This window comes from Agrobacterium sp. T29 (genome assembly GCF_006970545.1).
GTDB lineage: Bacteria > Pseudomonadota > Alphaproteobacteria > Rhizobiales > Rhizobiaceae > Agrobacterium > Agrobacterium leguminum.
Window position 1 is genome coordinate 57,672 of record NZ_CP040642.1, and the last position, 230,686, is coordinate 288,357.

General features: G+C 56.2%; 209 protein-coding genes and 16 pseudogenes (2 of these 225 only partly in view). 94 read left to right on the plus strand and 131 right to left on the minus strand.

The annotated features are described in order from the left end of the window. Positions 1-907, minus strand: partial view of a DUF3313 domain-containing protein gene (locus FGF54_RS25335; RefSeq protein ID WP_142781679.1) — the 5' portion only. 77 nt of this gene lie to the left of the window's left edge; the window shows 907 of its 984 coding nt (coding positions 1-907); the start codon lies at positions 905-907; its stop codon lies beyond the left edge, outside the window. 515 nt (positions 908-1,422) lie between these two features. Here FGF54_RS25335 and FGF54_RS25340 point away from each other — a divergent pair. The 9 genes from FGF54_RS25340 to istB all read left to right on the plus strand — a co-directional run bounded on the left by FGF54_RS25340 (position 1,423) and on the right by istB (position 12,274). After that, the gene (locus FGF54_RS25340) at positions 1,423-1,875 is read left to right on the plus strand and encodes an RNA polymerase sigma factor (protein ID WP_142781680.1); all 453 of its coding nucleotides are present in this window, start codon (positions 1,423-1,425) and stop codon (positions 1,873-1,875) included. 34 nt (positions 1,876-1,909) lie between these two features. After that, positions 1,910-2,437, plus strand: a complete 528-nt coding sequence (locus FGF54_RS25345) for an RNA polymerase sigma factor (protein WP_142781681.1) — start codon at positions 1,910-1,912, stop codon at positions 2,435-2,437. A 105-nt stretch (positions 2,438-2,542) separates the two neighbouring features. After that, positions 2,543-3,475: a FecR family protein gene (locus FGF54_RS25350; RefSeq protein WP_168208259.1), complete on the plus strand. Its 933-nt coding sequence runs from the start codon at positions 2,543-2,545 to the stop codon at positions 3,473-3,475. A 115-nt stretch (positions 3,476-3,590) separates the two neighbouring features. Continuing rightward, a complete protein-coding gene (locus FGF54_RS25355; RefSeq protein ID WP_142781683.1) occupies positions 3,591-6,059 on the plus strand; it encodes a TonB-dependent receptor in 2,469 nt (822 codons plus the stop codon). A 29-nt stretch (positions 6,060-6,088) separates the two neighbouring features. Next, positions 6,089-6,973 carry an ABC transporter substrate-binding protein gene (locus tag FGF54_RS25360; RefSeq protein WP_168208260.1) on the plus strand — a complete coding sequence of 295 codons (885 nt, stop codon included), beginning with the start codon at positions 6,089-6,091 and terminating at the stop codon, positions 6,971-6,973. A 28-nt stretch (positions 6,974-7,001) separates the two neighbouring features. Beyond that, the gene (gene fhuB / locus FGF54_RS25365) at positions 7,002-8,963 is read left to right on the plus strand and encodes a Fe(3+)-hydroxamate ABC transporter permease FhuB (protein ID WP_142781685.1); all 1,962 of its coding nucleotides are present in this window, start codon (positions 7,002-7,004) and stop codon (positions 8,961-8,963) included. Between the two features lie 295 nt (positions 8,964-9,258). Next, entirely contained in the window at positions 9,259-9,576 is a 318-nt protein-coding gene (locus tag FGF54_RS25370) for a transposase (RefSeq protein ID WP_142781686.1), read from the plus strand. A gap of 420 nt (positions 9,577-9,996) precedes the next feature. Beyond that, positions 9,997-11,529: an IS21 family transposase gene (gene istA / locus FGF54_RS25380; RefSeq protein WP_142781688.1), complete on the plus strand. Its 1,533-nt coding sequence runs from the start codon at positions 9,997-9,999 to the stop codon at positions 11,527-11,529. Continuing rightward, positions 11,519-12,274 (plus strand): IS21-like element helper ATPase IstB, encoded by a 756-nt coding sequence (istB, locus tag FGF54_RS25385; RefSeq protein ID WP_142781689.1) that lies wholly within the window; start codon positions 11,519-11,521, stop codon positions 12,272-12,274. Before istA ends, istB begins: the two co-directional genes overlap by 11 nt. Before the next feature lie 295 nt (positions 12,275-12,569). Here the strand turns inward: istB and FGF54_RS25390 are convergent, their stop codons facing one another. The 7 genes and pseudogenes from FGF54_RS25390 to FGF54_RS25420 form a co-directional block, all read right to left on the minus strand. Further along, positions 12,570-12,767 carry a DUF2474 domain-containing protein gene (locus tag FGF54_RS25390; RefSeq protein WP_371734034.1) on the minus strand — a complete coding sequence of 66 codons (198 nt, stop codon included), beginning with the start codon at positions 12,765-12,767 and terminating at the stop codon, positions 12,570-12,572. Further along, positions 12,713-13,720, minus strand: coding sequence for a cytochrome d ubiquinol oxidase subunit II (gene cydB / locus FGF54_RS25395; RefSeq protein ID WP_142781691.1), 1,008 nt, complete (start codon positions 13,718-13,720; stop codon positions 12,713-12,715). The genes FGF54_RS25390 and cydB overlap by 55 nt, the downstream gene beginning before the upstream one ends. A gap of 12 nt (positions 13,721-13,732) precedes the next feature. Beyond that, the gene (locus tag FGF54_RS25400; protein WP_142781692.1) at positions 13,733-15,145 is read right to left on the minus strand and encodes a cytochrome ubiquinol oxidase subunit I; all 1,413 of its coding nucleotides are present in this window, start codon (positions 15,143-15,145) and stop codon (positions 13,733-13,735) included. After that, positions 15,133-16,128 (minus strand): carbon-nitrogen hydrolase family protein, encoded by a 996-nt coding sequence (locus FGF54_RS25405; RefSeq protein ID WP_142781693.1) that lies wholly within the window; start codon positions 16,126-16,128, stop codon positions 15,133-15,135. Before FGF54_RS25405 ends, FGF54_RS25400 begins: the two co-directional genes overlap by 13 nt. Before the next feature lie 20 nt (positions 16,129-16,148). Further along, entirely contained in the window at positions 16,149-17,525 is a 1,377-nt protein-coding gene (locus FGF54_RS25410) for a PLP-dependent aminotransferase family protein (RefSeq protein ID WP_142781694.1), read from the minus strand. Positions 17,526-17,664: 139 nt separating this feature from the next. After that, positions 17,665-17,982 (minus strand): annotated as a pseudogene (locus FGF54_RS25415) (amino acid transporter); the annotation flags it as partial. Positions 17,983-18,155: 173 nt separating this feature from the next. Beyond that, positions 18,156-18,419 (minus strand): hypothetical protein, encoded by a 264-nt coding sequence (locus tag FGF54_RS25420; protein ID WP_142781695.1) that lies wholly within the window; start codon positions 18,417-18,419, stop codon positions 18,156-18,158. A gap of 219 nt (positions 18,420-18,638) precedes the next feature. Between FGF54_RS25420 and FGF54_RS25425 the strand changes: the two are divergent. Together FGF54_RS25425 and FGF54_RS27635 are read left to right on the plus strand one after the other, a co-directional pair. Continuing rightward, positions 18,639-18,978, plus strand: a pseudogene (locus FGF54_RS25425) (DUF3470 domain-containing protein). Beyond that, positions 18,965-19,495: a hypothetical protein gene (locus FGF54_RS27635; protein WP_246667086.1), complete on the plus strand. Its 531-nt coding sequence runs from the start codon at positions 18,965-18,967 to the stop codon at positions 19,493-19,495. The pseudogene FGF54_RS25425 and the gene FGF54_RS27635 overlap by 14 nt, the downstream one beginning before the upstream one ends. Before the next feature lie 178 nt (positions 19,496-19,673). On the opposite strand, the pseudogene FGF54_RS27640 reads toward FGF54_RS27635, so the two are convergent. The 5 genes and pseudogenes from FGF54_RS27640 to FGF54_RS25440 all read right to left on the minus strand — a co-directional run. Beyond that, a pseudogene (locus tag FGF54_RS27640) lies at positions 19,674-19,982 on the minus strand (aminotransferase class I/II-fold pyridoxal phosphate-dependent enzyme); the annotation flags it as partial. Then, positions 19,979-20,242 (minus strand): annotated as a pseudogene (locus FGF54_RS27645) (aminotransferase class I/II-fold pyridoxal phosphate-dependent enzyme); the annotation flags it as partial. The pseudogenes FGF54_RS27640 and FGF54_RS27645, both read right to left, overlap by 4 nt. A 136-nt stretch (positions 20,243-20,378) precedes the next feature. After that, entirely contained in the window at positions 20,379-20,528 is a 150-nt protein-coding gene (locus tag FGF54_RS27650) for a hypothetical protein (RefSeq protein ID WP_246667069.1), read from the minus strand. Continuing rightward, positions 20,521-21,765: an aspartate aminotransferase family protein gene (locus tag FGF54_RS25435; protein WP_142781696.1), complete on the minus strand. Its 1,245-nt coding sequence runs from the start codon at positions 21,763-21,765 to the stop codon at positions 20,521-20,523. Before FGF54_RS25435 ends, FGF54_RS27650 begins: the two co-directional genes overlap by 8 nt. Continuing rightward, on the minus strand, positions 21,762-22,931 hold the full coding sequence (locus FGF54_RS25440; RefSeq protein WP_142781697.1) for a phosphoserine transaminase: 1,170 nt from the start codon (positions 22,929-22,931) through the stop codon (positions 21,762-21,764). The genes FGF54_RS25435 and FGF54_RS25440 overlap by 4 nt, the downstream gene beginning before the upstream one ends. Here FGF54_RS25440 and FGF54_RS27395 point away from each other — a divergent pair. The 14 genes from FGF54_RS27395 (at position 22,890) to hisC (ending at position 35,979) form a co-directional block, all read left to right on the plus strand. Beyond that, on the plus strand, positions 22,890-23,114 hold the full coding sequence (locus FGF54_RS27395) for a hypothetical protein (RefSeq protein WP_168208253.1): 225 nt from the start codon (positions 22,890-22,892) through the stop codon (positions 23,112-23,114). The genes FGF54_RS25440 and FGF54_RS27395 overlap by 42 nt on opposite strands. Positions 23,115-23,363: 249 nt before the next feature. After that, positions 23,364-23,939, plus strand: coding sequence for a carboxymuconolactone decarboxylase family protein (locus FGF54_RS25445; protein WP_142781698.1), 576 nt, complete (start codon positions 23,364-23,366; stop codon positions 23,937-23,939). Further along, on the plus strand, positions 23,936-25,009 hold the full coding sequence (locus tag FGF54_RS25450) for an acyl-CoA dehydrogenase family protein (protein WP_142781699.1): 1,074 nt from the start codon (positions 23,936-23,938) through the stop codon (positions 25,007-25,009). Before FGF54_RS25445 ends, FGF54_RS25450 begins: the two co-directional genes overlap by 4 nt. Next, the gene (locus tag FGF54_RS25455) at positions 25,006-25,785 is read left to right on the plus strand and encodes an ABC transporter ATP-binding protein (protein ID WP_142781700.1); all 780 of its coding nucleotides are present in this window, start codon (positions 25,006-25,008) and stop codon (positions 25,783-25,785) included. The genes FGF54_RS25450 and FGF54_RS25455 overlap by 4 nt, the downstream gene beginning before the upstream one ends. Positions 25,786-25,796: 11 nt before the next feature. Next, positions 25,797-26,984: an ABC transporter substrate-binding protein gene (locus tag FGF54_RS25460; protein ID WP_142781974.1), complete on the plus strand. Its 1,188-nt coding sequence runs from the start codon at positions 25,797-25,799 to the stop codon at positions 26,982-26,984. Beyond that, positions 26,981-27,802, plus strand: coding sequence for an ABC transporter permease (locus FGF54_RS25465; protein ID WP_371734036.1), 822 nt, complete (start codon positions 26,981-26,983; stop codon positions 27,800-27,802). The genes FGF54_RS25460 and FGF54_RS25465 overlap by 4 nt, the downstream gene beginning before the upstream one ends. A gap of 815 nt (positions 27,803-28,617) precedes the next feature. Beyond that, the gene (locus FGF54_RS25470) at positions 28,618-29,313 is read left to right on the plus strand and encodes a 2-dehydro-3-deoxy-6-phosphogalactonate aldolase (protein WP_142781701.1); all 696 of its coding nucleotides are present in this window, start codon (positions 28,618-28,620) and stop codon (positions 29,311-29,313) included. A gap of 169 nt (positions 29,314-29,482) precedes the next feature. Continuing rightward, on the plus strand, positions 29,483-29,794 hold the full coding sequence (locus FGF54_RS27830) for a hypothetical protein (RefSeq protein WP_371734037.1): 312 nt from the start codon (positions 29,483-29,485) through the stop codon (positions 29,792-29,794). Then, a complete protein-coding gene (locus FGF54_RS27835) occupies positions 29,739-30,083 on the plus strand; it encodes a DapH/DapD/GlmU-related protein (protein WP_371734038.1) in 345 nt (114 codons plus the stop codon). Before FGF54_RS27830 ends, FGF54_RS27835 begins: the two co-directional genes overlap by 56 nt. Before the next feature lie 28 nt (positions 30,084-30,111). Further along, the gene (locus FGF54_RS25480) at positions 30,112-30,531 is read left to right on the plus strand and encodes a dihydrodipicolinate synthase family protein (RefSeq protein WP_142781702.1); all 420 of its coding nucleotides are present in this window, start codon (positions 30,112-30,114) and stop codon (positions 30,529-30,531) included. A gap of 598 nt (positions 30,532-31,129) precedes the next feature. Continuing rightward, positions 31,130-32,353, plus strand: a complete 1,224-nt coding sequence (gene hemA / locus FGF54_RS25485; RefSeq protein ID WP_142781703.1) for a 5-aminolevulinate synthase — start codon at positions 31,130-31,132, stop codon at positions 32,351-32,353. Between the two features lie 14 nt (positions 32,354-32,367). Then, a complete protein-coding gene (locus FGF54_RS25490; RefSeq protein ID WP_142781704.1) occupies positions 32,368-34,380 on the plus strand; it encodes a DUF2849 domain-containing protein in 2,013 nt (670 codons plus the stop codon). Continuing rightward, positions 34,364-34,864, plus strand: a complete 501-nt coding sequence (locus tag FGF54_RS25495; RefSeq protein WP_246667070.1) for a DUF934 domain-containing protein — start codon at positions 34,364-34,366, stop codon at positions 34,862-34,864. The genes FGF54_RS25490 and FGF54_RS25495 overlap by 17 nt, the downstream gene beginning before the upstream one ends. Beyond that, positions 34,864-35,979: a histidinol-phosphate transaminase gene (gene hisC / locus FGF54_RS25500; protein ID WP_142781705.1), complete on the plus strand. Its 1,116-nt coding sequence runs from the start codon at positions 34,864-34,866 to the stop codon at positions 35,977-35,979. Before FGF54_RS25495 ends, hisC begins: the two co-directional genes overlap by 1 nt. 176 nt (positions 35,980-36,155) lie before the next feature. On the opposite strand, the gene FGF54_RS25505 is transcribed toward hisC, so the two are convergent. From FGF54_RS25505 to FGF54_RS25515, 3 genes are read right to left on the minus strand one after another with little or no spacing between them, the layout of a single operon-like run. After that, complete coding sequence (locus FGF54_RS25505; protein WP_168208261.1) at positions 36,156-36,719, minus strand: ABC transporter ATP-binding protein; 564 nt, start codon at positions 36,717-36,719, stop codon at positions 36,156-36,158. Further along, positions 36,716-36,889: an ATP-binding cassette domain-containing protein gene (locus tag FGF54_RS27755; protein ID WP_256366684.1), complete on the minus strand. Its 174-nt coding sequence runs from the start codon at positions 36,887-36,889 to the stop codon at positions 36,716-36,718. Before FGF54_RS27755 ends, FGF54_RS25505 begins: the two co-directional genes overlap by 4 nt. Before the next feature lie 53 nt (positions 36,890-36,942). Further along, on the minus strand, positions 36,943-37,764 hold the full coding sequence (locus FGF54_RS25515) for an iron ABC transporter permease (RefSeq protein WP_168208262.1): 822 nt from the start codon (positions 37,762-37,764) through the stop codon (positions 36,943-36,945). Positions 37,765-37,837: 73 nt separating this feature from the next. On the opposite strand from FGF54_RS25515, the pseudogene FGF54_RS27840 reads away from it, so the two are divergent. Beyond that, positions 37,838-38,086, plus strand: a pseudogene (locus tag FGF54_RS27840) (transposase); the annotation flags it as partial. Positions 38,087-38,170: 84 nt separating this feature from the next. On the opposite strand, the gene FGF54_RS25525 reads toward FGF54_RS27840, so the two are convergent. From FGF54_RS25525 to FGF54_RS25555, 7 genes are all read right to left on the minus strand, one after another. Then, positions 38,171-39,652 carry an NAD-dependent succinate-semialdehyde dehydrogenase gene (locus FGF54_RS25525; protein ID WP_142781708.1) on the minus strand — a complete coding sequence of 494 codons (1,482 nt, stop codon included), beginning with the start codon at positions 39,650-39,652 and terminating at the stop codon, positions 38,171-38,173. 117 nt (positions 39,653-39,769) lie between these two features. Beyond that, entirely contained in the window at positions 39,770-41,050 is a 1,281-nt protein-coding gene (locus FGF54_RS25530) for a 4-aminobutyrate--2-oxoglutarate transaminase (protein WP_142781709.1), read from the minus strand. Positions 41,051-41,189: 139 nt separating this feature from the next. After that, positions 41,190-42,161, minus strand: coding sequence for a biotin-dependent carboxyltransferase family protein (locus FGF54_RS25535; protein ID WP_142781710.1), 972 nt, complete (start codon positions 42,159-42,161; stop codon positions 41,190-41,192). Beyond that, positions 42,151-43,029 (minus strand): allophanate hydrolase subunit 1, encoded by an 879-nt coding sequence (locus tag FGF54_RS25540; protein ID WP_142781711.1) that lies wholly within the window; start codon positions 43,027-43,029, stop codon positions 42,151-42,153. Before FGF54_RS25540 ends, FGF54_RS25535 begins: the two co-directional genes overlap by 11 nt. After that, positions 43,029-44,414 carry an acetyl-CoA carboxylase biotin carboxylase subunit gene (locus tag FGF54_RS25545; RefSeq protein ID WP_142781712.1) on the minus strand — a complete coding sequence of 462 codons (1,386 nt, stop codon included), beginning with the start codon at positions 44,412-44,414 and terminating at the stop codon, positions 43,029-43,031. The genes FGF54_RS25540 and FGF54_RS25545 overlap by 1 nt, the downstream gene beginning before the upstream one ends. After that, positions 44,411-44,653: an acetyl-CoA carboxylase gene (locus tag FGF54_RS25550; protein WP_142781713.1), complete on the minus strand. Its 243-nt coding sequence runs from the start codon at positions 44,651-44,653 to the stop codon at positions 44,411-44,413. Before FGF54_RS25550 ends, FGF54_RS25545 begins: the two co-directional genes overlap by 4 nt. A 12-nt stretch (positions 44,654-44,665) precedes the next feature. Then, positions 44,666-45,445 carry a 5-oxoprolinase subunit PxpA gene (locus FGF54_RS25555; RefSeq protein ID WP_142781714.1) on the minus strand — a complete coding sequence of 260 codons (780 nt, stop codon included), beginning with the start codon at positions 45,443-45,445 and terminating at the stop codon, positions 44,666-44,668. A 315-nt stretch (positions 45,446-45,760) separates the two neighbouring features. Between FGF54_RS25555 and FGF54_RS25560 the strand changes: the two genes are divergently transcribed. Next, on the plus strand, positions 45,761-46,687 hold the full coding sequence (locus FGF54_RS25560; RefSeq protein ID WP_142781715.1) for a LysR family transcriptional regulator: 927 nt from the start codon (positions 45,761-45,763) through the stop codon (positions 46,685-46,687). Between the two features lie 16 nt (positions 46,688-46,703). Here the strand turns inward: FGF54_RS25560 and FGF54_RS25565 are convergent, their stop codons facing one another. From FGF54_RS25565 to FGF54_RS25625, 13 genes are all read right to left on the minus strand, one after another. Beyond that, a complete protein-coding gene (locus FGF54_RS25565) occupies positions 46,704-47,678 on the minus strand; it encodes a LysR family transcriptional regulator (protein ID WP_142781716.1) in 975 nt (324 codons plus the stop codon). Positions 47,679-47,792: 114 nt separating this feature from the next. Continuing rightward, a complete protein-coding gene (locus FGF54_RS25570) occupies positions 47,793-49,340 on the minus strand; it encodes an AMP-binding protein (RefSeq protein ID WP_168208263.1) in 1,548 nt (515 codons plus the stop codon). Between the two features lie 47 nt (positions 49,341-49,387). After that, positions 49,388-51,205 (minus strand): acetate--CoA ligase family protein, encoded by a 1,818-nt coding sequence (locus FGF54_RS25575; protein WP_142781718.1) that lies wholly within the window; start codon positions 51,203-51,205, stop codon positions 49,388-49,390. 28 nt (positions 51,206-51,233) lie between these two features. Further along, entirely contained in the window at positions 51,234-52,400 is a 1,167-nt protein-coding gene (locus tag FGF54_RS25580) for an acyl-CoA dehydrogenase family protein (protein ID WP_142781719.1), read from the minus strand. Further along, a complete protein-coding gene (locus FGF54_RS25585) occupies positions 52,397-53,587 on the minus strand; it encodes an FAD-dependent monooxygenase (protein WP_142781720.1) in 1,191 nt (396 codons plus the stop codon). Before FGF54_RS25585 ends, FGF54_RS25580 begins: the two co-directional genes overlap by 4 nt. 76 nt (positions 53,588-53,663) lie before the next feature. Beyond that, complete coding sequence (locus tag FGF54_RS25590) at positions 53,664-54,341, minus strand: aspartate/glutamate racemase family protein (RefSeq protein WP_142781721.1); 678 nt, start codon at positions 54,339-54,341, stop codon at positions 53,664-53,666. A 101-nt stretch (positions 54,342-54,442) separates the two neighbouring features. Further along, positions 54,443-55,435: a tripartite tricarboxylate transporter substrate binding protein gene (locus tag FGF54_RS25595; protein WP_142781722.1), complete on the minus strand. Its 993-nt coding sequence runs from the start codon at positions 55,433-55,435 to the stop codon at positions 54,443-54,445. Between the two features lie 35 nt (positions 55,436-55,470). Beyond that, the gene (locus tag FGF54_RS25600; RefSeq protein ID WP_142781723.1) at positions 55,471-56,463 is read right to left on the minus strand and encodes a tripartite tricarboxylate transporter substrate binding protein; all 993 of its coding nucleotides are present in this window, start codon (positions 56,461-56,463) and stop codon (positions 55,471-55,473) included. Position 56,464: 1 nt separating this feature from the next. Continuing rightward, positions 56,465-57,976 carry a tripartite tricarboxylate transporter permease gene (locus FGF54_RS25605; protein WP_142781724.1) on the minus strand — a complete coding sequence of 504 codons (1,512 nt, stop codon included), beginning with the start codon at positions 57,974-57,976 and terminating at the stop codon, positions 56,465-56,467. Positions 57,977-57,983: 7 nt separating this feature from the next. After that, a complete protein-coding gene (locus tag FGF54_RS25610; RefSeq protein ID WP_142781725.1) occupies positions 57,984-58,472 on the minus strand; it encodes a tripartite tricarboxylate transporter TctB family protein in 489 nt (162 codons plus the stop codon). 42 nt (positions 58,473-58,514) lie between these two features. Then, on the minus strand, positions 58,515-59,588 hold the full coding sequence (locus FGF54_RS25615; protein ID WP_142781726.1) for a nitronate monooxygenase family protein: 1,074 nt from the start codon (positions 59,586-59,588) through the stop codon (positions 58,515-58,517). Beyond that, positions 59,588-60,430, minus strand: coding sequence for an alpha/beta fold hydrolase (locus FGF54_RS25620; RefSeq protein WP_168208264.1), 843 nt, complete (start codon positions 60,428-60,430; stop codon positions 59,588-59,590). Before FGF54_RS25620 ends, FGF54_RS25615 begins: the two co-directional genes overlap by 1 nt. A 19-nt stretch (positions 60,431-60,449) precedes the next feature. Further along, positions 60,450-61,487 (minus strand): hypothetical protein, encoded by a 1,038-nt coding sequence (locus FGF54_RS25625; RefSeq protein ID WP_142781728.1) that lies wholly within the window; start codon positions 61,485-61,487, stop codon positions 60,450-60,452. 698 nt (positions 61,488-62,185) lie between these two features. Here FGF54_RS25625 and FGF54_RS27655 point away from each other — a divergent pair. After that, positions 62,186-62,664, plus strand: a pseudogene (locus FGF54_RS27655) (transposase); the annotation flags it as partial. Then, a pseudogene (locus FGF54_RS25630) lies at positions 62,655-63,054 on the plus strand (L,D-transpeptidase); the annotation flags it as partial. The pseudogenes FGF54_RS27655 and FGF54_RS25630, both read left to right, overlap by 10 nt. Before the next feature lie 314 nt (positions 63,055-63,368). On the opposite strand, the gene FGF54_RS25635 reads toward FGF54_RS25630, so the two are convergent. From FGF54_RS25635 to FGF54_RS27660, 8 genes are all read right to left on the minus strand, one after another. Beyond that, entirely contained in the window at positions 63,369-64,310 is a 942-nt protein-coding gene (locus FGF54_RS25635; protein WP_168208265.1) for a dihydrodipicolinate synthase family protein, read from the minus strand. A gap of 63 nt (positions 64,311-64,373) precedes the next feature. Beyond that, the gene (locus FGF54_RS25640) at positions 64,374-65,399 is read right to left on the minus strand and encodes an ABC transporter substrate-binding protein (RefSeq protein ID WP_142781730.1); all 1,026 of its coding nucleotides are present in this window, start codon (positions 65,397-65,399) and stop codon (positions 64,374-64,376) included. A 55-nt stretch (positions 65,400-65,454) separates the two neighbouring features. Then, positions 65,455-66,531, minus strand: a complete 1,077-nt coding sequence (locus tag FGF54_RS25645) for an ABC transporter ATP-binding protein (protein ID WP_246667071.1) — start codon at positions 66,529-66,531, stop codon at positions 65,455-65,457. Between the two features lie 28 nt (positions 66,532-66,559). After that, on the minus strand, positions 66,560-68,296 hold the full coding sequence (locus FGF54_RS25650; protein WP_168208266.1) for an iron ABC transporter permease: 1,737 nt from the start codon (positions 68,294-68,296) through the stop codon (positions 66,560-66,562). Positions 68,297-68,411: 115 nt separating this feature from the next. Next, a complete protein-coding gene (locus tag FGF54_RS25655; RefSeq protein ID WP_142781733.1) occupies positions 68,412-69,491 on the minus strand; it encodes a hypothetical protein in 1,080 nt (359 codons plus the stop codon). 127 nt (positions 69,492-69,618) lie between these two features. After that, complete coding sequence (locus FGF54_RS25660; RefSeq protein WP_142781734.1) at positions 69,619-70,017, minus strand: hypothetical protein; 399 nt, start codon at positions 70,015-70,017, stop codon at positions 69,619-69,621. Positions 70,018-70,153: 136 nt separating this feature from the next. Then, entirely contained in the window at positions 70,154-70,753 is a 600-nt protein-coding gene (locus tag FGF54_RS25665) for a cysteine hydrolase family protein (RefSeq protein ID WP_142781735.1), read from the minus strand. Positions 70,754-71,074: 321 nt separating this feature from the next. Then, positions 71,075-71,143 carry an FAD-linked oxidase C-terminal domain-containing protein gene (locus tag FGF54_RS27660; RefSeq protein ID WP_246667081.1) on the minus strand — a complete coding sequence of 23 codons (69 nt, stop codon included), beginning with the start codon at positions 71,141-71,143 and terminating at the stop codon, positions 71,075-71,077. Positions 71,144-71,237: 94 nt separating this feature from the next. Here FGF54_RS27660 and FGF54_RS25675 point away from each other — a divergent pair. From FGF54_RS25675 to FGF54_RS25685, 4 pseudogenes are all read left to right on the plus strand, one after another. Continuing rightward, a pseudogene (locus FGF54_RS25675) lies at positions 71,238-71,692 on the plus strand (IS3 family transposase); the annotation flags it as partial. Then, positions 71,687-71,962 (plus strand): annotated as a pseudogene (locus FGF54_RS27455) (integrase core domain-containing protein); the annotation flags it as partial. The pseudogenes FGF54_RS25675 and FGF54_RS27455, both read left to right, overlap by 6 nt. Before the next feature lie 211 nt (positions 71,963-72,173). Then, positions 72,174-72,952, plus strand: a pseudogene (locus FGF54_RS25680) (IS5 family transposase). A 68-nt stretch (positions 72,953-73,020) separates the two neighbouring features. Then, a pseudogene (locus FGF54_RS25685) lies at positions 73,021-74,137 on the plus strand (IS701 family transposase). Between the two features lie 204 nt (positions 74,138-74,341). Here FGF54_RS25685 and FGF54_RS25690 read toward each other — a convergent pair. The 8 genes from FGF54_RS25690 to FGF54_RS25725 all read right to left on the minus strand — a co-directional run bounded on the left by FGF54_RS25690 (position 74,342) and on the right by FGF54_RS25725 (position 80,861). Then, a complete protein-coding gene (locus FGF54_RS25690) occupies positions 74,342-75,163 on the minus strand; it encodes a Pnap_2097 family protein (RefSeq protein WP_246667072.1) in 822 nt (273 codons plus the stop codon). Continuing rightward, the gene (locus tag FGF54_RS25695; protein WP_142781736.1) at positions 75,160-76,416 is read right to left on the minus strand and encodes an MSMEG_0569 family flavin-dependent oxidoreductase; all 1,257 of its coding nucleotides are present in this window, start codon (positions 76,414-76,416) and stop codon (positions 75,160-75,162) included. The genes FGF54_RS25690 and FGF54_RS25695 overlap by 4 nt, the downstream gene beginning before the upstream one ends. Before the next feature lie 11 nt (positions 76,417-76,427). Next, the gene (locus FGF54_RS25700) at positions 76,428-76,706 is read right to left on the minus strand and encodes an MSMEG_0570 family nitrogen starvation response protein (RefSeq protein WP_142781737.1); all 279 of its coding nucleotides are present in this window, start codon (positions 76,704-76,706) and stop codon (positions 76,428-76,430) included. Next, positions 76,699-77,670 carry a sll0787 family AIR synthase-like protein gene (locus FGF54_RS25705; protein WP_142781738.1) on the minus strand — a complete coding sequence of 324 codons (972 nt, stop codon included), beginning with the start codon at positions 77,668-77,670 and terminating at the stop codon, positions 76,699-76,701. The genes FGF54_RS25700 and FGF54_RS25705 overlap by 8 nt, the downstream gene beginning before the upstream one ends. Further along, on the minus strand, positions 77,670-78,209 hold the full coding sequence (locus tag FGF54_RS25710; RefSeq protein ID WP_142781739.1) for an MSMEG_0567/Sll0786 family nitrogen starvation N-acetyltransferase: 540 nt from the start codon (positions 78,207-78,209) through the stop codon (positions 77,670-77,672). Before FGF54_RS25710 ends, FGF54_RS25705 begins: the two co-directional genes overlap by 1 nt. Further along, entirely contained in the window at positions 78,206-79,327 is a 1,122-nt protein-coding gene (locus FGF54_RS25715; protein ID WP_142781740.1) for an MSMEG_0568 family radical SAM protein, read from the minus strand. The genes FGF54_RS25710 and FGF54_RS25715 overlap by 4 nt, the downstream gene beginning before the upstream one ends. Then, positions 79,320-80,309 (minus strand): Nit6803 family nitrilase, encoded by a 990-nt coding sequence (locus tag FGF54_RS25720; RefSeq protein WP_142781741.1) that lies wholly within the window; start codon positions 80,307-80,309, stop codon positions 79,320-79,322. Before FGF54_RS25720 ends, FGF54_RS25715 begins: the two co-directional genes overlap by 8 nt. A 69-nt stretch (positions 80,310-80,378) precedes the next feature. Then, positions 80,379-80,861: an MSMEG_0572/Sll0783 family nitrogen starvation response protein gene (locus tag FGF54_RS25725; protein WP_142781742.1), complete on the minus strand. Its 483-nt coding sequence runs from the start codon at positions 80,859-80,861 to the stop codon at positions 80,379-80,381. A 266-nt stretch (positions 80,862-81,127) separates the two neighbouring features. On the opposite strand from FGF54_RS25725, the gene FGF54_RS25730 reads away from it, so the two are divergent. Continuing rightward, a complete protein-coding gene (locus FGF54_RS25730; protein ID WP_142781743.1) occupies positions 81,128-82,498 on the plus strand; it encodes a PLP-dependent aminotransferase family protein in 1,371 nt (456 codons plus the stop codon). Positions 82,499-82,617: 119 nt separating this feature from the next. After that, on the plus strand, positions 82,618-83,928 hold the full coding sequence (locus tag FGF54_RS25735; RefSeq protein ID WP_142781744.1) for a cation:dicarboxylate symporter family transporter: 1,311 nt from the start codon (positions 82,618-82,620) through the stop codon (positions 83,926-83,928). Between the two features lie 17 nt (positions 83,929-83,945). Here FGF54_RS25735 and FGF54_RS25740 read toward each other — a convergent pair whose 3' ends face one another. Then, a complete protein-coding gene (locus FGF54_RS25740) occupies positions 83,946-85,013 on the minus strand; it encodes a LysR substrate-binding domain-containing protein (protein ID WP_371734041.1) in 1,068 nt (355 codons plus the stop codon). Positions 85,014-85,045: 32 nt separating this feature from the next. Here FGF54_RS25740 and FGF54_RS25745 point away from each other — a divergent pair, with 32 nt between their 5' ends. Genes FGF54_RS25745 through FGF54_RS25755 form a run of 3 tightly spaced genes read left to right on the plus strand, consistent with a single transcriptional unit; the run spans position 85,046 to position 87,353 of the window. Then, entirely contained in the window at positions 85,046-85,594 is a 549-nt protein-coding gene (locus tag FGF54_RS25745; RefSeq protein ID WP_142781746.1) for a carboxymuconolactone decarboxylase family protein, read from the plus strand. A gap of 48 nt (positions 85,595-85,642) precedes the next feature. Then, complete coding sequence (locus FGF54_RS25750; RefSeq protein WP_142781747.1) at positions 85,643-86,443, plus strand: SDR family NAD(P)-dependent oxidoreductase; 801 nt, start codon at positions 85,643-85,645, stop codon at positions 86,441-86,443. 10 nt (positions 86,444-86,453) lie between these two features. Beyond that, positions 86,454-87,353 (plus strand): amidohydrolase, encoded by a 900-nt coding sequence (locus FGF54_RS25755; RefSeq protein WP_246667073.1) that lies wholly within the window; start codon positions 86,454-86,456, stop codon positions 87,351-87,353. Positions 87,354-87,376: 23 nt separating this feature from the next. Here the strand turns inward: FGF54_RS25755 and FGF54_RS25760 are convergent, their stop codons facing one another. After that, positions 87,377-88,138 (minus strand): IclR family transcriptional regulator, encoded by a 762-nt coding sequence (locus tag FGF54_RS25760; protein ID WP_142781749.1) that lies wholly within the window; start codon positions 88,136-88,138, stop codon positions 87,377-87,379. Between the two features lie 136 nt (positions 88,139-88,274). Here FGF54_RS25760 and FGF54_RS25765 point away from each other — a divergent pair, with 136 nt between their 5' ends. The 8 genes from FGF54_RS25765 (at position 88,275) to FGF54_RS25800 (ending at position 95,897) form a co-directional block, all read left to right on the plus strand. Then, complete coding sequence (locus FGF54_RS25765) at positions 88,275-88,982, plus strand: 3-oxoacid CoA-transferase subunit A (protein WP_142781750.1); 708 nt, start codon at positions 88,275-88,277, stop codon at positions 88,980-88,982. Further along, positions 88,979-89,674 (plus strand): CoA transferase subunit B, encoded by a 696-nt coding sequence (locus FGF54_RS25770; RefSeq protein ID WP_142781751.1) that lies wholly within the window; start codon positions 88,979-88,981, stop codon positions 89,672-89,674. Before FGF54_RS25765 ends, FGF54_RS25770 begins: the two co-directional genes overlap by 4 nt. Before the next feature lie 9 nt (positions 89,675-89,683). After that, the gene (gene pcaF / locus FGF54_RS25775) at positions 89,684-90,889 is read left to right on the plus strand and encodes a 3-oxoadipyl-CoA thiolase (protein ID WP_142781752.1); all 1,206 of its coding nucleotides are present in this window, start codon (positions 89,684-89,686) and stop codon (positions 90,887-90,889) included. Positions 90,890-91,514: 625 nt separating this feature from the next. After that, complete coding sequence (locus tag FGF54_RS25780; protein ID WP_142781753.1) at positions 91,515-92,330, plus strand: ABC transporter ATP-binding protein; 816 nt, start codon at positions 91,515-91,517, stop codon at positions 92,328-92,330. Position 92,331: 1 nt separating this feature from the next. Next, positions 92,332-93,105, plus strand: coding sequence for an ABC transporter permease (locus FGF54_RS25785; RefSeq protein WP_142781754.1), 774 nt, complete (start codon positions 92,332-92,334; stop codon positions 93,103-93,105). Next, on the plus strand, positions 93,009-93,869 hold the full coding sequence (locus FGF54_RS25790; protein WP_371734042.1) for an ABC transporter permease: 861 nt from the start codon (positions 93,009-93,011) through the stop codon (positions 93,867-93,869). Before FGF54_RS25785 ends, FGF54_RS25790 begins: the two co-directional genes overlap by 97 nt. 55 nt (positions 93,870-93,924) lie before the next feature. Next, positions 93,925-94,881, plus strand: a complete 957-nt coding sequence (locus FGF54_RS25795) for an ABC transporter substrate-binding protein (RefSeq protein WP_168208268.1) — start codon at positions 93,925-93,927, stop codon at positions 94,879-94,881. A 149-nt stretch (positions 94,882-95,030) separates the two neighbouring features. Then, entirely contained in the window at positions 95,031-95,897 is an 867-nt protein-coding gene (locus tag FGF54_RS25800; RefSeq protein ID WP_142781756.1) for an IclR family transcriptional regulator, read from the plus strand. A gap of 245 nt (positions 95,898-96,142) precedes the next feature. Here FGF54_RS25800 and FGF54_RS25805 read toward each other — a convergent pair whose 3' ends face one another. From FGF54_RS25805 to FGF54_RS25820, 4 genes are all read right to left on the minus strand, one after another. Continuing rightward, positions 96,143-97,651 carry a tripartite tricarboxylate transporter permease gene (locus tag FGF54_RS25805; protein WP_142781757.1) on the minus strand — a complete coding sequence of 503 codons (1,509 nt, stop codon included), beginning with the start codon at positions 97,649-97,651 and terminating at the stop codon, positions 96,143-96,145. An 11-nt stretch (positions 97,652-97,662) separates the two neighbouring features. Further along, entirely contained in the window at positions 97,663-98,130 is a 468-nt protein-coding gene (locus FGF54_RS25810) for a tripartite tricarboxylate transporter TctB family protein (protein WP_142781758.1), read from the minus strand. Positions 98,131-98,224: 94 nt separating this feature from the next. Beyond that, on the minus strand, positions 98,225-99,409 hold the full coding sequence (locus tag FGF54_RS25815) for a CaiB/BaiF CoA-transferase family protein (RefSeq protein ID WP_142781759.1): 1,185 nt from the start codon (positions 99,407-99,409) through the stop codon (positions 98,225-98,227). 216 nt (positions 99,410-99,625) lie between these two features. Then, positions 99,626-100,390, minus strand: coding sequence for an RraA family protein (locus FGF54_RS25820; protein WP_142781760.1), 765 nt, complete (start codon positions 100,388-100,390; stop codon positions 99,626-99,628). Between the two features lie 212 nt (positions 100,391-100,602). Between FGF54_RS25820 and FGF54_RS25825 the strand changes: the two genes are divergently transcribed. After that, the gene (locus tag FGF54_RS25825; RefSeq protein WP_142781761.1) at positions 100,603-101,538 is read left to right on the plus strand and encodes a tripartite tricarboxylate transporter substrate binding protein; all 936 of its coding nucleotides are present in this window, start codon (positions 100,603-100,605) and stop codon (positions 101,536-101,538) included. Between the two features lie 98 nt (positions 101,539-101,636). On the opposite strand, the gene FGF54_RS25830 is transcribed toward FGF54_RS25825, so the two are convergent. From FGF54_RS25830 to FGF54_RS25840, 3 genes are read right to left on the minus strand one after another with little or no spacing between them, the layout of a single operon-like run. Continuing rightward, positions 101,637-103,028 carry an amidase gene (locus tag FGF54_RS25830; RefSeq protein ID WP_142781762.1) on the minus strand — a complete coding sequence of 464 codons (1,392 nt, stop codon included), beginning with the start codon at positions 103,026-103,028 and terminating at the stop codon, positions 101,637-101,639. Further along, positions 103,028-103,243 (minus strand): hypothetical protein, encoded by a 216-nt coding sequence (locus FGF54_RS25835; RefSeq protein WP_142781763.1) that lies wholly within the window; start codon positions 103,241-103,243, stop codon positions 103,028-103,030. Before FGF54_RS25835 ends, FGF54_RS25830 begins: the two co-directional genes overlap by 1 nt. Beyond that, on the minus strand, positions 103,236-105,374 hold the full coding sequence (locus FGF54_RS25840; protein WP_142781764.1) for an acetate--CoA ligase family protein: 2,139 nt from the start codon (positions 105,372-105,374) through the stop codon (positions 103,236-103,238). Before FGF54_RS25840 ends, FGF54_RS25835 begins: the two co-directional genes overlap by 8 nt. Before the next feature lie 139 nt (positions 105,375-105,513). Here FGF54_RS25840 and FGF54_RS25845 point away from each other — a divergent pair, with 139 nt between their 5' ends. From FGF54_RS25845 to FGF54_RS25855, 3 genes are read left to right on the plus strand one after another with little or no spacing between them, the layout of a single operon-like run. Continuing rightward, positions 105,514-105,939: a PaaI family thioesterase gene (locus FGF54_RS25845; protein WP_142781765.1), complete on the plus strand. Its 426-nt coding sequence runs from the start codon at positions 105,514-105,516 to the stop codon at positions 105,937-105,939. Between the two features lies 1 nt (position 105,940). Continuing rightward, a complete protein-coding gene (locus FGF54_RS25850) occupies positions 105,941-106,375 on the plus strand; it encodes a nuclear transport factor 2 family protein (RefSeq protein WP_168208269.1) in 435 nt (144 codons plus the stop codon). Positions 106,376-106,381: 6 nt separating this feature from the next. Further along, the gene (locus tag FGF54_RS25855) at positions 106,382-107,419 is read left to right on the plus strand and encodes a LysR family transcriptional regulator (RefSeq protein ID WP_142781767.1); all 1,038 of its coding nucleotides are present in this window, start codon (positions 106,382-106,384) and stop codon (positions 107,417-107,419) included. Between the two features lie 175 nt (positions 107,420-107,594). Here FGF54_RS25855 and FGF54_RS25860 read toward each other — a convergent pair whose 3' ends face one another. Next, complete coding sequence (locus FGF54_RS25860) at positions 107,595-108,584, minus strand: NAD(P)-dependent oxidoreductase (protein WP_142781768.1); 990 nt, start codon at positions 108,582-108,584, stop codon at positions 107,595-107,597. 263 nt (positions 108,585-108,847) lie between these two features. Between FGF54_RS25860 and FGF54_RS25865 the strand changes: the two genes are divergently transcribed. The 8 genes from FGF54_RS25865 to FGF54_RS25900 all read left to right on the plus strand — a co-directional run bounded on the left by FGF54_RS25865 (position 108,848) and on the right by FGF54_RS25900 (position 114,741). Beyond that, complete coding sequence (locus tag FGF54_RS25865) at positions 108,848-109,789, plus strand: tripartite tricarboxylate transporter substrate binding protein (protein ID WP_142781769.1); 942 nt, start codon at positions 108,848-108,850, stop codon at positions 109,787-109,789. Between the two features lie 84 nt (positions 109,790-109,873). After that, positions 109,874-110,743, plus strand: a complete 870-nt coding sequence (locus FGF54_RS25870; RefSeq protein WP_142781770.1) for an SMP-30/gluconolactonase/LRE family protein — start codon at positions 109,874-109,876, stop codon at positions 110,741-110,743. Positions 110,744-110,788: 45 nt separating this feature from the next. Beyond that, entirely contained in the window at positions 110,789-111,112 is a 324-nt protein-coding gene (locus tag FGF54_RS25875) for an NIPSNAP family protein (RefSeq protein WP_142781771.1), read from the plus strand. 234 nt (positions 111,113-111,346) lie between these two features. Further along, positions 111,347-111,556 (plus strand): hypothetical protein, encoded by a 210-nt coding sequence (locus FGF54_RS25880; RefSeq protein WP_142781772.1) that lies wholly within the window; start codon positions 111,347-111,349, stop codon positions 111,554-111,556. Beyond that, positions 111,553-112,941 carry an amidase gene (locus tag FGF54_RS25885; protein ID WP_142781773.1) on the plus strand — a complete coding sequence of 463 codons (1,389 nt, stop codon included), beginning with the start codon at positions 111,553-111,555 and terminating at the stop codon, positions 112,939-112,941. The genes FGF54_RS25880 and FGF54_RS25885 overlap by 4 nt, the downstream gene beginning before the upstream one ends. 24 nt (positions 112,942-112,965) lie before the next feature. Next, on the plus strand, positions 112,966-113,625 hold the full coding sequence (gene nthB / locus FGF54_RS25890; RefSeq protein WP_142781774.1) for a nitrile hydratase subunit beta: 660 nt from the start codon (positions 112,966-112,968) through the stop codon (positions 113,623-113,625). Positions 113,626-113,663: 38 nt separating this feature from the next. Next, complete coding sequence (gene nthA / locus FGF54_RS25895; protein ID WP_142781775.1) at positions 113,664-114,317, plus strand: nitrile hydratase subunit alpha; 654 nt, start codon at positions 113,664-113,666, stop codon at positions 114,315-114,317. A 13-nt stretch (positions 114,318-114,330) separates the two neighbouring features. Next, positions 114,331-114,741: a nitrile hydratase accessory protein gene (locus FGF54_RS25900; RefSeq protein ID WP_168208270.1), complete on the plus strand. Its 411-nt coding sequence runs from the start codon at positions 114,331-114,333 to the stop codon at positions 114,739-114,741. A gap of 22 nt (positions 114,742-114,763) precedes the next feature. Here the strand turns inward: FGF54_RS25900 and FGF54_RS25905 are convergent, their stop codons facing one another. The 4 genes from FGF54_RS25905 to FGF54_RS25920 form a co-directional block, all read right to left on the minus strand. After that, positions 114,764-115,741, minus strand: a complete 978-nt coding sequence (locus FGF54_RS25905) for a LysR family transcriptional regulator (protein WP_142781777.1) — start codon at positions 115,739-115,741, stop codon at positions 114,764-114,766. A 186-nt stretch (positions 115,742-115,927) separates the two neighbouring features. Then, positions 115,928-117,115, minus strand: coding sequence for a Gfo/Idh/MocA family protein (locus FGF54_RS25910; protein ID WP_142781778.1), 1,188 nt, complete (start codon positions 117,113-117,115; stop codon positions 115,928-115,930). A 21-nt stretch (positions 117,116-117,136) separates the two neighbouring features. Next, entirely contained in the window at positions 117,137-118,189 is a 1,053-nt protein-coding gene (locus FGF54_RS25915; RefSeq protein WP_142781779.1) for a sugar phosphate isomerase/epimerase, read from the minus strand. Beyond that, positions 118,186-119,283 carry a LacI family DNA-binding transcriptional regulator gene (locus FGF54_RS25920; RefSeq protein WP_142781780.1) on the minus strand — a complete coding sequence of 366 codons (1,098 nt, stop codon included), beginning with the start codon at positions 119,281-119,283 and terminating at the stop codon, positions 118,186-118,188. The genes FGF54_RS25915 and FGF54_RS25920 overlap by 4 nt, the downstream gene beginning before the upstream one ends. 362 nt (positions 119,284-119,645) lie before the next feature. Here FGF54_RS25920 and FGF54_RS25925 point away from each other — a divergent pair, with 362 nt between their 5' ends. The 7 genes from FGF54_RS25925 to FGF54_RS25955 all read left to right on the plus strand — a co-directional run bounded on the left by FGF54_RS25925 (position 119,646) and on the right by FGF54_RS25955 (position 127,477). Continuing rightward, positions 119,646-120,881 (plus strand): ABC transporter substrate-binding protein, encoded by a 1,236-nt coding sequence (locus FGF54_RS25925; RefSeq protein WP_142781781.1) that lies wholly within the window; start codon positions 119,646-119,648, stop codon positions 120,879-120,881. A 146-nt stretch (positions 120,882-121,027) separates the two neighbouring features. After that, on the plus strand, positions 121,028-121,933 hold the full coding sequence (locus tag FGF54_RS25930) for a carbohydrate ABC transporter permease (RefSeq protein WP_142781782.1): 906 nt from the start codon (positions 121,028-121,030) through the stop codon (positions 121,931-121,933). Positions 121,934-121,976: 43 nt separating this feature from the next. Next, positions 121,977-122,867 carry a carbohydrate ABC transporter permease gene (locus FGF54_RS25935; protein WP_246667083.1) on the plus strand — a complete coding sequence of 297 codons (891 nt, stop codon included), beginning with the start codon at positions 121,977-121,979 and terminating at the stop codon, positions 122,865-122,867. A 3-nt stretch (positions 122,868-122,870) separates the two neighbouring features. Beyond that, the gene (locus tag FGF54_RS25940; protein ID WP_142781784.1) at positions 122,871-123,956 is read left to right on the plus strand and encodes an ABC transporter ATP-binding protein; all 1,086 of its coding nucleotides are present in this window, start codon (positions 122,871-122,873) and stop codon (positions 123,954-123,956) included. Positions 123,957-124,037: 81 nt separating this feature from the next. Continuing rightward, entirely contained in the window at positions 124,038-124,796 is a 759-nt protein-coding gene (locus FGF54_RS25945) for a sugar phosphate isomerase/epimerase (protein ID WP_142781785.1), read from the plus strand. Positions 124,797-124,816: 20 nt separating this feature from the next. Next, positions 124,817-125,950 carry a Gfo/Idh/MocA family protein gene (locus FGF54_RS25950; protein ID WP_142781786.1) on the plus strand — a complete coding sequence of 378 codons (1,134 nt, stop codon included), beginning with the start codon at positions 124,817-124,819 and terminating at the stop codon, positions 125,948-125,950. A gap of 168 nt (positions 125,951-126,118) precedes the next feature. Further along, positions 126,119-127,477 (plus strand): hypothetical protein, encoded by a 1,359-nt coding sequence (locus FGF54_RS25955; protein ID WP_142781787.1) that lies wholly within the window; start codon positions 126,119-126,121, stop codon positions 127,475-127,477. Here FGF54_RS25955 and FGF54_RS25960 read toward each other — a convergent pair. Together FGF54_RS25960 and FGF54_RS25965 are read right to left on the minus strand one after the other, a co-directional pair. Then, positions 127,460-128,257 (minus strand): enoyl-CoA hydratase/isomerase family protein, encoded by a 798-nt coding sequence (locus FGF54_RS25960; RefSeq protein WP_142781788.1) that lies wholly within the window; start codon positions 128,255-128,257, stop codon positions 127,460-127,462. The genes FGF54_RS25955 and FGF54_RS25960 overlap by 18 nt on opposite strands. A gap of 108 nt (positions 128,258-128,365) precedes the next feature. Next, positions 128,366-128,875: a MarR family winged helix-turn-helix transcriptional regulator gene (locus FGF54_RS25965; RefSeq protein ID WP_246667074.1), complete on the minus strand. Its 510-nt coding sequence runs from the start codon at positions 128,873-128,875 to the stop codon at positions 128,366-128,368. 230 nt (positions 128,876-129,105) lie between these two features. On the opposite strand from FGF54_RS25965, the gene FGF54_RS25970 reads away from it, so the two are divergent. Continuing rightward, positions 129,106-130,779 carry an AMP-binding protein gene (locus FGF54_RS25970; RefSeq protein WP_371734045.1) on the plus strand — a complete coding sequence of 558 codons (1,674 nt, stop codon included), beginning with the start codon at positions 129,106-129,108 and terminating at the stop codon, positions 130,777-130,779. 330 nt (positions 130,780-131,109) lie between these two features. Then, positions 131,110-132,015: a transcriptional regulator GcvA gene (gcvA, locus tag FGF54_RS25975; RefSeq protein WP_142781789.1), complete on the plus strand. Its 906-nt coding sequence runs from the start codon at positions 131,110-131,112 to the stop codon at positions 132,013-132,015. 179 nt (positions 132,016-132,194) lie between these two features. On the opposite strand, the gene FGF54_RS25980 is transcribed toward gcvA, so the two are convergent. From FGF54_RS25980 to FGF54_RS26025, 10 genes are all read right to left on the minus strand, one after another. After that, positions 132,195-134,264, minus strand: coding sequence for an acetate--CoA ligase family protein (locus FGF54_RS25980; protein WP_142781790.1), 2,070 nt, complete (start codon positions 134,262-134,264; stop codon positions 132,195-132,197). Between the two features lie 10 nt (positions 134,265-134,274). Next, the gene (locus FGF54_RS25985) at positions 134,275-135,075 is read right to left on the minus strand and encodes an enoyl-CoA hydratase/isomerase family protein (RefSeq protein ID WP_142781791.1); all 801 of its coding nucleotides are present in this window, start codon (positions 135,073-135,075) and stop codon (positions 134,275-134,277) included. 108 nt (positions 135,076-135,183) lie between these two features. Next, a complete protein-coding gene (locus FGF54_RS25990; protein ID WP_246667075.1) occupies positions 135,184-136,539 on the minus strand; it encodes an MmgE/PrpD family protein in 1,356 nt (451 codons plus the stop codon). 111 nt (positions 136,540-136,650) lie between these two features. Further along, complete coding sequence (locus FGF54_RS25995) at positions 136,651-138,621, minus strand: 3-hydroxyacyl-CoA dehydrogenase NAD-binding domain-containing protein (RefSeq protein ID WP_246667076.1); 1,971 nt, start codon at positions 138,619-138,621, stop codon at positions 136,651-136,653. Positions 138,622-138,740: 119 nt separating this feature from the next. After that, a complete protein-coding gene (locus tag FGF54_RS26000) occupies positions 138,741-139,763 on the minus strand; it encodes an ABC transporter substrate-binding protein (protein ID WP_142781793.1) in 1,023 nt (340 codons plus the stop codon). A 47-nt stretch (positions 139,764-139,810) separates the two neighbouring features. Then, positions 139,811-140,578 (minus strand): ABC transporter permease, encoded by a 768-nt coding sequence (locus FGF54_RS26005; protein ID WP_142781794.1) that lies wholly within the window; start codon positions 140,576-140,578, stop codon positions 139,811-139,813. A gap of 42 nt (positions 140,579-140,620) precedes the next feature. Beyond that, positions 140,621-141,454 (minus strand): ABC transporter ATP-binding protein, encoded by an 834-nt coding sequence (locus FGF54_RS26010; RefSeq protein ID WP_142781795.1) that lies wholly within the window; start codon positions 141,452-141,454, stop codon positions 140,621-140,623. A 362-nt stretch (positions 141,455-141,816) separates the two neighbouring features. Next, on the minus strand, positions 141,817-143,166 hold the full coding sequence (locus FGF54_RS26015; RefSeq protein WP_142781796.1) for an MmgE/PrpD family protein: 1,350 nt from the start codon (positions 143,164-143,166) through the stop codon (positions 141,817-141,819). Positions 143,167-143,248: 82 nt separating this feature from the next. Next, positions 143,249-144,031 (minus strand): SDR family NAD(P)-dependent oxidoreductase, encoded by a 783-nt coding sequence (locus FGF54_RS26020; RefSeq protein ID WP_246667077.1) that lies wholly within the window; start codon positions 144,029-144,031, stop codon positions 143,249-143,251. Between the two features lie 145 nt (positions 144,032-144,176). Then, entirely contained in the window at positions 144,177-145,100 is a 924-nt protein-coding gene (locus FGF54_RS26025; protein ID WP_142781798.1) for a LysR substrate-binding domain-containing protein, read from the minus strand. Between the two features lie 156 nt (positions 145,101-145,256). On the opposite strand from FGF54_RS26025, the gene FGF54_RS26030 reads away from it, so the two are divergent. Next, entirely contained in the window at positions 145,257-146,246 is a 990-nt protein-coding gene (locus tag FGF54_RS26030) for a D-2-hydroxyacid dehydrogenase family protein (RefSeq protein WP_142781799.1), read from the plus strand. Between the two features lie 56 nt (positions 146,247-146,302). On the opposite strand, the gene FGF54_RS26035 is transcribed toward FGF54_RS26030, so the two are convergent. From FGF54_RS26035 to FGF54_RS26045, 3 genes are all read right to left on the minus strand, one after another. Continuing rightward, on the minus strand, positions 146,303-147,256 hold the full coding sequence (locus FGF54_RS26035; protein ID WP_142781800.1) for a tripartite tricarboxylate transporter substrate binding protein: 954 nt from the start codon (positions 147,254-147,256) through the stop codon (positions 146,303-146,305). A gap of 61 nt (positions 147,257-147,317) precedes the next feature. Next, positions 147,318-148,850: a tripartite tricarboxylate transporter permease gene (locus tag FGF54_RS26040; protein ID WP_142781801.1), complete on the minus strand. Its 1,533-nt coding sequence runs from the start codon at positions 148,848-148,850 to the stop codon at positions 147,318-147,320. Continuing rightward, positions 148,850-149,296: a tripartite tricarboxylate transporter TctB family protein gene (locus tag FGF54_RS26045; protein WP_246667084.1), complete on the minus strand. Its 447-nt coding sequence runs from the start codon at positions 149,294-149,296 to the stop codon at positions 148,850-148,852. Before FGF54_RS26045 ends, FGF54_RS26040 begins: the two co-directional genes overlap by 1 nt. Positions 149,297-149,373: 77 nt before the next feature. Here FGF54_RS26045 and FGF54_RS26050 point away from each other — a divergent pair, with 77 nt between their 5' ends. Continuing rightward, entirely contained in the window at positions 149,374-149,868 is a 495-nt protein-coding gene (locus FGF54_RS26050) for a PaaI family thioesterase (protein WP_168208271.1), read from the plus strand. Positions 149,869-149,910: 42 nt separating this feature from the next. Here the strand turns inward: FGF54_RS26050 and FGF54_RS26055 are convergent, their stop codons facing one another. The 10 genes from FGF54_RS26055 to FGF54_RS27845 form a co-directional block, all read right to left on the minus strand. After that, positions 149,911-151,695, minus strand: a complete 1,785-nt coding sequence (locus tag FGF54_RS26055; protein ID WP_142781804.1) for an enoyl-CoA hydratase-related protein — start codon at positions 151,693-151,695, stop codon at positions 149,911-149,913. Positions 151,696-151,740: 45 nt separating this feature from the next. After that, positions 151,741-152,877, minus strand: a complete 1,137-nt coding sequence (locus FGF54_RS26060) for an acyl-CoA dehydrogenase family protein (protein WP_142781805.1) — start codon at positions 152,875-152,877, stop codon at positions 151,741-151,743. Positions 152,878-153,071: 194 nt separating this feature from the next. Continuing rightward, entirely contained in the window at positions 153,072-154,760 is a 1,689-nt protein-coding gene (locus tag FGF54_RS26065) for a glycoside hydrolase family 3 protein (RefSeq protein WP_142781984.1), read from the minus strand. 220 nt (positions 154,761-154,980) lie between these two features. Continuing rightward, complete coding sequence (locus FGF54_RS26070) at positions 154,981-155,736, minus strand: alpha/beta fold hydrolase (protein ID WP_246667078.1); 756 nt, start codon at positions 155,734-155,736, stop codon at positions 154,981-154,983. Between the two features lie 44 nt (positions 155,737-155,780). Next, positions 155,781-156,329, minus strand: a complete 549-nt coding sequence (locus FGF54_RS26075; RefSeq protein WP_142781806.1) for a carboxymuconolactone decarboxylase family protein — start codon at positions 156,327-156,329, stop codon at positions 155,781-155,783. 77 nt (positions 156,330-156,406) lie between these two features. After that, positions 156,407-157,483 (minus strand): ABC transporter ATP-binding protein, encoded by a 1,077-nt coding sequence (locus FGF54_RS26080; protein WP_142781807.1) that lies wholly within the window; start codon positions 157,481-157,483, stop codon positions 156,407-156,409. 3 nt (positions 157,484-157,486) lie between these two features. Then, positions 157,487-158,374, minus strand: coding sequence for a carbohydrate ABC transporter permease (locus FGF54_RS26085; RefSeq protein WP_142781986.1), 888 nt, complete (start codon positions 158,372-158,374; stop codon positions 157,487-157,489). A gap of 7 nt (positions 158,375-158,381) precedes the next feature. Next, a complete protein-coding gene (locus FGF54_RS26090) occupies positions 158,382-159,275 on the minus strand; it encodes a carbohydrate ABC transporter permease (protein WP_246667079.1) in 894 nt (297 codons plus the stop codon). A gap of 74 nt (positions 159,276-159,349) precedes the next feature. Next, a complete protein-coding gene (locus FGF54_RS26095) occupies positions 159,350-160,576 on the minus strand; it encodes an ABC transporter substrate-binding protein (RefSeq protein ID WP_142781808.1) in 1,227 nt (408 codons plus the stop codon). A gap of 474 nt (positions 160,577-161,050) precedes the next feature. Then, complete coding sequence (locus FGF54_RS27845; protein ID WP_371734049.1) at positions 161,051-161,482, minus strand: transposase; 432 nt, start codon at positions 161,480-161,482, stop codon at positions 161,051-161,053. Positions 161,483-161,694: 212 nt separating this feature from the next. On the opposite strand from FGF54_RS27845, the gene FGF54_RS27665 reads away from it, so the two are divergent. From FGF54_RS27665 to FGF54_RS26115, 4 genes and pseudogenes are all read left to right on the plus strand, one after another. Further along, on the plus strand, positions 161,695-161,793 hold the full coding sequence (locus FGF54_RS27665; protein ID WP_246667085.1) for a transposase: 99 nt from the start codon (positions 161,695-161,697) through the stop codon (positions 161,791-161,793). A gap of 174 nt (positions 161,794-161,967) precedes the next feature. Beyond that, positions 161,968-162,222 (plus strand): IS66 family insertion sequence element accessory protein TnpB, encoded by a 255-nt coding sequence (gene tnpB / locus FGF54_RS26110; RefSeq protein ID WP_371734047.1) that lies wholly within the window; start codon positions 161,968-161,970, stop codon positions 162,220-162,222. A 170-nt stretch (positions 162,223-162,392) separates the two neighbouring features. Next, positions 162,393-162,557, plus strand: a complete 165-nt coding sequence (locus FGF54_RS27400) for a hypothetical protein (RefSeq protein WP_168208273.1) — start codon at positions 162,393-162,395, stop codon at positions 162,555-162,557. Beyond that, a pseudogene (locus tag FGF54_RS26115) lies at positions 162,548-162,854 on the plus strand (transposase); the annotation flags it as partial. The gene FGF54_RS27400 and the pseudogene FGF54_RS26115, both read left to right, overlap by 10 nt. A 271-nt stretch (positions 162,855-163,125) precedes the next feature. Here the strand turns inward: FGF54_RS26115 and FGF54_RS26120 are convergent. From FGF54_RS26120 to FGF54_RS26160, 9 genes and pseudogenes are all read right to left on the minus strand, one after another. Next, positions 163,126-164,234 (minus strand): annotated as a pseudogene (locus FGF54_RS26120) (IS110 family transposase). A gap of 410 nt (positions 164,235-164,644) precedes the next feature. Then, positions 164,645-166,189, minus strand: coding sequence for an acetolactate synthase large subunit (locus tag FGF54_RS26125; RefSeq protein WP_142781988.1), 1,545 nt, complete (start codon positions 166,187-166,189; stop codon positions 164,645-164,647). A 366-nt stretch (positions 166,190-166,555) separates the two neighbouring features. Further along, positions 166,556-167,515: a PDR/VanB family oxidoreductase gene (locus FGF54_RS26130; RefSeq protein WP_142781811.1), complete on the minus strand. Its 960-nt coding sequence runs from the start codon at positions 167,513-167,515 to the stop codon at positions 166,556-166,558. Further along, positions 167,512-168,081, minus strand: coding sequence for a dimethylamine monooxygenase subunit DmmA family protein (locus FGF54_RS26135; protein ID WP_142781812.1), 570 nt, complete (start codon positions 168,079-168,081; stop codon positions 167,512-167,514). Before FGF54_RS26135 ends, FGF54_RS26130 begins: the two co-directional genes overlap by 4 nt. Further along, entirely contained in the window at positions 168,078-169,205 is a 1,128-nt protein-coding gene (locus FGF54_RS26140) for a DUF3445 domain-containing protein (RefSeq protein WP_142781813.1), read from the minus strand. The genes FGF54_RS26135 and FGF54_RS26140 overlap by 4 nt, the downstream gene beginning before the upstream one ends. A gap of 328 nt (positions 169,206-169,533) precedes the next feature. Continuing rightward, entirely contained in the window at positions 169,534-170,682 is a 1,149-nt protein-coding gene (locus FGF54_RS26145; protein ID WP_142781814.1) for a mandelate racemase/muconate lactonizing enzyme family protein, read from the minus strand. Continuing rightward, positions 170,679-171,005, minus strand: a complete 327-nt coding sequence (locus FGF54_RS26150) for a hypothetical protein (protein ID WP_142781815.1) — start codon at positions 171,003-171,005, stop codon at positions 170,679-170,681. Before FGF54_RS26150 ends, FGF54_RS26145 begins: the two co-directional genes overlap by 4 nt. Before the next feature lie 143 nt (positions 171,006-171,148). Beyond that, a complete protein-coding gene (locus FGF54_RS26155; RefSeq protein ID WP_142781816.1) occupies positions 171,149-171,967 on the minus strand; it encodes an SDR family oxidoreductase in 819 nt (272 codons plus the stop codon). A gap of 141 nt (positions 171,968-172,108) precedes the next feature. Next, positions 172,109-172,897: an HpcH/HpaI aldolase/citrate lyase family protein gene (locus FGF54_RS26160; RefSeq protein WP_246667040.1), complete on the minus strand. Its 789-nt coding sequence runs from the start codon at positions 172,895-172,897 to the stop codon at positions 172,109-172,111. A 197-nt stretch (positions 172,898-173,094) separates the two neighbouring features. On the opposite strand from FGF54_RS26160, the gene FGF54_RS26165 reads away from it, so the two are divergent. From FGF54_RS26165 to FGF54_RS26175, 3 genes are read left to right on the plus strand one after another with little or no spacing between them, the layout of a single operon-like run. Further along, positions 173,095-174,567: an NAD-dependent succinate-semialdehyde dehydrogenase gene (locus FGF54_RS26165; RefSeq protein WP_142781989.1), complete on the plus strand. Its 1,473-nt coding sequence runs from the start codon at positions 173,095-173,097 to the stop codon at positions 174,565-174,567. Between the two features lie 31 nt (positions 174,568-174,598). Then, entirely contained in the window at positions 174,599-175,813 is a 1,215-nt protein-coding gene (lhgO, locus tag FGF54_RS26170; RefSeq protein WP_142781818.1) for an L-2-hydroxyglutarate oxidase, read from the plus strand. Between the two features lie 25 nt (positions 175,814-175,838). Beyond that, entirely contained in the window at positions 175,839-176,918 is a 1,080-nt protein-coding gene (locus FGF54_RS26175; protein WP_168208274.1) for a DUF4432 family protein, read from the plus strand. 68 nt (positions 176,919-176,986) lie between these two features. Here the strand turns inward: FGF54_RS26175 and FGF54_RS27670 are convergent. From FGF54_RS27670 to FGF54_RS26295, 24 genes and pseudogenes are all read right to left on the minus strand, one after another. Further along, positions 176,987-177,246 (minus strand): annotated as a pseudogene (locus FGF54_RS27670) (IS701 family transposase); the annotation flags it as partial. A 39-nt stretch (positions 177,247-177,285) separates the two neighbouring features. Beyond that, a pseudogene (locus FGF54_RS27850) lies at positions 177,286-177,408 on the minus strand (IS701 family transposase); the annotation flags it as partial. 94 nt (positions 177,409-177,502) lie between these two features. Beyond that, complete coding sequence (locus FGF54_RS26185; protein WP_142781820.1) at positions 177,503-178,228, minus strand: GntR family transcriptional regulator; 726 nt, start codon at positions 178,226-178,228, stop codon at positions 177,503-177,505. Between the two features lie 308 nt (positions 178,229-178,536). Then, complete coding sequence (locus tag FGF54_RS26190; protein WP_142781821.1) at positions 178,537-179,451, minus strand: SMP-30/gluconolactonase/LRE family protein; 915 nt, start codon at positions 179,449-179,451, stop codon at positions 178,537-178,539. 12 nt (positions 179,452-179,463) lie between these two features. Continuing rightward, the gene (locus FGF54_RS26195; RefSeq protein WP_142781822.1) at positions 179,464-179,922 is read right to left on the minus strand and encodes a RidA family protein; all 459 of its coding nucleotides are present in this window, start codon (positions 179,920-179,922) and stop codon (positions 179,464-179,466) included. Further along, positions 179,919-180,935 carry a threonine/serine dehydratase gene (locus FGF54_RS26200; protein ID WP_168208275.1) on the minus strand — a complete coding sequence of 339 codons (1,017 nt, stop codon included), beginning with the start codon at positions 180,933-180,935 and terminating at the stop codon, positions 179,919-179,921. Before FGF54_RS26200 ends, FGF54_RS26195 begins: the two co-directional genes overlap by 4 nt. Before the next feature lie 47 nt (positions 180,936-180,982). Next, positions 180,983-182,038: an ABC transporter ATP-binding protein gene (locus tag FGF54_RS26205; protein ID WP_142781824.1), complete on the minus strand. Its 1,056-nt coding sequence runs from the start codon at positions 182,036-182,038 to the stop codon at positions 180,983-180,985. After that, the gene (locus FGF54_RS26210) at positions 182,035-183,036 is read right to left on the minus strand and encodes an ABC transporter ATP-binding protein (RefSeq protein WP_142781825.1); all 1,002 of its coding nucleotides are present in this window, start codon (positions 183,034-183,036) and stop codon (positions 182,035-182,037) included. Before FGF54_RS26210 ends, FGF54_RS26205 begins: the two co-directional genes overlap by 4 nt. 5 nt (positions 183,037-183,041) lie before the next feature. After that, entirely contained in the window at positions 183,042-183,890 is an 849-nt protein-coding gene (locus FGF54_RS26215) for an ABC transporter permease (protein WP_142781826.1), read from the minus strand. A gap of 6 nt (positions 183,891-183,896) precedes the next feature. Then, a complete protein-coding gene (locus FGF54_RS26220) occupies positions 183,897-184,910 on the minus strand; it encodes an ABC transporter permease (RefSeq protein ID WP_142781827.1) in 1,014 nt (337 codons plus the stop codon). 52 nt (positions 184,911-184,962) lie between these two features. After that, complete coding sequence (locus FGF54_RS26225) at positions 184,963-186,555, minus strand: ABC transporter substrate-binding protein (RefSeq protein ID WP_168208277.1); 1,593 nt, start codon at positions 186,553-186,555, stop codon at positions 184,963-184,965. A 456-nt stretch (positions 186,556-187,011) separates the two neighbouring features. Further along, positions 187,012-188,223 (minus strand): annotated as a pseudogene (locus FGF54_RS26230) (IS701 family transposase); the annotation flags it as partial. Positions 188,224-188,322: 99 nt separating this feature from the next. Beyond that, positions 188,323-188,637, minus strand: a complete 315-nt coding sequence (locus FGF54_RS27855) for a transposase (RefSeq protein WP_142781829.1) — start codon at positions 188,635-188,637, stop codon at positions 188,323-188,325. Between the two features lie 357 nt (positions 188,638-188,994). Beyond that, complete coding sequence (locus tag FGF54_RS26245) at positions 188,995-189,801, minus strand: shikimate dehydrogenase (RefSeq protein WP_142781830.1); 807 nt, start codon at positions 189,799-189,801, stop codon at positions 188,995-188,997. Positions 189,802-189,822: 21 nt separating this feature from the next. After that, complete coding sequence (locus FGF54_RS26250; protein WP_142781831.1) at positions 189,823-190,632, minus strand: shikimate dehydrogenase; 810 nt, start codon at positions 190,630-190,632, stop codon at positions 189,823-189,825. A 23-nt stretch (positions 190,633-190,655) separates the two neighbouring features. Continuing rightward, entirely contained in the window at positions 190,656-191,780 is a 1,125-nt protein-coding gene (locus FGF54_RS26255; protein WP_142781832.1) for a mandelate racemase/muconate lactonizing enzyme family protein, read from the minus strand. A gap of 23 nt (positions 191,781-191,803) precedes the next feature. Continuing rightward, positions 191,804-193,240: an NAD-dependent succinate-semialdehyde dehydrogenase gene (locus FGF54_RS26260; RefSeq protein WP_142781833.1), complete on the minus strand. Its 1,437-nt coding sequence runs from the start codon at positions 193,238-193,240 to the stop codon at positions 191,804-191,806. Next, complete coding sequence (locus FGF54_RS26265; RefSeq protein ID WP_142781834.1) at positions 193,237-195,216, minus strand: 3-hydroxyacyl-CoA dehydrogenase NAD-binding domain-containing protein; 1,980 nt, start codon at positions 195,214-195,216, stop codon at positions 193,237-193,239. Before FGF54_RS26265 ends, FGF54_RS26260 begins: the two co-directional genes overlap by 4 nt. Before the next feature lie 8 nt (positions 195,217-195,224). Further along, positions 195,225-196,430 (minus strand): 3-oxoadipyl-CoA thiolase, encoded by a 1,206-nt coding sequence (gene pcaF, locus FGF54_RS26270; RefSeq protein ID WP_142781835.1) that lies wholly within the window; start codon positions 196,428-196,430, stop codon positions 195,225-195,227. After that, entirely contained in the window at positions 196,427-197,686 is a 1,260-nt protein-coding gene (locus tag FGF54_RS26275; RefSeq protein ID WP_142781836.1) for a CaiB/BaiF CoA-transferase family protein, read from the minus strand. The genes pcaF (FGF54_RS26270) and FGF54_RS26275 overlap by 4 nt, the downstream gene beginning before the upstream one ends. After that, the gene (locus FGF54_RS26280; RefSeq protein WP_142781837.1) at positions 197,683-198,717 is read right to left on the minus strand and encodes an ABC transporter ATP-binding protein; all 1,035 of its coding nucleotides are present in this window, start codon (positions 198,715-198,717) and stop codon (positions 197,683-197,685) included. The genes FGF54_RS26275 and FGF54_RS26280 overlap by 4 nt, the downstream gene beginning before the upstream one ends. Then, entirely contained in the window at positions 198,714-199,712 is a 999-nt protein-coding gene (locus FGF54_RS26285) for an ABC transporter ATP-binding protein (protein WP_142781838.1), read from the minus strand. Before FGF54_RS26285 ends, FGF54_RS26280 begins: the two co-directional genes overlap by 4 nt. Continuing rightward, on the minus strand, positions 199,709-200,545 hold the full coding sequence (locus tag FGF54_RS26290; protein ID WP_142781839.1) for an ABC transporter permease: 837 nt from the start codon (positions 200,543-200,545) through the stop codon (positions 199,709-199,711). The genes FGF54_RS26285 and FGF54_RS26290 overlap by 4 nt, the downstream gene beginning before the upstream one ends. Positions 200,546-200,549: 4 nt before the next feature. Further along, positions 200,550-201,530: an ABC transporter permease gene (locus FGF54_RS26295; RefSeq protein ID WP_371734050.1), complete on the minus strand. Its 981-nt coding sequence runs from the start codon at positions 201,528-201,530 to the stop codon at positions 200,550-200,552. A 226-nt stretch (positions 201,531-201,756) separates the two neighbouring features. Here FGF54_RS26295 and FGF54_RS26300 point away from each other — a divergent pair, with 226 nt between their 5' ends. Then, on the plus strand, positions 201,757-202,614 hold the full coding sequence (locus FGF54_RS26300; protein ID WP_142781841.1) for an IclR family transcriptional regulator: 858 nt from the start codon (positions 201,757-201,759) through the stop codon (positions 202,612-202,614). 24 nt (positions 202,615-202,638) lie between these two features. Next, positions 202,639-203,946, plus strand: coding sequence for an acetoin dehydrogenase dihydrolipoyllysine-residue acetyltransferase subunit (locus FGF54_RS26305; protein WP_142781842.1), 1,308 nt, complete (start codon positions 202,639-202,641; stop codon positions 203,944-203,946). Positions 203,947-203,950: 4 nt separating this feature from the next. On the opposite strand, the gene FGF54_RS26310 is transcribed toward FGF54_RS26305, so the two are convergent. From FGF54_RS26310 to FGF54_RS26320, 3 genes are read right to left on the minus strand one after another with little or no spacing between them, the layout of a single operon-like run. Next, on the minus strand, positions 203,951-204,598 hold the full coding sequence (locus FGF54_RS26310; RefSeq protein ID WP_142781843.1) for a class II aldolase/adducin family protein: 648 nt from the start codon (positions 204,596-204,598) through the stop codon (positions 203,951-203,953). Positions 204,599-204,607: 9 nt separating this feature from the next. Further along, the gene (locus tag FGF54_RS26315; protein ID WP_246667042.1) at positions 204,608-205,822 is read right to left on the minus strand and encodes a four-carbon acid sugar kinase family protein; all 1,215 of its coding nucleotides are present in this window, start codon (positions 205,820-205,822) and stop codon (positions 204,608-204,610) included. Between the two features lie 56 nt (positions 205,823-205,878). Next, positions 205,879-207,018 (minus strand): acyl-CoA dehydrogenase family protein, encoded by a 1,140-nt coding sequence (locus FGF54_RS26320; RefSeq protein WP_142781845.1) that lies wholly within the window; start codon positions 207,016-207,018, stop codon positions 205,879-205,881. 538 nt (positions 207,019-207,556) lie between these two features. Here FGF54_RS26320 and FGF54_RS26325 point away from each other — a divergent pair. The 10 genes from FGF54_RS26325 to FGF54_RS26365 all read left to right on the plus strand — a co-directional run bounded on the left by FGF54_RS26325 (position 207,557) and on the right by FGF54_RS26365 (position 218,200). Then, on the plus strand, positions 207,557-209,731 hold the full coding sequence (locus FGF54_RS26325; protein ID WP_142781846.1) for a thiamine pyrophosphate-dependent enzyme: 2,175 nt from the start codon (positions 207,557-207,559) through the stop codon (positions 209,729-209,731). Positions 209,732-209,774: 43 nt separating this feature from the next. Further along, the gene (locus tag FGF54_RS26330; protein WP_142781847.1) at positions 209,775-211,373 is read left to right on the plus strand and encodes an ABC transporter substrate-binding protein; all 1,599 of its coding nucleotides are present in this window, start codon (positions 209,775-209,777) and stop codon (positions 211,371-211,373) included. Between the two features lie 53 nt (positions 211,374-211,426). Next, on the plus strand, positions 211,427-212,671 hold the full coding sequence (locus FGF54_RS26335; protein ID WP_142781990.1) for an aminotransferase class III-fold pyridoxal phosphate-dependent enzyme: 1,245 nt from the start codon (positions 211,427-211,429) through the stop codon (positions 212,669-212,671). A gap of 39 nt (positions 212,672-212,710) precedes the next feature. Continuing rightward, positions 212,711-213,706: an aminotransferase class IV gene (locus FGF54_RS26340; protein ID WP_246667043.1), complete on the plus strand. Its 996-nt coding sequence runs from the start codon at positions 212,711-212,713 to the stop codon at positions 213,704-213,706. Between the two features lie 20 nt (positions 213,707-213,726). Then, the gene (locus tag FGF54_RS26345; RefSeq protein ID WP_142781848.1) at positions 213,727-214,533 is read left to right on the plus strand and encodes a ThuA domain-containing protein; all 807 of its coding nucleotides are present in this window, start codon (positions 213,727-213,729) and stop codon (positions 214,531-214,533) included. 31 nt (positions 214,534-214,564) lie between these two features. Next, on the plus strand, positions 214,565-215,224 hold the full coding sequence (locus tag FGF54_RS26350) for a glutathione S-transferase family protein (RefSeq protein WP_142781849.1): 660 nt from the start codon (positions 214,565-214,567) through the stop codon (positions 215,222-215,224). A gap of 272 nt (positions 215,225-215,496) precedes the next feature. Further along, complete coding sequence (locus tag FGF54_RS27675; protein ID WP_246667044.1) at positions 215,497-215,697, plus strand: hypothetical protein; 201 nt, start codon at positions 215,497-215,499, stop codon at positions 215,695-215,697. A 50-nt stretch (positions 215,698-215,747) separates the two neighbouring features. After that, the gene (locus FGF54_RS26355; RefSeq protein ID WP_246667045.1) at positions 215,748-216,626 is read left to right on the plus strand and encodes a DUF3445 domain-containing protein; all 879 of its coding nucleotides are present in this window, start codon (positions 215,748-215,750) and stop codon (positions 216,624-216,626) included. Positions 216,627-216,695: 69 nt separating this feature from the next. After that, positions 216,696-217,238, plus strand: a complete 543-nt coding sequence (locus FGF54_RS26360; protein ID WP_142781850.1) for a dimethylamine monooxygenase subunit DmmA family protein — start codon at positions 216,696-216,698, stop codon at positions 217,236-217,238. A 2-nt stretch (positions 217,239-217,240) separates the two neighbouring features. Next, positions 217,241-218,200 (plus strand): PDR/VanB family oxidoreductase, encoded by a 960-nt coding sequence (locus FGF54_RS26365; protein ID WP_142781851.1) that lies wholly within the window; start codon positions 217,241-217,243, stop codon positions 218,198-218,200. Here FGF54_RS26365 and FGF54_RS26370 read toward each other — a convergent pair. Both FGF54_RS26370 and FGF54_RS26375 read right to left on the minus strand, forming a co-directional pair. Then, on the minus strand, positions 218,195-218,872 hold the full coding sequence (locus FGF54_RS26370; RefSeq protein WP_142781852.1) for a TetR/AcrR family transcriptional regulator: 678 nt from the start codon (positions 218,870-218,872) through the stop codon (positions 218,195-218,197). The genes FGF54_RS26365 and FGF54_RS26370 overlap by 6 nt on opposite strands. A 142-nt stretch (positions 218,873-219,014) precedes the next feature. Then, positions 219,015-219,677 carry a TetR/AcrR family transcriptional regulator gene (locus FGF54_RS26375; protein ID WP_168208278.1) on the minus strand — a complete coding sequence of 221 codons (663 nt, stop codon included), beginning with the start codon at positions 219,675-219,677 and terminating at the stop codon, positions 219,015-219,017. Between the two features lie 124 nt (positions 219,678-219,801). Between FGF54_RS26375 and FGF54_RS26380 the strand changes: the two genes are divergently transcribed. The 5 genes from FGF54_RS26380 to FGF54_RS26400 all read left to right on the plus strand — a co-directional run bounded on the left by FGF54_RS26380 (position 219,802) and on the right by FGF54_RS26400 (position 226,188). Then, positions 219,802-222,702: an amino acid permease gene (locus tag FGF54_RS26380; RefSeq protein ID WP_142781854.1), complete on the plus strand. Its 2,901-nt coding sequence runs from the start codon at positions 219,802-219,804 to the stop codon at positions 222,700-222,702. Between the two features lie 29 nt (positions 222,703-222,731). Then, positions 222,732-223,535 (plus strand): SDR family oxidoreductase, encoded by an 804-nt coding sequence (locus tag FGF54_RS26385; RefSeq protein WP_142781855.1) that lies wholly within the window; start codon positions 222,732-222,734, stop codon positions 223,533-223,535. A gap of 29 nt (positions 223,536-223,564) precedes the next feature. Then, positions 223,565-224,512 (plus strand): transporter, encoded by a 948-nt coding sequence (locus FGF54_RS26390; RefSeq protein WP_142781856.1) that lies wholly within the window; start codon positions 223,565-223,567, stop codon positions 224,510-224,512. Between the two features lie 71 nt (positions 224,513-224,583). Continuing rightward, complete coding sequence (locus FGF54_RS26395; protein WP_142781857.1) at positions 224,584-225,048, plus strand: PaaI family thioesterase; 465 nt, start codon at positions 224,584-224,586, stop codon at positions 225,046-225,048. A gap of 78 nt (positions 225,049-225,126) precedes the next feature. Further along, the gene (locus tag FGF54_RS26400) at positions 225,127-226,188 is read left to right on the plus strand and encodes an AraC family transcriptional regulator (protein WP_142781858.1); all 1,062 of its coding nucleotides are present in this window, start codon (positions 225,127-225,129) and stop codon (positions 226,186-226,188) included. Positions 226,189-226,240: 52 nt separating this feature from the next. Here the strand turns inward: FGF54_RS26400 and FGF54_RS26405 are convergent, their stop codons facing one another. Together FGF54_RS26405 and FGF54_RS26410 are read right to left on the minus strand one after the other, a co-directional pair. After that, positions 226,241-227,734 (minus strand): aldehyde dehydrogenase, encoded by a 1,494-nt coding sequence (locus FGF54_RS26405; protein ID WP_246667046.1) that lies wholly within the window; start codon positions 227,732-227,734, stop codon positions 226,241-226,243. 73 nt (positions 227,735-227,807) lie between these two features. Next, positions 227,808-229,838 (minus strand): pyrroloquinoline quinone-dependent dehydrogenase, encoded by a 2,031-nt coding sequence (locus tag FGF54_RS26410; protein ID WP_142781859.1) that lies wholly within the window; start codon positions 229,836-229,838, stop codon positions 227,808-227,810. 586 nt (positions 229,839-230,424) lie between these two features. On the opposite strand from FGF54_RS26410, the gene FGF54_RS26415 reads away from it, so the two are divergent. Next, positions 230,425-230,686: the start of an NAD(P)-dependent oxidoreductase gene (locus tag FGF54_RS26415; protein ID WP_142781860.1), read on the plus strand. The gene runs 722 nt beyond the window's last position; 262 of the gene's 984 nt are visible here — the first part of the coding sequence; the start codon lies at positions 230,425-230,427; its stop codon lies beyond the right edge, outside the window.

A 230,686-nucleotide genomic window follows, 5' to 3' on the forward strand; every position in this document is an offset into this window, starting at 1 on the left:
TTGCCCTGCCAAACCGCTCGCAGGAGGCATACTTTGGTTTTCCACCCAATTCTGACCGTACGCCATCACGCGTTGGCATTCTGAGAGAAAGGCCGTTGTCCGGTTTGCCGTCGATAAGTAGATTCGCGAAATCCCTGCCAAATTGCGTCGAAACGCCATACGCGTCTCCAACCTCGGAGACACGGGCGCTCGTAGTTATCACGTTTGCGCCTTTCGACCAGACAATCGCGGCCCTTTGCTGGCCCCCGGCATCCGTTGCTTCAGCCTCGACAGCCAGACCTCCCATCCCTATTGGCAATCTCGGCATTCCAACGGGCAGTACGACAGACGTTCCGAGCGTAATTGCCTTAGATAATCCAGCGACGGTCTCCTGTGTTTTTACAATGCTACTGATAGTCGCTTGTATAGTCAGGTCTGTGGGCTCGCCTGGATTTACAATCACAAACCTCCGGCTCAAGGTATTGCAGAGGCTGCGATCTATAAGATTTGAGACCAACGCTCCGTCATGCGCATCAGAGAGCGCCATTGAAGCAGCTGGAGATATTCGAGTGGGGAAAATCGCCACAGATACCGCTTGCTTCAAAAAATTCGTATCGGCAAAGGTGCGCGCTTTTGCCAGTTGGCCACGCACCGGCCCAAGTGTCTGATAGGATGTTAGCGATCCTGTATAGGTCAAAGGTACAGAGGTGCATCCCGCCTGCACCAGACCAATCAGACCGCAAGCGAAAACTACAACCCGCCAGCGTGAGATGACAAGTGATCTCTCGTTGATAGGTTTACGTCGCAACTTCTCATTTACACTTACATGCGGCTTCGCGCGGACCCAAAAGGAAGATGGTATTCGGCAAGAAAGAGGTGCGTTGTGAAAGTGCGTCCAGTGGATGGCAGCAGATTTTAGAATCAGCATCGTGGCAATCCGAGATTCAGTGAACGCGTTCAGATAAGCCTATATACCTTATCTGTCAATCATCCCGATGCTCACACAAGGGCAGCGTCTTCGAGTGGATTTCTTGGGTTGAACAACTGTAGTGCGAACATTTAGCTCATCGGTGTATAGACCGTGTCAGTCGAGCGCTTTCAGCGTTCAGGTTTTTCGCAAGCCTGTCTTAGCCGCGGCGTACATTGAGAAGTCTGCCGACGAAATCGGCAACATCATAGTGTAATCCGCGAGATCGCGTTCCAGACAAATGCGCTTGCACCGAACGCGAGATCAAAGCAGCTTGCGCTGGATTTCTGATGTTGAAACGCTTTGCTAAGATAGTCCGAGCCGATCATTTCAATTGGGTACCAGCAGAATTAAATATGATTATAAACTGAAGGTTTTATGTTGAACGATCGGGGTGTCTGAACTAAAGAGAAATTATAGTTTATTTTTCTATTGGTCAGCGCGTTATCGAGTGCGGTACTGACTGGATGCTTTTCATGCTGACGACACGCACAAAATGGCTGGCACAGCTTTTCGGATTATACCATCGTGATGCAGTCCGCTTTGCCACACGGATCCTAGGCGATCGAGATAATGGCGAGGAAGTCGTTCAGAATGCCTGGCTTAATCTGTGTGCGAGTCGATCCTCGAGCTCGATTTCGCACCCGAAAACCTATTTGTTCACGGCAACGAGAAACGCGGCAGTCGATTTTGCAGTGCAGCAGCAGAAAGAGCTGAACCGTCGTGTTGAGTGGGACGCACTGACAAAAGCCGACCTCGCAGACAATAGCGTTGCGATTTATGAACAGCGCCGTATGTTGGCCGTTCTTTCGATTTCGTTGAATGAATTGCCTACCTCGTGCCGTCAGGCCTTCATTCTGAACAAGTTTGAAGGGCTATCACATCCGGAAATAGCGAGACGACTTGGCATTTCGGTCAGCATGGTGTGATTGAAAAGAAGATGAAGCAGGCAGGCAGGCGCAAATGCCGGGGTATATAAGCAGTGAGGGAAGCGATCCTCCTCAGATTCTCGCGAAAGTTATAGAGCGCTGCTACGGCGAGCTGAAGAGCTATGCCCGCCTGAAGGTCGGCGATGATATGATCGCAGAGGAGCTCGTCCAGGAAGCCTGCTTGCGGCTGGTCACGACGGGCAAAGACGTTCCTTTCAACCCCCGAGCCTACCTTTATCGCATACTCTCGAACCTGGTTACGGATCATCACCGTCGCAGAGCGCGTTTCAATCGCAGTTTCGTACAGACGGATACATTCGATGCCGAAGACGAGCGGCCGGACATTGAGCGCGAACTCATCGCACGTCAACGGCTGGCTATTCTGGTGCAGGCAGTCTCAGAGCTTCCGCCCCGCTGCCGGAAATGTTTCGTTCTGCGTCGTTTCGACGGGCTTTCGCATACCGAGATTGCCGAGCGCATGAACATAACGCGCAGTGCCGTGGAGAAACATCTGGCGGCAGCAACGGTTCACTGCGCTCGGCGCCTGAAGGCCCATGAATAGTTTTGCGATCGTGCTGAGGTTTTTTTTGCTTCGAACGTCTTCAGTGGCGGGTGGTTGTAATGATCGACCCTTCCTTACCTCAGGGTATGGGGCAGGATGGTGCTCATGAAGAATGCAGGCGCTAACGATCCGCTTGAGGAAGCGGCAATGTGGTTTTTCCGACGGGACGGAGGTTCTTTGCCGTCCGCGGATGAGGCCCGATTTCGCATGTGGCTTGCCGCAGCGGAGGAAAACCGCGCGGCTTACGCCGAAATCTCCGGCACCTGGCAGGAACTTGCAAAAATCCCCGAACCTGCCTGTCCGCCAAAAAGTGTTTGGCGGCGCACCGCGATGCCCGTGGCGGCGGCTTTTGTGTGCCTCTGCATCCTTTCCGCCGGCAACTGGTACTTCGATCTCTCCACCCGGATCGGCGCCGATAGCTACACAGCGACTGGCGAATTGAAGTTGCTGGCGCTGCCGGATGGATCCACGGCCGAGATGAACAGCGACACGGCCATCACGCTGTCCTATTCCCCGAACGAGCGCCGTATCCGGCTCATAAAGGGGGAAGCCGTGTTTACGGTGAGCCCCGATGCGCAGCGGCCCTTCATCGTAGAGGCTCGTGGCGGCGAGGCCAAGGCGCTCGGAACGGTATATGGCGTGCGTGAAAACGCCGACGATGTAACGGTCACGGTCATCGAGAGCCATGTCGCGATTTCCGCAGCCTCGGGCAGCCCGTCCGTCCACCTTGGTGCAGACCAACGTGTTCACTACAGGGATGGCCAACTTGGCGTCATCGAAGCCGTCGATGCCGCATCCGAAACCGCCTGGAGACGGCGGAAGCTGATTTTCGTCGACAAGCCCCTCGGCGAGGTCGTCGATGAGCTGAATCGCTATCACAGCGGCGTCATCAGGATCGTCGACGGTTCGATACGGTCGCGGCGCATTAGCGGTGTCTTCGAGACAGGCGACATCGCCAAAGTCGTCGATGCACTGGAAAATTCCTTTGGATTTAGCGACACAAGGCTCGGCAACCTCGTCATTCTCATCCATCGGTAATTTTTCTGCCGATTTGTGGATTTTCTTACTCCGGTTTTTTCCACTGCGAGCGTCTTAACCCTCGAAAGCATTGTCATCCCAAAGCCGAGGTGACATTTGAAGACAGGGGGTCTTTATGAAGTCTCGATTGGCGGAGCCGCAGCCATCCACAAGAAATCTTTTCGCATTCCTGACCGCAACGGTCTCCGTCCTGGTTCTGGTTCCCACCGACGCGCGGGTGGCGTTTGCACAGGAGAGGACGGCAGCCGTCGGTTATTCAATTCCGGCGGGACCGCTGCCCCAGGCGCTGAACCGTTTCGCGGATGTTTCGGGTCTTCAGCTTGTCTACGACGCAGGGGCAACGCGAACCTTGCGCACGGCTGGTTTCAACGGAAAAGGCCCGGCATCTTCAGTTCTCGCGACGCTTCTGTCCGGCACTGGCCTTACCTGGCGCTTCACAAGCACGGATACCGTTACGATCACCAGTCCGGCAGCCCTTAGTGGATCGCTTCCCGCTGACGGCTCAACAGTCCTCGAAACCATAACCATCCAGGGTGAAGGCATAAACAACTGGAATGCGCCTCCGGAATATGCCGGCGGCCAGGTCGCGACAGGCGCGAAACTCGGCATCCTCGGCAATACCAGCATCATGGATACGCCGTTCAACGTCACCAGCTACACATCGAAAACGATCAAGGACCAGCAGGCCGTCACCGTCGCGGATGTTGTGGCGAACGATCCTTCCGTCCGGGTCTATACCAACGGTCTCGGTTCATCGGCCGGGGTTGGCGACTCTTTCGTCGTGCGTGGCTTCAGCGTCGGAAACTACAGCGTTTTGATCGACGGCTTCGGTGGGATCGCACCGGATCGTATCATTCCAGTCGAGACCATGGAAAGCGTGGAAATCCTGAAAGGTCCGAACGCACTTCTGAACGGGTACACCCAATACGGATCGCTCGGCGGCTCCATCAATGTCATCCCCAAACGCGCGACCGACGAGCCTGTTACGAGCGTCACCACGACGTATGCATCGGATAGTCAGTTCGGCACGCATCTCGATTACGGCCGTCGCTTCGGGAACGACAAGGAATGGGGCATCCGCGCAAATGGAATCTTTCGCGATGGCAACACTTCACTCGATGGCCAATCGGCCAGACTGGGTGTGGGAACGGTAGCACTCGACTATCGTGGTGACGATTTTCGCGCAAGCCTGGACGCCGGCCAAATCGATCAGAAAACCGATGTACCGACGGGATCAGCCGGCTTCGGCTTTGCCTCCGGCATCGCAATCCCGAAGGTCCCAGATCTCAGCAAGCAGATCTATCAGGACTGGGAATATGCCGGAACCAAAAGCGACTATGTTCTCGGCAAGTTCGAATACGATCTAAACCCGTCATGGACGATCTACGGCGGAGCAGGTTATCGGCGATATGATCAGGAGGCGCTCTCCTCCGATATCTATGTCACCGACACGGCAGGCAACGCCACGGCTACGGCCTATTACAGCCCGATACAGGAGGACGCTTTCTCGGCGCAGGCCGGAATACGGGGAGAGTTCGACACCGGTTCGATCAGCCACAAGGTCAATCTCAATACGTCTTACCTGTTCCAGACCATGAATCAGGAAAGCAATTACTACGGCTTCTATTCCTTTAGCACCAACATCTACAACGCCCCGACGATTTCACGCCCGTCGACTGCGGGTTTCAGCAGCAATCCTCCAAAATATTGGGACATCAACGCCCCCGCGATAACGCTGGCCGACACAATGTCGTTCTTCGATGACCGAGTCCTGTTCACTGCTGGCGCACGCTACCAGCAGATCAAGGTGGACGTGTTCGATCCCGATGGCAGCCTTTCCCAGGGCTACGACAAGAGCGCCCTGACCCCGGCGTTCGGTGTTGTCGTCAAACCGATCGAAAACCTCTCCCTTTATGCGAACTACATCGAAGGGCTGCAGCGCGGACCAGTTGCCTGGGCTGGCACATCGAATGCCGGGGAAATTTTCCCACCGATCATGACGGAGCAGATGGAAGCGGGCATCAAGTATGATTTCGGCACGTTCACGGCAACTGCCAGCGTCTTTCAGATCACCAAACCCGGTAGCATCCTAACCACTGACTCATCCGGTGCTTCGGTCTTCAGTGTCAACGGCGAGCAGCGCAATCGCGGCGTGGAGCTGAATGTTTTCGGCGAAGTCACCGCAAACCTGCGTGTTCTGGGCGGCGTCGCCTATACGCAAGGCACGCTTACCAAGACGGATGACGGGCTCTACAACGGCAACAGCGCCGTTGGTGTGCCGCGTTGGCAGGGCAATATCGGCATCGAATGGGACCCTCAAGCCATCGAAGGGCTGACACTGTCCGGGCGCATCATTGCCACCGGATCCCAGTATGTCGATCAGGCCAATACCCAGAAACTGCCCGGCTGGACCCGCTTCGACATCGGCGCGCAGTACAAGACCAGCACCTTCGGCAATCCGCTGACCCTGCGTGCCTCGGTCGAGAATGTCACCAACAAGAACTACTGGGCAGGCGTATCCGACGGATGGGTAACGATGGGCACGCCACGCACGTTCAAGATTTCCGCCACCGTGGACTTCTGATCGTGCGATCTCGCCCCGAAGCAATCGGGATGAAGCGTCGACAATTGTTGAGGGTCGCCATCACTGGCACCCTCTCCACGACGCCAGTGTTACGCAGTGCAAGGGCCAGCAAACCCTCTCCAAATCCACTTGTCGTTCTGGATTTCTCTCACGCACAATCGATTCTGGCGATCGGCGTCGAGAATTTCGGCATGGCAGAGCCCTGGCGATACATGCGCTCCGTTGAAGAACCCCGGCTGCAGAAGACCGTTTTCGACATCGGTACGCTTTCGGAACCAAATCTTGAACTTCTGGCCGAAATCAAGCCGCGGACCATCATCCATTCGCACGAATGGCCGACGAACACGGCACAGCTCGAACGCATCGCCCCTTTACGGGAAATATCGATCTATACGGGCGAGCCCGGGCCTCTTGGAAGGGCCCGGCAGGCGCTCGTTCAAATCGCACAGCTTGCCGGCAAGGAGCCGGACGCTTCGGAATATCTCGCCCGTTTCGATAGCCGGATGGAAACGTACCGCTCCCGCCTGACGCACATTGCCGGCACACGAGCCATGCTTCTCTGGGCAGCGACACCGCGTGACTTCTGGACGCTTGGCAGCGCCAGCCTTCTCCACGAGGTCATGGAATATCTGGGCTTCGACAACGCCATCCGCGAAACCGGCGACATCTGGGGATGGCTGCCGGTCTCCACGCGCGCTTTGGTAGATCTGGACAGCACGCTGGTTGTTCATTTCGGACCTGTTCCATCAATCCTCGCCGACAATCCCTTCTGGCAAAACCTCGATTTCGTTCGACAGGAAAGACTGGTCGTCCTGCCCCGCAGTTGGTTGTTCGGGGGGCTGCCCGAAGCTGAGCGGATCGCGCGGCTTCTTACCCGGACGATGGAGGGAGCAGATCATCACTCTTTCAACTAACATGAAAAACGAGCAATCCCTTTTCTTCATGCCAGCATTGCTGCTTCTGCTTCTGCTGATCGCTACCTTGCTCAGCCTCCGTCAGGTTTGGCAGGATGTGCCGCCAGTTCACTGGTGGCAAGCCATGGTGAACCCCGATTTCAGCGACCACGGCCAGATGCTGGTGCATTTCGTGACCTTGCCACGGATATCCGCCAGCCTGCTGGCTGGCGCGGCACTCGCCCTTTCCGGCGTGCTTTTCCAACAGGTGCTGCGCAATCCCCTGGCGGAGGCCTCCACCGTTGGAGTGTCAGGCGGTGCGGATCTTGCGCTGAAGGCGTCGATCCTTCTCGCGCCGTCATGGGCGCTGTCACCGACGCCTGTCGCCTGTCTCGGTGCCGCAATTGCCGTGCTGACGACCCTGGGGCTGGCTGCCCGCACCCTTGCCTCGCCGCTGACACTGATCCTCGCGGGTCTCATCGTCGGGCTGCTTTGCGGCGTCATGGGCTCCGTTCTCGCGCTCTTCTTCCACGAGGAATTGCGGAGCGTCTTTCTCTGGAACGCGGGTTCACTGGTCAATCTCGGCTGGGATGCTTCCGGTTCCATGGCTCCCGTGCTGATAGCGTGCTGGCTCTGCGCTCTCCTCCTTGTGCGGCCGCTTGGCCTGCTCGATCTCGACGATGGCAGCGTACGTAGCCTGGGTGTGCCGGTTGCCGTTGTGCGCCTTTCCGGACTGCTATTTGCCGTCATTCTATCCGCCGGCACCATCGCTACGGTCGGCACGATCGGATTTGTCGGCATTGCCGCTCCACTCATCGCCCGGATGTCAGGCATCCGCACCTTCGCGGGCCGTGTTCTCGTCGCTCCGCTATCCGGCGCCATTCTCCTCTGGCTGTCGGACCAGATCGCGCAGGTCAATCCCCTGTCGGGTGGAGAGCTGCCAGCTGGCGTCCTGACAGCCGTTCTGGGTGGACCGCTGCTGCTCTGGATGCTGTCGCGCTTCAGGGCATCTCATCTCGGTCACGACACCGTCCATACCGCGTTGGCGGCTCGCGCGCGCCGTTCGACCAGTACGACCATCGCCATCGCTCTCCTGTTGCTGGGTGTCTTCTCCTGGACCGCTCTATCCTTCGGACGAAGCCTCGACGGATGGCACTGGTACGGTCTGTTAGTAAACAACCCCGCCTTCGAATGGCGCTGGCCGCGCGTTGCAGCGGCGGCCTTGGCAGGTGCCATGCTGGCCGCGGCAGGCACGATCATCCAGAAAGTCACCGGCAACGCTATGGCCAGCCCGGAAATTCTAGGCATCAGTTCAGGGGCGGCCTGCGGCGTCGCCATTCTCTTCCTGTTCGATACAGGAGCCGGTCAAGTCGCGAAAATCGCCGCCGCCAGCGGTGGAGCGATCCTTGTGATGATGCTGATGTTCGCGATGATCAGAAGCCGGTCGGGGTCTCCGGAGCGCATGCTGTTAACGGGTGTCGCGCTGACGACTGTGCTTGGCGCGCTCCTGGCCGCCATCACCGCGCGCTTCGATCCGCGGATCACAGGCCTGCTCGTCTGGCTTGCAGGTTCGACCTATTCCGTGACGGCCTCGCAAATCGGTGCCATCGCCCTCATCGCGCTCACCGTTGCAGCAACCCTTCCCCTGACCATGCGGTGGCTGGCAATATTACCGTTGGGAGAGGAGACGGCCCGTGCAGTCGGCATCGACGTCGGTCGCAGCCGCAAGCTATTGCTCCTCGTCGCATCCTTGCTGACCGGTGCGGCCGTTCTGACGATCGGACCTTTGAGCTTTGTCGGACTGATCGCACCGCATCTTGCCCGTATCTCCGGTTTCCGGTCACCAGCCACACAGATTTCAATCTCTGCCGTATCCGGCGCAATCATCATGGTCGCAGCCGACTGGCTTGGCCGCAACGTCCTGTTTCCGAGCCAGATACCCGCCGGCATGCTCGCAGCCCTTGTAGGAGCGCCCTATTTCATATGGCTGATGTGGAGGCGAACGACTTGACGACAGGACCAGCTTTTCGTCTCGAAGACGTGACGTTCCGGGTTCCCAGACGCGACATTCTCTCCTCCTTTACCATAGAGCTTCCCTGGGATGGAAAGCAGAATGGCGCCCTTCTGTGGGCTGAAATCAGACAGCGGGACTTTGATGACAGCAGGACAACCCTTTATCGGTGGCTCGCCGCAAGGCGGCAGAAGCCCACGATTGGTTCAGCTGCGCCTCAACGTCGACCGCCGTCACGTCGCGTTTGCGCCTGGCTCCTGGGTGAAGAGCCGAGCCCACTTGATGAAAGCACCCGATGCTTCCTCTATCGTCTGTTCAAGAATGCACCGGGCTCCCGGTCGCAGGTGAATTGGCGCGATGGTCTGCTGCGCTCATCCGCGGCGATCACGAGAAGGCCCTCGACCAGTGGATCGACGATGCCGCCGGCACCGAACTGGATGCTCTGGCCAAAAGCATCAGACGCCATATTGATGCTGTGAGAGCAGCTATCACTCATCCCTGGTGCACCAGTCCGGTCGGAGGTCGCATCAACCGGCTCAAGACGCTGAAAAGACAAATGTACGGACGGGTCGGATATGAACTCTTGGGGAGCCGTCTGCTGGCGGCCGCCTGAACGCTGACAGCCAAGTGGCCAGGACCGCAAACTTTGTTCGGCACCAATTTGGGGAAGATTCCTAGATTGCCGCTATGCAGATGCCCCTGAAACGCCGGCAATGCCCTCCAGCACTAGCCATGAGAGGCGATAACCACCGTCTGAGTAGGGGTATCAAATGAGGATGCAATGGCTATTGGCAAAAGCGCCGGGATTTCAAGCGCTACCCGGAGCGGATCTCAGCGCGATCTTCAACTTTACCTTCCTGTGGAGCCTGTTAGAAGGCCAGGTCATCGGCAATTTCGCACGCGCCGATCTAGGCCGTGAGTGTTGGTTTCCGCGCAGAACTGAGCCGGTTAGGCGCATAATTTCCATTGAGAATTGAGCCATGTGAACCTTCCCCCCAACGCGGAGAGCGACGGGGGCAACGGAGTGATCTACATGGGACTTTTAAATATCATCCGTCGGATGGCATTGCGCGAGAAGCAGTCGATCCGCGAGATCAGCCGGCGCACTGGGTTGTCGCGGAACACGATCGCAAAGTATCTGAACGCGGGCACGATCGAACCGACATTCACGGTACCGGAACGGCCGAGCAAGCTTGATCCTTTTGCCGACAAGCTGGCGGCCTGGCTGAAGACAGAGGCCGGGAAGTCGCGCAAGCAGCGACGAACACTGAAGCAGGTTCATGCCGATCTGATGGTTCTCGGCTTTACCGGTTCCTATGGCCGGGTTGCCGCCTTCGCCCGTGATTGGCGAGCGGACCGGCAACGTGAGCAGCAGACGACGGGCCGCGGCATATTCGTTCCGCTGTCTTTCCGCCCAGGCGAAGCATTCCAATTCGATTGGAGTGAGGACTATGCCGTCATTGGCGGCGAGCGCACGAAGCTGCAGGTCGCGCATATCAAGCTATCGCACAGTCGCGCATTTTTGGTCAGGGCGTATCTGCTGCAAACACACGAGATGCTGTTTGACGCCCATTGGCACGGCTTCCGTGTGTTCGGCGGCGTCCCTGCTCGCGGCATCTACGATAACATGAAGACGGCGGTCGATCGCGTCGGCCGGGGCAAGGAGCGACAGGTCAACATCCGGTTCCTTGCGATGACAAACCACTACGTCTTTGCACCAGAGTTCTGCAATCCTGCTGCGGGCTGGGAGAAAGGGCAGGTCGAGAAAAACGTTCAGGATTCTCGTCCACGCCTGTGGCAACAGATGCCCGACTTCCCGGATTTGGCAACGTTGAACCTCTGGCTGGAGCAGCACTGCCAGAACCTGTGGCAGGAGACACCGCACGGGAGCCTGCCCGGTTCGATCGCCGATGTTTGGGATGATGAACGGCCTGCTTTGATGGCATTGCCCCCCATGTTTGACGGTTTCGTCGAGCAGAGCAAACGCGTCTCGCCGACATGCCTGATCACCTTCGAGCGTAATCGTTACAGCGTGCCTGCATCATTTGCGAACCGGCCCGTCAGCCTGCGGATTTATCCTGAGCGGCTGGTCGTTGCAGCCGAAGGGAATATCCTCTGCGAACATCCGCGGATCATAGAGCGCAGTCACGACAAACCACCGCGAACGATTTATGATTGGCGGCATTACCTTGCCGTTATCCAACGCAAGCCTGGTGCCCTGCGCAATGGTGCTCCCTTCCTGGAATTGCCGCTGGCCTTTCTACAGTTGCAGGACCAGATGCTTCGCCGTCCCGCTGGCGATCGTGAGATGGCCGATATCCTCGCTCTGGTGCTTCATCACGACGAACAGGTTGTCGTCAGGGCTGTGGAACTGGCTCTGGATCAAGGCGTGCCAACCAAAACGCATGTGCTGAACCTGCTGCATCGTCTGATCGATGGCAAAACGACCGACGGCCCCGACATCGACACGCCGCAGGCGCTGACCTTGGTGCGTGAACCCAAGGCCAACGTCGAACGTTACGATGGCCTGCGTGTCCGGATCGTGGGAGGTCGTCATGCGTCATGATCCTGCCAGCGCCGCCGTCGTCATCATGCTGCGTAGCCTGAAGATGTATGGCATGGCCCAAGCGGTCACCGACCTGATCGAGCAAGGAGCACCAGCCTTCGATGCGGCCGTGCCGATCCTGTCTCAGTTGCTGAAAGCCGAGATGGCTGAGCGCGAGGTCCGGTCCATTGCCTATCATATGAAGGCAGCCCGCTTCCCTGCCTACAAGGACATCTCCGGATACGACTTCGCCGCCAGCGAAATCAACGAGGCGACGGTGCGCCAGTTGCATCGATGCGAGTTCATGGACGGAGCGCAGAACATTGTCCTCGTCGGTGGGCCGGGTACAGGCAAAACACACGTCGCGACCGCTCTCGGCGTTCAGGCTATCGAGCATCACCGCCGAAAAGTGCGCTTCTTCTCAACCATCGAACTGGTCAATGCGCTCGAGCAGGAGAAGGCAAAAGGCAAGGCAGGCCAGATCGCTGAGACGCTGGTTCGTCTCGATCTGCTGATCCTCGATGAGCTCGGGTACCTTCCGTTCAGTGCCTCAGGCGGAGCGCTGCTCTTCCACCTGCTGAGCAAGCTCTACGAGCGCACCAGCGTCATCATAACCACCAACCTCAGCTTCAGCGAATGGGCCACGGTCTTCGGCGACGCCAAGATGACGACGGCTCTGCTGGGCCGACTGACCCACCGTTGTCACATCCTCGAAACCGGAAACGACAGCTTTCGATTCAAAGCCAGCTCGGCTGCAGCCGCATAGAAGAGAGGAGAAAAGGCTAATCCCTTGACCAAAGCCTGATCAGAAAACCATACTTAGAGGTGGCTCACTTCTCGGTGGAAAAACCGGCTCGGTTCTGCGCGGAAACCAACACCCTCATGCGGTCTTCATACGAATACATGAACTATGTCCTGTTAGTCCAACAATTCGTCCGCACCTCCAGTTGGGGATTATTGCTCCGGTACTGACACCGCCCTCAACCGGAACCGACTCCAAGTCTCTGCGCAAATCCTCCATCTCCCTGGTCTTCCGGAAGGGATAGGAAGCAAATGCCGGTTCATGCAGTCATGCCGGCCAGTCTCATCAAACCGCGGAACAGCATTGCCATAATCGCCAGCGCGCCAACGCTGGCAATCCAGATCAGGGCGAGCCAACCGAACCGCCTCAGCCAGATTCCACGCTTTGTAGGAGTTTTCGGCATCAGTGATACCCCTCGCCAGACTTCACCTTGCCGCGAAAGACATAATAGGACCATGCGGTGTAGGCGAGTATGAAGGGTATGATGAACAGTGCTCCGACAAGCGTAAAGCCCATGCTCTGCGGCGGCGCAGCTGCCTGCCAGATCGAAATCGATGGCGGAATGATTTTCGGCCAGATGCTGATTGTCAAACCGGTGTAACCCAGAAACAGAAGCAGGAGCGAGAACAGAAATGGCGCCGCGTTGCCATTTCCACTCAACGTTTTCAGAAGCCCCCAGGTAGCGAGCACAAGCAGCAAGGGAACAGGCGCGAAGAAGAATAGATTCGGCAAAGAGAACCAGCGGCCTGCGATGTCTGCATGCGTGAGTGGCGTCCAGATGCTGACGATGGCAATAACAAGCAGTAAGGCAAAGGTGACCGGACGGCCGAGTTCACGCATCCGCCGCTGCAACCCGTCTTCAGTCTTCATGACCAGCCACGTCGCACCAAGGAGTGAATAGGCAAACAGGAGGCCGAAGCCGGTAAACAGGCTGAATGGAGTCAACCAGTCAAACAGCCGCCCGGCATAGGAGCCATCCTTGACTTCGAAACCGTTTATGAATGCACCAAGGGCAACGCCTTGCGAGAAGGTGGCGATATAGGAGCCCCATGCAAAAGCCTTGTCCCAGAATGGCTTGTGAGTCTCATCTGCCTTAAAGCGGAACTCGAAGGCAACACCACGCCAAATCAGGCCCGCCAGCATAAGGACAAGCGGAAAATAAAGTGCACTCAAGATCACGGCATAGGCTTGCGGAAAAGCGGCAAGAAGGGCCGCGCCGCCAAGCACCAGCCAAGTCTCGTTGCCATCCCATACGGGTGCTACACTGTTGACCATCGTGTCCCGCTCTTCGCGGTCATGCACGAATGGAAACAGGATGCCGATGCCAAGATCGAAACCATCCATGATGACATACATCATTAGTCCGAAGCCGATGATGATGGCCCATATGAGGGGAAGATCGATACCCATAGCTTTTCTTCCTCAGCGTTGCGCGGGGTCGATGTCGTCGGGTGCGGCCGACAACGGGCGAGCTGGCCGTGGAGACTGGCCCGGATTATGAGGGGTATCGTCGTGGCTTTTATCCGGCCCCCTGGCGACCAGTTTCAGCATGTAACTGATGCCCGTGCCGAAGACAGCGAAATACATGACGATGAAGACAATCAACGTGGTTGAGAGCGCAATCGCCGAATGATTCGATACAGCATGCTCGGTGCGCATCACGCCATAGACCACCCATGGCTGGCGACCGATCTCGGTCGTGTACCAGCCTGCGAGGATAGCGATCAGGCCGGACGGCCCCATCCATGTCGCAAAGCGCAAAAACCAACGCTGCGCGAAGAATTTGCCCCGCCAGCGCAGCCACACACTCCACAGGCCGAGAAACAGCATGAGTATACCGAGGCCAACCATTATGCGGAACGACCAGAAGACCAAAAGCGAGTTCGGACGATCTTCGGGCGCATATTCGCTAAGGCCCGGAAACTGTCCGTCAAGGCTATGCGTAAGGATGATGCTGCCGAGACGGGGAATTTCGATCGCGTAGCGCGTCTCCTCAGCCTGCATGTCGGGGATGCCGAACAGAATGAGAGGAACTCCCGCACGCGGTTCGTTGTGCCAGTGCCCTTCCATAGCTGCAATCTTTGCTGGCTGATGTTTAAGCGTATTCAGGCCATGCGCGTCTCCGATAGCGATCTGCAAGGGTGCGACGATCAGAATCATCCACATCGCCATGGAAAACATTTTTCGAACGCGCGGATTGTTATCGCCGTGCAAGAGATGCCAGGCGCCGGAAGCACCTACGAACAGCGCCGTCGCTAGGAATGCAGCGACCGTCATATGTGCCAGCCGGTAAGGGAATGACGGGTTGAAGATCACTTTGAGCCAATCTACAGGAACCACCACACCATTGATGATCTCGTAACCTTGAGGCGTCTGCATCCAGCTATTCGAAGCCAGAATCCAGGTCGCCGAGATCAATGTGCCGATTGCCACCATTATGGTCGCAAAGAAATGCAGGCCCGGCCCGACCTTGTTCCAGCCGAACAGCATGACACCGAGGAACCCCGCTTCGAGAAAGAAGGCGGTCAGCACCTCATAGGCGAGCAGCGGCCCGGTGATCGAACCGGCAAAAGCCGAGAAATAACTCCAGTTGGTGCCGAACTGATAGGCCATGACCAATCCGGAAACGACGCCCATAGCGAAGTTCACCGCAAAGATCTTAGACCAAAAATGATAGAGATCCCGATACGTCGTGTCCTTCATCCACAGCCAAAAGCCTTCAAGCACAGCAAGATAACTCGCTAGGCCAATAGTGATGGCCGGGAAGATGATATGGAAGGAGACGGTGAAGCCGAATTGGATTCGAGCCAGTTCAAGTGCGGTCAGGCCGAACATGGCGAACCCTCCTGCTGTTGAGATTGATCGATTGTGTCTGAAACTGGAAGCGGAGCCTTATCGAACGCCACGGCGGTTTTGGGGCGGGTATCCACCGAAAGACGGAAGATGTCCGGTCTCGCATAATGTCCTGCAACATCGAGATCGTATTTACCACGGACGATGATGCGGCGATCGATCTCGGCAATTTTGATTGTCTCACCAGTAAAATCCGGTTCAACCAGGACATTGCCAAGTGGGTCCACAATACACGAACCGCCGCGGATGAGCACTGTACTCGGATGATTGCCCTGGAATGGCGCATAATCTGCAGGTCCATCGCCGCGTGTGAAATACTGGCATGCAGAGATTACAAAACAGCGTCCTTCCAGCGCGATTGTGCGCATCGTCGGGAGCCACGCGTCGCGATCATCGACGGTGGGCGCACAATAGAGTTCGACGCCTTGTGCGTACATGGCCGCACGCAGGAGCGGCATATAGTTTTCCCAACAGATGACGCTGCCGATCTTGCCGATCGGCGTCTCGACAACGCCAATGGTCGATCCATCGCCAAAACCCCAGACGAGACGCTCCAGCGCCGTCGGCATCAGTTTGCGGTGCTTATAGAGAAGCTTACCCGAAGGTGCGTAGGTCAGCGTCGAACAGTAGAGTGTACCGCCGTCTCGCTCAATGATGCCGACAACCAGATGAACCCCATTATCACGTGCAATATCCCCCATACGGCTCGCTTCAGGCCCGGGCAGATCGATGGCGCTTTCGAAATAACGGCGAAAATCCTCACGGCCCTCTGGACTGCGCGTCCCCAGCCGCGCCCCAAAGTCGAGTCCCTTGGGATAGCCGCCAACAAAAGCCTCTGGAAAGACAACGAGGTTAGCCCCCTGCCCCGCCGCATCTCTGGTAAGCGCGGTAAGCTTGCCAAGTGTTCTTGGGGTGTCAAACAGGACGGGAGCGGCCTGAACGACTGCGGCCTTGATGATGCTCATTGGAAGATCCTTCAAAAAAATTACACTACAGCCCTCGCACCGAGCGAGGGTTGCGAAATAAGACTGGCGAGTTGGTTCAATCCGTCCTCAAGATCTCCCCGGTCGGGAGCGACGCCAAGAGAAATCCGGACCGCTTCGATGGGATGAGGGACAGTTGCAAAGGCCGTGCTCGGTACGATCGAGACGCCAGCGCGATCGGCATGCTCGGCAAAATCGGCAGCGCGCCAGTGGTCTGGCAGCCGCATCCAAAGATGATGTCCATTAGGATCAGCAGCAAAACCGACGTCTCCGAGGATCGACGTCGCAAGCATTTGCCGCCCGGCGTTTTCCGCGCGGATCGATTTCGCGATCTCATCGAGGGTGCCGTCCACAATCCAACGGCTCACCAGCGCCGACATCAGGGGCGGCGCCATCAGAATGGTAGACCGCAGGATACCGGCAAGCAGCAAAGCCTTGCTGCTGCTGGGTGCAACAACATAGGCAACCCGCAATGCTGGGGTGGCACACTTCGAGAGAGTCGCGATGTGCCAAGTGATGTCACTGGCAAGTTCCGCGAAGGAGACCAACCGATCCGGTCGTAGCGGCGCATAGGGATCGTCCTCGATAATCGCTACTCCATGCTTGCGGGCAATGGTCACCAAGGCCCGCCGGCAGTCCTCGGGCATGGTGGCGGTGGTGGGATTGTCGATACTTGGAATGACATAAAGAGCTTTCGGAGCGCGGTCACGACAGGCCTTATCGAAAGAATCAGGGATGATGCCTTTGTCGTCCATGTCGAGTGCGGCAATCTGAAGTCCCTTCTGTATAGCGACAGCCTTCAAACCGGGGTAGGTCATTGAGCCAGCGGCAATCGTATCGCCGCGATTAAGAAAAAGATCGCAAACGGCAAACAATGCGCTCTGCGCTCCTCCCGTCACGACGATCCGGTCGGCAGCAACACCTTGCATACGTTGTCCAAGCCAGCGTGCGGCCGCCTGCCGGTCCGGCTCCGCGCCCGTATTCTCCTGATAATGCAGATTGAGCAAACCCCGTGGACTATTCAGAACAGCAGCTATGCCCTGCGGAAAAATCCTGCGAAAATCTACCGCCGATGGCTGCGAGGGGATGTTCATGCTGAGATCAATGAGGGGACGGGCAACTTCGCCAACCTCACCCTCCAGCGCTTCACTGATGAAAGTTCCCCGCCCGGCCTGGGCCTGCACCAGACCCCGCCGACCGGCTTCATTAAAGGCCCGCGTCACCGTGGTCAGATCAACCCCAAGCGCTTCGGCGATCGCACGCTGAGGCGGTAACCGGTCGCCGCGGGCGACGCGACCCGACCGGATATCGGCCTCCAACGCGTCAACAATGCCCAGATATTTCATCCGGGCGTTCTCGAGCAGCCTAGGCTTCCACATTACGCCCCCTCAAAATTGTATGCGTAGAAAACATACTATCTTTGTATCATGTATGGATTGTGAAATAAAGAAGATGTTTCACTTCTTTCTGAGCGAAGGGCTCGCCAATGCGGGCCATGGCCACAAATGTGTTGGTAAAGAGCGTCGGCAAGTTCAGGGCAAGAAGCGTGACGATCAGCCCCAAAGTCGGAATCCATACTGCCAACTCAGGGAACCAGAACGAAATGTATCCCGAAACGGCAACTACACCGGCAACGCCAGTCACAATCCAGCAAAATCAGTATGTCCAACCGGTGAAGAATTGTGCACAAGGCCCGATATAATCACCGGCAAAATCTGCAAAGCTACGATATTAGAGATTAGAGAGCAGGATTTCGCCGAGTGCGCGCATTAAGAAGAACAGCATGAAGCCGATAATGGCATACACTAGCAGGATGGATGGGCCGGCAAATGAAATTGTCTTGCCCTAGCCCATGAAAAGGCCGGGCCCGATGGTGCCACCTATGGTTATGAGTTGCAGATGACGGTTTGACACATTACGCGCGAGATGCGGTGAATCCGGGGCTCGCTTATGAGAAGTGGGGCGCGTGGGTGCGTTCATCGGGACGTCGCGATCCTTTGTCTGCAGCTTTATCGAGCGTTCTCTGACTCACGGCGCGTATCGACCGCCGCAAAGGCGGCAATGTCAACGATACCACGGGCCGCGTCAGACGCGGTGAGAACATCAGCAGGACAGATGAGCCGAGAAGGATAAGCAAGAGCGAAATCCCCGTGGCTTCTCAAGGTCTTTGTGGGCTGAATCTCAAGTTTCACTAGCTTTGGAAACTGCTGGTAAAATAGCGCGGTGTCGCCAAGATCCGAAAGCTGGGACCCAGCTGAGGCATCTTGGTTCATTACCTCTACTCCTGCAATGCGATTCTCTGGGTTCAACGCGTCAAGCCAAGTCCATATGCATGCCTCTTTAGCATACATTTGTATTATAATGTATGGCCATTTATCGGAAGGGCAGATTGCGTCTGTTTCGATAGTTGTGAAGGTGAGTTTACGACAGCGGGCTTTACCGAAAGGCGGGTTAGATTCAACGCTGAGAGCAAAAAATCTCAGGAGACTTCATTGCCATATGAGGTCACAGAGAAGTGCATCCGCTGCAATACATGGACTACGTGAATGTTTGTCCCGTCGATCGTTTTACGAAGGCAAGAAAATGCTCGTCATCCATCCTGACGAATGCATCGACTGCGGAGTTTGCGAACCGGAATCTCCCGCCGAAACGGTTCTTTCCGAAAGTTATCCCAGCAGCGACGAATGGGTCGCACTCAACGCCCGCTACGCAGCGATATGGCCAAACATTTCGATAGCGAAAGCGCCAGCAGTCGACGCCGCGTCGTTTGACGGCGTGCCTGACAAATTGAAAAGCCACTTCTCGGAGAAGCCTAGAGATGGAGACGTCTGATATCGGGATAGAAATGCATCTGATAGGGTTTCAGGCGCGCCCGCACTATACGCTGGAAGTGACCGGCGAGACATTGCCGAAGTCGAGATCGCCATGTCCGAAATCCCTCCAGGGACGCCGATCAACATCGCCTTCCTTGGACCAGCGCATCAATGCTGCGCATGTCATTCGCCGCTGCGGCTTCGAGCCCGTACCGATAATTTCTTCCCGCCGCCTGCGATCCTTCGACGATCTGGACACCCTGCTTCAATCGCTGATCGATGAGGCAGCCCCGTCTCGTTTTCTGTTCGTCGGAGGAGATCCCGCCGCCCCGGCAGGTCCGTTTGCAGATACACTGGCCCTTCTTCGCAGTGGGGTCGTGGAGCGCTACGGTATTCGCAGCATCGGCATCGTGGGCTATCCCGACGGCCAACCCGAAGATTGCCACGGACTGCCTCTGGCGATCCCTGAAATGGAAATACTGCTTCCTTCGCGACCTGGGCTGCGATGTCGAGATCACCACACAGTTCGGCTTTAATGCGGATGCAGTCGCGCGCTGGATCGCGCAACTGCGCTCCGAGGGCATTGAAGCCACTGTTCTTATCGGCATGCCCTGCCCCACCGATGTCGGAAAACTCCTTCGATATGCGAAACAGTCCGGCGATGTTGATGCGCCAGTCTTCTACCGCATAGATCGCCTGTTCACGGCGCAAGGACATCACTTCCTCAGGCGAGAGGGCCAGGAACGAGAAAATGCCGGATCCATCTTCGAGATAATCGAAGCTCCGCGTGCCGCTGGCCTCTCGTAGCGCAGCGGCGAGTTCACGCCGCCTGGAGACGATAGAGAGCCGCACTTCCTCCTGTTCCAGGTGCCATATTTTCGCAAGAGCGTCGTTTTCGAGAATTGTCCGGACGATCGCGCTGCCATGGTCGGGCGGCATCGAATAAAGAGGCCGGGCGACAGCGCCATATGCTCTCCTGCGATCGCGGCTGCCTTCGCGTTCTCCGTCATCACCAGCGCGCATCCCGTGCGGTCGGAATAAAGACCGAAATTCTTCGAGCAGGAAAACGCGACAAGCAATTCCGGGACTTGGCGCATCAGCTCACGGACACCCGCAACGTCTTCCTCCAGCCCTCGGCCGAACCCCTGATAGGCGAGATCGACAAGCGGAACGATCCCGCGCTCGTTCATCAGGAGCGCAATATCCGTCCCGGAGGGATTGTGGCAACATCCGTGCAAGAGGACCACATCGCCGGCGGGAATCCCTTTAACCGCAGACAGCATGTCATCGACGCGGAGCGCCGAGCTCAGCCGATCATAATAGGGTTATGTTGCTGTCTTCAGCCCGGCATCGGCAAATATGGTCTGGTGGTTCTATGTTGGTTTCCATACGGAACTGAGCCTTATCTGCCTAACCGGCTCAGTTCTGCGTGGAAACCAACATTTTGCCGTTCGCGTCACGATAGACGCCAATCCCCAGGTCGATCTTCTGCGGCCGGGGATCGGACCGGACAGCGCCGCCGAGCGCCAGAATGGGGTCCACTAGCGGAGTGGGTAGTGTCTCAAACATGTCCGTTGCCCTCTACCGAAGTATTCCGGTCTGTACGCGTTAGCGATCGCCCGACTTTTTGAAGCCGAGCCAGTCCTTCATCGATTTCCGCTTCCGACAGAACCAGCGGTGGCAGGAGCCGCAACACGTTGTCTCCCGCGATCACGGACAAAAGTCCGTTCGCCCGCGCCGCCGTCACAACGAGTTCGACCGGAACCGCGCAACGCAAACCGAGCAGAAAGCCTTCACCACGCACCTCGGTAAAAACATCGCCATAAGCTGCGGCCAGCTTTTCGAGGCCTGCGAACAACCGCGCACTCCTGCGGCGAACATCTTCAAGGAACGCTTCATCCGCGATGATCTCGATCACTTTGTGCGCAATCGCCATGGCCAGCGGATTGCCCCCGAACGTGCTTCCGTGGGTGCCCGGCGTCATGCCTGCCGCAGTTTTTTCGCTGGCAAGGCAAGCTGCAACCGGAAAGCCGTTCCCCAGACCCTTCGCAGCAGCAAGGATGTCCGGCGCGATGCCGCTGTCCTGATAGGCGAACAGATGTCCTGTGCGGCCTACCCCGGTCTGGACTTCATCGAAAATCAGGAGCGCGCCAATGCGATCGCACAAATCACGAATACGGGCAATATCCTGCGCGCTCAGCTTGCGGATACCGCTTTCGCCCTGGATCGGCTCCAGCAGCACCGCCGCCGTTTCATGCCCACAGGCTGCTTCAAACGCGTCGAAATCACCGAAGGGTATGACATCGAAGCCCGGCGACGGGGGACCGAAACCTTCAAGATATTTCTCACGCCCGCCCGCCGCGATCGTAGCCAGCGTCCGACCATGGAATGCCCCTTCAAAGGTCAAGATCCGATAGCGTTCGGGTTGGCCGGAAACGAACTGATAGCGCCGCGCCGTCTTGATCGCCGTTTCGATCGCCTCAGCCCCGGAATTGTTGAAGAACACCCGATCCGCAAACGTCCTCTGACACAGAAGGCGTGCAAGCGCCTCCTGTTCGGGAATGCGGAATGCGTTCGAGACATGCCAGAGTTTACCGCCCTGCCGGTTCAGTTCATCCAGGATAATTGGATGAGAATGGCCCAGCCCGGTGACCGCGATCCCTGTAGCGAAGTCCAGATAACGAACACCATCGTTTCCAGTCAACCAGGCACCCTCACCATGGGTGAAGGCAAGATCGGCGCGCCGGAAACATGCGAAGAGATGATCGGAGCTGTCGATATCGCCGGCAGGCGCTGGAACCGTCATGCGAGCACCGCCTTTCTAGCTTCGTGATAGGCCCAGTTCAGCCAGTCGAGCGCCAGCGCCAGATCGGCGGTCTCTACGGTCGCCCCACCCCAAAAGCGAAAGCCGGGCGGTGCTGTGCGATAGGCACCGACATCCAGCGCGACCTTTTCCTCCGCAAGCCGTGCAGCAACTGCGCTGGCGACCTCCGCTTGTAACTCCGGATTGCTCGCCAGCTTCGGATCGACGATCTTCAGGCAGATCGAGGTTTCGGAACGGATATCTTCGCGGTCAGCAAGAAAGTCGCACCATTCCGTCCGGCTCACCCACTCGGCCGCGCTCTTGTAATTCGCCTGGCAACGCGTTTTCAAGGCAGGCAGACCGCCAATATCACGCGCCCAGATCAGGCCGTCGATCGCATCTTCGACCGCCAGCAGCGATGGCGTGTTAATGGTTTCTCCAACGAACAGCCCTTCACTGACCAGACCCTTGGCGACCATGCGATAGAGCTTCGGCATGGGCCATGGTGGAACATGATCGGTTAGCCGCTCGATCGCACGTGGGCTCAGCACAATCATGCCGTGCGCGCCTTCTCCACCAAGCACCTTCTGCCACGACCATGTTGTTACATCGAGCTTTGACCAGGGCAGATCCATGGCGAATGCTGCCGACGTCGCATCACAGATCGTCAGGCCGGCCCGATCATCCGCGATCCAGTTACCGTTCGGCACACGAACACCCGATGTCGTGCCATTCCAGGTAAAGACAATATCGCGAGCGGGATCGGCCTGGGACAAATCAGGGAGCTGGCCATAGGCCGCCTCAAACACGCGCCGGTCTTCAAGCTCCAGCTCCTGCACGATGTCATTCACCCAATCACTGCCAAAACTCTCCCAGGCGAAAACATCGACTCCTTGCGGACCAAGCAGCCCCCATAGTGCCATTTCCACCGCACCGGTGTCCGAACCCGGAACGATTCCGATACGATAATTATCAGGAATACTCAGTATCTCCCGCGTCAAGTCTATGACCTGCCTGAGTTTGGCCTTTCCCTCCTTTGAACGATGTGAGCGTCCCAGGACAGCTCCCTCAAGGGCTTGCAATGACCATCCGGGGCGCTTCTGGCATGGGCCTGACGAAAAATTTGGATGGATGGTTTTCGCGGCCGGTCGCGGCGCTTCGGCGGACATGATGGGACCTTTCGTTTGAAAAACGACAAAACCGAATTTATGTATGGCTTTAATGCATACATTAAGCAAGGAAAAAATCTAACCGCCCTTGAAAAGAGAGACAATGATCTCTCCATGGAAGCCAAATTTAGTCGCGAGTATCATCCAGATTTTTATCCAAGCCAGCCGCGAAAGCAGCAGTAACGCGCACCAATGGTGCTGACTGATAAAAATAATCATTTTATATCAATAGAATAAATAAGGACACACCGCATACGTTCCGAACGTCATGGATTGCACGCGAGCATTTTGCGCGGGTCTTCCAGGGAATAAAATTTTAATATGCCTCATTAAATCAGAATGGCATGTCTGTAAAATCGGAATACTTGAAGGCTTATTATTTAGAAGAATTGTATGGTATAACAACATACACCAAATGCGGAGCTTAGTGCCATGGCAAGATTCACCCTTAGAACAATCGGCAACGCGCCTGACGAGGCGAAGCCACGTCTCGAGGCGGCTGAGAAGAACAACGGGTTTCTTCCGAATCTGGTTCGACTGTTGGCCAACGCGCCAGTTGCGCTTGAAACCTATCAGACGGTATCGGCGATCAACGGTCGGGCGTCGTTGGGTCTTGCCGAGCGCGAGGCTGTGCAGATTACCGCCGCGGTAACACATGGCTGCGGGTTTTGCGTTGCGGGCCATTCCGCTATCGCAGACAAGAAGGCAAAACTTGACAAAACCGTCATCGATGCGCTGCGTGACAAGACGAGCGTTCCAGACGCGAAACTTGATGCCGTTGCACGGTTTACCGAAGCGGTCATCGCATCGCGCGGCAGCGTCAGCGATGAGGAGCTTGCCGCCTTCAAGGCAGCAGGGTTCGATGATCAGGCCGCACTCGAGGTGGTCCTTGGGGTTAGCCTCGCAACGCTGTGCAATTTCGCTAACAATCTCGGTCAGCCGGAATTAAACCCTCAACTTGCTGTTTACGAGTGGAAAGGGGCGGAAACATCCGCCACTGAGCAATGAGCTCCGTTCTTCCGCAGGATCTGACAGAGTGGCTGTCGGCATCCGCCGACGGGATTGATTTCGGTGAGATTTCGGCCGAGGTCATTCTCCCCCGCCTGGCGCGAGCCGGACTGCCCGGAATCGGCGTGCCTGAAAAAATTGGCGGATCGGGAGGAGATATTGTCCGCTCGGTACATGCGGTGGCAGCGGTTGCAGAGCAATCACTTGCGGCCGCTTTCATGCTCTGGGGACATCGTTGCTTCATCGAATTTCTTCTTAAAAGCGCCAACGCATCTTTGCGAAAAAAGCTGTTACCAGATCTTCTGGCCGGCCGGGTCGCCGGCGCATCCGCTCTGTCAAACGTGATGAAGTTTCTTGCCGGTCTCGAGCCACTTCAGGTAACCGCTCGCAGTGAAGGCGGCGACCTCACCATCGACGGCAAGCTCCCCTGGGTGACCAATCTACGCCAGAAGGGTTTCAACGTCGCCGCAGCGGCTGACCGGACGGAGGGCGGGCCTGCCCTGATTGTTTCTCTCGCCCATGACGATGAGGGCCTGACACGCACGCGCGACCTTGAATTGATGGGCATGCGCTCCTCCGATACTGCGGCGGTGACATTGTCGGGCGTCCGTATTCCGCGTGAACGGATTATCGCAGAAAACGCGCAGGAATGGTTGCCAGGCGTTCGGCCCGCCTTCATAGGCCTACAATGTGGCATGGCGATCGGCCTTGCCCGCCGGTCCTTGACCGAGGCCATCACTTTCGGCGGGGCGGGGCGCGATATTCTTTCCCCTTCCCTCGCAGAAACGGATGTACGGCTTCGCGAGATCGAGGCTCAGCTTTTCGCAGGCCTGCGCAGCGACGCTTTTGTAACGAGGCCCGTTCCACTCTTTGAGCTGCGGATCGAGTTGGCGGAGGTCGTTGCCGACGCCGTCGCGCTGGAGCTTCAGGCGGCAGGCGGGCGTTGCTATCTGCAAGAGCCAGGCCGCGCCTTTGCACGACGCTGGCGAGAGTCCGCCTTCATACCCCTCATCACTCCGAGCCTCGTGCAACTGCGTACGGTGCTGGCGTCAGCAAAGAAGGCAGCATGAGCGAGGACAGACAACAGACTGTGCTCGCAGCGCGCCAGGTCGCGCTGCGCTATGCCGGCGCGGAGCGGCCCGTCCTGGCAAATTTCAGCATAGATATCGCGCCCGGAGAAATCGTCTCCGTTCTCGGCTCAAGTGGCATCGGTAAGTCGAGCCTGCTGCGGGTTCTGGCGGGTCTGCATCGTCCCGACGCCGGTGTCGTGGAGGTGGATGGTGTTCTGCTTGAGGATGTCCATCCTCGTCTCGCCATCGCCTTCCAGAATCCAGGACTTCTACCCTGGCTGGATCTGGAGGGCAACGTTGCCTTCGGTCTGGATTTCAGGCGCCAGCCGCACCTGTCCGCCAGTGAGCGTGAGAAGCGGGTAGACAACGCAATACGCGAGGTAGGCCTTAACCACGCCCGCCGCCTTCGCCCAGCCGCTCTTTCCGGCGGCATGGCGCAGCGGGCTGCACTGGCGCGTTGTCTTGCCCGCCAGCCGCAGGTTTTGCTGTTGGACGAACCCTTCGGCGCACTCGACGAGGTAACGCGTACCGAAATGCAGCAACTAATGGTTCAGGTGGTTACCGACTACCGCACCGCCGCTGTTCTGGTGACCCACGATATCGACGAAGCGCTTCTTGTATCGGACCGGGTGCTGCTTCTCGGAGGTACACCGGCCGGCAACATCGGGGAATGGCGGATAAATCTTCCGCGTCCACGCGAAGACTACGTGGCCGAACTCGGCCAGATCCGCATCGAGATTGTCAGTACATTGCGCAAAGCGATCCGAAATACATAAAGGAGTTTTTCATGCCAACCGAAGATTCCCTTTTTTCCCGCCGCGATATCATCCGGCTTTCGGCCCTGCTCACAGCTTCAGGAGCCCTGCCTCTCCTCAGCTCACGCGCTGCCCGTGCGCAGGATCCTGATGAGCCAGTCAGGATCGGCTATCTGCCAATCACGGACGCGACGCCGCTTCTTGTCGCCCATGGTAAGGGCTTCTTCGAAGCCGAGGGATTACGTGTCGAAAAGCCTGTCCTCTTTCGCGGCTGGTCGCAGATCGTCGAGGCTTTTCTTGCCGGTCAGGTCAACGTCGTCCACCTTCTTTCGCCGATCACCGTATGGGCGCGTTATGGCAGCAAGACACCCGCCAAGGTCGTTGCCTGGAACCACACGAGCGGTTCTGGATTGACAGCCGCGAACAACATCAATTCAGTACCAGAACTCGGAGGCAAGACGGTAGCCATTCCCTATTGGTACTCAATCCACAATGTCGTTCTCCAGAAGCTTCTGCGTGAGAACGGCCTAAAGGTCGTCACAACCGGAAAACCCTCGGCAAATGAAGTCAACCTCGTCCTGATGGCGCCGTCCGATATGGTGCCAGCACTCGCGTCAGGACAGATCGCTGGCTATATTGTGGCCGAGCCGTTCAATGCTGCCGCCGAAATCAACGGCGTCGGCAAGGTGCTACGCTTTACCGGTGACGTATGGAAAGATCATGCCTGCTGCCTCGTCTTCATGCATGAGCAGGATTTGAACGGGCGCCCGGAATGGTCGCAAAAGGTCGTTAACGCCATGGTCAAGGCGCAGCTCTGGACGCGCGACAACCGTGCTGAAACAGCGCAGCTTCTCTCGTCCGCCAATGCCCAGAAATATACCCCGCACAGCCCTGAAATTCTATCCAAAGTCCTGACCCCCGCTGAAGACGATCTTGCCGGATATGTTGCTTCCGGCGCGATACGGCATTCGGAATGGCGTGAGCACCGCATTAACTTCCAGCCTTATCCCTTCCCAAGCTACACGGAAGAACTGGTGCGTATGCTGAAGGACACCCATGTTGCGGGCGAACGCGGATTCCTTGACGCTCTTGATCCGGCTTTTGTCGCGGGCGATCTGGTTGATGACCGCTTCGTCAAAAAAGCGCTTGCAGATATTGGCGGCCTGCCAGCTTTCGGTCTTCCCGACGCTTGGACCCGCGAGGAGGTTGTTCAAGCTTGAGCATGACAGACCGACAGATTGGAGAAATACCGTCCAGTGAGCGAACTGCGTGGATCTGGTGGAATACAAACGGTTTCATTCGTTTGGCATCCGGCATTGGCGGGCTCGTTGCACTGGCTTTGCTCTGGTGGCTGCTGACCGATGTGCTTGTTCCGCAGCACAGCTTTGCGCACCGCTTCTCGCCCTCGCTGGCAGTACCGGCTTTTGCCGATCTGATAACAGGGGCCGATCTGTGGCACCATATCCTGCTCAGCCTTCAACGTGTGTTGATCGGGCTGGGCTTTGCCCTTTTGATAGGCGTCCCGGTGGGATTGTTTGTCGGCGCATCACCAATGGCAGAGGCGGCCACAACACCGGCCTTCCAGTTCCTGCGGATGATCTCGCCACTTTCGTGGATGCCGATTGCCGTCATGGCATTCGGGGTTGGCAATGCCCCGATCTATTTCCTGCTTGCTTTTGCCGCCGTGTGGCCAATCCTGCTCAATACCGCCGCTGGCGTTCGTCAACTCAATCCCCATTGGCTGCTTTTGTCGAAAAGTCTGGCGGCAACCCGTTGGGAGACGCTGGCGCGCGTGATACTTCCGGGTGTCCTTTCCCATGTATTGACCGGTCTGCGTCTGGCGATCGGGATCACATGGATCGTGCTGGTGCCTTGCGAAATGCTCGGCGTTCAGGCCGGACTGGGATATTTCATTCTCGATACGCGAGACAGGCTCGCCTATAACGAATTGATGGCGACCGTGCTCGTTATCGGCATTATCGGCTTTGCTCTCGATAGTGTTGCCCGCCTAGTTTTGAGACGTTTATCTTCAGTATGACAAAGGTCGTCGAGGGGCGATGCGTTTGATTTTTTGCGACGCTCTAACCAGCGACGGCCTGATCAACTGACACGCTCTATGCACTCGTTGGAAAAATGTTGGCTGCTAGGTAGCTGTCGGCACGTCTGTTCCATAGATATGTCACATGAGGTTCGCAGGCCGAAGCGCTCAAGAACCTGTCGCAGGTGCTACTTATTGACGCGATCAATGCCACTGAAATTGGTCGATGAGAGCCATGAACTTACAGTCTGGATTGTCGTTGATCAGTCCGTAGCGGCGCAAAATCTGCCATCTCCCGAAGCATTGTGTCCCAATGAAATACTAGGTCGACAGTGTCGTATAGCCAGTCATGCGCAATCCGAGGGAGAGCTGGCAGCCAAAGAAGACTCCGACGAAGCTGAGGTGTGCCTCACACTCATATACAAGGTTGGCTGAGAAGATAAAAAGTGCTGGCCAACAAGTTATCTTGAGCAGAGACCAGGACAACGCGGAAGAAATGCCTCCGCGGAGGCTCAAGGGCCCGGTTTGGAGAAGCCGCCGATAAAAAAATCGAGCCGGCAGACCGAAGAGCGCCAGCCTGAATCAGCAAGAGATCCGCTGTGCAATATGGAGCAGCGTGGGGCTTGGATATAGACAAGGACATTAATTCAAGATATGTATGGATCATTGCCATACAATGCATGAATTCGAACAAACTCAAGAAAGTCGCCGCTAGCCATCAGATAGCGATCGTCAGTGCCCGATCACGCAGAAAACAAGTGGATTCTAGCAGGATCATAGCAGCTAGGATCGGCCTGATTAAAAGGAGCCATACAATGTCCGCCATCCCAGAAACCGTTAACACATCGAAGGCTGCCCTCGAGGCTGCTCTCCGTGATTGCCCGCTGGTCGCTGTCTTGCGCTGGATCACGCCCCAGGAAGTTGAAGATGTCACCGAGATCCTCGTTGATGCCGGGTTCCGGTTTATCGAGGTGCCACTCAATTCGCCCGATCCTTTCAACAGCATCGAGCGTATCGCCAACCGTTTTGGCGGTGAGGCGCTGATCGGCGCCGGAACAGTCATGACACCGGTCGACGTCACGCGTGTTCGTGATGTCGGAGGGCGGCTTATTGTCATGCCGCATGCCGATCTTTCGGTCGTGCGCGCCGCCAATACTCAAGATATGGCCTGTTTCCCGGGTGTCGTGACCCCGACGGAGGCTTTCGCAGCGCTCGAGGCTGGTGCCGACGGGCTGAAGATTTTTCCAGCCGAAGCCATCTCTCCCGCCATCCTAAAGGCTTGGCGTGCTGTCTTCGCGCCTCGGATCCCGCTCCTGCCAACAGGCGGCATCAAGGCTGAGGCGATGCCGGACTGGATAAAAGCTGGCGCGAGCGGCTTCGGCATCGGTGGCAATCTCTATCGGCCAGGCCTCTCGCTCGATGATATCAAGGCCAGCGCCGTAGCCTTTGTCAGCGCATGGCGGGCCGCCCAATCCTTGGACGAGGCAGTCGTTTCGGAGGGGGCGCCGTGAACGCCCACGACCCGATCAAGAATGTATTTACGGACCGCGCGATCTGGTCACGCATCCTGTATGAGACAAAACAAGCCTCCGCACAGGATCAGTTTGTCGCCTCGGTGATCGCCGATACGTCACCGAGCGCCGCGACCTGCCGGAAGGGATCATTCGCCGTATTGCCAACTTGCTGTCGCCACCGCTGCCTTCGAATGAACTGCGGACAGCGTTGAAAACACTGCTCGACGAGGATTCAACCATCCTTGCCGGCGCGGGATTTGATATGGTTGCGGTGTTGGAGCGTGATCCGGCCACCGCCAAAGCCTTGCATGTTCTGCTCCATTCCAAGGGCTTCCTCGCCCTTCAGGTTCACCGCTTTGCCCATACACTATGGAAGGGGCCGGGCGGAATTCGCCCTTCATTTGCAGGGCTGCGCATCTCGCGTGCTGCAGGTCGACATCCATCCGGCCGCTCAGCTCGGCATCGGCATCTTTTTTGATCACGCCACCGGGATTGTCATCGGCGAGACCAGTGTGATCGAGGGTAATGTCTCGATTCTTCAGAACATCACCCTTGGCGGCACAGGCAAGGAGACCGGAGAGCGGCACCCGAAGATCAGGCAAGGCGTGCTGATTGGCGCGGGGGCTTCCATCCTGGGTAATATCGAGATCGGCGCCAACGCGCGCATCGGCGCAGGTTCGGTCGTGCTGAAACCTGTCGCGCCCGGCATGACCGTAGGCGGAGTTCCCGCCCACGTCCTTCGGCAAGACCCGACCGCAGGCCCCTGATCAAATCACAACCTCTAGAGCCCAACACATGACACAGATACCCGAAGCCGCACAGATCCTCCCCTCCGGCAGTATTCCGGCCCTTATCACCCCGATGCTCGCGGATGGCGCAATCGATTGGCAAAACTACCGCAGGCTGATCGACTGGCATGTGGCGCAAGGGTCGGGCGCTATCGTCGTCATGGGCTCGACCGGCGAAAGCGCAACCGTCTCCATGGCGGAGCACAGCGACCTGATCGCTGCCGCCGTCGAGCAGGCTGGCGGCCGCATCCCCATCATCGCGGGAACAGGCGCAAACGCGACCAGGGAGGCGATCGACATGACGGCATTCGCGGCCGGTGCTGGTGCCACCGTGGTCCTGTCGGTCCTTCCCTATTACAACAAGCCGACACAACGTGGCGTCTTAGAGTATTTCAAGGCGATTGCCGAGGTGACCGATACCCGGTAATCTTCTAAAATGTCCTCGGTCGCACGATCATGGACCTTGCTGATGACACGGTGTTACGGCTGGCCGCAATCCCCAGCATCCTGGGCCTCAAGAACGCCACAGGTGACATCGGCCAAGGGTGTCATGCTGCTGCGGAAGCTCCTGGAAGGCTTTTCCCTCTAATGCTCTAGGCAGCAGATCTTCCACTCCAACACGCGGATTTCCACTTCAGACAGGACGAAGCACACCGAGCTGAAAAAAACATCACTGATGCTCTTCCATCGGTTGCGCCATGGCGCTGTTGAACAGCAATGTCGTAACCGTCGGTTTAGCTGCCATCACCGTGCATTTCAGCGCCGACAGCCAGTGGATCATCTGCGCGGTCTTGCGAAGCTGACTGTCTATTGCTCTTCAGGGCGAGCCTCGCCTTCAACCACGCCGAACGGCTTCAGACTGCACTTATGCTTTAGACCACGAAAAGACATCTTGACACAAAAGCATACAATAAAACAAATATAACTTGCATTGTATGGCATAATGGCTTACTTAAATCTTGTAAATTGTATGCATGACTCGAGCTGGGCTATCCCGCCTAACCGACATCGAGAAGGCAACCGACATGGACTACGCAACCCATTTCCAACACTTGCTCACCGAGATGAAGCTCGATGGACGCTACCGGACCTTCGCTGAGCTCGAGCGCATCGCGGGCAAATTCCCGACCGCCCTTTGGCACAAGCCCGATGGCCAGATCAAAGAGGTCACAGTCTGGTGCAGCAACGACTATCTCGGCATGGGCCAACACCCCGATGTGCTCGCCGCCATGCATGAGGCGATCAATCTCTCCGGCGCTGGCACGGGCGGTACGCGCAATATTTCCGGCACCAACCGCCAGCATGTCGCCCTCGAAACGGAACTGGCAGACCTTCATGGCAAGGAAGCCGCACTGATCTTCACGTCGGGCTGGATCTCTAACCTGGCGGCTCTCGGCACACTCGGCCGCGTCCTGCCCGACTGCGTTATCTTTTCCGATGCCCAAAACCACAATTCGATGATCGAAGGCATTCGCCGCTCAGGCGCGGAAAAGCACATCTTCCGGCACAACGATCCCGCCCATCTAAATGAACTGATGGGCTCCGTCGATCCGAACCGTCCGAAAATCGTGGCTTTCGAGAGCGTCTATTCGATGGATGGCGACATCGCACCCATTGCCGCCATCTGCGACGTCGCCGACAGGCACGGCGCCATCACCTATCTCGACGAGGTTCATGCGGTGGGGCTGTATGGTCGGCGTGGCGGCGGCATTGCCGAACGCGACGGTCTCGCGCATCGGCTGACCATCATCGAGGGCACACTTGCTAAAGCTTTCGGCGTTATCGGTGGCTATGTCAGTGGCCCGGCCATGCTCATCGACGTTATCCGCAGCATGGCTGACAGTTTCATTTTCACGACCTCGCTCTGTCCGCATCTTGCCGCCGGTGCACTTGCCGCAATCCAGCATGTCAAGGCGCATCCGGAGGATCGGGCACGTCAGGCAGGCAATGCGGCCCGGCTCAAGGCGATGCTGATCGACGCCGGTCTTCCGGTCCTCGACACGCCGAGCCATATTCTTCCGGTGATTGTCGGTGACGCGCATCTGTGCCGCCGCATCAGCCAGCGACTGCTCGCCGAATACGACATCTACGTCCAGCCGATCAATTACCCGACCGTTGCGCGCGGGCAGGAGCGGCTGCGGATCACTCCGACACCCTTCCACACCGAAGGCCATATGCGGGCGCTCGTCGACGCGCTTCTTGCTGTCGGCAGCGATCTCGGCTGGGCCGCCGCTCGCCGCGCAGCCTGAACGAGGAGAGCCCAATGCCCCAGAGTGTCATTACTGCCAATCGCCTGACCGACGGCGTTGTCATCTGGCTCGGAGCCGCAGAGACTTGGATCGAACAGCTAGATGATGCTATGATCCTCGACGACGAGTTCGTGCCGACGGCAATCGAACGGCTGCAACAGCGCGATCCGAATGTCGCGGTTGACATTCGCGCGATTCCCGTCGACAGCGTCAATAATCTCCCAGTGCCCCAAGCGCGCCGCGAACGGTTGCGAGGCATAGGCCCCAGTGTCCGTCCCGACCTTGGTGACACGCCCTCTGACCAACGTTGGGCCATTGCGCCTTTACCGGAACCACCCTCGCTCCCCTCTACATCTCCCTTTGCCGGTATCTACCGTTATGACGAGTTCGACCGGCAGTTCCTGCGCGATCGCGCCGAACAGTTTCGCGGTCAGGTAAATCGTCGACTCTCCGGCGAATTAAATGAGGATGAGTTCAAGCCGTTCCGCCTGATGAATGGTCTTTACCTTCAGCTTCATGGCTATATGTTGCGTGTCGCATTGCCCTATGGCGTGGTCAGCGCTTCGCAGATGCGCCAGCTTGCCTATGTGGCCCGCTACTACGATCGCGGCTACGGGCATTTTACCACCCGCCAGAATATCCAGTTCAACTGGCCCCGTCTGTCCGACACGCCCGACATTCTTGCCGTGCTGGCAGAAGCTGATCTGCATGCCATACAGACCAGCGGCAATTGCGTGCGCAACGTCACGACCGACCACTTTGCAGGTGCCGCCGCCGAAGAGGTGGTCGATCCACGACTCTATGCCGAGATTCTGCGGCAATGGTCGACCGATCATCCCGAATTCACCTACCTGCCACGCAAGTTCAAGATCGCCATCACCGGCAGTCCGCAGGACCGCGCCGCCGTGCGCGTCCACGACATCGGCATTCTGGCGAGCCGCAATGCTGAGGGCGAGCCGGGCTTCCAGATCTTTGCCGGTGGTGGGCTCGGCCGCACGCCGATCGTCGGCACCAAGGTCCGCGACTGGCTGCCGGTTCGCGATCTTTTGCGCTATGTCGAGTCTATCCTGCGCGTATACAATGCGCTCGGCCGCCGCGACAACATCTATAAGGCGCGCATAAAAATCCTCATCCGCGAGATGAAGCCCGAACGCTTCATCGAGATGATCGAGGAGGAATTCGCCGGAATGCCAGCCGACCACAACCTCCTTGAGGACGACCTGATCGCCATCGTGGCATCGCGCTTCAATGAACCACCGTTCCTGGCCCTTCGTCCGCGCGCCGCCGAACTCGACGATGCACTGAGCCAGGACCGCGCATTCCGCGCCTGGGTGCGTACCAACACCCATCCTCATCGTCAGCCGGGTTATATCTCCGCCGTGGTGTCCTTAAAGCCTGTTGGGGGGATTTCGGGCGACGTCAGTGCTGACGAGATGGACGTCATCGCCGAAGCGGCCGATCGCTTTTCCTTCGGCGAAATCCGCATCTCGCACGAACAGAACGCGGTCCTGCCCCATGTCCGGCAGGACGAACTCTATAGCCTGTGGCAGTTGCTGGTCGCCGGAGGGCTCGCCTCGGCCAATGTCGGTCTCGTCACCGACATCATTGCCTGCCCTGGCATGGACTATTGCAGCCTTGCCACCGCCCGTTCGATCCCGATCGCCCAGAAGATCGCCGAGCGCTTCGCTGCACCGGAGCGGCAGGAAGAGATCGGTCCCCTCGATCTGAATATATCCGGCTGCATCAACGCCTGCGGTCATCACCATGTCGGGCATATCGGACTGCTCGGTGTCGATAAAAACGGAGAGGAAGTCTACCAGATCACCCTTGGTGGATCTGCTGATGAAAAGGCATCGATCGGTGCCATTATCGGTCCGGGCGTCTCGGCCGACGAGGTCCCCAACGCCGTAGAAGCAATCGTCGACGCCTACATAGCCAGGCGCAATGACAGCGAGCCTTTTATCGAGACCTACAGGCGCTTGGGCGCTGCCCCGTTCAAGGAGGCCGTCTATGGTGCTTATCGATAGTCAAGCGAACGTCGTTCCAGATAAATGGATGTATCCGGATGCCGAGAAAAACGTCTCGGTAGGACCATATTGTATCCTGCCGCTGGGTGCTTTGGCATCGTTGGACAGCGACTCATCGGGCGCACGCCCGCTAGGCGTTTACGCGGCCGCGGGTACCACATCCGATCAGCTTGCTCCCTATTTCGACCAGCTTGACCTGATCGCCGTGGAGTTCCCGAGATTCCGTGACGGCCGAGGATTTACATTGGCTCGAACACTTCGCGAAAAGTATGGCTTCAAGGGCGATATCCGCGCAATTGGGCACATCTTGCCCGACCAGTTCGCTGCTCTTCTACGTTGCGGCATTACCTCGATTCGTCTGCCACCTGACCACCCGGCGCGAGAATGGTACAATACTCTACCCGGCGTCGCATGCTCCACGGCTGGTGGTCCTTTGCTTCAAAGACTGCTTGCGGGACGGGCAAAAACTGGGGGCAAGACCTGATGTCCTACGGGGTACAATCAACCTGGTTGCGAACGCATTTGCGTGATATGAAGGGCTACGTGCCCGGTGAGCAGCCCGGCGCTGGGGCGATTAAGTTGAACACCAACGAGAATCCGTACCCTCCTAGTCCTGCGGTGATCAGCGCTCTTTCGGAGATCACAGGACGCACGCTCCAGCGTTACCCGGACCCTCTCGCGAATAAGTTCCGTGACGCTGCCGCTCATCTGAATGGATTAAGTCGCGACGAGATTATTGTCACCAATGGCGGTGACGAGCTGCTAAGACTTGCCTTGACAACTTTTGTTGATCCTGGACGATCCGTTGGCATCGTGACACCAAGCTATGGTGCCTATTCCGTCATGTCCACGATTCATCAAGCCTCGCTCAGTTGCGTTCCGCTGAAGGCTGACTGGGGGCTTGCATGCGACACTGCAGCTCGGTGGAACTCTGACGGCGCCCAGCTTGCATTGATCACCAACCCTCACGCGCCATCCGGAGTGTTGTTTGACGCCGAGACAATCGAAACACTTGCAGGTGCGTTTCAGGGTCTATTGTTGATTGACGAAGCCTATGTCGATTTTGTCGATCCTGATCTTCGCTACGACGCCACAAACATAGTGGCACGAAATCCCAATGTTATTATTCTGCGGACGCTTAGCAAGGGTTACGCACTTGCTGGTCTTCGAATTGCTTATGGGCTCGCGAACAAGGAATTAGTCGCACCTATGCTGGAGAAAACGAAGGATTCGTACAATGTCGATGCTATTGCGCAACACCTAGGCCATGCCGCGATCAAGGAGTCTTTGTATGCACAGGAAACATGGAGGAATATTAGGGTCGAGCGAGAACGCATAACCCAAAAACTTGAAGAACTGGGTTTCGGGGTCGAGAGGTCACAAGCAAACTTCCTGCTTGTCACGCCGCCCACCTCGTATGGAAGCACAGCCAAAATTCTGCAAAGATATCTCAAGGACCGGAATATCTTTGTCAGATGGTTTGATGAAGACCGGCTGCGCAATCGTCTTCGTATATCTATTGGAACCCCTGGCGAGAATGATGCGCTCGTCAATGCTCTTGGCGATCATCAGGCTCTGACGGTTGATAGCGTAGAATAACGATGTTTTTCAGTGCTCTGCACGGTTGCTTGCCTGAACCGACCATGCAGTTCAATATTAACCAGTTCAGCAGCTTTGTTATCTGTAGTTGGTCGAACTGGGGACGCTGCCTCTAGCGCTTGATAAATGACAGATTCGTCCGGGGAATGAAGGGAACTTCAGAATCGAAACAGCACTCATGTGTGTAGGGCTACGGGATAGATCGCCGAAAAACGGCCTTCATCAACGTTCAGCATTCGGCATTCGACACCATAGAGATTTGCTATCCGGTCAACCGTCAAAATTTCATTCATCGTGCCGCAAGCTGCTTTCCTTCCTTTCGAAAGCAACAGGACAGAGTCCGCATACCGCGTCGCGAGGTTGAGGTCTTGCAGGATCGCCAGCGTGACGATGCCGTTTTTGCGCGTGTAGTCCTGCACCACATCCAGTATATGAAGCTGGTTGGCGAGATCGAGCGCCGATGTCGGTTCGTCGAGCAAAAGAAGTTTTGGCTGACGAACGAGCGCGATAGCCAGACTGATCATTTGCCTTTCTCCACCCGACAGGTTTGCAGGCGAGGTATTGGCGAAACGTTCAAGTCCAAGAACCGAAATGATCTCCTCGGCCCGGCATGCACTTTCGGGTGTGGCCCGCCAGCTCTGACGGCCACCGTTTTGCGCCAGCATCAGAAGCTCAAACACACTGAGCTGAAAGATGCGTCGTATCGTACGCCACATACCCCACCAGACCTGAGCGTTCATGCGGTCCTGTCTGCAGATGTCGGCATCATCAGCAGAACTCGGCCGGTTGCTGGTCTCGGCCCGCATAATCCCTTCATGAAGGTGGATTTTCCCGCGCCGTTCGGGCCGATCACCGCCATGATGCTGCGGCCCTCCAGCGAGAGATCGACGCGGCTGGCATCAATTCTCACATGATAATCAGAGAGAGAAAAAAGCGTCAGAGACCCTCGCCTTTGGTGTGGTGCTACACAAGCATGATGAAGAACGGCAGGCCAGTCAGGGCCGTGACCATGCCGAGCGGCAGAACGGCGCCGGGAACGATTACCTTGGTGGCGATGGAGGCAAAAACCGTGAAAACAGCACCGACTGCTGCCGTCGCTGCGATGCTGAAACGATGATCCTCGCCGACAAGCATGCGCGCGACATGCGGTGCAACCAGCCGGATGAACCCGATAATGCCGACGACCGCCGAGACCATACCCGCCAGCAGTGCCGAAATGATCAGCATAGCCATGCGCAGGCGGCGGACATTAACGCCGAGGACGGCCGCCTGCTCGCCGAAACTTCGAAGCGCTGCCAGTGACCATGCATCGACGAGGACGAGCGGAATGAACAGCACGCAGCCTGCTGCCGTGATCGAAACCTTGAGCCACGTCGCTCGCTGCAGTGAGCCCATCAGCCAGATGATGATACTTTGCAACTGATCGACGCTTGCCGTGTATTGCACCAGCGACAGAAGCGAACTGAAGACGAAATGTAATGCGATGCCGAGCAGGGTGATCGACTGCACGCTGGCGCCGCCGCGCGACAGTGCCAGGACCAGCAGGGCTGCCAAGAGTGCGAAGAGAAAGGCGTTGACTGCCGTAATCAACTCCGCTGGCAGCCATGGCATGAGGGTGGCGAGCGATACACTGAAGCCGAGCGAAAGAGATGCGCCAAAGCCCGCAGCGGAAGAAACACCGAGCGTAAAAGGTTCAGCGAGTGGATTGTCGAGGATGGTCTGCATCAACAGACCGGCGAGCGATAGGCTGATGCCGGTCAGAATCGCCATCATCGTCATCGGCATGCGCAAGTTCCCATACGATGAAGCGGGCGCTGGCATCGGCGCTATCTGGTGAAACGAGCGCGGTTGCCACGTCCACAAATCGGCGGCAATCTGTCAGGGGATCACTGCCGCAGGCGCACGGCGCTGGTCTCTGCCCGCCTACTCACCGGACCTCAATCCGATCGAACAGGCCTTCTCGAAGATAAAGCACTGGATGCGCAACGCACAGAAACGGACCATCGAACATACCTGGCGGCCATTGGCGAGTTGGTCGAAACCATCCAAACCGATAAACGCTCCAACTATCTCAGAAATGCGGGGGTATGTTTCCGTCAAAAGGTGACGTGCTCTAGTCGTCTAGAGAAATGCAATGATTCAGGTTCCACAGCCCGAAGACCGTGGAATGATGCCCGAGCTTTTGCGTCCGTTAGAGGCCACCCATGCAGATATATTTCAGTTCCAGATAATCATCGACGCCGTGGCGGGAGCCTTCCCGGCCAAGACCGGACTGTTTCACGCCTCCGAAGGGTGCGGTCTCGGTCGAAATCAACCCCGTATTAACGCCAACCATCCCATATTCCAGCGCTTCTGCGACCCGCCAGATCTTCTTATGGTCGTTCGAGAAGAAATATGCCGCCAGACCGAACTCGGTGTCGTTGGCAAGCCGAATGACATCCTCGACGCCGTCGAAGCGAAAGAGCGGTGCGACAGGGCCAAACGTTTCCTCCCGGGCGACCTTCATTTCCTGTGTGACGCCGGACAGAACTGTCGGCATGAAGAATGTTCCGGTGCCTTCCTGTCTTGTTCCGCCGGTCAACACAACAGCGCCCCTGGAGACGGCATCGGCGATATGTTCCTCGACCTTGGCGACAGCATGATCGTCAATGAGCGGTCCGATAACGATACCATTCCCGAAGCCGTTGCCGACGGTCATCGCTTCCACCCTGGCAGCCAGCTTTTGTGCAAAAGCATCATAGACACCGGATTGTACATAGATGCGGTTGGCGCATACGCAGGTCTGGCCGGCATTGCGGTATTTCGAGGCTATTGCTCCTTCGATGGCCGCGTCGATATCGGCATCGTCGAAGATGATCAACGGCGCATTGCCGCCGAGTTCCAGACTAACCTTCTTGATCTGCCCTGAACACTGCCGCATCAGAATACGGCCGACTTCGGTGGAGCCGGTAAAGCTGATTTTGCGAACCTTGTCGTTACCGCAAAGCTCCTTGCCAATCGCCGGACCGTCCAGACCGATCACAATATTGAAAATGCCGGCAGGCACTCCTGCTTTTTCTGCGAGCCGCGCCAGTGCCAGCGCCGAAAGCGGCGTCTGTTCAGCCGGTTTAGAAACCACGGCACAGCCCACCGCCAATGCTGGCGCAACTTTTCGGGCGATCATTGCAGCCGGGAAATTCCATGGTGTGATAGTGCCGACAACGCCAACCGGCTGGCGAATGACAATCAGCCTTCGATCATCGGATGGCCCCGGAATCGTCTCGCCGTATATACGCCTGGCCTCTTCGGCGAACCACTCGATATAAGAGGCGGCGTAAAGGATTTCCCCGCGTGCCTCAGCCAGCGGCTTGCCCATTTCGGCAGTGAGAATGACAGCAAGCTCATCGGCATTCTCTATGATGAGGTCAAACCATTTGCGCATGATGACGGCCCGTTCCCTGGCCGTCCTGGCAGCCCAGTCAGGCTGCGCAGCGTATGCTGCATCGATTGCAGCGCGGGTGTCAGAAGGGCCCATGTCCGGCAAGCTGGCGATAACCTCGCCGGTCGCGGGGTTCAGGACATCGAATGTCGATGTGGCAGAGCCGCCGGTCCATTGTCCCCCGACATAGCCCTGATCGCCAAGGAGAGGGGACGCAAGATCGATGTGTCGCGCGAAGGCGGATGTGAATGGCATTTCTGGTTCCCGACGGACTTGGATCACTCTGCATTTAACTGTATGCGGCGCGATCTAAACATCTGTTTTTTATCATGTTTTAATCCAAAAGCTGCCGAACGCTTTTGGGAAGTATGCTCAAGGACTGGAGGAGACATCGAGGATCGATTGCTCAAGTATATCGAGCGCTTCGCTGAAGACCTCATCCTGAATGGTGATCGGCGCAAGGAAGCGGATAACATTACCATGCAATCCACATGTCAGAAGGATCAGGCCCCGCTCCAGCGCCGACAAGCGTACGCGGTTTGCGATGTCTGCGCTTGGAAGCCCGGTCGTCCTGTCGTTGAATTCTACGGCGTTCATAAAGCCGGGTCCGCGGATATCGACGATTTCCGGTACCTTGTCGCGCAAGGATTCGAGTCGTTGCTTCAGACGTGCACCGAGAAGATTGGCGCGATCGCAAAGGCCTTCATCCTCTATGACGTCAAGAACCGCATGAGCGGCCGCGATACCGATCGGACTGCCGCCATATGTTCCGCCCAGTCCGCCCGGTCCCGGCGCATCCATAATATCGGCGCGGCCGGTCACCGCCGCCAGCGGGAAGCCACCGGCAAGGCTCTTCGCCATTGTTATCAGGTCCGCCGCAACGTCATGATGATCCATGGCGAACATCTTGCCGGTGCGGGCAAAGCCGGTTTGCACCTCGTCGGCGACCAGGAGAATACCGTGCTGGTCGCAGATAGAGCGCAGCGAGCGCAACAGGGCGGGCGGTGCGGGGTAGAAACCGCCTTCGCCCTGTATCGGCTCCAGTATGATGGCGGCAACGCGCCCGGGGTCTACATCGGCGGCGAAAAGCTTGTTGAGAGCAGCAATCGACTGCTCAACCGTGCCGCCATGCAATTCGACAGGGAAAGGTACATGGAAAACATCGCCCGGCATGGCGCCGAAACCGATCTTGTAAGGGGCCACCTTTCCGGTGAGCGCCATTCCCATGAAGGTACGTCCATGGAAGCCGCCGCCGAAAGCGATGATCGCGGAGCGGCCGGTGGCAACGCGGGCAATCTTGACAGCGTTCTCCACCGCCTCAGCGCCTGTCGTGACAAAGATCGTCTTTTTGGGAAAGTCGCCCGGCACCAGCGCATTCAGACGCTCGGCCAATGCAACGTAATTCTCGTAAGGCACGACCTGATGGCAGGTATGGGTGAACCGGTCGAGCTGAAGCTTGACGGCATCGATGACGCGCGGGTGACGGTGGCCGGTATTGAGAACCGCGATTCCGGCTGCGAAATCGATGTAACGACGGCCCTCCTTATCCCAGATTTCGGCGTTCTCGGCACGCGCGGCATAGATCTGGGTGGTCATTCCCACCCCGCGTGAGATGGAAGCATTTTTTCGGTCGGTGAGAGTGATGGCGTTCACAGAACCCTCCTGGGATCGATTTCAGGGCATGTTTTATGATGCTCCATCGACATCGAAAACAATGCCGATGAACACTTTGACTTATTGAGTCTACGATTTGTCCGGTCGTAAAGGCCGATCCGGCTTTACTGGAAATGCGCTAATTGAAATGCGCGCGCAGCTTGTCCAGAAGCGCCACCCGGTCCCTGCGGGCTGCGAGGGCACCCTCCATGGTAACCTCAACGAAACGCGTCGACGTATGCGGCTGCATCTGTCCGATCAGGTCCATGTCGGCGGAAATGACCGTGCCGACCATGAAATAACCGCCACCGGATACCGCATCCCTGTGCAAAATGATCGGCTCCGTACCGCTCGGAATCTGGATCGAACCGTAGGGATAGCAACTGTCCACGATATTGGACGGATCGGAACCGGCACCAAATGACTGCTTGCGCTCGATAAATTCAATCTTGCGGCCACCCTTGAAACGATAGCCCATCCGGTCGGCCTCCGGCGCAACCTTCCAGGTATCGCCAAAGAAGTTCTGCTTGGCCGCGTCCGTTAGCCTGTCCCAATAGAGACCGGGCAAGACACGCAATTCTGCGGGTGCGGACGGCATACGGCGCATGCTTTCCCCGACCGATTTACCCTCGGTCGTGAACGAGCCCTGACCGATCGGCAGTTCATCGCCAGCGGCAAGCGCCCTGCCCTTGTAACCGCCGAGCGCACCGATGGGATAAGTCGAGCGGCTGCCCAGTGCAACGGGAACATCGATACCACCGGCAACAGCAATGCAGATACGCGCTCCTGATTTCAGAAAGTCGAAGGACAGAACCTGGCCAGCCCTGACCCTGAACGCGGTCCATCCCGGTACGGGCTCACCATCGACTTTTGCCGGAATGTCAGCGCCTGTGACGGCGACGAGCGCATCCTGCGTGAACTCAAGCTTCGGCCCCATGAAGACCGCCTCCAGACCGGCGGCGCCCTCGTCGTTGCCGACCAGCAAGTTTGCCGCACGCATCGCATAACGATCCATCGCGCCGCCCATCGGAATTCCAAGGTGGAAGTAACCCGGCCGCCCAAGATCCTGGACGCTTGTCGATACGCCGTGATGAAGAACATTAATGGTCATGGAGCAAGCCCTCCAACGTCTGGTTATAGCCGTCGATATCTTTCTGAAACTCGCGAAGATCGAAGCTCACCTCGCGGGTTGGCGGTGTAAAATGCCCTTTGTCTACGTCTTCGACCGCCTGGTCGTATTCGTCCCGGCCAATGGGCTTGAACTTGACGATATCGCCCGGACGGAAGAAGACCATGAAATCCTGCAAATAACTGGTCTTCTGCGATGCATCGAAGATCGGCATCGGCGTGATACCGAACATCTGGTAGCCGCCAGCACCGCGCACCGAATAGATGGCGCCGAAACAGCCGCCATGCCCCACCGTCAGCTGCGGCGTATCGGTTCGTGGCCGAAGATATTTCGGCACCTCGATCTGCCGCTGGCGCTCGACCATCTGGTACATAAAGGGAAGACCGGCCACGAAACCGACCATCGAGACGAACCAAGGCGAACCGTGATGGGCGGCGATGAACGCCTCGACATTCTCGAAGTTGTTGATCCTGGCGGCGTAGTCGAGATCGGTACCGCCGGGTTCCTGGTGCCGCTCCCGAAAACGCATCAGGGTCTCGTGGGTCCAGGGGTCGTTATAAAAGACCGGAATTTCGACAATCCGCGTCCTGATGACCGGCTCGGACTTCCCGGCTGCACCCTCGATCTGCCGGACTTCTTTCAGAATGTCGTCCGGCTTGATGATGTCCGGATTGAACCTGACCTGGAAAGAGGCATTGGCCGGGCAGATTTCCGTAACGCCCCTGATCCGGCTTTCCCGCACGCCTGTCGCCATGGACAGGCTTTTGAAGAAAGCTTCGAGCGACATCTCGTCGCTACATTCGACGAACAGGTGTTCATCGCCTCCGAATGTGTATCGTGCAGAAGACATTATGCAACCTCCGGCCTGGGCTGATTATGGGATGCGAATTCCGTTTCGAGCCAATCCTCCAGAAAGCGGGTATGAAAAGCGCCACTGCGAACCGCATCAGATGCCGCCAGCGCCTGATGCAGCGGGATGGTCGTCGGCACGCCGTCTATTACCAGTCCGTCAAGCGTCTTGCGCAGCAGTTCAATGCATTCCTCACGCGTATCGCCACGGACGATCAGCTTTCCGAGCAGAGAATCGTAGAATGGCGGGATCGTGTAACCTTCGTAGAGCATGGTATCGAAACGTACGCCCTCGCCGCCCGGAACCGAAAGCCGTCTGATCGTACCGGGAGATGGTGCGAAGCCCCTGAACGGGTCTTCCGCGTTGATCCGGCATTCGATAGCGTGGCCTCGTGGCCTGATATCATCTTGCGTGACCGACAACTTTTCGCCGCCTGCCACCTTGAGCATTTCCTGCACGAGATCGAAGCCGGTGATCATTTCCGTAACGGGATGCTCGACCTGGATGCGTGTATTGACCTCGATGAAATAGAAGTCGCCGGTCTCTTCCTCGTAAAGATATTCGACAGTGCCAGCACCCTTGTAACGGACCTCACGAGCCAGCGAGACAGCGCTTTCGCAGAGTTTCTGCCTTACGGCAGGCGGCAAGCGGAAGGCAGGCGCCTCTTCCCAGACTTTCTGGCGACGGCGCTGGAGGGAGCATTCCCGCTCGTGAAAGTGGACGAAGTTCTCGCCATCGCCGAATATCTGCACTTCGACATGCCGGGCCTTGGTAATGACCTTCTCGATATAGAGACCGCCATCGCCGAATGCGGCCGCAGCCTCCGCCGATGCAAGCGGGAACTGCTTGTCGAGTTCGTCCAGGCTATCGACGATGCGGATGCCGCGACCGCCGCCGCCTGCGGCTGCCTTGATCATCAACGGAAATCCGGTGCGCCCGGCGATCTTGTGCGCCTCGGCCAGGTCTGAAATACGGCCGCGGCTGCCGGGGGCCGTGGGAACACCGGCCCGCTCTGCGACTTCACGGGCGGCAACCTTGTCGCCCAGCAGGCGAATTGCATCGCCGCCAGGACCGATGAAGATCATGCCAGCCGCTTCGACCGCATCGGCAAAATCGCCGTTTTCCGACAGAAATCCGTAGCCGGGATGCACTGCATCGGCCCTAGCTTTCTTTGCTGCAGCGATAACCGCCTCGATGTTGAGGTAGGATTTTTTAGGTGCCGGAGGGCCGATATCGATAGCCTCGTCGGCAAGCTTTACAGCAAGCATGTCGGCATCGGCAGCACTATGGACCTGAATTGTGCGGAGGCCGAGACCTTGCGCAGCCTTGATGACGCGGACAGCAATCTCCCCGCGGTTTGCGATAAGAACCGACCTGATGGTCATTCCTCGACCTCCGCGATCACCTGGCCAGCCATGACCGGCTCTTCGTTTTCAGCCAGAAACACGATGTTTTTGCCAGCAAGTCCGGCTTGAATTTCGTGGAAGGTCTTCATAACCTCGATGACGCCGATCACATCGGTTCCCGCAACATCCGCGCCGCCTGCCTTGAATGGAGGGGTATCCGGCGACGATGCGCGATAGAATGTGCCTGGAAGCGGCGACCTGATCTCAAGCTTGCTCATTGTGTTCCCTTTTTATTGATATTCGAGGACGTGAGTAGACGGCGTGATGCTTATGCCAGCGGTGACCAGAGCCTCACGCATTTCCTTGACGATATCCAGTGCGCCGAGCGTGTCGGAATGGAAGCAGATCGACTCGAACTCGATGTCGATGTCGCGTCCTTTGACCGTTCGTACCTTGCCTTCGGCACAAGCGCGAAGAACCTTTTGAGCGATCGCAACGGGATCGGGGCGCCCGGCGTCGCGGGTGAAGACGATGGAGCCGGTATCATCGTAATCCCTATCCGCATAGAACTCCCTGACGACAGGATGTCCGAGCAGCTTCGCAGCTTTGTAAGTGGCCGAAATGCCCATGCAGAAGACGGGGACGTCAGGTGCCGCGACACGCATATATTGAATGAAGGCATCGGAAAGTTCCGCGTTTGCTGCGAGTTCCATGTAGAGGGCGCCATGCGGCTTTACATGCCTTATGGTCGTGCCATTGCTCCTGCAAAATTCCCTGAGCGCGCCGACCTGATAGATAATATCGTTGATCAGTTCTTTGTTGTTGGCGGCGATCTTGCGGCGACCGAACCCCTGGAGATCGTTATAGCCCGGATGCGCTCCAACCGCGACACCATGCTGCATGGCGAGCTTCACCGTATCGTCGATGAGATTGGGATCGCCTGCGTGGAAACCGGCAGCAATGTTGGCCGAGCTTATGTGGGAAATCAGCATGGTGTCGGTGGTGTCGCCGATTTTCCAGCGCCCGAATGCTTCACCCATATCGCAGTTTATATCGACTGACTTTTTCAATGTAATTTCCTCTTCAGTGCCGCGCCGCTGTCTCCCCCGGGCGTTTCGACTGGCTTGATGGCACAAACGTTAGAGCCAACCAGCAGGATTGAAAAATAGATTCTTTTGAACGATATGTTCTGAAAATCAGATAAGAGGTTCTGCTGCACTTCTGAAATATTCAATTATTTATCAATATATTGAGGGATATGCCTAGTTTTAGTTCGCAAATAAGATGATTTATTGCTCAGCAATATCTGATTTCTCCAGCGTATGATCAGGAAAAATCAGAAATCAGAAATCAGAAATCAGAAATCAGAAATCAGGAGGCAGGAGATGGCGCTTAGCATCAGGCAGTTGAAATATTTCGTGGCAACAGCAGAATACGGGCAGGTATCACAGGCTGCGATCAACCAGAATATTTCCCAGTCAGCGATCACCGCCGCGATCAAGGATCTAGAAATTACGGTCGGGGTTCCTCTGTTCAACAGAACAACGCAAGGAATGGAGCTTACGGCTCCGGGACGTCAGTTCCTGTCTCATGCTTATGAAATCCTCGCCAAGATCGATGAAGCAGTGCACCTCAACTTCATAGACAGCGACGTGGAAGGCGAACTGGTTGTTGCAGCGACATATACCGTCATCGGATATTTTCTGCCGATGCATATTGAAAGAATGCGACGGCTTTTCCCGAAAATCCAGGTGCAGTTGTTCGAAATGAACCGTGACGCGATTGAAGAAGGGCTTCTGACCAAGCGGTATGACATGTCGGTGCTTATCACGTCGAACATCGTTAACCCCATGCTGACGACAGAAACGCTCCTGAGTTCAGTGCGTCGTCTTTGGGTTCCTGCACAGCACCCGCTGCTAAGGTTTGATGGCGTGGGACTACGGGAGATCGCCCAGGAGCCATACATAATGTTGACGGTTGATGAGGCCGCACAATCCTCCATGAAATACTGGAGCCGCACCCCGTTTCAGCCCAACGTGATCTTGCGAACGTCGTCAGTTGAAGCAGTGCGATCAATGGTTGCGAACAACCAGGGGGTCGCTATTCTGTCTGATATGGTCCATCGGCCCTGGTCACTGGAAGGGCGGCGAATCGAGACGATCAACGTGCAGGAACAAATCCCGGCTATGGATATCGGTCTTGCGTGGCGCGCCGGTTCAACGCTTACGCCTGCCATGCAGGCGTTCAGAAGTTACTTCCAGCAGACCTTCAGCATTCCCGGAGCAGCTGCTCATGAAAAGTTTGCAGATTGACCTGCTGGCCAGCAGGTCAATCCGGTATTTTTATCTCGGAAGCAAGCCATTGTTGTTTTTCGGTGATTCCGGATAGATAGTGTTCTCGCAATATATTCTTTGTATGCCTTGCGAGTTCTTCCGGAAGCTTGCCAAGCTCGTTCCGGCGCGTTGCCAGATAGAGCTTGCGCCGGAACTGCGCGCCGGGAAAAGGCAGAAGCTCGACATCTTCCGGATCTTGCCAGGCAGACCGCGCGCTCAACGGGGTTGTGATCGTCCAGCCCAACCCGGCGGCAACCATACCGATAACGACATGCGGTGTATCGATTTCGATGTCGCGTATGATTGGCACCCTTGTACGTTTGAGCTGGGCATCGATATTCACGCGCGCGGCCGACTGGTGCCCGAACCGGACCATGGGCAACTCTGCCGCAAGGCTGCGCAGATCGGCGATATCCTTGACGACCCGCCCGCGCGGCACGATGAGGATGAACGGCTCTTCGGCGACGACATGGCTTTTGAGTTCAGCCAGATCGTCCATGGCGTCACTCATGATCATCACATCGATACGCCTTTCCAGAAAGGCCTCACGCTGCTTGTTGGAACTAGCCACCATTACCGAAAGCCGATCCAGACGATTCCCGAGCGCCTCGACGAGCTTCGGGATGAACGGCAGACACAAGGTTTCGACCACACCTATCCGCAAGAAGACCGAACGCGGCGGTCCCACTTCGTCGAAACTGTTGACGAACTGCTTTGCCTCCGTGAGAAGATTTTCCGCGCGACACATGACGTCGTGGCCATCCAGCGTGAGTCTCAACGGGCGCGCCGACCGGTCCAGCAACGCGAGGCCCATCCTCTGCTCCAGCCGCTGGATCAACTGGGAGGCGGCGGATTGCGAAATTCCGCTCCTGCGGCTGGCTGCCGAGATGCTTCCCGTTTCCCCGAACGCGACGAAGACCTCCAGTTCCCGGAGACTTAGAAGATCATGCAGTGATTTTTGCTCGTCCATTCCCGCCTCTCACACATTCAGGGGTACGTGTCCGGCATCATACGCAGACCGGATGGTGACGAAAGAGTGAGTATAGGCGGCAGGCCGCAAAATATAAGTGCCTTTCGGCACCGTTCAGTCGCCGGTGCGAAAGACAGGTACGCGTGCCTCCGCCTCGCGACGCAATGCCACCTTGTCGATTTTCTGGCTTGGCGTCAGGGGAAGAAACGGGCGCAGCTCGATATGTTCCGGCACCATATAGGCAAGCAGGCCTTCCCGGCAGCGCTCGCGTATGTCTTGTTCACGCAGAGCGTCAGGGTTTGCAGGAACAATCGTGGCTGCGATTTCATCCTCGCCATGAATGGAAGCGACCGGATAGACCGCCGCGTCCTTTACGCCGGGAAGGCCACGAAGAAACTGCTCCACTTCCCATGCCGAAATGTTCTCGCCCCGCCGGCGAATGACATCCTTGGCCCTGCCGGCGAAATAGAGATATCCATCGCCATCCAGCCAGCCCAGATCGCCGGTATGGAACCACCCGTTGCGCCATTGCGATGCGTTGGCATCGACATTGTTGTAGTATCCCGTCGGCATCAGCCATGGCACATCGGCGCGAATGACGATCTCCCCCGTTACACCGGGCTCTGTCTGCACGTCGTCGCTGTCGACAATCCGCACTTCGAATCCGGGGCGGGGACGCCCGCAGGAAAAGAACTTGTCGGCAGGATCTTCAAGGGTGCGCGCCACCGGTGCGGCGGCGTCGGTCAGCCCGTAAGTCGATACGAGTCTGACACCGAAACGCGCCTCAAACTGTCTGCCGAAGGGCGGAACGGGCGCAACCCTTACCATCCTGACACGATGTTGCCGTTCGAGCGGATGAGAGGGTGCCTGCCACAGGAAGGATGCCATCGCCCCCAGCAGATCAAATGTCGTGGCGCCTGATTTCCGGATATCGCTCCAGAAGCGCGAGACCGAAAACTTGCGCGCCAGCGCGACGCTTGCACCCTGCAACAGGGCAACCCAGGCGGCGCCACGCAACCCGCTGGTGTGAAAGAGCGGCAGACAGATGTAATAAACGTCGTCCGGACGATAATCGTAGGCCAAGGCGTAGCTATGCGCGATCAGCAGCATCGTTGCCTGATTAAAGACAACTGCCTTGGAAGGGCCGGTCGTGCCCGATGTCAGGGCGAGGCAGGCGACATCTGTAAAGCGCACCGCGAACGGCGCGCCATCATCATCGATCTCGGCAAAAAGGGCCGAAAACGATATCGATCCCGGCAGGCATGCCTCGTTGCGAAGGATGACGGTCTTCACAAGGGGCAAATCGGAGAGAACAGTCGACAGCGTGCCCTGGCACGCCTCATCGGCGATCACGACCGTCGCATCACAAAGCGTCAGATAGTAGGACAGAAGACGTGCCGGCGCATCGGGGTTGACAGGGGCTGCAACGGCCCCTGCACGAGCCAGAGCGAGATAGAGAAGCAGAAGGTCTGCGGAATTCTCCATGAGGATCGCAACATGGGTCCCCGGCCCGATGCCTTTGGCGCGCAGATTGCGCGCCATCAGCCCCGAGATATCATCGACCTCACGAAAGCTGTAACAGCGGCCGGACTCGAGATCGTGCAGATAGGTCTTGTCGCCCCACCGGGCGGCCGCCCTGGTGAGAACGTTATCTATCGTCATCCGGGAGATCCCGGACTCCTTAAGAAATTCGGTTCCCATCGGTGCGCTCAGCCATCATTGCCGGTCGTACTGCCCTGTGCATAGTCCGCTTTCATAAGCTCACCATCCCGGCCGAAGGCAAGCACGGCCTTCACGCGCGGATCTGCAGAAAGCGCGATCTGCGCAAACTTGCCGATGAGTTCAAGGATGACGGCGCGCCGCACGTCGTTTTCTCCGACGAAGCGATCAGCGAGCATATCCGCCTGCCCCGAATTCCGGGGAGCCAGCCCGTGCCGACGGCTGCCATCGACATCCGTAAAGGTCAGGAATGGCCCGACCTGATCATCCGGCGTCAAGTCCAGCGTCACGATCTCGATCTCTGCCAGCGAGACGATGGCGTCGGCCTTCGGAAGAACAAGGGCCCCGGCAGGATCGGCGCCTTTCGATGAGGATGCGTCAATGGGCTTGCCGCTCTGTGCCGTTGCCCGTTCGCGAAGGAAGGCTGCATAATCGGCGGAGGCCTTGACGGCCCGGAATGCGGCATCGGCCTGTTCGAACACCGGCAGGCTGGCCTCACGGAGGCGACGAAGGCCGCTTGCATTGACCTCACGCCCGGTCCAGAACGGGATCAGCGGCTTGTCGGCGCGCTGGGCCATTTCAACCAGATCGACCCCGGTCTGTTCGGCATATTGCCCGGCCGCCTGACCCGACACAACGATATCGACTTCGGGATCCTTCAACAGCAATTCATGCATATGGCGGACCTGCCACCACGTTTCCGAGGTTACCACCTGGCCGGTGATGTCGAGCGGGTTGAAGCAACTGCCATAGCCTGCCTGTAACTCTTTCACCTCGGTATCCGTGGCGTCGCTGAACGTAGCCATGGTGATGCCGACACGGTCGCAAATATCGGCGGAGAGTCCGGCAAGACCACCGGAGGCCGAAATAACCCCGACGCGCTTTCCCTTGGGCCGTGGCAGGTTGATGATCGCATTGGGGATCAGAAACAGGTCATCCAGGCTCTCGACACGGATCGCGCCGAGTTCGGCGAACAGCGCTTCATAGGCCTCATCGTTTCCGATCAGCGCCGCCGTATGCCCCTGCGTGACGCGCTTGCCACGCTCCGAACGGCCGGTCTTCATCAATACGATAGGCTTGCCGTTGTCGGCAGCCAGTTGGCAGGCAGCGGTGAATTTGGGGATATCGCGGATCGATTCTGCGAAGACGGCGATCGCTTTCGTCGCCTCGTCCTGCGCGAAATAGCCCACGCAATCGGCAACGTTGATGCCCGCCTCGTTGCCGGTCGCGATGGCCTTGGAGAAGCCGATGCCGTGTGCCATGGCCCTGTCGAGGAACGAGCCCATGATACCGCCGCTTTGTGTCACCATCGACAGAGGCCCTTCGATGAGCGTCTCTCGCCCGAGAACGGCGGCACCTGAAAGCCAGGTGCCATTGTCACGGTTGATCGCACCGAGCGTATTGGGCCCGAGCAGGCGAATGCCGCCAGCACGCGCCTTGGCAGCGATCTGCTCCTGAAGTTCCGCACCCGCTTCGCCGGCCTCGGCCATGCCGGAAGCGTAGATGATCGCCGTGCGCGTCCCGATTGCAATCAGATCATCCAGAATACCCGTAATGTTCTTCGCACCGACGAGCAGCAAGGCCACATCGGCCGGCCCCGGCAGATCGCGCACGGACTTGTATGTGCGGTATCCGAAAATCTCTTCATATTTAGGATTGATAGGATAAACCGCGCCGGGGAAACCGGACTTGCCAAGATTCATGATCACCTTGCCAGGATACTTTCCGGCATCGGGCGAGGCTCCGATAACTGCGATCCCCCGTGGTTGCATCAGGGCATCGAGGCTGGCCCAATCATATTCGGTCATGTTTTTGCTCCAGAAGAGAAGATTGCGGTCAGAACGATCGGGGCAGGCCGAGGACACGTTCTGCTATGAAACTGAGGATGAGATTCTGCGCGACCGGTGCCACGCGCCAGAGCCGGGCCTCCCGGAAGTAGCGTTCAACATGGTACTCATTGGCGTAACCAAAGCCGCCAAGGGTCTGCATGGCGCGATCGGCGGCCTCAAAGGCTGCCTCCGATGCCAGATACTTGGCCGTATTGGCCTCTGCTCCGCAAGATTCCCCGGCATCGTAAAGCCAGGCCGCCTTGCGCGCGGCGAGGTCGGCAGCCTCCAGCCGGGCATAGCTGTCGGCGAGCGGGAACTGGACGCCCTGGTTCTGCCCGATGATACGCCCGAAGACCTGGCGTTCGTTGGCGTATCGAACTGCCTTCGCCAAAGCCGCTCGCCCAAGCCCGACCGCTTCGGCTGCAACCAGAATGCGCTCGGCATTCAGGCTTTCGAGAAGGTAGCGGAAGCCCTTGCCTTCTTCCCCTACGATACGGTTTGCGGGAACCCGCACGTCTTCGAATACCACTTCGCATGCAGCAATCGAGCGGCGTCCCAGCATCGGAATCGGGCTGACCGCAATTCCGGCGGACTTCATCGGCACAAGAATGAGGCTCATGCCGTCGGTTGGTCGGGCACAATCCTCGATTTTCGCCGTCCGGACGAGCAGAAGGCATTCATCGGCGTCCAGCGCTTTCGATATCCAGACCTTGTTGCCGCGAATGATGTAGTCCTCGCCATCACGACGCGCGAAGGTCGTGATGCGCGTCGTGTCCGTGCCCGCATCCGGCTCGGTGACGCCGAAGCAGATTTGCAGCGACCCGTTCAGGATGCGCGGCAGGATCTCACCGCGAAGCCTGCTGTCAGCGTGTTTGATGATCGCCTGAATGCCGAACATGCTCATATGGACGGCGCTTGCGCCCGCCATACCGGCACCGCTTTCCGAGATTTCCTGCAGGATCGCGGCAACATCGGCAAGCGGCAATCCGCTGCCGTCGAACTCCTCCGGAACGGAGGCACCCAGAAATCCCGCTTCTGCGAAAGCGCTATAGAATTCTTCGGGAAACTCTTCCTTGCTGTCCTTTTCCATCCAGTACTCGTCCGGGAACTGCTTCATAAGCATGCGGACCGTGTTCCTTATGGCGACCTGGTCTTCGGTATCCCTGAACATCAGACGGTCACCTCATGCGCCTTGTATCCGAAGATCCAGTCATAGAAGGTGTTGACGGAACTGCTTGTGAACCGGCTCGCCATATAGGCCTGAGCTCTGGCAGGATCGGCGAGATCTGCGCTGTTGCGGCCACGCGATTCCTTCCAGGAGCAGTTCACGACTTCAGTGGCGCGCTCTATGCGGGCCGCCTGATAGCGCTGAAGCCCTTCCAAGACATCGCCCTTGCTTGCTTCCAGCGCCCGCGCCAGAACGACGCCGTCCTCGATAGCCATGATAGCCCCTTGCCCCAGCGACGGCGGCATGGCGTGACAGGCATCGCCGAGCAGTGCCACGCGGCGGTCCGTCCACTCTTGAACGCTCTCGAACTGGAACTGGCCCCACTTGTAAGGGGTGCCCATGTTTTCGATCATCTGGAGGATATGCGGGTGCCATCCCTCGAAATCGGCCAGGCATTCTTCAGTCGTGCCCTGTTCTGTCCAGGACAGGGTGGACCAGCCATCGCACTTGACGGTGCCGACGAAATTCAGTAGTTCGCCGCCGCGCACGGGATAACAGGTCACGGTCGCATCGTGAGAAAACCAGCCGCCCGCCACATCCCTCTCGCGCTCCGGCACCAGATCGATCGGGATCATACCGCGCCAGAACATGTTACCGGTGAACTGCGGCGTGACACTTTTGCCAAGCCTGTCACGTACGACGGAGTGGACGCCATCAGCTCCGATGACAGCAGCGCCGCGCACGACACGCCCATCCGCAAGCAATACTTCTGCGCCACGCTCATCCTGCTCCAGTCCGGCGACCTTCGATTTCAGGAGAACCGCATCCGGCTTCATCGCAAGTACCGCATCGCGCAGCATTCCGTGCAGATCCGCCCGATGGAGCAGCATGTATGGCGCACCATACCGCTCTTCTGAACCGGCGCCGTGTGCCACGAGGCTCCACGCTTCTCCCGTATTCCACAGGCGCATTTCGCGTTTCGCCGAAAGAACGCCTTTCTCCATCAGCGCATCTTTCAGTCCCAGCCCGAAGAGAGCTGATGCGCCGTTGGGACCCATATGCAACCCGGCACCGATCTCCTTCAGTTCTGCGGCCTGCTCGACGACAGTGACGTCGAAGCCTTTTCTCAGCAACGCCAGTGCTGCGGTCAGGCCACCTATTCCGCCACCCGCAATTATGATACCTTGAGACATAGCTCTTCCCTTCGCTCTCCGGATGGAACGCTCTACCCCGGGTCAGGCCCAGGAAAGATGTGTAAAAATTCTCTGATTATTTCGCCGGCGCGTAGCCTGCATCATCCAGTATTCTCAGGCGGTGTCCCTGCGCATCCAGGCTGTACGCAGCGGCCCAGGCGGTTGCAATGATCGATGACCAGACCGGAATTCCAAGTTCCTTGCGAATGCCCGGCAAGATATTCATGGCTGGCATTTGCGCACAGGCAATGAAGACGGACTTCGAATGCGGGAGAACCGTTTCGTTCACTTTGCGAAGAATGTCAGCCTCGGTGATCTTCATCAGATTTTCGATGCTGCCGGGATAGAAGCTGTCCAGCACCTCCACCTCGATGCCAGCCGCATCAAGATAGCGCCGCAAGCTGTTGTTTGCGGCATCCATATAGGGCGTGACGACCGTGGTACTGTTCACCCCGGATGCACGCAGCGCCTGCTCCATTGCCGCGGCGACCGCGATCACATCCACGCCTGCCACCTTGCGAAGACGCTCGATATAGGCCTTGTGCCGCTCTGGCCCGGACAGGAACCCGGCAACGGTGCAACCGAAGAGCACGATGTCCGGCTCGAAGCTCAGGTTCTCCTCGAGAATCCGCAAGCTGCGTTCTTCCAGTATCGGAAGCGTATCGAGGGTCAGCATGCCCGGGCTACGCGGGACGCGGCCCACCCGGATTTCGCTGAATTCGGGGCAAAGCGCTCGAACTTCCGGCTCCAGCATCGTGCTGTTTTCCGGTGTCACGATAAGGGCCTTGAGAGTACTTTTGGTCATGGTGCTTTCACATGGTGGTGAGGCGTTGCACAAGGCAACGCCTGCGCATTTCACTCGGCAAAATTCAAACCGGCCGCCTTGACGGTGGCAGTGTAGTCTTGCACTTCCTTTGCAATGAGCGCTGCATAGCCGGCAGAGCTGATATTGCCGGGCACGAGTGCCATTCCGCGGAGCTTTTCGGCGACTTCCGGCAGCTTCGCCACGCGGTTCACCTCGGCTTCAAGGCTTGCAAGTATATCCGCCGGAACGCCTGCCGGAGCGAACAGGCCCGTCCAGAGGTTCATGTTCACTTCGAAGCCCAGTTCCTTGAGTGTCGGCACATCCGCCATTGATGTCAGGCGCTCTTTTCCGGTCACAGCAAGAGCACGAATCTTGCCGCCTTCGAGAAGCGGCATCGCCGATGCCGGGTCTGCGAGCATGAAGAGGCTTTCGCCGGTTACCACGCTCATCAGCGCTTCATTGCCAGAACGATAAGAGACAGCCACACCGGAAAGGCCGCTGGTCATTTTCAACTGCTCCGTAGGGATCGTGTACGAAGGGCCGGGAGTGGGATAGTTCGACGCATCGGGATGGGCCTTTGTCCACTCCACCAGTTCCGCGAAGGTTTTGACCTTATGGTCCTTGGGAACGACAAGTATGAAATTCGGGAATTCGGCAATGATCGAGATCGGCGTCAGTCCACCGATGGGATCATAGTTGAGGTTGGGATATATAGCCTTCGCAATCGAGATGACGCCGTTGCCACCCACCATCAGCGAATAGCCGTCCGGCTTTTGACGGGTCATGTATTGGGCAACCAGCCGTCCGCCCGCGCCGGGCTTGTTTTCGACAATGACCTTGGCGCCCTTCTCCTTATACATGTGACTGGCGAGCAGCCGCGCGGTGACGTCAGAGGCGCCTCCGGCACCGTAGCCGACGAAGATGGTCACCAGCTTCTCCGGATAGTCTGAGGCATCCACGGCACTGGCCATAGACCCGCCAGCCATCACAGCAACGGTGGCACCAAACGCAACGGCACGAATTCTTTTTATCAGATTCAGCATTTTTTATCTCCCAGTTTGTTGATGATGCGAATCGGTTACTCAAACTTCAGGCCAGCGGCCTTGACGACGGCACGGACGCCTGCGACTTCCCGCACGATCTGCGCGCCGAACTCTCCCGTAACGAGTTTCCCCGGTTTGACGCCGATCGTATGAAGCTTCTCTTGGACGCTTTGCTCCTTCAGGGCATCGCTGATCAGGCCAGCGATTTCCTGTGCCTGCTCAGGGGTGGTGCCCTTCGGCGCAAATATCCCGGTCCAGAGGCTGCTGCTGACCTCGGAATAGCCAAGCTCACCGGCAGACGGGATTTCAGGCAGCGCGGCAATACGGTCCGCACCGGTCACGAGCAATGCACGGGTCTGGCCGCTTGAGACCGTAGACAGCGTCGTGTTGTGGTCCCCCAGGAGGAAGCTTATCTGCCCGTTCAGAACACCGACAAGCGCTTCCGAGGAACTCTTGTAGGAGATGGCTTGCGCCTGCAAACCGGAGACAAGCTTCAATTGCTCGGTCGGGATCGTATAGGCCGGGGCAACCGCAGCGTAGTTCGACTTTTCCGGATTGGCTTTGGACCAGGACACGAACTCGGCGAAGGTTCTCGCGGGGTGACCGGCGGCGACTATCATCACAAGCTGCGGATAATCCGCGATGATGGCGACCGGCACAAGATCCTTGATCGGGTCGTAGTTCAGTTTGGGATAGATCGCGGCGGCCATGGAGATGGCCGAGTTTCCTGTTGCCAGCAATGTCCCCCCGTCAGGCTTCGCCCGCGTGACGAATTCTGCGGCGAGCTGACCGCTTGCTCCCGGCTTGTTTTCGACGATGAACGGGCGTCCAGCCGACTTGCCCAGCGCCTCGGCGATAATCCGTGCGGACAGGTCATTTCCGCCGCCCGGCGCGTATCCCACGATGAGCCGTGTGGTACTGTCCTGCGCCAGGGCTGGTGTTGAGGCAACGCAGAGGAAAGCGAGGCATTGCAGCATTCTTTTAAATGTCATCATGATTCCTTTCTCCATTGTCAAAGCAGCGCTCATGTCAGTCCTCCTCAACGAACACCTCGTCACGCTTGCCGCGGATCGCAGGCATTACGGACAGGATCAGAAGTGCTGCGGAAATCGTCAGCAGGACGATGGAAAGCGTAGAAGTGAAAAAGACAGATGTATCACCGCGAGAGATAATCAGCGCACGGCGCAAGTTCTCCTCGACCATCATACCCAGAACCATGCCCAGGATCAGGGGGGCAGGCTCGAAGTCCAGCTTGATCAGCACGTAACCGACCACACCAAATCCGCCTGCCAGAATAACGTCGAAGGCTGAGTTATTGATGGAGTACATCCCGATCGAGCAGAAGACGATGATCGCCGGGAAGAGCAGCCGGTAGGGGACCCGCAGAAGCTTCACCCACATGCCCACGAGCGGCAGGTTGATGACCAGCAGCATAAGGTTACCGATCCACATCGACGCGATCAGACCCCAGACCAGTGCAGGCTGCTTTTCCATGACCTGCGGTCCCGGAACGATACCCTGGATCATCATTGCACCGATCATCAATGCCATGACCGCATTCGAAGGCAGGCCAAGGGTCAGAAGCGGGATGAACGAGGTTTGCGCTGCAGCGTTGTTAGCACTTTCCGGCGCAGCCACGCCTTCGATCGCTCCTTTGCCGAACTGGGCACGGTTGCGGGAAATCTTCTTTTCAAGCGTATAGGCAGCAAAAGAAGAGATCGTGGCACCGCCACCCGGCAATATGCCAAGGATCGAACCAAGGCCGGTACCGCGCAAAACAGGAAAAAAACAGTTTTTGAAGTCCTGCCATGTTGGCATCAGCCCCTGGATCTTCTGCGTCAACACAGAACGGTCCACGCTGCTGCCCTCAAGATTCCTGAAAATCTCTGCAAAGCCGAACAGGCCCATCGCGACCACAGAGAAGTCCAGTCCGTCGGACAGTTCCGGCATGCCAAGTGTCAGGCGTTGCGCGCCGGTCTCCATGTCTGAACCGATCATCGCGAGAAGCAGGCCAAGGGCGACCATGGCAAGCGCACGAAAAACCGATCCGCGCGCCAGCACGACCGCAAGAATGAGACCCAGCACCATCAGCGAAAAGTATTCCACCGCACCGAAGGCCAGGGCCACGGATGTCAAGGGTTCGCCAAGGATCGAGACGAGCAATGTCGAAACGCAGCCAGCGAAGAAAGAGCCGATCGCAGCGACCGCCAGAGCCTTTCCGGCCTGTCCCTTCTGCGCCATCTTGAAGCCGTCGAGGGCAGTCACGATGGAACTGGCCTCGCCAGGTATGTTGACGAGGATCGATGTCGTGGAGCCGCCATATTGGGCGCCATAGTATATACCGGCGAGCATGATGAGCGCAGTTTCGGGTGGCATTCCGAATGTCAGCGGCAAGAGCATGGCCACCGTTGCAACAGTTCCCACACCCGGAAGGACCCCGACCAGGGTTCCCATCAAGGCGCCGACGAAACACATCGCGAGGTTCATTGGCGACAATGCGACGCCGAAGCCCATTCCGAGATTGTAGAGAAAATCCGTCATGCCATCCTCACAACGCAGGCCAGAGTGTGAAGGGCAGCGACAGGCCATAATAGAACAGCGCCGTGCAGAAGACGGTCATGCAGACACCGGCAATCATCGCCTCGCCCCACCGCGTTTCCTTAGTCGCGAGAGCCGCGATCAGGTATGTCAGGAAAGAGGTGACGACGATTCCGAGCGGGCTGACCGCAAACGCGAAGAAGATGATCGAAGCAAACAGCGTCAGTGGACCCCGCAGGGCGAGGCTCGGCAGTGCAGGCCCACGTATGACGAGTCCTATACCGATCAGAATAGCGGAAAGCACCATGAGCAGACTGGCGATCAGGCGCGGCATTGTACCAGCCCCGAAGGTATAGCCATGCATTGCACTCAGGTTGCCGGTCAGCCAATAAGCCGTGGCTGACAGGACAAGAAGGGCGAATCCACCCCAAAAATTTCGCGGAGACGCGATGATCGGACGCGCGCCCGATGCGTTTCCTTCCTTTACCAAAGACTCCAAAACCCTGTTCTCCCTTTTATATTTGGGTTAAAGTCGTGCCGGTCAGTCCCATGCTATCTCTTGAGAGATCCCCTTAAGTCTTTGAGACGCGACCTGCACGATTTCATGGATAATCTGTTCGCAACTCACGATCTCCGTGATTGCTGCGGCAGCCTGCCCCGCAGGCAGGAGGCCGTTCTCCACATCGCCCTGCTCAAGCCCAAGCCGCAAAAGCTCGGGCAGGCCGGCCATGCGCAAAGTCTGGCTGGCGGCCACCGGCCCTTCTTTCAACGATTTCAGGCTCAGCGCGAGGAACTGGAAAAAGCTCAGCTTCTGCTGCGTCCTGAAGTTCCATGCGGCGCGAAAGGCCGGCATCATCTTCCCCGCTGCCGTATTCTGTTCCATCGCGAAAACCAGGCGGTTCGCAATCACCCGTTGCGGCAAACCGTCAATGGCGGTGGAAACAGCAATGCGCATCGGATCAGTGACTTTTGCATAGTATGCAAGTGTGGGCGCCGCAACCCGTGCATTTGTCGTCATCATGAACCGCGTGCCCATCGCGATCCCGACGGCCCCGCAGGCCAACGCGGCGGCCAGCCCCCGCCCGTCCTTGAAGCCGCCTGCGGCCACCACTGGAATACTCACCGCATCGAGGACCTGCGGCAGCAGGACCATTGTGGAGACAGCACCGGTATGCCCACCACCCTCGCCGCCCTGCACAAGCAGGATATCGGCACCTGCCTCGGCGGCTTTAACGGCATGGCGGACCGCCCCGACATTCGTCATGCACACGACGCCATGGGACTTCAGCCGTTCGAGCGTGGCCGATGTAACGCCACGACCGTAACAGAAGGCGCGCACATCATGACGGATGATAGCGTCCACGACCTCATCCAGATTTGGCTGCAAACCAGTGGCATAGACGCCGAAGGGCGCGAATGTCGATTGCCTGATCCTGGCGATTTCTGCATCGACCTCACCGGCCATGACGGTTGTCGAGGCAAAGATGCCGAAGCCACCCGCCTTGCTCACATCGCTCGCAAGCCGCGCATCTGAAACCCAGGTCATCGGGCTCTGGATGATCGGATATCGCGACCCGAGCCGCTCCGTCAGCGAAGTTCGTAGCAAAGCGTGCATCAGTTTTCCCTGCCCAGAAGGAAGTCGCGGACAACCGTATTGAAGCGATCCGGGTGCTCCATCATCGGCATGTGGCCGCAGTTGTCGAATACCTCCAGCCTTGCCCGTTCGATACCCGCGACCAAGGGTTCGGCATCGGACAGCGGCGCACCGGCGTCATCACGGCCCCACACCAGCAGCGTATCAGCTCTGATCTGATCGAGACGATGGCCGATACGAAGATCCGGCCGCGTCGCCATTTCCTTGTGTCCCTTGAGAGATTCACGCCAGCAGTCCATCACCCAGTCCTGCGCATAGGCGGTCATCACCGGCGTGAAGGCGGCATCGGGCAGACAGGCCGGGTCATAGACATAACAGCGCATCCAGTCATGCCAGCCGCGAAGGGTGAGCTGCCCTATCCTCGGGTCGTCACGCCTGAGCGTAGCATCAACGCTGGCCGCCAGGATTTCGGGGCTGGCGAATGCAGCCGATCCGTTGACGACGAGCTTTGTCAGGCGATCAGGCATCCGCAGATGCAAAAGCGTCGAAAGCAGCGCACCGTGGGAACTGCCGCTTGCATAGAATTCGCCGAAACCGAGGGCATCCACCAGCGCTTCGAGATGATCTACCCGTTGCTCGACCGGATGGGCCCCCTGCGAGAAATCGGCGGGTCCTGTGAAGCCGGAGCCCAGTGTATCCGCCGCCACGACATAGAAATTCTCGCCAAGCGCATCGACGTTGCAGAACCAGTGCTCGGCAGAGAGGATGCGCCCATGCACCATGAGGAGCGGCATACCGCATGGATCACCGGCAGTCAGATAGCGGGTGCGAATACCGTTGACGGTGATAAAGCGTGCTTGCATCGTGTGACCCCGCGTCCGTTCAGCCGTAAACCGGCTGCAATTCATCTTCGAAATGCGCAAAATCGCCCGTGAAGGCACCATCGCTGGCGATGTGATGATCGCCGATCCACAGCGACTGTCTGCTCATGACACCATCGGGATGGTTCTCGCCGCCGCCCGGAATCCACCACGGACGTCCGAACCCGACGGCATCGTTGCCGGCGGCACGCACGTCCTCCAGAAGATTGCTGCCGGTGAAGCGGGCCACCGGATTGAACGCATGTGTCAGATGGATGACATAGCCAAGATCGCCTCCACAGGCCCGGCGCAGGGCACGATCCATCAGGCGGCGATCAAAGCCACCGCCTTCCACAGAGCGGATCGCGCCATCGACCTCGACGGTAATCGGCGTCTGCAGGCGTGTGTAGTATTCATGATAGGCACATTCAATGACGATGCGGCCTTTCACGCTTTCCAGATCGGGACACATGAAAAGGTTGCCAGGGATCGAGTAAATCCCGCCAATGGTCGCCTGTCGCGGCTTGGTAAGGCTTGGCGCGGCAAGACGAAACGAGATGTCAGTGCCAAGCGGGGTTGTGATGCGACAGGAAAGCCCATTTTGCTGCGCTTTCGCCACAAGGTTGTCGAGCGTTGACTGGACCAGGTACAGTACATCCAGATCGACCTTGCCATAGAGGCTAGCAAGACCATCCGAGTTCAATCCCACTGCAAGATTGTAGCGCACAATACCCTTCTTTAGCGCAGCGTCGAAAATGTGAGATCCGGCAATGTAAGGCAATGTCAGGTCGATCCAGACCGTAGATTCCAGCGCCGCCGCCGCGACCGTCGGAGGAATGTAGGGATCGGCGAGCGCGCCCTGGAAGGGCAACTGCGCAATAGTCATCACAGAGTATTGGGCACCGGCAAGTCGAACCGCGTTGCAGATTGCTTCGATCGCCCCTACATCTGTGAGCGTATCGGCCGTGACCAGCACCACATCCTTCGCGGTTACAGCCATTTGATCTTGGATTAGCGCGATAGCACCGCGCAGGACGTCTGATTTTTGATAAGCCGACAAGCGTTCCTCCATCTATCCGGCCAAGGCATTTCAATGCCCTGAAGCCCCCGGACTTGACGAAACTCTATATCGCGCTTTTGACCTTGGGAATTACGCTGAGCTTATACTAGAGTTGGCCTTTTCTTATATAAGGCGAGAATGGCGGAGCAGAATAGCCGCTCATAGCGGCGGAATAATTCATCAATGAACAAAGTAAAGTCCAACTGCTTAAGAGACGTCCACAGGCGAGGTCTGGACGTTTGGCACTGCTCGTGATTTTATACCAATAAAGGGATCGGATTTGCGATAAACCATCGCCGCATTGGTCAGAAACGATGCGCTTTGTCATCTGGCAAGGTTATTCTTGGTAGCTGGACAACTCTTCGCAGTTTGATTGATAGAATGCTATCAGATGAAGCGCCTGGAACAATTTTATACGTGGTGAATAGCAAATCCTGGCTCTGTTAAAGGCGACCCGTCTGTCAATCTGGTATGATATATCAGACGTGAGTACCGAGGAGCACGATGATCTGGTAAACTTCCGACGTTTCTGCGGCTTTTACAGATCGGAGTCGACACAGGAACGGATAACGTACTCATTTTCGAAAGGCTCTCATCGTCCGTAGAGTTTCCAACTGCGATGGCAACAATGAGACGCCATAACACGTTGGACTAAACGCCTAGGAGGCTGTCCGAGTAATATCTAGATTGGTCTAGTGATGCATGTTCATGTTCTCTATAGCAATACCTTCCGCGGTTGGGACGTTGATCAAGGCTGTATTCTGCCGACTTTGTTTCATGAATTCATGCCTGCCGGGCACATACCGATTTTGTCCAGGATACTGTTCGGAAGGCGCTTGATCTGTCTGTCATTGTCGATACCTGCGCTGGGGAGCGTGACTAACCGCCGTACCATCTCAGCATGATGGTGGCGCTGCTTCTTTATTGCTACAGTCGGCCCTTATTCGTCATGCAAGCTTGACCGTATCTGCAAGGAGCGGGTTGACGACGTGATGGCGGTGACTGGGTTGAACCGGCCTCACTTCCGAACGATCTCCGATTTCTGCAAGTGCCACCTGTGCGCCTTGTCGGATTTCTTCGCACATGTTTTAGGCTTTCGCCGCTGGGGCAGTTCGGTCATGTTTATGTTGCGGTGGATGGCACTAAGCTGGAGACCTACGCCTCGCATCGAAATTCTTTTATTTCGTCGGGCTGGGCGCAACGGCCATGCCTTACGGCACGGGCCTCGGCCACACCTGCTTCGCCTGGAAAGGTGAAGGTGTCATCCGGTGGCGCCAGAAATGGCCGCGCTGGAAGCCACCTGCAGAAATGATCGCACGGCAACCCGAGCTTGAGAAATATTCAGCATAGAACGGCGGGCAGGAGCCAACCGAGGAATGCGCTTGGAGCACGCACCGTCTATATCTTCCAGAACAGGCATGACATGCGCTATCGTCTGCATGGAACGAAAGAACGGCCATTCATCGGCAAGTCGGTTTCCTCCGGCTGCGTGCACCTCATCAACCAGGATGTCATCGATCTCTACGACCGCGTGCCCTACAAGGCCCGCATTGTCGTCAAACAATAGACCACTGACAGCAGGCTCGTGGGCTTTGCCGGGCACCGAATGTGCCCGGCTCGGAGGCGGCAGTTACATACCATATCCTCACCCGGAGGCTGCATGTCGCGCCAACGGAATCGTGGCGTTTCAACATATCCTCGGCAACCGCATCTTGCAGATAGGAACACTAAAAGATGCTCTTCGGGGATAGATCTGCCCATATCGATCGGCGCATCATCTGTAAGGCCTCCCGAGTGTCCGCAACGCTCGCCAACCAGTCTGCCCCGACAGCCCCTCAGACAACAGAAGAAAGTCGCAAGGCCGATGGCAAGCGCAATACATCATACATGGGCATAAGGGCGCGGCGAGATCGGCGCGGGGATACCTGGAATATCGAGAGCGACGATATCGTCGATTCGCCGATCGAGATCGTTATTACCGATGGGCAGACGCGGTGCTCTCAGCATGCCGGCCGGAAAGCCGAATGCGTTCATGAGAGGCTTGACCGACCTCATTCCCACTCCCCCGGAGCGTAAGATGATCCCCGTAAGTCTCATCAATTTGCCATAGGCCGCAGCCAGAGCGGGATAATCATTAGCCTCCCATGCGTCGATCACCGATTGCACCAGTTGGGGCGCGAAATTGCCTTCGGACCCCATGAAACCGTTGGCACCCAGTCCCAGAGAGTTCAGAGCCAGTGCCGGTCCGGCATTGTGGATTTCAAGTCTGTCTCCCAGCCGGTGAATGAGCTCGGCGTAGTAGCTCAGATCGACGCCACCATAGGCAATACCCTGAATTTGCGAATACTTGTTGCAGAGCCGCTCAACGAGCGACAACGGCAGTTCGTACCCCATCGACTTGGGATGGCTGGATAGCCAGAACTTGAGAGGGGAGGATTCGATAATCGTCGAATAGTAAATCTCCAGTTCCGCTTCATTTGGTTTGACGCCGTGGCCCAGGTCCAGCGAGAATATCTGCGCAGCCCCGACACCCGCCTTCTCGACCTGTTGCATGAAGGAGATGAGTTCCTGCGCGTTTCGTGGCTCAAATCCCATGGCGCGATATGGAACCCTGCCTTCCAATTCCTCGCGGGAGATGGCCAGTACCCTGTCTATCTCCTCTTTCGACATGGAATAAACTTCACTGCTGATTGACGAGACATAAACGGAGCATCTCGCGTCTCTTAATCGCCCAAGGTGTTTTCGATACGCCTCTTCGTCCAGTCTTCCACGATCATCGAAGGTCGTAATGCTTACGACGACCACACTGCGTTTCTTGCTCATCTTTCCTCCAGAGACAAAGTTGAATGTCAAAGGGGCAGCGCAAAAGCGTCGTCCCATTCAATATCACAGCCCGAAAGCGCGTGCCCAGGACGCGTTCGACTTGTCGCGTTCGGTCAAAAGCTCTTTCAGCGGGTAGCGCAGGACCTTGATCTTGGACAATGGCACCATGCCTTCCGGCAACGGTGCATCATCGCGCACGGGGTAACGATAGCCCTCAGCCGCAATCACCTGCCCCTCCTTGGAGAGAAGGAAATCTGCAAACAGACGCGCGGCATTAGGATGAGGGGCCTTGGCCAAAATGGCGGCGCTGCTATCGACTGCTATCGCTCCCTCCGTGGGAAATGCTCCATCCACAGGTGCACCTGTGACGTGCTTGGACGAATCCACCAGATAGTTCCAGTCGATTGCAACATCCAGTTCACCCGAGATCAGTTTGTCGTTAATCGGTCCTACGCCAGCGGCAATGAAGGGTTTATTGGCTGCGAGCTTCTCTGCATACTCGTCACCAAATATGCGCCACATGGCATGTCGCCAGTAGCTTCCACCACCAATGGTTCGGGGATCCGAGATGCCAATGCGCCCTTTGTGCTTGGGATCCAGCAACTCACGCCATGAGGTGGGGGGCGTTGGGAACACGTCCGGATTGTACCCTATGATGAAAAGGCTTGTGTTCACCGCGAACCAGGTCTTGTCCTCGGTCACCGCGTCTTTACGGACATTCGCAAATTCCGGAGAGGCGTAAGAGGCCAGAACACCCCTGGCTCGCAGCTCTTCCATTTCCACCGTGCTTGAAAGGTTCACAAGGTCTGCCTGCACCCTTCCAGCCTGAAATTCGGCGTCCAGCCTCGGCAGCATGGCGGATGATGTTGCTCTATAATACTCGACCTTGATATTTGGGTATTTCTTGTTGAACGCCTGTGCGAGTGCGTCCAGCGTTTCACTGGGCATTGATGCGTAGAAGAGCACATTGCCCTCCTTATTCGCAGTCTCGACATTCGGAGCGTCTTGCGCCGATGCTATGGAAAACGGCGTTGTCGCAGCCGATAGCAGCAGCATTCCTCCCAGGACATTTCCAAAAAAAGCTCGCATATCTTCCTCCCTTTTATTGTCTGTTGAATTTCAGGATTTCCTCCGAAGACTTGATTCAAGCAGGAATCGAAGCTCCTCTTGGAATAACGAAACTGTCTTCCGGCCGGATGCTCATAACCACATCACTGCCGGTTTCGAAGCGCATATATGGCGGCACCCGTGCGCTCACATTTCCATCAGCGGTTTTGATGAGGTATTCGGTGCTGTCACCTAGAAAGACCGCTGAAACCACCTTTCCTGGCAGTGCGTTCTCCAGACCGGATTGATGCGGTGCGTGCAAGGTGATGAGCTCAGATCTGAGGCCAAGCGACAGATCTTTGCGGCTGTTTTCATCAACCGATTGAGTGGTCTGAATCCGCCCACCCGATGGCAGCACAAGCGTTGTCCTGCCGTTATCATTCCCCCCGTTTTGAACCGGAAGAAGAGTGACATTGCCCAGGAAGCTTGCTGAAAATTCCGAGCTGGGGCGCTCATAAATCTGACGCGGACTGCCGCTTTGTACGATCTGACCGCGATCCATGACAACGATTTTATCGGAGATGGCCAGAGCCTCAGACTGATCATGCGTGACATAGATCGAGGTAATACCCAGCCTGAGCTGAATTTCACGGATTTCAGTCCGCATGGATTCTCTTAGGCGAATGTCGAGGTTGCTCAGGGGTTCGTCAAAGAGCAACACCTTGCATTCGCAGGCAAGCGCGCGGGCCAGAGCAACGCGTTGCTGTTGACCGCCGGAGAGATGGCCCGGCTTGGCATCAGCATATTTCGCCAGGCCGACGAGATCCAGCATGGCAAGGCACTTTTCCCTCACCTCGGATTTGCTTCGCTTCTGCGCTCTGAGGGGATAGGCGACATTGTCGAAGATCGACATGTGCGGCCACAGTGCATAGGATTGGAAAACCATTCCCAAATTGCGTCGCTCGATGGGAACGTCGATATTCTGCTGACGGCTGAAAATCAGCTCATCACCGATCCAGATCTGGCCTGATGTGGGTTCCTCGAGACCAGCGATCATCCGCAATGTCGTACTTTTCCCGCAGCCGCTTGGTCCCAGAAAGGTTACCAGTTCGCCTTGCGCGATATCGACATCAATCTCTTTTACAGCGTTGAAGCTACCAAAGCTTTTCGTCAATTTGCTTAGCCGGAGCATTTTATCACCTCTACACTGAATGATTGGTTTTAAGCAGACGTTGAGACACATATACGGCGACGAAGATCAGCGCGCTCAGCGCCACCGACATGGCCGCGACCTGAGAAAAATTCCCCTCCTCCTGCGCGTCGAAAATCAACACTGGCAGGACCACCGAAGCATGCGAATACAGCAGGATCGAAACGTTGAGCTCCTTGATCATCAGGGAGAAACTCAGCACCCAGCTTCCTATGATCGTATTGCGAAGCAGAGGGATCGTAACAGTAGTAGCTGCCCGGATGGGCGACGCGCCCGATACCCGGGCCGCCGCTTCGAGCTCGGGCGACACCTGGGTCATAGAAGCCGATATATTTCGCACTCCGATGGTCAGGTACTTCGCCACAAAGGCGATCAGCAGGATCCAGATTGTGCCGTAGATCGGCAACGGCACATAGATCCAGGCCCAGAGAAACGCGATGCCGAACGCAATGCTGGGTACCGCCAGCGGCAGCGTACTGATGATATCGATGATATTGCGTCCAACCGCTTTGGTGCGCAGCACCACATAAGCAACCGAGACGGCAAGAATCATCGTGATGAGACCGCCGACGATGGACAGGAAAAGGCTGTTATTGACGGCACGGGTGATCGAGCCACGCGTGAAGATATTCTCGTAATTGGCGAGCGTAAACGCAGCAGCCCGTTTCGACCAGAATGGTAGAAAGGAGGCGTAGACCAATACCAGCATCGGCATCAGCACCGTCACGAAGAGATAGACGCCAATTACCAATGTGACGGGCCAGCGCCAGGCGTTCAGCTTGATAAGCTTTGCCCGGTGGCCTTTTCCGGATACCGTTACATAATCATTGGATTTGTTCACGCGACGTTGCAGCCAAAGGCCGATCATCGTGAACATGATCAGCATGATGGCCGAGATGGTCGCATAGGAATAATCGGGCGGCTGACGTGCAACGTTCAGGTAAAGTTCACTCGCAACAAACGGAATATTCGCTGGAAGCGCCAGAATGGCGAGCACGCCGAAGTTCTCGACTGTCAATACGACGCAGAGAAGCGAGACCGCGATGATGCTCGGCGTCACCATTGGCAGGGTAACTTTGTAAAGTGTATAGAGGATGCCACGACCGCAGATGCGTGACGCCTCCTCAACGCTTCCGTCGATAGCGTTCAGCGTACCAGAGGTAAACAGGTACACATAGGGAACCTTGTAGAAGCCTAGGAGCAGGATGATCCCCGTCATCGAATAGATGTTGAACTGGGCGTCCAATCCAACCCAGGTCAATATCCGGTTCAATACGCCGATATTGGGTGCCGCCATGCCAGTCCACGCGATGCCGCCGATCAACGGCGCGACAAAAAGCGGCAATACCAGCATCAGCCTGAAAAAGCCCTTCGCAGGCAGGTTCGTACGCTCCACGCAGAAGGTAAACACACCTCCCGTCACCACTGCGAGTATCGTTGCAAGAAACGCCGAGAGCAGCGTGTTCCACCACGCTTCATGAAAGCGGGGAGACACCAGCGTTTGCCGAATACCTTCCCAACTCATCGACGATTGTCCGCCGGGAACAGAGGCTGCGACGCCGAGCATCACGAGCGGATAGACGATCAGGATGCCCAGAATAATGATCAGGATCACCGAAACGGTGGTTTCGACGGGGCGCCGCCGCATCGTGTCGAAGAGCGCAAGGCTCGATGATTTGCGACCGTCTGGTCCGGCCATGGCGTCCGCATATGAAGATGCTGGTTTCATGTCGTAATCCTTGGGTGTTGCACTGTTGCGACCCATGTTTCAATAAAGGTGACGGTTTCCTGAATGTCTCCGGTCAACGTTAACCATCCATTCACTCATTCAGGACTACAGCCGCTCAGAAGCGATGCGAAGACAACAGTTCGTCCGGATCTCCGAAACGGGCAGCCACGTCTCTGACCACAGCGCTATCAAGTGCGCGCAGGCGACCATTCTCGGACACGATATCATCTCCGACGCGGATCGTAGGAGCCAGAAGATAACCGCCCGTCCCTTCCTTCGTTGCCATGAAGCCCGCCTTGTCGCCGATCATGAAGCAGACCACGCCCGCCTTCTGCACCATGTTGCCGAAGTTGGATTTGACGATACCTTCCTCGATGCTCCCCCGCGGATTGAGGCCGAGAAACAGCTTGGTGCAGATGTTGGAATTCTGCGGATCGGCAAACATCTTGCGAATGGCTGCCGTTTCCTCGCGAATTTCCGGCTCGACATGGCCTCCCTTGATGTCGAACCGCACTGCAGGTGAGATTACATTGGGAATGCGGCGGATCGCCTCGACCATGGCGGTTCCGGCCAAGGTATCTTCGCTGTGGATCATGATCTGGCCAAGCGGCCAGTCGCAGCGTTGGCCGTTACCGAAGGTATCAGCATCGAAACTTCCGCCAAAGAATACGTCGCTGGCTTTGAAGGGTGAAATTACATCGCTGCCATTGGAATCGGTAAATCGTAAGACTCCGTCCTTCATGAAATTTTTGCGCACTTCTCTGGCAATGGCGATGGTGATCTCGGCGGGATAAAGTGAAGCTTCGCTCGCCAGAATCCCTTTGCCACCGCGCAAATCGACCTGTTTAGCGCCGAAATCCCATCTGGCAGTGAGCGCAGACCAGGCATGACCGGTAATAGGATTGGGCGTCTTATCACCAATCCCTATAAAGCAATCGCATCGGTAAAGAGCTTCGACAATAACCGGATTGGGATCGCCACGCATTCCCAGCGCGTCAATCGGTATCGTCGTAATGTCGGCACCGATTTTGCCCCCTACATCACGCAGGACGTCGATGGTTTCCATATCGGACTTCATCGACTCCCACGATGGCATCAGGATAACCTGATCACCGGCCTCGATACCTAGATAGGCAAGAAATTTTTCAGCACCTTCGCGCAGCCTGTCCATGTAGGACTGTTCCAGCTCAGACATATCACCTCACAGCAAATCGTGATTCTATGGTCCATGCCCTGACGTATCCGGTGCACATGCCCGAATACCAAGATCGATGGTCTCGCAGTTTCGTTGTATGGACGGGGTCTGACCCCATAGGATATCTTTATCGGGCAGGCTTTAGAATGCCGGCCCCGGGAATGGCAGCCCACACGGCCAGACGCATGAAACGCGAGAAATGACCGATCAGGGGCTCTTTGTTACGATAGCCGGGGATACGTATTTTGTGTTCAAAGAGCATATTGCCAAGGGTTGCGTCACCCTTGAGCACGTCACTCAGGCAGGATTTGACCTCGACCAGCCGTATTGACCGTGGATCGCCGTCGTCAAAATCACCATCAGCGGAAACGCCGTAGCTGTCCCTTGTTATCTCAAGGTCAAATGCCGGCTCGTCCAGTGGCTCGAACCGAATGCGGAAATCGGCTTGCCCGATTTCCGAGTCCAGTTTCCGGCTGTCATAAGCCAAACGAAACAGGGACTCCGCCCTATTGGCGACTGTATCCATTACAATGTTCCTCCCATTTGCCTTTCACCCTCCCCGGTGAAAGGTTTTTTCTTTCGAATTCACGCTACGCCAATGTGTATCTTTCTTCTCTGTAATGCGGTGCTAAATCGAGGGTGACCTAGCACCCCTCACCATGTCAGCTACGGGCGTTCCAATCGTCCAGAAATTCCTTCTGTGTCGTCACGGTGGAAAATAGAGGCAAAATCTTATCGACGCTGGTCTGGTGGACCTGTTCATCCGGCGAAGCGCAGCAGTCGGAGAGCACGGTGACGTAAAGACCGGAATCGTCGCCAAACCGTGCAGTGCTATCGACCACCATATGCGTATAAACGCCAGCCAGAACGATTCTTTCGATCCTGTGCTTTTCCAGCAGAGCATAGAGATTGGTATTATGGAACGGACTAACTGCCCGCTTCGTGACCACCAGATCGCCGGGTTTGGGCGAAAGTTCGCTCGGGAACTCGGTGCCGAACTCACCCAGGATCATAGCTCCACTTTCTTTCAAATGGGCAAGACGAGACTGCCGGCTTATGGAATCAATGTAGCCTGGCTCGAAACCGACGCGAACGAAGATGACTGGCGCGCTCTTGGCACGCATGGCTGCCTCGACTTCGGCTATCTTGGGTATGAGCCGCTTTTCCGTTACAAGTTTGTGGAACCCTTTCGACCCCACTTTGCCCTTCGGATCGATCAACTCGTTCTGCATGTCCAGAATCAGAAAAGCGGTGCGCTCCAAGATCCAGTTCCTCCCTGGGTTATCGTAAAACTTTATTCGCTCTAAGCGTTAAAGTGTCAGTTCGTTTGTGAGATAAATCATCACCTCTTTCCAGGCTCGTTCATCCCTCCCGACGCGAACCTTAGAAACTGCTATTGAAGCAGTGGAATATCAGAGTGTCGGGGCCATGTTGCTTTTTCAACAAACCTTTAGTGCGGAGATGGGCAACATATAGTTATGTTGCGTCAGCTCGATTTTCTGACCGTCACCTCATTGACCACCTTCAATTGGATCAGATCGATTCCGTCATAGATTGAAATTGTTTCCGACAAGGATGCTTAACTATAAGCGAAAGATTTTTCCGGGATTCATCAGATTTATTGGATCGAAAGCTGTTTTGACAGCCCTCATCAACTCCAAGTGTCACTTATATATTTCTGCCTCAGGAATTCGCAACTGGCGAATCCTATGCTCGGCGCTAAATTGCTGCCAGACTTCCGCTTAGGTGCCGGGAACAGGAAATACCATGACAAGACGACCGTGCCGGAACCATAGTCCGGCTTTCAAGGCGAAAGTGGCCCTTGCCGCTATCCAAAGGTGAGCAGACGCTGGTAGAATTGTCCCTGCAGTTCGACCTGCACGCCAACCAGATCAAACAGTAGCAAGATCAGTTCCTTGAGGGGCGACAGGAGTTTTCGGCGATGAAGGGAAAGCGGAGCCGGCGTGGCCAACAGTCGACGTTATTGGCGTGCTGACGTTAGAGAATGATTTTTATTCGGTGCGCTCGGCAAAGCCGAACTGCTGAGCGGAAAGAAATGATCAACCGCGAGCACAAACTGTCGATTGTTCACCACGCGAAGCTGCTCAGCTTCAGTCGTGAGACCTCTACTATTCGCCCGTCCTGTTTCAGACGGCGATCTGGTCCTTATGCGCCGGATTGACGAACTGCATCTCGAATATACGAGCGAGCAGTTCCAGCGCCTCATGTGCGATCACGGCATCACTTGTTCGATGAGCCGATCCGGAAATGTCTGGGACAACGCCGCAATGGAGAGCTTCTCCTCATCATTGAAAACGGAGAGAACGGCACGCAAGGTATATCGCACAAGGAACGACGCCAGAGCGGACGTGTTCGATTACATCGAGCGCTTTTACAATCCAAAGCGTCGCCACTCGACACTGGGGTATCTCAGCCCGAACGACTTTGAAACCAAGGTGGGATTAGCTTAACCTCGTGTCCGATAAACCCGGCAGCAGGCCAGATATCTGACTTTTTACAATAGCCGACGCCCACATTCATCCCTTGACCGCTAGACGCCGGATCAGGCGCTGATGCCAGTCCTGGCAGCAGCATAATCGAAGCGGAAATCCACTTAGGCAGTGTCCCCATAAACGGGGTTCATCTTGTTGACGGTGTGTGATTCAATCTCCTTGAAAGGAGATTGCCATGCGCCGAAACGAATTGAGCGACGAAGAATGGGCTATCATCGCACCTCTCTTGCCGAACAATAGCCGTGGAATTGAACGCGTCGACGACCGTCGGGTAATCAACGGCATCTTGTGGCGTTTCAGGACTGGTTCGTCCTGGCGAGATGTGCCGGAGCGTTATGGCCCGCGCACGACGCTTTACAATTGGTTCTCCCGCTGGCGTAAGGCGGGCGTCTGGGATCGTCCTCTTGACGCCGTTTCAAAGCGTTCCGATGGCGACATCGTAATGATCGACAGTTCTTGTGTTCGCGTTCACCAGCATGGTGCCAACGCTAAAAAAGGGGCTCTGCCGATCCTTGCATGGGACGTTCTCGCGGCGGCCTGACGACAAAGATCCATGCTCTTGTCGATGCAGATGGAAGACCGGTTCGGCTGGAACTCACCGCCGGCCAAGCTGCCGATGCACCGATGGCTGAGAAGCTGATGAGCGACCTGCAGCCCGGCGCGACAATCTTTGCCGACAAGGCATACGACACCGATGCAATTCGTAACTTTGCCAAGCAACGCAAATGTTGGGCGAACATCCCTGCAAAGGCCAACCGAACGCAGAAATTCAGCTTCAGCCGCTCGGTCTAACGTCAGCGCAACCTCGTGGAACGGTTCTTCAACCGTATCAAGCAGATGCGGGGCCTTGCGACGCGATACGACCGGCGCGCTGATAATTACATGGCCGCCCTGAAGCTTGCAGCGGCGAGGATATGGATCGCCTCAGCTAATGAGTCCGTGTCCTAGCACTACTTTGGCAGATTGAGGCAAGGTTGATTTGAGATTCTACCGGCACCTTTTGACTGGAGGTGCCGATGACGGATATAGGCGCAGAACTTTCGCTGTTTTTACAGCCGTTTATCGATCGGTTCGGGCACAGGAAGCGCGGCGCGATGTGTCCGCTTTATATCGCCGGCCTGATTGGTCCAGGAGATCGCAAGAGCATTGAGCCGATGGCCGCGCGCCTGGTTCCAGGACAATACGATCGTCTCCATCATTTCATTTCCGATGGCCTATGGGACGACGGACCGCTCTGTCTGGAACTGGCGCGTCAGGCGGATCGGATGGTCGGCGCAGACGCTGGTGTCGCTGACATTGGCCCGCGCGGAGGTCCCCGTGCCAGTGGCTTTACGGCTGTTTCTGCCCGAAAGCTGGACTGGGGATCCATCGCGGCTATTAAAGGCCGGCGTTCCCGAGGCGATGCGGGAGCCACGCACCAAACCTGAGATCGCCTTGGAAGAGATTGACCGCCTGATAGCGGCGGGCCTGCGCTTCGGTGTCGTGTTGGCCGATGCCGGGTATGGCTTGTCGGCTGCATTCCGCCAAGGTTTGAGCGCTCGGGGTCTCGTCTGGGCGGTCGGCATACCCAAGCATCAGAAGGTCTATCCCCTTGACGTCGCGCTGATCTTTCCGGTTTCCGGCCATGGCCGGCCGCGCCAGCATTCAATTCCGGATACTCTGTCGATGGCAGCCGAAACGATCCTCGTGGATGCGCGATGGAGGACAGTCAGTTGGCGGAGAGGCACGAAAGGCCGTCTATCGGCGCGGTTTGCCGCAAAACGTATACGTATTGCCGATGGCCCTCCACAGCGCATCCTCGACAAGGGCCAACAGCATATGCCTGGCGAAGAGGCTTGGCTGGTCGGTGAGTGGCGTTCGAACGGAGAACGGAAATACTACTTATCCAACCTGCCTGCCGATACAACGCTCAAGCAACTGGCCGGTGCCATCAAAGCCCGTTGGGTCTGCGAACAGGCGCATCAGCAAATGAAGGAGGAGCTCGGTCTTGACCACTTTGAAGGCCGCTCGTGGAAAGGGTTACATCGTCACTGTCTAATGACAATAATTGCTTATGCTTTCCTCCAACATCACCGCCTTCAGAGCGCAAGACGGGAAAAAAAAGAAGAGGCGCAGGCAAAACGGGCCACCTGAACCGACCTTGCCGACAGTTCGACGCGCCGTTATGGCCGCACTGATCTTGATAGACGTGGAAATACGATGTCCACACTGCCAAGGCCAAATCAGGCACCATTCTCTCAATCTGCCAAAGTAGTGCTAGTGAAACGCCCAAGACTATTCAGACAAACCAAGCCATCTCTCTGAGTTATCCAAGCTCTGCAAAATCGGAACATGTCATCAACTGGCACGCAATCGAATGCGCATTAGCGCAAGCGGCCTGTAATCTGTGCCGCACAATACAGCATCATAGCTTGCTCCCGACTTGTGAAAGCATATGTCTACCCACTCTCCAGGCTCGACGTTACCAAGATATACGACCTTTCGTGACGCAATTATCGGCACTACTTTTCCGTACATTTCGAAAAAGGCGCGATCGGCAAGAGCACTGAAGCTGGGAAAATACAAAAGACCTGCTGCATTGAAATCGACTGACGGACAAGGCAGGATCTTTCTAGTTTCTTCCCCCGTCAAAAGATCATGGTTCCCACGCACCGCGAAGCGCGCGACTGAGGCTGCTTCCCGACCGATACGCTGAACTGCCCGCGGTGCTTCAGGCGGCATTGCTATCACTTTCGGTGTCCGCCGGACGATAGAGTGGTTGCTGGCCGGCTCCGAACGCCCCACAAAAGTGGAGATCAAAACCACCCTGCCGATTTCGTTATTATTCACGGTAATCCTGTGGCTCGAGACCAACCGCCCATGCCCAATCCGGTAAAGGTCGGCGGCGAGGGTTAGCTCACCGCCAAGCTGCGGTATTTCCGGCCTGGTAAAATTCAGGGTTGTCGCGCAGAATGCAGCGTAAAGCGGCTGCCCAGCCGAGCACGTGAACACGGCATCCTTTTGACCCATGGCACGGGCGATTAGCCGCCAGTGCAAATCCCCTGCTCGGCGCAGAAGCCATTGCTCGGAAAGTCCATTATAGCCCATTTCGGCCATTCCAAGAACATGCCGGTCAACCAGCGCTGGCTGCGCAGAGGGGTGGATTGCTAGCAGGCTCATGCGGCAAGCATACCTTTTTGCTTGGCGATGATCTGTTCGGCAAGATATTGGCTGTCTTCGTCGATGCCAAGGAATCGCCCCGAACCCCACGTATTCAACCAACCGAGCCCGATAAAATACAGTCCGGGTACATCAGTCACGCCGCGACGGAATTTGGGCTTTCCGCGTTCGTCGAGGCAATCAACCTGAAGCCAGGAATAATCTGGACGAAAACCGATGGCCCAAATTATAGAGGAGATACCGGCAGCAGCCAAATCGACTTCCGTGATTTCCTTTTCCGGTCGCCATACTTTCTCGAAGGGCGGCTCAACCGGAGCATCGATCCCCTGCGTTGCAATCCACGCATCGATCTGTTTTCGAATACCCAGATAGCTGCGGTCTGCATCATCAAGGTTCTGCTCAAGATCCGGCAAGAAGGTCATTGTGCTGCCCGATCCACCAGCCAGCGAGCCGTAAAGATGGACACCTTCGAGCGCGTATTTGCGCAGATCGATCTCCTTGCCGCCATCGCGCCCGGACATGTAATGGTTGGTCTGGGTCAGCGCTTTGACCGGGTCAGGATGACGGTCGATGGTCACGGCATAGGTTCCGGCATCATAAAGCCAATCCGTTGCGTCCCGCCCGCGATACTGGCGCGGGCTACGGGGGGCCGGACCAACTGCAAGATGAACGGACCGCGCCTCCAGATGGAAGTCATCCATGATCTGGACACCCGATTGTCCGGTTCCAACGATCAGCGTCGCGCCGTCAGGCAATTGCGACGGACGGCGGTATTCGCGGGAATGCATTTGCACGATGGAGGGATCCAGATCGGCTGCATAGGGAGGGACGATCGGATTGTCGTAGCCTCCGGTCGCGATGACGACCTGATCCGCAATCCAGTTTCCTGCTGTGGTTTCAACCCGATATCCGCCCTCATCCCGTGGCGCAACACGCGTAACATCTACGCCTTCGCGTAATGGCGGATTGAAACTTTCGGCAAATCCGTCGAGATAATCGACAATTTCATCTTTCAACATGAACCCATCAGGAGCGCTACCGTTGTAGGCCCAGCCCGGCAGGCGGCACTGCCAGTTTGGCGTGACCAGACAGAAAGTATCCCAGCGATTGTTGCGCCAGCTCTCGAACCTGCGATGACGCTCGAGCACGATATGCTCAATGCCTTCCCGCATAAGGTACCAGCTTACGGAAAGACCGGCTTGGCCACCGCCGATGATCAGGACGGGAATATGGGAGGCCGTGGTGTCGTTCATGATAGACCCTTTCATGACAAGGACAGACAGGTGACCTGCCCGTCGGAGGGTTGACTTTGTGCTGCCGCTTCCAGGCGCGCCAATTGATCCATCGCAGAAGAACATGTGAAACCAAACTTGGCAGCAACCCTGTCGGAGGCTTCGTTAAGACCGGCGCGGGCGCGTTCGAGAAACTCGGAGAGCGGATATGTTTGTCCGGCGTTCAGATGGCGCTGGATTGCTGTTGAGGGAGAGTAGCAACTCTCCTCATTGCCATCCGGCCAGCGAATGGTGAAACGAACCTCAGGCATAAGCGATTTCCTTTGATAAAGAGAGGTATGGGGACGCGGCATAATCCCAGAACGTTGCACGTTCGCCCCCGAAGATCAGATCGACCGCAGGCTTTGTGGTGGCACGTCCGATGGCGGCCGCACTGATATCGCGCGCTGCAAACAACGCGCAGACCTCAGCCACGCGCGCTGGCCGGACCGAAAGCAGGAATCCAAAACTCGGAAAGCTCCTTAACCAGCGGACGAGATCTACACTTGGCGGCACCGGCACCGCTGAAAGATCGATATCGAAACCACAACGCGAGCATTCGGCAAGCATCAATGCTGTGCCGACAATACCGCCCTGGCTTATGTCCTTGCCCGCATCGACCAAGCCACTTTCGGCCAGTTCCGGCAGCAGTTCGTAATCGCCGCGCAGGCGCGCATGTGGCGCATCGAGTGCGGCACACCAGTTATCGAAGCGTGGCCGGTATTCTCCACGATGATCAACAGCGGCGATGAGAACATCTCCGGGTTCTGCTGAAAAACTTGAAATCAAACGTTGCGCCCGCCCTGTGACGGAAACAGAAAGATTAAGCTCACGGCTGCGAAGATTGGTATGCCCGCCAACGATGGGAACATCATAGGCCGCCGCCGCATCCCGCAAGCCTGTGAGCAAGGCATTGGCGGCAGCAGCGTCCGGTGCCCAGATCGTGTCCAGAAGCGCGGTTGCACGTCCGCCCATGGCAGCGATGTCGGACAGGTTTACCATGACACCGCACCAACCCGCAAACCACGGATCGTCCTGCACGAACTGGGGCATGAAGCCCTCTCCCGCCAACAGATCCCAGCCTCCCTCCGGTCGCGGTATCGCCGCTGCATCGTCGCCCGGCTGTCCGGTCGTTCTGGCAGACAACCGGAGTGCAGCGGTTGAAGCCGCAATGTCGAGCTTGCCAAGAATGGAGGGATGCGCCGCAAGCTCAGCCGCGATGGAAGCAAGGTTCATCAGCCCCTCCGCGCCCTGGAAAACCAGCCGGTAGCGGGATCGCATATCGCGGGATAATGTGCGAGGGAGGCCAGCATATGCATATGCGGCACGCCATGAAGATTGACCTCAGCCACAGGTTCCCAGTGCAATCGCCGGAAAAGGGGTACGTTTTGAAGCTGCACATGCGCGTTGAATTCGTGACATCCGCAGCCATTGGCCGTGCTGACGGCAAGCCGGATCAGTTCAGCACCAAGCCTTCCTACCCTGCGGTATTCTGGAGCGACGGCAAGTCGCGAACCCCACCACACACGCGGCGTCGACTGATGAATTCGAACAGTGCCAACGACGTCGGCAGGTTCAGCCGCCAATGTCGCAATTGCCACCAGCGGAATTGCCGTCCTGTCGATCTCATCATGATCGTTCCCGACGAAGATCTTCTGTTCTTCAACGAAAACCTGATGACGAAGGCGCGCCGCTCCCGTCTGTTCCCAATTTTCGGTAGCAGCCCGGATAATGAATTCCGGGCTGATGAACGAGGAATGATCAACAATACTCATGCTGGCACCCTCAGCTTCTCATAGGTGGAAAGCGCCGAGCAGGCACCACATTTACCGCAACCCGCCTTGATATCCGACGCCTTCAGTCCACCGTCGATTACAATCCGGGACAAGGGTTCAAGAATGCTGGCCATGAATTCGGATTTCGGAACCGGATGGCTTTCCAGCGGCGTACCCGAAATCGGCACGAAGGGTACGACGAAAGGATAGACACCCATCGCAACCAGACGTTCGGACATTTCAAGGATTGCCTCGCGGGTATCGCCCAGTCCGGCCAGAATGTAGGTGGAAACCTGTCCCCGACCGAACACCTTCACCGCGGCCTCGAAACTGGAGAAATATTTTTCAAGCGGAACGCTGGCCTTGCCCGGCATGATCCGCTCGCGGACTTCAGGCGTTACGGCTTCAAGATGCATGCCAAGCGCATCTGCGCCCGCGTCTTTCATGCGCTGATGCCAGATATCGTCTTCTGGCGGTTCGCACTGGACCTGTATCGGCAGATCGACGGCCGCCTTCACAGCACGGGCGCTCTCGGCCAGAATAGAGGCACCACGATCCTTGCCGGGAGGTGTACCGGTTGTCATTACCATATGCTTGACGCCATCAAGCTCCACGGCGGCCTTTGCCACTTCAGCCAGTTGCTCAGGCGTTTTGTGTGCAATCGTCCGACCGGCTGAAAGGCTCTGGCCAATCGAACAGAACTGACAGGTTTTCTTGCGGCTTTCGTAGCGTATACATGTTTGCAGGATGGTGGTGGCGAGAACGTCACGGGAGTGCAGAACAGCAATCTTGTTATAGGGAATGCCGTCCGCTGTCGTCAGATCGTAGAACTTCGGGCGGTTCGGGAAACGGATGCGCGCCACTTCCGCCCCCTCCCTTGTGATCCTCGCACGCCCATCGGCACCGGGGGCTTCCACCAGATACGGGCTATCGAACGCAGGCGCGGTATGAACCGGCACCATGACCGTCGTATCGCCGAAACTGACGGCCTTGTGATCGGAGGGACCAGCACCGCCGCGACGGCTTTCATGTCCGGCACGCGGATCGACAAGCCGCATGCCTTTTGTCTGAAGATCGTTGATGAGATCGGGATTGGCAGCTGGTTGCAATTCAAGCATCTTGCGTCTCCTGAACGATAGAATTCTCTGCATCTTCAAAGGCAGGATGGCTCACGCCCACCCGCTCAAGTGTCTGCGCAGGCCGTACGTCATGAACCAGATGTAAGAGCTCTGGCCGCGCATAATGGCCGACGGAATCCATCATCCTCTTGCGTTTGGTAATGAGTCGCATATCCAGATCGCCGATCAGAATTCCCTCACCGGAGGTCAGCGGCGGAACGACATGGCGACCCTCAGGCGTGATGATGCAGGTCATACAGCCATCGCGCAGACCTTTTTGTAATTTCGGATCTGGGTGGATCGAGGCAATCTGCTCTTCACTCAGCCAGCCCGTGGCATTGACGACAAAGCAACCCGATTCCAATGCGTGATGACGCATCGTCACCTCGATCTGTTCGCCAAAGATCGGACCGACGAGTGATCCGGGAAAATGCGCAGCATGAATTTCCTCGTGCTGCGCCATCAACGCATAACGGGCGAGGGGATTGTAATGCTCCCAGCAGGCAAGTGCACCCATGCGGCCTACGGCTGTCTGCACCACCTTCAATCCTGCGCCATCACCCTGCCCCCAGATCATCCGCTCGTGATATGTCGGTGTTATCTTGCGGCGCTTGAGTTTGAGGCTACCGTCAGCGTCAAAAATCAATTGTGTGTTATAGAGTGATCCATGATCGCGTTCATTGACACCCAGCACGATCACTGTGTTGCGCTTGCGGGCTGCCTCAGCCACCGCGCGGGTTTCGGCAGATGGAACCGTGACCGCTTCCTCATAAAGGCGCAGGTGCTCCGGACCTTGCTGTACCGGCGGCAACACGAAACTGAAATAAGGGTACCAGGGCACGAAGGTTTCAGGAAAAACAATAAGCTCGGCGCCTTTGTCGGCAGCATCGGCGATGGCGTTCAGTACGCGCTCAACCGTACCTGCACGGGATGTAAGGTCGGGCGCTATCTGGACTGCGGCGGCGCGGACGGTTCTGGACATGGCTGGCTCCTTGGCAATGACTGGCAATGGAGGCACCGGCAAACAACCGGCCGGGGCCTCCGGGACGGATCAGACTGTCCAGGTGTCGATGATCAGTGCGTTGGCTTTCTTGTGGAGCAGCACGCAATCCAGCACGTCCTGCGGCAGGATCGGGATGATGCCCGGAATAAGCGATGGCTCCCCATGACCGTAAAGCGCCTGAAGAGCAAAGCGACATGCATAAACCTTGCCGCCTTCCTTCATGAAGCGCTCAAGATTCTTGTTGAAGTTCAGATGGCCAGGGAAAGCTTCATCGCCGAGTTTGGGGAAGCCACGCTGGATACCAAGCGTCACGCCTGGGCCGTAAAGTAGAATCGACGTCTCGTAGCCTTTACGCTGCAAGCGAATGGCATTGAGAATATTGACGAGGCCGATTGAACCCTCGAAAGCAACCGTATGAAACGTCACCAGAGCCTTCTCGCCAGGATCTGCTTTGACATCCTCGAAAACCTTGGATTCGTAATCAACGAAGAAGTCGCCATCCTTATGGGGTTCCTGCGTGACTTGGGGCATTTCTGTCGCTCCTGTTAGCGGTTGGGATGGCCAAACGTACGGCAGAAATTGTATGAATCAATAGCAAGTGCAATATACATACAATAATAATTCAAAACAGTCTAAAAGTGCATTTATTTTCGTCAATATGATTAGAAAACGTGCTGGAAAAACCATATATAGGCTATTTTATAGCGCTATTAATGAATGGATTGAACCTGCTTGCATCAACCGGAATTAATCCATACAATTAGAAACAATTTACAATCGTCAGGAAACAAATCAGCATGATAAAATGGCTTCCAGCGCTCAAGCCCGACGGCAAACCGCGCTATATGCAGATCGCAGACGCGATCGAAACAGCGATCAAGGGTGGGGAAATCACGGCTGGAGAGAGATTACCTCCCCAGCGCAAACTGGCAGAGCGCCTTGGCATCGACTTCACGACAGTCAGCCGTGCCTACACCGAAGCCCATGCACGCCGCCTCGTCGAAAGCCATGTCGGACGCGGCACATTTGCCTGCGCCCCCGCACATGCCCGCCATGAAATTGATCCCCGCCGCGCCCGGGACGAGGATCTTTCGATGAACATGCCTCCGGAGCCTCAGGATCCAGATCTTGTGGCCCGCATGCAGGACGGTCTGAAAACGGTTTCGGCGAACCTCATATCACTGCTTCGCTACCAATCCACCACAGGCGGAGTTCAGGACAAGGCGGCGGCATCCTCCTGGCTTTCCAAACGCGGCATGGTTCCCAGCCTCGAACGCATCGCGATTACTCCCGGCGCGCATGCGACGATGACCGCCATATTATCGACGATGACCCGCCAGGGAGACGTGATCCTGTGCGAAGGGGTCACCTATCCGGGACTGCGCGCCATCGCAGCGCGCATGGGGCTTCAACTGGTAGGCCTTCCAATGGACGGCTCAGGCATCCTGCCCGATGCTTTGGATGCCGCAATTTATCTCCATCAGCCAAAAGCTCTTTATCTTAACCCGACCGTTCAGAATCCGACCACGCTTACGATTCCACAGGCGCGGCGCATGGAAATCGCGGAAGTCCTCAATCACCACAGGCTTCCTCTGATCGAAGACGACGCCTATGGCTTCATCCCGGCTGCCGTGCCCGCACCCTTTGCAACACTCGCGCCAAACCTGACATGGCACATCGGCGGGCTTGCCAAATGCCTCGGCGCTGGCCTTCGTCTCGCCTATACAGTTGCTCCCAATGCCAGAGCTGCCTATGCGCTGGCACAGACGCTGCGTGCAAGCGCTGTCATGCCCTCTCCGCTTTGCATGGCACTTGCCACACGATGGATCGAGGACGGCACGGCTGACGCCATACGCCATTTTGTCCGCACGGAAAGCGCCGCCCGTCAAAAGATTGCCACCGATACGCTTGCAGGTTACGATTTTCGCGGCGAACCCGAAGCCTTCAATATCTGGCTGAAGCTGCCGATGGGAGCAAGCAGGGCCGAACTAATGGGGCGCATGGCAGGCCGGCATGTAGGACTGATGCCCTCCGATGCCTTTACAATACTTGGGAAACCGGACGAGCATGTCCGCGTATGCCTTGGCGGCATCGTTCAGCGCGAGGAACTGCGCGCCAGCCTTCTGTTCATGGCAAACTCGCTATCAGATGCAGGCTGGATGGGATAAAACGATACGTCAGACCCTATGCCGAAACAGCATAGAAACCGATGATTCAATAGTATTGGACGGACGAGAACCATTTCGTATTTTCTCCCGATGGGCGGAGGCCCAGGAGGAGACATATCATGAAATATCTCAAGCAGCTTTACGTTCAGGTTCTTATTGGCATCATTCTAGGCATCGTCGTGGGCATTGCCGCGCCTGCCACAGGTATTGCCATGAAACCTCTGGGTGATGCGTTCATCGCTCTTTTGCGGATGATGCTGGCACCCATCATCTTCTGCACGATCGTGCACGGCTTCACACACATCGCTGATATGAAACAACTCGGTCGGCTTGCATTCAAGTCGATCCTCTACTTCGAAATTTTGACGACAATCGCCATGGGCATCGGCTTCGTCGCCGTTAACGTATTCGAGCCAGGCGTCGGCCTTCATGCGACGAACATGGCGCTGGATGCGAATGTCACCAAAATTGCCGATAACGCTTCACACTTCACCGCACTTAGCTTTTTCATGAGCATCATTCCATCGACGCTAGTCGACGCTTTTGCCAAGGGTGAAATCCTTCAGGTTCTGCTGATATCGGTCCTGACCGGTGCCGCACTCAGCATCGGAGGGGCGAAGAAAGATTCTGCCCTTATCCGGGGCATCGGCGAAGCTCAGGATGTGCTGTTCCGCATTCTCGGTTTCATCATGCGCCTTGCGCCCATTGGTGCATTCGGTGCCATTGCCGCCGCTGTTGGCGCCTTTGGAGCGGCGACGCTACTTTATCTCGCAAAGCTGGTCATTCTGTATTGGGCAACCTCGATCTTCTTCGTGGTCGTCGTACTGGGTCTGGTCCTGACATCCATCAAACTCTCACTGATCAAGGTTCTGCGCATGATCCGTGACGAACTGCTGCTGGTTCTCGGGACCGCTTCGAGCGAGGTCGTGCTGCCGCGCATCATGCGCAAGCTCGAAAAAGCAGGGTGTGACAGCGCCATCGTCGGTTTCGTCGTTCCGAGCGGTTATAGCTTCAATCTCGATGGCACGTCAATTTACATGGCAATTGCCATTGCCTTCATCGCACAGGCAACCGACACCCCGTTCACACTCTGGCAGCAACTCGGCGTTCTGGCTATCCTGCTTCTGACCTCGAAGGGTGGAACTACAGTGGCTGGCGGTGCTTTCATCAAGCTTGCGGCAACCCTTCAAACCGTCAAGACACTGCCTCTCAACGGTCTCGGTCTTCTCTTCGGTGTGGATCGTTTGATGGCAACCTGCACCGCCTTGACCAACGTTATCGGCAACACGGTGGCGACCCTCTATATCGCCAAGTGGGAAAAGTCTTTCGATCAGGCAAAGTGGGACGCTTACGACTACAACCATGTTGAAACCGATGAGGTCGTAGAGGAAACCCGGCTCGCACCGTCAACCGCACACTCCCATAGCTGAACGAGGCGATCGCCATGTCAGTCAGAGCCGAGCAACCTCGCGCTTGCCCACTGGCCGGTTTCGACCAGTTGACGTACGCAGGCGCGCAGCAGACGCTCAAGTTCGAGCGTCAGCCAAGGGGTCTTGCTATCCTTGGACGTCGCAATGCAGATGGTCGAAACAACCCGCGGGCGGTCTATAGGGCGAACGAAAAGCTCGCCACGACGCACTTCTTCGGCAACTCCTGCGAAAGTCTGGATGGTCGCTCCGAAGCCGTTCTTGACAAGAGCCTTGACGAGCGGAACGCTGTCGACCTCCAGCTTCACATTCAGCCGGACACCCTGCTGCAGCGCCGTGCGCTCCAGCAGCCGACGGTTGCTGTGAGGCAAACTCGGAAGAATAAGGGGAATGTCGTCAAGCTGGTGAAAGCCAACCGGAGAATCGTCGTTTGCGTCAGGAGCGCTGGCAAGCACCATGCGCTCCTGCAGAAGGGGCTTAAGCTCGATACCATGGATGGGCATGGGATTGTGCAGGATAGCGATATCGATTCGGCGGTCCAGAAGCCATTCTTCAAGCGATGTGCTGATACCTTCGCGGATCGTCAGCGTGGCATCCGGCCACTGCCGCTGAAAAACGCGGAAGATTTCCGGAGCGATCAACAACCCGGACGTAGGGGCAACGCCAAGCGCGATATTGCCCGCGAAATTATGGTTGTCGGCTTTTACAGAGCTGATCGCACGCGAAAAATGCTCGATGAGACTTTCAGCTTCCGTCAGGAGATGAGCACCGGCCTGCGTGATCTCGACGCCTTTCCCGTGGCGGACAAGCAGTACAGCTCCAAGCTCTTCTTCCAGCTTCTTGATCTGCCGGCTCAAAGCGGGCTGGGCAATATTGAGATGACTGGAGGCGGCGCTGAAACTGCCAGCCCGCGCTACCTGAACAAAGTATTTCAGCGCCCGAATGTCCATGCCCTGCTCTCTCCCAAACTGTCGGCAAAGCACTTGCTCGAAACAGGACACGTGCTCAAAAAAAAGCGCGCCTGCGTCAGCACCCACCTGCTTCTGACGCCAGATAGCCCTTTTGTCGCGATGCCTCAAGCGTTGCATTCACATCGCTCAAACCGCACGGAGAATACCCAATGAGAATGCCTGATCTCACCCGAGACGAAATGGACGATGCCCAGAAGCAGGTCGCCGACGAAGCCGCATCGGGTAAACGAGGCCGCATGCCCGCTCCTCTCAGGGCATGGATCCATAGCCCGCAGTTCGGTGCGCGAGCGCAGAAACTTGGCGAGTTCCTACGCTACGACACGATCCTCGGAGCACAAATGTCCGAACTCGCGATCCTCATGGTCGCAAGGCGCTGGACCTCTCATTACGAGTGGTACATCCACAAAAAAGAAGCTCTCAATGCCGGACTCGAACCGCAGATCGTGGACGCGATTGCGGCACGGACAGCGCCGGAATTCCAGGACGACAAAGCAAGATCGATTTACCTCTATGTGACCGAACTGCACGAAAAACACGTCATTTCGGCTGAAACACATGCCTTCGCCGTCGAGCAGCTTGGTGAGCGTGGCGTCGTAGAGCTCGTCGGGTTGCTGGGATACTACACACTGGTCTCCATGACGCTGAACGCATTCGAGATTTTTCCGCCTGAAGGCGAACCGCGCGAACTCGAGAATTGATCCCAGAACCGGCCCACAAGGCTGGTATCGAATGAAGGAGAAACGAAAATGGCAGGAAGACTTAAGGATAAGGTCGCTATCATCACAGGCGCAGGTTGCGTTGGACCCGGCTGGGGCAACGGACGCGCTGCCTCCGTCATTTTTGGACGCGAGGGTGCAAAAATCTTCGCGGTAGACCTACGCGCGGAGACAATGGAAGAAACTGTCGAGCGCACCAGGGAAACCAGCGCCGAGATCGAAACCCATCTCTGCGACGTGACGGACAACGACCAGGTGGCCGAGATGGTGCGGCGTTGTGTGGAGCGTTTCGGCAAGGTGGACATTCTCGTCAACAATGTTGGCGGTTCATCTGCAGGTGGCGCCGTTGCGCTATCCGAAGAGAACTGGGACAGGCAAATCGATTTCAATCTGAAAAGCGTATTTCTGACCTGCAAACACGCTATTCCCGAAATGGAAAAGGCAGGTGGCGGCTCCATCGTCAATACGGCTTCCACATCGGGACTGCGCTTCACCGGCGCGCCACAGGTTGCGTATGCCTCCTCCAAGGCCGCGATCATACAATTCTCACGCGTCACGGCTGTCGAATACGCGAAGAAAAACATCCGTGTGAATACTGTCGTGCCAGGGCAGATGCATACACCCATGGTAGAAGCGCGTCTCGCAGGCCAGCGCTCAGGCGGAGACGTCGATGCCTTGCTGCAATCACGCCTCGCCCGCATTCCCCTCGGCTTCATGGGCGATGGACGAGATACAGCGAATGCAGCCCTCTTTCTTGCATCCGACGAAGCGCGTTTCGTGACGGGTACCGAACTGGTCGTCGATGGCGGCATGGTTGCAAGGTGTGATTGAGGATGTCAGCGTGAACGAACAGTTGAAAAACCGATCCGTGCAGCCCGAAGGCGAACCGCCACTGGCACAGCCCCGCAAGCCAAGAACCGTGCTGCCGTCAGGCTCATGCGATTCCCATTGCCATATCTATGGGCCATTTGCGCGCTTTCCGCTGCCGCAGGACCGGACCTTTACGCCACATGAAGCACCGGAGTCGAGCCTGCGCCGGCTACACGATCATCTGGGCTTTGACAGAGCAGTCATCGTTCACAGCCAGGGGCATGGTTTCGACCACGCCCCGCTGCTGGCAGCGCTACGCGAAAACAAGGGACGCTACAAGGGCGTGGCTGTCGTTGAGCCCGAAATCAATGGAAAGGCGATTTCCGAATATGACGAAGCGGGCATATGCGGCGTTCGCTTCAGCTTCATGTCTCACCTGCGCAAGCCGAACCTTGCCAACGTCGCTGAGGTGATCCGCCTGGTACAGCCATTCGGCTGGCATGCGGCTGTTCATGTCGCCGGAAACGGCCTTGTGGAAATGGAAGACTTCATTCGCAATATGCCCGTGCCTGTGGTGATTGATCATATGGCGCGCCTCGATGTCGGTGAGGGGTTACAAGGCCCAATCACGGCAACGATTCTGAGACTTCTAGACGCGGGTAAAATATGGCTCAAATTGAGCGGCGCGGAGCGTCTTTCGAAAGGCTCAGCTCCCTTCGACGATGTTCGCCCCCTGATGCGCCTTCTCATTTCCCATGCGCCCGAACGCCTGCTGTGGGGCAGCGACTGGCCCCATGTGAATCTGCATGGACCAATGCCGGACGATGGCGATCTCGTTGATACGCTTGGAGACCTTGCAGACGAGCGGACATTGCAGCGGATTCTGGTAGAAAATCCTGCAAAATTTTTTGGTTTTGCAGAAAGTCATTAAGTGGTGCATGCTATTGCTGGCTATCAGGCCAGCATACTTGCAAGTTCAGACTGTACGCGTAACAGAGACTTAAAATATCTCTCAAAGATCTCCTTCATTGACGTTTCTGTAACCGGCAGGCCAACGTTCAGTGCCGCGATTGTGTTTCCGCGCACGTTTTTTAACGGTACCGCGATTGAACGCAGGCCGATTTCGACCTCCTGATCGATCATGGCATATCCGCGAATGCGGGTCACTTCGATTTCGGCAAGCAGCGCATCGATGTCGGTGAGGGTTTTCGGGGTTCTGGCGACCAGTCGGGATGCTTCGAGGATTTCGCGCTGTCGCTCCGGCGTTTGTGCTGAGAGAAGAACCCGGCCCATCGACGTACAATAGGCAGGTAGCCGAGATCCGGGCATCAGCGCGATGGACATGACCCGCTGCTGCGCGGCACGCGCCACATAGACGATTTCCGTCTCGTCCAGAATGGAGACGGATGTGCTCTGGCCGATCTCTTCCGACAGATGGTCTAGCAGAGGTTGGACGATGCGCGGCAGCGGCATGGTGGCGAGGCAGCCTGTTCCAAGCCGTAGAACCTTCGGCGTTACGGTGAAGAATTTCCCGTCATAGGCGGCATAACCCAGTTCCGAAAGTGTCAGCAGACAGCGGCGCGTGGTGGCGCGGTCTAGTCCGGCAATCTCCGCCGCATCCGAAATTGAAAGGCGCGGGCGTTCGGCGCTGAAGGCTTCGATGACCCTTAGCCCCTTGGCGAGGCCGCCCATCATGTCTCTTTCGTTGACGACCATAGTGCGCCTCTTTTTGTGCGATAATCGAACAAAAATCATATAACGCACAAATTTCTTGCCGTCGAGCCGGTTTCCCGCTTTATTTGTCGTACAGGCGGCCAGCGGGTTTCATGGCATGGCTGGATGGAGGTTTTAAATGGACAAAACAATCAAAAGCGCGGCTGAGGCTGTGTCGGGCATCGGTGACGGCGCGACGGTGATGATCGGTGGATTTGGCGGCTCCGGCGCGCCTATCGAACTCATCCACGCGCTGATCGATAAAGGACCTAAGAACCTGACGGTCATCAACAACAATGCGGGCAACGGCCGTATCGGCATCGCTGCGATGATCGACGCAGGCATGGTCAAAAAGATGATCTGCTCGTTTCCGCGCTCGTCCGACCCCCGCGCCTTCACAGACAAATATCTGGCTGGTGAAATCGAACTGGAGCTTGTGCCGCAGGGCACGCTTGCCGAGCGTATCCGTGCCGGTGGCGCAGGCATTCCGGCGTTTTATACGCCAACGGCCTTCGGCACCGAGCTTGCAAACGGCAAACCGATCGCCGAATTCGAAGGCCGGTCTTACGTGCAGGAGCGCTGGCTGAAGGCCGATTTCGCCATCGTCAAGGCCGAGGTCGGCGACACCTATGGCAACCTGACCTACAACAAGGCAGGCCGCAATTTTAATCCGCTGATGTGCATGGCGGCCGCGACCACCATCGCGCAGGTCTCAAAGATCGTCGCTGCCGGTGAGATCGATCCCGAACATGTCGTCACCCCCGGTATTTTCGTCAATAGCGTCGTGGAAATCGCCGATCCGCAGCAGGAAGAAGAACTTATTCGCGCGGGAGTAGCCTACGCATGACCCAGACAATAGACACCCGCGAAGACATCAAGCTGTCCAATGCCCAGATCGCATGGCGCGCGGCGCAGGACATCGAAGATGGCGCTTACGTAAACCTCGGCATAGGCTTTCCCGAAATGGTTGCCCGTTACCAGCCTCCTGGCCGCCAGGCTATCTTTCACACCGAAAACGGCATCCTGAATTTCGGCGAAGCGCCGCCAGAGGGCGAAGAGGACTGGAACCTCATCAACGCCGGCAAGAAAGCCGTGACGCTGAAGCCCGGCGCCTCTTTCTTCCACCATGCAGACAGCTTCGCCATGGTACGTGGTGGGCATCTGGATGTGGCGATCCTCGGCGCCTATCAGGTGGCGCAGAACGGTGATCTCGCCAATTGGCGCGTTGGCTCCAAGGGCGTGCCTGCCGTCGGCGGCGCGATGGATCTGGTCCACGGCGCCAAGCAGGTTTTCGTCATCACCGAGCATGTCACCAAGAACGGCGAGCCGAAACTGGTAGAAAAATGCGCTTTTCCACTGACGGGCGTCGGCTGCATTACCCGCATCTACACCAGCCACGCGGTGATCGACGTTGTGAACGGGCATTTCGTATTGCGCGAAAAGCTTGCCGACATGACCTTCGATGAATTGCAGGCCCTGACCGGTGCGAAACTCCACATCGAAGGCCCCGTTGCCGATCTGACAGCTCCCGAACTCTGAGGTATAGATATGACTGAAGTATTCATCTGCGATTACATCCGCACGCCCATCGGCCGTTTCGGTGGTGCACTTTCTTCTGTTCGGGCCGACGATCTCGGCGCAATCCCACTCAAAGCCTTGATCGAACGCAACAATTCCGTCGATTGGGAAGCAGTTGATGACGTGATCTTCGGCTGCGCCAATCAGGCCGGCGAAGACAACCGAAACGTCGCGCGTATGTCCTTGCTACTTGCAGGGCTGCCCGTTTCGGTGACGGGAACGACGATCAACCGGTTGTGCGGATCAGGCATGGATGCCGTCATTACGGCAGCCCGCGCCATCAAGTCGGGCGAGGCGGAATTGATGATCGCCGGTGGCGTGGAAAGCATGAGCCGCGCGCCCTTCGTTCTGCCGAAAGCGGAAAGCGCCTTTTCGCGCAATGCCGAGATCTATGACACCACCATCGGCTGGCGTTTCGTCAACCCGCTGATGAAGGCGCAATATGGCGTCGATTCCATGCCTGAGACGGGTGACAACGTTGCTGCTGATTATCAGGTGTCCCGTGAAGATCAGGATGCTTTTGCCGTTCGCAGTCAGCAAAAGGCGGCTGAGGCACAGGCGAATGGCCGTCTCGACAAGGAGATCGTGTCGGTAACGATCCCGCAACGCAAGGGCGATCCATTGGTCGTCTCGAAGGACGAACATCCGCGCACAACAAGCCTCGAATCGCTCACAAAGCTCAAGCCGGTGAACAAACGTGATGGCGCAACGGTGACGGCGGGCAATGCTTCCGGCGTCAATGATGGCGCTGGGGCCCTGGTCATCGCTTCGGCGGAAGCAGCCAAGAAATATGGCCTGACACCGATTGCTCGTATCCTTGGGGGTGCGACGGCTGGCGTACCACCGCGCGTCATGGGCATCGGCCCCGCCCCTGCTTCGCAGAAGCTGCTGGCTCGATTGGGCTGGAGGCAGGAAGACCTCGACGTCATCGAACTGAACGAGGCGTTTGCATCCCAAGGCCTTGCCACGCTGCGCCAGCTCGGCGTAGCGGACGATGATCCACGCGCAAACATCAATGGCGGTGCAATCGCGCTGGGTCATCCACTCGGCATGAGCGGAGCCCGCATTGCCGGTAGTGCCGCGCTGGAACTGGCTTTATCAGGAAAGAACAAAGCGCTCGCGACAATGTGCATCGGGGTTGGTCAGGGCATCGCGGTTGGCCTGGAAAGGGTCTGAAGCAGGCAACAAATCCGGTTGTAGCGACATTTTTACCGCGAGTTCGTCTAAACGAACCCCGGAATATGAATTAGATATGCCTTGATTAAGAGCGCCATGGATCCGTCGGGGATACATGGCGCTCTTTTTGTATCCATATCCATGATCATGCTTTCCGAAAGATGATCCCGGATTGGTTGGGGGGCATAAACTGCCGTTACATCCATTATATGGAAAACGGCCTACACGGATACTTCAAGGCCATCTCTGTTTTTGATGAAGTCCATTTCGATACGAAATGACGCGGCTCTCCTGTAATTTTTTTGCCCGTTGAATATGCATCGGGCGCACCAAATAGGCATTTGATGCTAAACATTTGATCATAAAAGAGTTTTTCAAAAAATATGAACGCACATCCATTGACCCCTTCCTTTTCAGCGGGTACGAATATTCAGCAATAATGAAGCAATTCATTTTTACTGAAATCTCTCCACTTCACGCATCACTGAACTGATCTGCGGGCGCGCTGCGGCGCGTCGCGAATTGGCGCAGTGCGCAATGGAGCGGAATGGCTGTCAGGATCTGGTATGCGGCTGGATGACATCTTGCACCACGACCGTCCTGCGGAATGAAATTGAGGTCAACGATGGTAAACAAAATTGCGGCCGCGCCGCTTCGGGCACCCTTCACAAGAGAGGAGCAGGCACCTCTAGTACGTCTCCTCGATGTCAATCTTTCGCTCGGAGGTCCTCCGATATTGAAAGATATCAGACTGGATCTTACACCCGGAGAATTCGTGTGCGTGATTGGTCCATCGGGGTGTGGAAAGACGACTCTGCTCCGTTTACTTGCCGGACTTTTCCAGCCTTCCGATGGGCGAATATTTTTCAATGGCAAAGAACTGAAAGGGCCAACCCAGGATATCTCAGTTGTTTTTCAGGACTACGGCAAAGCGCTTCTCCCTTGGCGTACAGCGGCTGGCAACGTCTCTCTCGCTTTGGAGGCTGCGCGCTTACCGAAGGCGGAACGCGGCCCGATCATTGCGGATCTTCTAAGAAAGACGGGGCTTGAGCGACATGCTGACAAATACCCCGGACAGATGTCTGGCGGCATGCAACAACGCTTGCAAATTGCCCGATGCCTGGCACAAAATCCCAGTCTGCTTCTTATGGATGAACCCTTCGGTGCCCTTGACGCGATGACACGCCAAGGCCTCCAGGACGAATTGCTTGAAATTCTGGCAGCAACCGGAGCAACGGCTTTCTTCGTCACTCATGATCTTGAGGAGGCAATTTATCTGTCAGACCGGGTCGTGGGGCTTCTTCCGCATCCCGGCAGGGTTGCTGAAGTGTTCGAGGTAGACCTTCCGCGTCCTCGGCATCAGCTTGAAACGCGAGAGTCACCGGAGTTTCTACGCCTGAGGCGAGAATTGACACGCTTCATAACTGCGGCGGAGGCATAAGATGTTTCACCGTTATGCCAGCCTCATGAAAGGGCTCGCGCTTCCCATAATACTTCTGGGTATTGCCGAGGTGTGGGCAATCGCAGTTCATACAGACAGTTACACTCTCGCTCCGCCAAGCCGCATTCTTGTGGCAGGCCTGCGTGCTTTCAGCGATGGCTCCATGATGACTGCCACATGGCAAACATTAGGGTCCGTCCTGACGGGCTTCGCCCTGGGCGGCCTTATTGGCGTGTCACTAGGCCTGATTTTTGGTCTGCAAAGGCCAATGGATCAACTCGCAGAGCTTCCTGTCGAAGTATTCCGAGCAATGCCATCAATCGCGCTCCTGCCCGTCTGGATGGTCATTTATGGACTGGGATACAAGATGGAGGTTGCGGTCATAACCTTTTCGACGATCTGGCCGAACATGGTCATGACACGCGCTGCCGTTCGCGGAGTTACGCCACGCCTGCTGGAAGTTTCCCGTGTTCTCGGATTGTCCTTCGGGCAACAAATCTGGAAGGTCGTATTACCGGCGGTTTTTCCAGGAGTTTTCGTTGCCTTGCGCCTTACACTCGGATTTTCACTGGTCATCGGCATAACCGTGGAGATTGTAGCCAATCCTCAGGGCCTTGGATCCGCCATCATGCTGGCTCGCGAAGCTATGGATCCAGGGCTTATGCTGGCTATTCTCGTATGGACAGGGGTCATTGGCGTTTCTTTCAACATTGCCATGAACCTTCTGAAAAAACACGTCTTTCAGAGACTTCTCTCACAAGGAACCCCGGCATGAGTACCGTTCGGCTGTTTTGGTATCTTGCGAGTGCGTTGCTCGGTGTCTTCCTCATTATCCTCTGGGACCGGGCCTTCAATGCACGCCTGATTTCTCCGGTTTTTGTGCCCTCGCCCGCGCAGGCATTTTACGCTCTGATAGACGGCTGGCAGACCGGCGATCTCGCATTTCTGTTTCGCGCAACACTTATGCGGATGATCTATGGCTGGTTGCTGGCTTCTGTCGTCGGCGTTTTCCTGGGCGCGTTGATCGGAAGCTCCCGATGGATGCAGGATTATCTCGGAACGACATTGGAAATGTTGCGCCCCCTGCCCGCCTCTGCGGTCATTCCTGTCGCGATCGCACTGTTTGGACTGAGTGACACCATGGTTCTGGCAGTGGTCGCTTTCGGCGCCCTGTGGCCGGTCCTGCTGGCGACCGTGCATGGTTTTCAACGGGTGGAACCCAGATTGTTCGAGGTGGCGCGCGTCTTCAACATGTCACGGCTGGAATTCGCATGGAAAATCGCTTTACCGGGCGCCTTGCCGGAAATCCTGTCCGGGGCACGCCTCAGCCTTACAGCTTCACTTGCAATGGCGATTGCCGGAGAAATGTTGGTTGGCGTCGATGGCGTGGGGCAATGGATGCTGGCTGCCGGCCGCTCGTTCCGATCAGCAGAAATTTTTGCCGGTCTGATACTTCTCGCACTGATCGGGATCACCAGTTCGATCCTTCTGGATCTCTTCGACCGGTGGATACTGAAGTGGCGACGCCTGCAACACTGATGTCGCACGAATGTCATTCCAAACCTTTCCCAAGCTTTATAAAAGGAGCAAAAACATGGTCTTAAAAGTCACCCGTCGCTCAGCGCTGGCTTTGGCAGGAGCGGCATTCGGCGCCCTCTCGACACCTGCTATCCTGCGTGCACAGACATCATTCAAAGTTCGTATCGGCTACAATACCGCAGTGGATTTCGTCGGCACGTTTCTTGCCGAGGACCAGGGCATTTTCAAAAAACACGGCGTTAGCGTCGAACTGAGTCCGGTCGGCCCGACGGCAATGGTGCCAGCGGTGGCAACCAACTCGGTCGATATGGTGACCTTGAGTTGTTTGCCGACCATACAGGCAATTGACGCCGGGTTACCGCTGACCATCCTTGCAGGCGCACAGGTTCTGCCTTCGACAGGCAATATCGGTATGATGGCAAGGGCCGGCGCAGGACTGAAGGAACCGTCAGACCTTTTCGGACGCCGCCTCGCTGTGCCTGCGCTGAACAATATCATGCTTTATATGTTCAACTACTGGTTCTCGCAAAAAGGACTGGATTACAAAAAGCTGAAATGGGTCGAGGCGCCTGCGGTCAATTATCGCGATATGATGAAGCGCGGAGAAATAGATGCGGCACTGGTGTTCGATCCATACTACCAGATGATGAAAAATGACGGCACAGCAGTAGACTTCATCAATTTCTACGAAAATGCCCCGGCAGGCGTTGTTGTTGGCGGATATCAGGCCAATGCCGAATGGGCAAAAGGCAATCCGGAAGCCGTCGCGGCATTCCGCGCAGCTTTGGAGGAGGGGACGGCAATAGCGCTGAAGGATAACGTTGCGGCCCGGACCTCCATTTCGAAATGGACCAAAATGGCGCCAGAAATCGTGGAGACCATCAAGGTGCCAAACCTCCTGCCACGGATCACACCTTCGAACCTCACTTACATCATGGACGTGATGCGCCAGCAAAATCTGCTGAAAACAGATATCACTGCCGAAAAGGTAATCTTGCGCTGGCCCGTGTAAGTCACAATCTTAAGCCGCACTAAATAAGAGGTGGCTGCAAAAATGACAGCGCCGGATGATCCGGCGCTGTTGTCGTTTACCTAAAGCCATGGCACTGGAATGACGTGGGCACGGACGTTTTGTTGGTGTGGTGAAACAGGGAGCGCAGGTTGGGCGAATACACGGAAGCTCTTGACATCAAAGCAAACGGCAGGGCCAAACCGAAGGGCATCAATTCGGTACTGAATGGTTTCCGTCTATTGCAGGCGCTTGTTGACAGCGGCGGAGCAATGGGGCTGACGGAACTTTCTCAACAGGCAGGGCTTTCCCCGGCCCAGGCACACGCCTATCTCATCAGTCTCAAGCATGTCGATGTCGTTGAACAGGACGAAACAACCGGCCGATACCAACTGGGCCAATTTGCGCTTGTGCTTGGACTTGCAAGACTGCGATCGATCGAACCGCTGGAGCAGATTTTCCGTCGCGCCTCGCATCTCGCATTTGAAACAAATTACATGATAATTGTTTCCGTTTTCGCTACGAGTAGCCCTGTTGTCGTGCGTGTTTTCAACCCGCCACGGCATTATCTGGTCGCAAGCCGCGTCGGCCACGTACCATCGATGGTTGAGACCTGTACCGGGCGCGTATTCGCCGCCTATCTTCCCCAAAGGGAAACAGAAGGCCTTCTTGCCGCCGAGTTCAACGCGCTCAGGGAGCAAGGCTTTCCTACAAGCTACACTCCGTCCTCCCTGAACCAGGAGATCAATGCGATCCGCCTTCGAGGCTACGGCATAGCAACCGGAACGCCCAACAAGTATCTCACCAGTCTCTCCGCACCCGTCTTCAACAGTTTCGGGCAACTGGAATGTGTTCTGACACTGACGGCTGCCGGAAAGAAAATCTCTGTCGCGCCCGAAAGTGTCGATGTGAAAACCCTTTGTGATATGGCGCGCAGCCTGTCGGAAGAATTGGGCTATCAGCACCAACAGTTCAGTTCACAGCATCGTGGCAAGCCGTTTGCCGATGTGGGCGAGTAACCTATTTTCGATCGTCGATCCAAAAATCGGTATCGAATTCCTTTAGCAACGCCGAGTAAGATCGGTTCTAGTCCTGCAAATCTGAAGTTCGCCACCGCATTCTAATATGCAGAACGAACTTCAGATTTATAGGTAAGTAAGACAGTATCTGATTTTGGCTGATGTGCGGACTTGAAATTGCGCTCTCCACCGAACTGCTTGGGGATACCATTTCAAATCCGCTAAACATCTCTAGACGATATGCACTAAACAGCTTCTTCCTCGAACGCGACCTTGCGGGTGGCGCGGACGCTCGGCAACGCCATACTGATGAGAAGGGCTGCACAAATGCCGAGAAGGATGGCACTGATTGGACGTGTGACGAACACACTCAGGTTTCCGTCCGACAGGAGAAGCGCACGTCTCAAATACTCCTCCATCATCGGCCCCAGAATGAAACCGAGCAAAAGAGGTGCAGGTTCACACTTCAACTTGCTGAGTATATATCCAACGATCCCGAATATGGACATGAGGTAAATGTCGAAGGTGGAGTTGCCCAAACTGAAAACACCCACGACGCAGAAAAGCAGAATAGCCGGGAAAAGCATGGTGTAAGGGATCATGATCATTCTCACCCAGAGGCCAACCAGCGGCAGGTTAAGGATGAGAAGCATCGCATTACCGATCCACATCGATGCGATCAGCCCCCAGAAGAGCACGGGCTGTTCATTCATGATGCCAGGACCAGGCTGGATTCCCTGAATGATCATGGCGCCGATCATCAATGCCATTACCGGGTTGGAGGGCAGACCCAGGGTCAGCATGGGCACGAAGGACATTTGTGCGCCAGCATTATTGGCTGCTTCCGGCCCCGCGACACCGGCAAGAGCTCCTTTGCCGAAATCCTGCGGTCGGCGAGAGACTTTTTTCTCCAGAGAGTAAGAAGCGAATGAAGACAGAAGCGCGCCGCCGCCTGGCAGGATACCCAGAATGGAGCCAAGAAGCGTGCCACGGGTCATCGGCGCAATCATCATGCGCAACTCTTTCATCGTGGGCATGAGACTGCCGATCTTCTCGGTGGTCTTGGTCCGTTTGTGCGCTTCTTCAAGATTGGCGATGATGTCACCAACACCAAAGAAGCCCATCGCCACGATCACGAAATCGATGCCATCGAAAAGGTCCGCGCTGCCGAATGTGAAGCGCTGGACACCAGATGTCACGTCAGTTCCGACAAGACCTAATAACAGACCAAGCACGATCATGCCCAGTGCATGCAGGAGTGAGCCATGGGCAAGGATGATCGACGCGATCAGACCGAGCGCCATCAACGAAAAGTAATCCGCAGGACCGAAGCTTAGCGCCAGCTTGCTGAGCGGAGGCGCGAAAATAGCCAGCAGAAACGTAGCAATCGTACCGGCAAAACAGGAAGCAATGGCAGCGGTTGCCAGTGCCAGGCCAGCCTTACCTTTTCGGGCAAGCTGGTAACCGTCCAGCGCAGTCACGACAGATGATGCTTCACCCGGCAGATTGACGAGGATTGCCGTGGTGGACCCGCCATATTGTGAACCATAATAGATCCCGGCCAGCATGATAAGAGACGTTTCTGCCGGCAGACCGAAGGTCAATGGCAGGAGCATCGAAATAGTGGCGAGTGGACCAAGGCCTGGCAGTACACCAACCGCTGTTCCCAAAAATACGCCTATGAAGCAGTAAAGCAGATTGATGGGTGCCGCCGCGCTGGCGAAGCCCATGGCAAGGTTGCTGATTGCGTCCATAATCATTCACCTCATTCGAAAAGTGTGCCGAAGAGCGGAATAGGCATCTTCAACAATACGATGAATAGCAGGATGGATACGGCCACGAGACCGCAGATGAAGGCTATATAACCGGGCGTCCATCGAACTTCGCGACTGCCCGACGCTGATATGACAAGAAGAAGCGGAAGAGCAATGAGACTACCCAGATGCGTCAGCGTCCAGCCTGTTATGAATATGGCGAGCGATACGATTCCGAGTGATCGCAGCGCAATCGGCTCGACGAGCTCATCCGGCTTCGGTCTGAGTACCGACCTTACAAATGCTATTAGACCGATGATCAGCAGCAGTATTCCAAGGACGACGGGAAAGTAACCTGGCCCCATCGAGGAAAGCTGGCCCATTCCGAAATTCATTCCCTGTTGAATGACAAGAGAAGCAAATCCCATAAAGATTATGCCTATCCAGAACTCACGATTTTTAAGGACAATGTTGCTCATTGTTTTCCCCTTTTATAGTATTGATTTGGCTTGCAGCATTCTCGCTTGCGGCTACTCCCAGTAGGCCGGATGCTACCTGTCTATAAGCAATTTTCTAAATGACGCCCTCCTTTGCCAGACCTTCTATTTCATCGGTCGAGTAACCAAGAGAACTCAGTACATCGCTATTGTGCTGCCCCATTTCGGGAGGCGGTGTTGTTGCAGCTGCGCCGCCATGTTTGTACTGAAAAGCCGCGACAGGAACTTGGTAAGCCTTATCGAGGCCGAAGTCTGGAGGAAATGTCTGAAGAAGGCCGCGTTTGGCAAGCTGTGGATCGGCCAGAGCCTCCTCCATGGTCCGGACGCGACCAGCCGGTATATGCCTTTCCTCCAGATAATCCTCCCATTCCTGCGCACTGCGCTGCTTCATGAGTTGCGTCAACAACTCAGTTTCCCGCTTGCGGTCTGCCAGACGCTCGTCATTATTATTCTTGACCATCTCCGGATAACCAAGCGCAATCCAGAGGCGCTTCTGCTGTCTCAGATTAGCCGCGCCCAGCATGAGTGCCCCATCTGCTGTTTCATAACAACCGAGCGTGGCAAACGGGAAATCGTTTCCGATCGGCCTTGGAACGAGACCGGTTACCGAATGAGCCGTAATATGGGAACTCATCAGCATCAGTGTTGCGTCGAGCATCGCCAGGTCTATGTGCTGCCCAAGGCCATCACGCTCGCGCTTGTAAAGTGCGCTGGCAATCGCGAAAGCAGCCATGGCGCCGGTACCGTAATCGATGACGGGAGCACCCACTTTCATCGGGGCCGTCTCCGGTGTTCCTGTCATTGCCATAAGCCCCGAACTGGCCGCAAAGACATTGTCATAGCCCGTCTGCCAGCCCCGCGGCCCCTTCTGGCCAAAAGCCGAGATGGAGCAATAAACGAGACGCGGATTCAGGGCGCTGAGATCGTCGTAGCCCAGACCAAGGCCAGATAACGCACCAGGACGAAAATTCTCGACGAAAACATCGGCTTCCGAAACCAGTTTGCGCAGGATTTCACGGCCCGTTTCGTGTTTAATGTTCAAAGTCAATGAGCGTTTGTTGGCAGCCTGTGACAGGAACATCGTTCCCATCTGTCTGTGGGTCAGCGGAATGTCCGGTCCCTGGATACGGACCTGATCGGGTTCTGTTGGATTTTCCACCTTCAGAACATCCGCACCCAGCACTGCCAACTGGTACGTTGCGAACGGGCCGGCAAGCACATGCGTAAAGTCGATGACCTTTATGTTTTCGAAAGGTTGCATTTAATGTTGCCGGTTGCCCGGCCTCCTCCCTTAGTGAAATGAACGCCGTTTACTAGTGGCCTGATCGTGACAGTCGCTACCATTTGCTGCACGGTCGAGGACAAATGTCACGATCATGAAAACCACTAGCAAGTATATGATTCTAGTGGAGTTTTTAAGTTTGACATTAGATATCGAGGGCGCGGCAAGTGTGAATCAAATGTCAAATTCATGCCACTAGGCACCCCTTGCCTTTTCCCCATATGAAGAGTTGATCAATTCGTAGATGGGAACACCGTCATCAATGGCCTGGCAACGGATGCTTTCCGCTTCGGATTTTTTCTGGGCCAGAACGAGAACGTCTTCGAGACGTTCTCTGGGCACGAAACAAACGCCGGTTTCGTCGGCCAGTACGAGATCGCCCGGCTCGACACGAACATCCACAATCTGTACGGGTCCGTTTATCTCAACCGTTTCTATGCGCCATTTTCCGGTGACCGGCGTAAACTCGCTCGCCCAAAGAGGGTAACCTATCTCACGCGAATGAGCGAGATCACGGATCGCGCCGCTTACGACGGCGCCTATTTCTCCCTGCCTCAACCCCGTTTGCGCAGAAATACCCCCCATATTCGAGATATTCGGCACACCCTGAATAACGAGGACATCACCGGGCAAGGCAAGATTGTGAGCCTCGAACTCGGCCATCTTGTTCACCTTGTTTTTGGCACCGTTGAGCGGATCAACACGCTGGACGATATTACGCAACGTCAGGGCTGGGCCAACAATCCGCGCACCAGATATAGTCGGTTTCAACACATGGCTGCCGATGACCCCGTGCGGGATACCAAGCTCATCCATTACATCCGATACGATACCGACCGGATCGCCCAGAGCTTTGAAGCCCTCGATCACCGCTGCTGAAATACGCGGCACTTCCATCATGCGAATACGTTCTGCCGCAATTCTGCCCGTAAGCCTTTTCGATTGAATTTGCTGCTCCATCTCACCCTCCATCATTCACAGAACATATGATTAAAGTCGAGCCATCGCCAATTATAGCTAAATATGGCTGTAAACGTCGATTTTCACTTGAATTATATTCACACAAGTGATTGCATGTTTTTGTTGCGTGCGCAACAAGATTCAGCGCTGATCTGGTTGCTTGGGAGAAACCACAGGGCAACAAAGCGAACATTGAAAAAGGGGAAGTCAAAATGAAAACTATCTTCGTTGCAATTGGCATTGCGTTGGCTGCGTCAACAGCATTCGCCGCTGACCTGAAAATCATCGTTCCGTATTCGGCCGGCGGCCCGACGGATTCGGTCGTACGCGTCCTTGCTCCCGCACTACAGGCGGAACTCGGCAGAACGGTCATTGTAGACAACCGTCCAGGCGCCAGCGGCATGATCGGAATGAAAGCCGCTGCCACGTCCGCGGCAGATGGAAACACGGTGGTCGTGGGTACTCAGGGCCAGGTTCTGACTGCGCTTATACAGAAAAGCGTCATCACTTATGACACCCTGAAGGATTTCAAAACGGTAGCCCTGATCGGCGAGACACCGTCCGTTCTGGTCGTCAGCAAAAAACTGGACGTCAAAACGATCGACGATCTGGGGAAGATCGCCAAGGAAAAAACCCTACACTATGCGTCTTCCGGCGTCGGAAACTCTCCTCATCTTGCCGGGGAAATGATGAATAGTGAACTCGGAGTGAAAATGGTGCATGTTCCTTATGCGGGCGCGGCACCGGCCATCGTTGATCTCGTGGCTGGCAATGTGGACTTGATGGTTGCGGATATCGCTGCGGTCATTGGTCCGATCAAGGCTGGTGATATTAAACCTGTCGCGATTCTTGCTCCGGAGCGCTCACCTTCGTTGCCGGATATCCAGACAGCAAGCGAACAGGGTCACGCCGGTCTTTACACAGGCGGATACTATTACGTCACCGCGCCGAACGGTATCTCCGATGCAGATCGCGGAAAGCTCGAGACTGCAATCATCAAGGTCGCCAAAGAACCGGCCATCGCTGAAAAGCTTAAAACTTCGGGTGTGGGTGCGCCGGGAACGGGTGCCGCCATGGACAAAATTCTGGCTGACGAATTCGCAAAATGGGGTCCAATCGTTCAGAAGCTCGACATCAAGATAAAGTAAGATACAAGCCTTCCCAATCTGAAACCAAACAATTTACGGCCCCGCTTGCGGGGCCGTTTCAATGTTTCACTCACGCTTACGACAAGCTCACGGCTCGTTCACGCAAATTCGGGCAGTTTGACGTTCTGCCACTCGACGCGCTGTTCTATTGCGCTCCCGACTGCGAAGACCGTTGCCTCATCGAATGGTCGGCCGATGATCTGCACTGCGGTTGGCAAGCCGTTCGAGGCAAGGCGCACCGGCATGCTGAGCGCAGGGTGGCCTGTGGCATTCGCGGGGGTGGTCTGCATGGGGCTTGCCGAACCCATCGGGTTGGAAATATTGTCGAGGCGTGGAGCCGTTTGCAGCGTCGTCGCGGTCAACAATGCATCGTAACGGGCAAGCTGGCTGTTGACTTCATCGACCAGTTGGCGACGGATCCGCAGGGCATCGATATAATCCGCAGATGAAATCGTCGATGCCACGATAATGCGCTCCTGATTGATAGCAGCATAATCCCTGAGCCTCGCGCGAGCGTTTTCCCGGTGGATCGCATAGCCCTCGGCCATCAATATGACCCGTGCAACCGCCGCAAACATCGTGAAGTCGGGAAGTTTCATATCTTCAACGATGGCTCCTGCGTCGCGCAGAGCCGCCAGGGATTGCTCGATACCTGCCAGCACTTCCGGATCTATGTGAGCCATGAAGAAATCGCGCGGTACACCGATGCGCTTGCCTTTCAGGCTGGCTTTCATACCGGAAAGATAATCCGGCACCGGGTAATGCGCGCTGGCAGGATCATGAGAGTCATGACCAGCCATTGCCTGCAACGCAATGGCTGCATCCTCGATCGAGCGGGTCAATGGCCCAAGATGATCCAGCGTCCAGGAAAGAGGGAAAACGCCAGTGCGCGGAACCAGCCCGTATGTTGGCTTTATCCCCACCGTGCCGCACCATGATGCAGGTCCGCGAATGGAACCGCCTGTGTCGCTTCCCGCAGCGATGCGCAGATAACGGGCGGCTACTGCCGCTGCGCTGCCGGAGGAGGAGCCGCCAGTAAAATGATCAAGCTTCCATGGATTCAACGCCAGCGGAAACGGCAAGTCCTGCGCTGGACCGCCCCATGCGAATTCACTCGTCGCCAGCTTGCCCAGAAGAACCGTTCCGGCTTCGGCGAAGCGCCGCGCGACAACGGAATCAGTGGAGGGCACGTTTCCCAGAAGCAGCTTCGAATGACAGGTGGTTTCTATTCCAGCCGTATCATAGATATCCTTTATACCGATAGGAATACCGTGAAGAATGCCGCGATCTCTCCCAGCTTTCAACTCGGAGTCGGCTCTTTCAGCATCCTGCATGGCACGGTCAGCGGTGACCCGGATAAAGGCATGGATGGAAGGATCGAGATGCGCAATCCTGTCCAGTGAGAAACTCGTAACCTCTACGGACGTCGTTTCGCCACTGCGCAGCATCCGCGAGAGTTGCGATGTCGGTAAATCGAAGAAATCCGTCATTATTCAGCAACCTTGCTCAGATGAAAGACCGTCGAAGGTTCGACTTCGGGCGAAAGCGTGCTGCTCAGCAAGCCGATCTGGCTTTTCAGGTCCGCGTAGGTCGAAAGAAGCGCCTGCCGCTGCTCCGGGGTCGCCGGGATACCCTCCTTTAGCAGTAAAAATTCGAATTCGCGTGCGAGATCGTGCTGTTCATTTTCGGGGTCGGGTTCACTCATGATCATGCCTTTTTGAGGAGTTTTCAGTTATGGGAGAAGCGATCACCACCGCGTCGAGTGCGAAAACACCGGAACCGGCCTTCAACACAAGGACAGGGTTGATATCGACAGAATCCACCGTATCCCTGGTGGCTTCAGCAAAGATTGAAAGGCGGGACAGGAGCATGGCAAGCGCTTCGATGTCTGCAGGATCGCCACCGCGAAAACCATGCAGCAACTGTGCGCACCGCGTTGCCCCGATCATCCGTTTCGCTTCCTCCGTTCCGAACGGTGCCCGGCGTATGCTCACGTCTTCGAACAGTTCGGCCATCGTGCCGCCAAGTCCAAACATGACCATGGGGCCAAATGCCGGATCCCGCTTGATACCGGCGATCACCTCCACGCCGCGCGGCGCCATCGGAACGACCATGATTCCTTCTATCCGCGCATCGGGTGCAGCCCTGGCTGCGCGATCTTTCAATGTCACAAATGCGCTTCGGACAGCCTCCTCGCCATCGACACCGAGGATCACGCCGCCAATCTCGGTTTTGTGAAGGATATCCGGCGAAACGATTTTCATGACGACTGGCGTGCTACCCGAAGAAGACCATGCCAGCACGGCCTCTTCCGCCGACTGCACAAGCGTAGTGGGAAGGAAAGGAATACCTGCTGCCTTTAGAATCCCAAGCGAGGCCAGTTCCGACAACGGGCTTGCCACGTTGACGGCAACGGCTTCAATCACTGGCATCGCCTCAGCGGGAGCGGCATCGAAGCCCTCCCTCAGTCGGGCTAGCGCAGAGAGTGCGCTCATGGCGCGCGCAGTGTCGTTGAACACCAGGAATCCCATGTCTTCATATCGCTTCACGGTCTCCTTGCTTGCCAGCATGCACAGGACGGTCGGGCGGTCTCTGTGGGCACGCGTGCCATCATCGATTGCCGCCATCAGGGCATCGCCAAAAGTCGGCGATGAAGGAAGCATGGTGAAATGGCCGACAATGGCATCGTAGCCCCCCTCCTCGTAGAGCAGACTGAAAGTCTTGCTCAACGTATCGAGATTGTTCAGCGCCCCTGCCGTCACATCGCAAGGGTTCACCATCGATCCGAACGGGGCAAGCTCGGATAGCTTGTGGCGAAGTTCAGGCGATGTCGGCTTCACGTCAAGCTTGTTGCGTTCCGCCGCATCCGCCATCTGGATGCCAAAACCGCCGGAGAGACTGACAAGCGCCACCTTGCGACCTTTGGGGAATTTTTGCCGTGTGCAGGCATAGGCGACATCGACATGCTCCTCGGCACTATAGACCCGGCAAACGCCAAACTCGGCAAAAATCGCGTCGATGACCCTTTCCTCGCCAGCGAGGGCAGCCGTATGAGACATCGCTGCGGCGGACCCCGCCTCGGATTCGCCTGCCTTGAAAAAAACAACCGCCTTGCGGTTTCGGCGGGCCATTTCAAGCGAACGGATGAGGGCCTGTCCATCCCGAATACCCTCGGCATAGACCATGATCACCGAGACATCTTCCCGCTCCGCCATCCAGCCGATGCAGGTGGCCACGTCTACATCGACCTCGTTGCCAGTCGAGGCCCAATAGCGGATACCGACGCCACGTGAACGGCACATATGCGCAAGATGAGCGCCATATGCTCCGCTCTGGCTGATGACAGCAACCTGACCGTCTTCGATTGGTCCTTCATCGAACGTACTGGCGAAGGTGCCTATAAAGCCTGAAGCCGAGTTGAAGACACCCAGGCAATTCGGCCCGAAGATGCGCATACCGCTCTCGCCCGAAATACGGGCGATCTCTGCCTGCGCCCTCATGCCCTCATCACCAACTTCGGCAAAACCCGATGCGAAGACCACGGCGCCAGCCACACCGCGCAGGGCGCACTCTTCCAGCGCTGCCAGCGTGCGCTCAGCAGAGACACAGATCAGCGCCATGTCAGGGTTTGTCGGCACATCTGCCAGCGATCTGTAAGCTTTCAGTCCCTGCACCACCTCGCGCTTCGGGTGAACGGCAAATATATCTCCTTTGTAACCAGCCGACAGCATATAGTGAAGCGGCCTGCCGGAAAGCCTCTGACGATCATCGGAGGCGCCGATGACCGCAACGCTGGCGGGGTTGAATATTCGATCGAAAGTTGTCCTTAACGTCATGCCTACTACCTCCTCAAAGCTTGCGCGCGTCGTCGGGCGTCCGATAGCAGTTATCGACTTTATGTTGATGAAGTCAACATGCCGTGCTACTGCTTTATACGATATAGTGTTGATCTAGTTGAGGGAGGATATCAAAAAAATGTATGAATACAGTGGATTTGCCGGATCGCTTGGCCTCAGTCTCATTGACTGGAGTTATGGATCTGCAAAATTTGCGCTGGACGTAGAGCCCCGCCATCTCAACATGGGAGGCATATTGCATGGCGGTATCATCATGACCATGATTGATGTCACCGGAGGCCGCTCCGGCTGCTGGTCCGGGCCGGAGGACGAGCCGAAATTCTCGCTGACCGTTTCGCTGACATCGAATTTTATCGGTCAGGCCCGTCAGGGATTGGTGACGGCCATCGGCTCACTGCGCGGCAACGGAAAAACGATTTTCACATCCAGCATTGACGTTTTCGACGAGCACGGATCGGTCATTGCAACCGGTATGGGCACATACAGATACCGCAAACCATTTATTGAGCGGCACAATGATGCGAGCAGGGAAGGAAATCAGTGACATGAAACTCGATTATTCGATAGACCGTGAGATTCGAAACCTGATATCGCAATACTGCTATATGCTTGACACCCACCGCCTTGCGGACCTCTCCCGGTTGTTTGCCGGAGATGGTATCTGGACAACCCATTACGGAGAAGCTCAGGGGCCAACAGCAATAGAGCAGCTACTTATCAGGCTCATTCCGCAAAAGCCGTCGCGCAAGCATTTTGTGGCCAATACCATACTGACAGAAGGTGAAGACTGCATTATCGCCACATCCTACTATCTGGTCGTTCGTGAAAGCGATGCCGGGCCGATCGTCTCGGTTGCGGGTACGTATCACGATACGATCATATGGGAGGATGGCTGGAAGTTCCGGCACCGCCGCCTGCAACAGGACATCACCGGTGATCTGGGGCTTGCGCCCGGCGCGATTGACAAGCCGGCAGGTTGAAGGTGCATGCAATGGCTGCCTGACCTGACAGTTCTGATGAGAGGAGAAAACGTATTGGTCACAATGTCGGATACGGATGGGGGCGCTCATCCCGAAACCCTCGGTGAAAGCGATCTGTCAGGGGGGGTACTCGGGCGTATCGATTTGAATTTGCTCAAGGTGTTTTATGCCGTCATGAGCGAACGCAATGTCACGCGCGCAGCTGGGAAGCTTGCCATGACGCAGCCCGCAGTGAGCAACGCCCTCCAACGGCTGAGATCGATCTATGACGACCGGCTTTTTGTTCGATCCCGCGAAGGCGTTGCTCCGACCGAGCGGGCCATCATGATCTGGAACGATATCGAACCGGCAATGGACACCATTCTGTCTGCGATTTCCATCTCCGAGTTTTCGGCAGCATCGACACGGCGCACATTCAACGTTGCCGTAACGGACACTTTGGCGCACCGTGCGGTTCCCGCGATTACGCTCAGACTGAGGCAGGAAGCATCATTTGCACGAATCCATTTTCATCTTCATTCCGATCCGGGTTCACGCACGCTTCTTGAAAGAGGAGTGCTCGACTGCGCTGTCGGCATGTTTCCGAACCCAAGTGCGGGGCTGATGTATGAGCCGCTGCTGGCAGATGACTATGTTTGTGCATCGGCAAAGCGTAACCGTGCCATTACCTTTCCACTGAGTGTCGAAACGTTCGTATCCTTCAAACACATACTTGTTCGGCAGTCCGACAGCTGGACCGGCATTGTGGATACCTGGATGAAACTTCAGGGCCTGCAGCGTGAGAACGTGGTTATCGTCAATTCCGCATATGATGCGATCTCGCTTGTTATCGCATCCGACCTCGTCTCAGCCGTGCCGCACCGTTTCGCCAGGGCCGATCCCCGCCATGATGAACTTGTGCTTACACCTTTACCATTCGCGACAGAAAAGATCATATACAAGCTTTCCTGGCACGAGCGGAATACACGCGACCCAGCCAATACATGGCTGCGCGGGATCATACGACAAACGATTGAAGACGTGTGCGGAACATCTTCCTTTTGATTCAAGAGTCCGTTTGGAAACTCGGCGGCGGAGAGCTGCCGAGTGATTTTTTTGGCGGACGAGGAGAAGATCGTAGGTGATATCCTTCGATATCGACAAGATTTTCGACGCTGTCAGATGCAAATATCACCGTCAGATCGACCCGTACGACGTTTTAAAACGGGCTTTAAGCCTTCTACGTGTTTTTGCTATGAATCAAGGTACGACCGGAATCTCCTACACCTACGAGACCTTTGGGCTCATGGCCAGAGGCGATAAGCCCAATGTTCTCAACAACAAGCTCGCCAAGCCGATACAGGCTTTCCCTGTCGCCGAACGCAGCCGTATGGGGTGTGAGGACGACATTCTCCAGCGACCATAACGGAGACGAGGCGTCGAGCGGCTCACGTATGAATACATCAAGACCAGCGCCACCAAGATGTCCCGTCGCAAGGAGGTCGAACAGCGCCGCCTCGTCGACAAGTTCTCCACGTCCAACGTTTATGACGAAGGCACCTTGTGGCAAGGCAGCAAGACGGCTGCGGTCCAGAAGCCGGTCGGTCTGGGCATTGAGCGGTAAGGTCATAATGACGATCTCCGCTTCAGGCAGATAGCAGTCGAGTTCGCTGATCGGCTGAATGTGGACCGACGCGTCCTGTCGGCCCGTCCTCGCAACGACAGTAACCTGCGCACCGAGCAGACGCAGTACGGGTGCAAGAGTAGCGCCTATGTCGCCGTGGCCAAGAAGCAGGACGCGCAGTCCCGGCAGGGACAGGAGATTTGGCTGAGTGTCTGATCTTGTCCATTTGCTCGACTGGCGCGCGCGCTCAGCATCCGGCAGCCTCCGAAGGAGAGCCATCAACAACGCGAGCGCATGCCCTGCGACCGACCGGCCCCAGACACCTGCGGCACGCATCACCAGAACTCCTTCTGGAGCTCCGAGATCCTGATAAGCTTCATAACCTGCGGCCGAGAGCTGAATCCACTTCAGCATGGCTGCTGTTTTGCGAATCTCAGGAACAATCTGGCGGTACGTTCCGCTCCCGATCACCAACCCCTCTGCCGTTGGCAACTTTTGCACGAGTTCTTCAAGGGAGGAAATGGCAACAGGCTCTGCTCCTGTGTGCTGCGTTATCGCCTGGAAGAGTGGTAGCGGATCCGTCGGGGTAAAAATAAGAATTCGCATCGTTCTGCCTGTCTTTAAAACGCATGTTTACCGGACCCGAAAGCATGCTGTCGCAATCTGCGGATCCAACTTTCCGTTGCCTGCTCACCTTGTTTTTCACAAAATCCGGTTTGCCCAAGTTTTCTACACACAGGGTGTTGCGTGCGCAACTTAATTATGATTTCATCACTCAAATGGATGAAAGTTGGGTGTTTGGAGGTATATTCGAGATTTTCTCGGTAAGTTTATCATTCATGTGAATATTGATTTGGGAGGATCAATTCATGCAGAAAATTATCATGACGGTTGCTTTAGTACTCGGTCTCACCACTGGTGGCGCCTCTGCCGAAAATGTTACATTGATCGTGCCGTTCTCAGCCGGTGGCCCCATGGACCAGATTGGTCGCGTGATCGCGCCTGCCCTTCAGGACGAACTGGGTCAGACCGTCATCGTTGACAACAGACCCGGGGCTGGTGGCGTGATCGGCATGAATGCCGCCGCAGTGGCGAAACCGGACGGCAATACCCTCGTTCTGACGGGACAAGGCCATGTGCTCAGTTCGCTGACCCAGAAAAGCAAGTTACCCTACAAGCCGCTCGACAGTTTTTCCATGATTGCGCTCGTGGGTAAACTTCCGGCAGCTCTCGTAACAAGGAAGGATTTACCCGTCGAAAACCTCGCCGACGTCCAGAAACTGGCGATGCAGAAAAAGCTCCATTTCGGATCTTCCGGCGTGGGCAATTCGCCACATCTGGCCGGTGAAATGATGAATGCCGCAATGGGAACGCAGATGGTCCATGTCCCTTATGCCGGCGTCGGACCGGTCATTGCAGATCTCATCGCTGGCAATGTCGACATGGTTGTCGCCGATCTCCCGGTCGTTATTTCGCATGTAAAGGCTGGCACACTGAAAGGAATTGCCGTTTTCGGATCGGAGCGCGCGGAGGTTATGCCGGATTTGCCGACCAGTGCCGAAGAAGGTTTTGCCGATCTGGTGACCGGCAATTACTATTACGTGCTTGGCCCCGCAGGTCTTTCTGATGAAAAGCGCTCCAGACTGGAACAAGCAGTGCTTGCCGCCACAGCCCGCCCGGAGACGGCAAAGGCACTAAAAGCGGCTGGACTGGGTGAGCCAGCCAATGGGGCGGCATTGCATGAACTGCTGGCCGCCGAACTCAAAAAGTGGGAACCCTACGTCAAGAAGCTCAATCTTGACTCCAACTAGCCGTCCGGATGCATTGGTCCGTATCGAAGCTGATCCGAGCCAATGCATCATTAAATTCATCCGATATGTGAACTGGTGATATAAATGCAAATCGATTGTGTCGTGAAAGCTCAAAACAGGCTTGGAGAAAGCCCGGTCTGGTCTTCTCGTGAAAACCGGCTCTACTGGATCGATAGCCGTGGTCCGGCAATCTTCCGCTACGATCCGGCGACCGGAAAAATTGATGAGAGATCGATGGACACGGTGATCGGCAGCATATGTCTGCGGGAAAGCGGCGGGCTGGTCGTTGCACAGCAGAGCGGGCTTTATTTCTACGACTTCGACACAGATCGCCTGACGCCATTGGCAAATCCTGAAGGTGACCGACCGGAAAACCGTTTCAACGATGGGCGTTGCGATCGCAATGGACGTTTCTGGGTCGGTTCGATGAACGATGTCAGGCGTGATCCCACCGGCTGGCTTTATCGCATCGATGCAGATCATGGCATTAATCCCATCCGCGACGACATCATCGTTCCAAACAGCATATGCTGGTCTCCTGATAACACAGTCATGTATTTTGCAGATACCTATCGCGACATCATGCTCACTTACTCTTTCGACGCGGAGGCAGGCATTATCGACGATCCGAAAGTGTTTGCCGACACCTCGGATACCGAGGGCAGACCTGACGGCTCAGCGGTCGATGCCGAAGGATATATATGGAACGCGATGTTCGGCGGCGGCCGTTTGCGCCGGTACGCGCCGGACGGACGCATTGACCGGGAGATTGCTCTGCCCGTTACGCAGCCTTCCTGCTGCTGCTTCGGCGGCCCGGATCTCTCCACACTTTATATCACCACCGCAACCCAGCGCCTTGCCCCCGAAATATTGGAACAACAGCCGTTGGCAGGCTCCTTGCTGGCCATCGATCCGGGCGTGCAAGGTCTTCCGGAGGCGATGTACCGTGGCTGAAAGACCAGACTTTGCAATTAGATTTTATCCGAAGGACATGACTTCATGATCTACGATCACCGGACCTATACAGTCGCACATGGAAAAATGAAGGAGTACCTGCATCGGTACGAAACCATTGCACTACCGATCTCTCTGCGGCATCTCGGACCGCTGGTGGGCTTCTGGACTTCCGAAATCGGCCCCCTCAATCAGGTTATCCATATCTGGCAGTATGACAGCATGCAGGATAGGGAAGACCGGCGCGCACGTATGTACGCCGATCCGGAATGGCAGGAATTCCTGAAACTCAATGCAGGAACCTTCGTGCAGCAGGAGGTGAAAATTCTCAAACCTGCGGCATTTCACAGACCGGTCGCAGCCGTCTGACGCAGGCATACGGACCGGAAACCGGCCTCATTTAGCAAGATGATGTTTCTCATCATCGATGGGAATTTGTCGGCTATGTGAGCACGAGATAGTGTTTCGGGCATATGTGATCGGCACGCGTCCCGTTCGCATCTTGCGCGTATCCGACATGCGTATAGCCGAAGGCTGCTTTCGCATCGATGGTCTCGTTCTGCCCCGGCTCTGCCGGGGTTTCCTTGTTATTGAAGGCACGGCATGACTTATACACCCCAATCGGTCGCCAGCGAATTCGATCTTCTGATGAGCAGGGCAAAACTCGAAATTGACGCCGGATGGCGCGAACAGATGCTGGTCGAGTTTTCGCATATGCGGCGGGAACTGGACATCATCCACACTCTGGCCAATGAGGCCACTGCGCCGGTGGATGTTGCAAAATCGATAATCTCTGGAAGAGACGAAATATGACGCTTGCCGATCTGTCCCTGCGTTCACTTGGAACGAAACTCCGTGCACGCGAAATTTCCTCCGTTGAGCTTACCCGCTGGACACTGGATAAGGCGGAAGCCTCCAATCGGGCGCTTGATGCATTCATCCGCATCCTGCCTGAAAACGCACTGGCTGCCGCCGAAAAAGCCGACCGGGATTTTGCGGCAGGCATCGATCGCGGCCCGATGCAGGGTATTCCGTACGGAGCGAAAGATCTGTTTGACGTGGCGGGGCTTCCGACGACCTGCCATTCAAAAATCCATAAGGATGCAGTGGCAACGCGTGATGCCGCCGTTATCGAAAAACTTTCCATGGGCGGCGCCGTTCTGGTCGGGAAAATGGCAACGCATGAATATGCCCTTTATGGACCGGATGTGCAGCTCCCCTTCCCTCCGGCACGCAATCCATGGAATTTCGAGCGCATCACCGGCGGCTCTTCGAGTGGCTCGGCCTCGGCGATCGCTGGCGGCGTCCTGCGTATGGCTCTTGGAACCGACACGGGAGGATCGATCCGCACGCCTTCGTCATGGTCAGGAACCGTTGGTCTGAAGCCGACATTCGGACGGGTGTCGAGACGCGGCTGTTTTCCATTGTCCTGGTCGCTCGACCATTGCGGTGCCCTGACGCGAACGGTCGAGGATGCAGCGGTTGCTCTCAACGTGCTTGCTGGGTTCGACCCGCTGGATGATGACTGCGCCGACGTTCCTGTCTCTGATTACACCTCTGGACTTGGCCATTCCGTAAAAGGCATGAAGATCGGTATTGCCCGCTCCCTGCTGGTCACCGCCTCCGATGAGGTTCTTGCAGGCATCGAACGGGTCGCCGACCTTCTGCGTCATTCGGGCGCCGAGGTTTTCGACGTTGAAACGCCACCTCTCGCCTGGTTTGGAACGATCATCCGGGCGTTACTCCTGACGGAAGGCCACCATATTCATGAGGCCAACCTGCGGTCGCGGGTACATGACTTCGGCCCCCTCTCCGCTCGCCGGCTTGCACTTGGCGCGGCATATACCGCAACAGACTATCTTGCCTGCCTGAAGGTCAGGCGAATGCTTGCGCAGCGTGTATCCGCCGTCTTTTCCGGATGCGACATATTGCTGTGCGCGACCACAGCGAATGCCGCGCCGCGCTACTCACCTGTACCCGATCCGTTCAATCCGCAAGGACCGTCGATGACGAACCCGTTCAACGTGACGGGCAATCCGGCCATCAGTGTGCCTGTAGGTCTGAACAGTGAAGGTATGCCGCTATCGGTGCAACTGATCGGAAAACTTTTCGACGAAAAGACCTTACTCCAGGTTGCTCAGGAGGTTGAAACACTGAGCGGATGGACGGAAATCGCACTTCCGGACTACACTGCATAAGTCAGGATAAAGGAGAGTGTATCCATGAATGGCATTCATGATATGGGTGGAATGCACGGCTTCGGTCCAATTCCGGATATCGACAACGAAGAACCGTTTCATCATGAGTGGGAGCGCCGTATTTTCGCGGTCAATTTTGCGGCAGGCGGTCTGGGTCTCTGGACCATAGATCAGGTCCGCTCCGAAATGGAAGCTCTACCCCCCGAAGAGTATCTTCGAGGTGACGACTATTTTCGCCGTTTCGTTCTCAGGCTTGAGCGTCTGGCGATCAAGCACAAGCTTGCAAGCCGCGAGGAAATTAGCAGCGGGAAAGCTATCCATTCGCCACGGCCGGATATGGCGGCCCTGACACCTGAAAAAATTCCCGTCATGGTCGCCAAAGGCAACTCTTCCGTTCGCGCAGCGACTTCAGAAGCGCGCTTCAAGGTCGGGGATCACGTCAGGGCGCGCAATCTCAACCCATCGACACATACACGCCTGCCACGCTATGTCCGCGGCCATACAGGTATAGTGACGATGATACATGGAGTGCATGTCTATCCGGACCACAGTGCACTGGGACAGGAAGACCCACAATGGCTTTACGCCGTGTCCTTCGAAGGACGCACATTGTGGGGCGAAGGCACTGAACCGGGTTGCGACGTGGTGATCGATGCATTCGAGCCCTATCTCGAGCCAGCCTGAGCTGGACCGTCAATCTCAATCAAGTTCTGGAGTGTGCCATGTCCGGCAGCCACGATCACGATCATCATCACCATGATCACGACCATTCGCATCTTACGGAAACGGAGCTGCGCGTACGCGCACTCGAAACGCTCTTTACGGAAAAAGGCTATGTCGATCCACGAACGCTGGAAACGATCCTTGAGACATATGAAACGAAAATCGGTCCGCGAAATGGCGCGCGTGTCGTCGCACGCGCCTGGAGTGATCCGGCATATATGGAGTGGTTGAAAACCGACGGTAGCGCGGCGATCGCCTCGCTTGGATATGCTGGCAGACAGGGGGAGCATATCGTTGCACTCATCAACACACCAGAAGTCCACAATGTCGTCGTATGTACACTTTGCTCCTGCTATCCGTGGCCAGTCCTTGGATTGCCGCCTTCATGGTATAAATCATCCGCCTATCGGTCGCGTGTGGTGATCGAGCCGCGCGCGGTCCTTTCCGAATTTGGACTCGTCCTGCCTGAAACGACTCGTGTCAGGGTTTGGGATTCAACGTCTGAAATGCGCTATCTCGTGATACCTATGCGCCCCGGTGGCGTTGAAGGATGGGCGGAGGATAAACTGGCAGATCTTGTCAACCGTGATTCCATGATCGGCACACGTCTTGCGACATCGGTGTCGGAGCTGAACAGCGGGCAGACCGAATAGGGAGATGACGGCAATGGAAAATATGGAGCCGAAAATTTCATGCGGCATTGAGCCGCCTGTCTGGGATGAAGGCACGGGTATGGTTTTCGCGGAACCATGGCAAGGGCAGATATTCGCCATGACAATCGCGCTCAATGAGGCCGGGAAATTCAACTGGAGCGACTGGGTCGCGGTTTTTTCCAGGCACCGCAAAACAAGCGCCAGCACAGGCCTCCCGGATACGGTCATGACTTACTATGATGACTGGCTCAATGCACTGGAGGAGATAACCGATACCCTGGCGCTCGTCACGCATGACGAATGCCGTATCTATAAGCATGCCTGGGAACACGCGACCCATCGCACACCTCACGGAAAGCCGATCATCTTAGAAGACAGGGACTTTCAGGCTACTCGGTCAAAAACTCAGGAAGAGGTCGGCTAACCCTGATTAGAATAAAACTCGACTATGCATGGCATGAGTTTGCAGAATCCAGCTTTAATCTGAGTGCCGGACTTTGTGGCGAAGAGAGACGCATCTCGGTGTGGCTTTCCACGATTGATTTGATAAGGGAACGAAGCCAGACGCGACCTGGGTCGCGTTTGGATCGTTCGTGCCAGGTGAGATTGTAATCTATTTGCGGGTGCTCGACCGGTATCCGGCTGACCACGAAATCGTTGGCGTTTCGTAAGGCCTCCACGAATGAACGTGGAAGAGCGATAAGCAGATTCGTTGTGCGGACGATCTCGAGGGCATCCATCGCACTGTTGACGACAAGTACGATGTCCCGTTGGCAGGTATTTTCAAGAAGCCAGTAATCGACAACGCCAATATCTCGCCCAGGCTGCTTCAGGAGAACGTGTTTTGCCGCAGCAAACGCTTCGAGCGTCAACGGAATACGCGACAGGGGATGGTTGCGCCTCATGACGCATACATATTCGTCCTTCAGAATAGTTTCGCACAGCAATCCCTGCGGCATTTCCACAAACATCCCGACCGCGCAGTCGAGCTTGCCTTTTTCCAATCCATCGATCGATTTGTCCGGCGAATGCAATTGAAAGTACAGTCTGGCATTCGGTGCCGCAACGACGAAACGCTGCGAAATGGCAGGCACGATACGCGATGCGAGCGTATCTGCTACCGCCACGTTGAAAACCTGCGTTGTCTGCGATGGTTCAAACTGCAACGGGAGGGAGACGGATTTTATCCTTTCGAGCCCTTCCTGCAAATCAGGCCATACATTAAGCGCTTTATCTGTTGGCTCTATACCGCCCGGAACTTTTATGAACAACTCGTCCTGAAAGAGAAACCGCAATCGGCGCAGCGCGTTGCTGACTGCGGGCTGACTCATGGAAAGCCGTTGCCCTGCTTTCGTTACACTGCGTTCAATCATGATCGCGTAGAACACGTTGATTAGGTTGAGATCGATTCTATGTTCACCCATCTTGTTCCCCTTGGCCTATTCTGTTGCTGGCCATATGACTGTCGATCAATATAATTCTGGCATTTAGCGAAAACAGTTCAAAGCCTTTGCACTAAAATCAATTTACCCGACAACTAGCTATTATCTAGATAATCCAATAGCGTCGTGCCTAAAGGCAACACTGGCTCGTGCTATTGCATGTCCACCCTACAGCTTCACCCATCCGCCATTCTGCTTGGAAGACGCAATGCAGGCTTCCACGAAGGCGACGCCTTTCAGGCCATCATCCACGGTCGGGTAAACCACTGCCTTGTCCAGCGCCGTGCCGGTCCGGCGAGCCTGAATGGCATGCGCTGCTTCCGTGTAGATCGTCGCGAAGGCTTCGAGATAACCTTCCGGGTGGCCGGAGGGAATACGGGTGACGCGAGCTGCTGCACCGCCTGCACCAGCGCCGCCGCGGGTAATCAGCTGCTTCGGCTCGCCGAGCTTCGTGAACCACAGATAGTTCGGATCAGCCTGCGTCCACTCGACACCGGCCTTGGTGCCGTAAACGCGCACTTTCAAACCATTCTCGTGACCGACAGCGACCTGACTGCACCACAAAAGCCCCTTGGCAGCCTGTACGCTGCCCTTCGCCTTGAAGCGCAGCATGACGTGGGCATTGTCGTCCAGACGACGGCCTTCAACGAAGGTGTGCACATCCGCCGCCAGTTCGTCCGCTTCAAGACCGGAAATGAAGCAGCCGAGATTATAGGCGTGCGTGCCGATATCGCCGGTAGAGCCGCCCGCACCGGACTGCGCCGGGTCGGTACGCCAGACTGCCTGCTTCGCACCGGTCTGCTCGATGGGTTCAGCCAGCCAGTCCTGCGGATATTCCATCTGCACCAGACGGATATCGCCAAGCGCACCGCTTTCAACGAGTTCGCGGGCCTGACGCACCATCGGATAGCCGGTATAATTGTGCGTCAGGATGAACAGGGCATCGGCCTTGTCGGCAACATCTTTGAGCTTTTTGGCATCCTCAAGATTGGAGGTCAGTGGCTTGTCGCAGATCACATGGATGCCACGTTCCAGAAACGCCTTGGCAGCCGGATAATGCACATGGTTCGGCGTGACGATGGCGACTGCCTCGATGCCATCTTCACGGGCAGCTTCCTTCTCCGCCATCTCCTCGAAGGAGCCGTAGCAGCGATCCTCATCCAGTCCCAATTCGAGACCGGATGCTTTCGACTTCTCGGGCGTCGAGGACAGGGCACCGGCCACCAGCTCGAAACGGTTGTCGAGCCGTGCCGCCATGCGGTGCACGCCGCCGATAAAGGCGCCTGATCCACCGCCGACCATGCCGAGGCGAATGCGCTTGTTCGCCTTGTCGGTTGTCTTTCCTTCAATAGCCATAATATCTCCCCTGAAATGCTTTTAAAGCCCGAGCATACGGCGGTTGGCCGCATCGTCGGTGCCACCGGATGCGAAATCGTCAAAGGCTTTTTCCGTGACGCGGATGATATGCGCCTTGACGAATTCCGCGCCTTCACGGGCGCCGTCTTCAGGGTGTTTCAGCGCGCATTCCCACTCGACCACGGCCCAGCCATCGAAATCATTGGCGGCCATTTTCGAGAAGACGGCACCGAAATCAACCTGCCCATCACCCAGCGAGCGGAAGCGGCCAGCCCGCTCCACCCAGCCCTGATAACCGCCATAAACGCCTTGCCGCCCGGTCGGATTGAACTCCGCATCCTTGACGTGGAACATCTTGATACGGTCTTTGTAGATATCGATATTGTCGAGATAATCGAGGCATTGCAGAATGTAATGCGAGGGATCGTAGAGCATGTTGGCGCGCTTGTGGTTCTTCACGCGTTCCAGGAACATCTCGAAGGTCACGCCGTCATGCAGATCTTCACCGGGGTGGATTTCGTAGCAGACATCCACACCCTGCTCATCGGCATAATCGAGGATCGGCGTCCAGCGCTTCGCCAGCTCATCGAAGGCGGTTTCCACCAGACCGGCCGGGCGTTGCGGCCAGGGGTAGATGAACGGCCAGGCGAGCGCGCCCGAAAAGGTCGCATGTGCCTTGATGCCGAGATTCTTCGACGCTTTCAGCGCCAGCTTCACCTGCTCCACCGCCCATTGCTGGCGGGCCTTCGGATTGCCGCGCACTTCAGGTGCTGCAAAACCGTCGAAAGCCTCATCATAGGCCGGGTGAACGGCAACCAGCTGGCCCTGCAAATGGGTGGAAAGCTCGGTTACTTCCACGCCATTCTGGCGTGCTACACCGGCAAACTCGTCGCAATAATCCTTCGATTCCGCCGCTTTTCTGAGATCGATGAGCTGACCGGCCCATGTCGGCACCTGTACGCCGAGATAACCTTTATCCGCCGCCCATTTCGTAATTCCGTCCCATGTATTGAACGGTGCTGCATCGCCCGCGAACTGACCTAGAAAAATGCCCGGCCCCTTGATCGTCTTCATGTTGGTTCTTTCAAATGTTGCAGTGAATTGTTGTCCAGCCAGCGTGGCTGCGTAAGCCGTTTCAGCATCGCAGGATCTTCTCCAGCTATACGAGCCAGAACGAGTTCCGCTACGTCACGACCGCTTGTTCGGAGATCTTCCTGTGCGATGATGATATTCGGGTCGATCCAATGAAGCAGTTCAAATGACTGCTTCGCCACCATATCGAAATCTTTACCGAGGGTTCTGCCGGCAGCCAGAAGCGCTGCATTGGCAGCAATTGCAGTGCCGCCCGCACAACAGATAAGGGCATCGGGCGGCTCCGATGATCGAAGCAAAGTCTCGAATTCCTGATACGCGTCCCGAAGCGGTGTGTCGGTATGGCTCCACATTGCAGCCTCCGGCAGCGCGAACGCGTTCATCGCACTCCTAAATCCCGAACGGATATGATCGAAATAAGAAAGGTTCTGCGGTGGTGCGATTATGGCGATCCGACGCCGATCTCGCCGAGCCAGCAATTCGACGGCCTGATATGCGAAGGCATGGTTATCGAAATCCGCGAACGGGTGTTCAATGCCCATACTGGAACGGCCATGGGTCGAAAATGCTACTCCGCGATCTGACAAAAAACGCACCCGGGCATCGTGCGGCTCAATACGCGCGATGATGATACCGTCGGCGATTTTATTGTCCACAAGATAACGAACCGATGAAAGACCGTCATTTTGCAGGGTGTGCGGCATTACCATCATGTTGTAGCCGGTAGACCGCAAGGCCTCGGAAATTCCGAACACGAACTGGCTACTGAAGCCAACCCGATCCTCGTCGATACTCAAGACTACCGCAATGACTTTGGTACGCCCTGTGCGAAGGCGAATTCCTGCAGGATCGGGTTCGTAGCCGATCTGCTGAGCGATCAGCCGAACGCGGTCCTTGGTCTTCTGGCTGATGTCAGGTGCATCCTTCAACGCCTTCGAAACGCTGGCCACAGCAAGGCCTGTCATAAAGGCGATCGTCTTCAATGTTGGCTTTACATCTTGCCCGTCCACGGAGTTCTCGTTCCTGCCATTTCTTTTCAATTGCTTTTCACTTCGGCAGGCGCGTGCCAACCTCATGACAATCGATTACGTGATGGTTTCGTATCTGAGCCATTCAAAATACATATGCAGGCTATAACGTTATCGTAATGATGCGCCGTCTTGAAACAGTTTTTTTGGGATGGCGATCAGCTCTCCGTATATCGATGCCCACAATAATCATCTCGAAGAATAGTAGGTGGAGGGGAGCATAATGAAATAACCTATTAGTATCATATATTTGCGTCGAAAACTCTATTTTTTTGCCTAAAAAATTATGGAATGATCAAATTTTAGTCAGCATTTTCTTGTTGTCGTTTTTTGTACAATCCTAGAATTGCTCTGATGAAATTTACGGGTTACCCAAATACGAAATCGATTTCGTAAAAAGGGGAACCAGCATGAAATATGTTAAGAATATTGCTGCCACATCTGCATTGCTGGCAGGGATGACCTTGCCTGCTGCTGCAACGGATCTCGAAGTTACGCACTGGTGGACCTCCGGCGGGGAAGCAGCTGCAATTGCCGAATTGGCGAAAGCTTTCGACGCAACCGGCAACAAATGGGTCGATGGCGCTATCGCTGGGGCTGGCGGCGTCGCCAGACCCATCATGATCAGCCGTATCACCGGCGGCGACCCGATGGGCGCCACACAATTCGCCATCGGCCGCCAGTCGAAAGAACTCATCGATGCTGGCCTGATGCGTGATATCACAAGCGTCGCGGATGCCAATCACTGGCGCGATTTCATCAAACCCATGGCAATCATGGACAACTGCACGGTCGATGGGAAAATCTATTGTGCACCTCTGAACGTGCACTCAAAAGAGTGGTTGTGGGTGTCCAACGAAGCCTTCAAGAAGGTAGGAATTCCCGTTCCGACGACATGGGATGAATTCGTCGCGACTGGACCAAAGCTTCGTGCGGCAGGTATTCAGCCTCTCGCCCTGGGCGGGCAGGCCTGGCAGGCAGACAACGTCTTCGACGCGCTCCTGCTTTCACTCGGCGGGCCTGATCTCTACATGAAAATCTACAAGGACAAGGATGCCAAATCCGTTGCCAGCCCGGAGGCCGCCAAAGTGTTTGCAGCCTTCGCAGACGTTCGCTCTCTTTCTGCTGGCACCAATGTCCAGGATTGGAATCAGGCGACCAATATGGTGATAACCGCCAAGGCGGGAGCACAGATTTCCGGCGACTGGGCTCAGGGAGAGTTCGAAAGAGCGGGTCAGAAGTCGGGAAGCGATTATTCCTGCCTTCTGGGTCTGGGCGTAAACAACTACATCTCCACGACGGGGGACGCGATCTTTTTTCCGAAACTAAAGGATGAAGCCAAGTCCAAGGCTCAGGAAGTACTCGCGGCTCTGCTACTCGATCCAAAGGTGCAGCTCGCCTTCAATACCAAGAAGGGGTCCGTTCCGATCAGGAACGATGTCGACGTATCTGGAGCATCTGAATGCATGCAGAAGGGTATCAAGACGCTCCGTGACGGTAACGCATTGCCCGCTGGCGAGCAGCTTTTAACGTCCGATACGCGTAGCCAGAAGATGGACCTGATTACGCAGTTCATCGCAACGCCAACCATCACTCCAGAAGAGCTTCAGACGCGTTTCGCAAAGATCATCGCCTTTGCAGACTGATCTTCCTGTTCGGCACCCCTCAATCGCTCCTTGCAAGTGAGGAATGCCATCCTGTGAAGGAAACGTGAGAAGCCGCCGGCACGTAAAATGCCGGATGAGGAGGTGGCCGGACATGAAGTTCGGCCTCCATTCAAGAAGGAGAGGACATGAGCGTCGGTAGACACACGCAACGGCCCAGCAGGCTGTTCAAAAACCTGAGCGCAAAAATCGCATGTATTCCCATGATTTTTGTAGCGCTTTTTATCTTTGTAGGGGGGGCTGCCTGGACCGTTCTATATTCATTCACGAATTCCAAGCTCCTGCCGACATTGAATTTCGTCGGCCTTGCGCAGTATGAACGGCTCTGGGAGTCAGAGCGCTGGATCATGTCGGTAGAAAACCTTGCCGTCTATGGCATCTTGTCATTGGTTTTCAACCTTGTGATCGGCTTCGTTCTGGCTGCGGTCATCGATCAGAAAATACGCTTCGAGAACATTTTCAGATCCATTTTTCTCTATCCATTCGCAATGTCCTTCGTCGTAACCGGCCTTGTATGGCAATGGATTCTCAATCCGGATTTCGGCATCCAGTCCATTGTTCGCTCGCTTGGATGGACGACTTTTCATTTCGATCCACTCTATCAGCCGGATCTAGTCATCTATGGCGTTCTTATCGCTGGGCTTTGGCAGCACACAGGCCTGATCATGTGCCTGATGCTGGCTGGTATGCGCGGTATTGACGAGGATGTCTGGAAGGCATCGCGCGTTGACGGTATCCCGACATGGAGAACCTACATTTTTATCGTCATTCCGATGATGCGCCCGGTGTTCATTACCACGCTTGTGCTCATTTCAAGCGGAATCGTGAAGGTTTACGATCTCGTCGTCGCACAGACCGGCGGCGGTCCGGGCATAGCTTCTGAAGTACCGGCAAAATACGTCTATGACTACATGTTCACCGCCCAAAACCTCGGTCAGGGCTTTGCTGCCTCGACCATGATGCTCGCGCTTGTGGCCTTCATCATCATACCGTGGGCTTACCTCGAATTTGGCGGAAGACGTAAAAATGGTTGAGACAGTAAAACATTACGCTGTACAGGTCGGCGTTGCCGTGTCCATGCCAACACAGGCAGGACCTCGTGGGGCCAAACCCAAAGCCGCCTTTTCCGCGCGCAACATCATCATCTATGGAACGCTTCTCGTCGCGACGTTCTATTATATTCTGCCGCTTTACGTAATGATCGTGACCTCGCTCAAGGGAATGCCTGAAATTCGTATAGGCAACATCTTCGCGCCACCTGTCGAAATCACGTTCGAACCCTGGGTCAAGGCGTGGGCAACCACCTGTACCGGGCTAAACTGCGATGGGCTTTCACGCGGTTTCTGGAACTCCGTGCGCATCACGGTGCCATCGGTCATAGCATCCATAGCGCTTGCATCCATCAGTGGTTATGCAATCGCCAACTGGCGCTTCAAAGGGTCTGAGTTCTTCTTCACCGTTCTCATCATCGGTGCGTTCATACCCTATCAGGTCATGCTGTACCCGATGGTGATCTTTCTTCGCGAGCTTGGCATCTATGGTACGCTCGGCGGTCTTATTCTGGTGCACACGATCTTCGGCCTGCCGATCCAGACCTTGCTGTTCCGCAATTACTTCACGTCACTTCCTCAAGAACTCTTCAAAGCCGCCCGCATTGATGGTGCTGGTTTCTGGATGGTTTATTTCCGCATCATGATGCCCATGTCACTTCCGATCTTCGTTGTTTCGATGATCCTCCAGATAACGGGCATCTGGAACGACTTCCTGTTTGGCGTGGCATTCACCAAGCCTGACCTCTATCCGATGACGGTGCAGCTCAACAACATCGTCAACTCGGTTCAGGGGGTGAAGGAATACAACGTCAACATGGCCGCGACCATTCTCACAGGTGCCGTGCCTCTCGCCATCTACTTCATTTCCGGCCGACTGTTCGTACGCGGCATTGCGGCTGGCGCCGTCAAGGGGTAATCCATGAAAACCAGTGTTTCAATTCGTGACCTTTCCGTCAGTTTCGGCCCGGTCGACGTTCTCAAAAATCTCGATCTCGAAATTTACGAAGGCGAATTTATCGTGCTGCTCGGTTCGTCCGGCTGCGGTAAATCAACCCTCCTGAACTGCGTTGCCGGACTCCTGGAACCGACAGACGGACAGATCTTTATCAAAGACCGTAATGTCACCTGGGAAGAACCCAAGGATCGCGGCATAGGCATGGTGTTCCAGTCCTACGCGCTCTATCCTCAGATGACCGTGGAGAAAAACCTGTCCTTCGGCTTGCAGGTGGCGAAACTGCCAAAAGATGAGATCGACCGCCGTGTAAAACAAGCTGCAGCCATCCTTCAGATAGAGGCGCTGCTTGGAAGAAAGCCGGCTGCGCTTTCCGGGGGCCAGCGCCAGCGTGTCGCCATCGGCCGCGCACTGGTGCGCGATGTCGACGTTTTCCTGTTCGACGAGCCGCTCTCCAACCTTGACGCAAAACTGCGTGCTGAGTTGCGTGTTGAAATCAAACGCCTGCATCAGTCGCTCAAGAACACCATGATCTATGTTACACACGACCAGATCGAAGCGTTGACGCTGGCTGACCGTATCGCAATCATGAAAAACGGCGTGATCCAGCAGCTCGCCGACCCGGTCGAGATATACAACAAACCGAAGAACCTTTTTGTCGCGGGCTTTATCGGCTCTCCTTCGATGAACTTCCTGCGCGGCCATATCGCGTTTGAAGGCGAGAAAGCAATCTTCAGCTCAAACAGTGTTTCATTTCCACTCGATGGCTACGAAGCTTCATCGCGACTTGAAGCAGGTCGTAAGGTCATTCTCGGTGTCAGACCCGAACATGTCACGGTGGACGAAGACCATAGCGGCGGAACGCACCTTGCGACGGTCGATATTGAGGAGCCAATGGGCGCGGATAATCTGCTGTGGCTCAAGGTGGCCAATCACACATTGGCCGTTCGTATCGGTGGCCACCGAAGATACGCACCGGGTAGCGACGTGAAGCTCGGCTTCGACATGCGGTTAGCCTCACTTTTCGACGAAGAAACGGAAATCCGTATCTGACTCCGGTCTTCTGGCGCTTCGGGCAAGCCGATGCGCTTTATAGAAACCATTTCCAGTACCAGCATAAAGAAAGACTAAGGAATGAAACTCGGATATCAACTATACAGTGCGCGCAACTTCCCGCCGCTTTCAGATGTTTTTGCACGTCTGAGCAAAGCCGGTTACAGCGCAGTTGAGGGCTATGGCGCGCTGTATGAACGTCTGGATGCGGCAGAACTGGATGCATTCCGCACCGATCTTGATCGCAATGGCCTTACAATGCCAACGGCGCATTTCGGCATCGACCTGCTTGAACAGGAACCCCAGCGCGTCCTCACCCTGGCAGAAAAGCTTGGTATCGAGGCGATTTACTGCCCTTTCATTGGGGCCGACAATCGCCCGGTGAATTCAAAGGGATGGGAAGCATTCGGCGAGCGCCTCGCTGCCGCCGCAAAACCCTACACAGATAAAGGTCTGGTCTTCGGCTGGCACAACCACGCTTTCGAATTCGAGAAGACGCCGGAGGGCGACATTCCGCTCGATCTGATCTTCAAAGGCGGCCCTGATCTCGCCTGGGAAGCAGACATTGCCTGGGTCGTGCGCGGCGGTGCGGACGTCGATGACGCGCTGGCGCGTCATGGCGCGCGTATCAAGGCGGTGCATGTCAAGGATCTTGCGCCATCGGGAGAAGCAGAGGACGAAGGCGGTTGGGCCGATGTCGGTTTCGGCACGATCGGCTGGAGTGAACTTTTGCCAAAGCTGAAACAACTGGGCGTCGTGCACTTCATTATAGAGCATGACAACCCGAATGACCTTGAGCGCAATGTCAGCCGCTCCATCACCTCCGTTTCGAGCTACTGAAATATAACTGGACGAATACCATGACACGCGAAATCGGTATTGGCATCATCGGATGCGGTAATATCTCTACAACCTACTTTTCCCGTGCGCCGCTCTTCAAGGACCTCAAGATTGTTGCGTGCGCCGACATGAACCTGAGTGCCGCAGAAGCGAAAGCGACGGAGTTTGGTGCGAAAGCGCAAACAGTCGATGATCTTTTGGCAAATGACGATATCGACATTATCGTCAACCTGACGATACCGGACGCGCATTACCGCGTTTCCCGCGCCATTCTGGAGGCCGGGAAAAACGTCTATTCGGAAAAACCGCTTGTTTTGACCTTAAAGGAAGGCGAAGATCTTCGTGCGGTCGCCAAGGCTTCCGGCAAGGCGGTTGGTTGTGCGCCGGATACGTTCCTGGGTGGTTCGCACCAGCAGGCGCGCAAGATGATCGATGACGGCACCCTTGGCCGCATCACCTCCGGCACATGCGCCTTCATGAGCCCCGGAATGGAAATGTGGCATCCGAACCCGGACTTCTTCTTTCTGCCAGGCGCAGGTCCTATGCTCGACATGGGACCGTATTATATCGCCAATCTCATCAACCTCATCGGTCCGGTAAAACGCGTTGCAGCCGTGACCTCCATGGCCAGTGAAACGCGCACCATTACCAGCCAGCCCCGCGCAGGCGAAGTCATTCCGGTCAAGACGCCCACCAACATACATGCCCTGCTGGAATTCGAAAACGGTGCTACGGTAACGGTCACGGTAAGCTGGGACGTATGGGCCAACAAGCATTCCAACATGGAACTTTATGGTACGGAAGGCTCATTGATCGTACCAGACCCCAACTTCTTCGGAGGCGCTCTCGAATTCGCAGGACGTGATCGCACGTTCAATCCTGTCGAAGCATGGGCGCATCCATTTGGTGCCGACAATCAGGAGACCCCGCGAGGTCCGCGCGCCAATTACCGCATGGCGGGACTGGCAGACATGGTAGCCGCCATCAACAAGGGCCGCGACATTCGATGCTCTCTGGATCGCGCATTGCATGGCGTAGACGTCATGACCGCCATCCTCACGTCAGGAGAAGAAGCTACGTTCCAGACCCTGACGACGACCTGCAAACAACCCGAAGCGCTCGGCATTGAAGAGGCGAAAGCGCTTCTGAAATAAGCACGAAAAACCTGAGGCGTGTCTTGGAAATTCTTTTCTGAGACATGCTTTAGTCTCTCCAGTAAAAGTCGCGCAGCCTTTTTGCGCATTGATAGAGATTTTTCACCTTTCTCCGCAGGAAGAAAAACTTTTATCACATCATTAAAGTATAAAAGGACGGACTGTCCCATGCAGTTTCCCGGATTTAGTTCGCCTGCCAGCTCTGGTAGCGGCGCTCCAAATGCACTTTCCAGCCTGCTGGGGGCATTTCTCTGGCTGCAGACCGTTCAACATATATTCGTGCCCTATGGGCCTGCGAGGTGTGTGTCGATCGGAGTGCTTATAATTTATCTGATCATCACTTTTCCTCTGACATCCACTGCGGCGAGACGCATCTTCGCAGCATGCCTCATCATATCCTGTGGCTTGCTGGCGGTGGGATCCGATCCGGGTCAACTCTATAACGGATTCGACTTCGCTCTTACCTTCATGGCCTTTTTACCATCAATCTCAATGGTGCGCATGCTATTCAAGGTCGTCCCCTCGCTTGTCAGCCTCGGCGACGACATTCGCGAAATTTCTCCCGACAACCGCAAACGGGCTACACTGGTTTTATCGAATGCACTTGGAGCAATCATGTCCATTGGCGCGTTCGCCGCTATTGCTCCACTTTTCAATCGTGTTGAAAATCCGCTCGAGCGTCGTCAGGCCGGTCTCACCATGATGCGGGGCGCTGCACTTGCAATGCTTTGGACACCGTTCACCGTCGGAATGGGATTTGCTAGCAGTAATTTTCCAGACGTGCCACTTTGGAAGATCATGGCGGTGGGTTTCTGCATCTCGGCGTTTACAATTATTTTCAGCCTCCGCAACGCAAACCGCAGAGATATGTCCTCGGTTTTCGGCATTCTTCGCAAACTGTTTCTTCCTATTACCGGCAGCACGGCCACTCTTGTGATCGCCAACCTCGTCACAGGGATGAGCAGTCTCAAACTTATTATCTTGCTGGTACCGCCTCTATCCATCCTTTTTGTTTTTCTCGCCTCAAAAGATCGCCGCGCAGCGTTCGCTAGTGTCGGGCATTCATTGTGGTCCGATCTGGGGCTGATGGGAAATGAAATGCTGCTTTTCGTCGGCTCAATAACTATGGGCGCACTTCTCAGCACCAACCCGCACTTTCTTGGGCTGTTGAATCATCTCGGCCTTTCGGAGATGCCACCTTACCTTATTTTCCCGGTGTTTGCCCTTGGGCTCATAGCATGCGCGGTGATAGGACTTCATGCCTCAATTATCGGCCCTTTGGTCGTGGCCGTTTACTCAGGCCTAAACGGGCAGCTTAGCCCATTTGCCGCAATCATCCTTCTTCTGTTTGGCTGGTCCAACGCCTCGATGTTGTCAGTATCTTCACTGGGAGTCGCCATCATAACAAGGAGCTTCTCTGTTAACCTGCGTGACGTCGTTTGGGGAGAGAACCTTCTATTCGCCCTCAAACTTGGTGCTTTCCTCAGTGCCAGCTACGCGGTTCTCAATCTATTTGGCATCCAGTGACATGGCGGGAACGGCGTTACGCGCCAGTTTGGCACGGTGTTCCTGTGTATTGACATCCCGACCGGCCTCGGTGGCATCCTCAAATGCAAGATCGACCACCTTGTAAAAAAGCTTTTTTGTCGCAGCCATTTTATCTGGCTCGAAAGACGCCCAACGATGGGCGAGGACGAGGGCTTTTTCATTCACTTCAGCTTCGGGAACGACATAATTGGCAAGTCCCGCAGCAACCATGCGTTCAGTCGATACTGGTTCGCCGAGAGAAGCAATTTCAAAGGCGAGTTTTCTTCCGACGCTATGAGCAAGCCCAGCCATGACGACCGCAGGTACAATTCCATTTCGGATTTCAGGAAACGAGAACCGTGTATCCTGACCGATCACAACCATATCGCAGGCAACGGCCAGCGCTGCCCCACCGCCATATGCGCCCCCCTTAACAGCCGCAACCACGGGCTTGCTTAGATTGCGGATAAGCTCATGCGTGCGCGAAATCAGCCGTGAACGATGTTCTACGGCTTCGAACGCCTCCGGCCCCGCATCCTTGTACTCCGCAAGATCGCCCCCCGCACAGAACATACGTCCGTTTGCCATGAGCACGACAGCGCGCACGCCGGAATCCTCGTCCGCTTTTTCAATCTCGGCATAGAGCCGTTCAGCAAGGTTTGTGTCTATGGCGTTCAACTTATCGGGGCGATTGAGGATGATCTGGCGTACGGCACCGTCTTCCTCGAACAACACGCATTCTTTTTCGCCATTCATGGTGTCGCTGACATGGTCGCTCATGCTGGTCTACTCCTCCTCAGCCTCATGTTCAGGCCCTCCACTGGCCGGCACGATGAAATACATCGCGCACAACCGCTATGTCAGCGCCTGATAAGCGCTCATGTTGATTCAGTCAACTAAAAGGTTTTTTCTGTTCACGTTTCTTTTGCTTATGTCTGAAACTTTGGCTGCTTTCATAAGCGCGATCGCGATGGAACTGAGTTTTTTAAGACTCATATCCAGCACAAGCAGTTCAGCCTCGCTCAGGCATGCTTGAAACGCGTTGTTACGCTCGGTTGCAACTGCGGTCACTTTTCTGTAGAGCGCATGGCCTTTCGAGGTAAGGCTCAGGTCAATGATCCGCCCACCCCTCCTCCCTACCTCTCTAACAACAAGTTCTCTGGCAACCAGACTTCTGATGACCCGGCTCATTTGCCCCTTGTCCAATCCGCATGCTTTTGCGACCTCGTTCAATGCCATCGGCGAACGCTCGGCGAGATGAGCAATCGCGCGCCACTCACCTAGAGAAAGATCGAACTCCGCCTTGTACCGGGCTGCTGCTGATTTCGCCATGATCGCTGCCACGGTCTGGAGGCGGTAGGATAAAAGCTCACGGAGACGAAAGTTCTTTTCTGTCAAAATATTACCTCGCACGTCATATGGGTTGTTTACGCAACAATACTTCCAGCCTGTCAGATGTTCAAAAAGGTGCGGTCATCGCATCCTATTACCCCCCCAGTAGGCCAAAACAGCGCCAGAATAGGTGATAGGCCACAATTGATCAACAACGGCCACAGAATCAGTCGCCACATCAATGTTGACAATGCAACACTTGCTCTTTAGCGTTTCGAAATGCAGCAGGAGGATCCATGAAGATGGCAGGCGTTACGAATTCGCCGGGGCTGCGACACAAAACGGGAAACGATACAATGAAACTGGAAGGCATCTGCCCGCTTACGACTGAAGCGGCACTTGAACGTGCAACCGCCATAGCGCCATATCTCGAAGCCATCGTAGCGAACGATGCGCGTCTGAAGTTCGCAGAATTTGGTGAGGAAGTAGCGCGTATACGTTCAGCTTTGGCTGGATCAGGCGTCAAACACGGGGATCATGTCGGGCTTTGCCTTGGAAGCAATGCCAGGTTTTCCACATTGTTTTTCGCCATCGGCTCTCTTGGTGCGGTCGTCGTCCCCATCAATACACGCTTTCGTGCCGACGAAATTGCCTATGTCCTAAAACAGGCAAGGATAAGCTGGCTGTTCATGGCGGATAAACTGCTTACCAGCAATTATGTCGAGATGTTACGCCCGATATGTCCACAACTCGACAGCGGTCAGCGTTGCGAGCAGTTCCCCGACCTCGAAACGATCACGGTCATTGGCGATGACGTTCCTGAGGGCGCCCTGTCTTGGGACGAATTCATAGCGAGAGCGGGGGTGGCTGTAGAAGCCCGTTGCCAGCCGGAGGACGTATTGCTGATACAATACACTTCCGGCAGCACATCCTTTCCGAAGGGCTGTCTTCTGACGCATCGCGGAATGCTAGCCAATGCTTTCTTCGCGGGTGGACGCGTGGGCTTTCGCACCGGAGACCGATACCACAGCGCACGCCCGTTCTTTCACGTCGCAGGCACCGTTCTCTCCATCCTCGGGGCAATGCAGCATGTCACAACATTGGTAACTATGGAGAAATTCGAACCGGGCGAGGCGTTGCGGCTTCTCGAAGAAGAAAGGTGCACACATTTCTCCGGTAACGACACGATGGTCATCATGATGCTGAATCATCCGGACAGGGCGTTTCGAAAACTGAACCTGCGCGGCGGCTGGGCGTCTGCGACACCGAGCGTGATGAAACGTTTGATGGACGAGTTCGGCGCCCGCCAGGTGGTGACGACTTACGGCCTTTCGGAAGCTTCACCCAATGTCGCTATTTCCTGCTGGTGGGAGCCGGAAGAAATACGCGCACAAAGCAAGGTACTGCCACAGCCAGGTGTGGAAGTTCGCATCCGCAATCTGGAAACCGGAGCGATTTGCGCCGCAAATACAGCGGGCGAAATCCAGGTGCGTGGCTGGAGCGTCATGCTGGGGTACTATGACAGACCTGAAGAAACAGCGAAAACGATTGATCCAGAAGGCTGGCTCTCAACGGGTGACATAGGCATTCTCGATGAAAACGGCCGTCTTCAATTCGTTGGGCGCGCCAAAGAGATCCTGCGGGTCGGCGGAGAAAACGTTTCGCCTCTGGAAGTCGAGGATATATTACATCGCCATCCAAAGGTCCGCTTTGCACAGATAGCGGGTGTGCCGGATGAACGTCTTGTCGAGGTTCCTGCCGCTTTTATCATACTCAGGGACGGCGAAATCTGCGATGAACAGGAACTGATCGCATGGTCGAAACAGCACATGGCCGGTTTCAAGGTGCCGCGCTATGTGAGGATTATTTCCGATTTCGAAAGCATCGGGATGACAGGCAGCGGCAAGGTGCAGCGGAAACAGCTTGCCGCTTATGCTACGGAAGTCCTGGGACTTGTTGCAACTGGGTAGTGTAGACTGATAATGTTCCATGAACCGCGGGGCGCATGGCGTGCCCTGAGCAATGCGTTTTGTTGTATGAAATCCGTGGACACCTGATCAATGCTCGGCTGGTTTCGGCTTTGGAGACTTTTTCGTATCTTCTTGAGGGCGATTGGCTGTGATATTTTTCACCCCAAATTGCTTCTAGTTTTCCGTGACAAAATCTTTTCATCAACGCGATGCGGCAGTGGTACTAAACCATATATTGCTAAAGCATCGCTTACCTATCTGAATCCTGTGTGATATCTAGAAAATGTAGCTTAAAAATCCTAGGCATCCTAATCAGGTACATCAGTTACCATGTCTAACTCAATACCACCGCTTAATCCTCTGCGTACATTTGAAATCGCTGCGAGACTGAACAGTTTCACCTTAGCCGCAGATGAGTTGAACGTTTCGCAAGTTGCTGTGAGCCGCCAGGTCAAAGCCTTGGAGGACTATCTAGGTGTCGCTCTTTTCAATCGCCTGCACCGCGGTCTCGTGCTGACGCGGGAAGGACAGGAACTCTATAATGGAATTTCCGACGCCTTCCAGCAAATCGGAAACGCCGCAAGACGCGTTTCACGGCGCGGTCGACGGGATATACTCGCAGTGCAGGCATATACAACCTTTGCGCAGAGGTGGTTGATACCGAGGCTCGTAGCTTTTCACACGGCCCATCCCCGTATTGAAGTGAGACTATCGTCCTCTGCAACCGCAGCGAACTTCGACACACAGAACCTCGACGCTGCCATTCGTTCCGGAAATGGCGACTGGCCTGAATTGCACGCTGAGCGGCTGGTCGATGTCGAGTTGATACCAGTTTGCTCCCCATCTTTTCTGGAGGAATTCCCCCTCAAGCAACCCAGCGATCTTTCGAACGTCCGTCTTCTGTATTCGATGGCGCGCCCGCGCGATTGGAGCGCTTGGGCAGAAAGCGTTAAATGTGATATCGTTTCGGATAAGGGTGTGAAGTTCGAAAACTCTGCTCTGGCTTATGAGGCGGCTTCCGTGGATGTCGGTGTTGCTATTGCCGTGCGTGTTTTCGTTGAACGTCATCTTCGCACGGGCGTTCTGGTCGCGCCGTTTGAGCAAACCTGCCGCACAGGCGATGGCTATTATCTGACTTGGCCGAAAGACAAACGTCCATCTCAACCGCTCATGCAGTTTTTGAACTGGGTTCGCAAACAGATGGAGGAAGATACTGTCCGCTTGCGATCTTCATAACGAAATACGGACTTGAAAAAAGGAAAAGCGCCGACATCCTATTCGGCGCTTTATAAAGCATGTCTCCCAAAAGTGGCCTCCGGTTTTGGGAGGAGGATATGAGACAAAACAAAGAGTTAAAGCACGTTTCATGGGTAAGATTAAACATAACGTGCTTTAATTTAAGGACTTTTGCTCAGCTATTCGCCGATGACGACAAGAGCATCTCCCGCCCTTACGCCCTGACCTTCCGGCAAGACGAAAACAGGGTTGATCTCGGCCTCGACGAGGCGGTCATCAAGAGAATGCGCCATGTCAGCGAACGACAGGATGGTGGAAACCAGACCATCCGTATCGGCCAGCGGCTTGCCGCGGAACCCCTTGAGAAGCGCGGAGCATTTCAGGTTATCAATCATGGATACTGCCTGTTTCCTGTCGATAGGCAGCAACCGCAGAGATACGTCCTGATACAGCTCCGTTGTGACCCCGCCTGCACCTAGCAGGATATAAGGTCCGAGCTGGGGATCGCGGTTGAAGCCAAGAATAAGCTCGACACCACCCGTTATGTATTCCTGAACCAAGAAACCATCGATCCGAGCGTCGGTAGCGGAGCGAACGCGCGCCATCATGTCGTTACAAACCTTTAAGACCTGATCCCCCGCGACACCGACGGCGACGCCGCCGACTTCTGACTTATGGAGAATCTCGTCCGATAGTATCTTGATGACGACCGGGCCACCGAAAGTCTTTGCCGCTTCTGCCGCCTCTTCAGCTGTCGAAACAGCAAATTCCTTCGTGACGGGAACGCCGAAGCGTGCATAAAGCGACTTGGCGTCGGCCTCGTTCATCGAGCCGGCGACAATGTCGGAGCAATCGATGTTCTGTTGCTCGCGAGCTTCCACGTTTTCGGATTTTCCAACCTTCAACAGAGCGGCAAGCGCGGATGCGCAACTCTCTGGTGCTGCGAATGCAGGAACACCGTTGGTATTGAGGTGACGCACGATGTTTGGAGCTTCCGGGCTGACATAAGCAATCAGAGGCTTGTTCGTCATCGCCATAGAATCAAGGAGCGGCCGTGCCACGACATCCGGCTGCGCGATGGAGGACGACCCCAAAACAACGACAATTGCGTCGAAATTTGGGCTTTCCGCCAGTATCTTGATGATCGAGCGGAAAAGATCCGGGCGCAGACCCGCCAATGTCACGTCGATCGGATTGCGATCCAAAACCGCTTCTTTCAGCTCGAGCGCAAGCAGCTTTTCGGCGGTTTCCTGGTCAGGGCTTGGCATAGCGAGGCCAAGGCAGCCGACATTGTCGGCGACAATCGTGGCCGCACCGCCGGTAGACGTTACGATGGCAACCCGGTTGCCAGCCAACCTGCGACCGGATGCGAGAATCGCGGGGACATCGAGAAGGTCTGCAAAAGTCTGTGCCCTGATAATGCCAAGCTGCCTGAACAGCGCATCGTAAACCTCATCGGCGCCAGCCAAAGCACCCGTATGCGAGACTGCGGAATTAGCACCTGATTCAGACTTGCCGACCTTGTAAACAACGATGCTCTTTCCGGCATCGATAACGCGCTTTGCAGCAGCCCTGAATTTGGCGGCGTTTCGGATGGTTTCCAGATAAAGCGCGACGACAGTCGTCGCCTCGTCCTCTGCGAAAGCGTCGAGAAAATCAGACACTTCCAGATCACATTCGTTCCCTGTCGCCACAAGCTTGGAGAACCCGATACCACGTCCCGCGGCCCTTGAAAGAAGCGAACCCATGATTCCACCGCTTTGGGACAGGAGTGCAATCGAGCCTGACGGAAAATCGTCCATCTCCATCGCACCGGAAGCGGTGAGCATGATCTTGTCGGTCAAGTTGACAAGGCCGATTGTGTTGGGGCCAAGAATGCGCATATCGCCAGCGGCTTCCAGGAGCTGCTGCTGCCGCGCACGGCCCTCTTCACCACTCTCGCCAAACCCCGATGCCAACACGACAGCCGCTTTCGTACCGGCCTGCGCCAACTGACGGACAGATTCGATAACGCGGTCGGCGCCAACAAGAACCAGCCCGAGGTCAGGAGCGGCGGGAAGATCGCGCGGATCGGCATACGACTTGAGCCCGGCAATCGTATCATAGCGCGGGTTGATCGGGTAGATGTCGCCCGCAAAGCCATGCCGCTGCAAGTAAGCCACGGGTCGCCCCGTCAACTTTGACGGATCGTTGGATGCACCAACGACGACGACGCTGCGAGGGTTGAGAATTGTATTTACGATACTCATGTCATCTCCCTCACTTCGAAGACTTGTTAAGGAAATCCTCAACGGACTTGCGGTGTTCAGCGGTCGTGTAGCAGATAGCCTGAGCTTCACGGCCCAGAGCAAAGACCTGCTCATCCGTGCTCTCGAACGTCTTGTCGAGGATCGACTTCGTCAAGGCGATCGCGGCAGGGGAGCCGATGCAAAGCTCTTCTGCCCAGGTCTGAGCATGGTCGATCAGCGCGTCTGGAGAAACCACACGGTCCACCATGCCAATCTGAAGGGCTTCTTCTGCCTCAAGAACCCGACCGGTCAGAATAAGCTCCTTGGCCTTGGCAAGGCCAACGCGTCTTGGGAGGAAATACATGCCGCCGCCATCGGAAACGAGGCCACGCTTGATGAAGCTCATTGAGAGCTTTACGCCCTCCGATGCCACAATGAAATCGCATGCGAGAGCCATATCCAGACCCAGGCCGAATGCGGCACCATTGACAGCGGCGATAACTGGTTTCGAAATGCCGTGGATAGCGGCAACGCCCCGGTGGGTGCTCTGCTGTCGCTTCCAGCCGTTGAACGCGACCTCACCTGAAGGTGCATCCAACCGGGCGCGCATACCGCCGACATCGCCACCCGAGCAGAAACCTTTACCGGCACCTGTCAGGATGATACCGCGTACGGCCTTATCGCTACCTGCTGCTTCAAATGCTGCAATCAGCTCGGCGCGCATCTGGTCGTTGATGGCGTTGCGTACATCTGGTCGGTTCAGCGTAATCGTCGCGATACCGTTTTTTTCGCTTACCAGCACGAACTCGGCTTGGCGGTTGGCAATGTTCATCGTGTTCTTCCTCGAATTTGATGATGCGAACGGCTGCACTCCTCCGCGCCGTTTTGGCATCATTCATGATTAGTGAGAGAGGCCGTAATACTGCAACCGAGGATCAAGTCAGCCTTGGCCAACATTAGGTTGGGCAACATAATCCGCGTGATACGGCAGCTCCGTTCCGGTCAGAATTCTCACCCTTAAGGTCTCAATCTGAGGTTTAGTTAGAACGCTACCTGCCAGTTCATCGAACTTTTGAACGAGTTCCTCCAAGCTCAGGGGATTTTCTGGATCTCCCTTTCTCGTTTCTTGAAGATGATCGAAATAACGACCGTCTTTTAGCTGTACGGCCAGTTTTGCCATGCGCTGTTTGGGATAAAGGCTGGCCAACGTGGGATCGACATTCACGGAGACATTCGGCATCAATGCACGAATATCGGGATTATCGAGTGCCGCGTCTTCAAAGGCGCTCAGCCGAACCGCGCCAAGCACCATGTCGGCGGCGATACAATATTGCGTGCTGAACCGTGCATCAGCCGCGTTTTTGGGATCGGGACGATCACACATGCTTTTGGTCGCATCATATCCATCGATTGTTATCGATCTGATGTCCGACCATGTGAAACCGTGCCGTTGACGCATGAGACGGAGGCCATCGATCGCGGGGAAGATGTGGCCGCAACATCCATGGTTCTTGATCGTCATCTGCTCAATCGGGTTCCGCTCCCCCAAACCTTTCAAAGCGGTAGCCCAGTCACCCATCGAAGCGCTCGTCGCTGCCGCATAACCGGTTTTACCGTGTAAGGCATCTGGAGAGCCCGTCATGCCGCTGGCTGCGGCAAATGCCGCGAGCATACCGGCTTCAGCTGCATGCCCCGCATGTAAAGCCTTCGCCATGCCGCCGTTTTTTAAATTCTGCTGATGGCCACCGGCAAAGCTGCTCGCCAGAGAAATTGCGTGCGCGATCTTTTCTGCATCACATTTGAGCAACATAGCGCAGGCGACAGCCGAGCCCATCGTGCCGATGGTCGCAGTGGTATGCCAGAAGGCGTAATGGCTTGGCTGTACCGCGAGCGAAATTCGGCAACCAACGTCATATCCGCCGATGATCGCGCGATGAAGATCGCCTAAAGGCCTGCTCAGGTGCTGCGCGAGAGCAAGGGCTGCTGCAATGGTCGAGCTGCCGGGATGGTAGCCACCATCTCTAAAGATATCGTCGAACTCAACGATATGGCTTGCGGTTGCGTTCAGCAATGCAGCGGCCCTTGGAGAGCGTGTTGCGCCGTCCGCATAACAAACCGCACGTCCGGGTGCGTCTTCCAACTCCACTGCGCGAAGAAGAGCAAGCGACGTTTCTTGGTTGCTCCCGGGAAGCATCGTCGCGAACCAGTCGAGAAGTGCGCGCCGCGCTGCCGCCTCCAGTTGCGGCGTCAGTTGGGTCGATCTCGACCGATCTGCTTGACCTGCAAGCGCTACCAAGGGACTTTCCATAAGACATCTCTCAGAGAATAAAGGAGCCACTACACTCGCGCGGTGATGCATTTTCATGAGCGGCGCGAGCGTAAATGATCGAATAGTCAACGGTGCCGCTTACGCGACCGTTCGCACTTCGATACTTTCAGCATTCGCCATGTGCATCGGGCCACCCCTGTGGCGCGGGAAACCATAGCCGTTGACCATCACGACATCGATATCACCGGCATTTTCGGCGATATCTTCTTTCAGCACCGCCATACCCTCTTTCTGGATGGTGAGGATGATACGGCTCATGATGTCTGCCTCGGTGAAGGGCCGGCGGGAGATACCAGCCCGCTTGCTTTCATCGAAAATGATGTCTTTTACCTCGTCGTCCAGGACGGGCTTGCCGCTGGCGTAATCATACCAACCCTTGCCGGTCTTTCTGCCAAAGCGACCGGCCTCGCAAAGCCTGTCGGCGATATGGGCCACACGTTCGCCGCCTGATCTTGATGGGGCTTTAGCCTTGCGCTGTGCCCAGGCAATGTCGAGACCGCTCATATCCTGAACCTCGAATATACCCATGGCAAAGCCGAAGTTGCGCATGGCAGTATCAATCTCGGAAGGCAGGGCACCCTCTTCCAGCATGAATTCGCAGTCGCGACGATAGGCGGCCATGATCCTGTTGCCGATGAAGCCATCGCACACACCGGACACGACCGGAATCTTCCGCAAATGTTTGGCAAGTTCGTGAGCTGTGGCGAGAGCAACGGAACCCGTTTTGGCTCCCCTTACGATTTCCAGTAGTTTCATGATGTGGGCAGGGGAGAAGAAATGCAGCCCCAGAATTCTTTCCGGATGATCCGTCGATGCAGCCAACACATCGACATCCAGATAGGACGTATTGGTGGCCAAGATCGCTGTATCCGGCATAATGGCATCGAGTTTGGAAAAAACCTCTCGCTTGACCGCCATATCCTCGAACACAGCCTCGATAACGAGTGGGCATTCTTTCAGTGCATTAAAATCCGAAGCCGTGACGAAGCGTTGCATTGCCAGCTCCGCCGCTTCAGCGGTGATGACTTTACGCTCAGCGCTTTGAGTGAGCGTTGACTGCACGCGCTCCTGCGCCTTTTGCGCCGCGTCAGCTGTCTGCTCTACAAGAGTTACATATGAGCCGGCAAGCAGCAATGCGGCAGCGATCCCCGCCCCCCTCGTTCCACCGCCGATAACACCGACATGTGATAGATCGACCGGAGCCACGGATGCATTCTTGAGGCTCTGCCCGGCGTTTCGTTCTGCGAAGAAAATATGTTTCAATGCACGGGATTCATCAGACAGGGCAAGCCGCAGAAAGCGCTGTCTCTCCCTGGCGAGCGCCGTGTCAGGATCGTACGTTGCCGCATCCTTCAGCGCTTTAAGAGCTTCAACAGGTGCCACCGCGCCGCGTGCCTTCGAACGGACCGAGCGTTGTGCCGCTTCCCAGTCAACACTGTCTGCATCTTGAACTTCGCATTGAAGCAGCGGCTCCACAGGGTTTTTCAAAAGCGACCACGCGTAACGGAGCGCTTCCCCTACCAAATCACCTTCGACAAGCCGATCAATAAGACCAGTGGCCAAAGCTTCATCTGCCGACACAGGTTTTCCGCTGGTAATAAGACTGATGGCTTTTTCCAAAGGGATCAATCGCGGAAGCCGCACTGTTCCACCCGAGCCAGGTATGACACCGAGTGTAACTTCAGGCAGCCCTAGTTTCGTTCCCTTTACAGCAACGCGTCCGTGACATGCCATGGCCAGTTCAAGCCCACCACCAAGCGTCGTGCCATGCAGGGCCGCCACCCATGGCTTGCCGGATCTATCGATCTTTTGCAGCACGTCCGGCAGATAAGGCTGCTGTGGATTTCCAAGTTCATTGATATCCGCGCCGGCAACGAAAGTTCTTCCAGCGCAGCATAGCGCCACGGCTTCGATATCTGCGTCTGCCTCGATCGCCTCGATCACCGAAAGGAGTTCTTTACGGACCTGCTGGTTCAGGGCATTGACCGGAGGGTTGTCGATGGTGACAACCGCGATACGATCTTCGACTTTGAAATCTACCAACGCCAATTTCCTGCCTCCTGTCGTCAACCTCTCCTGTGTGCTTAACCCATCGAGAGGAAAAATGCGGTTGTGAGCGGTGAGGCTTTCGCTTTCCCCCGCTCACTAGCTATTTTCAATTCACACGGTCACTTCTTCAGTTCTGCGACAGCCTGTTCGACATAGCTGTTATCGAAATAGGTTTCCGGTGTGCCTGCAATCTTGGCTCCCTGAAGTTCGCCCAGGAACTGTATGACGCGACCGACCGTTTCGGGGGTGAGTGCCGGTGTTTCAGGATAAGTGCCAGCATTCGACTTCCATGCCGCCTCGAACACTGGATCGGATGTCGCTTCGAAACGCTTGCGAACCGCAGCCTTGGCTTTTTCAGGATCGTTACGGATGAGGGTATCGGCCTTGGTGATTGCCCGCAGGAATTTTACGGCCAGTTCGCGATTGCCAGCGAGCCAACTGTCCTGTGCGGAAATTGCAATCGAAGGATATCCGGCAAGCGGCTTATATTGCCCCGAAGACATATCGATCAGCATCTTTCCCTTGTGGTCGAGGATGGCAATATCCGAGGTCGGCGAAGAGAGGGCAAAGCCGTCAATACGGTCACGGTCGAACGATGCCAACATTGCACCGCTGTCGTTCATGTAGAGAAGGCTCATGTCGCTTTCAGGCGAAAGCTTTGCTGCGCCCGCAAGGTGGCGCACCAGAAAGTCGGCACTACCACCGGCACCGGCTGCGGCAATTTTCAAGCCTTTAAGCGCAGCGAGACGCTTCTCCATAGGCATTTCCGGTGTGAGGCCAATGCGCTTGGCGGCTTCTTCCGTCACCACGATGTTGGACGCGTACTGGTCGATCATCGCACCGATCAGCTTTACCGGTGCACCTTTCTCGGTGGCATTGATAGCGTTCTGCACCGAGCATGAGCAAATCTGAACGCTGCCACCCACAAGTCCAGACATGGCAGCACCGCCACCCTTGAACTTAACGAGTTCTACATCCAGTCCTTCTTCCTTGAAAAGGCCGCCGTCATAGGCAACGAAGAGAGGAAGGTGGACGAAGCCGTCAGTACCCAAGGCGACCTTCAGTGAGTCCGCCGAGTGAGCGGGCCCGCCGATAAGACCGACGGCCATTGTGATTGCAGCAATAATTGACCGAGTAATCATATTTTCCTCCCATGATTTCTCAAATTTGTGCCTTCGAGTATTCGATTTCAGATCGTCAGCTCGCGGTCGTTGGCCACCGTCTTCCAGGGCATCAGCTTCTTTTCGGCAAACTTCACCGCCATCTGCAGGCAAAGCGCGAGGAAGATAATGGCGATCAGCGCCGCGAACACGCCGCCTGTATCGAGCTGTCCCGCAGCATCCTGAAGCAGGTAACCGAGGCCCCGGTTGGATGCCATGATTTCACCAACGATCGCGCCGATCAGAGCATAGGGGACCGAAAGCTTAAGGCCGGTGAACACCCACTGGATCGCCGAAGGCATGATGACTTTTGCAACGAGGTGGCGTTCTTTCGCCCCCATGAGACGCAGAATTTCAACCAGCTCGCCGCTGACACTTCTAACGCCGCTATAGGTATTGAGAAAGACGAGGAAGAAGACGATGACTGCAGTCAGCATGATTTTCATCTCGATGCCGATGCCGAACCACATAATAAAAAGTGGAGCCAGCGCAACCTTGGGTAAGCTATAGAGCGAGATAAGGATGGGATCGAGAAGCTTAGCAAGCGTTTCATTACGACCAAGGATCAGGCCAACCGTGATACCCGCTGCCGCACCGAGCGCAAATCCACCCAATGTTTCCACCAGCGTAATCCAGCCATGATCAAACAGCCGACCTGATGTTAGCAGCACCCAAAAGCGCGCGCCAACTTCAAGCGGACTGCTGACGAAGAATGGATCGGCAAATCTGCCCGACGCAAACTGCCAGATGCAGAGAAGCGCCAGTATCAGCGCAATTCTTCCCAAAAATATTTTCATGTTTACCTCCCGAAATCGGTCTTGACGCCGGCACCGCAAAAGTCAGTGCGCAGCGGTCATTGAAGGCGCAAGAATGTCCCACAGATCGGAGCAAAGTTGCTGATAGGTCTGGTCCTTGCGCAAAGCGAGGATCGAACGCTCGCGAGGAAGCGGAACCTCGATGTTCTTTACGATCGTTCCCGGTCTGCCGGAAAAGACGAGGCATCGATCTCCCAATGCCACAGCCTCATCGATATCGTGCGTGACGAACAGCACTGTCTTTTTAAGCCTGCGCGACAGCTGAAAGAGTTCCGTCTGCATCTTGATGCGCAGTTGCGCGTCCAGAGCGGCAAAGGGCTCGTCGAGAAGCAAAGTTTCAGGATCATAGGCCAGCAATCTCGCAAGCGCCGCACGCTTGCGCATGCCGCCCGAAAGCTGTGATGGATACGACTCCAGAAATTGCGTCAGGCCGACGAGTTCGGCAAGCTCTTCGACGCGCGCCTTGCGCTCGCTCTTGCCCAATCCTCTTATTTCGAGAGGCACCGCGATATTGCCTGCAACCGTCCGCCACGGAAGAAGGTGGTCGCTCTGCGTCATGTAGCCCGTGCGTCCGTTGACGTCGGAGATAGGAACATTGCGGTATTTCACCGTGCCGACCGTTGGCGAAAGCAGACCAGCGGTCAAGTTCAGCATTGTCGACTTGCCGCATCCCGACGGGCCAACAATCGTGACGATCTCGCCTTCGCGAATATCGACATTGATGTCCTTGGTGGCCTGGATCTCGGCGACACCTGCCTTGAATGTCTTACCGACACCTGCAAACGAAATTACGACTTCGGCCTCCGTCTCGACGGGGGTGAAGGAAACGCTCTTTATGACTTTTTTGGTAGACGACATAAATCCTCCCATGCATGCGTCATGTCCATCTCGCCCTGACTAAAGACCAAAGCGGTGATGACTGGAGATTGGCTAGAAATACGAAGAAGATCGAAGAGGCATCAATCGAGCATTGAATGCCCACCGTGACCTTTACGACCCGAGCCTCCCAACTCCTCGCGTGCAATCCTATGCTTCGAGGGTGATCTTTCGACCGGAAGTCCGCAAGAAACTTTCAAGAGCTCTATGCCCAACAAAATGTTGGGCATAGAGCGGAGATTAGAGCATATGCATAAAAGAAATAAGGCTCATCCGAGCCACATTTCGATATGCTTCCGCTGATGTATCTAGAAAGTCTGTGTTACTAACACGTAGTGGTGCGACTAGCTTGCGAGCAAGGACAAATCGTCGGAGAACAGGTCATCGCGCAGAATCTTTTCCTTCAACGCCAATTGAGAGCGAACTCCAAGCGGAGAGGTTAGCTCCATGAATTTTTCCACGAGCTCTCCGTCTGAAAGCGGATTTTCAGGATCTCCCTTTCTGGTCTCCTGATGATGCTCGAGGACCCGACCATCCAGAAGCTCAACCCGAATTTTGGCCTGCCGCAAACGAGGGTAGAGTGCGGCGATTTCATCGTCGGTCGTAACCGTGATGTGGTCCATGAATTGCCGGATCGCTGGATTGCCGAGCGTTTTTTCAGAGAACGCGTCCAATCGTACCTTGCCTGTAACCAGAAGAGCTGAAACGCAATACTGCAAGCTGAACCGGGCGTCTCGTGCGCTTTCCACCTGCATTCGATCGCAGATCGACTTTGTCGGCCCGTAACCCGATACATGAACGCTTTTGATATCATTGCGCACCAATCCGTGCTTTTCCATCAAGATCGACAGCCCGTCGAGGGTTGGGAAGATATGTCCGCAACACCCATAGTTCTTGAAGGTGATCCGCGTGATGGGCGTCCAGACACCTAGTCCCTCAAGAGCGGCTTCCCAGTTACCCCGGTCGTCGCTGGTCGCTGCAGCATAACCATGCGGCGCGTGCAGACTGTTGAGAGAGCCTGTTATTCCGGCGGCGGCGGAAAGACCGGCAAGAACACCTGCGTCAGCCGCATGGCCACTGTGCATCGGCTTCGTCAGCCCCTCACCCTGGAGATTTTCCTGATGTCCACCAGCGAAGCTTGTCGCAATCGCGATTGCGTGCGCGATTGTCCCGGCTGATCCACCTTTCAACATGGCCGTTGCCACGGCAGCGCCAATCGTACCAACTGTGGCCGTGATGTGCCAATTGCGATAGTGGCTCGGCTGCAAAGCCAGTGCGATACGGCAGCCCACTTCGAAGCCACCGATAACCGCTCTCAGGAACTGCTGATATGTCGCACCCATGTCTTGCGCCACGGCGAGTGCTGCAGAGATGGTCGGGCTGCCGGGATGATACCCGCCGTCGCGATAGATATCATCGAATTCAGCCGTGTGGCTCGCAGTTCCGTTGAGGAGAGCGGCATGACGTGCGGAGCTCGCCTGTCCATCGACGTAACAGATCGCTTTTCCCAGACCTCGCTGGGAAACAAGTGCCTTTGCAAGAAGCGGCGCAGGGCCCTCATGACAACCAGGCACGAGTGCTGCAAACCAATCGAGGACAGCTCTGCGTGCATGGTGTTCAACGTCGGGATCAAGCGGCTTCGTGTTCCATGCCGCTGCTACATCTGCCAGTACGATCAGGGGATTGATGGTCATCTCTTTATCTCCGCAGCCTATTCGTCGGCCAGAGCCAGTGAATGCTTCAAGTCTTCCTCACACGCATGAAATAATCGGCATCCTAGCCCCTCTTGAGAAGGAGGCCTCCATCCACGGGCAGAAGAACACCTGTGACGTATTTCGCTTCTTCGGATGCGAGGTAAACCGCAGCATGGGCAACATCCCAGGCGCTTCCCATGTAGCCAATTGGGACAAGACTGTCTCTTTCTGCACGTATATCTTCATGCGTACGACCGGTTTCCTTTACCCTCCGTTCAATAGCCATTGGAGTATCGATCAGTCCCGGAACGATTCCATTTGCTCGCACCCCGAAACCTGCGTTTTCAGCCGCAATATGCTGAGTAAGCGTATTTATGGCACCCTTGGATGTCTTGTAGGCAACCGTTGGACGGCTCGAAAGCGACGAGGTTGACGAGATATTGATGATCGATCCTACCTTCTGGGCGCGCATAACCGGCAGAGCGTATTTGCACGTCATAAACATGCTTTTGAGATTGACAGTCATGATCCGGTCCCAGTCCTCGACAGCAAGATCGGATGTCGGGCGGTCGCCCGTCGATGTTCCGATATTATTGTGCAGAATATCGACGCGACCATAGCGTTCAACCGCAATCTCGATCAGCCGCTGGCAAGCGTCCTCATTCGTGACATCGGCCTCGAATACCGTCGAGCGATCATCCAACCGAAGTGATCGTCTCGTCTCTTCTGCCCATTCTGCGTTGCTATCGACAAGCAGACATGTCGCGCCCTCTTCGGAAAATCGAATCGCTGTGGCACGCCCATTTCCAATGCTCGAACCGGGCTGCTGACCTGCCCCGACAATGACCGCAATCTTACCGCTCAATCTCCCGCCCAAAACATCCTCCTCAATGCTATTTCCTCGCAGAGAGTGTATCAGTCGATACTACTGAATTTGCCTGATGTTTAGTCAGGCTGCTACAGCCGGACCTTTGCAGAAGCGCCAACCAGGTCACATCCGGTTCGCGGGATCACCCGTTCTTGCGTGCCGAAAAAAACTCGGGCGCTTCGCCCACCTGTTCCAGCAGCCAGTCGATGAACCGCTTCGTCTTTACGTTGACCGAGACACTTGTCGGCCAGACGACATAGAAGGCCGACCCCGTGGGGATGGCCTGACGGAGGGGGCGGACCAAACGCCCTTCTGCGACCGCTTCATCAATAACACCGATCTGACCCAACGCCATGCCAAATCCCTTTTCCGCTGCAGAAAAGGTCAAGAGTGAGCTATCGAACTCCATGCGTTGATGATGTGCTATATCGACGTCATGGGCTTCGGCCCATTGATCCCAGGCCCTTCGACGATACCGTGAATGGATAAGATTGCAGTGCGCGACGTCTTCGGGTTGCGACACAGGTCCAACCGTTTCTAGATAACGCTGGCTGCACACCACATCGATTTCCTCATCGAACAGCCTGCGGCATTTTGCATCGCGCCAGGTTCCCGAACCAAGCTGCACAGCCACGTCCAGATGTGTGCCACGAAAATCGAGTGGCTCGACGCGGGTGTCGAACCGGACGCGTATATCCGGAAACCTAGCCGTAAAATCCACCAGCCGGGACATCAGCCAGTAGTTTGCGAATGTCGGGTAAATTCGCAGATTTACGGTACTTTCCGTTTCCTGGTTTATGATGCGTTGCGTTGCCAATTCAATTTCATCGAAAAGACCTGAGATTTCATGCCCGAAAGCACGTCCGACCTCCGTGAGTTTGGCCGAACGCTTACCGCGCTCGAACAAGCTGACATTCAGATAATTCTCCAGAATGGAAATCTGCCTGCTGACGGCAACCTGACTGACGCCAAGCTCTCTTGCAGCCGCTGTGAACGTTTTGTGCCGACAAGCCACCGCGAAGGCGCGAAGAGGATTCAACGGTAGATTAAGTCGTCTCAATTGCATAATGTCAGGTTTTCCTGGAGCGATCATTAGGCTGTAGAAGTTTGCACAGCTCGAGTTAATTTACGAACGATAAGCCACGAACATGATGGTTTACGAAGGATGAGCCCATTGCGGGTCTACTCGATAAAATCTATGTTCCTAAAGGAAGCGCCACCCATGATAAAGCCGCGCCATGTTCCGCTAGATAGAAAGGCAAAGATTGCCGTTCTGGATGATTACATGGGCGTTGCCCACCAGCTTGCGGACTGGGACAAGCTGCGGCAGCGTGCGGAGGTCACTTTCCTCACCCAACCATTGTCTGACCCGGTATCGGAGCTTGCACAATATGATGCGATCTGCCTGCTGCGGGAAAGAACCGCCATCACCTCTGAGTTGCTTCACGCTCTTCCTGGGCTTCGTGCAATCATCGCGACCGGCAGACACAACCGCACCCTCGCATATGAAACCGCCGCCGAACTCGGCATCACCGTGCTTTCCACGACCGGAAGCGGAAACGGGCAATATGCCACCGTTGAACTCGCCTGGGGCCTTATCATTTCGCTCATGCGCCAAATCCCCGAAGAAGCTGCGGCGATGAAATCGGGAGGGTGGCAAACCCGGCTGGGCAACAGCCTCTATGGCAAAACGATCGGCATCATCGGGCTGGGCAGATTGGGCAGCCGTATGGCGCATGTTGCAAAAGCTTTCGGCATGAACGTTTTGGCTTGGAGCCCCAATCTTACTTCCGCGCGTGCGGAAACAGCAGGTGCAGTTCTGGTTCCCCGCAACACTCTTCTCAGCCAGTCCGACGTAGTGACTCTCCAACTTGTCCTTGGTGAAACGACTCGCGGAATTCTCGATGCAAACGCTCTTGAAATAATGAAGCCGGACGCGATCCTCATCAACACATCGCGCGGACCGCTCATCGATCAAACAGCGCTGATCGCTGCGCTTAAAGAAGGGCGGCTGCGGGCGGCTGGTATTGATGTCTTCGACCATGAACCGCTATCCGCCTCTCATCCACTACGTGAACTCGACAACGCGCTGCTGACGCCGCACCTTGGCTATTCGGTTCGTGAAACTTTCGAGAGCTTTTACCAGGAGACCGTCAAGAACCTGGAAAACTGGCTCAATGGCAAACCCGGGCTGTCGGGAGGAGCGACTTAACAAACATGCGAAAACAGACAGGCGCCCGGTCGACCGGGCGCCTTAGGTGGTCTGCATCACTGAGCGACGATACTGCGCTCCTGCGCGAGCTTCGACCAAAGATCCATTTCCTTTTCGACCTGCTCCTTGAATTCCGCAGGAGAGCCTTTGCCAGGCTGAACGAAATTGTCGGCCAAAACTTTCTTGAATGTATCCCGCTCAAGTGCGGCGTGCATGTCGGCGTTGATCTTCTCTACCAGTTTCGGGTCCATATTACCTGGACCGAACAGCCCGTTCCAGCCATCGATCTCAATTCCCGAAACGCCGTTTTCTCCACTTGATTGAACATCGGGCAAGGCGTCATATCGGTCTGGCCCAAGGATAACAAGTGGTTTGACCTGACCGTTGTTTACGTATGGCATAACGCTCGCAGTGTTGCTGATATAGACATCAGCATGGCCACCCATCAGATTGACCTGCGCTTCACCACCTCCGGCATAGTGAACCACATCACCGGGAATATCGCCCTGCTGCATCAACAATTCGGCAGCAAAGTGGCTCGAACTTCCAACACCCGCCGTGGAAAAGAACATAGGGCGCTCTTTCGCCTCTTTCAGAAATTCTGCGAAATTGGTGGACTTCACGTTTGCTCCCGCCACTGCCATGTAAGGGCTGGTAGCGACCATGCCGATTGGCGTTATGTCGGTTTTAGGGTTGAACGGCAGAGATTTCTGCACCGCTGGAGCGGCGGCGTGCGCGGCGGTATTGACCAGCAACGTGTATCCGTCAGGCTTCGATTTCGAAAGATAAGCGGTTCCGATCATCGATCCGGCACCCGGACGATTTTCAACGATCACAGGCTGCCCCCATATTTGGTTCAACTCATGTGCCAGCTGACGAGCGATGAGGTCTGTAGAACCGCCGCCGCCATATGGAATGATGATCGTGACGGTTTTATTCGGAAAATCCTGAGCCGATGCCGTGCCAGTCCCAGCCACGAAGCCAAGCAATGCAATCTGTAGAAATTTCATCTGTTTATCCTCCCGTTTGAATTTGACAGTGGCGGGACCGGTTTCCGGCCCCGCATTTTTTCTAGTCCCGCACCTCCGTCGCGAGATTTTCGAAACGCAGCTTTTCCTTCTTTCTATGGCGAAGCGCAGCAAAGATGTTCCAGGCGAGGATGCCGACGGTGATAGCGAGGATAACGCCGGTAATCGGGCGCTCGACGAGGTGAGTAAGGTCACCTCTTGCGAGCACCATGGCGCGTCGGAAATGCTGTTCGATCAGCGGCCCCAACACGAAGCCCAGCAAAAGTGGCGCGGCCGGCAATCCAAAGATGCGCATGATGTAGCCCAACATACCGAAGCCAAAAACGACCATGACATCGAATGCACTATACTGGACACTGTAGGCACCGATGCACACGAACATGACGATTGCCGGGTAGAGCATCTTGTAGGGCACCGAAAGCAGGCGAACCCACAGACCGATCAAAGGCAGATTGAGGATGACGAGAAGCACGTTGCCGATCCAGAAGCTCATTACGAGTCCCCAGAAAAGGCTGGGCTGCTCGCTGATCAACTTGGGACCGGGATGGATGCCATGCACCATCAGAGCGCCGATCATCAGTGCCATGGTCGCACTACCGGGAATGCCGAGCGACAGGGTTGGAATGAAGCCTGTCTGATCTGCGGCATTGTTCGCGGTCTCAGGAGCTACAACGCCCTCTATCGCACCCTTGCCAAAACGCTCTGGCGTCTTGGATATCCGCTTTTCAACCGCGTAAGCCACGAAGGACGCAACCGAAGGGCCAGTACCGGGCAGCGCGCCGAAGAACGATCCGATTGTCGAGCTACGGAACATCGGTCCCCAGGACCGCCGGATGTCGTCACGCGTCGGCATCATCGAGCGCATGTTGAACGCTTTCGGGTTAAGGTTCGACGTATCGGTCCGACGCACGGATATCATGATTTCCGTAATGCCGAACAATCCCATGGCGAGCGCACTGATGCTTAGACCATCAAGAACATCGAGCGAGCCGAAAGTGAAGCGCTCCGACCCGCTTTGCGGATCCATGCCCACGGTCGCCAGCAATATGCCAAGCACGACCATGGCCAGGCCCTTGACGACGGAGCCGTCCGAGATGGCCGATGCGGCGACGAGACCAAGGACCATCATCGCGAAGTATTCCGCCGAGCCGAAGGACAGCGCCCATCCCGCGATAAGCGGAGAGAAGATGCTAAGCACGATGATCCCGTACACGCCGCCATAGAATGAACCGATCGCCGTGGTCGCAAGCGCCACACCGGCTCTTCCCTGCTTGGCCATAGGATAGCCATCAAGGCAGGTAACGGCGCTGGACGTCCCGCCCGGAATGTTCAGCAGAATGGACGCCGTACTGCCGCCATAAGCCGTGCCGTAATAGATGCCCGCAAGCATGATGAGCGCAGTTGTCGGCTCAAGATGGAATGTGAGCGGAAACAGCATTGAAATCGCGGCAAGCGCCCCGATGCCGGGCAATACGCCCACGAGCGTTCCCAAAAACACGCCAATAAAGCAATAAAGCAAATTGATGGGCGTAAAAGCGGTCTCAAGACCGAGTAAAAGATTTGAAAGCAGATCCATCAGAGTGACCAGTCAATCAGAGGAATGGGAAGCTGGAGACCAACGATGAAGATGAGCCAGGCCATGACGCAGAGCACGACGGCAAGCGTCAGGCTGAAAAGCGGACGGAATTTGAACTCAGCGAAAGTCGCGACGATTGCGCTGCCCGCTACGGCTGGAACAAGACCAAAAGGTTTGATCAAAGCGGCAAAGACAAGCACGCTTCCAAGCACGATGAGCGGAACGATCCAGCGGATTTCGGCGTGCTCTACCATCCGGAAAAAAGCGCCGATAGCAATGATCACTCCAAAAAAAGCCAGCAGCCCGCCAAGCGCGACGGGAATCATACCCGGTCCCATTCTTGTGATCGTGCCAGTTGAATAATTCATTGCGGCATAGGCGGCAAACGCAACTCCCAATGCGAGCAGGAAAATTCCCCCTGCCAATTCTCGCGTGTCGACATTCATCACGTGACGCTCCTCCTCTTCGTTACGTAACCCTCCACGGTCTCGTATTGATGAGGAATGCGGAACAGACATGCAACTTGCAAAAAAAGCATGTTGGCCTAACCAAAGGTCAGGCTAAATTTTCTGTCTCGCGTGATTGTCTGGAGGCGTTAGTAGGAGAGGAGACTGCTGTTTTGAACCAACAACTTCTGGATGCAGGATGGATTCACGATCCGTCCGAAGGATTGATTGCCTATCTCGGAGGAGTGTGGATCCGGGATAATGACGGCGCCAAGGAGTTCGGTTTCGTTGCCGACGAGCGCCACGTCAACAGAAACGGTGTCGTTCACGGCGGCATGCTGATGACCTTCATGGACCGAGCGTTTGGAATGACTGCGCGACTGACGTCCGGTGCGACGCGGGTTGCAACGATCAGCCTCAGTCACCAGTTCATGACGCCGATGCAGATTGGCCAGTTTGCCACGGTTATCCCCAATATAGCAAAAGCAGGCGGTCGCACGTCGTTCGTTGATGGCACCCTGTTTCAGGAAGAGACACCGATCATGCATGCGCATGGCGTCTGGCGGCTTTAATACCACAGGTCTGAAAATTGAAGTATTCAACATTTCAACCGCTTAAGTGCGTTGGGAGGTCTTTTTCAGAATGCCGGATGCTCCTTCGCTTGTGGCCCAGTGGAGGGGGCCGCCAAACCAGCGGGGAAACCCAAACGCATTGACCATGATAACGTCTATGTCACCAGGTTTTTCGGCTACCCCTTCCGCAAGAACCCGCTCTGCTTCATTCACCATGGCAGTCAGCGCTTGGCGTTGAATGTCGCGCGCCGAAATCATGGGCCCAGTCATATTATTTTTAGCAAATGCATGACCATTAACGGCACCAAGTGGCCCATGGGTAAAACCGAAATCAACAAGTGCATTGTCGACATCGACCGCTGACATGCCTTCGGCAACCATCGCCTCACAAGCATTGCGATAAGCTGCAAAAATGCGGTTGCCAGCAAAGCCTGGCACGTTTCTGACGATTACTGCTTTGTGACCAAAAGCCCGAGCAACAGCAACGCCCTCTGCTATTGAGCGCGCGGAACTCATCGTTGTTTTGACGACCTCGACAACGCCTTCAGGATCGCGAGGATTGAGAAAGTGGAGACCGATCATTCTCTCTGCATTATTGACGAAGGAAGATAGAGCTTCTGCATCATCTCCGGTCGCGCTCGCGATGAGCGCATCTGCATTGAAATGCGGTCCGAAGCGTGACAGCGCCGATTTCCTTGCGTCGAGGTTTCCGTCCATCGACTCGATTACGACGCCGCACTCAGACAGGCTGGAGATTTCGTATACCACCGACAAGCGAGTGAGCGCGCTTTCGACAGACGCGGAGGCGGGATTAGCCTCGCTGACCTTTTTATGAGGCGCCGCCTGTATTTCGTCTTCCATTGCACTTGATGTTTTGCCATCAAGCTCGAAAAGCATAACCTGCTGTCCGGCAAGAACGCCTGAAAGGGCTATGGAATAGGCCGCCTCACCCGAACCAATGATGCCAATTTTTGATGGCGTCTTGGCCTTGATGTCCACATCCACTCGCCCGGCAGCCCTCTCCGCAAAAAAGATACTGCGGTAAGCGCGCGCATCTGGAGAAATGCGGAATTTTTGAAAATCCTGTCTTTCGGCGAGAAGGCCTTCGTTGAATGGCAGGTTGCCCACAGCTTCGATGTGCCGAATTGCAGAAAGGATGTGAGGACGCTTTCGTCCAGCAATGGCAGCACGTTGCTCAGCGGCAAATATTTCGTTTTCGTGCTCCGGCGGAACCGGTTTTTCGACCAGCCGACGTTTCGAGTGCAGGGCTTTCGCTGCGTCCACCGCTGCTTCGCGCAGATCACCTGCGCATATCTCATCGATCATCCCGAAAGCTGCCGCCTCAAGTGCTTCAATGCGGCGCGACGAGGTAATGAGGTCTATTGCCCGAACTCTCCCGATCAGCCGTGTCAAACGCTGAATGCCGCCCGCGCCCGGGATCATACCAAGTCCGCACTCAGGTAGTCCGACGACGGTACCGGACAGCGCAAGCCGCGTATCACAACCGAGGGCCAGCTCGAAGCCTCCGCCGAGCGCCGCTCCGTGGAGTGCAGCGATCCAGGGTTTGGCACTGAGTTCGATTGCCTCGATAACTTGCGGCAATTGCGGTGGATCCAGCGGAAGATCGAATTCCTTCAGGTCCGAACCCGAGATAAATGTCTTTCCAAATCCAATGAGGACCCCTGCTCTCAAAGTCGGGTCTTTATCGACAGACGCGATACATTCGAGTAATCCCTGCCTGACCGCCGCAGATCCCGCATTGACGGGTGGGTTGTCGATGACAACCACACCAATGTTGTCCTCACGCTCTAGCCGGACCTTGGTCATAAATACACTTTCTGAAAGACGGAAGCTGCTCAGCTAAGCAAGCCATTACCTGCGCTGGTCGAAACGTCGTTCGAAGACATGTTCGGCTATTCTGTTCTTCATCATTTCAATTGAACCGCCAGCGATCATCCAACCTCGCGTTCGCTTGACGCAGTATTCAACCAAGCTCTCGGTCGAATAACCGTAACCGCCCATCACCTGCAGCGCTTCATTGGATACTTCCCAGCCTGCAAGGTTGCAGGCAAGCTTTGCCATTGCCGTATCCTGCGCGCTAGGGAGCTCTCCATCCGGGATATTGGCGGCGCGATGCAGAAACATCTGAGCGGATTCCAGCTTCATCGCCATTTCAGCAAACTTCCACTGAATTCCCTGGAAATCGCAAAGCGGACGACCGAACTGCTTGCGATCGACGGCATGCTGTTTCGCGGTTTCGAAGGCGTACCGACCAAGCGCCAACGCGCGTGATGCATTGCCGAGGCGCTCCACGTTAAAGCCAGCAATCTGGCGTTTGAACCCGCCGCGACCGAGCAGTATGTTGGATTTCGGTATTCGGCAATTATCGAAATAGAGAGGGCACCATTCCTCACCACTCATGAATGAAGAACGTTCTCCGACCACGAAGCCAGGCGTACCTCGCTCGATCAGCACCGATCCAATTCCATCAACACCCGGTCCAAACCGGACATAAATAAGGAAAAGCTTGGCATCCGGGCTGTGAGTGGAAAACACCTTCGAGCCGTTGATCACGACGTCATCACCATCTTCTTTTGCCGACGTCGTAATTTCGGTCACTGCTGACCCTGCATCCGGCTCGCTCATTCCCAGCGATATGAGCATCCGGCCAGCAAGAAGATCGCCGAGCCAACGCTCCTTCTGCTCCGGCGAGGCATATTCTACGAATGTGCGGATAGGCCCGAAATTTCCAGCCTGGACGATATCGGCGCTCTTCGGGCACACGCTTGCAACGGTTTGAATGGCAAGGACGGCATCCATGAGTGTGCCACCAACGCCGCCATCTTCGACGCCAACTGTAATCCCAAGAAGTCCCATGCCGGACAGTTTCCCGGCCACGTCCCAAGGATATTCGCGGGAGTGCGCGCGTGCCAGGGCACCTGGCGCAAGCTCAGCCTGCGAAAAACGCCTGATCGCATCGACTAGCCCGTTTTGTTCCTCTGTGAGCATCTGTCCAAACCTCTTTCCATCGGATTATGGAATAGTTTGGGATAGTTCGTTGCGCGCAGCAACTTCGCTTAGATAAGTCTAGCCAAACCTCTAATCATGAATGACTTTTCAAAATTTTTCTAAAATAATCTGTACAAAAATCAAGTTAACACCATCTGCTTTGTGGGATAATGGAAAAAAGTGAAGAGAAATGCCTAGCGGATAGAATCCGGTAACCCACAGGTGGTATCAACAGGGCTCTTGCCAGTAAAAGAAATTTTACCCGTCAGCGCCTCTACAACTGCTTTCTGGCACGGAAGAACTGCGGAATATGCGTTCACAAAAGTGCGGCACTCCGGCATGTGGTAGAGCAGGAAAGGAGAACCGAGGGAAACATAAATGGTCGGAAGATGGTTCCATAGTCTTTCCATGGAGGCTGGAAAAAGGCCATGCAAATCGCCCCAACGCGGACCAAGAACCTCTTTTGCCGACATCCCTTCCTCTGCCATGACATAGATTCCGATATCATGGCGATCGGCATCTATAGCATCGCCCGGGCGTAGTATGGTGACGTCAAAACCTGCTTCACGCAGCAGTTCGCCTATCGCAAGTTCCGGTAGCGGACCGGACGGCGCCATCCGGTTTTCGATGAGAGACAGGAGAATGCGTCTGTGCTTGTGAACATCGAGCGGGAGAATGCTTTGTGTGTCCTTGACGCGTGTGACCGCGCGGCGCGCTACCTCGTTACTCCATTCGCCATGCTCTTCAGTTGCCAACATTTCAGAGCGCAAAGCGGTTTCCGGAAGGCTCCCCCTTCCCTTATGAAGACCTAGCGACGCTTTCAGCGCCAGAATGCGAAGAACCGCTTCATCAACCCGCTGCTGGCTCAACGCGCCGCTCCCAAGACCATTTTTAAGGTGATTGAAGTCCGTAGCAATGTCTTTTGGGAAAAGCAGAATGTCGCAACCGCTCTCGATGCAAAGAGGGACAAGCACATCACGGCTACCACATGCCTCGAAGCCGACCATTCCAGTCGCATCAGAAACAATCACACCATTGAACCCCAACTCACCTCTTAACAAACCGATGTTGAGATCTTCATTCAGGGACGCAGGCATATGAGCCGGACTTGAGGCTTTTTCACCAAGCTCCCCGGAATAGGACCGCAACGTTATATGTCCGGACATGATTATCTGCACGCCTTTGTCGATCGCATCGCGAAAAATGCGTCCGAATGTGCTTCTCCAGCCATGCATGCCCATGGTGTTATGTGTCGTGACGAAGTGTTGATCGCGCGTATCCAGCCCGTCGCCTGGCCAGTGTTTCAGGCACGTTGCAAAGCCGTTTTCACGGGCACCATCATGGTAGGCATTGACAAAACTGGCAACGTCATCGGTACGATCACCGAATGCCCTTGTGTTCACGACCGTCGAGTGAAAATTGATGGCAAGATCGGCTACCGGTGTCCAGCTTGTGGAAAAGCCCAGATAACGACCTTCCCTCGCTGCAATGGCTCCCATCCGGTAGGCATTGACAGGATCGGAGGTTGCAGCGACAGCCATCTGGTTTGGAAAAAGAGTTCCGGCTGCCGGACTGCTTTTCTCGGAGAATTCAATATCGCATGCCATCAGCAGCGGAATTTTTGCCTTCGACTGTGCATAGGCAGCACTGCCGCGAAGCTCCTCTTCCTCCCGGCGTATCATACGGTGAAGGCCACCGACATGATAATCAAGGACGCCATCGATCGCTTGCGGCGAAAGATCCCGGCAGACAGGAAGCAGTATCTGGCCCAGCTTTTCGTTGATGCCAAGAGACGAAAAAACACTTTTCACCCAGTCCAGGGCTTCGTCGTCTAGAGAGAACGGCGCTTGCCTCAATTTTTCCAACGAGAAAACCGGACGCACAAACAATACCTTTCAAAACTTCAGACTGGCGAATTCAGGACGGCCAGGCTCAGGATTCCCGATGTCACAAAATTGCCTCCGCCCTGCTGACGGGCGAAAGAATTTTCCAGCAGTTTCAGGATACATATCTATGGTTCTATGCTGCCCGGATGATCTGGCAGCATAGAACGAGCGTGAAACCGGGGGCATTAGAATTGCGCCCGGTATCATAGCCTTCAAATCAGGGGATGCTTGACAAAATGTCCCGAACGGCATCCGGTCTGTCAACCATCGGGTCATGGCCGCATCCATCCAGAACGATTGCTTCCCAGGCGGGATCATTCTGGCAACGCTGCAATGCGGCATCAAAATACGGCTGTGGGAAGAGAGGCGTGCGAACATAGATTTTCTTTGCGACACGATCACGAGCACCGCTCAACGTCAGTTTCTCCAGCGAAACGCCAATCGGTTGCGGTGCGATTTTTGAATCGACCCATGCTGCGCGCGCGGGATCCTGTATCCTCAATCCGGCGGATGTCGGACCGGGCCGCGAAAGTTCGCCCTTTTCCTGTGCGGCATTGAAAGCAGCCTTTTGCTGCTCGTTCAGAAAGTCAAATCCGCATTGGCCGTCGTCAGGCAGAAAGGCATCGAGATAGACAATGCCCGCAACACGGCCTTCGAGCTTTTCCATAGCCCCGCTCACGACCCATCCGGCATATGAATGCCCCACAAGAACAGCATTCGTAAGATCTTCCCAGCGGAAGACATTGACCACATCGTCAATATGGGTCGAGAGCGTTATCTTGTCGCTCAGAAGATGCGAACGTTCACCAAGGCCTGTCAGGGTCGGTGTGAATACGCGATGACCCGCAGCAGTGAGCAGATCAGAGAGATAACGCCAGACCCAGCCTCCATGGCCCGCGCCATGCACCAGAACGAAGGGTCTCGAAGAATTTGTAGTCATTGGAAATCCTGTGATTTTTTGATCGGTATTCAAGGTATTCACCATGGGATCGTGTGAAAGCGGCGAAGACGTTCTTTCTAGCGGGAGAATTCCGGCTCGACTCCTTCGGGCAACGGAAGCTCGAAGATGTTCACTGTCATGGCCACGAAGGTGTAATATCCTGTGATAGCGACGAGATCGACCATAGCATCCTTGCCCAGATCGGCCACAGCGTCGTCGTAAACCTTGTCGGATATTTTTCGATCGTTGGTGATCTCCTGAACGACCTGATAAACGAGGCTTGCCTCAGCGTCGGGAAAATCCGGTTGCATGCCGTTACGGATAGCTTCGATAATCTCCGGCTCGACACCCGCTTTCAAAGCTTCCGTCTTGTGCGCGTACCACGGCAGCTCCGAATCCCAGAGCCGCACCAGGGCAAGTACTGCGATTTCCGCAAGCCTGGGCGGGAGAGACGATCCATACCGGCAATATTGCCCCAGTTTTTGCCCTGCTTCAGCAAGTTCCGGGCGATGGAGCCATAAAGCAAGTGGCCCTCTTACACGCCCGCGAGGTCCGGATGCGATCACATCATGGACTCTGCGCTGTTCTGTCGTGAAATGATTGGGATCCGGCGGGGCAAGACGCATCTCTGTACTCCTCGTCCTGTGTTTTTTCTGACTATACAGAGAGTCACTCGACAAGAGAGCCTCACTGCACAATGAAATCAAAGTCTAAGCTCACTTTCGCCATCGAAAAGAGAGGCCCGCGCGACATCGAAACCGACAGTCATGCTATCGCCTCTGGAAACGTTTGCCTGCCCATCCATTCTAAAGCGGAACACCTGGCCGGACACGGTTGTCCATACCAGCGTATCGGCACCCATCGGCTCGACCAGATCGATTGTCGTATCGAAGCTGATTGTCGCATTTTCCAGAGCCGCCCCGTGAACGACGTGTTCCGGGCGGATGCCAAGCCACACATTACGAGAATGCTTATCACTTTTGAAACTGTATCTATCCAGCGGTATCTTCATCGAATCGATATGGAAGACCTTGTTCTCGACGTGCCCTTGAAGGAAATTCATGGCTGGCGATCCAATGAAGTCAGCCACATATTTGTTCGCCGGCATATTGTAGATCTCTTGTGGCGTTGCCAATTGCATCACCACGCCGCCCTTCATGACCGCTATACGATCGGCAAGCGTCATTGCCTCGACCTGATCGTGGGTCACATAGATCATCGTGTTGCCCAGCGTCTGGTGTAGCCGTTTGATTTCTACACGCAGGTCAGCACGCAGCTTGGCATCGAGATTGGAGAGGGGTTCATCGAACAGGAACACATCCACGTCCCGCACGAGGGCGCGACCGATCGCGACACGCTGACGCTGGCCTCCGGAAAGAGCGGATGGCTTGCGGCCGAGCAGGGGCTCGATCTGGAGGATAGACGCTGCCTTCGCTATACGGCGATTGATTTCGTCTTTCGGAACACCGGCATTTTTCAGACCGAATGACAGGTTCCCGGCAACGGTCATCTGCGGATAGAGCGCATAAGACTGGAACACCATTCCAATGCCACGTTTGCTGGGTTCCTCCCATGTAACGTTACGACCGTTGATGTGTATCTGACCATCGGTTGGCTCGATAAGCCCCGCTATGCAGTTCAGCAATGTCGATTTTCCGCAACCCGATGATCCGAGCAATACGAGGAATTCGCCTTTGGCAATCTCAAGATCAAGATTTTTCAGGACTTCGACGGTGCCATAATTTAATTTCAACTCGCGAATGGAGATACTCTGTTCCATGACTTATCCCTTGACTGCACCTGCTGCGATCCCTCGAACGAATAGTTTTCCTGAAAGAAAATATATCGTGAGTGGAACGAGGCCGGTCAGAAGCGTCGCGGCCATATTGATGTTGTATTCTTTCACACCCTGCACGGAGTTGACGATATTGTTCAACTGCACGGTCATTGGATAATTTTCAGGTCGCGTGAATATTACGCCGAACAGGAAGTCGTTCCATATGCCGGTTACTTGCAGGATAACCGCAACCGTGAAGATAGGCAGGGCCATGGGCAGCATGATCTTGAAGTAGATCCCCCAGAAACCAGCACCATCGACCCGGGCCGCCTTGAACAGTTCTTCCGGGATTGAACTGAAATAGTTTCTGAACAGAAGCGTCAGGATCGGCATGCCGAAGACAGTATGCACGAGTGTCAGACCGACCAGAGACCCGTAAAGACCGATCTCGCGAAGCAGGATGACGATCGGATAAATCATCACCTGATAGGGAATGAACGCCCCGATCACCAGAATTGTGAAGAAGACTTCCGATCCTTTCATCTTCCAGTTGGCAAGCGCATAGCCATTGACCGATGCGATAGCGATTGAAAGGATGACGGAAGGAACCGTGATCTTGATGGAGTTGAAAAAGCCGCGGGACAAACCTTCACAGTTTAGGCCCGTACATGTCGATGACCAAGCTGCAACCCACGGCTCGAACGTGATCTCGACAGGCGGGGCAAAGATATTGCCAAGACGTATTTCCGGCATTCCTTTCAGGGATGTCACAATCATCACATAGAGCGGAAGAATGTAATAAACCGAAACAAGAAGCAGTGTTCCATACAACAGGAAATTGCTGCGGGAGAAGCGACGTTTCGGAAGAGGCCCTCGAGGCCCTTCCATTGCCATGATATGTTCAGCCACGTTTCTTGCCTCCGAACTCGAGAATGGCCCAGGGAATGATGACGAAAGTTATCGCTACGAGCATCATGGTCGATGCGGCAAAGCCCTGGCCTAGGTTTTGCGACTGGAACAGATAATCGAACACATATTTTGCAGGCACTTCCGAGGAAAGCCCCGGCCCTCCGCCCGTCTGGGCGATAATCAGGTCATACAGCTTGATGATTCCGGAAGTGATCAGAACCAGAGATGTGATGAACACGGGCCGCATCATCGGAATGACGACAAAAATATACGTCTTCCATTTTGCAATACCTTCCACTCGCGTGGCCTTCCATATATCCTCATCTATGCCGCGCAATCCCGCCAGCATGAGGCACATCACCAGACCTGTTCCGTGCCACAAAGCCGCGGCGATGACACCGAAAAGGACAAGGGAAGAGTCATAAAGAGGGTCGAACGAAAACGTTTCGAATCCCAGTTCACGGATAACGTTCTGGATCCCGAATTCCGGATTGAGCAACCACTGCCAGACCAGACCGGTCACAATGAAACTCAAGGCATAGGGATATAGTATGATGGATCTGAAGGTGTTCTCGAACCTCACTTTCTGATCAATCATCGCAGCAAGGACAAACCCGAGCACCAATGAGAGAACCAGCATCATCACGCCATAAATGGCAAGGTTCTCGATGGAGATGAGCCAGCGGCGGGCTGACCACAGTCTTTCATATTGCGCCAGCCCCACCCATTCCGCTTTAGGGAGAAGGCGTGAACTGGTGAACGAATATACAACTGTCCAGACAGTGCATCCCAGATAAACGACAATCGCTGTCGCAACCATTGGCACCGAGGCAAACAGGGCGCTGAGGTTCCTGAACCTCGCCCTTTTCGCGGCAGAATAAGCCATGTTTTATATCTCGACCGTAAGGAAATTCAAAGGAAACGGCACATCAGCCGCCAAGGGCTCAAGATCGGAATCGATCAGTCTGCGTCCTTGATGATATCCACGAATTCCTTCTGGGCACGCTCTGGTGTAAACTTGGCATCGCTGAAAAATTCGACGACCAGATCTGTAATGCGCGCAACGGAATCAGGAGATATCATGCTGTTTACGCTGCGAACGATCTGTCCTTTTGCCAGAATATCGAGGCCACGCTTCATACAGGGCGTAGCATCCGCCATATCCACGTCACTGCGGACAGGCAAGGCGCCTTTGGTAAGATTGAACTTTACCTGTACCGCCGGATCGACGATGACGGATGCGAGAGCGTCTTGCGCGGCGATAATATCAGGATTGGAAACTTTCGGGAAATAGAAAGCGTCACCCGCTGTCGTGATATACTGGTAAAGACCAAGCCCGGGAAGGCACTCGAAATTCTTGCCTGCGACAAGCCCCGCGTGGGTGAACTCGCCCTGAACCCAGTCCCCCATGATCTGGGCACCGGCGCGGCCGTCTATGACCATCTGGGTTGCAAGATTCCATTCCTGGACATTCGACTTTGCGGAAAGCCTGCGAGCGTCTGCCGCCGCGGCAAACACCTTCGCAACGTCTGGACCTGCGGCATATTCCGCATCTTTCTTGTCATAGACGCGCTCAAACAGTTCCGGTCCACCTACGGAGACCATGAGAACATTGAAAAGAAGCTGGATTTGCCAGGGCTGCCTGCCAACTGCGAGCGGAACAATGCCCTTTTCTTCAAGAGCCGGAGCGCTGGCAACGAATTCGTCCCAGTTCTTCGGCACCTGAACCCTGGCCGTCTCGAAAGCCTTGTGACCGACCCAGAGCCACTGCTGCGAGTGAATATTGGATGGAACACAATAGACCCGGCCTTCGAATGTGCAGTCCTTCAGAAGACTTGCTGGATATACCTTGTCGAGCCAGCCATCGCGGCGCGCTATATCTGTCACATCGCGCATCAGACCAGCCTGGATAAGTTCATTCATCGCCTTGCCATGAGTGAACTGCGTAGCTCCCATTGGAGCGCCACCGGTAATACGGCTGGTAATGAGAGGACGGGCTACACCACCGGCGCCAGCAATTGCCCCGTCTTTCCAGGCATTGCCTGTCGCATTGAAGGCATTCGCCAATACTCGGACGGCATCAGCTTCACTGCCGGACGTCCACCAATGGGTAACTTCAAGTTCAGCAGCCGTGCTCAGGCTTGCGTGGCACAGCACCGCCACCGATGCCATCAGTAATTTTTTCATATGCCGTTCCTCCAATAGCAATTATTTAAATCGATTTATAACGTGCAAAAACGACTATTGAAGGAGACTTTTGGTTAATGGAAGGCTAACTAATTGTTAGCCTGAATCGGTTAAATGCTACCAACTTTGCTACCGGATAGTCCTGAGCGAGCGTCTTGCTATCGGAAATCTCTAAAAAATGCGTAGGCGGATAGCTTCTTGGAGACACTCACGGCATTATGTAGCAAGTACAATAAGATTCCCATGAGGACTGTGCTATCTTCAGGCGTAATGCATATAACGGCAGATGTCAGTGAATTGAAAGACGACTTGGCCCGGAATTGTCGCTAGTTTGGCGGATTTGAGATCGCAGACCTTGATCCTCGAAGACCAGAAAACCGCCTTCGAGAGAGTCATCCTGTTCTACGATCTAGAATTCGGAAATACCACTTCATGTCGATGCCCAAACCAAAACGTGCGTCATCTTGGAATTCATCATCGAGCAGGCGCGTCACCTAACTCCTCGAGGGTAAACAATCGCCATGTCGTCCTCGACATTTTAATACATCGCGAACATCCATCGTTGACCGCCGACATCGCAAAGCAATTCTCTTTGGATGTAGAGTTGGTTGAGGATGCGGAAAGGCTACAGACGGCTCTCGCCAGCAGGTACCAGTCAAGGTACTTCGTCGAGACGCGATGATTGATGCCTTGTAGGCTTTCGCGACACGACCGAATAAGCTCTCGATTACGTTTAAGTTCGTGCCGTCGTCCTATTGATATTGGAGGCTGTGGTTCACGCGGTGCATGGAAACAAAGGACGAGATCATCATATTCCTTTCGCTCGTCTGCGATCAAGAGCGCTATCGGATCGACATGCCTTGCGAGGGCCGCCCAAGCACCCGTACCGTTCTCATCCATGATCATCCGCGTCAAGGTTCAGGCAACCGCTGTTCTATCCCCACGTTGCCCGCAGTCTCCTTATCTGTGATCGAGTTTTCATGGAAGAGCGATAAGGAGTTTCTACATGGAAGCTACGTGGGAGGTTTCTCACGGCGCGGCGGAGCGGACGCGAGGTGCATCGTCAATGGCCTGATGAGGTCAAGGCACGGATCGTGCCGGAAAGTTTGGGTCCGGGCGTGACGGTTAATGAGGTCGCTGCCCGCCACGGGCTGAAGGCCAATCATCTGTCGATCTGGCGAACACTGGCACGACAAGGCAAACTGGTTTTGCCCTAGCCGGACGATGCAGTCGAATTCGCGGCGATGGTCGTCGAGACCCCCCACCCGAGCCGCTGAGTGTCAAACCAGATTCCCGTACAGAGATTGTTGTTGGCCGCGTCACGATACGTCTTGAGGAGGTGCGTCTGTTGCCCGGATCGCCGCCATCGCGCGGGCCTTGGCGGCCGCAACATGATCTTTCCATCGAACCGCGTGCGGATCATGGTGGCGACCAAACCCGTGGACTTCCGTAAGGGGCATGATGGATTGACCGCACTGGAGAAGAACGAACTGCACAAGGACCCGTTTACCGGAACAGTCTTCGTGTTTCGATCTCGCAAAGCAGACCGGCTGAAGCTAATCTACTGGGACGGTTCCGGCATCGTGCTTGCCTACAAGAGGCTGGAGGAGCACAGCTTCACTTGCCTGGCATCAAAAACGGCCTGATGACATTGAGCCACGCTCAGTTTGAGGCGCTGTTTGCCGGGCTTGATTGGAGGCGGTTTCGGGCTGTCGAAACGAGAGCACCGGTGGTCGCTATCGAATAGCTGCGACACGATGATTCAGCACGATAGATTCCGGAAGCGGAACGGGTTTGGTTTTGGTAGGCTCTGGCCATGTTGGACGTTGCCAATCTTCCCGATGATATTGTTGCCCTGAAGGCGATGCTAGTCGCGGCGCAAAAGTGGGAGGCAATCAAAGACGCACAGGTGGCCCGCAAGGACGAGCGGATCGAACGGCTTGAGAAGCTGGTTGCAGCCTTCAAGCACGCAACAGACTAATCGCACCACAGCGCGTTGATCCAGGCATTCGGCTTGCCTACTGTTGGGCATACGCTCGTCGCAAGCTGGTAGAGATCACCTGCAACGCAACAGCACCAATTGCCGAGGAAGGTGTTAAGCGCATCGGAGAGTTGTACCGGATCGAAGCCGAATTGCGTGGCCTTGATTCGCAGGCTCGTCTTGCTGGACGGCAGGAACGGTTTGCTCCGCTCGTCGCCTATGTGCGGGTCTGGTTCCACATAACCGGCCGGTGTCGCTCCAAAATCCCCGCTCGGAGAAGCCTTGGCTATGATGTCCGTTGTCAATGCTTTGGGCGCGAGGAAACGACCGTTCCGGAGAAACGGCTGCTCATGATGATGACCGCGCATGGGTGGAGGCGGAACTCAAGGACGTCGGTGATCAAGCTCTGATGCGCGGGTTGGCTACCGCATTCCCGATTGTGCGTCCGGTGCTATTCCGATCTTACTGCGGGCGTCGGTCAAATGCCGGCCACAAAGCGTCTGACGGGTGTTCCCCTGCCGTTGTTCCGCCCCCGCCCATGCGCGAGGTGCAAGTTTGATTCGGCGATCTACAATCTGATCGACTGCGCCTCCCTTGCAACGGCCCACATGAAGCCACTCAACTCGCGGGCAATGGCGGTACAAACCACCGTCGTTCGCTTTCCTCGTCCGGTCAGCGTTCGATAACGAGCCGTCAACCGGCTCTGAGCCTTCCATGCTATCTCCCGCACTTTGGCGGCGCCTGCTCCATACGGTACAGCTTCCTCGCGCCAACCTTCGGCGGATAGCGATATGTCCAGGCGCTCTCGACCAGCATGTGCCGAACACGCCCATTGCCTGCCTTGGTGATTGAGCCCCGTCTGACTGTCTCACCCGTTGATCGCTCACCAGGAACCAAGCCGAGATAGCCCATCAATTGGCGGGGGCTTTCAAAGCGGGTCACGTCACCCACCTCTGTGGCGAAGGTGACAGCGACGATCAGATCGACCCCTGGTAACGTCTGTAGAGCTCGAACGACGGGCGCGAGAGACCAAGTGGGGATAAACTCCTCCATCACCTTCTCCAGTCGCTCGACGCGCTCCTTCGAGAGGCGCACCGCCTCGACAATTTCCTGCAAAGCAATCAGATGCGCGGGGTGATCGAACTGTTGCTCCTGCAGCCAGCGCAAATATCGCATCGTCCAGCCCTTTTTGCGTGGATAGATCCGACTATGCTTGAGCATAAAGGCACTTACCTGTTGTCGATGAACCCGTAATGTCTCGACTGCAGAAGCTCGGGCGCGAACGAGGTCTCGCATCGCCTCATGGCTCTCGTCGGGAACCCACACTGCCGTGAGCTCGCCGGCCCTAAATAGCCGGGCGAGCGCGAGTGCATCTCTACGGTTGGTCTTCACCCGGTCGCCTGGTTTTCTGGGAATCAAGGAAGGCGCAACGACCACACATTCATGGCCAAGCGATTGGATCAGCCGATATAGGCCGTATCCGGTCGGACCCGCCTCGTAACAGAAATGAACGCGATCAAACTTTGCTGCTATCCGCTGGATGATGCGGCGCATACTGGTATCGGACGCGCCAACCTCACCCCAAAAGCGCACCTCTCCGTCCCGGCCGGATTCATCGACAGCAATTGCATTCTTTAACTTGGCGACGTCGATTCCAACAAAAGCTTCCCCTATAATTTGCCACGGCTCGTCCTCCTGTGATGAGGATCGGCTCGGCCTTTCCGAGCAACCCTCGCAAGACCAGTATAGGGCGAGCCACCTCAGCCACGAAGACGGACATACGGTCTTACGTTGCGGATCGTCATCTCCTATTTGAAGGTTGGGCCAAACAGCTCAATCCTTCAAAATCAGAAGCGCATCATGCAAATCCCGCACTCACCGCAAAAGCGGCTTCGTTCAATCCAGAAACCGTTTAGCCGCGACGTGCTCTAAACGCGGTCAGTCCTCGTCGGCCTGAACTCACCGTTCGTAAAAAAGTATAACATTTGTGCGCTTCGAGGCTTCGTCGAACCGCTGAGAGAGCCTCGCGCTCGCGTGTACTCGCTTCCAGGATAATCAACAAATGGACGTGGGTTTGTATCTCTGGCTCAGATTACAAGCTCGATGAGAAAAGGAGACCGCTGAGAAAAGCTTTGACGCATAAGGTCAGCACAGCCTTCAAGCGTTTCGGTTCGTGCGGCCTCGACCCCTAGACTGTTGGCCAGGCGGACCCAGTCTATTGCAGGAGTGGATAGGTCCAGCATATTCATTGCCGTGGGACCGGGCGTTGCACCTACTCCTGTATATTCACCGATCAGGATCGCGTATTTACGGTTCGACAGGATGATAGTTGTCACAGGCAATCGCTCACGCGACTGTGTCCAAAGTGCCTGTAGCGAATACATCGCCGAGCCATCTGCCTGCAGTCCGATCACCCGTCGTTGTCCGCCTGCGGCAATCGCTGCGCCGGTACCTACCGGCATGCCATCTCCGATCGCACCACCGGTCAAGTGCAGCCAGTCATGCGATGGGGCGTTGTGGCTTTCAGCATAGAAGCCGCGACCATAGGAGACACTTTCATCAGAAACGATGCTGTTTTCCGGCATCACGGCGGCGATCAGACGCGCCAGTCCTTCCGGTGTCGGTGAACCTGTTGGGATTTCAGGGCGAGGCCCGCGTTCAGGCAAATATACTGCCTGTGCACCTAGCTCTTCGGCCAGCGCGAGCAAGGCAGCCGCATGATCTTGGCCCGGGCGGGTCAGGGCATGGAATTGCGTATTCGGATTGAAATGTATTGAAGGCTGGCCCGGATATCCAAAGAAGCCAACCGGTGGCTTCGCGCCGACCAGGATAATCTGGCTAAAACGGTCGAGAACCATCATCGCTGCCGCTTGGTTATAGGGTACGCGTTCGATTGGTGGGCGCCCGCGGCCACGTTCCATCCGGGCGCATACGAATTCGCCCAGAATGGCTGAGCCAGTGGTCTGGGCCACACGCCAGGCGGCATCTTGCGAAGCAGCCAGCGTCGCGTGACTTCCCAGAAGGATGAGTGTATTTGAGCCGTTTTCCCGCAGGATACGAGCGGTCGCTTCAATGGTTGTGCCGCACACCGGGGCCGGGGCAATCGGGTGGAGCGGTGGTGCGACCTCGCCACCCTCATCCCAGGATGCGTCCGAAGGGAGAATCAGCGTGGCGATTCCTCCTCCAATCCGTCGCGCGATCTGCAGTGCCATGGCCGCATCACGCCCGACATCCTCCGCCCGGACGGACGTCCGAACCCAATCGGATCCAGCGCGCGCCAGACTGTCGGTATCCGCTGTCAGCGGCGCATCGAAGGGGCGATGCCATGTCGCCTGATCACCGACGATATTGACCATACCGCTGTGCGCGCGCCGCGCATTGTGCAGGTTTCCGAGACCGTTGGCCAAGCCGGGTCCGCAATGCAAGAGCGTGGCGGCAGGCTTACCAGCGATCCGGTAATAGCCGTCGGCCATCCCAGTCACGACATTCTCTTGCAGGCCAAGGACGCAATGAATGCCGGGAATCTGATCCAAGGCTGCTACGAAATGCATTTCACTGGTGCCGGGATTGGCGAAACATGTATCGACACCTCCCGCTATGAGCGTGTGGACTAGGCTTTGTGCGCCGTTCATTCGGTTGGTCATGATTACGGTTTCTTTCTCAGTTCGGGCGCAGGCAACCACCAACTATCAAGCCAACAGACGGAATGCATCCGGTTTATCAATTTCAGGCTGCGTTCTCTTGAAGACACGTGCGCTTTCCACCAACATACTGTCGCCTCCCGGAGAAAATCGTGTCCGCGGTGGAGAAAAGTTGCTGAAGCTCAACGATGGCAGGAACTGACAGTTCGAAGAGCCGCAGATGTAAAAAGAATTCTTCTTGCAGATGAAGCGCATAAAACAACCTTACTGAAAGCATCAAAATGGTCAGGCCGCCTTAAGTTCAGCCTTCTGCAGCGAATTAGACTACATCCTTCATGTGAACGCTCCCTTGCCCCATCAGATGGCAAGCTGAAGCAGGCCTCCGCAATGGCGTGACACGCACGGAATGATTGTGTTTCCGGACTGGCGCTCGGCATCAGTTAGGGTGCCGTCCCGGTGCAAAGTCTTGCCTGCAGAAGGGCGCAATCCGATCCGGCATTGGCCGCATTGCCCCATGCGGCACATATATGGTTGTGGGTGGCCTGCATCTTCAAGCGCTTCGAGCAGGGATTGAGTGGGCCCAACCTCCAGAATCTGTCCTGTCAACAGACGCGCACTGAAAGGGAGACCGAGACCAGCACGGACAAATTCTTCGGACAGTATGGACGAAGCCGGCCAGCCCTTCGCTAGCGCAGCGGACCTTGCCCCTTCTACAAGCCGCTCTGGTCCACATATGTAAAGCTTTGTACCGAAGGGTTGGCCGGACAGGATACGAGTAAGATCAAGCCTGTCGGAGCGCATACTGTCCCACAAAGTGATGCGGGGATCATGGGTATTGATTTCCGTGAGAAATCCTGCACGTTGAACTCCACGAAATCCATAGTGCAACTCCCAGTTCTCGCCACGCCGCTCTGCTTCGCTCATGAGTGCGCGGATCGGCGTTATTCCGATGCCGCCAGCCACAAACAGATGTTTGTGCGCCCGGTTTTCTAGACCAAAAAGATTGATCGGCGCGCGGATAGGGTAAATCATCCCTGCTCTGGCGACCTCATGCAGATGGCGCGATCCCCCGCGACCGTCCGGCTCCAGTTGGACCGTGATTTCAAAATGGCTTCGGTCGCCAGGAGGACTTGTAAGCGTATAGGCATTGCGTATCTGACGTTCGTGGGGGCCGGGTACAGTAACGAGGACATGGGCTCCGGCCGAAAAGGCGGGCACTCTATCTCCATCAAGAGTCCGAAAGCGAAAACTCTTCAGGTTCTCAGCCCTTTCGATGATCTCGTAAAGTTCGTACAGTCTGTACTCGGCAAAACTCATTTCAGGGCAGTCTCCAGCATCTCGGGTATCATGGGATCTTCGGGCATCATCATGTTAGCGATATAAGCGCCAAGTCGGATCGAATAATGGTCGCGCACGACAAGAACGCGTCCGCAACCCGAGCAGGTGAAGGCCTGAAAGGCGACGTTGGAGGTTATGGTATGACAATGTGCGCAGCGGGTGTCGCGCAGAGCACGCCCGGTTCGCTGCAGGATCATGGCGTCAGCAGAATAGCCCTTTTCCCACGCCATCCGGCGTAATGCGCACAGAAGGGGCTCTTCTCCCGCCGCAAGAAGAGCCGAGCCGGCCGGTGCACGATCGATCCATTGTGAAGCCTGTGCAAGCAGGTTGTCTTTACCAGGTATATTCCCTCCGTTCAGTTGAACAACTATCAAACGTTCAGGATGCGGTTGCGCCAGAAGTGCCCGAACCGCTGGAGCGCCGCTTGAATCGCATATGACAAGACAATCCTGCGCCTGGGACCAGCGCAAATCTTCATAAACCGGCCTGCTTGAGGAATATATTCTGTGACGATATTTAACGACGGGTTTCGGCATATTCATCATCGCCACTCTGGATCAAGCGCGTCCTGATCCGGACCACGACCGGGACTAAGTTCACGTCCGTCATCGAATTGAGAGAGCCATTCAACAATCTCCGACCGATTTGTAGTGTAAGCAAACCTTTCGAGTGTCGGATCGAGATCGCGCAAAACGCGATGCATACGGATCGCCCATTTCCGGCATCGGGCCAACTCACGGAACGAGGCGAGATAGTTACGCAGAACGAAGATAATCGCGTTGCTTTTCGGCAAACGATAAAGCTGCTGGAATTCGGTCCTCATGAAAAGATCATCTGGAAGATTACCGGGCTGGTTTCCGAGCGAATCGCCAAGTGTGTACGGGCGATTCTCAAGCGAAATGTCCAACCGCGGTTTGATGGTCAGAAGCCAATTGACGCGGCGCTGCGGGGCATGCGCCGCAAGCGACATTGTCATCTTTAGAGCCCGCTCGATAACCCTGTTCTCGGCCTCGGCCTTAACCGGGCCATGAATGCCTCGCCAATCCATCCCAAATATGAAATCGAATGACCAACCGCCGGCTTCGGTAATCATGCCGGCATCAAGCCAGAGACTTCCGTCACGCTGATCGAGCAGTGCAAAATCGCCTTGCACCTGCCGTGTGATGTATTCCAGCGGGTCGCAGGGCAGGCCTTCCCTGTCACCATATTTCAGGACATGGTCTATTCCCAGTAGGCGGTTTTGCCAATAGATTGTGTTTCCGTCACGGATATAGCTGAAATCCTTCGGGAAATCATAGGCGACGTTGGACATGATGTAATCCATGGCTTCCCACTGGGCTTCGATCATGTGCGGCAAAGCATTGAAGCGGCTTGGATCACGCTTCAGCGTGGCGGCACGGTCCGCGATCGCGGCGAGGTAATGCTCATCGATATCGAAAAAGGCGTGGAAAGCACCTGTCTCGCCGGTACGGTCATGTGGCTCGACACCAATCTTGAGATCGTACCGATCTCCACCAAAAGGGAAAGGATATCTCATAATTTCAGCGTCAGAGTTCCTAAAATTCAGCGCGCCTGCAAAGACATCCGCGTATCTCGCGATAAGATCAGGATCAGTGACTGCCGCGAGATCGACACTCAGATTATTGGAAGTAAACCCAGATAAAGGCATGGTACACCCAAATTTCGAGACTAACTCAATCCCTTTACCTCTTGGTGAAGGATTCGTGCATGATATATCATATGTATTGTTTTGGTAGCCTGATTTTGATGTAATGTCGCTTATAAAGCGGGAAAATATGTCAAGTCACAGTGATATGTTTTATAATTGCAAGGGTAGCGTTCGCCCCATTTCATACCCGTGTAAACTTTCACAAGTCCGACAAAAGCCGTTTTTTCGCCAATCCTGCCAGTCTGACAGAGGCCAGTCTGAACAACTCCAGCCTCTACAGGTTTGCGCTTGCTACACTTACGGTACTTTTATCAGGAACCAACGACCCTCAAGCCGGATGTGTCTGAGTCCATGCCTGTTGACGGAGATAGTTCTCATGCGCCCGGGCAACGGCATCCCGGTTCAGTTCGAAACCATAACCTGGCTTCTTGCTGACTGGAAGGAATCCGTCTACAGGACGCAGGTCAGGCACCTCGATAATATCTTCAGCCAACAGTTGCCACATGATCTGATTGCCATCATCGAGGTTCGATACCGTTGAACCCACTTGATTGGCAATGCAGGTGGTAATGCCTGTTTCAAAAATTCCGTGAATGTTAATGCGTACATTAGCAGCGGCGGCGATGGCAGCTGCCTGACGCCATCTCAATGCACCGCAGGTTTCATGAGGTCCGAGCACGATAGACTGCGCAGCCCGTGTGGAGCACATCGCAAAGACTTCTTCAGGAAGATAAATGCTCTGATCCGCAGCAAGCGGCATCCCAACACCTTGCAACCGAAGCAGCCCATCCGGGCCAAGCGTACCGGGAACCGGTTGCTCCATTATTTCAATGTCAAAAGGTTTCAACCGCTCCATCATCCGGAGCGCCCGAAGAGTATCCCAGGCTTCATTGGCATCAAGCCGCAGCCGAACATATGGGGCGATCTCGCGCACGGCTTTCACGATGGCAATATCCAAGTCGTCTCCGCGGCCCACCTTGACGTAGAGAACCTGAAACCCCTGATCAATCAGCTCCTTAGCATGGTCGGCAAGCTCTTTGGGTGTGTCACCCTGTACGAAGCCGAAATAGCCGATCTTGTCATGGACAGCACCGCCCAGTACATTGCAGACAGGCTGGCCTATCGCTTTTCCGATTGCATCCCACGCCGCAAGCTCGATACCAGACATCGTGCGCGAGAACATACGGTACTGGCTTCCCACGCCGCGCGCCTTGAACCCGGTCATAAAGTAGTCCCAGATCAGCCGGTTGGCATCATAGACAGACTTGCCGATAAAATGCGGAATTGCGTCATGAAGAATAGCAAGCATGGGTTCAATTGTCGGGCCAACGCCGGATTCGGCTACGCCGACAATACCGTCTTCGGTTTCAATCTCTATCAGGACAATCGGTGATGATAGAGTGACTCCATCTGCCCAATGATACTCCTTCTTGAAATTGCATAATAGCGGTATCGTATGGATCGCCTTGATCTTCATTTCGCAGGTCCCATCAATTTGCCGTGGCAGATGTCAAATAGCGTTGCAGGGGGCATTGGGAAGCGATCGCCTTCTGTCGCAATTTTGCATTTGCCCCCGGTGTTTTTGGGTCTTTCATGTGTGGATGCATTGCTTTCGGTTATGTCATCCACAATCGCGGCATAAACCTTATATGCATCGCGTTGCCGCAGGTGCTCGAGAATGTTGAAATTCTGCGACATTGGTCTGCTCAACTGTTGGAAGACTTGCGTGGCAAAAATGTCGGGTGCAATGAGAAATCCGCTTAAGTCATTCTTGGGAATATTGTATCCATTTTTCATCATGTCGTGGAAACCCGCTCTTCCATATCAGATCTTCCAGAAACAGCGGCCACCCGGATCAAGTGCATTTTCTGTATAGAGGGCAGCTGTACGTAGATTCAAAATGTTAGAAGGTCATTTGTGCGTGTGGAATGACGCACGACGCTCTAGGCTTTAGCTTTAATACGCTCCCGACGTTGCTTCAGCTTCTCCGCGCCAATGATCTCGTTGCGGTCGTAGAGCTCCCGGAGTTTCTGAGGTCGCACTCCGGTCTTGCGCACGAAGCTGCCCCTGCTTGCCGGAATGTAGACTTCGTCAGATTTGTTTTTGATCCCGCGAAGAATCGCCGCAGCAACAGCCTCGGGAGTAACTGGATCGCCTGCAAAAGCCAGAGCCATTGCATCATCCTCTGCCTCCTGTTCCAGCATCGGGGTCTCGGTGGCCGTCGGATAGACTATAGTGAAGTCTGTGGTTCCCTTCCGCTCTTCGATCGCAACCGCATGATGGAATGCTCTGAGGGCGTGCTTTGCAGCTGAATAGCTGGCAATGCCTGGAAACGGTAGAAAAGCATTCATGCTCGAGATGTTGACGATATGGCCAAAGCCCTGCTGCTTGAATCTGGGCAAGGTTTCCAGCATACTGATTACCGCCCCCATAAAATTGGTATTGATCGTGTGCTGATGTTTCGCAATCGAAACATCGACGGCATAGCCTGTATGAGCAATCGCCGCATTATTAATCAACACATCAAGTCGGCCAAAGTCCGCCCAGACCTTGTCCAACACCTCTTTCCAGTTTGCTTCCGAGCAGATATCGAGACGCACAGATGATACGTTTGATCCGGCCGATCGCGCAACGTTCTGCGCGGCCTCATCATTGATATCCGCAATGACGACGTTGTGGCCCTGTGCTGCGGCCATACGAACGGTGGCAGCACCAATGCCGCTCGCTCCGCCGGTGATCAGCATGACCTTACAATTCTTCATGAAACTATCCTTTTAGGTTTTTGTCATAAAACTCGCGAATGCAGACTGATTGAGGATCAACGTTTTTCATAACTGCCTACAGGCTCGACCCGAGTGCTGATGTAAGACATTTCAAAATGGCGGTTACCATTTAGGCGCACTCTATTTCGTATGGATTGAACCGTTAGTGCCGAAGCGGAAGGTCTGAACCGTTTCGCGCGCGGCCTTTGCCATCAGCGAAGCGTCACTCGCGATGGTAACGAAACGAAACCCAAGCTCCTGCATTTCGACAGCGTAAGCTGGATCGATAGTATGGATTCCTGCGAAAAGTCCACGACGCGAGGTTTCAGCAACAATGTGCCTGTAAATATCTAGCATCAGCGAATCGCGGCTGTCGAAGACCGGTGGCAGTCCGTGGGAGAAACCAAGATCGCTAGGGCCTACGTAAACTCCGCTGATACCTCGCACATCAAGTATCGCCTCGAGTTGACTAACCGCAGCCACAGTCTCGATCATCGGGATGACCAGCACCTCTTCATTGGCGAAAGACTGATAACTCTGATCCGAACCGCCATAGGAGCCTGCGCGGTTCGGGCCGTTGGACCTGGTCCCATATGGCGGATAGAGGCATGCCGAAACGAAAGCCTCCGCCTCTTGAGGACTATTCACCATCGGGCAAATGACACCCCATGCCCCTACATCAAGAACCTTGCCAATTATCCCCGGTTCGTTTGACGGCACCCTTGCCAGCGGCGTCACCGGAAAGGCAGCAATCGCCTGGAAGCAGTTCACAAGGCTTTGATAGTCCTGAACGCCATGCTGCAGGTCGACTGTCAGCGCATCCCATCCAGCACGAGCCATGACTTCTGCCCCGTAACCGGATGGAATTGAAAGCCAGCCGTTAACGCAGGCTCCACCCGCCTGCAGAAGAGACTTGATCGGATTTTTCACTTCCCCCGCCCTCTTGCCTAAAGCATGTCCGCGCTGTATTGATATATTATGTATCATCTTTCATATATCGCGCAATAAGGATTGTAAAAAATTTGCGCAGCGATTCAGCTGGTCAGCCAACGGGCCGCCTGCATGGAAAATTTCGGGCAATATCGGCAGTGCCGTTGCCCATTGATCAAAACGAGAATGAGGAAAAAATGACACTAGAGTCAGCAAAGGATCAGGCCAAGGTTTCGTATCCCGATGTGCTTCTGCATATTGATGGCAGATGGCGACCCGCAAGCAACGGCGTCACCTCTCCCGTTACCAATCCAGCAACGGGGGAGGTTATCGGAGCATTTGCGCATGCAAGCAGCGACGATCTTGACGAAGCGCTGGCAGCAGCAGACCGCGGTTTTCAACTGTGGAGCCGCGTGTCGCCATTCGACCGTTCAAACCTGATGCGCAAAGCTGCGGATCTGTTGCGTCAGCGCGCGGAATCCATCGCCGCCCTGCTGACGCTGGAACAGGGCAAACCATTAGCCGAAGCCAGGACCGAGATCCTGGCAACGGCGGACATCATCGACTGGTTTGCCGAAGAAGCCCGGCGCTCCTATGGGCGCATCGTACCCGCAAGGGTTCCAGGTGCACGGCAGAGCGTGCTGAAGGAACCGGTGGGCCCTGTCGCCGCCTTTACACCCTGGAACTTTCCTGTAAGCCAGCTGGGGCGCAAGCTGGCTGCGGCCCTTGCTGCGGGCTGCTCGATCATCATCAAGGCCGCCGAGGAAACCCCGGCGTCGCCGGCTGAACTCATCCGGACCTTCGAGGATGCAGGCATTCCGGCGGGCGTTGTCAATCTGGTTTTCGGAACCCCAGCCCAGATTTCTCAACACCTCATTCCGCATCCCGTCATCAGGAAGGTCACATTCACCGGTTCCACACCGGTAGGCAAGCAACTGGCCGCACTGGCCGGGCTTCACATGAAGCGGGTCACAATGGAACTTGGCGGCCATGCCCCGGTTATGATTCTTAAAGACGCCGACATTGAGCGCGCGGTTGCCGTGACCACCGCCTTCAAGTACCGCAATGCGGGCCAGGTCTGCATCTCCCCAACCCGCTTCCTGATCGAAGAGCCAGTCTATGACGAATTCGTCTCGCGTTTCGTAAAGGCTGCGGCAGACATAAAGGTGGGTGACGGCTTTGCGCCCGATACGAACATGGGGCCACTCGTCAGCAACCGGCGGGTCGAGGCGATCGAAAACCTTATTCAAGATGCGATTGATGAGGGTGCAGAACAACTTATCGGCGGAAAGCGCATGTCCAATGACGGCCACTTCTTCCAGCCGACCGTGCTTTCGAATGTCCCACGCCATGCGCGTGCCATGAACGAAGAGCCGTTTGGTCCCGTTGCCTTGATGGTGCCTATGCGATCGGTTGACGAAATTCTCAGCGAGGCGAACCGGCTTCCGTTCGGACTTGCCTCCTACGGCTTCACCCGCTCTGCGACCTCGGCCGCCATGATTGGCGAAGGCGTGGCCGCTGGGATGGTGTCAATCAATCATTCGGGGCTTGCCCTGCCGGAAGTGCCCTTCGGGGGAATCAACGATTCCGGCTACGGGACTGAAGGTGGCGCAGATGCACTCGAAAGCTATCTCAACACACGCTTCATTTCACACCTTCAGATCAGCTAGCGGGCGGCAAGCCGCTTCAGGGATCAACAAAATGGACAAATATGATATCGTCGTCATCGGCGGAGGAATTGTCGGAGCGGCAACCGCCATGACGCTGACCGAGCGATTTCCAGGCCTTTCGGTTTCGATCATCGAAAAGGAAGATGGCCTTGCGCACCACCAGACGGGCCGGAACAGTGGCGTCATCCATGCAGGCGTCTATTACAAGCCCGGAACGTTGAAGGCCATTTACTGCAAACAGGGTGTCGATGCGACGATCCGGTTCTGCCAGGATCATGGCATCCCTTTTGACCAATGCGGCAAGATGATCGTCTCGACCGACGAAAAAGACGTGCCGCGCATGAAGGCGCTGTACGACCGCAGCAAGGAAAACGGCCTAGATCTCGAGCTGCTTGACGCCGCCGAACTGCGTCGACGTGAGCCGAACATCGTCGGCCTCGGCGCGCTTTATTCGCCGACAACCGGCATCGTTGATTATGGTGCCGTCACCCGCGCCATGGCCGAAAAGGTGCGTGCACATGGCGGCGAGATATTAACCGGGCTGGAGGTGCACAATATTCGGGAAGAAACCAGCCACGTGGTGATTGAAGCCGGATCACGGGTGATCCGGGCGGGACATCTGGTGGTTTGTGCGGGAATCATGGCTGACAGGCTTGCAAAGCTAAGCGGTCTGAAGATGGACTTCCAGCTTGTGCCTTTCCGGGGCGAATACTACCGTCTTGCCGATCACCGCAATGACCTGATCAACCATCTCATCTACCCGGTCCCCGATCCGGCTCTGCCCTTCCTGGGCGTCCACCTTACAAAGATGATCGGCGGCTATCTGACTGTCGGCCCCAATGCGGTTCTTGCCTTTGCACGCGAAGGCTACCGGTTCCGGGATGTCAGCATGAAGGATACGCTGGAAATCTTCGGCTATCGCGGCTTCCGCAAGCTGGCATGGCAGTATTTGGGTCTGGGCATCGAGGAGATGGCAAACTCGCTCTCGAAACGCCGTTATCTCGAACTTTGCCGCAAATACTGCCCCGATCTGAAACTGGAAGATTTCCTTCCATACCGTCCTGGCATCCGGGCACAGGCCGTCATGTCCGACGGAACGATCGAGCACGATTTCATCATCCGGACGACACAACGGACGATCCACGTTTGCAATGCCCCATCCCCCGCCGCGACATCGGCCATTCCGATTGCGAACCATGTCGTCGAAACCGCATCGAACCATTTCGGCTGGTCGCAGAAGGTCTGATATATCAAAAACTGTGGAGGGAACCATGACTGTTGAGATCGAACTTAGCAAAAAGTCTTTTTCAGAACAAAAGCGCCTGATCGCCCGTCAGGGCGTCATCGAGGCTTTCGGCTTCCGTTACGCCAGTGGAATTGAGGCTCTAGAGATCCATAATGGTGCAGGAACGGCAGTGCTTCTGCCATTTCGCGGCCAGCAGATTTGGGACGTTGTTTTCAACGGCCGCCGGCTGACGATGCAAACAATCTTTGATGAACCGGTGAACGCCAGCAATTTTCACAGGTCTTATGGCGCGTTCTTCGTGCATTGCGGTGCGACAGCGACAGGATACCCAGGCCCCGAGGATGACCACGAACTGCACGGTGAGCTTCCTTACATCAGCTACGAGCGGGCAGCCATTGTCTTCGGTTCGGATGCGAAAGGGGAATATGTAGAACTGACCGGTCTCGTCCGTGACCGAAAATTCTTTGGCCCGAGCTTTGCGTTCCGTCCTGCGTTGCGGCTGCACGCAAACGCCACGGCATTCGACCTGACGGTCGAGGTAGAAAATTTGGGCGGTGGGACAATGCCGCTGATGTATCTTGCCCATGCAAACTTTCGACCCGTCGATGGTTCGCGTCTTGTCGACACACTGATGCCCGATCCAGACCGACGATGGCAGGTGCCTGCCTACCTTGCGGGCGCCGATGATACGCTGGTCTCATGGCACCGGGAGGTCGAGGCAGATTTCAACCGGCACCGCACCATCAAAGCAGGGGACCGCATCGAAAAGGAGTTCGGTTTTTCTGACGCTTACCATGCCGATATGGATGGCTGGGCGCATGCTATGCAGATCCTTCCGAACGGATCCGCTGATTTTATCAGCTTCCGCCCCAGAGAACTGAGACGTGGCTCGCGCTGGCTGTCCAGAGCACCGGACCGGCAAGCCCTGGGCATCTGCTTGCCATCGACGGCCAGACCGCTGGGACGCAAGCGCACAGAAGAGAATGGCAACCTGCTTTTCCTTGCTTCCGGACAGCGTTTCCGTGCCAGCCTAAGCTTCGGTGCCGTTGATGCGCAGGGCGCGGCCGACCTTCAAGCCCGTATAATAACTGCAACATCAGCCTGACCGGCGCAGCACTCGTCTCAGTAGTGGATCATCGTCATCATAACGAGGGAAAGATAAAATGCCAGTCATGACTTGATTTCGTTGCGATCGAGATTGAGTTCGTTCTTGGTTGTCTCGAAGACATCACCGATAGCCACGACGGCCTTCAACGGCAACGAGGGTCGGAATGTATCTCCCGGCTGGGCTCCATGTGGTGGAGCATGCGAGATCAGCGAGTTCGCAAATAGGCCAAGTCATGAAGCCGCAAGGACTCGTTTCTATCATCAGCGAAAAGACGCTGCCATGTATCTGGATCGAGATCACGGGCGATCTCCTGAGCTTTGCCGGACCTGCTCAGTCTCATCAGTAGCCGAGATGATGCCCGACCTGCCGCAATTCGCTCCTGTATAAACAGCCAGCACATACGGGCTTTCACGTCACACAGCGATGATGCCCAAAGCATCAAGCGCAGTCCCATGATGCACCCAGTCATCGATATCCTCCGAATCACGGGGTAGACCACAGATAAAATATGTAACTATGGCGCAAGGCGACGGAGTCCTGATTACCAGAAGTATGGTCACGACCTCGTAAAATCAACCATTTCAGCCACTTGTTGACTTGGCAGCTATGTTGTCCAGCAACCTTTTCGATCCATCCATTAAATCCGAAATAACCCAGTCGCCCGCTTCCTTGGCCGATTGACGGCGCAAGGCATCGATGATCCTCATGTGCGGGTGGATCTCTGAGGTTGAAGCGTGCCGCGTGGGAAACTGATAAAGCACGAACGGTCCGCTAAGCAGCCACAGATTTTCAATGACCTTCAGCAGAACTTTATTTCCTGCAACCTTATAAATGTTGAAATGAAACGCCTGGTTTGCCGCTAATGCAGCCTTCCAGTCTTTCTGTTGCTGCGAAGCAATGTAGGTGTCATGATAAACTTGCAGTTGCTCAATCTGCTCTGGCGTGATGCGGACCGCACTGAGTTCAGTTGCCAGTCGCTCTAGCGGGACGCGTGCATCCCGGATTTCAGTATAGTCAGCAACTTGGAGTATCGGCACACGCGGTTGATGTCCTAGCTGCATTTCAAGCGCACCATCGGCCACGAGCTGCATAACAGCTTCGCGCACGGGTGTCTGCGAAATGTTGTAGTCGATCGCCAGTCGACGAATGTTCAGCTTATGGCCGGGTTCATACGCTCCAGACATAAGGGCCAGACGGAGGTCGGCATAGATCTGATCGGAAAAACTGGATCTCCGAACACTCAAACTGTGCACGGGGCGACCGAGTTCGGACAAAGAACTCGCTTCTTGATCCTCGCGTACGCTCATTGCTCTGTTACCTTATCGTTGCTGATTACATGAAGACTGCCTCGTTTCGGCAGTATCGGGTTTTCATTTTTCGTACACTTCCAGTGTCCATCCACGCACCAAGCATGCAAAACTAAACCGGCGCTCTTCCAGACTCTGATCGGCATATCCTCTCTCGACCGAACGTTGAACAAAAATCTGGCAGAAATTGCGCTCGGGAATGGTGAAACATGCATTTTACATCAGCCCGCTCGATCTGCGTTGACCAAAGAAGGGTCGTCTTTCTGACAATCCGTCGATGACCCGCGACATCGGGATCATTCCTCCGATCACATGGAATGATGCAGAACAAGCCCAGGCTCGTGCCATTCGAAGGCAACAAGCCGTGGTTCGTGCGAGAGTGTCACATAGCAGGTATGCATGTCAGGACCGCCGAAACATAGGTTGGTGACAAGCAGATCAGGCACAGGATACAGCACATAATCCGTCATCGAGCCACGGAATTCCAAAATCGCGCATAGATCGAGCGCCGCAGCGCAGACCGCACCGGATGCAGAAACCGCGATACTGTCGAACCGGGTCCGCCCGCCGGGGCTGGCATAAAGATGGCCACCGTTTGGAGAAGGCCATGCAGCCTTGCGCACGACGCCGGGCGCCTCAATTGTCCATTTCCAGATGCGGCCGGTATAGGTTTCCGCCACATAAAGTGTCTTGCCGTCCGGGGAAAGGCCAATACCGTTCGGCGAAATCAGCCCGGTGATGACTTCGACAATCTGCGTGCCATCGCAGGACGCCCAGTAAACCGCACCAAGGTCCATGGTGCGCAGACGGCGCTTTCCCATGTCGGTGAACCAGAAGCCTCCCTGACCGTCAAAGACCAGATCGTTCGGCCCTTTCAGCATATGTTCGCCGCAGCGGTCGTAGAGCCGGCTGACACTGCCGGTCGCTAGGTCTACCACGTCGATGCTGCCGCCCGTGTAGTTCTCGGCCTGGGGGCCGCTACGCAGGCGACCGTCCTGAACATCGATCCATTCCACACCGCCGTTGTTGCAGATATAGACCTTGCCGTCCGGCCCGATCGCCGCCCCGTTCGGTCCGCCGGGAACACGCGCGACCAGATCCACCGAGCCGTCCGGGTGCACCCGCTTCAGGGCTTCATCAGGGATGTCGACCACCAGAACCGACCCGTCGGCCATCGCGACCGGTCCCTCGGGATAAATCAGCTTATCTGTCACTACGTGCACGATCTCGATCTCCTAGTCCAGCTTGCGTACAATTGCTTCGATTTCGACGACAACATCGCCTGGAAGTGAGCCCACCCCCACGGCAGATCGTGCGTGTTGGCCGCGCTCGCCCATCACCTCGACCAGAAGCCTCGAGCATCCTTCGACAACGATGGCATGATCCGTAAAAGTCGGTGTGGCATTGACCATGCCCAGAAGTTTGATGAACTCGACCGATTCGAGCGACCCCGTGATCGAGCGTGCCACCGCAAGAAGGTACAGCGCGCACTGACGCGCGGCCGACTGCGCTTCGTCGATGCTCACCGTGTGGCCGACCTTGCCGGTAATGAATCTGCCGTCGTCATGCCGGGAGACCTGTCCCGAAATATAGTGTACGTCACCGCATTTCCGGTATCCGACATAGGAGTATTTCGGCGGACCGAGCACCGGAAGTTCGAGCCCCAGTTCTTTCAGTTTCTGTTCCGCGTTCATGCGCCACCTTTTGCAAACTCACCTAGCTCTTTGGTATAAAGGTCGATATCGACGTTGCGTCCGCTCACGACCACGGCAATCGTGCGGCCTTCGGTGTGTGCCCTTTCCGAAAGGACCGCGCCAAGTGCGATCGCGCCGCTTGGCTCAGCCACCAGACCGAATTCCTCAAATGCTATCTTCATCCCCAGGCGGGCCGTGTCGTTGTCACCTACCAGAATACCGGCCAGATGCGAGGAATTGACCTGAAAGGTCAGCTCGCCCGGCTCGATCGACACCAGCGCATCGCACAACGTGTCGTGAGGAGGCACGATGGTAACGCGCTCACCTTTGGCAAGACTTTGCGCGGTATCGTCATAGCCTGCGGGTTCGACGCCCCATATAGCGGTCTCGGGCGACAGGGCGCGCACCGTGATGGCGCTTCCAGCTACCAGCCCACCCCCGGAGCAGGCCGCGTAAAGACCGTTTAGATCCGCCCCGATCTCCCGCGCCGCCTCCAGCGTTTCGAGTGCAACGGTACCTGCCCCGGCAATGACGTGACGATCGTCGAAGGCAGGGATGAGTACCAGCTTCTCGCGGCTGCGCCAGCTTTCGATCAGCGATGCACGGTCGACCGTTTGACGGTCGTAAATCACGACATCGGCGCCAAGCTCCCGGGTCCGCGCAATTTTGTTGGCCGGGCTCTGCTGCGGCATCAGGATAACTGCCCGCCCGATACCGGCAGATTTGGCGGCCCAGGCGACAGCACGCCCGTGATTCCCCGATGACAGGGCAAGAACCCCACGCGTCATCTCATCGTGTGAACGTAGCTGGATACGGTTCCATGCGCCGCGGACCTTGAAACTGCCCGTGGGCTGAAGAGTCTCTGCCTTTATCAGCAGTCTGCCGCCCACGGCCCGGTTCAGGCTTTCGCTTTCCAGAAGTGGGACGCGCTTGAGAATAGGTGCCAGTCTCAGACTGGCCTGCTTTATTTCATCGAACCCCGGAATATCTATCGGGCGGGCAGGTTTTGTCACGATCTTGCTTTCTTCAGTCCAGAGTTGAATTGAAAGGCCGGAGGAAGCTACTGCACCTGCACCCTGGCGGCGGGCACCGGGGATGCGATCCCTCCGGTTTCCGGAAAATGGCAGGCAACCTTATGGCTATCGTCCGAGGCTCCGAGCAGCGGCTCTATCTGCGCGCAGATTTCCTGGGCTTTCCAGCAACGCGTTCGGAACCGACACCCGCTTGGCGGATTTGCTGCTGTTGGCAGTTCACCGCGCAGGACAATCCGGTTACGTGACTTCTCCCGTGCGGGACTTGGTACGGGTACCGCCGACAGAAGTGCCCGCGTGTAGGGATGTTTGGGGCTTTCGTAGATTTCTTCTCTGGACCCGATTTCAACGATCTTGCCCAGATACATGACCGCCACATGATCGCAGAGATGCCGCACCACGGCGAGATCGTGGGCGATAAACAGGTATGAAAGCGCGAGTTCGTGCTGAAGATCCTTCAGAAGATTCAGAACGCCGGCCTGAATGCTGACGTCAAGGGCCGAGACAGGTTCGTCCAGCACAATGAACTCCGGACGGGCGACAAGAGCGCGCGCAATTCCGATCCGTTGGCGTTGTCCCCCCGAAAATTCATGCGGATAGCGAATAGCATATTCCCCTCCCAGCTTGACCAGAGACAGCGCCTCCTCGACACGGCTCTTTTTCTCGCTGGCGCTGAGGTTCGTCATCCTCAGAGGTTCGGCAACAATGTCGCCCGCTTTCATGCGCGGATGAAGCGATGCATAGGGATCTTGAAAGACCATCTGGATGGACGAACGGAACGGGCGCATCTCCGACTCCGACAGGTGTGCAATATCAACGCCCTTGTACAGGATGCTTCCACTCGTGATCTCGGTCAAATGAAGGATACAGCGGCCAAGCGTTGACTTGCCGCAACCTGATTCCCCCACGAGCCCAAACGCCTGACCGGCTCCGATGTTGAAGGATACGTCGGAGACCGCCTGGATCGGTTTGCCACTGAGACGGAAAAGGCCATTTCTCCGGACCGCGTATTCCTTGACAAGGTTCTTGACACTCAGGACGGGTTCACCAGCCCGATCTTTCTGTGTTCCATCAGAGATTGTCATGGTGCAATGCTTTCGAGTTTGCCGGTGAAATGACATGCGGACATGCCCGCGTCCGAAGGCCGCAACTGCGGTTCCTCCGTTATGCAGATTGCTTGCGAAAACCTGCATCTGGGGTGAAAAGGACAGCCAGAGGGCCGGTTAGCAAGCGACGGCGCAGTTCCCGGGATCGCGCGAAGATGCTCGGTTTGGGAATCGAGCAGAGGCAGCGAGTCGATCAGGCCGGACGTGTAGGGATGGCCCGGATTGTCAAAGATATTCTCGGTGGTACCGCGTTCCACGACACGGCCCGCATACATGACTGCGACACGGTTCGCCATTCCGGCAACCACACCAAGATCATGCGTGATCAAGACAATGCTGACGCCATGATCGCGGCGCAACCCGTCCAGAACCTCCAGTATCTGTGCCTGGACCGTCACATCCAAAGCGGTCGTCGGTTCGTCCGCGATGATCAGCTTTGGCGAGTTGGCCATCGCTATCGCGATGGTCACCCGCTGTCGCATGCCGCCCGAAAACTCGTGCGGGTACTGCGTCAACCGCTCTGCCGGCATTGGGATGGCCACCATGCTCAGCAGTTCGATGCTGCGTTCGGTGACCGCGCTCCGGGTCAAGTGGGGCTGGTGAATGCGAATACATTCTCCCAACTGGTCACCCACGGTCAGTACGGGGTTCAGCGCGGTCATCGGATCCTGAAAGATCATCGTGATGTCCTTGCCTCGTATCGGGCGCAAGGCACGGTCCGGCAGCCCGATAAGCTCTCGCCCGGCGAAGCGTACCGATCCAGTGATCCGCGCCTTGAGCGGCAGAAGCCCCATGATCGCACGCATCGTGATACTCTTCCCCGACCCGGATTCCCCAACCAGGCCAAGCACTTCACCGGAGGCAAGCGAGAATGACACGTCACGTACAGCCTCAAGGTAGCCTCTCGATGTCGAAAGCGATACTGTCAGGCCATTGACTTCAAGAAGCGGAGTGTCCTGCGGATCAAAATTGCTCATGTCAGTCACTCCGCATTCGGATCCAAGAGGTCCCGGACGCCGTCACCGATGAAGTTGAAGCTCAAGACGAGACTCATGATCGCCAGGCCCGGACCCGCCGCGATCCACCAGTAGTAAAAGTGCAAGGCACCTTCCGAAATCATCGAGCCCCATTCCGGGGTCGGCGGTAGCGCCCCGAGGCCTACAAAGCTCAGCGATGCGGCCAGAAGGACGACCTGACCAAAATCCATGGTCGCGTTGACGATGATCGGTGTCCAGGTCAGTGGCAGGATGTGCTTGGTCAGCAGCCTCATCTGCGTGACGCCTGACGTGATCGCCGCATCGACATGTTCAAGGTTCCGGACGGCCAGCACCTGCGCACGCATCAGTCGGGCATAGATGGGCCACCAGACGATTACCATGGCAATTGCCGCATTTGGAAGACCCGGCCCGAGCGAAGAGGTGATGGCGATTGCGAGCAGGATCGGTGGGAAAGACAGCGTGACATCGGCAAGGCGCATGATGATGCTGTCAACGATGCCGCCGACGAAGCCAGCTATCGCGCCCAGCACCACTCCGATCGATACGCCGAAAAACATCACGACGGCCGCAATAGGCAGGGACTGAGCCGCACCATATAATGTCCGGCTGAAGACGTCGCGGCCAAGCGCATCTGTTCCGAGCCAGTGGTCTGCACTTGGCGGCATCAGTCGTCGTCCAACCATGTCCAGCGGGCTGTAGGGTGCCAGCCAGGGAGCGGTGATGGCGATGATGATCCACAGAAGGATAATGCAGCCCCCTACCACAAGAGGAAGTGGAAGGTGCCGGTTCTTGCGAGCGGCAACGGGCGGGGTTGTGATTTCAAGCGTGGACATGGCAGATCAGACCAACCTCATTTTGGGATCAGCTTTCACATAGGCGATATCGGTGATCAGATTGGCGAGAAGGAAAGCCATGCCGCCAACCATCGTCACTCCCATAATCGCAGGGTAATCCAGCGCACGTGCCGAGCCGACCGCATAGGAACCTATTCCAGGCCACGAGAAGATGGTCTCGGTTAGAACTGCACCCGTGATCAGCGAAGCGAAAGAGAACCCAATAATCGTTATGGTTGGGATCAGTGCGTTGAGGAGGGCATGTTTCAGCAGCACCCGCATCTGACTTGCTCCTTTGGAACGAGCCATCAGAATGTAATCCTTCGTCAGGACTTCAAGCATGCTGGCGCGGACCATACGCGAAATTATCCCCATCACGGCCCAGCCCAACACGATGGACGGAAGGATAAGATGCCACACGACCTGACCGAACTTTGCGAAATCGCCAGCGATCAGCGTATCGACGGTGAAAAACCCGGTGACGAACTCCGGCGGTGTTGCGCGTGCGTCAAGCCGGCCGGGACCGGGCAAGACTTTGAAATAGATAGAGAAAAAATACAATCCAATAAGACCTGACCAAAAGACCGGTAACGATGCCCCCATCAGGGCTACGCCACGAGCAATGTGATCGATTACGCTATCGCGAAACTTGGCGGCCAGTACGCCTAGAGTAATGCCCGAGATCGAGGCGACAAGCATCGCACAAAGCACCAGCTCTAATGTTGCCGGAAGCCTTTCCTGAATATCTACGCGTACAGGACGCTTCGTCTGGAAAGACGTGCCGAAATCACCATGGGCGAGATTGGACAGATATACGACGTACTGCTCTGGCAGGCTCTTATCCAGTCCCCACCGCGCCTTGGCCGCAGCAACGGCTTCCGGGTTGCTCAACTGGCGTTCACTCAACACCGAGGAGAGAGGGTTGCCACGCGAGCTATGTGAAATGACAAAAGAAATGCTGATAATGCACAACACTAGGACAGGCATCAGCAACAACCGTCGGACGATGTATGCAACCATGGCTTACCCTTTCTTGAATGGCCCCTGCCTTTAAAGGCAGGGGCAGTTCAGGCTAGTCCATATACTTGAGGTCCGACACCTTCACCTGACAACACATGGCGTTTCTCAGGCCGACCACGTTCTTTCGGTGAACAAGCATGACATCAGGATTCACGAGCGGGAAGATGATCTTGTCGCCAATCATTTGTTGCGCGATTTCGTTATACAGCTGGTCGCGCTCTTTCTGAGATGAGGAAAGCGCCTTGTCGAGCAGGTCTTTCTCCTTGCTGACCAGAACTTCAGAGGTCTTACCAATGCCCGAACGACGGAACCAACGCGTACCCTCGAACATGCCGAACGTATTGATGTACTGGTCAGAACCCAAATAATCTGGCGCATAAAAGCCCATCGTGAACGGAATCCCGTGGGTATTCATTTCCTCGATCCATTGGGGCACGGGAAGAGGTTGCAGGTTGAGCGTAACATTGATCTTTGCCAAGTCCTGTTGCAATTTCTGGCCTAGAAGCGAGAATTCGACCCCAAAGGCATTCGTATTGGGATAGATCGCCTCAAGGTTGAAGCCTGCTTCGGCACCGGACTGCTTCATCAGTTCCTTTGCCTTCTCCAGATTATATTCCGGCATAGGAAGGTTGTCGGTACCTGGAAAACCGTTCGGGATGGCAACCGGTTGCAGACGTCCTTTGCCTCCGACCGTGAATTCGAGAACGCCTTGATAGTCGATAGCATAGCCGATAGCCTGCCGAACTCCGATCGGCATTGGCACTTTGGTCTTTTCCGCTCCCGGACCAAGCGCAAAATACACGAAGCTGTAGGTGGGTGCGCTTTCGACGACGATATCAGGATTGGTTATAAGCGAAGCTGTACTAGGATCAATCTGCGTTGAAAGATCGGCATCGCCACGTTCGACTGCCTGTGCCTGCGAGACAGCATCCTTAACATGCCGGATCACGATTTCATCAATGGCAGCCGGCTTTCCCCAGTAGTTGACGTTTCGCTTCAGACGAAGCACGTCTTCGGGACGGTATTCTACCAAAACATAGGGACCAGAACCGGCCGAATGAGCCAGAAACCAACCCTCAGCCGGGTCGTTCGAGGCATCCTCGCCCGCCCGCGCGCCGCCTTCCGCTGCGGCAACGTCGCTGTTGATGATCCCCGCATAAACGGACGTCATCTTGCCGAGGAATTCGGAGTTGGGCTTCGCCAGCGTCACCACCACAGTCTTTTCGTCAGGCGTTTCGATGCCGACGATGTCTTCAGCAATGAACGAGTTGCCGCCTTTCGCGTTCTTCAGCCGGTCGAGAGTCCATTTGACATCCTTAGCCTCGACCTTTGACCCGTCCGAGAACGTGGCACGCGGGTCAATGACAAAGGTGAAGACGGTGTTGTTTTCGTTGGCGCTGAACTCGGAAGCAATACCTGGAACGAAGGACTTGTCGTCATCTCCCAGCCAAACCAGCGTCTCATATACGGCACCGTTGTAGACATTGCATGTCTCACAGGAGGACCGCGAGGGATCAAGAGAGTTGAGATCAATGAAACGCGCAATCACGAGCGGGCGCGTATTATCGGCACTGGCGGCCTGTATATGCAGCCCCAACGACATGGCCAACGCCACGCCTGACAAAAGAAGTCGAAGTTTTGACATTCTAGCTCCAATCCTTGTTCCCTGTGTCTTTTTAATTGCCTGCATGGTCCACCGCCTGCTCAATCTTGAGGCTAGTGCTTTTCTTTTTTGATATATCCTACATCATATCTCAAGTCTAGAGCGGCTGGAATATTCGGATAATATTTGTGTGTCTGGCGCCCGAATACCGATCACTTAAATGTCAACCGCCCATTTTATTTGAGGGAATAAATCAAGCCTGATTTATGTGAGGCGGTGTTGATTGTGCAATGATGACGTTCGGGTAGAATGCCTCAATGTGCGGAGCGCAGTTGTTTGAACAGCAGTCGATTGAGCTAGCACTACTTTGGCAGAATAGATTCTGCGCTTCGAATTTGCCCTTTGCAGTGGGGACATCGGATTCCCGTTATGGGGATGGCGAGTGCGCTGATGACGGCTCGACGGACAGGAGGCAAGGTGGGCTCAGGTGGGCCCTTGCGTGCTTGCCGCTTCTTTTTTTTCCCGCTTTGCAGTCTGCAATCTTTGATGCTGGAGGAAGGCGTAGGCGATCATCGTCATCAGGGCGTGCCGATGTAGCCCTTGCCATGATCGGCCTTCGAAGTGGTCGAGGCCGAGTTCCTCTTTCATCTGCTGATGCGCTTGCTCGCAAACCCATCTCGCCTTGATGGCGGCCGCCAGCACCTTCAACGTCGCATCGGCCGGCAAGTTGGACAGGTAGTATTTGCGCTCGTCGTTTGATCGCCATTCGCCAACCAACCAGGCTTCCTCACCCGGCATGTGCTGCTGTCACTTGTCGAGAATGCGTTGCGGCGTGCCGTCGGCGATCCTGACGCGCAATGCTGTAAAGCGTGCCGTCAGGCGGCCCTTTGTGCCACGCCGCCAACTGACTTTCTTCCAGCTTGCGTGCGTCAGGATCGTTTCCGCGGCAACCGACAGAATGTCGGGGATCGGATGCTTGCGTGGCCGACCATGACCGGAGATGGGAAAGATCAATGCGACATCATGGGGATAAACCTTCTGATGCTTGGGGATACCGACCGCCCAGGTGAGGCCACGTCCACTTAGCCCCTGGCGGAAGGCCGCCGACAGGCCGTAGCCTGCGTCAGCCAGCACTGTACCAAACCGGACACCGGTCACGATCAACCGATCGATCTCGGCAAGAGCAATCTCCGGCTTCGTGCGAGATGTCTGCATGGCATGGGGAACCCCGGCCTTGGCCATCCGTTCCGTGTCGCTGGTCCAGCTCTCGGGCAAAAACAAGCGCAAGCCAACCGGAACAGGAACCTCGTCTCGCGTAAGCGTCACCGAAACCAGCGTCTGGCAGTTTGCCCTCTTGCCCAGCATCGAGGCGTATTGCGGCGCGACACCGACCGAGTGGTCGCCCTTCTTCGGCAGACCGGTGTCATCGATCACCAGAAACGCATCGGATGCACCAACGATCCTGTCCGCCTGTCGCGCGAGTTCCGTCTCAAGAGGAACAGCATCCCAATGGCCATCGGAAATGAAATGGTGGAGGCGGTCGTACTGGCCTGGAGCAAACCGTTCCGCCATCGGTTCGATGCTCTTGCGGTCACCGGGACCAATCAGCCCCGACACATAAACCGGGCACATCTGTCGTCGCTTCTTGTGTCCGAGCTTGTCCAGAAATGGCTGCAAAAACGCTGAAAGCTCCGTATCCCAATCTGCCATATCGTGGCCCCCAACGAAGAGAGCACAAATCATCTCAAACCAGCCTTGCCCCAATCTGCCAAAGTAGTGCTAGGACACGGACTCATTAATTGAAGCGATCTAGATTCTCGTCGCGGCAAATTTGAGCCCTGCAAGGTAGTTGGCAGCACGTCTGCCGCATCGTGTTGCAAGACCACGCATCTGTTTTATGCGGTTGAAGAAACGCTCTACGAGATTGCGCTGGCGATAGACCCAACGGCTGAGACTGAAGGTCTGTTTGCGGTTGCCCATGGCGGGGATATTTGCCCAGCATTTGCGTTGCTTGGCGAAGTTACGGATCGCGTCGGTGTCATAGGCCTTGTCTGGAAGCAGTGCCCGTATAGTCGCTGATCTTATCGGCGGCCATGAAGAAGCTGAGCTGCCGACCACTGGCATCTGTCAAGGCATGCAGCTTTGGGTTCATACCGCCTTTGGTGCGTCCGATCAGCCGCCCAAGGCCCCCCTTTTTACCCGCAGGCTCGAGGTCGTGCGGTACGCTTTCAAATAGGTGGCATCAATCATGACTGTCTTCGGACAGGCATTTTCGGAGGCAAGCCTCTCCACAATCCGGCCAAACACCCATCTCGCTCAATCGTTTCCATCTTTTGTAGAGCGTCTTAGTTGCGGCTCAAGTAGTTCGATCGGGGCGAACTGAACAATGAGGAAGCGAAGGCCAGCATCATTGCCGAGTACGAGGCGCACATTGCGGCGCTCGACATGTTACCGGACGGTGCTCACAAAGCACAATATCTATCATTGTTTTCCATGATAAAGAAACTCTTCACACAATTCGATTTGCGGCTTGAGCATGGCCGTTCCCGGAATTGTTCGGCATCCAAGCGCGCGCGCAGCTGCCAGAAGCTCCGTCTCTTCCGGCTTCAGCACCACGTCTGCCACAGTGCAAGTTGGATTTATACCATCAATCACGATCGGAAGGCCGAGGTTGCTGACCATGCCGACGGACGTGGCATTGACCAAGAGGTTGGCGTCTTTCAGGCTGATCTCGCCCTCTTGCGCAGCCACAACGACAACGGTCCCTATCGCATCCCGCAACTCGGATGCCAGCCGCTCGGCTTTGTCTGTGTCCCGGTTGACAAGGGTAATTTTGCCGATACCGGATGAGACAAGCGAGAAAGCGATCGCGCGACCAACACCACCCACACCCACCTGTACAACGCTCGCACCCGCCAGTTCAACACCGTTGCCTGCAAGCCCGCGCATAAAGCCCTGACCGTCGATGTTGTGGCCAGTAAGCGTGCCATCTGCCTCGCGTCTAACGAAGTTAACCGAGCCGACCCGCTGCCCAGCCTCCGTCAACCGGTCGACAAGCGGAACGGCATCGATCTTGTGGGGGATGGTAATACAAAGACCTTTGATGTTGTCGATCTTTCGAACCAGAGCGAAGGTTTCAGCAAGATCGCCCGGTTGAACGTGAAGGCCAGTACAGCAGAAATTGTGTCCCTTTGCAGCAAAGTAGCCGTTGAACATGATAGGTGCCCGGAAATGTGCTATCGGAGAGCCGATAATGTAGAAGAGGTTGGTTTCACCCGTGATCTGCATAGGATTATCCTCTGTGTGTAGTTATTCGTGAATTAGGCCAAAGAACTCTGCAACGAGACGCGGTTGCGGCTTGAGCATTTCTGCGCCGGGAATGAACGTGCAGCCGCGTTCAGAAGCAATTGCGAGAAGCGGCGTTATTGAAGGGTTTACGACGACTTCGGCGACCGTCGTCCCGCCTGACAGACCATCAAGTCTAATAGGCAGCCGATCGTTCGGTGCCGTGCCAAGAGATGTGGCATTTACCAAAAGGTCGAGACCACCGGCAGCATCCGCCGTCTGAGGGTCTTCAAGCGACAGGATGCAACCGGGCACCGCATCGGCAATCTCGGCGGCGAGCGCTTCAGCCTTGGGGCGATCGCGGTTCGCAAGGCGTAGTTGGGCGATGCCGGCGTCCGCAAGCGCAAAGGCGATCGCGCGCCCCACGCCACCGGTGCCAACCACCATTGCCCGCTTTCCGGCAATGGAAAAACCGTTCGCAAGAAGCCCGGCGACAAAACCCGCGCCATCCGTGTTGGTGCCGGAAAGCGTACCGTCGGCATGGCGGCGCACGAAATTCACCGCGCCAATCCTTCTTGCCACCGGCTCGATCTCATCGAGAAGCGGCAGGACTGCAATCTTGTGCGGTATTGTAATGCCGAGCCCGGCTACGTTTCTCATGAGACGGATGCCTGTGAGACAGGCTGCAAGATCGTCCGGTCGGAGGTGAATAGGTACGATGGCCGCATCGAGGCCGAGCGCATCGAAACTCTCATTGATGAGAACGGTTCCGCGGATATGGTCGACAGGATCGGCCAGCATGAGCAGCATTGCCGTCTTTCCAGTGATATTCATGCCCTATGTTCTCCCTTGGCCATTCAGCGCATTTCCAGACGCGCCACGACACCCTCTTGAACTTCCACGCCCAGCCCGGGCCGGTCGGAGGTCGTCACAAACCCGGCCTTATGCCGGATGGGAGCATCGACGAGTTCGTCCTGCACCGACACGGCGAAGGGCTTAAGCTCAAACAGCCTTGTGTTTGGCGAAGAGAGAGAAAGGTGCAGACTGGCCGCGGAAAGAACTGCCGTGCTCCAGGCATGGGCATTCATGGTGATACCCGTCTGCGCACAGATATCGTCGACCTTTCGAAACCCTGTGACGCCTTCCGAGCGAGCCGGGTCGACCCCGAGCACATCCACCGTACCGGTTTCGATCAGCCGACGGTATCCTGACACAGTAAACTCCCGCTCACCCGTCGCAATCGGTACATTCACAGCGGCTTTCAATGCCCTGTAGTCGGCGATCCGCGTCGGGTAAAACGGCTCCTCGATCCAACCGATATCGTATTCAGCCATGCGACCGACTGTCCGGATCGCCGTCTGACGATCCCAGACGACGCCGTTCCCCGCATCCATCAGGATTGGAAAATGCGGCCCGACTGCCTCACGAAGCAATTTTACAAAAAGGACGTCGTTGTCTGGATTTTTGCCAATGTCCGACAACCCTTTCTTGCCGATACCGAGTTTGCATCCCGAATAGCCCTGATGCTTGAAAGAGACGACTTCCGCAATGTTCTCTTCAATCGTCGCCTTGTTGACATGGCTGCTGGCAAAGGCTGGCAGTGTTTCAACAACCTTGCCTCCTAAAAGCGCATGCAGCGGCAGTCCCTGCTCCCTGCCGTCGATATCCCACAGGGCCATATCGAGTGCCGAATAGGCAATACAGGCAAGGCCGCCTTCGCCATACCACCAGCAATGGGCGCGCATGCGGTGCCAGGCTTCATCGACGGTGATTTCTCCAGCCTCGATCAACAACGGCGCCAGCCCCTCGTCGATCAGGATTTTGGTCGCCCGTGCCGCTTCGGAAGCGAGAGTAACTCCTTCACCCCAGCCCACCGCACCACCGGCTGCAGTCACTCGAACGAGGACAGTCGCCTTGACGCGATCAAAGTCGTTGGTGTCCACATAGGCAATGGCATAAGTGCGTATGTCTTTAATGCGCATAATTTTCCTCCTCCCGTGTCCCCTCAGTTCTTGCGGGTCACCAGCCGTGTATCGAGATAAGCTTGGATAGCCTCCGACCCTCCTTCCGTCCCGTACCCGGAATCCTTGATCCCGCCGAAGGGCACCTCTGGCAACGCCAATCCGAGATGATTGATCGACAGCATGCCCGTCTCGACCTCGTTCCCGAGCCGTGTGGCTGTCTCGCTGCTTCGGGTGAAGGCGTAGGCAGCCAATCCAAAAGGAAGACGGTTGGCCTCGGCAATAGCCTCTCCCAGATCACCGAAGCGGTTGATGACGGCGACCGGACCGAACGGCTCTTCATTCATGATCCGAGCTTCGCGCGGTACATCCATCAGCACCGTCGGCTCGAAGAACCAGCCGTCGTTGCCTATACGCCGCCCTCCGGTTTTCACCTGGGCTCCGTGTGCGACAGCATCGCCGATGAGGCTTTCAAGAGCAGGGATACGGCGATCGTTGGCAAGCGGCCCCATGTCGACGTTCGCGACGAGACCGTTACCAACGCGGATTGAGCGGGCGCCTTCCGTAAAGCGGTCCGAAAATGTGTCCGCAATCCGCTCCTGCACGAGGATGCGTGTTGGGGAGACGCAAACCTGACCCGCATTGCGGAACTTGTTTGCCACCATGAGGCCGACGGCCAGATCGACATCGGCATCCTCAGCGACAATGACCGGGGCATGCCCGCCCAGTTCCATCGTCGCACGCTTCATATGCAGTCCGGCAAGTGCGGAGAGTTGCTTGCCGACAGGCGTCGACCCCGTGAAGCTGATTTTGCGGATAACAGGATGTGCGATCAAATATTGCGAGATTTCCGCAGGAACGCCGTAGACCAGATTGATGACCCCGTTGGGTACACCCGCCTCCGCAAAAACCCTTATCAGTTCGGCGGGCGATGCAGGGGTTTCCTCCGGGGCCTTGACGATGATAGAGCAGCCAGCCGCAATCGCTGCCGAAAGTTTGCGGACCACTTGGTTGATCGGGAAATTCCACGGTGTGAAGGCTGCAACGGGACCGACCGGGAGTCTCAGGGTCATCTGGATAACGTCCGGCGACCGCGCCGGAATAACCTGACCATAAGTGCGTTGTGCCTCAGCGGCGAACCAGTCGATAATATCCGCACCGGCAAGCGTCTCAAGCCGTGCCTGGCTCAATGGCTTGCCCTGTTCCATGGTCATCAATGGCGCTATCGCATCCGCCCTGCTTCGCAGGATATCCGCCGCGCGGCGCATGATCTTGCCACGATTATAAGCAGAAGTGGCTCTCCAGACAGCGAAACCCCGCTCGGCAGCAGCCAGGGCTTCATCCAGATCGGCGCGATCCGCCCAGGCAACCGTGCCGATGGGCTGGGCGGTTGCAGGATTGAGCACCGGGATTGTCCTGTTGCTTGTCCCGGACCGCCATACACCGTCGATGAACAGCAGGGTATCTGCATACTGGGTCATTGGGCTCTTCTCGTTTCTTCCTGGGGTTCAGCGGTTTTCGCCCTTCGCGCGGCCTGAAACATCGGCCCGCCGCGTTTGCGAGGAAAACCGTAGCCGTGTACTTCGACCAGATCGATATCAGCCGCACTTGCTGCAATCCCTTCATCGAGAATTGCGTGTCCTTCCACAGCCATTGCGGACATCAATCGAGCCACAATCACGTCGGCAGAAAGTTTGCTTTGCCCCAACACGAGCGGGGCGATAATGCGACGAGCATCGGAAGACGGCAGCGGTTTGCGGTCGCCAGCAGCGTAATCGTACCAGCCACCGCCAGTCTTCTGGCCCTTGCGGCCGGCGCGAACCAAAAGGTCAGCGGGTGTTTCCGGCACGGTTTCGCCGCGTGCCCTTGCCGCTTCGCGATGAAGGAAGGAAATGTCGAGGCCCGCCATGTCCTGCATCTCGAACGGACCCATCGCATAACCGAAGGCGCGCGTGGCCTGATCGATCTCGCCAGCACCAACGCCTTCTCGGATCATCGCTTCAGCCTCGCCGCGGTAACGACGCAAGATACGGTTACCGATGAAGCCATCACAGATGCCGGAGCGCACCGGTATCTTGGCGAGCCTGCGGGCCAACTCGAAGCCCGTCGCCAACACGTCCGGCGCTGTTTCGGGTGTCGGCACGATTTCCAGAAGTTTCATCACCTGCGCCGGGCTGAAGAAGTGCAGGCCGAGAAAACGATCAGGGTTGGGCACCCCTTGGGCAATCAGGCGCGGATCGATGTAGGAGGTGTTGGTCGCAAGAACGGCGTCTGGCCGGCACACTTTCCCAAGCTCGGCAAAGACCGCCCGCTTTACCGAAAAGTCTTCGAAAACTGCCTCGATAACCAGATCGCAGCGCGCAAGCGCCTCGTATCCGACCCGGGCATCGATCCTGCCCAGACGTTCGGCCGCTTCATCCGGGGTAATGGAACCGCGACGTTGCGACGCCTCGAATATCCCCTTCAGTGTCGAAAGCGCGCGGATCGTCCCCGCCTCGTCCTGTTCGATCACAGTTACCGAGAAGCCCGCATTGACAAGTGCTGCCGCGATACCAGCGCCCATGGTGCCGCCGCCGATGACACCGGCATGTTCGAACGGGCGCGGCGTCACGCTACGAAGGTCAACGGGACGTGGTGAAGCGCGTTCAGCGAAGAAAAGATAACGAAGGGCGGAGGCTTCCTCACTGGAGCGCAGTTCCAGAAAAATCTCGCGCTCGCGTGCGATCCCCGCCTCCGCTCCGTTTTCAATGCCGAAACGCAGGGCTTCCAACGCCCGGAACGGGGCCGCCATACCCTTTGCATTCCGCCGGATCCGGTCTTCCGCGGCCTGCCAGAAAGACGTTTCAGGCAGCGTGACGGCACGAAGCAGGGACGGCAGCGGCAGCGGCTTTTCCAGCACCTCGCGGGCGAATTCGATTGCGGCTGATACGAGAGGTTTGCCAACGGTACGATCGACCAGCCCAAGTTTCGCGGCCCGTTCCGCATCCAGCGTCTGATTTTCGGCGACGACGCCGATCGCATCCGCAACACCGATAACGCGCGGCAGCCGCTGCGTCCCGCCAGCTCCGGGGATGATGCCGATATTGACCTCCGGCAACGCAAAACGTGCATTCGACGCCGCTACGCGGAAGCGGCAACCGAGCGCGATCTCCAGCCCCCCGCCGAGCACCGCTCCGTGTACTGCGGCTATCCAGGGCTTTTCGGCACGCTCGATCCGCCTGACCAGATCCGGCAGATAAGGCGGTTCAACCGGGCGGTCGAACTCGGCTATATCGGCTCCGCCAACGAACAGACGTCCGGCTCCCGTCAGCACCACGGCGCGAACACGCGCATCCGCATCGAGGTCGCCGACGAGCGACTGCAGTCTCTCCCTTACGCTTCTGTTCATGGCGTTGACGGGCGGGTTGTCGATTGTGACGACGGCAATGTCGTCCACGATTTCAAGGCTGACAGTCATGGGAAGGCTCACACACGTTCGAGAATAAGGGCAATGCCCTGTCCGACGCCGATACACATGGTACACAGCGCATAGCGACCGGAACGCCTGTGGAGTTCGTTGACCGCCGTCAGCGCCAGCCGCGCACCGCTTGCACCGAGCGGATGGCCGAGCGCAATCGCCCCGCCGCTGGGATTGACGTGTTCGGCATCGTCCGGCAACCCAAGACCGCGAAGCACGGCGAGTGCCTGTGCGGCAAACGACTCGTTGAGTTCGATCACATCCATCTGGGCAATGGTGAGCCCTGTGCGCGCGAGAAGCTTTTGCACGGCAGGAACCGGTCCATACCCCATGATGCGCGGCTCGAGGCCAGCCACCGCCATGCCCACGATCCGGGCGCGCGGAGTGAGGTTGCTCTCCCGCGCCATGGCCTCGGACGCGACAAGCAGCACTGCCGCTCCGTCGTTGACACCGGATGCATTGCCAGCGGTTACGGTCAGATCGGGGCCGTTTATGCCTTTCAGTTTCGCCAGTTGTTCGCCTCGGGTCTCCGGTCGCGGATGCTCGTCGACCCGTACGACCAGTGGATCACCTTTTCTTTGGGGGATTTCCACCGGCACGATCTCGTCGGCAAAACGGCCCGCTGCATGAGATTCTGCCCGGCGCTGCTGGCTCCTCAGCGCGAATGCATCCTGATCCTGGCGCGAGATGGAGAATTGTTCAGCTACGTTATCAGCCGTTTCCGGCATGGAATCAACGCCATGGAGAGCCGCCATGCGCGGATTGACGAACCGCCAGCCGATGGTTGTGTCGTAAACAGTGGCCGACCGGGAGAATGCGGTGTCTGCCTTGCCCATCACGAAGGGGGCACGGCTCATGCTTTCCACGCCACCGGCAATCACCAGGCTGTTTTCACCAGCCCGGATCGCACGCGCCGCCGTGCCGACCGCATCAAGGCCGGAACCACACAGACGGTTCAGCGTCACACCGGATACACTCACAGGCAGACCCGCGAGAAGGGCCGCCATGCGCGCCACGTTTCGATTGTCCTCACCGGCCTGATTGGCGCATCCGAGAACGACGTCGTCCAGCAGCGACCAGTCGAGAGCGGCATGGCGCTCCTTCAAGGCAGCAATCGGAACAGCGGCAAGATCGTCGGCGCGCACCGAGGAAAGCGCACCGGCATAACGCCCGATCGGGGTACGAAGGCCGTCAACGATATAGGCGTCTGTCATGCCACTGCTCCCCGAGCCTGCTCGGACGTTTGCGAAGGGTCGATATCACGGCACGCGATAACACCGGCATGTGTGAGATTTTCTATCCGTGCGTCATCGAAGCCGAGAACGTCTCGCAGCACACCGCGTGTGTCTTCACCCAGAAGCGGCGGCGCCTTGGGGTTGCGGTTTTCCTGAGCTGAAAGTCCGTGTGCAGGCCGGATCAGGGTGACCGACCCCAACTCCGGATGATCCAGACGCTGCACGACGCCACGTTGCGTCACGCTCGGGCTCTCAAGCGCTTCTGCCACGGATTTCACCTGACCAGCCGGAACACTCGCCTTCAGGCAGGTATCGATCCAGTATTGGCAGGGTCGTTCGCGAATGATCTCCGCCAAAGCCGGGAGCAGCTCGTCGCGGAAAAGAGCCCGTTGGTGTGAGGTGACGAAACGCGGGTCGAGCGCCAATGCCGGTCTGCCGATGACGTGATTGCAGAAATCCACGAACATGCGATCGTTGCCTACGGCAAGAGCGAAGGTACCGTCCTGTGCATCGAAAAGCTGGTAGGGAACCACGGTCGGGTGGGCGTTGCCGTACCGCACCGGCTCCACACCGGCATTCAGATAGCCGGTACCAACGTTTATGAGCAGATTGAGAGTCGAATCCAGCAAGGCAACGTCGATAAACTGCCCGACGCCCGTATCCCGTCGCTGGTAGAGAGCTGCGAGAACCGATTGGGTTGCGACCATGCCTGCAACGACATCCGTGAAGGCAACACCCATCCTGTTTGGCGGCCCGTCGACCTGACCGGTAATGGACATCAGTCCGCTTTCGGCCTGCATGATGAAATCGTAGCCCGGACGGTCGCGCTCGGGGCCGGATTGCCCGTATCCGGAAATAGAGCAGTAGACGACGCCGGGATTGATCTTACGAATATCGTCATACCCGATGCCGAGACGTTCGACCGTTCCGGCACGGAAGTTTTCGACGATGACGTCGGCCTTGGCGGCCAGATCGAGCACGATCTGGCGCCCTTCGGGAGCCTTCAGGTCGAGCGCGATGCTATGCTTGCCACGGTTGGCGCATAGATAATACGTGCTGACACCCTTGAAATTCGGGACGGACCAGGCACGCGTATCATCCCCGCCCTTGATGTTTTCGATCTTCCAGACCTCGGCGCCGAGGTCGCCGAGGCTCATGGTTGTCCATGGCCCAGCCAACACCCGTGTGAGATCCAGAACGCGAACGCCTTCGAGAGGCAATCTTGCTTCAGTCATAAAACTCCTCCAGATCCGCCTTGAGCGCGGCTCGACAAACCTGTCTCGATTGCATTGGGAAAGTGACAGGCAACCGAGTGGCCGTCTTCCCGCTGCATCAGCTGTGGTTCCACCTCTGCGCAGAGTGGCTGCGCAAGCGGACACCGGGTCCGAAAGCTGCAACCGGATGGTGGATTAAGGGGGCTCGGAAGATCACCCTTCAAAACGATGCGCGAGCGCGTCCGTTCGAGCGCTGGATTGGCGAGCGGGACCGCAGACATCAGCGCCTGCGTGTAGGGATGCATCGGCGCGCTATAGAGACGGGCCTTCGGCGCGATCTCGACGATCTTTCCGAGATACATCACGGCAACGCGATGCGAAATGTGCCGGACGACGGAAAGATCGTGGGCGATGAACACATAGGCGGTTCCGAAATCCCGCTGGATATCCTTCAGAAGATTCAGCACGCCTGCCTGCACGGAAACATCAAGCGCCGAAACCGGCTCGTCGAGGACAAGCAGTTCCGGTTTGAGGGCGAGCGCACGCGCGATCACGACGCGCTGTCGCTGGCCGCCGGAAAGCTCATGCGGATAACGGCGACCGTGCTCTGGATTGAGGCGCACCAGTTCCAGCATCTCCGCCACGCGCGCCTTGCGTTCCCGGGTCGAGAGATCGCTGATCCTGAGCGGTTCGGCGACGTTTTCGGCAATTGTCATGCGGGGATGCAGCGAGGCGTAAGGGTCCTGAAACACGAGCTGGATCTTGCGACGCAAGCGCCTCATTTCATTCTTATCGGCGTCATTGATGTTCCGGCCATGAAACAGCGTCTGACCGTCGCTGGGTTCGATCAACCGCAGGATACAACGTCCAAGCGTGGACTTGCCGCAGCCGGATTCACCGACGAGGCCGAGCGTCTCACCGGCATTGACGTCGAAGGATACGCCTGCAACCGCTTTGACCTGTGCAACCTCGTGTTCGAACAGAAGTCCTCCATTAACGACGAAACGCTTCGACAGATTTCGAACGGACAGGATTGGTTCATGTGTCGTCATGCTGCACTCCCGGTCGGAATTCTGGCGAAATGACATGCTGCGCTGTGATCGCCGAAATTACGAAGTTGCGGCGCCAGGGTCCGACAGATCGGGTGGACCTGTGGGCAGCGTGGATGGAAGGCGCAACCACCGGGGAGTTTGCCGAGGGGCGGTGGCGCACCCTCAATCGAAAAGAGCCTGTCTGTTTCGATCGACATGTCCGGGATGGAGGCGATGAGACCACGCGTATAAGGATGGCTAGGCTCTGCGAACAGGGCATCGACATTCGCCTGCTCCACGACCTCGCCCGAATAGACGACGGCCACCCTGTCGGCATGCCCGGCAAGAACGCCAAGATCGTGGGTAATCAGGATCAGACCGAGGTTGAGGCGTTTGCGCAGGCTGGTGAGCACATCCATGATCTGCGCCTGAACGGTAACGTCCAATGCGGTCGTCGGCTCATCCGCGATAAGAAGATCAGGATCGTTTGCCACGGCCATGGCAATCATGACCCGCTGGCGCATGCCGCCGGAGAATTCATGCGGAAACTGGGTGACGCGACGGTCCGGCTGCGGTATCGCCACAAGCGCCAGAAGCTCGACAGCACGCTCCATCGCACCTCTCTTCGACATGTGCGGGTTGTGAAGAAGAATGGTCTCCGCAATCTGTGCGCCGACTGTCATGACGGGGTTGAGCGATGAGAGCGGATCCTGAAAAATCATCGCGATGCGAGAACCGCGCAATGTACGCAGTTCCCGCCTCGACATACCCACGAGTTCCTGCCCTTTGAAGCGCGCCGATCCCTGGACACGCGCCAGTTTCGGCTGCAGTCCGATTGCAGAAAGCATGCCCACAGATTTTCCTGAGCCGGATTCTCCGACGATGCCGAGGACCTCGCCGTGATCGACATGGAGGCTGATGCCGCGTACGGCCTCGAAATATTCGCCGTTTCGCAAGAAGGCGACGCGCAAGTCTTGAACGGAAAACAGCGGTTCTTTTTGCATATCGTGCCTCATTTCGATTTCGGATCGAAGTAATCGTGAAGGCCGTCTCCGATGAAGTTGAAGCCAAGAACGATTGTCAGGATGGCAAGCCCCGGTCCGAGTGCGACCCACCAGGAATAGAACTGCGAGGCACCGTCGGAGATCATCGACCCCCATTCCGGCGTGGGCGGCGTCGCGCCCAGACCGATGAAGCTCAGGGATGCGGCAAGCAGGATGACCTGACCGAGATCCATCGTCGCGCTGATGAGAACCGGCGTCCAACAGAGGGGCAGAATATGCTTGAACAGCAGGCGGAAATTCCCGGCACCTGCAGACACCGCTGCCTCGACATGCTCCCTCTCGCGAACTTCAAGAACCTGTGCGCGCATGAGGCGGGCATAGACAGGCCACCAGACGATCACCATCGCGACCGCGGCATTCTCCAGCCCCGGCCCCAGCGACGCGGCAACGGCCATGGCCAGAAGCATCGGCGGGAAAGACAGCGTAATATCGACGAGGCGCATGATTGCCGACCCGACAAAGCCGCCGACAAAACCGGAGATGGCACCGAGAGCCGCGCCGATGGCAACAGAGAAGGCGACCACGACGATAGCGATCGGAAGGGAATGCATTGCGCCATACAGCGTGCGGCTCAGCACATCGCGTCCAAGCGCGTCTGTTCCAAGCAGATGCTGCAAGCTGGGCGCCTGCAACCGGCGACCGACCATATCGAGAGGGTCGTAGGATGAAATAAACGGCGCCATAAAGGTAACGACCAGCCAGAACAGCACGATCAGGGAGCCGATCGCCAGCGGAAGAGAGAGCCAGTGCGGTCGCCGGATAGTGGGAAGCGAGATTTCGGTCATGAACTTATCCCAATCGGACGCGAGGGTTGGCGATGACATAGGCGACGTCGGTAATCAGGTTGGTGACGAGAAAAATAACGCCGCCGACGATTGTCACGCCAATGATGGCGGGAAAATCGAGACCGCGTGCGGCCTCAACCGCATAGGATCCCATTCCCGGCCACGAAAAGATCGTCTCGGTCAAAATTGCCCCGGTGAGCAGATAGGCAAAGGAGTAACCTATGACCGTCAGCGTCGGGACAAGGGTGTTTCGCAAGGCGTGACGAACGACGACACGTAATTCCCCTGCCCCTTTTGCTCGGGCGGTCAGGATGAATTCGCGGTCGAGAACTTCTAGCATATTTGCCCGCACGAGACGCGATATGGTGCCCGCTACGGCCCAGCCGAGAACAAATGCCGGCAGGATCAGATGCCAGACCGCATCGATGAACAGTCTGATATTGCCGGAAAGAAGGGCATCGATTGTGATGAAGCCGGTGACGGACGGAGGAAGACTTGCACGCGCATCGACGCGGCCGGGACCGGGCAGGACGCCCCATTTGACGGAAAAGACGTAAAGAAGCGCCAACCCAAGCCAGAACACCGGTATCGACGAGCCGAACAAGGCGAAGAAGCGGGCGGCATGGTCGACAAGCGTATTGCGGAAATAGGCGGCGAGAACGCCAAGCGTGATGCCGATCGTTGAACCGATGACCATTGCGGCGATCACCAGTTCCATCGTCGCGGGCAGTCGGAACAGCACGTCCTGAGCGACCGGCCGGCGGGTAATGAACGACGTACCCATGTCGCCGGTGAGAAGATTGCCGACATAGATGACATACCGTTCCGGCAGGCTGCGATCGAGGCCCCAGCGCGCCTTTGCCGCAGCAACGGCGACCGGGTCGTTCATCTGACGATCCGAGACGATGGACGCGAGCGGATCACCCTTGGTCACCGTCGTCAGAAGAAATGCAAGAGTTACGATGCCAAGTACCAGAAACGGCATCGCGATCAGACGTCGCAATATATATCGTGTCACGGTCAAATACCTACATTCTGGGCGTTTTGTCCTCTCGTCCCCGCATTGGAACGGCTACGCATGATGACTCGATATTGACAACAGTCGTGGCCGACGTCAACATAAATGAAATTATATTCCATTTATTGCAGATCGGGTTGCAATCTCAGCATCCGGCGCGGTATTCGTAGACGCAGGAAAGAAAGGAACTGTGATGCGTAAAAGAACGAAACCGACCGATGGCAGCGATGGAGCGGATGTCGGAAATTCAGCGGCTTCGCTGACGCGCGGTCTGGAAATCCTGCGCGCTTTCACAGCGGACGATGCGACGTTGGGCAACCAGGATCTCATCGACAGGACCGGCCTGCCGAAGGCGACTGTTTCACGGCTGACCTACACGCTCGTCGGTCTCGGCTACCTGCACTACGATGAGATGCTGGGCCGCTACAGCATTGGCCCGGCAACGGTTTCGCTCGGTTATTCTGCCTTAAGCTCAAGCCCGGTCATTCACATGGCACGCCCCCTCATGCAGGAACTGGCGGATGAAACCGGTGCCGCCGTAGCGCTTGGCACCCGAGACGGGCTGGAAATGGTCTATCTGGCCAATTGCAGATCAATGAGCCCCGTGTCCCTGCGGCTGAATGTCGGCTCGCGGCTGCCGATCTACAGAACGGCCATGGGACTTGCCTATCTGGCCGAAATGAAACCGGATATCCGCGCCTCCGTCGTCGATGAGTTGCTGAAAGCAGAACCGGAGAAAGCTGCCAAGCTTCAAGGTTTGGTGGACGGCGCGCTGGAAAGCTATGCGAAGTTTGGCTTCGTAAGCGTGTTTGGCACATGGCACAGCTATATCAATGCCGTCGGGGCTGCCTTCCGCCCCACGGACGGATCGCCGCTCGTGTCTATCACCTGCGGCGGTATCGTTGATATCCTGCCGAGAGATATGTGCTGCGAGACGGTCGGCCCACAATTGGCCAGACTGACGGAACGGCTGCGTGCGAGGCTTCAAGGAAAAGCCGACCCATCTCCGACGAAGGACGTCCCACACACCTGGAACACGTCCGCGGAATAAATATCAGCGCTCAAAGGACCCGCCATGCCGATCAACGTCATCTACCCAAAAGTCAGCCTGGAAATGACAAACGGGCGCATCTCACGATGGCTCGTCGCAGACGGCGATACCGTCAACGAAGGCCAGGTCCTGTTCGAAATCGATAATGACAAGGCCGCCGTCGAGGTGGAATCACCGGCGTCGGGTGTGATTGGCGACATGGTCAAGCATGACATCGAGGTTGAGGTAGGCGCAGGGGTCGCCCGCATCTTTGCCACCGGAGAGGTCGCGGTATCGTCCGAGGTCGCAGCCTCCCTGTCCTTTCCAGCTCCGACGAGACCCGCCGCCGCACCGGCACGCGCACCCGAAGCATTACGGAAAGGGCCAAATCCCACACCGCTCGCGCGACGAATTGCGCGAGAGAACGGTGTTTCGCTCGAAGGCGTCCCAGGTACCGGTCCGCGCGGCCGGGTCCAGAAAAAAGATGTGCTAGAAAAACTCGTGCCCGCGAACTCATCCGTGCCGTTGGCCTCCCCAACGCCCGTCAACGAAGCAAAAAATATGGCGTCCGCGCCAAGCCCCACGACCGAGACAACCCGGCTTCACACCACATGGCTTCGACGCGGCACCGGCATCCCCTTTGTCCTGTTGCATGGCTTCGGCGCAGATCTCAACAACTGGCGGGGCATGCTGGCAGGCTTGCGACATGATTGGCCCGTGCTCGCTGTCGATCTACCCGCTCACGGCAAATCGTCGCGCGAAGTTCCACAGGATCTGGATAGGATGGCCGCTCAGGTTGAGACGGTGCTGGCGGGGGAAGGTATCGAGCCGCTCATTCTCGTCGGTCATTCCTTCGGCGGCGCGCTTGCCACCCGGCTTGCGGCACGCGGAATGCTTGATATTCGCGGCCTGTGTCTCTTTGCGCCGGCCGGTCTCGGCCCGGAAATCAACGCATCCTTCCTCGACGGACTGCTGCGTGCAAACAGCGCCAGCAGCCTCCGCCCCTGGCTCGAGCTTCTCGCATACGATCCTGCCACCATTTCCGATGGTTTCCTGCAAGCCGTCGTCGAGCAGCGGCGGGACGAGGGGCTTACGACGGCGATGCGACAGCTTTCGCAGCAGTTTTTCCCGGACGGAACCCAGAGCGTCTCCATCCGTAGCGACCTGACGCGGCTGAAATCCCTCGTTCGCGTCGTCTTCGGCAGACAGGACCGCATTCTGCCCTTCTCTTACACCCACGGTCTTCCAGGCAACGTGGCATTGCATGCGCTCGACCATTGCGGACACATGCCGCATCTGGAACAGCCGGAGTTGGCTGCGGCAATACTGGAGGATATCCGAAGAGGGATTTAGCCGCCTAACTGCGCGGCTGCTGACCGTAGCCGCGATAGCGGGCATGCACGTGTGTCATCTCGTCTTGCGTCAGCAGGACAGGTTCTCCCGCCGCTTTCGCCAAAACGTACTGACGCGCAAGCGTTTCGAGTTTTGCTGCCCGGTTCAGCGCCGATGCAAGATCGTCACCGATCGTCACGATGCCGTGGTTGGCCATCAGACAGGCGGAATAGGTCCGCCCGAGCGCGCGAACAATGGTTTCCGAGAGTTCGGGGCTGCCGAAACAGGCATAATCCGCGCAGGGAATTTCGTCGCCGCCAAAACCCGCGACCATGTAATGAAATGGCGGGATCGACCGGCGCAAGGCTGCCAGTGCCACACAATGATCCGGATGCGCATGAACAACTGCGCCCGCCACCGTCGTTTCATAGACGCGCGCGTGTATCGCCCATTCCGAGGAGGGGCGCCATCGTCCCTGCCAGGTGCCATCGAAGCTCATTTCGACGATCTGTTCGACGGTGAGTTCTTCGGGGGGTATACCCGTTGGCGTAATCAGCATGCCTGTGCCGTGCCGCAAGCTGAAATTTCCGACCGTGCCGCTATTCAGTCCGAGCGCCACTGATTTGCGGCTCGCCGCGATCAATGCCTCTTTCTGACCTTTTGAATCATCCATTGTACGCTCCTAAGGCTTGCTATCCATGGCTGCGAGTGCACGCAGTAAAATATCCGGCGCTCCAAGTTTACCGGGCTTGAGATAGAGCGAAAGCGGCACCGGTTCCTCAACGACGCAAAATCCCGTGCCCATTGGCCCCTCAGGCAGCGCCCTCACAAGATCGATACCCAGTGCCCTCACAACAGCACCCGAGGTTTCTCCACCGGCAACGACAAAGCGGCGAATGCCGCGATCACACAGACCCTTTGCTATCGTGCCCAAAAGCGTTTCAGCGCGTCGCGCCGCACCGAGCGGCCCAAGCGCTGACTGAACACGTTCGACCTCGTCGGGGTTGGCCGCCGTCGATACGGCAAATGGCGCAGTTCCGATCCGGCTTGCCGCCCAGTCCAGCGCATCGCCGACCAAGGCTTCGTCGTTGCGAGGATCAAGAACATCGAGCGTTAAAACAGGATGAATTGCACCGAAGGCCGCAAGTTGTTCGAGGGCCACAGGACCGACGCTTCCGATAAGTACGGCGGCAGGCCCGTCAGCATGACGCGGTGGTGATCGGAAACCGAAGTCGCCTCCCATTGCCAATTTTTTCGCATAGGCAATCACAAGGGGATCGCTGGCTGCAACCACGCAGGACAACCGGGATGCGGCCTGAGCCGTGATATCGACGTCGCCATCATCACTCGCATCCATCAGCACATGGCGCGCACCTTCGGCTTGCAGAGCCTCCATCGCCGCACAAACGGCATCGGCTCCTTTTTGCAGCGTCGTGTGATTGATCAAGGCGACACGGTGCGGGGTCTGCCGGCCGATGAAGCGGGCCAGATCCGGATCTTCCATCGGCGTCAACGGGTCGAATCGCTTGATCGATTCCGAAACCAGCCGACCTCGATAGAAGAGATAACCTTGATGAACCGTCGTGCCGAGACTGGGAAAACCGGCACTCATGACAACAGGCAGCCCGCCCGCACGATCGGAAAGAAAATCGGCGGCGGGGCCGATATTGCCATCCGCCGTCGAATCGAATGTCGCGCACGCCTTGTATGCGAGTTGTCGGCAACCGGCACGTTCGAGCGCGCCAGCCATGTTTTGCAATTCCGAAATTGCCTCGATGACCGGCACCGTCCGCGTCCGTGTTCCGGCCACGACGATTGCGGCAGGCGGCACGGCGGCATGTGGGCCGAACATCACTGGACAGTTTATGCCTGCACTTTCCAGATAACAGGCGACCATCAGGGCACCGGTGAAATCGTCTGCGATGATACCCAGTTCCCGTTGCATGGCTCGCCTCACGCGTTCATCATTTCCCGTGCGATGATGATCTGCTGAATCTGCGACGTGCCCTCATAGAGCCTGAACAGCCTCACGTCGCGGTAGAAGTGTTCAACGGGATACTCCTGCATATAGCCTGCTCCACCGTGAATCTGGACGGCGCGGTCGGCGACGCGGCCCACCATTTCGGAGCAGAACAGCTTGCAGCTCGCGGCCTCCTGAATAATCCGCTCGCCCTCGTCGAAACGCCTCGCAGCTTCCAGTACCATCGACCGCCCGGCAAAGGTCTCGGTCGCGCTGTCCGCCAGCATTGCCTGAATAAGCTGATGTTCGGAAATGGGCTTGCCGAACTGGACGCGGTTGCGGGAAAAATTGACTGACTCGTCGCAAAGACGCTGCGCGGCTCCCACACACACGGCGGAGATATGCAGGCGCCCCCGGTTGAGCACCTTCATCGCCGTCTTGAACCCCTGCCCCTCGACGCCGCCAATGACCGAGTCCGCAGACACCCGGCAGTTGTCAAAGATGACATCGCACGTTCGCGTGCCGCGCTGGCCCATCTTCTTGTCGATCGCGCCAAAACCAAGACCGGAACTGTCACGCGGCACGAGGAAGGCCGTGACGCCGGCCGGTCCCGGTCCGCCGGTGCGTGCCATGACGGTAAAGACGTCGGCGACCGGCGCATTGGTTATATAACGCTTCGTACCGTTCAGAATGTAATGATCGCCGTCGCGCACCGCCGTCGTCCGCACAGAACCCGCATCCGACCCGACATCCGGCTCCGTCAAGGCAAACGAACCGATAACCTCGCCTGTCGCCATGCGCGGCAACCAGTAGCGCTTCTGCTCTGCGGTACCATCAACGATGATGCCCTGGCAGCCAATGCCATTGTTCGTTCCAATGACCGAACGGAAGGCAGGCGACGTATATCCGAGTTCGAAGGCGATAATGACCTCCTCTTCCATCGTCAGGCCGAGACCGCCGAAATCTTCCGGTATGGACATGCCGAAAAGCCCAAGTTGACGCATTTCATCCACGAGGTCGGCCGGAATGGCGTTTTCTTCTTCAACCCGGGCCTCGGCAGGCATCAGACGCTCGCAGACGAACCGATGCACCGTTTCCTTCAGCGCATCCAGCAAATCACGGTCCCTAATCATCGCATTCGTGTCCTTTCCGAGGTCTTCGCAATATCCGTTGGCCTAAAAGCTCGCACAGCTTAGCGTGCGGTTCAACAAAAAAACGGAATTTATTTCCATAAATGAAAAATCCGTTCTCAGGGCTTTTTGTCGAACAAGCCGAATGACAGGCATCGTCGGCAAACGGGAAAAACCACAGACGGCCAGATCGAACGAACAAACCGTCTCCGTGTCCGGGTGCGTATTTTTTCTGTAACGATCATATTCTTCAAGTTGATGGCGCTGGGCTGGCGCGCGAATTGCCAAAAACACACCCAGAAAGACATTTTAAAAATAACGTATATTTTTCAATTTACTAAGTAGAGAATACGCCATCTTGACCACCTGAATAAGCTGCTGAAACCGGACGTTTCCTGCGAGAAAATCAGCGAGATGAAAATTTCTGTTGCATACAATGGCGAGCCCGGCTTAGTCTGAAGATACAAAAACGGAATTTATTTCCATAAACGGATACAGACGGTATACGCCCTCTCAAATCCGCGGGAACACTGAGGACAAGATGGTAAGCCAGACACCCCTTAATCCTTCCGCGCCATGGTTCCGGATCGAACTGGACGAGACGGATTGGCGCGAGGAAGAAGCGCAAAACCTGATCCACTGGTACGGACAGATGCTTCTTGTCCGGCGGTTCGAGGAAAAGCTCCTCGATCTGGAGAAGGCAGGACTGATTCACGGCCCTGCCCATTCCAGTATCGGCCAGGAAGCGGGTGCGGTCGGCGCCATGTCGGCGCTTGTGACGGGAGACAAGATAAATGGTACGCACCGGGCACATCATCAGGTTCTGCTGAAGCTTCTTAACCCTGCGGTTCCGCAGGGCTTCGACATCCGCGAGGATGCATTCACGCCGGAAATGGACGATGCAATCTATCGTTTCATGGCCGAGATCATGGGACTGACACCTGGATATTGCGGCGGGCGCGGCGGCTCCATGCACATGCGCTTTGCGGATGCGGGCGTCGTTGGCACGTCGGCGATCGTCGGCGGAAACCCGCCGCACGCCGCAGGTTATGCGCTTGCCGACAAAGTGCTCGGCCGCGATCAGATTTCAGTCGCCTTCTTCGGTGACGGCGCGACGCAGAACGGCGCAAGCTACGAAGCAATGAACATCGCGGCGGCGCAATCTCTCCCGGTGATCTTCTTCATCGAAAACAATCTTTACGGCGTTTCCACCCGCATTTCCGAAGTTACCCGCGAGACGCGCCTGTCCTCACGCGGCGCCATGCTCGGTATCGCCTCCATCGAATGTGACGGCATGGATGTCGTCGCCGTTCATCGCGCCATGGTCGAGGCACGTCGCATCATTCGCGAAACAGGCGGGCCGGTTGTCGTCGAAGCGCTCTGTTACCGCCATTTCCATCAGTCTGGCGGCCGGAACGGAAGCGATTTTGGCTACCGGAGCAAGGAAGAGGAAGCCATCTGGCGCGAGCGGGATCCGGTGGCACTTGCCGAAGCGCGCCTGAGCGCGCTTGGCCTGTTGTCCAGCGAGGAACTGGCGCGCATCGACGCGCTCGTCACCGATCGTGTCGGTGCGGCAGCCGCGCGTCTGACGGAGCCCGTTCCGGGCGGCAACGCATTGCGCATACCGGACAGTCTGTGGCCTGATCCGGCAACCCGCGATCAGGGCATGCTGGGGGATCTGTCCGAGCTTGCCGGCAAGCGGATGCTGGATCATGACGCGATGCGGGCGGGTCCCGTTGAAAAAGTGAAATTCGTGACCGCCGCTTCGGAAACCCTGGCGGCAGCCATGGCCCGCGATCCACGCATCATCGTCATGGGTGAGGATGTGCACCAGATGCGCGGGGGTGTCAGCGGATTCACCAAGGGCGTTCTGGAGCGTTGGCCCGATCGCGTGCTTCCGATGCCGATTGCAGAAAACGGCTTCACCGGTGTGGCGCTGGGTGCGGCGCTGAACGGGTTGCGCCCCATTGTCGAGGTCATGTTCGGGGATTTCTGCTTCACGGCCGCCGACCAGATCGCCAATGGTGTCGGCAAGGTCCGTCACATGTTCGGTGACGGCTTTCCGGTGCCGCTGGTCATGCGTGTTCGGGTTTCCCCCCATACCGGATATGGTTCACAGCATTCCGGCGACCCGTCAGCGCTTTTTGCGATGTTTCCGGGCTGGCGTATCGTCACGCCGTCCAATGCCTTCGACTACATCGGCCTCATGAACTCGGCACTGGAATGCAACGATCCCGTCGTCGTGATCGAACATACCGAGCTGTACCAGAGGGAGTTCGAAGTGCCGGCGGGCGACCGTGAATTCCATATTCCTTTCGGCGCCGCCAACATTGTTCGTTCGGGAATGCAGTGTACTGTACTTGCGACATCGGTGATGGTTCAGAACACAGTCAAAGCCGCCGAGGAAAGCGGTATAGATGCAGAGATCATAGATCTGCGGAATATCGACCATCACGGTATGGACTGGGAACTGATCGGCACCTCGATCGCCAAGACCGGCCGCGTGGTGATCGCCGAGCAAACGGCGCGCAGCCTGTCCATGGGTGCAATCTGGACTGCAGAGATCCAAGAGCGCTTCTTCGACTTTCTTGACCACGAAATTCTGCGCGTGACGGGGGGGCTTGCTGCTCCCACGGTTTCGGCGGTTCTGAATCGCGCAGCTCTCGCCACGTCCGCCGACATACGCGACGCCTTGCATAAAATAGCGGAAAATTAACGGGAACAGGGCTCCCGCAGCCCGACAAACTGGAGACCTACACATGACAAGACTGCTTTCGACTTCAAGAATTGCATTCTTCTCCATCGCCCTTGCGTCGACGGCGCTCGCTGGACCGGTTTCAACGGCCTCTGCGGCTGAACGCGCGCTGGTGATCGCACGCGACATGGACGTAAACTCCCTCGACCCGGCACGAGCCTGGTGCGATACGTGCCAGATCTACAACACGTCCGTCTACGAGCAGCTCGTGACGCTCGACAAGGACAACAAGCTTCAGCCTCTTCTGGCCACGAGCTGGGAGACAAACAAGGACCAGACCCAGTTCACCTTCCAGCTCGATCCAAGCGCAAAATTCTCGGACGGCTCGCCTGTCGAGGCCAAGGACGTGAAATGGTCGTTCGAGCGACTGAAAAACATCAAGGGCAACGGAGCGTTCCTTGCCGAACCGATTTCATCGATCGATACGCCGGATGCCCATACGGTCATCGTCAAGCTTTCGGTATCGAACTCCGAATTCCTCAATCAGGCCGCCGCCGGTTTCCTTGGGGTCATCAACAGCGACGTGGCCATTGCCAATGGCGCACTTGCGGATGCCACAGCAGCAGACAAGGACAAATCGGAAAACTGGTTTCTGACCAACTCCGCCGGCAGCGGCCCCTTTGTCCTTGCGTCGTATGAGCCGAATGCCGAGCTACGGCTAAAGCGTAATGACAGTTACTGGCGCAAGGCACCTGCGGTGCCCGAAGTCGTGTTCCGCCAGGTCAAGGACGCAGTCGCTCAGGCGCAGATGCTGCAATCCGGATCTGCCGACATCGCCATGCAGATCGACCCGGAAACCGCCAAGACGCTGGAGGGCAGCAACGTCACGGTCGAAAAAGTTCCGTCCTACAATTTCGTGTACATCGCCCTGTCGCCCGGCGCCAAAGCCAATACGGTCAAGCTGACGCCAGAGGTTCGCGAAGCGATTTCGATTGCTATCGATCGCACCTCTTTGATCGATTTCGTCCTTGGCGGGGCCGGACGCCCGATTGCGACCCCGATTCCGCTGGGTTTCCCCGGTGGAGATGGGCATGAAATTCCAGTCTATAACCCGGATCGTGCGAAAGAAATCCTTGCCAAGGCGGGAGCCGCCGACGGCTTCACACTGAAGTCGATCTATCCCGACATGAACGTTTATGGCGTCGATTTCTCGTTGATGATGCAAAAGATCCAGCAGAATCTGTCCAAGGTCGGCATCAAGGTCGAGCTTTCGCCGGTGCCGTTCGCGAACTGGCGTGAAGCTGCCAACGGCGATCATATTCCGCTGACGGCCGTCTTCTTCGCTCCGGACTTTTTCGGTACGTCGCAATATGTCGACGTATTTGGCCTGTCCGAAGGCTCCGTCTGGGCAAAGCGCGCTGGCGGCGTCACCGATCCGTCGATCATCAATGCCAAGACAGGCGAACTGGCGAAGAAGGCATTGTCCGCACCGACAGCGGAGGACGCAAACAAGCTCTGGTTCCAGGCAGGCGACCTGATGGCCAAGGATCGCATCATCGTCCCGATGGTCAGCCCCGACCTGATCCTCGCCCACAGCCCGACCATCAAGGGTGTTCGTTACAGCGCCTGCTGCAATCTGCCGCTGGCGGAAATTTCAAACTGATCGAACGCACGGGAGGGGCAGAAGTGCTCCTCCCGCAACGAAAGGATCGGAAGATGACAAATAAACTGCTGAACAGCCGGGATACGGAACTCCTGACACGTGCTGCCCGTGTTGTCCCGAACGGGGTCTGGGGACATATGGCAACGCGTGCGATCGGACCGGGATATCCCCAGTTCTTTTCCCGTTCCGAGGGATGCCGGGTCTGGGACGCCGACGGCAACGAATACATCGACTTTATGTGCGCGTGGGGACCGAACGTTCTCGGCTATCGCCATCCGCAAGTGGATGCGGCGGCATTCGCGCAAATCGAAAAGGGCGATATCGGTAACGGTCCAACGGAGACCATGGTCGAACTCGCCGAACTGCTCGTCGATACGATTGACCATGCCGATTGGGCGCTTTTTCAGAAAAACGGAACAGATGCCACAACGGCCTGTGTTACCATTGCACGCGCGGCCACGGGACGTCGCAAGATCCTTGTTGCGCGCGGCGCCTATCATGGTGCTGTACCATGGTGTTCGCCTTCCCTCATCGGCGTCACCGCGGAGGACCGGGCCCACATCATCATCTTCGATTTCAATGATGCCGCGAGCCTCGATACCGCTGTCCAGGCAGCAGGAGACGATCTGGCAGGTATCCTGCTAACAGCATTCCGTCACGATGTGGGCAAGGACCAGGAAATGCCGGACCAGGCATTTCTTGAACATGCGCGAGCGATCTGTAACCGGACAGGCGCTGCCCTTATCCTCGACGACGTGCGAGCCGGTTTCCGCCTTGATGCAAGAGGAAGCTGGGCGCGCTACGGGGTCAAACCTGATCTCGCCGCCTATTCAAAGTCGATTGCCAATGGCTGGCCATTGGCAGCCGTGGCGGGGGCGGAAAGGTTCAGGGAAGGAGCTGGAAAGGTGTTCGTGACCGGCTCCTTCTGGTACGGAGCGGCATCCATGGCAGCGGCAATCCGCACCATCCACATTCTTCGCGACACGGATGCGCTGGCGCACACGGAAGCGATGGGAGAACGGCTGCGCACCGGTCTTGACGGAATTGCAAATCGCCACGGCTTCCGCTTGCGGCAAACAGGCCCGGTGCAGATGACGATGGTGCTGTTCGACGGCGATCAGGATCTGAGGATCGGTAATGCCTTCTGCGCAGCGGCGCTGAGACACGGGATCTACCTGCACCCCAAACACAACATGTTCCTGTGCGCCGCGCATAGGCCCGATGACATAGACCGCGCGCTCGAGGCGGCCGAGCGCGCATTTGCCGATATTGTTTCAGCCGGTGTCGAAGCCGCCTGAGGACTTCCCGCCACCATCGTCAGGCGGCGGACAGCATTGATGAACCACGATCAGTTTCAGGGAATTCTCCACATGTCCTACACCGACCATATCTTTGCCGGATACCACAACCGCCTGACCGAGCTTGCGGCCAGCGAAAACCCTTTTGCCAAAGGCATCGTTTATATCGAGGGTGAATATGTCCCCCTCGCGCAAGCACGCATCCCGATCCTGGATCAAGGCTTTCTGCATTCGGATCTCACCTACGACGTTCCCGCAGTCTGGGACGGCAGGTTCTTCAGGCTCGACGAGCATCTGGATCGTTTCGAAAAAAGCTGCGAACAACTTCGCCTGAAAAGCCCGCTTGGGCGGCAGGAAATACGGGACCGTCTCACAGAAATGGTGGCGAAAAGCGGCATCCGCGACGCCTATGTGATGATGATCGTCACCCGTGGCCTCCGCTTCATCAGGCAGTACGCCCCGGAAGAGTGCGAAAACTTCTGTTATCTCATGGTCATGCCCTACATGTGGGTCATGGACGAGCAGACACAGAAGAAGGGTGGCACTGCGGTCATCACCCGCACCGTTCGCCGCGTGCCGCCGGGGGCAATCGACCCGACCGTGAAGAACCTGCAATGGGGCGATTTCACCCGTGGTCTGATGGAAGCCCGCGACCGCGGCGCCATGTATCCGATCCTCACCGACGGGGACGCAAACCTGACCGAGGGATCTGGTTTCAACGTCATACTGGTCAAGGATGGCAAACTGTACACTCCGAAAAAAGGCGTGCTGGAGGGGGTCACCCGCAAGTCGGTTCTGGCCGTCGCGGAAAAGCTGGGCTACCCCTATGTCCTCGACGATATACCGGTGGAGCTCGCCTATCACTGCGACGAAATCCTCTTCGTCACAACCGCAGGCGGCGTCATGCCCGTCACGCTGCTTGACGGGCAGCCAGTCGGTAACGGTGAAGTCGGACCGGTCAGCAAGGCACTCTGGAAAGGCTATTGGGACGCACATTATGACCCAACGATAAGCTTTGCTATCGATTACGAATAAAGCCGGTTGGGAGGAGAACGATGGGCTTTCTGGATTACAAGGTTCGGCCTCGTATCGCAGTGATCGGCAACGGTCACACCTATGACCGCACGGCGCTCATGGCGATGTTCGAGAGTTTTCAAGGGATGGAATGTTTTCTCATCGAGCATCCCGTCGCCGAACGCGTCCTCAATCCGCAGGCCATGTGCGACGTCGATGCCGTCGTGCTTTACGATATGCCCGGAGGGAATCCCTGGACGGGACCGGGATATGAAGTGGCGCCCTCCCGGATTTTCCAGGAGGGTTTCAGGGGATTGCTTAAATCGGGAATGCCTATCGTTGCCCTCCACCACGCGATTGCCGCCTGGACGTCCTGGCCAGAATATGCCGAGGCTCTCGGCGGCATCCTGCTGCATTTTCCGGGCGAGGTGCGTGGTCAAGCCGTGATGGATGGTGGGACGCGTGCGGATATCTCCATGACGATCACGGCCGACAACGCATCCCACCCGCTGTTTGAGGGGCTTCCCGATCGATTCACGCTGATCGATGAGGCCTATCTCATGGAGGTCTTCGAAGACAGTATCACCCCGGTCGCCCGCTCGGATGTGGACTGTAGCGATCGCAACTTGTTTTCACTGAAACTTGCCATGACCGGCGAACGCTGGTCCAACAGGGGATGGCAGAGACCAACCGGCAGCAGTGTCGTGGCTTGGACGAAGCGAAGCGGTAACAGCGCCGTGGCTTACATACAGCCCGGCCATTTCCCGGAAACGCAGGCCAACGGAAATTACCGGCGGCTGGTGCAGAATGCCATCAACTGGTCAATCTCGGAAAGCCGGCGCTCTTGAGCCTGACGGCACGCCGTTATGGGAGACCATAATGAAACTCTATACTTCCGTTGGACCAAATCCGCGCGTCGTCCGCATGTTCGCCGCCGAGCGAGGTATCCATCTGCATGAACACTGGATCGATCTGGTTGCAGGCGAAAACAGGCAGGCTCCATTTCTCGAGATCAACCCGGCCGGCCAGCTTCCCGCGCTGGAGTTGCCATCGGGACAGGTCATCGCGGAATCACTGGCCATATGCGAGTATCTCGATGAAACATCACCCGCGCCGTTCCTGATCGGTGCGACACCGGAAAACAAGGCGACAGTCAGAATGTGGACACGCCGGGCTGATCTGGCATTCAATCAGCCGATAACTGCCGCGTTCCGTTATGGCCCCGGACTAAGCGTTTTCAAGGAGCGTGTTCATTGCGTTCCCCAAGCAGCCGAGGACATGAAAGCAATCGCGTCCAAGGCAGCGGCCTGGTTCGATACGCAGCTTGCCGGGAAGGATTATATTGCAGGAAACGATTTCAGCCTCGCCGATATCGTACTCTATTGTTTCATTGATTTTGCCGCTCGACGGGCTGGTCTTCCGATAGATCCCGATCAAAAGAAACTGCTCGAATGGTTCACAAGGATCGATGCCCGTTCATCGGCAGCGGAATCGCTGACCGGAACCTATGGTCCCGCATCCGCAAAAGAGCGGCGCTGACGTGATATTCACGTTTCTGCGCCCTTTTTGCTTACACGATGCCCAAATATTAATCGAATCAGATTGACTAGTGTCGCGCAGCATTGGCGCCCCGACCTGCATGAGTACTCCACGGAATACTACAAATATCCCGATAGAGTTAATTCAACGCACGCGATTTCCATTTTAAGAAAGACGATTGATAGTCGAATAAATTCGGCTAATATATCCTCGATAAGGCAACGCGCGTTGGCCGCCCGGTTTTACGTGAGATTTCAGCCGGAGAGGGTTCAGTGGTTACAAAAACGGCTTCATACCTTGAAGATGACGACACTGCCCGCCCCCCAGAACTGGGGTTGCTTTCGCAGCGGCGTTTCATTGAAGAATATGCAAATGTCTTCGCGGGCCGCATGGACTTTAAAAACTCGCAACAAGCGATCCTGCGCTTTCCTTTCCCTTTGAAAGAGATGAGTATATTCCCTCCGTTAACGTAGAACCCCACGACAGAACCGGGGCTACCGCCGCACTTCGCACAGTTTTCGACATGGACGAGCACTATCTGGCGAGCGTGGCAAACAGAGCTGCTATTCTCGAGAAAGATCCCGGGCGCTATCAGTCGAAGCCTCATATGATGGATGCGCAATGGGAGGCGACAATCTACATCATGGAAAATCTGGCACGGGATTTTCCAGAAAACTTCGAATTCCGCAAAGTTGGCACGGAGTGCCGATGGATCAACCGGCCACTGCATATCGACCATGTTTTTGCCATCGCAGACCGTCAGTCACTCCCTTGCGAGCCCTTCGAATACATCACGCGACAGGTCCAAGGCGACTTCATGCTCCTCGATCAACGCGAGGAAACGCTGTGGCTGGATGCCGGGATCGTGACGGAAGGTGGCGGCTGGTCATTTGATTTTATTTTTGGCATGGACTGGCGCGGAATCCATGGCCCGTTACGCGGAGAGCGGGAGAGACGCATCGTTGAACGCGCCTTGCGCATGACGCTCAATCTGGGTGCCGATGCCCCGCAAAGGCGCGTGAACTGGTTCGTCACCGTGACGCCCCGCATGGATCTCGCCATGGAATCCCGCTATCGCTGGAATCCGGGCCTGCCGAAGATTACGACAGAAAACGTCGCGGACAATGTCTTTTTCCGCGTCGAGTTCCAGCAGTTGCACCGCTTGCCGGCGTCCAATGCCATCATCTTTGTCCTGCGAAACTACATGCTGTCCATCCGCGACATCGCGCGCGTCCCCAAATGGGGCCGTCGATTGCATCGGGTTCTTCGAGATCTGGACCCTAGCCTGGATCGAACGAAATCGATGATCGCCCGCGAGGAGATTGTCGAGTGGCTCTCGCAGTTCGATGACGGCACCCCGACCACACCCGGGCGCAGCCCCGACCTGAACGCGGTGTTTTGATATGTCATACTCCCGGGCGCTCTCGGATCGAATCTTCAGTTCGACGAAACCCGGGCATACATTGCTTGTATGGCAACCGGTGGCGCAACACCTTCTGGTGCACGACGGACACGGTACACAGGCAATCGTATCTTTCTTGCAGAAGCGGGCTGGATTGCGCGGAAAAATCGACGTCACTTCGCCTTCCGGCTCCGCATAAAAGAGCGACTTTCGACCGAAGGTCCGTTCGATCAGGACATAACCGAACTGGCGGAAGACCTTGTATCTGCCGGGCTGGCGCAACGCCTCGAAAAGGCCAATATGGCAACCGCGCTTTATGCGTGCGGCACCGAGGCGTTCCTGTCCCGTATCCGGCGCGTTGCACTGGAAAGCGATTTCCCGAAAGAGAATCTTTTCACGCAGGTGGCGGGCCCGAACGAATGGGACGTGCAATGCGCCTATTGCAAACGCATCCATGCGAACACCACGCGACGAACCATCCGGTGTGAGAATTGCGGTATCGATCTTCTCGTTCGAAATCATTATTCGATTTCGTTTGGCGCGTATCAGGGTGTGTTCATAAGCCCAGGTGATCCGATATTCGCAGAAGCAAGTCAGGCGGAGCTCGTTTGAAAATGGATGGCAGCCTGCTTCAGGCAATTGTGTCGAATATTTCACAGGTTGCCGGGGGGATCAAAGTCGTTTCTCTGGATGGTACGGGCGAACAGCCGTTGCCCCGTTTTTCTCCCGGTGCCCATATCACGCTTCATTTGCAGGATGGCAGCCTCGTACGGCGCAATTCCTATACGCTGATCGATACGGCGGAAGAGGCAAACCAGTACAGAATTGCCGTACAGCTACAGCCATATGGCAGGGGCGGATCGAAATTCGTCCATGAGCAACTGAAGGTTGGGCACAGGGTTTCGATCAGCCACCCTCTCAACCTTTTCGGCCTGCACCGGCGGGCGCGAAAGCACGTTTTCATAGCCGGTGGCATTGGAATAACGCCATTTCTGACCCTGGCGCAGGAGGCCACCCGGCAAGGAACCCCTTTCGAGCTGCACTATACTTTCCGCCACGCAGCGTCGGCAGCCTTTGTGACAGATCTTCAGGCGCGCTATCCCGATCGGATCAGGTTATATGAAAGCACTGGCGGGCAGCGTCTGGATCCGGCACAGGTGATGTCGGGACAACCAGTCGGCACACATCTTTACGCCTGCGGTCCCACACGGCTGATCGATGCTCTTTCCAGCGCAGTCGATGCCGGTTTGTGGCCGCGCTCCTGTTTTCATTTCGAGCGCTTCAAGGCAAATTTTTCCGGCTTGCCCTTCTCCGTACGCATTCGCTCGACGGGGGAAATCATCGATGTGGAGCAGGATCAGAGCCTTCTGGAGCGACTGGAGGATGCCGGATACAGAATACCCTATATGTGCCGTGTCGGATTTTGCGGTCGATGCAGGATCAAGGTCATCACCGGCAGCGGTAAACTCATCCATAACGATCAGGCGCTGGACGACGACGAGAAGCACCGCGGCTGCGACATCGTATCGTGTGTATCGCGCTTCGAGAGTGATGATATGACTCTGGACCTATGATCCGGCGCCTGTCGATCTGGGCGGTAGATATTCAGGCAGAAAACAACGCAGATAGGCTGTTGTCGCCCTGATGCCCTCTTCAAGCGCCCCGGCAGTAATGCGGCCGTCGCGACTGTAAGCAAGCGCCCAGATCCCGTCATTCAGCGCCACCGAGTTCGATAGCCTGGCTATCCAATCCGGTATGGTCGGCACGATAAAATAGCGCTCCAGTATCTCGGCGCGGGCTTCAGCGATCACAACGATACCGGTCATATCCCGCCGCCGGACTTCGGCATTGATTGTCGTGCCAAAAAACAGCTTCATACTTGCAGGATGGTCATTGTAAAATTGCATGACATCGCGCAACCTGTACGCGATCAGTTCCTGCCAGCTCTGCGGGGGCGGGCTGATTGCCTGGCGACCGGCATCCAGGATCATGCCGAAATAGACGTCAGCCAGTTCAATGAGTGCCGCATCCTTGCTCGGAAAAAAATGATAGACCGATGCGATCGGCACGCCTGCACGTTCAGCAATCCGGTTCAGGTTTACGTCGCCAACATCATGTTCGTGCAACAAGGCGTCCGTCGATTCAATCAGGAGTTTCAGGCGCTGCTGGCCGTTTTTACGCATCGATGGTTTGCGCGCGGAAGTCGAGATTGCCGAATCGAGTGCGTTTTCTGCCAGTGTACTCATGTTGGCCTCAGAGACTTATTCCCTCGCAATCCCGCGCAGTTTTCTGCCACAGATTAGCCAAAGCATGCTGAAAATGGAATGCACATTCTCTGTTTCATCGCTGGCAATTTATGGTCAATAACGGCATGCCAAGAGTTGTCTATTACAACCCGCGAAGCACTGCAGCGACAACGCGTTCGAGCGTCGCGATCAGAATTTCTCTGTCTTCCGGCTCCGAGTGCATGATGCGGATGAGATTTCCCTGAATTGCCTCCAGAATAACGAGAGACGTGGCATCGGTCTGTTCCTCCGGGAGGTTCGGCACCGCCCAAACCATAAGATCCCGGAAAAGCATCGCATTTTCCTCTGTATCCCGCATATCGAGGGCGCGTAGCTCGGGATTTCCGCGCAGACTGTCCCAAATGATCGCCGAGACCGGGGAACGCAACAGAAAGTCCGCGATATCTCTTACCAACGCTGCGGCCATCGCCGGTCGCTCGTCTTCCCGCATCGAAGATGAAGGCAGTTGGGAGATAGCTTCAACGACATAGCCCCGCAGCTCCGAGAGATGTTCTACGGCCAATGCCCTCACAACAGAACTAACAGATGGGAAGTAATGATAGACAGAGGCGATCGGTAACGAAGCGCGGCGAGCCAGCTCTCGCATTTTTAGTCCTTCGATGCCTGTCTCGGCGATCAAAGTCGCCGCCACGGAAAGCAGAAGATCAACTCTTTCCCGGCTGCGTGCCTGAACCCCTTGGCTGCGCATTGTCGTACGAGTGATGCAGCTTTTAGTTTGTTCGTCTTTTTTGCGCTTCTCTACCATGGGCTTCCTCATAGATGATTTCTTAAAAATCGATCAATACTCGGTATTGACATATTGCAAAAGCCGATCAATGCTCGATTTAATAATATATAACACATGCAGATCATTTTAGGGGAACTGCACTATGCAAATAACAGACCGCAACGCGGTAGCCTATCCGGCTGCCGCGAAGAAGAAGCATTCGCTATCAACCGCCGGGGTCATCATTCTCGTCATCTCCGCCGCCGCCCCGCTCGCGGCGATGGTTGGCAACGCGCCCCTCGCCTTGACGACAAGCGCTGGTCTTTCGATGCCAGCAGCATTCGTGCTCGTTGGGCTCACATTACTTTGCTTTTCCATTGGCTACTCGGCACTTAGCCAGCAAATCGTCAGCAAGGGCGCTTTCTACACACAGATTGGGCAGGGTCTGGGACGTCCCGCAGGGATTGTCGCTGCCTACTCCGCCAGCTTTGCATACATGACTTATGCAATCGGCATTGCCGCTGCCTTCGGTTACTTCGCCTCGTTGCTGACGAAGGAAATCGGCCACGAGATACCCTGGATGACCTGTGCCGCTGCAGCGATTGTCTTTGTGGCATTTCTTGGGTTCCGATCGATTGATCTGTCGGCAAATGTTCTCAAATATTTCATGATTGCCGAATTCGGCGTGCTTCTCGTCTTTGACGTTCTCGTCCTTGCGCGCAAGGGATTGGCGGCGCTGACACTGGACGTCTGGTCGTCGGCGAATGTCTTTAATCCGGGAATTGGTGCCGTCATCCCATTCGCAGTTGTCTGCTTCATTGGTTTTGAAGCGACTGCGCTTTATGGCGAAGAGACGCCCAATCCACGCCGGTCGATCCCGCGGGCCACCTTCATTTCTCTTGCAGTAATCGCCCTTTTCTATCTTGCATCGATTTGGATCATAATCGGTGCAATCAACGCAGCTTCGATACAGGAGTTCGCCCAGCAAGAATCGGGCAACATGGTTTTTACCCTGGCCACAACATATGGTGGCGAAGGTCTGACCGCAGCGATCGGGGTTCTTCTTGTCGCCAGTATGCTCGCAAGCTTCCTTGCCATTCATAATGCCGCAAGCCGTTACTTCTTCGCTCTTGCCAGCGACCATCTCCTGCCTTCGATCCTGGCGCATTATCATCCAAAGTTCCATTCGCCCCATGTTGCCAGCATGGTAATGACCGTGCTGCAACTGATCATCGTTCTGGGACTCGGGGCCTATGGTGTTTCCCCCTATGTCGGGATCGCCTCATCAACGATAGGGCTTGGAACGATCGGCATCATCGCGATGCAGATCGCATCATCGCTGGCAGTCTTTGGGTTCTTCACGCGGACGGGAAGCGGCTCGCTATTGATAACCAGAATCATGCCGCTGATCGGAGCGGTCGGCCTTACCGTCTGCCTGATACTGGTCGTCAAAAGTTATAGCAGCCTGACAGGTACGGACAACGCTTTCGTCAACGGTCTACCTTGGCTCTTCCTTCCCTTAGGTGCTGCCGCTCTGGTTTACGCGTTCATGCTGAGACACCATCATCCAAATAAGTACGCAAAAATTGCTGGCGCAGAATATCGCCCCATCAAAGAAAGAACGGCAAGCGAAGTCGCCTATGAAAACCACTATTGCATCATCGGCGCAGGTCCGTCCGGTCTCATTATGGCGCGTGCCTTTGTCAAGGAAGGCATTCCGTTCGACTGCTTTGAAAGATATTCCGACGTTGGTGGCCTGTGGGATCCAGAAAATCCCGGAACCCCCATTTACGAGAGCGCGCACTTCATCTCATCGAAATGGACATCCTATTTCTACGGCTTTCCCATGCCGGACCATTATCCGGATTATCCTTCATACCGGCAAATTCTTGACTACATCCGTTCATTTGCCCGCGCCTTCGGACTCTACGATCACATCACCTTCAATACCGCAGTAGCTTCGGCTGAACCGGTTGATGGAAAGTGGAAAGTAACATTGTCCACAGGTGAGGTGCGTACCTATGCCGGTGTCATTGCCTGCCCCGGTGTCACCTGGCATGCAAGCATGCCGAAATTTCCGGGAATGGAGAATTTCAAGGGAGAAGTCCGTCATTCGGTAACATATCGACGTCCCGATGAATTCCGCGGAAAGCGTGTACTCGTCGTCGGCGCGGGTAACTCCGGCGTGGACATTGCCTGCGACGCGGCAAAATTCGCTGACAAGGCATTTTTCAGCGTTCGTCGCGGTTACCGCTTTGTTCCAAAGCACCTCTTCGGGATACCGACCGATGTGCTGATGAACGGCCATGTGCTGCCACCGAAGGGCATATCGCTTTCGACAGATGCCAATGCGATGCTCGATATGCTGAACGGTGACCTTACGCGCCTTGGCCTTCCAAAACCGGATCATGATGCACTTGCCAGCCACCCGATCATGAACACGCAGATCCTGCATTATCTCCAGCACGGCGATCTGCACGCAAGACCCGATATTTCAGAGTTTCGCACGCACTCCGTCGTGTTCAAGGACGGCTCGGAAGAACAGATCGACCTCGCTCTGCTTGCGACGGGCTATGAGTACAGCATGCCGTTCTTTAATCCTGCGCTGTTCGATTGGAAAGGCGGCCGCCCTCAACTGTATCTCAATGTGATCCACCGCAACACGCGCGGCCTGTACGTCCTTGGCTTTACAGAATTCGCCGACGCAGCGTACCGTCGCTTCGACGACATGGCGCAGCTCATCATCGCCGACATCCACGCGACAGAAACGGGAACTGGTCGCCAGTGGCTTGATGCGCAACGGACAGGTCATTTCCCGGATTTGCGCGGCGGCAAGGTCTATGTCGACTCGCCCCGCCACACCAACTACGTCCACACGGAAACCTTCAGACGTCTCATGACCGAATTCCGGCTAAAGCTCGGCTGGCCTGATCTCGATGACAATTTCTACGCGGACGTCCGTCGACCGAATGCCAACATCCATTCGCTTGCAGCCAACAGCAGAAAAGCCGCCGATGGGTCTCAAAGTCAAAAAAGCAGCCACGTTTCGGAGGTTCGTAATTGAGCAGATCAACGCAGAAGGCAAGCAGCCGCATGACAGCGTTAGTGACTGGTGCAGCCGGGGGCATCGGTCAAGTTCTGACCGAACGCCTTATCGGTCAAGGATATCGGGTTTTGATGCTTGATATCAATGGTGAAAGTCTGGCGGGCTGCAAAGCCCGCTTCGGCGACGCCGTGACGCCGGTGGTTTGCGACCTCACCGACCCTGCATCGGTTGAAAAGGCACGCCATGAGGTGGGTGAAACCGTCACCACGCTGGAAGTCATCGTCAACAATGCGGGCTTCATCGTGCCGGGGCCATTTATCGCGGCCAAGGCCGATGCGATCGAAAAGCAGATGCAGATCAATCTGTTGGGCCCCCTACGGGTTCTCAACGCATTCCTGCCGCTCATGACTACGAACGGCAAGGTCGTCAACGTAATTTCCATGGCAGGGATTCTTCCGCTCAAGGACAGTTCCGTCTACGCCGCCGGGAAATTCGGCCTGCGCGGTTTCACCATCTCATTGGCACTCGAACTGAGAGAGCGCGGCATCAAGGTATCGGGCATCTACCCCTCCTCGGTCGACACACAAATGCTGCAGATGGAGGCCCGCAATGGCGGGTCGCCCCTCAACTTTCTGGCAGAGCCTTTGCGGCCGGAGACGGTCGTGGATGCAATCATGCGTGCGATCAGGGAGGGCAAACTCGAATATTACGTACCTTACGGGGACGGCCTCCTGTCGCGGATCGCGTCCGCTTTTCCCTGGTCGATTGCCCACCTGCTCCCGCGCTTCGAAAAAAAAGGATTGGCCGGGAAGCAGCGCTATCTCGCGAAAATCGGCAAAGGCATCAATTAAGCCGCAGCTATCAAAAAGAGGGGACATCAATGCGGAAATCAGGAGCATTTACAGTAACATGCGTCGCTTTGAGCTTTATGGCCAGCATCGGCACAGCCGATGCCGGTGAGGGCGGCGGCAGTAATCTCATGCTGGGTGGCACAACCTTCCAGACGCCTGTCTTCCCGGAGACGGGTTTCTATTACAGCAACTACATCAATTATTATCACGCCAGCCGCTTAAACGACGGCGATGGCAACAATGTCGTGCCCGATCTCAGTCTCAATGCCGTCGTCGATTACAACCAGTTCGTTTACGTCACCCCTTTCGAATTAGGGGATATGAAATTCGCCGTCGGGGCGGTCGTTCCTCTTGCAACCGTTCGGCAGGATGCAGGCGGCGTGACCAGCCGGGAAACCGGGCTTGCCGACATCCTTATCCAGCCTTTGATCGTCGGCTGGGAACAGGGGAATTTTCATGTAGCGTTCGTGCAGGGCGTCTTCCTGCCCACCGGCCAATACGATCCCAATTCCCAGGTGAACATCGGCCGAAATACATGGGCCTATCAACCGCAGCTGTCGCTGGGTTATATCGATCCTCAAGGATGGGAAGCAACCGCCACCTTGTCCTACGTGACCAACAGCAAGAACAAAGATGCCATGATTTCCCTGCTCAATCCCACGGGGGCAGACTATCGCAGCGGTAACGAACTCGGGATCGACTTTGCGGTCGGTTACAATTTCACCCCGAATTTCGAAATCGGTCTGACCGGCTACTACTACAAACAGCTTTCCGACGACAAAATTTCCGATCCCGCGTCCAATCAGGCCTTGCAGGATTTCGCAAACGGCCTGAGGGGCCAAGTGGCGGCAATCGGTATCGGCGCAAGATATCTCACCAGTTTCGGCGAATTCTATGCTCACGTCGATCGCGAATTCGCTGCTCGCAATCGCACGCAAGGAACATCCGCATGGATAAGATGGAACATCGCCTTCTGAGTTTTTGAACGGCTTGCGACGTTGCGCGAAGTTACGACGAATGACCATCGCGAAAAAGGGAGGAGATGCGCATGACGGTACTGGAGGATGAGACATGCCAGCTTGATGGTCTTTCTCAATTGCAAAAGCTCATGTCGACCGGTCAGCAAGCTCCAATTGCGCAGACGATGAGCTTTGCCCTCGTCGAGGCTGAACGTGGTCGGGTGGTGTTTGAGGGCACCCCCGACGCTCGCTTTTACAATCCTATCGGAAGTGTTCACGGTGGCTATGCGGCGACCCTTCTCGACAGTGCGTGCGGCTGTGCGGTGCATTCATCGCTCAGTGCACAACAAGGTTACACCACATTGGAGCTGAAGATTTCCTATATCCGCGGCCTCACACACCGAAGTGGTCCCATCATGGTCGAGGGCCGTACTCTCAATGTCGGCCGACGCGTGGCTTTCGCTGAAGCAACGCTTGTCGATCGCGAAGGGCGGCTATGCGCTTCCGCAACGTCGACTTTGCTGGTGTTCGACCTTGAAAAGCCGAGCGCATAGGCGAGACAGACTCGAACCAGAGGACACAGGCCGTTAGAGCGTTCGTGGCTGACAAAAGCGGAAACGCAGGTGTTGGATATGGCATTGATAGACGACATGAGCATCGATGGAAATGGATTGGAACTTCCACCAAAATCGAGGCCCATCACACCATCACACATACTCTTTCATTTGAGCACCGAACTTTTATCGCGGGGTTTCGATCTTCACGCCGATCCGCGATGGCGTTTTCTCTGTGAGTTGAATCAATCGCGCAAGCCCGCGCGGGTGTCGTTTAGTCAGGCAGAGGTCCTTATTCAGAATGCCCTTGACGCAACGAACGACCCGAACCTTGGTTTGGCGGTTGGTTTGCGCCAATCGTTCGGTTCGCTCGGTCTATTATCCTCGGCATTACTCAGCAGTCCGACACTCAGAAGTGCTCTTGCCGTTGGGATGAAATATCATCGTTTATCCGGCAGCCTGATTGAACTGGATCAATCCTGTGCAGAGAACGGCGACATTCATCTGTCAATTAATGTACGGCATGTCGGAACGACGATTTCTCGCTTCGTAATGCAGGAATTTTGCGGCGGCTTTTCACGGGTATCGCACTACCTGCATCGTGGGAAATCTCCGTTTCGGCATGTTTCAATGATATTCCAAATGATGGACAAGACACCTCTCGAAGAGGCGTTTGCTTGTCCCGTTGAAACGGGAGTGGCAAGAAATGAAATCGTCATGTCCGCAGAAGCTCTGGATTATTCGCTCGAAACAGCTGATGCATATGCCCTGTCCGAGGTTATCGATGTCTTGGAGGCATTGACGCACGCTGCCAAAGCGGAACGCGGCTTTCTGGAGCAAACCGAACAGACCCTCGTCAAATCGATCAAAACCCCGCCTCAGGTGGACGCACTGGCGCGACAACTCGGCACGAGCGAGCGCACATTGCGCCGAAGACTGAACGAGGCCGGAACGAGCTATAGTGAACTTCTGGAAAAACTGCGCCTCGATCATGCGATCCAGTTACTGCACAACAGGAAGCTGTCCGTTAAGCAGATATCAAGTCATGTCGGCTTCACAGATCCCCGCAGTTTACGACGACTGATGATGGATCATGTCGGCATGTCCGCCTCTGAATTGCGACGCAGGGTAGACGTCTGAAAGATCGCTTTCCATGAGAGAACCGGCTTCGAAATATGAAGCCGGCATCCCCTTAACGTAGCTGAATCCAGATCGACTTCGATTCCAGATATTGATCGTGTGCCGCAAGGCCCTTGTCCTTGCCTCCAAAGCCGGATTCCTTGTAGCCACCGAATGGCATGGCGAAATCACCCTCCGAGAAGCAGTTCACAGAAACCGTACCCGCGCGGATCCCTCTTGCCAACCGGTGAGCGACGTTGAGGTCATCGGTGTAGACCGATGCCGCCAGCCCGAAGCGCGTGTCGTTTGCAACACTCAACGCGTCCTCTTCCGTTTCCACGGTCAATACAGACAAGACCGGACCGAACACTTCTTCCTGTGCAATGGTCATGCTGCTTTTGACATTTTCTATGATCGTCGGCTGCACGAAAAAGCCGCCGCTCTCTTCCAATACGCGATTGCCCCCATGGGTCACGCTGCCCCCCTCTTGGCGACCGGCATCGATCAGACCCAACACCTTGCTCAAATGTTTTTCCTCAATCATCGCTCCCACCCTGGTGTCGGGCGAGAAGGGGTCGCCGACTTTCCATTCGTCGAACTTGGCTTTCAAGGCATCGAGAACGCGGTCTTGAATCGGTTTTTGAACGATGAGCCGTGAGCCAGCCGAGCAATTCTCCCCCTGGCAAAACAGGATGCCAGTGGCGATATGATCGATCACCGGCTGTAAATCGCGGACATCCTTCATGACGATTGCAGGCGATTTGCCGCCGCATTCCAATACTATTCTCTTCAGGTTCGATTTTGCCGAATATTCCAGAAAGTAACGCCCAACCTCGCCCGAACCGGTGAAGGTGACGCAATCGATATCCATATGAAGACCGATGGCTTTGCCTGCCTCATGTCCAAGTCCCGGCACGACGTTGAAGACCCCATCCGGAATACCCGCTTCTGCTGCAAGCGCTGCGATGCGGATAAGCGAGAGCGACGTTTGTTCGGCTGGCTTGAGGATCAGAGAATTGCCGCCAGCAAGTGCCGGGGCAATTTTCCAGATGGCAACGAAAATGGGAAAGTTCCACGGGATGACCGCGCCGACGACACCGATCGGTTCGCGGACGATCATCGCCACGACGTCTGAAGGCGATTGTGGCACGCTGTCGTGAAGCTTGTCGGCGAGTTCCGCGTGCCAGCGAAGGGTTTCAATCGAATCCGGTACATCGACAGTGCGTGCGTCGGTGATGGGTTTGCCGCAATCCAGCACTTCGAGCAATGCCAGTTCTTCCATATGTGCTTCGAGCAAGTCTGCAAAACGGAGCAGGATTTTTTTACGCTCACGCGGGGGCATTCGTGACCAGCTGCCGGCCTCAAAAACACGGCGGGCGGCGGCAACGGCGTAATCGATATCCTTTTCGTCGCCTGATGCAATCTTTGCGATAAGACTGCCTGTAGACGGATCGACAGTGTCGAACGTCAGCCCGGAAATCGCCGGTCGATATTGCCCGTCGATAAATGCGCCCGTCTCAAGCTTTAAGCTGAGGGCGGCTTTTCTGAAGTCGGTCATGGTGTTCATAGTCTTTCCTTCATCTTTTCTGTATTTTTGACGAGACGTGGACCGGCGATGCCGAATCCACTCTGGATTGGATCTATTTTTGAAGAGGAAGCGTATAAGCGATCACCGTGTCTCCCAGACGCGTTCCGGAGAAGCTGTGCCCGCCTGCTGCCAGGACGACATATTGACGCCCCTCGAACATGTAGGTCATCGGTGTCGCCTGACCGCCCGCAGGCAGGCGACCCTTCCAAAGCTCCCTGCCTGACTCGATGTCATAGGCGCGCAGGTAATCGTCCATCGCAGCGCCAATGAAGATCACGCCGGTCTTGGTGACAATCGGACCGCCAATCGTCGGCGTGCCGAAGGAAAGTGCGAGTCCACCCGCCAAATCCTCGGTCGTCCCATGCGGTCTGCGCCAAACAATTTCACCTGTTCCCAGATCAACGGCAGCGAGGACGCCCCATGGTGGAGGCGTGCAAGGCAAGCCGAGCGGCGATACAAGCGTCTCATATGACAAGCTGTAGGGCGTATCCTCCATTGGCGCTTCTTCCATGCCGTCCAGCACAGCATCCGTCGCACCGGCGTCGGGCTTGCTTTTAGGGACGAGCTTGATCGCTCCTGCGAGGTTGCTCATGTTGATAATCATCAAGTTACGCTGCGGGTCGTATGCGGCGCTGCCCCAGTTGGCACCGCCTGCAAGGAACGGATAGATCATCGTCCCCTGAACCGACGGTGGTGTGTAGAGCCCCTCTCGACGGAGAGACGATATCTTGCGGGAGCAATAATACTTGTCCCAAAGCGTAATGCCGAAGGCTTTATCGGGCTGCGTCACTGAGCTTACAAGACCTTCAGGCGCGACAGGAAACGGTTGCGTCGGCGAAGTAACTTCACCCTTTACGTCCGTCTGGGGAACCGGTCGTTCTTCGATTGGCAGGAACGGCTTTCCCGTATCGCGATCAAGGACGAACACAAGGCCCATCTTAGACACGACAGCCACAACATCGTGCTCCTTGCCATCTCTCCAGATGGTGTAGAGACCGGGCTGCGCCGGCAGGTCGTAATCCCACAAGTCATGGTGGACGAGCTGGTAGCTCCAGACCACTTTGCCCGTGTCGGCATTCAGGGCCACGATCGAATTTGCATGGCGGTTGTCACCTATCCGGTTGCCGCCATAGTGATCCGGGCTTGGGCTGGAGGTGGCAAGGAAAATCAGGTTTCGCTTCACATCGACCGAAATCGTCGACCAGGTGTTCGCGGCTCCGGTCGTATCAGCGCTGTCGCCTTTCCAGTTCGTGCGCAGCGGATCGTTCGGATCGCGGGGGATCGGGTTGAAGCGCCACTTCAAGGCGCCGGTGCGTGTGTCAAACGCGTGCACGGTCCCAAGTGGAGCGTGCTGCCTGAGATTGTCGCCTATGGAGGATCCCGTGATCACCGTATCACCAATAATTGCAGGCGCAGACGTGATCTGGAATTCGCCCGGCCACCGCAAGCGGATATCCGGCTCGATCTCAACCGCTCCGCCATGGCCGAAATCATCGCAGGAAACTCCAGTATCTGCGTCAAGTGCTATCAAGCGCGAATCTACCGTGCCTGAGATTATGCGCTTGGCACAAACGCCGTTTTCCTTGTTGCTGTCTTTCCAGAACGAGATGCCGCGGCAGGTGTACTGATTGGTAGGTTTGCGGTCCGTCGCAACCTTGGGGTCGTGGCGCCATATCACGGCACCTGTTGCCGGATGCACGGCCACAACTTCGTTGAACTGAGTGCAGAAGATCAGCTTGTTTTCCACCAGAATGGGTGTGGCTTCAAACGCGGTGCTTTTGGCCGCATCTCCCTTGCCCTCAAGAGCACCGGTGTTCATTGACCACGCCACCTGAAGAGTGGAAACATTCTGCGGCGTAATCTGGCTCGCGGACGAGTAACGGGAACCGCCGGGGTCGCGTCCGTAAGAAGACCAGCCATTGTCCTCCTCGACGGGGTCTGCCCTCGCGACCTCTGCCTTACCGGAAATTGTCAGATCGTTGGCACCATTCATTGCAACCCAGAACGCCGACCCTCCCAGGAGGCTGATCGCTACAAACAGCGCCGCTCCCAGAACACTTAACGCCCATGTTCTTCTACGCATGTATTTTATTCCCCTTGCTCATCGTAAAACGTTCCCCCAACGAACCGCATGCACCCTGTTTTCAATGAATCCAGTCGGATAATGGCGGGATCGTTGTGGCATCGCATTCGAACCGGAATGGCCGGATAGAACCCACGTTGATACGGCCAAGCCGCAAGCGCCCGCGGGCAAACTGCCTAACTCGGCAACTCCATATCCGGCGTTTGGGAGACCAGACGTCGCATCAGAATTCCTCGTTAAACGTCATATGATTGGCCGTGAAAGTGAATGACAGCCATCGGACAATGTGCGGACAAATGCGGCCAATGGGCTTGCGTCAGCGCAGCCGTTTCATTGTCTGACCAGCCGATAATTCCGGGCTACAGGAGTTATCGTTCGCCAAAATCCGCGAAAACAACGCATGAGGGTAATCCCCGTGCGTTCCATCGGCGAGCCGGATCCGGTTGGCCGATTTGGTCCTCTCTTTGGCCTTCGAACGACCTTCCATGCCGGACACTTAACCTGCAGGATGACCTCTAAAGACAAAGCCGTGAGGCGTTGTTGAAGATGTATTGATAGGAAGATCGCATAGGCGGGGGCAGGTTGCATGGAACAGAAACATGTCTGGGGTCGGGTTTTCATAACCGGCGCAAACGGCTTCATGGGACGCGCCTTGTCCGCACGGTTGCGAAGCGAGGGAGCCGAAGTCGTCGGAGCGGATATGGTTGCTGGCCCCGGTGTGGTTCAGGGCGACATAACGCAACCGGGAGCCTGGGAGGAAGCTCTGACAGGTGTGGACACGGTAATTCATACAGCCGCACTGCTGTCCTTGACGTCGGGGCTGGACAAAGCTTGGGAGATAAATGTCA

Excerpts from the sequence above, each read along its gene's own strand:
- FGF54_RS25340 (WP_142781680.1), top strand. The coding sequence starts at position 1,423 with ATGCTGACGACACGCACAAAATGGCTGGCACAGCTTTTCGGATTATAC.
- FGF54_RS25345 (WP_142781681.1), top strand. The coding sequence starts at position 1,910 with ATGCCGGGGTATATAAGCAGTGAGGGAAGCGATCCTCCTCAGATTCTC.
- FGF54_RS25350 (WP_168208259.1), top strand. The coding sequence starts at position 2,543 with ATGAAGAATGCAGGCGCTAACGATCCGCTTGAGGAAGCGGCAATGTGG.
- FGF54_RS25355 (WP_142781683.1), top strand. The coding sequence starts at position 3,591 with ATGAAGTCTCGATTGGCGGAGCCGCAGCCATCCACAAGAAATCTTTTC.
- FGF54_RS25360 (WP_168208260.1), top strand. The coding sequence starts at position 6,089 with ATGAAGCGTCGACAATTGTTGAGGGTCGCCATCACTGGCACCCTCTCC.
- fhuB (WP_142781685.1), top strand. The coding sequence starts at position 7,002 with ATGCCAGCATTGCTGCTTCTGCTTCTGCTGATCGCTACCTTGCTCAGC.
- FGF54_RS25370 (WP_142781686.1), top strand. The coding sequence starts at position 9,259 with ATGCTTCCTCTATCGTCTGTTCAAGAATGCACCGGGCTCCCGGTCGCA.
- istA (WP_142781688.1), top strand. The coding sequence starts at position 9,997 with ATGGGACTTTTAAATATCATCCGTCGGATGGCATTGCGCGAGAAGCAG.
- istB (WP_142781689.1), top strand. The coding sequence starts at position 11,519 with ATGCGTCATGATCCTGCCAGCGCCGCCGTCGTCATCATGCTGCGTAGC.
- FGF54_RS25390 (WP_371734034.1), bottom strand. The coding sequence starts at position 12,767 with ATGGTCCTATTATGTCTTTCGCGGCAAGGTGAAGTCTGGCGAGGGGTA.
- cydB (WP_142781691.1), bottom strand. The coding sequence starts at position 13,720 with ATGGGTATCGATCTTCCCCTCATATGGGCCATCATCATCGGCTTCGGA.
- FGF54_RS25400 (WP_142781692.1), bottom strand. The coding sequence starts at position 15,145 with ATGTTCGGCCTGACCGCACTTGAACTGGCTCGAATCCAATTCGGCTTC.
- FGF54_RS25405 (WP_142781693.1), bottom strand. The coding sequence starts at position 16,128 with ATGAGCATCATCAAGGCCGCAGTCGTTCAGGCCGCTCCCGTCCTGTTT.
- FGF54_RS25410 (WP_142781694.1), bottom strand. The coding sequence starts at position 17,525 with ATGTGGAAGCCTAGGCTGCTCGAGAACGCCCGGATGAAATATCTGGGC.
- FGF54_RS25420 (WP_142781695.1), bottom strand. The coding sequence starts at position 18,419 with ATGAACCAAGATGCCTCAGCTGGGTCCCAGCTTTCGGATCTTGGCGAC.
- FGF54_RS27635 (WP_246667086.1), top strand. The coding sequence starts at position 18,965 with ATGGAGACGTCTGATATCGGGATAGAAATGCATCTGATAGGGTTTCAG.
- FGF54_RS27650 (WP_246667069.1), bottom strand. The coding sequence starts at position 20,528 with ATGTTTGAGACACTACCCACTCCGCTAGTGGACCCCATTCTGGCGCTC.
- FGF54_RS25435 (WP_142781696.1), bottom strand. The coding sequence starts at position 21,765 with ATGACGGTTCCAGCGCCTGCCGGCGATATCGACAGCTCCGATCATCTC.
- FGF54_RS27395 (WP_168208253.1), top strand. The coding sequence starts at position 22,890 with ATGGATGGTTTTCGCGGCCGGTCGCGGCGCTTCGGCGGACATGATGGG.
- FGF54_RS25440 (WP_142781697.1), bottom strand. The coding sequence starts at position 22,931 with ATGTCCGCCGAAGCGCCGCGACCGGCCGCGAAAACCATCCATCCAAAT.
- FGF54_RS25445 (WP_142781698.1), top strand. The coding sequence starts at position 23,364 with ATGGCAAGATTCACCCTTAGAACAATCGGCAACGCGCCTGACGAGGCG.
- FGF54_RS25450 (WP_142781699.1), top strand. The coding sequence starts at position 23,936 with ATGAGCTCCGTTCTTCCGCAGGATCTGACAGAGTGGCTGTCGGCATCC.
- FGF54_RS25455 (WP_142781700.1), top strand. The coding sequence starts at position 25,006 with ATGAGCGAGGACAGACAACAGACTGTGCTCGCAGCGCGCCAGGTCGCG.
- FGF54_RS25460 (WP_142781974.1), top strand. The coding sequence starts at position 25,797 with ATGCCAACCGAAGATTCCCTTTTTTCCCGCCGCGATATCATCCGGCTT.
- FGF54_RS25470 (WP_142781701.1), top strand. The coding sequence starts at position 28,618 with ATGTCCGCCATCCCAGAAACCGTTAACACATCGAAGGCTGCCCTCGAG.
- FGF54_RS25480 (WP_142781702.1), top strand. The coding sequence starts at position 30,112 with ATGACACAGATACCCGAAGCCGCACAGATCCTCCCCTCCGGCAGTATT.
- hemA (WP_142781703.1), top strand. The coding sequence starts at position 31,130 with ATGGACTACGCAACCCATTTCCAACACTTGCTCACCGAGATGAAGCTC.
- FGF54_RS25490 (WP_142781704.1), top strand. The coding sequence starts at position 32,368 with ATGCCCCAGAGTGTCATTACTGCCAATCGCCTGACCGACGGCGTTGTC.
- FGF54_RS25495 (WP_246667070.1), top strand. The coding sequence starts at position 34,364 with ATGGTGCTTATCGATAGTCAAGCGAACGTCGTTCCAGATAAATGGATG.
- hisC (WP_142781705.1), top strand. The coding sequence starts at position 34,864 with ATGTCCTACGGGGTACAATCAACCTGGTTGCGAACGCATTTGCGTGAT.
- FGF54_RS25505 (WP_168208261.1), bottom strand. The coding sequence starts at position 36,719 with ATGAACGCTCAGGTCTGGTGGGGTATGTGGCGTACGATACGACGCATC.
- FGF54_RS25515 (WP_168208262.1), bottom strand. The coding sequence starts at position 37,764 with ATGCCGATGACGATGATGGCGATTCTGACCGGCATCAGCCTATCGCTC.
- FGF54_RS25525 (WP_142781708.1), bottom strand. The coding sequence starts at position 39,652 with ATGCCATTCACATCCGCCTTCGCGCGACACATCGATCTTGCGTCCCCT.
- FGF54_RS25535 (WP_142781710.1), bottom strand. The coding sequence starts at position 42,161 with ATGACCATTAATGTTCTTCATCACGGCGTATCGACAAGCGTCCAGGAT.
- FGF54_RS25540 (WP_142781711.1), bottom strand. The coding sequence starts at position 43,029 with ATGTCTTCTGCACGATACACATTCGGAGGCGATGAACACCTGTTCGTC.
- FGF54_RS25545 (WP_142781712.1), bottom strand. The coding sequence starts at position 44,414 with ATGACCATCAGGTCGGTTCTTATCGCAAACCGCGGGGAGATTGCTGTC.
- FGF54_RS25550 (WP_142781713.1), bottom strand. The coding sequence starts at position 44,653 with ATGAGCAAGCTTGAGATCAGGTCGCCGCTTCCAGGCACATTCTATCGC.
- FGF54_RS25560 (WP_142781715.1), top strand. The coding sequence starts at position 45,761 with ATGGCGCTTAGCATCAGGCAGTTGAAATATTTCGTGGCAACAGCAGAA.
- FGF54_RS25565 (WP_142781716.1), bottom strand. The coding sequence starts at position 47,678 with ATGGACGAGCAAAAATCACTGCATGATCTTCTAAGTCTCCGGGAACTG.
- FGF54_RS25570 (WP_168208263.1), bottom strand. The coding sequence starts at position 49,340 with ATGACGATAGATAACGTTCTCACCAGGGCGGCCGCCCGGTGGGGCGAC.
- FGF54_RS25575 (WP_142781718.1), bottom strand. The coding sequence starts at position 51,205 with ATGACCGAATATGATTGGGCCAGCCTCGATGCCCTGATGCAACCACGG.
- FGF54_RS25585 (WP_142781720.1), bottom strand. The coding sequence starts at position 53,587 with ATGTCTCAAGGTATCATAATTGCGGGTGGCGGAATAGGTGGCCTGACC.
- FGF54_RS25590 (WP_142781721.1), bottom strand. The coding sequence starts at position 54,341 with ATGCTGGAGCCGGAAGTTCGAGCGCTTTGCCCCGAATTCAGCGAAATC.
- FGF54_RS25595 (WP_142781722.1), bottom strand. The coding sequence starts at position 55,435 with ATGCTGAATCTGATAAAAAGAATTCGTGCCGTTGCGTTTGGTGCCACC.
- FGF54_RS25600 (WP_142781723.1), bottom strand. The coding sequence starts at position 56,463 with ATGAGCGCTGCTTTGACAATGGAGAAAGGAATCATGATGACATTTAAA.
- FGF54_RS25605 (WP_142781724.1), bottom strand. The coding sequence starts at position 57,976 with ATGACGGATTTTCTCTACAATCTCGGAATGGGCTTCGGCGTCGCATTG.
- FGF54_RS25615 (WP_142781726.1), bottom strand. The coding sequence starts at position 59,588 with ATGCACGCTTTGCTACGAACTTCGCTGACGGAGCGGCTCGGGTCGCGA.
- FGF54_RS25620 (WP_168208264.1), bottom strand. The coding sequence starts at position 60,430 with ATGCAAGCACGCTTTATCACCGTCAACGGTATTCGCACCCGCTATCTG.
- FGF54_RS25635 (WP_168208265.1), bottom strand. The coding sequence starts at position 64,310 with ATGAGCAAGAAACGCAGTGTGGTCGTCGTAAGCATTACGACCTTCGAT.
- FGF54_RS25640 (WP_142781730.1), bottom strand. The coding sequence starts at position 65,399 with ATGCGAGCTTTTTTTGGAAATGTCCTGGGAGGAATGCTGCTGCTATCG.
- FGF54_RS25650 (WP_168208266.1), bottom strand. The coding sequence starts at position 68,296 with ATGAAACCAGCATCTTCATATGCGGACGCCATGGCCGGACCAGACGGT.
- FGF54_RS25655 (WP_142781733.1), bottom strand. The coding sequence starts at position 69,491 with ATGTCTGAGCTGGAACAGTCCTACATGGACAGGCTGCGCGAAGGTGCT.
- FGF54_RS25660 (WP_142781734.1), bottom strand. The coding sequence starts at position 70,017 with ATGGATACAGTCGCCAATAGGGCGGAGTCCCTGTTTCGTTTGGCTTAT.
- FGF54_RS25690 (WP_246667072.1), bottom strand. The coding sequence starts at position 75,163 with ATGAGCCTGCTAGCAATCCACCCCTCTGCGCAGCCAGCGCTGGTTGAC.
- FGF54_RS25695 (WP_142781736.1), bottom strand. The coding sequence starts at position 76,416 with ATGAACGACACCACGGCCTCCCATATTCCCGTCCTGATCATCGGCGGT.
- FGF54_RS25700 (WP_142781737.1), bottom strand. The coding sequence starts at position 76,706 with ATGCCTGAGGTTCGTTTCACCATTCGCTGGCCGGATGGCAATGAGGAG.
- FGF54_RS25705 (WP_142781738.1), bottom strand. The coding sequence starts at position 77,670 with ATGAACCTTGCTTCCATCGCGGCTGAGCTTGCGGCGCATCCCTCCATT.
- FGF54_RS25710 (WP_142781739.1), bottom strand. The coding sequence starts at position 78,209 with ATGAGTATTGTTGATCATTCCTCGTTCATCAGCCCGGAATTCATTATC.
- FGF54_RS25715 (WP_142781740.1), bottom strand. The coding sequence starts at position 79,327 with ATGCTTGAATTGCAACCAGCTGCCAATCCCGATCTCATCAACGATCTT.
- FGF54_RS25720 (WP_142781741.1), bottom strand. The coding sequence starts at position 80,309 with ATGTCCAGAACCGTCCGCGCCGCCGCAGTCCAGATAGCGCCCGACCTT.
- FGF54_RS25725 (WP_142781742.1), bottom strand. The coding sequence starts at position 80,861 with ATGCCCCAAGTCACGCAGGAACCCCATAAGGATGGCGACTTCTTCGTT.
- FGF54_RS25730 (WP_142781743.1), top strand. The coding sequence starts at position 81,128 with ATGATAAAATGGCTTCCAGCGCTCAAGCCCGACGGCAAACCGCGCTAT.
- FGF54_RS25735 (WP_142781744.1), top strand. The coding sequence starts at position 82,618 with ATGAAATATCTCAAGCAGCTTTACGTTCAGGTTCTTATTGGCATCATT.
- FGF54_RS25740 (WP_371734041.1), bottom strand. The coding sequence starts at position 85,013 with ATGCAACGCTTGAGGCATCGCGACAAAAGGGCTATCTGGCGTCAGAAG.
- FGF54_RS25745 (WP_142781746.1), top strand. The coding sequence starts at position 85,046 with ATGAGAATGCCTGATCTCACCCGAGACGAAATGGACGATGCCCAGAAG.
- FGF54_RS25750 (WP_142781747.1), top strand. The coding sequence starts at position 85,643 with ATGGCAGGAAGACTTAAGGATAAGGTCGCTATCATCACAGGCGCAGGT.
- FGF54_RS25760 (WP_142781749.1), bottom strand. The coding sequence starts at position 88,138 with ATGGTCGTCAACGAAAGAGACATGATGGGCGGCCTCGCCAAGGGGCTA.
- FGF54_RS25765 (WP_142781750.1), top strand. The coding sequence starts at position 88,275 with ATGGACAAAACAATCAAAAGCGCGGCTGAGGCTGTGTCGGGCATCGGT.
- FGF54_RS25770 (WP_142781751.1), top strand. The coding sequence starts at position 88,979 with ATGACCCAGACAATAGACACCCGCGAAGACATCAAGCTGTCCAATGCC.
- pcaF (WP_142781752.1), top strand. The coding sequence starts at position 89,684 with ATGACTGAAGTATTCATCTGCGATTACATCCGCACGCCCATCGGCCGT.
- FGF54_RS25780 (WP_142781753.1), top strand. The coding sequence starts at position 91,515 with ATGGTAAACAAAATTGCGGCCGCGCCGCTTCGGGCACCCTTCACAAGA.
- FGF54_RS25785 (WP_142781754.1), top strand. The coding sequence starts at position 92,332 with ATGTTTCACCGTTATGCCAGCCTCATGAAAGGGCTCGCGCTTCCCATA.
- FGF54_RS25790 (WP_371734042.1), top strand. The coding sequence starts at position 93,009 with ATGGACAGGGGTCATTGGCGTTTCTTTCAACATTGCCATGAACCTTCT.
- FGF54_RS25795 (WP_168208268.1), top strand. The coding sequence starts at position 93,925 with ATGGTCTTAAAAGTCACCCGTCGCTCAGCGCTGGCTTTGGCAGGAGCG.
- FGF54_RS25805 (WP_142781757.1), bottom strand. The coding sequence starts at position 97,651 with ATGGACGCAATCAGCAACCTTGCCATGGGCTTCGCCAGCGCGGCGGCA.
- FGF54_RS25810 (WP_142781758.1), bottom strand. The coding sequence starts at position 98,130 with ATGAGCAACATTGTCCTTAAAAATCGTGAGTTCTGGATAGGCATAATC.
- FGF54_RS25815 (WP_142781759.1), bottom strand. The coding sequence starts at position 99,409 with ATGCAACCTTTCGAAAACATAAAGGTCATCGACTTTACGCATGTGCTT.
- FGF54_RS25820 (WP_142781760.1), bottom strand. The coding sequence starts at position 100,390 with ATGGAGCAGCAAATTCAATCGAAAAGGCTTACGGGCAGAATTGCGGCA.
- FGF54_RS25825 (WP_142781761.1), top strand. The coding sequence starts at position 100,603 with ATGAAAACTATCTTCGTTGCAATTGGCATTGCGTTGGCTGCGTCAACA.
- FGF54_RS25830 (WP_142781762.1), bottom strand. The coding sequence starts at position 103,028 with ATGACGGATTTCTTCGATTTACCGACATCGCAACTCTCGCGGATGCTG.
- FGF54_RS25835 (WP_142781763.1), bottom strand. The coding sequence starts at position 103,243 with ATGAGTGAACCCGACCCCGAAAATGAACAGCACGATCTCGCACGCGAA.
- FGF54_RS25840 (WP_142781764.1), bottom strand. The coding sequence starts at position 105,374 with ATGACGTTAAGGACAACTTTCGATCGAATATTCAACCCCGCCAGCGTT.
- FGF54_RS25845 (WP_142781765.1), top strand. The coding sequence starts at position 105,514 with ATGTATGAATACAGTGGATTTGCCGGATCGCTTGGCCTCAGTCTCATT.
- FGF54_RS25850 (WP_168208269.1), top strand. The coding sequence starts at position 105,941 with ATGAAACTCGATTATTCGATAGACCGTGAGATTCGAAACCTGATATCG.
- FGF54_RS25855 (WP_142781767.1), top strand. The coding sequence starts at position 106,382 with ATGCAATGGCTGCCTGACCTGACAGTTCTGATGAGAGGAGAAAACGTA.
- FGF54_RS25860 (WP_142781768.1), bottom strand. The coding sequence starts at position 108,584 with ATGCGAATTCTTATTTTTACCCCGACGGATCCGCTACCACTCTTCCAG.
- FGF54_RS25865 (WP_142781769.1), top strand. The coding sequence starts at position 108,848 with ATGCAGAAAATTATCATGACGGTTGCTTTAGTACTCGGTCTCACCACT.
- FGF54_RS25870 (WP_142781770.1), top strand. The coding sequence starts at position 109,874 with ATGCAAATCGATTGTGTCGTGAAAGCTCAAAACAGGCTTGGAGAAAGC.
- FGF54_RS25875 (WP_142781771.1), top strand. The coding sequence starts at position 110,789 with ATGATCTACGATCACCGGACCTATACAGTCGCACATGGAAAAATGAAG.
- FGF54_RS25880 (WP_142781772.1), top strand. The coding sequence starts at position 111,347 with ATGACTTATACACCCCAATCGGTCGCCAGCGAATTCGATCTTCTGATG.
- FGF54_RS25885 (WP_142781773.1), top strand. The coding sequence starts at position 111,553 with ATGACGCTTGCCGATCTGTCCCTGCGTTCACTTGGAACGAAACTCCGT.
- nthB (WP_142781774.1), top strand. The coding sequence starts at position 112,966 with ATGAATGGCATTCATGATATGGGTGGAATGCACGGCTTCGGTCCAATT.
- nthA (WP_142781775.1), top strand. The coding sequence starts at position 113,664 with ATGTCCGGCAGCCACGATCACGATCATCATCACCATGATCACGACCAT.
- FGF54_RS25900 (WP_168208270.1), top strand. The coding sequence starts at position 114,331 with ATGGAAAATATGGAGCCGAAAATTTCATGCGGCATTGAGCCGCCTGTC.
- FGF54_RS25905 (WP_142781777.1), bottom strand. The coding sequence starts at position 115,741 with ATGGGTGAACATAGAATCGATCTCAACCTAATCAACGTGTTCTACGCG.
- FGF54_RS25910 (WP_142781778.1), bottom strand. The coding sequence starts at position 117,115 with ATGGCTATTGAAGGAAAGACAACCGACAAGGCGAACAAGCGCATTCGC.
- FGF54_RS25915 (WP_142781779.1), bottom strand. The coding sequence starts at position 118,189 with ATGAAGACGATCAAGGGGCCGGGCATTTTTCTAGGTCAGTTCGCGGGC.
- FGF54_RS25920 (WP_142781780.1), bottom strand. The coding sequence starts at position 119,283 with ATGAGGTTGGCACGCGCCTGCCGAAGTGAAAAGCAATTGAAAAGAAAT.
- FGF54_RS25925 (WP_142781781.1), top strand. The coding sequence starts at position 119,646 with ATGAAATATGTTAAGAATATTGCTGCCACATCTGCATTGCTGGCAGGG.
- FGF54_RS25930 (WP_142781782.1), top strand. The coding sequence starts at position 121,028 with ATGAGCGTCGGTAGACACACGCAACGGCCCAGCAGGCTGTTCAAAAAC.
- FGF54_RS25935 (WP_246667083.1), top strand. The coding sequence starts at position 121,977 with ATGCCAACACAGGCAGGACCTCGTGGGGCCAAACCCAAAGCCGCCTTT.
- FGF54_RS25940 (WP_142781784.1), top strand. The coding sequence starts at position 122,871 with ATGAAAACCAGTGTTTCAATTCGTGACCTTTCCGTCAGTTTCGGCCCG.
- FGF54_RS25945 (WP_142781785.1), top strand. The coding sequence starts at position 124,038 with ATGAAACTCGGATATCAACTATACAGTGCGCGCAACTTCCCGCCGCTT.
- FGF54_RS25950 (WP_142781786.1), top strand. The coding sequence starts at position 124,817 with ATGACACGCGAAATCGGTATTGGCATCATCGGATGCGGTAATATCTCT.
- FGF54_RS25955 (WP_142781787.1), top strand. The coding sequence starts at position 126,119 with ATGCAGTTTCCCGGATTTAGTTCGCCTGCCAGCTCTGGTAGCGGCGCT.
- FGF54_RS25960 (WP_142781788.1), bottom strand. The coding sequence starts at position 128,257 with ATGAGCGACCATGTCAGCGACACCATGAATGGCGAAAAAGAATGCGTG.
- FGF54_RS25970 (WP_371734045.1), top strand. The coding sequence starts at position 129,106 with ATGAAGATGGCAGGCGTTACGAATTCGCCGGGGCTGCGACACAAAACG.
- gcvA (WP_142781789.1), top strand. The coding sequence starts at position 131,110 with ATGTCTAACTCAATACCACCGCTTAATCCTCTGCGTACATTTGAAATC.
- FGF54_RS25980 (WP_142781790.1), bottom strand. The coding sequence starts at position 134,264 with ATGAGTATCGTAAATACAATTCTCAACCCTCGCAGCGTCGTCGTCGTT.
- FGF54_RS25985 (WP_142781791.1), bottom strand. The coding sequence starts at position 135,075 with ATGAACATTGCCAACCGCCAAGCCGAGTTCGTGCTGGTAAGCGAAAAA.
- FGF54_RS26000 (WP_142781793.1), bottom strand. The coding sequence starts at position 139,763 with ATGATTACTCGGTCAATTATTGCTGCAATCACAATGGCCGTCGGTCTT.
- FGF54_RS26005 (WP_142781794.1), bottom strand. The coding sequence starts at position 140,578 with ATGAAAATATTTTTGGGAAGAATTGCGCTGATACTGGCGCTTCTCTGC.
- FGF54_RS26010 (WP_142781795.1), bottom strand. The coding sequence starts at position 141,454 with ATGTCGTCTACCAAAAAAGTCATAAAGAGCGTTTCCTTCACCCCCGTC.
- FGF54_RS26015 (WP_142781796.1), bottom strand. The coding sequence starts at position 143,166 with ATGACCATCAATCCCCTGATCGTACTGGCAGATGTAGCAGCGGCATGG.
- FGF54_RS26025 (WP_142781798.1), bottom strand. The coding sequence starts at position 145,100 with ATGCAATTGAGACGACTTAATCTACCGTTGAATCCTCTTCGCGCCTTC.
- FGF54_RS26030 (WP_142781799.1), top strand. The coding sequence starts at position 145,257 with ATGATAAAGCCGCGCCATGTTCCGCTAGATAGAAAGGCAAAGATTGCC.
- FGF54_RS26035 (WP_142781800.1), bottom strand. The coding sequence starts at position 147,256 with ATGAAATTTCTACAGATTGCATTGCTTGGCTTCGTGGCTGGGACTGGC.
- FGF54_RS26040 (WP_142781801.1), bottom strand. The coding sequence starts at position 148,850 with ATGGATCTGCTTTCAAATCTTTTACTCGGTCTTGAGACCGCTTTTACG.
- FGF54_RS26045 (WP_246667084.1), bottom strand. The coding sequence starts at position 149,296 with ATGAATGTCGACACGCGAGAATTGGCAGGGGGAATTTTCCTGCTCGCA.
- FGF54_RS26055 (WP_142781804.1), bottom strand. The coding sequence starts at position 151,695 with ATGACCAAGGTCCGGCTAGAGCGTGAGGACAACATTGGTGTGGTTGTC.
- FGF54_RS26060 (WP_142781805.1), bottom strand. The coding sequence starts at position 152,877 with ATGCTCACAGAGGAACAAAACGGGCTAGTCGATGCGATCAGGCGTTTT.
- FGF54_RS26075 (WP_142781806.1), bottom strand. The coding sequence starts at position 156,329 with ATGCGTCTTGCCCCGCCGGATCCCAATCATTTCACGACAGAACAGCGC.
- FGF54_RS26080 (WP_142781807.1), bottom strand. The coding sequence starts at position 157,483 with ATGGAACAGAGTATCTCCATTCGCGAGTTGAAATTAAATTATGGCACC.
- FGF54_RS26085 (WP_142781986.1), bottom strand. The coding sequence starts at position 158,374 with ATGGCAATGGAAGGGCCTCGAGGGCCTCTTCCGAAACGTCGCTTCTCC.
- FGF54_RS26090 (WP_246667079.1), bottom strand. The coding sequence starts at position 159,275 with ATGGCTTATTCTGCCGCGAAAAGGGCGAGGTTCAGGAACCTCAGCGCC.
- FGF54_RS26095 (WP_142781808.1), bottom strand. The coding sequence starts at position 160,576 with ATGAAAAAATTACTGATGGCATCGGTGGCGGTGCTGTGCCACGCAAGC.
- FGF54_RS27845 (WP_371734049.1), bottom strand. The coding sequence starts at position 161,482 with ATGATCATGGATGAGAACGGTACGGGTGCTTGGGCGGCCCTCGCAAGG.
- tnpB (WP_371734047.1), top strand. The coding sequence starts at position 161,968 with ATGATCTTTCCATCGAACCGCGTGCGGATCATGGTGGCGACCAAACCC.
- FGF54_RS27400 (WP_168208273.1), top strand. The coding sequence starts at position 162,393 with ATGTTGGACGTTGCCAATCTTCCCGATGATATTGTTGCCCTGAAGGCG.
- FGF54_RS26125 (WP_142781988.1), bottom strand. The coding sequence starts at position 166,189 with ATGAACGGCGCACAAAGCCTAGTCCACACGCTCATAGCGGGAGGTGTC.
- FGF54_RS26130 (WP_142781811.1), bottom strand. The coding sequence starts at position 167,515 with ATGAGTTTTGCCGAGTACAGACTGTACGAACTTTACGAGATCATCGAA.
- FGF54_RS26135 (WP_142781812.1), bottom strand. The coding sequence starts at position 168,081 with ATGATGAATATGCCGAAACCCGTCGTTAAATATCGTCACAGAATATAT.
- FGF54_RS26140 (WP_142781813.1), bottom strand. The coding sequence starts at position 169,205 with ATGCCTTTATCTGGGTTTACTTCCAATAATCTGAGTGTCGATCTCGCG.
- FGF54_RS26145 (WP_142781814.1), bottom strand. The coding sequence starts at position 170,682 with ATGAAGATCAAGGCGATCCATACGATACCGCTATTATGCAATTTCAAG.
- FGF54_RS26150 (WP_142781815.1), bottom strand. The coding sequence starts at position 171,005 with ATGATGAAAAATGGATACAATATTCCCAAGAATGACTTAAGCGGATTT.
- FGF54_RS26155 (WP_142781816.1), bottom strand. The coding sequence starts at position 171,967 with ATGAAGAATTGTAAGGTCATGCTGATCACCGGCGGAGCGAGCGGCATT.
- FGF54_RS26165 (WP_142781989.1), top strand. The coding sequence starts at position 173,095 with ATGACACTAGAGTCAGCAAAGGATCAGGCCAAGGTTTCGTATCCCGAT.
- lhgO (WP_142781818.1), top strand. The coding sequence starts at position 174,599 with ATGGACAAATATGATATCGTCGTCATCGGCGGAGGAATTGTCGGAGCG.
- FGF54_RS26175 (WP_168208274.1), top strand. The coding sequence starts at position 175,839 with ATGACTGTTGAGATCGAACTTAGCAAAAAGTCTTTTTCAGAACAAAAG.
- FGF54_RS26185 (WP_142781820.1), bottom strand. The coding sequence starts at position 178,228 with ATGAGCGTACGCGAGGATCAAGAAGCGAGTTCTTTGTCCGAACTCGGT.
- FGF54_RS26195 (WP_142781822.1), bottom strand. The coding sequence starts at position 179,922 with ATGAACGCGGAACAGAAACTGAAAGAACTGGGGCTCGAACTTCCGGTG.
- FGF54_RS26205 (WP_142781824.1), bottom strand. The coding sequence starts at position 182,038 with ATGACAATCTCTGATGGAACACAGAAAGATCGGGCTGGTGAACCCGTC.
- FGF54_RS26210 (WP_142781825.1), bottom strand. The coding sequence starts at position 183,036 with ATGAGCAATTTTGATCCGCAGGACACTCCGCTTCTTGAAGTCAATGGC.
- FGF54_RS26215 (WP_142781826.1), bottom strand. The coding sequence starts at position 183,890 with ATGTCCACGCTTGAAATCACAACCCCGCCCGTTGCCGCTCGCAAGAAC.
- FGF54_RS26220 (WP_142781827.1), bottom strand. The coding sequence starts at position 184,910 with ATGGTTGCATACATCGTCCGACGGTTGTTGCTGATGCCTGTCCTAGTG.
- FGF54_RS26225 (WP_168208277.1), bottom strand. The coding sequence starts at position 186,555 with ATGTCAAAACTTCGACTTCTTTTGTCAGGCGTGGCGTTGGCCATGTCG.
- FGF54_RS27855 (WP_142781829.1), bottom strand. The coding sequence starts at position 188,637 with ATGCCAGTGGTCGGCAGCTCAGCTTCTTCATGGCCGCCGATAAGATCA.
- FGF54_RS26245 (WP_142781830.1), bottom strand. The coding sequence starts at position 189,801 with ATGCAGATCACGGGTGAAACCAACCTCTTCTACATTATCGGCTCTCCG.
- FGF54_RS26250 (WP_142781831.1), bottom strand. The coding sequence starts at position 190,632 with ATGAATATCACTGGAAAGACGGCAATGCTGCTCATGCTGGCCGATCCT.
- FGF54_RS26255 (WP_142781832.1), bottom strand. The coding sequence starts at position 191,780 with ATGCGCATTAAAGACATACGCACTTATGCCATTGCCTATGTGGACACC.
- FGF54_RS26260 (WP_142781833.1), bottom strand. The coding sequence starts at position 193,240 with ATGACCCAGTATGCAGATACCCTGCTGTTCATCGACGGTGTATGGCGG.
- FGF54_RS26265 (WP_142781834.1), bottom strand. The coding sequence starts at position 195,216 with ATGACTGTCAGCCTTGAAATCGTGGACGACATTGCCGTCGTCACAATC.
- pcaF (WP_142781835.1), bottom strand. The coding sequence starts at position 196,430 with ATGACAGACGCCTATATCGTTGACGGCCTTCGTACCCCGATCGGGCGT.
- FGF54_RS26275 (WP_142781836.1), bottom strand. The coding sequence starts at position 197,686 with ATGACTGAAGCAAGATTGCCTCTCGAAGGCGTTCGCGTTCTGGATCTC.
- FGF54_RS26280 (WP_142781837.1), bottom strand. The coding sequence starts at position 198,717 with ATGACGACACATGAACCAATCCTGTCCGTTCGAAATCTGTCGAAGCGT.
- FGF54_RS26285 (WP_142781838.1), bottom strand. The coding sequence starts at position 199,712 with ATGAGGCACGATATGCAAAAAGAACCGCTGTTTTCCGTTCAAGACTTG.
- FGF54_RS26290 (WP_142781839.1), bottom strand. The coding sequence starts at position 200,545 with ATGACCGAAATCTCGCTTCCCACTATCCGGCGACCGCACTGGCTCTCT.
- FGF54_RS26295 (WP_371734050.1), bottom strand. The coding sequence starts at position 201,530 with ATGCCGTTTCTGGTACTTGGCATCGTAACTCTTGCATTTCTTCTGACG.
- FGF54_RS26300 (WP_142781841.1), top strand. The coding sequence starts at position 201,757 with ATGCGTAAAAGAACGAAACCGACCGATGGCAGCGATGGAGCGGATGTC.
- FGF54_RS26305 (WP_142781842.1), top strand. The coding sequence starts at position 202,639 with ATGCCGATCAACGTCATCTACCCAAAAGTCAGCCTGGAAATGACAAAC.
- FGF54_RS26310 (WP_142781843.1), bottom strand. The coding sequence starts at position 204,598 with ATGGATGATTCAAAAGGTCAGAAAGAGGCATTGATCGCGGCGAGCCGC.
- FGF54_RS26315 (WP_246667042.1), bottom strand. The coding sequence starts at position 205,822 with ATGGTCGCCTGTTATCTGGAAAGTGCAGGCATAAACTGTCCAGTGATG.
- FGF54_RS26320 (WP_142781845.1), bottom strand. The coding sequence starts at position 207,018 with ATGATTAGGGACCGTGATTTGCTGGATGCGCTGAAGGAAACGGTGCAT.
- FGF54_RS26325 (WP_142781846.1), top strand. The coding sequence starts at position 207,557 with ATGGTAAGCCAGACACCCCTTAATCCTTCCGCGCCATGGTTCCGGATC.
- FGF54_RS26330 (WP_142781847.1), top strand. The coding sequence starts at position 209,775 with ATGACAAGACTGCTTTCGACTTCAAGAATTGCATTCTTCTCCATCGCC.
- FGF54_RS26335 (WP_142781990.1), top strand. The coding sequence starts at position 211,427 with ATGACAAATAAACTGCTGAACAGCCGGGATACGGAACTCCTGACACGT.
- FGF54_RS26340 (WP_246667043.1), top strand. The coding sequence starts at position 212,711 with ATGAACCACGATCAGTTTCAGGGAATTCTCCACATGTCCTACACCGAC.
- FGF54_RS26345 (WP_142781848.1), top strand. The coding sequence starts at position 213,727 with ATGGGCTTTCTGGATTACAAGGTTCGGCCTCGTATCGCAGTGATCGGC.
- FGF54_RS26350 (WP_142781849.1), top strand. The coding sequence starts at position 214,565 with ATGAAACTCTATACTTCCGTTGGACCAAATCCGCGCGTCGTCCGCATG.
- FGF54_RS26355 (WP_246667045.1), top strand. The coding sequence starts at position 215,748 with ATGGACGAGCACTATCTGGCGAGCGTGGCAAACAGAGCTGCTATTCTC.
- FGF54_RS26360 (WP_142781850.1), top strand. The coding sequence starts at position 216,696 with ATGGCAACCGGTGGCGCAACACCTTCTGGTGCACGACGGACACGGTAC.
- FGF54_RS26365 (WP_142781851.1), top strand. The coding sequence starts at position 217,241 with ATGGATGGCAGCCTGCTTCAGGCAATTGTGTCGAATATTTCACAGGTT.
- FGF54_RS26370 (WP_142781852.1), bottom strand. The coding sequence starts at position 218,872 with ATGAGTACACTGGCAGAAAACGCACTCGATTCGGCAATCTCGACTTCC.
- FGF54_RS26375 (WP_168208278.1), bottom strand. The coding sequence starts at position 219,677 with ATGGTAGAGAAGCGCAAAAAAGACGAACAAACTAAAAGCTGCATCACT.
- FGF54_RS26380 (WP_142781854.1), top strand. The coding sequence starts at position 219,802 with ATGCAAATAACAGACCGCAACGCGGTAGCCTATCCGGCTGCCGCGAAG.
- FGF54_RS26385 (WP_142781855.1), top strand. The coding sequence starts at position 222,732 with ATGACAGCGTTAGTGACTGGTGCAGCCGGGGGCATCGGTCAAGTTCTG.
- FGF54_RS26390 (WP_142781856.1), top strand. The coding sequence starts at position 223,565 with ATGCGGAAATCAGGAGCATTTACAGTAACATGCGTCGCTTTGAGCTTT.
- FGF54_RS26395 (WP_142781857.1), top strand. The coding sequence starts at position 224,584 with ATGACGGTACTGGAGGATGAGACATGCCAGCTTGATGGTCTTTCTCAA.
- FGF54_RS26400 (WP_142781858.1), top strand. The coding sequence starts at position 225,127 with ATGGCATTGATAGACGACATGAGCATCGATGGAAATGGATTGGAACTT.
- FGF54_RS26405 (WP_246667046.1), bottom strand. The coding sequence starts at position 227,734 with ATGAACACCATGACCGACTTCAGAAAAGCCGCCCTCAGCTTAAAGCTT.
- FGF54_RS26410 (WP_142781859.1), bottom strand. The coding sequence starts at position 229,838 with ATGCGTAGAAGAACATGGGCGTTAAGTGTTCTGGGAGCGGCGCTGTTT.